At 70.3% G+C, this 230,686-nt stretch carries 178 protein-coding genes and 1 riboswitch (1 of these 179 running past the window's edge); of the genes, 102 read left to right on the top strand and 76 right to left on the bottom strand.

All coding sequences use genetic code 11. The annotated features are described in order from the left end of the window. Window positions 1-67: 67 nt before the first annotated feature. The 3 genes from BpN12_RS20960 to BpN12_RS20950 all read left to right on the top strand — a co-directional run bounded on the left by BpN12_RS20960 (window position 68) and on the right by BpN12_RS20950 (window position 2,249). Window positions 68-835 (top strand): DeoR/GlpR family DNA-binding transcription regulator, encoded by a 768-nt coding sequence (locus BpN12_RS20960; protein WP_246797371.1) that lies wholly within the window; start codon window positions 68-70, stop codon window positions 833-835. Between the two features lie 229 nt (window positions 836-1,064). Continuing rightward, window positions 1,065-1,748: an HAD family hydrolase gene (locus BpN12_RS20955; RefSeq protein ID WP_246797370.1), complete on the top strand. Its 684-nt coding sequence runs from the start codon at window positions 1,065-1,067 to the stop codon at window positions 1,746-1,748. A 132-nt stretch (window positions 1,749-1,880) separates the two neighbouring features. After that, complete coding sequence (locus BpN12_RS20950; protein ID WP_246797369.1) at window positions 1,881-2,249, top strand: NUDIX hydrolase; 369 nt, start codon at window positions 1,881-1,883, stop codon at window positions 2,247-2,249. Between the two features lie 168 nt (window positions 2,250-2,417). Here the strand turns inward: BpN12_RS20950 and BpN12_RS20945 are convergent, their stop codons facing one another. Continuing rightward, window positions 2,418-3,098 (bottom strand): flavin reductase family protein, encoded by a 681-nt coding sequence (locus tag BpN12_RS20945; protein ID WP_246797368.1) that lies wholly within the window; start codon window positions 3,096-3,098, stop codon window positions 2,418-2,420. A 260-nt stretch (window positions 3,099-3,358) separates the two neighbouring features. Between BpN12_RS20945 and BpN12_RS20940 the strand changes: the two genes are divergently transcribed. From BpN12_RS20940 to BpN12_RS20915, 6 genes are all read left to right on the top strand, one after another. Further along, window positions 3,359-4,297, top strand: coding sequence for a LysR family transcriptional regulator (locus tag BpN12_RS20940; protein ID WP_246797367.1), 939 nt, complete (start codon window positions 3,359-3,361; stop codon window positions 4,295-4,297). A gap of 97 nt (window positions 4,298-4,394) precedes the next feature. Next, window positions 4,395-5,543, top strand: coding sequence for an aromatic ring-hydroxylating oxygenase subunit alpha (locus BpN12_RS20935; RefSeq protein ID WP_246797366.1), 1,149 nt, complete (start codon window positions 4,395-4,397; stop codon window positions 5,541-5,543). Window positions 5,544-5,590: 47 nt separating this feature from the next. After that, window positions 5,591-6,820 (top strand): ABC transporter ATP-binding protein, encoded by a 1,230-nt coding sequence (locus tag BpN12_RS20930; protein WP_246797365.1) that lies wholly within the window; start codon window positions 5,591-5,593, stop codon window positions 6,818-6,820. Further along, window positions 6,817-7,866 carry an ABC transporter substrate-binding protein gene (locus tag BpN12_RS20925; protein ID WP_246797364.1) on the top strand — a complete coding sequence of 350 codons (1,050 nt, stop codon included), beginning with the start codon at window positions 6,817-6,819 and terminating at the stop codon, window positions 7,864-7,866. The genes BpN12_RS20930 and BpN12_RS20925 overlap by 4 nt, the downstream gene beginning before the upstream one ends. Before the next feature lie 79 nt (window positions 7,867-7,945). Beyond that, window positions 7,946-9,241, top strand: coding sequence for an ABC transporter permease (locus tag BpN12_RS20920; RefSeq protein WP_246797363.1), 1,296 nt, complete (start codon window positions 7,946-7,948; stop codon window positions 9,239-9,241). A gap of 23 nt (window positions 9,242-9,264) precedes the next feature. Next, window positions 9,265-10,092, top strand: coding sequence for an ABC transporter permease (locus tag BpN12_RS20915; protein ID WP_246797362.1), 828 nt, complete (start codon window positions 9,265-9,267; stop codon window positions 10,090-10,092). A gap of 16 nt (window positions 10,093-10,108) precedes the next feature. On the opposite strand, the gene BpN12_RS20910 is transcribed toward BpN12_RS20915, so the two are convergent. From BpN12_RS20910 to BpN12_RS20890, 5 genes are all read right to left on the bottom strand, one after another. Further along, window positions 10,109-11,368: a TCR/Tet family MFS transporter gene (locus BpN12_RS20910; RefSeq protein WP_246797361.1), complete on the bottom strand. Its 1,260-nt coding sequence runs from the start codon at window positions 11,366-11,368 to the stop codon at window positions 10,109-10,111. Next, complete coding sequence (locus BpN12_RS20905) at window positions 11,365-12,576, bottom strand: cupin-like domain-containing protein (protein ID WP_246797360.1); 1,212 nt, start codon at window positions 12,574-12,576, stop codon at window positions 11,365-11,367. Before BpN12_RS20905 ends, BpN12_RS20910 begins: the two co-directional genes overlap by 4 nt. Before the next feature lie 14 nt (window positions 12,577-12,590). Further along, the gene (locus tag BpN12_RS20900; RefSeq protein ID WP_246797359.1) at window positions 12,591-29,633 is read right to left on the bottom strand and encodes a non-ribosomal peptide synthetase; all 17,043 of its coding nucleotides are present in this window, start codon (window positions 29,631-29,633) and stop codon (window positions 12,591-12,593) included. Between the two features lie 159 nt (window positions 29,634-29,792). Further along, window positions 29,793-31,325 (bottom strand): aminodeoxychorismate synthase component I, encoded by a 1,533-nt coding sequence (pabB, locus tag BpN12_RS20895; protein WP_246797358.1) that lies wholly within the window; start codon window positions 31,323-31,325, stop codon window positions 29,793-29,795. Between the two features lie 60 nt (window positions 31,326-31,385). Beyond that, window positions 31,386-31,955 (bottom strand): VOC family protein, encoded by a 570-nt coding sequence (locus BpN12_RS20890; RefSeq protein ID WP_246797357.1) that lies wholly within the window; start codon window positions 31,953-31,955, stop codon window positions 31,386-31,388. A gap of 489 nt (window positions 31,956-32,444) precedes the next feature. On the opposite strand from BpN12_RS20890, the gene BpN12_RS20885 reads away from it, so the two are divergent. The 4 genes from BpN12_RS20885 to BpN12_RS20870 all read left to right on the top strand — a co-directional run bounded on the left by BpN12_RS20885 (window position 32,445) and on the right by BpN12_RS20870 (window position 35,956). After that, window positions 32,445-32,606: a hypothetical protein gene (locus tag BpN12_RS20885; RefSeq protein WP_246797356.1), complete on the top strand. Its 162-nt coding sequence runs from the start codon at window positions 32,445-32,447 to the stop codon at window positions 32,604-32,606. A gap of 56 nt (window positions 32,607-32,662) precedes the next feature. Beyond that, a complete protein-coding gene (zapE, locus tag BpN12_RS20880) occupies window positions 32,663-33,715 on the top strand; it encodes a cell division protein ZapE (protein ID WP_246797355.1) in 1,053 nt (350 codons plus the stop codon). Window positions 33,716-33,979: 264 nt separating this feature from the next. Beyond that, complete coding sequence (locus BpN12_RS20875) at window positions 33,980-34,414, top strand: DUF2471 family protein (RefSeq protein ID WP_246797354.1); 435 nt, start codon at window positions 33,980-33,982, stop codon at window positions 34,412-34,414. A 279-nt stretch (window positions 34,415-34,693) separates the two neighbouring features. Further along, entirely contained in the window at window positions 34,694-35,956 is a 1,263-nt protein-coding gene (locus BpN12_RS20870; protein WP_246797353.1) for an MFS transporter, read from the top strand. 121 nt (window positions 35,957-36,077) lie between these two features. Here the strand turns inward: BpN12_RS20870 and BpN12_RS20865 are convergent, their stop codons facing one another. The 3 genes from BpN12_RS20865 to BpN12_RS20855 all read right to left on the bottom strand — a co-directional run bounded on the left by BpN12_RS20865 (window position 36,078) and on the right by BpN12_RS20855 (window position 39,603). Beyond that, a complete protein-coding gene (locus tag BpN12_RS20865) occupies window positions 36,078-36,977 on the bottom strand; it encodes a VOC family protein (RefSeq protein ID WP_246797352.1) in 900 nt (299 codons plus the stop codon). A gap of 144 nt (window positions 36,978-37,121) precedes the next feature. Next, complete coding sequence (locus tag BpN12_RS20860; protein ID WP_246797351.1) at window positions 37,122-38,180, bottom strand: fimbrial protein; 1,059 nt, start codon at window positions 38,178-38,180, stop codon at window positions 37,122-37,124. A 460-nt stretch (window positions 38,181-38,640) separates the two neighbouring features. Further along, on the bottom strand, window positions 38,641-39,603 hold the full coding sequence (locus tag BpN12_RS20855; RefSeq protein ID WP_246797350.1) for a 2-hydroxyacid dehydrogenase: 963 nt from the start codon (window positions 39,601-39,603) through the stop codon (window positions 38,641-38,643). 310 nt (window positions 39,604-39,913) lie between these two features. Here BpN12_RS20855 and BpN12_RS20850 point away from each other — a divergent pair, with 310 nt between their 5' ends. From BpN12_RS20850 to BpN12_RS20835, 4 genes are all read left to right on the top strand, one after another. Then, window positions 39,914-40,687 carry an SDR family oxidoreductase gene (locus tag BpN12_RS20850; RefSeq protein WP_246797349.1) on the top strand — a complete coding sequence of 258 codons (774 nt, stop codon included), beginning with the start codon at window positions 39,914-39,916 and terminating at the stop codon, window positions 40,685-40,687. 58 nt (window positions 40,688-40,745) lie between these two features. Then, the gene (locus tag BpN12_RS20845) at window positions 40,746-42,083 is read left to right on the top strand and encodes an MFS transporter (protein WP_246797348.1); all 1,338 of its coding nucleotides are present in this window, start codon (window positions 40,746-40,748) and stop codon (window positions 42,081-42,083) included. Between the two features lie 52 nt (window positions 42,084-42,135). Continuing rightward, window positions 42,136-42,528: a VOC family protein gene (locus BpN12_RS20840; RefSeq protein ID WP_246797347.1), complete on the top strand. Its 393-nt coding sequence runs from the start codon at window positions 42,136-42,138 to the stop codon at window positions 42,526-42,528. Between the two features lie 70 nt (window positions 42,529-42,598). Further along, window positions 42,599-43,855: a citrate synthase gene (locus tag BpN12_RS20835; protein WP_246797346.1), complete on the top strand. Its 1,257-nt coding sequence runs from the start codon at window positions 42,599-42,601 to the stop codon at window positions 43,853-43,855. Between the two features lie 108 nt (window positions 43,856-43,963). Here BpN12_RS20835 and BpN12_RS20830 read toward each other — a convergent pair whose 3' ends face one another. The 11 genes from BpN12_RS20830 to BpN12_RS20780 all read right to left on the bottom strand — a co-directional run bounded on the left by BpN12_RS20830 (window position 43,964) and on the right by BpN12_RS20780 (window position 55,196). Continuing rightward, window positions 43,964-44,272, bottom strand: coding sequence for an antibiotic biosynthesis monooxygenase family protein (locus BpN12_RS20830; RefSeq protein WP_042624372.1), 309 nt, complete (start codon window positions 44,270-44,272; stop codon window positions 43,964-43,966). Window positions 44,273-44,316: 44 nt separating this feature from the next. Then, window positions 44,317-45,447: an NAD(P)/FAD-dependent oxidoreductase gene (locus BpN12_RS20825; RefSeq protein WP_246797345.1), complete on the bottom strand. Its 1,131-nt coding sequence runs from the start codon at window positions 45,445-45,447 to the stop codon at window positions 44,317-44,319. 129 nt (window positions 45,448-45,576) lie between these two features. Then, on the bottom strand, window positions 45,577-47,031 hold the full coding sequence (locus BpN12_RS20820; RefSeq protein ID WP_246797344.1) for a dihydroorotase: 1,455 nt from the start codon (window positions 47,029-47,031) through the stop codon (window positions 45,577-45,579). 16 nt (window positions 47,032-47,047) lie between these two features. Then, the gene (locus BpN12_RS20815; protein ID WP_246797343.1) at window positions 47,048-47,608 is read right to left on the bottom strand and encodes a gamma carbonic anhydrase family protein; all 561 of its coding nucleotides are present in this window, start codon (window positions 47,606-47,608) and stop codon (window positions 47,048-47,050) included. A 10-nt stretch (window positions 47,609-47,618) separates the two neighbouring features. Beyond that, complete coding sequence (gene ykgO, locus BpN12_RS20810; protein ID WP_246797342.1) at window positions 47,619-47,768, bottom strand: type B 50S ribosomal protein L36; 150 nt, start codon at window positions 47,766-47,768, stop codon at window positions 47,619-47,621. Between the two features lie 109 nt (window positions 47,769-47,877). After that, complete coding sequence (folE2, locus tag BpN12_RS20805) at window positions 47,878-48,795, bottom strand: GTP cyclohydrolase FolE2 (protein ID WP_246797341.1); 918 nt, start codon at window positions 48,793-48,795, stop codon at window positions 47,878-47,880. A gap of 56 nt (window positions 48,796-48,851) precedes the next feature. Continuing rightward, the gene (locus tag BpN12_RS20800; protein WP_246797340.1) at window positions 48,852-49,271 is read right to left on the bottom strand and encodes a Fur family transcriptional regulator; all 420 of its coding nucleotides are present in this window, start codon (window positions 49,269-49,271) and stop codon (window positions 48,852-48,854) included. 210 nt (window positions 49,272-49,481) lie between these two features. Beyond that, the gene (locus BpN12_RS20795; protein WP_246797339.1) at window positions 49,482-50,795 is read right to left on the bottom strand and encodes an Nramp family divalent metal transporter; all 1,314 of its coding nucleotides are present in this window, start codon (window positions 50,793-50,795) and stop codon (window positions 49,482-49,484) included. 131 nt (window positions 50,796-50,926) lie between these two features. After that, window positions 50,927-53,401 carry a cytochrome c gene (locus tag BpN12_RS20790; protein ID WP_246797338.1) on the bottom strand — a complete coding sequence of 825 codons (2,475 nt, stop codon included), beginning with the start codon at window positions 53,399-53,401 and terminating at the stop codon, window positions 50,927-50,929. After that, entirely contained in the window at window positions 53,391-53,894 is a 504-nt protein-coding gene (locus tag BpN12_RS20785) for a (2Fe-2S)-binding protein (protein WP_246797337.1), read from the bottom strand. Before BpN12_RS20785 ends, BpN12_RS20790 begins: the two co-directional genes overlap by 11 nt. 147 nt (window positions 53,895-54,041) lie before the next feature. Next, window positions 54,042-55,196 (bottom strand): FAD-dependent monooxygenase, encoded by a 1,155-nt coding sequence (locus BpN12_RS20780; RefSeq protein WP_246797336.1) that lies wholly within the window; start codon window positions 55,194-55,196, stop codon window positions 54,042-54,044. Between the two features lie 291 nt (window positions 55,197-55,487). On the opposite strand from BpN12_RS20780, the gene BpN12_RS20775 reads away from it, so the two are divergent. The 5 genes from BpN12_RS20775 to BpN12_RS20755 all read left to right on the top strand — a co-directional run bounded on the left by BpN12_RS20775 (window position 55,488) and on the right by BpN12_RS20755 (window position 61,621). After that, window positions 55,488-56,240, top strand: coding sequence for a maleate cis-trans isomerase family protein (locus tag BpN12_RS20775; protein WP_246797335.1), 753 nt, complete (start codon window positions 55,488-55,490; stop codon window positions 56,238-56,240). Window positions 56,241-56,254: 14 nt separating this feature from the next. Then, on the top strand, window positions 56,255-57,097 hold the full coding sequence (locus tag BpN12_RS20770) for an alpha/beta fold hydrolase (RefSeq protein ID WP_246797334.1): 843 nt from the start codon (window positions 56,255-56,257) through the stop codon (window positions 57,095-57,097). Window positions 57,098-57,125: 28 nt separating this feature from the next. Then, the gene (locus tag BpN12_RS20765; protein WP_246797333.1) at window positions 57,126-58,166 is read left to right on the top strand and encodes a 2,5-dihydroxypyridine 5,6-dioxygenase NicX family protein; all 1,041 of its coding nucleotides are present in this window, start codon (window positions 57,126-57,128) and stop codon (window positions 58,164-58,166) included. Between the two features lie 14 nt (window positions 58,167-58,180). Next, a complete protein-coding gene (locus tag BpN12_RS20760) occupies window positions 58,181-58,861 on the top strand; it encodes an isochorismatase family protein (protein WP_246797332.1) in 681 nt (226 codons plus the stop codon). Between the two features lie 387 nt (window positions 58,862-59,248). Beyond that, window positions 59,249-61,621, top strand: coding sequence for a xanthine dehydrogenase family protein molybdopterin-binding subunit (locus BpN12_RS20755; RefSeq protein ID WP_246797331.1), 2,373 nt, complete (start codon window positions 59,249-59,251; stop codon window positions 61,619-61,621). A 76-nt stretch (window positions 61,622-61,697) separates the two neighbouring features. On the opposite strand, the gene BpN12_RS20750 is transcribed toward BpN12_RS20755, so the two are convergent. Continuing rightward, window positions 61,698-62,141 (bottom strand): MarR family winged helix-turn-helix transcriptional regulator, encoded by a 444-nt coding sequence (locus BpN12_RS20750; RefSeq protein WP_246797330.1) that lies wholly within the window; start codon window positions 62,139-62,141, stop codon window positions 61,698-61,700. A gap of 501 nt (window positions 62,142-62,642) precedes the next feature. On the opposite strand from BpN12_RS20750, the gene BpN12_RS20745 reads away from it, so the two are divergent. After that, complete coding sequence (locus BpN12_RS20745; RefSeq protein ID WP_246797329.1) at window positions 62,643-63,950, top strand: MFS transporter; 1,308 nt, start codon at window positions 62,643-62,645, stop codon at window positions 63,948-63,950. A gap of 127 nt (window positions 63,951-64,077) precedes the next feature. Here BpN12_RS20745 and BpN12_RS20740 read toward each other — a convergent pair whose 3' ends face one another. The 4 genes from BpN12_RS20740 to BpN12_RS20725 form a co-directional block, all read right to left on the bottom strand. Continuing rightward, entirely contained in the window at window positions 64,078-65,241 is a 1,164-nt protein-coding gene (locus BpN12_RS20740) for a porin (RefSeq protein WP_246797328.1), read from the bottom strand. Beyond that, window positions 65,238-65,540 (bottom strand): hypothetical protein, encoded by a 303-nt coding sequence (locus BpN12_RS20735; RefSeq protein WP_246797327.1) that lies wholly within the window; start codon window positions 65,538-65,540, stop codon window positions 65,238-65,240. Before BpN12_RS20735 ends, BpN12_RS20740 begins: the two co-directional genes overlap by 4 nt. A gap of 494 nt (window positions 65,541-66,034) precedes the next feature. Continuing rightward, the gene (locus BpN12_RS20730) at window positions 66,035-66,355 is read right to left on the bottom strand and encodes a DUF4148 domain-containing protein (protein WP_246797326.1); all 321 of its coding nucleotides are present in this window, start codon (window positions 66,353-66,355) and stop codon (window positions 66,035-66,037) included. Between the two features lie 209 nt (window positions 66,356-66,564). Further along, window positions 66,565-67,446, bottom strand: coding sequence for a LysR family transcriptional regulator (locus BpN12_RS20725; RefSeq protein WP_246797948.1), 882 nt, complete (start codon window positions 67,444-67,446; stop codon window positions 66,565-66,567). A gap of 597 nt (window positions 67,447-68,043) precedes the next feature. On the opposite strand from BpN12_RS20725, the gene BpN12_RS20720 reads away from it, so the two are divergent. Further along, the gene (locus BpN12_RS20720; RefSeq protein WP_246797947.1) at window positions 68,044-70,668 is read left to right on the top strand and encodes a mechanosensitive ion channel family protein; all 2,625 of its coding nucleotides are present in this window, start codon (window positions 68,044-68,046) and stop codon (window positions 70,666-70,668) included. Between the two features lie 266 nt (window positions 70,669-70,934). Here BpN12_RS20720 and BpN12_RS20715 read toward each other — a convergent pair whose 3' ends face one another. Beyond that, entirely contained in the window at window positions 70,935-71,891 is a 957-nt protein-coding gene (locus BpN12_RS20715) for a LysR family transcriptional regulator (RefSeq protein ID WP_246797325.1), read from the bottom strand. 118 nt (window positions 71,892-72,009) lie between these two features. Between BpN12_RS20715 and BpN12_RS20710 the strand changes: the two genes are divergently transcribed. Further along, the gene (locus tag BpN12_RS20710) at window positions 72,010-73,521 is read left to right on the top strand and encodes a CoA-acylating methylmalonate-semialdehyde dehydrogenase (protein WP_246797324.1); all 1,512 of its coding nucleotides are present in this window, start codon (window positions 72,010-72,012) and stop codon (window positions 73,519-73,521) included. A gap of 136 nt (window positions 73,522-73,657) precedes the next feature. Here the strand turns inward: BpN12_RS20710 and BpN12_RS20705 are convergent, their stop codons facing one another. Further along, a complete protein-coding gene (locus BpN12_RS20705) occupies window positions 73,658-74,671 on the bottom strand; it encodes a zinc-dependent alcohol dehydrogenase family protein (protein WP_246797323.1) in 1,014 nt (337 codons plus the stop codon). Window positions 74,672-75,236: 565 nt separating this feature from the next. Between BpN12_RS20705 and yghU the strand changes: the two genes are divergently transcribed. Next, window positions 75,237-76,103: a glutathione-dependent disulfide-bond oxidoreductase gene (gene yghU, locus BpN12_RS20700; protein WP_246797322.1), complete on the top strand. Its 867-nt coding sequence runs from the start codon at window positions 75,237-75,239 to the stop codon at window positions 76,101-76,103. Window positions 76,104-76,178: 75 nt separating this feature from the next. On the opposite strand, the gene BpN12_RS20695 is transcribed toward yghU, so the two are convergent. The 6 genes from BpN12_RS20695 to BpN12_RS20670 all read right to left on the bottom strand — a co-directional run bounded on the left by BpN12_RS20695 (window position 76,179) and on the right by BpN12_RS20670 (window position 82,985). Beyond that, window positions 76,179-76,844, bottom strand: a complete 666-nt coding sequence (locus BpN12_RS20695; RefSeq protein WP_246797321.1) for an O-methyltransferase — start codon at window positions 76,842-76,844, stop codon at window positions 76,179-76,181. Between the two features lie 93 nt (window positions 76,845-76,937). Beyond that, entirely contained in the window at window positions 76,938-77,321 is a 384-nt protein-coding gene (locus BpN12_RS20690; protein WP_246797320.1) for a VOC family protein, read from the bottom strand. A gap of 280 nt (window positions 77,322-77,601) precedes the next feature. Next, the gene (locus BpN12_RS20685) at window positions 77,602-78,213 is read right to left on the bottom strand and encodes a TetR/AcrR family transcriptional regulator (RefSeq protein ID WP_246797319.1); all 612 of its coding nucleotides are present in this window, start codon (window positions 78,211-78,213) and stop codon (window positions 77,602-77,604) included. Window positions 78,214-78,313: 100 nt separating this feature from the next. Further along, the gene (gene ligD / locus BpN12_RS20680) at window positions 78,314-80,965 is read right to left on the bottom strand and encodes a DNA ligase D (RefSeq protein ID WP_246797318.1); all 2,652 of its coding nucleotides are present in this window, start codon (window positions 80,963-80,965) and stop codon (window positions 78,314-78,316) included. A 19-nt stretch (window positions 80,966-80,984) separates the two neighbouring features. Next, entirely contained in the window at window positions 80,985-82,124 is a 1,140-nt protein-coding gene (gene ku / locus BpN12_RS20675; RefSeq protein ID WP_246797317.1) for a non-homologous end joining protein Ku, read from the bottom strand. A gap of 252 nt (window positions 82,125-82,376) precedes the next feature. After that, a complete protein-coding gene (locus tag BpN12_RS20670; RefSeq protein ID WP_246797316.1) occupies window positions 82,377-82,985 on the bottom strand; it encodes a hypothetical protein in 609 nt (202 codons plus the stop codon). 380 nt (window positions 82,986-83,365) lie between these two features. On the opposite strand from BpN12_RS20670, the gene BpN12_RS20665 reads away from it, so the two are divergent. Together BpN12_RS20665 and BpN12_RS20660 are read left to right on the top strand one after the other, a co-directional pair. Next, the gene (locus tag BpN12_RS20665; protein WP_246797315.1) at window positions 83,366-83,773 is read left to right on the top strand and encodes a PRC-barrel domain-containing protein; all 408 of its coding nucleotides are present in this window, start codon (window positions 83,366-83,368) and stop codon (window positions 83,771-83,773) included. Between the two features lie 166 nt (window positions 83,774-83,939). Further along, window positions 83,940-84,533, top strand: coding sequence for a GNAT family N-acetyltransferase (locus BpN12_RS20660; protein WP_246797314.1), 594 nt, complete (start codon window positions 83,940-83,942; stop codon window positions 84,531-84,533). Window positions 84,534-84,869: 336 nt separating this feature from the next. Here the strand turns inward: BpN12_RS20660 and BpN12_RS20655 are convergent, their stop codons facing one another. Continuing rightward, a complete protein-coding gene (locus BpN12_RS20655) occupies window positions 84,870-85,259 on the bottom strand; it encodes a DUF3455 domain-containing protein (RefSeq protein WP_342346219.1) in 390 nt (129 codons plus the stop codon). Between BpN12_RS20655 and BpN12_RS20650 the strand changes: the two genes are divergently transcribed. The 8 genes from BpN12_RS20650 (at window position 85,258) to BpN12_RS20615 (ending at window position 93,459) form a co-directional block, all read left to right on the top strand. Further along, window positions 85,258-85,422: a hypothetical protein gene (locus BpN12_RS20650; protein WP_246798075.1), complete on the top strand. Its 165-nt coding sequence runs from the start codon at window positions 85,258-85,260 to the stop codon at window positions 85,420-85,422. The two genes, BpN12_RS20655 and BpN12_RS20650, sit on opposite strands and share 2 nt — an antisense overlap. Window positions 85,423-85,858: 436 nt before the next feature. Then, the gene (locus BpN12_RS20645) at window positions 85,859-86,986 is read left to right on the top strand and encodes a TIGR03118 family protein (protein WP_246797313.1); all 1,128 of its coding nucleotides are present in this window, start codon (window positions 85,859-85,861) and stop codon (window positions 86,984-86,986) included. A 431-nt stretch (window positions 86,987-87,417) separates the two neighbouring features. Then, a complete protein-coding gene (locus tag BpN12_RS20640) occupies window positions 87,418-87,963 on the top strand; it encodes an RNA polymerase sigma factor (protein WP_246797312.1) in 546 nt (181 codons plus the stop codon). Then, a complete protein-coding gene (locus tag BpN12_RS20635; protein ID WP_246797311.1) occupies window positions 87,960-88,913 on the top strand; it encodes an anti-sigma factor in 954 nt (317 codons plus the stop codon). Before BpN12_RS20640 ends, BpN12_RS20635 begins: the two co-directional genes overlap by 4 nt. A gap of 315 nt (window positions 88,914-89,228) precedes the next feature. Continuing rightward, window positions 89,229-90,206: an anti-sigma factor family protein gene (locus tag BpN12_RS20630; protein ID WP_246797310.1), complete on the top strand. Its 978-nt coding sequence runs from the start codon at window positions 89,229-89,231 to the stop codon at window positions 90,204-90,206. Window positions 90,207-90,542: 336 nt separating this feature from the next. Then, window positions 90,543-90,989: a CHRD domain-containing protein gene (locus BpN12_RS20625; protein WP_246797309.1), complete on the top strand. Its 447-nt coding sequence runs from the start codon at window positions 90,543-90,545 to the stop codon at window positions 90,987-90,989. 308 nt (window positions 90,990-91,297) lie between these two features. After that, window positions 91,298-91,903, top strand: coding sequence for a cytochrome b (locus BpN12_RS20620; protein WP_246797308.1), 606 nt, complete (start codon window positions 91,298-91,300; stop codon window positions 91,901-91,903). A gap of 35 nt (window positions 91,904-91,938) precedes the next feature. Beyond that, window positions 91,939-93,459, top strand: a complete 1,521-nt coding sequence (locus BpN12_RS20615) for a glycosyltransferase family 2 protein (protein ID WP_246797307.1) — start codon at window positions 91,939-91,941, stop codon at window positions 93,457-93,459. A gap of 84 nt (window positions 93,460-93,543) precedes the next feature. Here BpN12_RS20615 and BpN12_RS20610 read toward each other — a convergent pair whose 3' ends face one another. Together BpN12_RS20610 and cfa are read right to left on the bottom strand one after the other, a co-directional pair. Further along, complete coding sequence (locus tag BpN12_RS20610) at window positions 93,544-94,290, bottom strand: CDP-diacylglycerol diphosphatase (protein ID WP_246797306.1); 747 nt, start codon at window positions 94,288-94,290, stop codon at window positions 93,544-93,546. Between the two features lie 169 nt (window positions 94,291-94,459). Beyond that, entirely contained in the window at window positions 94,460-95,656 is a 1,197-nt protein-coding gene (cfa, locus tag BpN12_RS20605) for a cyclopropane fatty acyl phospholipid synthase (protein ID WP_246797305.1), read from the bottom strand. 499 nt (window positions 95,657-96,155) lie between these two features. Between cfa and BpN12_RS20600 the strand changes: the two genes are divergently transcribed. From BpN12_RS20600 to BpN12_RS20565, 8 genes are all read left to right on the top strand, one after another. Next, window positions 96,156-99,386, top strand: coding sequence for an efflux RND transporter permease subunit (locus BpN12_RS20600; protein WP_246797304.1), 3,231 nt, complete (start codon window positions 96,156-96,158; stop codon window positions 99,384-99,386). Beyond that, the gene (locus tag BpN12_RS20595; protein WP_246797303.1) at window positions 99,376-100,590 is read left to right on the top strand and encodes an efflux RND transporter periplasmic adaptor subunit; all 1,215 of its coding nucleotides are present in this window, start codon (window positions 99,376-99,378) and stop codon (window positions 100,588-100,590) included. The genes BpN12_RS20600 and BpN12_RS20595 overlap by 11 nt, the downstream gene beginning before the upstream one ends. Then, window positions 100,587-102,089, top strand: a complete 1,503-nt coding sequence (locus BpN12_RS20590) for an efflux transporter outer membrane subunit (RefSeq protein ID WP_246797302.1) — start codon at window positions 100,587-100,589, stop codon at window positions 102,087-102,089. Before BpN12_RS20595 ends, BpN12_RS20590 begins: the two co-directional genes overlap by 4 nt. 443 nt (window positions 102,090-102,532) lie before the next feature. Next, window positions 102,533-103,108, top strand: coding sequence for a hypothetical protein (locus BpN12_RS20585; RefSeq protein ID WP_246797301.1), 576 nt, complete (start codon window positions 102,533-102,535; stop codon window positions 103,106-103,108). A gap of 221 nt (window positions 103,109-103,329) precedes the next feature. Next, window positions 103,330-104,721: an MFS transporter gene (locus tag BpN12_RS20580; RefSeq protein ID WP_246797300.1), complete on the top strand. Its 1,392-nt coding sequence runs from the start codon at window positions 103,330-103,332 to the stop codon at window positions 104,719-104,721. Between the two features lie 40 nt (window positions 104,722-104,761). Next, complete coding sequence (locus BpN12_RS20575; RefSeq protein ID WP_246797299.1) at window positions 104,762-105,745, top strand: LysR family transcriptional regulator; 984 nt, start codon at window positions 104,762-104,764, stop codon at window positions 105,743-105,745. Further along, window positions 105,738-107,159 (top strand): aspartate ammonia-lyase, encoded by a 1,422-nt coding sequence (locus BpN12_RS20570; protein ID WP_246797298.1) that lies wholly within the window; start codon window positions 105,738-105,740, stop codon window positions 107,157-107,159. Before BpN12_RS20575 ends, BpN12_RS20570 begins: the two co-directional genes overlap by 8 nt. An 84-nt stretch (window positions 107,160-107,243) precedes the next feature. Continuing rightward, window positions 107,244-107,747, top strand: a complete 504-nt coding sequence (locus BpN12_RS20565) for a prolyl-tRNA synthetase associated domain-containing protein (protein ID WP_246797297.1) — start codon at window positions 107,244-107,246, stop codon at window positions 107,745-107,747. A 66-nt stretch (window positions 107,748-107,813) separates the two neighbouring features. Here the strand turns inward: BpN12_RS20565 and BpN12_RS20560 are convergent, their stop codons facing one another. Further along, window positions 107,814-109,313 carry an MFS transporter gene (locus BpN12_RS20560; RefSeq protein ID WP_246797296.1) on the bottom strand — a complete coding sequence of 500 codons (1,500 nt, stop codon included), beginning with the start codon at window positions 109,311-109,313 and terminating at the stop codon, window positions 107,814-107,816. Between the two features lie 268 nt (window positions 109,314-109,581). Here BpN12_RS20560 and BpN12_RS20555 point away from each other — a divergent pair, with 268 nt between their 5' ends. From BpN12_RS20555 to BpN12_RS20545, 3 genes are all read left to right on the top strand, one after another. Next, complete coding sequence (locus tag BpN12_RS20555) at window positions 109,582-110,484, top strand: DMT family transporter (RefSeq protein ID WP_246797295.1); 903 nt, start codon at window positions 109,582-109,584, stop codon at window positions 110,482-110,484. Between the two features lie 152 nt (window positions 110,485-110,636). Next, window positions 110,637-111,350 carry a TetR/AcrR family transcriptional regulator gene (locus BpN12_RS20550; protein ID WP_246797294.1) on the top strand — a complete coding sequence of 238 codons (714 nt, stop codon included), beginning with the start codon at window positions 110,637-110,639 and terminating at the stop codon, window positions 111,348-111,350. A 196-nt stretch (window positions 111,351-111,546) separates the two neighbouring features. Next, window positions 111,547-112,131 carry a DUF7002 family protein gene (locus BpN12_RS20545; protein ID WP_246797293.1) on the top strand — a complete coding sequence of 195 codons (585 nt, stop codon included), beginning with the start codon at window positions 111,547-111,549 and terminating at the stop codon, window positions 112,129-112,131. Between the two features lie 45 nt (window positions 112,132-112,176). Here the strand turns inward: BpN12_RS20545 and BpN12_RS20540 are convergent, their stop codons facing one another. Continuing rightward, entirely contained in the window at window positions 112,177-112,881 is a 705-nt protein-coding gene (locus BpN12_RS20540; RefSeq protein WP_246797292.1) for a hypothetical protein, read from the bottom strand. Between the two features lie 49 nt (window positions 112,882-112,930). Between BpN12_RS20540 and BpN12_RS20535 the strand changes: the two genes are divergently transcribed. Next, window positions 112,931-113,614 (top strand): hypothetical protein, encoded by a 684-nt coding sequence (locus tag BpN12_RS20535; protein ID WP_246797291.1) that lies wholly within the window; start codon window positions 112,931-112,933, stop codon window positions 113,612-113,614. Between the two features lie 452 nt (window positions 113,615-114,066). Here BpN12_RS20535 and BpN12_RS20530 read toward each other — a convergent pair whose 3' ends face one another. After that, window positions 114,067-115,596, bottom strand: coding sequence for a methyltransferase regulatory domain-containing protein (locus tag BpN12_RS20530; protein WP_246797290.1), 1,530 nt, complete (start codon window positions 115,594-115,596; stop codon window positions 114,067-114,069). Window positions 115,597-115,951: 355 nt separating this feature from the next. Here BpN12_RS20530 and BpN12_RS20525 point away from each other — a divergent pair, with 355 nt between their 5' ends. From BpN12_RS20525 to BpN12_RS20490, 8 genes are all read left to right on the top strand, one after another. Further along, window positions 115,952-116,233 (top strand): hypothetical protein, encoded by a 282-nt coding sequence (locus BpN12_RS20525; protein WP_246797289.1) that lies wholly within the window; start codon window positions 115,952-115,954, stop codon window positions 116,231-116,233. Between the two features lie 763 nt (window positions 116,234-116,996). After that, entirely contained in the window at window positions 116,997-118,112 is a 1,116-nt protein-coding gene (locus BpN12_RS20520; RefSeq protein WP_246797288.1) for a SpoIIE family protein phosphatase, read from the top strand. 12 nt (window positions 118,113-118,124) lie between these two features. Further along, window positions 118,125-118,688, top strand: coding sequence for a SiaB family protein kinase (locus BpN12_RS20515; RefSeq protein ID WP_246797287.1), 564 nt, complete (start codon window positions 118,125-118,127; stop codon window positions 118,686-118,688). Window positions 118,689-118,711: 23 nt separating this feature from the next. Beyond that, entirely contained in the window at window positions 118,712-119,098 is a 387-nt protein-coding gene (locus tag BpN12_RS20510; RefSeq protein ID WP_246797286.1) for a DUF1987 domain-containing protein, read from the top strand. Window positions 119,099-119,107: 9 nt separating this feature from the next. Beyond that, the gene (locus tag BpN12_RS20505) at window positions 119,108-119,833 is read left to right on the top strand and encodes a GGDEF domain-containing protein (protein ID WP_246797285.1); all 726 of its coding nucleotides are present in this window, start codon (window positions 119,108-119,110) and stop codon (window positions 119,831-119,833) included. 262 nt (window positions 119,834-120,095) lie between these two features. After that, entirely contained in the window at window positions 120,096-120,341 is a 246-nt protein-coding gene (locus tag BpN12_RS20500) for a FeoA family protein (RefSeq protein ID WP_246797284.1), read from the top strand. Next, the gene (gene feoB / locus BpN12_RS20495; protein ID WP_246797283.1) at window positions 120,338-122,203 is read left to right on the top strand and encodes a ferrous iron transporter B; all 1,866 of its coding nucleotides are present in this window, start codon (window positions 120,338-120,340) and stop codon (window positions 122,201-122,203) included. Before BpN12_RS20500 ends, feoB begins: the two co-directional genes overlap by 4 nt. Then, entirely contained in the window at window positions 122,200-122,568 is a 369-nt protein-coding gene (locus tag BpN12_RS20490) for a DUF6587 family protein (protein WP_246797282.1), read from the top strand. The genes feoB and BpN12_RS20490 overlap by 4 nt, the downstream gene beginning before the upstream one ends. 168 nt (window positions 122,569-122,736) lie before the next feature. Here the strand turns inward: BpN12_RS20490 and BpN12_RS20485 are convergent, their stop codons facing one another. Both BpN12_RS20485 and BpN12_RS20480 read right to left on the bottom strand, forming a co-directional pair. Continuing rightward, window positions 122,737-123,369: a hypothetical protein gene (locus BpN12_RS20485; protein WP_246797281.1), complete on the bottom strand. Its 633-nt coding sequence runs from the start codon at window positions 123,367-123,369 to the stop codon at window positions 122,737-122,739. Next, entirely contained in the window at window positions 123,366-123,917 is a 552-nt protein-coding gene (locus BpN12_RS20480) for a glycoside hydrolase family 108 protein (RefSeq protein WP_246797280.1), read from the bottom strand. The genes BpN12_RS20485 and BpN12_RS20480 overlap by 4 nt, the downstream gene beginning before the upstream one ends. A gap of 412 nt (window positions 123,918-124,329) precedes the next feature. Here BpN12_RS20480 and BpN12_RS20475 point away from each other — a divergent pair, with 412 nt between their 5' ends. Then, on the top strand, window positions 124,330-124,956 hold the full coding sequence (locus BpN12_RS20475) for a glutathione S-transferase family protein (protein ID WP_246797279.1): 627 nt from the start codon (window positions 124,330-124,332) through the stop codon (window positions 124,954-124,956). 256 nt (window positions 124,957-125,212) lie between these two features. Beyond that, complete coding sequence (locus BpN12_RS20470; RefSeq protein ID WP_246797278.1) at window positions 125,213-126,322, top strand: transketolase-like TK C-terminal-containing protein; 1,110 nt, start codon at window positions 125,213-125,215, stop codon at window positions 126,320-126,322. Window positions 126,323-126,443: 121 nt separating this feature from the next. Here BpN12_RS20470 and BpN12_RS20465 read toward each other — a convergent pair whose 3' ends face one another. After that, the gene (locus BpN12_RS20465; RefSeq protein WP_246797277.1) at window positions 126,444-127,169 is read right to left on the bottom strand and encodes a LuxR family transcriptional regulator; all 726 of its coding nucleotides are present in this window, start codon (window positions 127,167-127,169) and stop codon (window positions 126,444-126,446) included. A gap of 1,558 nt (window positions 127,170-128,727) precedes the next feature. On the opposite strand from BpN12_RS20465, the gene BpN12_RS20460 reads away from it, so the two are divergent. From BpN12_RS20460 to BpN12_RS20425, 8 genes are all read left to right on the top strand, one after another. Continuing rightward, on the top strand, window positions 128,728-129,765 hold the full coding sequence (locus BpN12_RS20460; RefSeq protein ID WP_246797276.1) for an aromatic ring-hydroxylating oxygenase subunit alpha: 1,038 nt from the start codon (window positions 128,728-128,730) through the stop codon (window positions 129,763-129,765). Window positions 129,766-129,794: 29 nt separating this feature from the next. Then, the gene (locus tag BpN12_RS20455; RefSeq protein WP_246797275.1) at window positions 129,795-130,274 is read left to right on the top strand and encodes a cupin domain-containing protein; all 480 of its coding nucleotides are present in this window, start codon (window positions 129,795-129,797) and stop codon (window positions 130,272-130,274) included. 442 nt (window positions 130,275-130,716) lie between these two features. Further along, complete coding sequence (locus tag BpN12_RS20450; protein WP_246797274.1) at window positions 130,717-131,910, top strand: pyridoxal phosphate-dependent aminotransferase; 1,194 nt, start codon at window positions 130,717-130,719, stop codon at window positions 131,908-131,910. Beyond that, a complete protein-coding gene (locus BpN12_RS20445; RefSeq protein WP_242468164.1) occupies window positions 131,903-132,418 on the top strand; it encodes a DUF6190 family protein in 516 nt (171 codons plus the stop codon). The genes BpN12_RS20450 and BpN12_RS20445 overlap by 8 nt, the downstream gene beginning before the upstream one ends. Next, window positions 132,408-133,214, top strand: coding sequence for a dihydrodipicolinate synthase family protein (locus BpN12_RS20440; RefSeq protein ID WP_042624316.1), 807 nt, complete (start codon window positions 132,408-132,410; stop codon window positions 133,212-133,214). Before BpN12_RS20445 ends, BpN12_RS20440 begins: the two co-directional genes overlap by 11 nt. Beyond that, window positions 133,211-134,044: an iron-containing redox enzyme family protein gene (locus BpN12_RS20435; RefSeq protein WP_246797273.1), complete on the top strand. Its 834-nt coding sequence runs from the start codon at window positions 133,211-133,213 to the stop codon at window positions 134,042-134,044. Before BpN12_RS20440 ends, BpN12_RS20435 begins: the two co-directional genes overlap by 4 nt. A gap of 142 nt (window positions 134,045-134,186) precedes the next feature. After that, the gene (locus BpN12_RS20430; RefSeq protein WP_246797272.1) at window positions 134,187-134,447 is read left to right on the top strand and encodes a Rieske (2Fe-2S) protein; all 261 of its coding nucleotides are present in this window, start codon (window positions 134,187-134,189) and stop codon (window positions 134,445-134,447) included. Window positions 134,448-134,532: 85 nt separating this feature from the next. Next, window positions 134,533-135,345, top strand: coding sequence for an inositol monophosphatase family protein (locus tag BpN12_RS20425; RefSeq protein ID WP_246797271.1), 813 nt, complete (start codon window positions 134,533-134,535; stop codon window positions 135,343-135,345). A gap of 50 nt (window positions 135,346-135,395) precedes the next feature. On the opposite strand, the gene BpN12_RS20420 is transcribed toward BpN12_RS20425, so the two are convergent. Then, entirely contained in the window at window positions 135,396-135,860 is a 465-nt protein-coding gene (locus BpN12_RS20420) for a MarR family winged helix-turn-helix transcriptional regulator (protein WP_246797270.1), read from the bottom strand. Window positions 135,861-136,045: 185 nt separating this feature from the next. On the opposite strand from BpN12_RS20420, the gene aceE reads away from it, so the two are divergent. The 4 genes from aceE to panS all read left to right on the top strand — a co-directional run bounded on the left by aceE (window position 136,046) and on the right by panS (window position 143,550). Beyond that, a complete protein-coding gene (gene aceE, locus BpN12_RS20415; RefSeq protein WP_246797269.1) occupies window positions 136,046-138,718 on the top strand; it encodes a pyruvate dehydrogenase (acetyl-transferring), homodimeric type in 2,673 nt (890 codons plus the stop codon). Between the two features lie 308 nt (window positions 138,719-139,026). Next, window positions 139,027-140,973, top strand: coding sequence for a 1-deoxy-D-xylulose-5-phosphate synthase (dxs, locus tag BpN12_RS20410; protein ID WP_246797268.1), 1,947 nt, complete (start codon window positions 139,027-139,029; stop codon window positions 140,971-140,973). Window positions 140,974-141,196: 223 nt separating this feature from the next. Continuing rightward, window positions 141,197-142,174 (top strand): hypothetical protein, encoded by a 978-nt coding sequence (locus BpN12_RS20405; RefSeq protein WP_246797267.1) that lies wholly within the window; start codon window positions 141,197-141,199, stop codon window positions 142,172-142,174. A gap of 449 nt (window positions 142,175-142,623) precedes the next feature. Next, window positions 142,624-143,550 (top strand): ketopantoate/pantoate/pantothenate transporter PanS, encoded by a 927-nt coding sequence (gene panS / locus BpN12_RS20400; RefSeq protein ID WP_246797266.1) that lies wholly within the window; start codon window positions 142,624-142,626, stop codon window positions 143,548-143,550. Window positions 143,551-143,671: 121 nt separating this feature from the next. Here panS and BpN12_RS20395 read toward each other — a convergent pair whose 3' ends face one another. Next, complete coding sequence (locus tag BpN12_RS20395; RefSeq protein WP_246797265.1) at window positions 143,672-144,598, bottom strand: DMT family transporter; 927 nt, start codon at window positions 144,596-144,598, stop codon at window positions 143,672-143,674. A 1,108-nt stretch (window positions 144,599-145,706) separates the two neighbouring features. Between BpN12_RS20395 and BpN12_RS20390 the strand changes: the two genes are divergently transcribed. The 7 genes from BpN12_RS20390 to BpN12_RS20360 all read left to right on the top strand — a co-directional run bounded on the left by BpN12_RS20390 (window position 145,707) and on the right by BpN12_RS20360 (window position 153,052). Beyond that, window positions 145,707-146,741 carry a substrate-binding domain-containing protein gene (locus BpN12_RS20390; protein WP_246797264.1) on the top strand — a complete coding sequence of 345 codons (1,035 nt, stop codon included), beginning with the start codon at window positions 145,707-145,709 and terminating at the stop codon, window positions 146,739-146,741. Between the two features lie 174 nt (window positions 146,742-146,915). Continuing rightward, window positions 146,916-147,971, top strand: a complete 1,056-nt coding sequence (locus tag BpN12_RS20385; protein WP_246797945.1) for an ABC transporter substrate-binding protein — start codon at window positions 146,916-146,918, stop codon at window positions 147,969-147,971. A gap of 11 nt (window positions 147,972-147,982) precedes the next feature. Then, window positions 147,983-148,804 carry an ABC transporter permease gene (locus BpN12_RS20380; protein ID WP_246797944.1) on the top strand — a complete coding sequence of 274 codons (822 nt, stop codon included), beginning with the start codon at window positions 147,983-147,985 and terminating at the stop codon, window positions 148,802-148,804. 10 nt (window positions 148,805-148,814) lie between these two features. After that, a complete protein-coding gene (locus BpN12_RS20375; RefSeq protein WP_425306354.1) occupies window positions 148,815-149,714 on the top strand; it encodes an ABC transporter permease in 900 nt (299 codons plus the stop codon). Window positions 149,715-149,762: 48 nt separating this feature from the next. Further along, complete coding sequence (locus BpN12_RS20370; protein WP_246797262.1) at window positions 149,763-150,791, top strand: ABC transporter ATP-binding protein; 1,029 nt, start codon at window positions 149,763-149,765, stop codon at window positions 150,789-150,791. Between the two features lie 52 nt (window positions 150,792-150,843). Next, window positions 150,844-151,668 (top strand): phosphodiesterase, encoded by an 825-nt coding sequence (locus tag BpN12_RS20365; RefSeq protein WP_246797261.1) that lies wholly within the window; start codon window positions 150,844-150,846, stop codon window positions 151,666-151,668. Between the two features lie 175 nt (window positions 151,669-151,843). Then, window positions 151,844-153,052, top strand: a complete 1,209-nt coding sequence (locus BpN12_RS20360) for an MFS transporter (RefSeq protein WP_246797260.1) — start codon at window positions 151,844-151,846, stop codon at window positions 153,050-153,052. A 126-nt stretch (window positions 153,053-153,178) separates the two neighbouring features. Here the strand turns inward: BpN12_RS20360 and BpN12_RS20355 are convergent, their stop codons facing one another. Both BpN12_RS20355 and BpN12_RS20350 read right to left on the bottom strand, forming a co-directional pair. Continuing rightward, window positions 153,179-154,126: an EamA family transporter gene (locus tag BpN12_RS20355; protein WP_246797259.1), complete on the bottom strand. Its 948-nt coding sequence runs from the start codon at window positions 154,124-154,126 to the stop codon at window positions 153,179-153,181. A 3-nt stretch (window positions 154,127-154,129) separates the two neighbouring features. Beyond that, window positions 154,130-154,375, bottom strand: coding sequence for a hypothetical protein (locus BpN12_RS20350; protein ID WP_246797258.1), 246 nt, complete (start codon window positions 154,373-154,375; stop codon window positions 154,130-154,132). Window positions 154,376-154,636: 261 nt separating this feature from the next. Further along, a riboswitch (TPP riboswitch) is annotated at window positions 154,637-154,753 on the top strand. 74 nt (window positions 154,754-154,827) lie between these two features. Between BpN12_RS20350 and thiC the strand changes: the two genes are divergently transcribed. The 5 genes from thiC (at window position 154,828) to BpN12_RS20325 (ending at window position 160,718) form a co-directional block, all read left to right on the top strand. Continuing rightward, window positions 154,828-156,759 (top strand): phosphomethylpyrimidine synthase ThiC, encoded by a 1,932-nt coding sequence (gene thiC, locus BpN12_RS20345; RefSeq protein ID WP_246797257.1) that lies wholly within the window; start codon window positions 154,828-154,830, stop codon window positions 156,757-156,759. A gap of 241 nt (window positions 156,760-157,000) precedes the next feature. Beyond that, window positions 157,001-157,213 carry a glycine zipper 2TM domain-containing protein gene (locus tag BpN12_RS20340; RefSeq protein ID WP_042624301.1) on the top strand — a complete coding sequence of 71 codons (213 nt, stop codon included), beginning with the start codon at window positions 157,001-157,003 and terminating at the stop codon, window positions 157,211-157,213. A 216-nt stretch (window positions 157,214-157,429) separates the two neighbouring features. Then, on the top strand, window positions 157,430-157,774 hold the full coding sequence (locus tag BpN12_RS20335) for a hypothetical protein (RefSeq protein ID WP_246797256.1): 345 nt from the start codon (window positions 157,430-157,432) through the stop codon (window positions 157,772-157,774). A gap of 265 nt (window positions 157,775-158,039) precedes the next feature. Beyond that, window positions 158,040-158,978: a DMT family transporter gene (locus BpN12_RS20330; protein ID WP_246797255.1), complete on the top strand. Its 939-nt coding sequence runs from the start codon at window positions 158,040-158,042 to the stop codon at window positions 158,976-158,978. Between the two features lie 435 nt (window positions 158,979-159,413). Then, window positions 159,414-160,718, top strand: coding sequence for an EAL domain-containing protein (locus BpN12_RS20325; RefSeq protein WP_246797254.1), 1,305 nt, complete (start codon window positions 159,414-159,416; stop codon window positions 160,716-160,718). Window positions 160,719-160,732: 14 nt separating this feature from the next. On the opposite strand, the gene BpN12_RS20320 is transcribed toward BpN12_RS20325, so the two are convergent. From BpN12_RS20320 to aspT, 3 genes are all read right to left on the bottom strand, one after another. Next, complete coding sequence (locus BpN12_RS20320) at window positions 160,733-161,197, bottom strand: hypothetical protein (protein ID WP_246797253.1); 465 nt, start codon at window positions 161,195-161,197, stop codon at window positions 160,733-160,735. 154 nt (window positions 161,198-161,351) lie between these two features. Next, a complete protein-coding gene (locus BpN12_RS20315) occupies window positions 161,352-163,007 on the bottom strand; it encodes a bifunctional aspartate transaminase/aspartate 4-decarboxylase (RefSeq protein ID WP_246797252.1) in 1,656 nt (551 codons plus the stop codon). Between the two features lie 122 nt (window positions 163,008-163,129). Further along, window positions 163,130-164,815 carry an aspartate-alanine antiporter gene (gene aspT, locus BpN12_RS20310; RefSeq protein ID WP_246797251.1) on the bottom strand — a complete coding sequence of 562 codons (1,686 nt, stop codon included), beginning with the start codon at window positions 164,813-164,815 and terminating at the stop codon, window positions 163,130-163,132. A gap of 772 nt (window positions 164,816-165,587) precedes the next feature. Between aspT and BpN12_RS20305 the strand changes: the two genes are divergently transcribed. Then, window positions 165,588-165,869: a hypothetical protein gene (locus BpN12_RS20305; protein ID WP_246797250.1), complete on the top strand. Its 282-nt coding sequence runs from the start codon at window positions 165,588-165,590 to the stop codon at window positions 165,867-165,869. A gap of 501 nt (window positions 165,870-166,370) precedes the next feature. On the opposite strand, the gene BpN12_RS20300 is transcribed toward BpN12_RS20305, so the two are convergent. From BpN12_RS20300 to recC, 3 genes are read right to left on the bottom strand one after another with little or no spacing between them, the layout of a single operon-like run. Beyond that, window positions 166,371-168,779: an AAA family ATPase gene (locus BpN12_RS20300; RefSeq protein ID WP_246797249.1), complete on the bottom strand. Its 2,409-nt coding sequence runs from the start codon at window positions 168,777-168,779 to the stop codon at window positions 166,371-166,373. Beyond that, window positions 168,776-172,525 (bottom strand): exodeoxyribonuclease V subunit beta, encoded by a 3,750-nt coding sequence (gene recB / locus BpN12_RS20295; RefSeq protein WP_246797248.1) that lies wholly within the window; start codon window positions 172,523-172,525, stop codon window positions 168,776-168,778. The genes BpN12_RS20300 and recB overlap by 4 nt, the downstream gene beginning before the upstream one ends. Further along, the gene (gene recC, locus BpN12_RS20290; protein WP_246797247.1) at window positions 172,522-175,959 is read right to left on the bottom strand and encodes an exodeoxyribonuclease V subunit gamma; all 3,438 of its coding nucleotides are present in this window, start codon (window positions 175,957-175,959) and stop codon (window positions 172,522-172,524) included. Before recC ends, recB begins: the two co-directional genes overlap by 4 nt. Before the next feature lie 189 nt (window positions 175,960-176,148). On the opposite strand from recC, the gene BpN12_RS20285 reads away from it, so the two are divergent. Continuing rightward, a complete protein-coding gene (locus BpN12_RS20285) occupies window positions 176,149-178,458 on the top strand; it encodes an FUSC family protein (protein WP_246797246.1) in 2,310 nt (769 codons plus the stop codon). A 171-nt stretch (window positions 178,459-178,629) separates the two neighbouring features. Here BpN12_RS20285 and BpN12_RS20280 read toward each other — a convergent pair whose 3' ends face one another. From BpN12_RS20280 to BpN12_RS20260, 5 genes are all read right to left on the bottom strand, one after another. After that, complete coding sequence (locus BpN12_RS20280) at window positions 178,630-178,824, bottom strand: hypothetical protein (RefSeq protein WP_246797245.1); 195 nt, start codon at window positions 178,822-178,824, stop codon at window positions 178,630-178,632. A 55-nt stretch (window positions 178,825-178,879) separates the two neighbouring features. Continuing rightward, a complete protein-coding gene (locus BpN12_RS20275) occupies window positions 178,880-179,350 on the bottom strand; it encodes an Lrp/AsnC family transcriptional regulator (RefSeq protein WP_246797244.1) in 471 nt (156 codons plus the stop codon). 207 nt (window positions 179,351-179,557) lie between these two features. After that, entirely contained in the window at window positions 179,558-180,202 is a 645-nt protein-coding gene (locus BpN12_RS20270; protein ID WP_246797243.1) for an NAD(P)-dependent oxidoreductase, read from the bottom strand. A gap of 117 nt (window positions 180,203-180,319) precedes the next feature. Continuing rightward, a complete protein-coding gene (locus tag BpN12_RS20265; RefSeq protein WP_246797242.1) occupies window positions 180,320-180,757 on the bottom strand; it encodes an Rrf2 family transcriptional regulator in 438 nt (145 codons plus the stop codon). A 90-nt stretch (window positions 180,758-180,847) separates the two neighbouring features. Then, a complete protein-coding gene (locus BpN12_RS20260) occupies window positions 180,848-181,276 on the bottom strand; it encodes a BCAL1086 family glycoprotein (protein WP_246797241.1) in 429 nt (142 codons plus the stop codon). 410 nt (window positions 181,277-181,686) lie between these two features. Between BpN12_RS20260 and BpN12_RS20255 the strand changes: the two genes are divergently transcribed. Further along, entirely contained in the window at window positions 181,687-182,880 is a 1,194-nt protein-coding gene (locus tag BpN12_RS20255) for an ammonium transporter (protein ID WP_246797240.1), read from the top strand. A gap of 114 nt (window positions 182,881-182,994) precedes the next feature. Here the strand turns inward: BpN12_RS20255 and BpN12_RS20250 are convergent, their stop codons facing one another. Then, window positions 182,995-183,729, bottom strand: a complete 735-nt coding sequence (locus tag BpN12_RS20250; protein WP_246797239.1) for a glutamine amidotransferase-related protein — start codon at window positions 183,727-183,729, stop codon at window positions 182,995-182,997. Here BpN12_RS20250 and BpN12_RS20245 point away from each other — a divergent pair. The 9 genes from BpN12_RS20245 (at window position 183,706) to BpN12_RS20205 (ending at window position 199,191) form a co-directional block, all read left to right on the top strand. Further along, on the top strand, window positions 183,706-183,876 hold the full coding sequence (locus BpN12_RS20245; RefSeq protein ID WP_246797238.1) for a hypothetical protein: 171 nt from the start codon (window positions 183,706-183,708) through the stop codon (window positions 183,874-183,876). The two genes, BpN12_RS20250 and BpN12_RS20245, sit on opposite strands and share 24 nt — an antisense overlap. 158 nt (window positions 183,877-184,034) lie before the next feature. Beyond that, window positions 184,035-185,333, top strand: coding sequence for a MocR-like B6 salvage transcription factor PtsJ (ptsJ, locus tag BpN12_RS20240; RefSeq protein ID WP_246797237.1), 1,299 nt, complete (start codon window positions 184,035-184,037; stop codon window positions 185,331-185,333). Between the two features lie 87 nt (window positions 185,334-185,420). Then, complete coding sequence (locus tag BpN12_RS20235; protein WP_246797236.1) at window positions 185,421-186,242, top strand: YggS family pyridoxal phosphate-dependent enzyme; 822 nt, start codon at window positions 185,421-185,423, stop codon at window positions 186,240-186,242. A gap of 300 nt (window positions 186,243-186,542) precedes the next feature. Next, the gene (locus BpN12_RS20230) at window positions 186,543-188,522 is read left to right on the top strand and encodes a PhoX family protein (RefSeq protein WP_246797235.1); all 1,980 of its coding nucleotides are present in this window, start codon (window positions 186,543-186,545) and stop codon (window positions 188,520-188,522) included. A 600-nt stretch (window positions 188,523-189,122) separates the two neighbouring features. Continuing rightward, entirely contained in the window at window positions 189,123-189,950 is an 828-nt protein-coding gene (locus BpN12_RS20225; protein ID WP_246797234.1) for an IclR family transcriptional regulator, read from the top strand. A gap of 413 nt (window positions 189,951-190,363) precedes the next feature. Further along, window positions 190,364-191,734 (top strand): MdtA/MuxA family multidrug efflux RND transporter periplasmic adaptor subunit, encoded by a 1,371-nt coding sequence (locus tag BpN12_RS20220; RefSeq protein WP_246797233.1) that lies wholly within the window; start codon window positions 190,364-190,366, stop codon window positions 191,732-191,734. 13 nt (window positions 191,735-191,747) lie between these two features. Further along, window positions 191,748-194,870: an MdtB/MuxB family multidrug efflux RND transporter permease subunit gene (locus BpN12_RS20215; protein WP_246797232.1), complete on the top strand. Its 3,123-nt coding sequence runs from the start codon at window positions 191,748-191,750 to the stop codon at window positions 194,868-194,870. A 3-nt stretch (window positions 194,871-194,873) separates the two neighbouring features. Then, window positions 194,874-198,212 (top strand): efflux RND transporter permease subunit, encoded by a 3,339-nt coding sequence (locus BpN12_RS20210; protein ID WP_246797231.1) that lies wholly within the window; start codon window positions 194,874-194,876, stop codon window positions 198,210-198,212. Between the two features lie 349 nt (window positions 198,213-198,561). Next, window positions 198,562-199,191 carry an SDR family oxidoreductase gene (locus tag BpN12_RS20205; protein WP_246797230.1) on the top strand — a complete coding sequence of 210 codons (630 nt, stop codon included), beginning with the start codon at window positions 198,562-198,564 and terminating at the stop codon, window positions 199,189-199,191. Between the two features lie 394 nt (window positions 199,192-199,585). On the opposite strand, the gene BpN12_RS20200 is transcribed toward BpN12_RS20205, so the two are convergent. Continuing rightward, window positions 199,586-200,134 carry a peroxiredoxin gene (locus tag BpN12_RS20200; protein ID WP_246797229.1) on the bottom strand — a complete coding sequence of 183 codons (549 nt, stop codon included), beginning with the start codon at window positions 200,132-200,134 and terminating at the stop codon, window positions 199,586-199,588. A 277-nt stretch (window positions 200,135-200,411) separates the two neighbouring features. Here BpN12_RS20200 and cdpA point away from each other — a divergent pair, with 277 nt between their 5' ends. Beyond that, on the top strand, window positions 200,412-202,154 hold the full coding sequence (gene cdpA / locus BpN12_RS20195; RefSeq protein WP_246797228.1) for a cyclic di-GMP phosphodiesterase CdpA: 1,743 nt from the start codon (window positions 200,412-200,414) through the stop codon (window positions 202,152-202,154). Between the two features lie 24 nt (window positions 202,155-202,178). Then, window positions 202,179-203,687, top strand: coding sequence for an HDOD domain-containing protein (locus BpN12_RS20190; protein ID WP_246797227.1), 1,509 nt, complete (start codon window positions 202,179-202,181; stop codon window positions 203,685-203,687). A 140-nt stretch (window positions 203,688-203,827) separates the two neighbouring features. Here the strand turns inward: BpN12_RS20190 and BpN12_RS20185 are convergent, their stop codons facing one another. The 11 genes from BpN12_RS20185 to BpN12_RS20135 form a co-directional block, all read right to left on the bottom strand. Then, complete coding sequence (locus BpN12_RS20185) at window positions 203,828-204,625, bottom strand: ABC transporter substrate-binding protein (protein WP_246797226.1); 798 nt, start codon at window positions 204,623-204,625, stop codon at window positions 203,828-203,830. A gap of 239 nt (window positions 204,626-204,864) precedes the next feature. Then, window positions 204,865-205,947 carry a succinylglutamate desuccinylase gene (gene astE, locus BpN12_RS20180; RefSeq protein ID WP_246797225.1) on the bottom strand — a complete coding sequence of 361 codons (1,083 nt, stop codon included), beginning with the start codon at window positions 205,945-205,947 and terminating at the stop codon, window positions 204,865-204,867. Continuing rightward, window positions 205,931-207,283, bottom strand: coding sequence for an N-succinylarginine dihydrolase (gene astB / locus BpN12_RS20175; protein WP_246797224.1), 1,353 nt, complete (start codon window positions 207,281-207,283; stop codon window positions 205,931-205,933). The genes astE and astB overlap by 17 nt, the downstream gene beginning before the upstream one ends. A 13-nt stretch (window positions 207,284-207,296) precedes the next feature. After that, window positions 207,297-208,760 (bottom strand): succinylglutamate-semialdehyde dehydrogenase, encoded by a 1,464-nt coding sequence (astD, locus tag BpN12_RS20170; RefSeq protein WP_246797223.1) that lies wholly within the window; start codon window positions 208,758-208,760, stop codon window positions 207,297-207,299. Window positions 208,761-208,764: 4 nt separating this feature from the next. After that, the gene (gene astA / locus BpN12_RS20165; RefSeq protein ID WP_246797222.1) at window positions 208,765-209,796 is read right to left on the bottom strand and encodes an arginine N-succinyltransferase; all 1,032 of its coding nucleotides are present in this window, start codon (window positions 209,794-209,796) and stop codon (window positions 208,765-208,767) included. After that, on the bottom strand, window positions 209,793-210,920 hold the full coding sequence (gene aruF / locus BpN12_RS20160; RefSeq protein WP_246797221.1) for an arginine/ornithine succinyltransferase subunit alpha: 1,128 nt from the start codon (window positions 210,918-210,920) through the stop codon (window positions 209,793-209,795). Before aruF ends, astA begins: the two co-directional genes overlap by 4 nt. Before the next feature lie 25 nt (window positions 210,921-210,945). Beyond that, the gene (locus BpN12_RS20155) at window positions 210,946-212,166 is read right to left on the bottom strand and encodes an aspartate aminotransferase family protein (RefSeq protein ID WP_246797220.1); all 1,221 of its coding nucleotides are present in this window, start codon (window positions 212,164-212,166) and stop codon (window positions 210,946-210,948) included. A 163-nt stretch (window positions 212,167-212,329) separates the two neighbouring features. Beyond that, window positions 212,330-213,373 (bottom strand): GlxA family transcriptional regulator, encoded by a 1,044-nt coding sequence (locus BpN12_RS20150; RefSeq protein ID WP_246797219.1) that lies wholly within the window; start codon window positions 213,371-213,373, stop codon window positions 212,330-212,332. A 13-nt stretch (window positions 213,374-213,386) separates the two neighbouring features. Beyond that, window positions 213,387-214,181, bottom strand: a complete 795-nt coding sequence (locus tag BpN12_RS20145) for an ABC transporter ATP-binding protein (protein WP_246797218.1) — start codon at window positions 214,179-214,181, stop codon at window positions 213,387-213,389. Window positions 214,182-214,207: 26 nt separating this feature from the next. Then, a complete protein-coding gene (locus tag BpN12_RS20140) occupies window positions 214,208-214,921 on the bottom strand; it encodes an ABC transporter permease (protein WP_246797217.1) in 714 nt (237 codons plus the stop codon). Beyond that, window positions 214,918-215,607 carry an ABC transporter permease gene (locus BpN12_RS20135; protein ID WP_042624263.1) on the bottom strand — a complete coding sequence of 230 codons (690 nt, stop codon included), beginning with the start codon at window positions 215,605-215,607 and terminating at the stop codon, window positions 214,918-214,920. The genes BpN12_RS20140 and BpN12_RS20135 overlap by 4 nt, the downstream gene beginning before the upstream one ends. A 557-nt stretch (window positions 215,608-216,164) precedes the next feature. Here BpN12_RS20135 and BpN12_RS20130 point away from each other — a divergent pair. Together BpN12_RS20130 and BpN12_RS20125 are read left to right on the top strand one after the other, a co-directional pair. Further along, on the top strand, window positions 216,165-216,815 hold the full coding sequence (locus BpN12_RS20130) for a hypothetical protein (RefSeq protein ID WP_246797216.1): 651 nt from the start codon (window positions 216,165-216,167) through the stop codon (window positions 216,813-216,815). Next, a complete protein-coding gene (locus BpN12_RS20125) occupies window positions 216,808-217,554 on the top strand; it encodes a Fic family protein (protein WP_246797215.1) in 747 nt (248 codons plus the stop codon). Before BpN12_RS20130 ends, BpN12_RS20125 begins: the two co-directional genes overlap by 8 nt. Before the next feature lie 27 nt (window positions 217,555-217,581). Here the strand turns inward: BpN12_RS20125 and bamE are convergent, their stop codons facing one another. From bamE to hpnI, 5 genes are all read right to left on the bottom strand, one after another. Continuing rightward, window positions 217,582-218,154 (bottom strand): outer membrane protein assembly factor BamE domain-containing protein, encoded by a 573-nt coding sequence (bamE, locus tag BpN12_RS20120; protein ID WP_246797214.1) that lies wholly within the window; start codon window positions 218,152-218,154, stop codon window positions 217,582-217,584. Between the two features lie 142 nt (window positions 218,155-218,296). Beyond that, window positions 218,297-219,340, bottom strand: coding sequence for a lysylphosphatidylglycerol synthase domain-containing protein (locus BpN12_RS20115; RefSeq protein ID WP_246797213.1), 1,044 nt, complete (start codon window positions 219,338-219,340; stop codon window positions 218,297-218,299). Beyond that, the gene (hpnK, locus tag BpN12_RS20110) at window positions 219,337-220,257 is read right to left on the bottom strand and encodes a hopanoid biosynthesis-associated protein HpnK (RefSeq protein WP_246797212.1); all 921 of its coding nucleotides are present in this window, start codon (window positions 220,255-220,257) and stop codon (window positions 219,337-219,339) included. Before hpnK ends, BpN12_RS20115 begins: the two co-directional genes overlap by 4 nt. Window positions 220,258-220,261: 4 nt before the next feature. Beyond that, window positions 220,262-221,704: a hopanoid biosynthesis associated radical SAM protein HpnJ gene (hpnJ, locus tag BpN12_RS20105; protein WP_342346218.1), complete on the bottom strand. Its 1,443-nt coding sequence runs from the start codon at window positions 221,702-221,704 to the stop codon at window positions 220,262-220,264. Next, a complete protein-coding gene (gene hpnI, locus BpN12_RS20100; RefSeq protein ID WP_246797210.1) occupies window positions 221,680-223,029 on the bottom strand; it encodes a bacteriohopanetetrol glucosamine biosynthesis glycosyltransferase HpnI in 1,350 nt (449 codons plus the stop codon). Before hpnI ends, hpnJ begins: the two co-directional genes overlap by 25 nt. A 693-nt stretch (window positions 223,030-223,722) precedes the next feature. On the opposite strand from hpnI, the gene BpN12_RS20095 reads away from it, so the two are divergent. Beyond that, window positions 223,723-224,715: an LLM class flavin-dependent oxidoreductase gene (locus tag BpN12_RS20095; RefSeq protein WP_246797209.1), complete on the top strand. Its 993-nt coding sequence runs from the start codon at window positions 223,723-223,725 to the stop codon at window positions 224,713-224,715. A 340-nt stretch (window positions 224,716-225,055) separates the two neighbouring features. On the opposite strand, the gene BpN12_RS20090 is transcribed toward BpN12_RS20095, so the two are convergent. Then, window positions 225,056-226,222: an alpha/beta fold hydrolase gene (locus BpN12_RS20090; protein WP_246797208.1), complete on the bottom strand. Its 1,167-nt coding sequence runs from the start codon at window positions 226,220-226,222 to the stop codon at window positions 225,056-225,058. Between the two features lie 168 nt (window positions 226,223-226,390). On the opposite strand from BpN12_RS20090, the gene pdxY reads away from it, so the two are divergent. The 3 genes from pdxY to BpN12_RS20075 all read left to right on the top strand — a co-directional run. Continuing rightward, complete coding sequence (gene pdxY / locus BpN12_RS20085) at window positions 226,391-227,254, top strand: pyridoxal kinase PdxY (RefSeq protein ID WP_198252591.1); 864 nt, start codon at window positions 226,391-226,393, stop codon at window positions 227,252-227,254. A 309-nt stretch (window positions 227,255-227,563) separates the two neighbouring features. After that, window positions 227,564-230,053, top strand: a complete 2,490-nt coding sequence (locus BpN12_RS20080; RefSeq protein WP_246797207.1) for a GcvT family protein — start codon at window positions 227,564-227,566, stop codon at window positions 230,051-230,053. A gap of 321 nt (window positions 230,054-230,374) precedes the next feature. Then, window positions 230,375-230,686, top strand: partial view of a phosphocholine-specific phospholipase C gene (locus BpN12_RS20075; protein ID WP_246797206.1) — the start only. The gene runs 1,785 nt beyond the window's last position; the window shows 312 of its 2,097 coding nt (coding positions 1-312); it begins with the start codon at window positions 230,375-230,377; its stop codon lies beyond the right edge, outside the window.

Raw genomic sequence — 230,686 nt, 5'->3', positions numbered from 1 at the left:
TCCGGGCGCGCGGGGTCGCGCCCGCGGCCGGCCTGCCGGCGCATTCGACAGCACAGGACGACATCTCATGTGGCAGGAAGACCGTCATCAGCGCATCCGCGCGCTGCTGGGCGCGCTGCGGCGCGTGTCGACGGAACGGATCATGGCGGAGCTCGGGGTGTCGCGCGAGACGGTACGGCGCGACCTGCTGGACCTGGAAGCGCTGGGCGAGCTGATCCGCGTGCGCGGCGGCGCGATGCATCCCGATGCCGCCGTGCCGGCCGAACGCGCGCCGGCACGCGAACGCATCGAGCGCGCCATCGCGAAGGCGGCGGCCGGCCAGGTCGGCAGCGGCCAGACGCTGTTCATCGACGCCGCCCCGGTCAGCAACGCGCTCGCCGACGAACTCGCGAAGCTCACGGGCCTGACCATCGTCACCAACTCGCTCGAGGTGGTCGCGCGGCTGCGCGCGCCGGGCGCCTGCGCGAGCCCGGCCAACGAGGTGGTGGTGCTGGGCGGCACGCTCGCCGCGCGCACGCTCGCGACGGCCGATGCCGAGACCGTGCGCGAGGTGCGCCGCCACCAGGCCGATCTCGCGCTGCTGGCGCCGGGCGGGCTCGACGCGCGCCACGGCGCGAGCCACGCGGACCGCGCCGAGGCCGAGGTGGCGCGCGCGATGTGCGAGGCGGCCGAGCGCGTCGTGATGCTGGCCGACGCCGACCGGCTCGGCCGGCGCAGCCGCATCGCCTATTGCGCGCCCGAGGCGGTCGACCTGCTCGTCACGCATCGCGGCGCGAGCGACGCCGACGGCTTCGCGGCGCTCGCCGAACGTCTGCCGAAAATCGTACTGGCCTGAGCACGGCGGTGCACGTCAGGCACCCCGTCAGGCGCCGATGGTTGCGCGCGCCACCACCGTGGCCGAGCCGCCGCGTGGTTGTAAAGTTTTGCTGATTTGTCATTTTGTGGAATTCTCGTTAGCATTTTTCGACTTTCCGGCCGGCCAGCCCCGTGCCGTGCCCCGGAATCCCCCCGGAATTCACCCCGTTCGTTCGCCCCGTTCGTTCCCAGATTGTCAGGAAGTCCCGATGAGCCGTCACCTCGCGCTGTTCGACCTCGACCACACCCTGCTGCCGCTCGACAGCGACCAGTCGTGGGCGCACTTTCTCGTGACGCTCGGCATCGACGGCGCGGTGGAGCACGTGGCATCGATCGACCGGCTCTACCGCGACTACGCGGCGGGCGCGCTCGACATGGACGGCTACCTGCGCGTGGCGCTCGCGCCGCTGGCGCGCCATTCGCGCGCGCAGCTCGACGCCTGGCATACGCAATACATGACGGCCGTGATCGAGCCGGCGATCGCGCCGGCCGCGCGCGAGCTGATCGCGCGGCACGCCGATGCGGGCGACCTCTGCTGCATCGTGACGGCCACCAACGCGTTCGTCACGGCGCCGATCGGCCGCGCGCTCGGCTTCGAGCACCTGCTCGCGATCGAGCTCGGCACCGAGGGCGGCGACCCGGCCGCGCGCTACACGGGCCACCCGATCGGCGTCGCGACGTTCCGCGAAGGCAAGATCACGCGCACCGAGCAATGGCTCGCCTCACTCGGCCACCGGCTCGAGGATTTCCCGCGCAGCTTCTTCTACAGCGATTCGATCAACGACCTGCCGCTGCTCGAGCGCGTCACCGATCCGGTCGCCACCAACCCTGACGCGCGCTTGCGCGCGCTGGCCGGCGAACGCGGCTGGCCCGTGATCGACCTGTTTGCCTGAGCGCGCGGGCGCCTCGCAGCGGCGCCCGTTCCCGGCCGACCCGATCGCCGCGCCGACGCGGCGGCACCACGCGGCAGGCATGCGGACCCGGCGTCCGCGAGCCGCCGCTCCGAACCGATTGCCGAAAATTCGATGAAAGAACGCGCCACCATCCTGTGCCGCCGCGCCAACAAGATCCTGCTCGTGACGCGCCCGCGATCGCGCTGGGCATTGCCGGGCGGCACGATCCACAGCGGCGAGTCGCCGCTCGACGCGGCCCGGCGCGAGCTGTATGAGGAAACCCGTCTCGACGATATCGCGCTGCGCTACGCGTTCCTGTTCGGCGGCCTGTCGAAACGCCATCACGTGTTCATCGCCGACGTGCCGCGCGGCCGCAAGGCGATCGCCAGCAACGAGATCACCGGCTGCCGCTGGTTCGGCCGCCGGCGCTTCGAGACGCTCACCGTCAGCGTGCCGACACGCAAGATCATCGAACTCGTGACGAAGATGGCGGCCGGCTAGCCGCCGGCTCCGGCCACGCGGCCTGCGCGCCGCCCGGGGGCAGGCGCCGCGATGGCGGCAGGCCGGCCGCTGCAACGCCACGGCAAGCTCCGCTCGCCACCGTGTCGGCGGCGGTCCAACCTCGCGCCCACGCCGTGAGCGCCCGCCCGGCGCCGCCGCGCCGGCCGTTCAATCGAACGCGCGCCCCATCCGCTCGGCGTCCTCGGGGGTCTGCGGACGCAGCAGCTCGAACATCGCCGACGGCTCGATCTGCGCGTAGTCGCCGCGTCCGCCCGCGCGCAGCACCGGCCGTGCCTCGGCGGTGCGATAGATGCCGTCGCGCAGCAGCTCGTGGCGGATATGCACGGCCACCACCTCGCCGAGCACGAGCCAGGTATCCACCTCGACGCCGTCGGCGCCCTGCAGCCGGACGATCTGCGTCTTGCGGCATTCGAAATGCACCGGGCTCGCGGCCACGCGCATCGCGCCCACGCGGCGCGACGGCAGCAGTTCGAGGCGCGCCACGGCCGCCTCGCTCTCGCCGCGCGGCAGCGGCGCGCAGCTGATGTTCATCTGCTCGACGAGCGCGCGCGTGGTCAGGTTCCAGACGAACTCGCCGGTCGCGTCGATGTTCGCGACGCTGTCCTTCCAGCCGATGCTCGCGAAGCCGACCAGCGGCGGATGGTAGTTGAAGCCGTTGAAGAAGCTGTAGGGCGCCAGATTCGGCCGCCCCGCGGCGTCGCGGCTCGAGATCCAGCCGATCGGGCGTGGCCCGACGATCGCGTTGAACGGATCGTGCGCGAGGCCGTGGCCGGTCGCGGGTTCGTAGTAGTGAAACGGGGAGTCCGGGGTGACCTGTGATGCGCTCAAGCGATGCTCCTGCCAGAAATCGGATGACGAAAGGCGAGGCGCACGCCCTGCGCGCCACCGCAGCCAGAACACTAGCGCATCCGGCCGGCGCGTGCAGCGCGTGATGCCGATCGCGCGCGCCGGCGGGCGGGCCGGCGCCGCGCATCCGGAACACCGGTTCCACCGCGAACGGCATTGTTTTCGGCTAGGCGAAACATTTCTGTCCACCCACAATCGGCGCGATTCCGTCACCCGTCGTCCCTTCCCACCGAGCGTGCTTCATGGAAAACGTCCCGTTGCGCTATTCGCTGCGGCAGCTTCGCTACTTCGTCGTCACCGCCGAGGCGCTGTCGTTTACGGCCGCGGCGCGCCAGCTGCACATCTCGCAGCCGTCGATCTCGACCTCGATCGCGGAACTGGAGGCGTCGTTCGGCCTTCAGCTGTTCATCCGCCATCACGCAAGCGGCCTGTCGCTGACCCCGGCCGGCCGCGACATGCTCGGCCAGGCGCGCAATCTGCTGAAGAATGCCGAGGAACTGCAGACCGCCGCGCGCGACATGGACGGCGGCATGTCGGGCACCATCGCGCTCGGCTGCCTCGTCTCGCTCGCGCCGCCGCTGCTGCCGGCGGTGATGAGCCGCTTCGTGGCGGAGCACGCCGGCATCGGCTTTCGCACCTTCGAGGCGCACCAGGACGACCTGCTCGACGGGCTCGGCGACGGCACGCTCGACATCGCGCTGACCTACAGCCTCGATCTGTCCGACGAGATCGCGTTCACCCCGCTCGTCTCGCTGCCGCCCTACGTGATCCTGCCGCACGGGCACCGGCTCGCGCGCGGCGACTCGGTGGCGCTCGAGGACCTGCTCGACGAACCCTACGTGCTGCTCGACCTGCCGCACAGCCGCGAGTACTTCGCCGCGCTGTTCGCGCCGCTCGGCCGGCGCCCGGTGCCGGCGTTCCGCTCCTCGCAGCCCGAGGTGGTGCGCGGCATGGTGGCCAACGGGCTCGGCTACAGCATCCTGAACTTCCCGCTGCGCTCGACCGCCACCGTGGACGGCACCAGCTTCGCGATCCGGCCGTTCCGCGACGCGGTCACCGCCACCATGCTCGGCATCGCGATGTCGCGCGCGATGAAGCCGCGCCAGCTGATCACCCGCTTCGCCGAATTCTGCGAGTCCTGCATCCCCGAACTGCATGGGCGCGCGCCCGTCGCTGCATAGGAAAAAACTGGCTGTTACATCCGAAAAGAATATTTTGGCTGGCAATTTGACTTGTTAGATTGGTGGCGTACCGAACCCGCATCGCCTAAGGACGCCCATGAACCGCACGCCAGCCGCCCCGCACTCCGCCGACGAGATCGTCCTCGCCCTGCGGGAAAACTGCGCGCGCGAGTTCGACGACGCGCGCGCGATGCCGCCCGCCGTCTACACCTCCGAAGCCTTCCTCGAACGCGAGCAGCAGACGATCTTCCGCGACGAATGGCTGTGCGCGGGCCGCGCCGGCGCGCTCGCCAACCCGGGCGACTACCTGACGGCCGACCTCGGCGGCCAGCCGGTGGCCGTGCTGCGCACCGAGGACGGCACGCTGCGCGCGTTCTCGAACGTCTGCCTGCACCGCATGTCGGTGCTGCTGGAAGGACGCGGCAACGTGCGCCGGATCGTCTGCCCCTATCACGCCTGGAACTATTCGCTGGACGGCCGGCTGCAAGGCGCCCCCCTGATGAATCGGCAGGCCGGTTTCTGTCAGGACACCTATGCATTGCCGGCGGTGCGCTGCGAGGTCTGGCAGGGCTGGATCTACCTGACGCTCAACGAGGCCGCGCCGCCGGTGGCCACGCAGCTGGCCGAACTGGGCGCGCTGATCGACCGCTACGGGATGGGCGACTACGTGGAAACCTTCCACGAGGAACACGTCTGGGACACCAACTGGAAGCTGCTCGCCGAGAACTTCATGGAGAGCTACCACCTGCCGATGCTGCACCGGGCCACGGTCGGCCCGCATTCGAAGCTCGACGAGATGGAATGCCCGCCCGGCCTGCCCGCCTTCAACTATCACTGGATCACCAAGGAAGCGACGCTGCCGATCGGCAACGCGCATCCCGACAACCGCCGCCTCGAGGGCCACTGGCGCCGCACCACCGCGCTGCTGGCGATCTATCCGAACCACCTCGTCACGCTCACGCCCGGCTATTTCTGGTATCTCGTGCTGCAGCCGCTCGGCGTCGATCGCGTCATGATCCGCTTCGGCGGCGGGCTCTCGCCCGAGTTCATCGACGATCCCGACGCGGCCGGCCACCTGGCCACGCTCAAGGCGCTGCTCGACGAGGTCAACGCCGAGGACCGGCGCGGCGTGGAGGCGGTGTTCCGCGGCGTGAGCGCGCCGCTCGCGGCGCCCGGCCACCTGAGCCATCTCGAACGGCCCAACTACGACTTCGCGCGTTACCTCGCCGCGCGCGTGGGCGCCTGAGCCCGCGCCGCCCGTTCCCGATTCACCGTTCCCGCAAGCGCACCACGATGGCCAGCCCACCCTTCATTTCGTTCGTCGGCGTCAGCAAGTCCTACGATGGCCGGCACGCCGTGGTCGACGGCCTCGACCTCGACATCGCGCGCGGCGAGTTCGTCTCGCTGCTCGGGCCGTCCGGCTCCGGCAAGACCACCACGCTGATGATGCTGGCCGGCTTCGAGACGCCGACCGACGGCAGCATCCTGCTCGACGGCCGGCGCCTGGACGACAAGCTGCCCCACCAGCGCGACATCGGCATGGTGTTCCAGAACTACGCCCTGTTCCCGCACATGACGATCGCGCAGAACGTGGCGTTCCCGCTGTCGGTGCGCAAGGTCTCGCGCGCCGACCAGAAACTGCGCGTCGCGCGCGCGCTCGAGATGGTCGAACTCTCGCACCTGGCCGCGCGGCGCCCGGCGCAGCTCTCGGGCGGCCAGCAGCAGCGCGTGGCGCTGGCGCGCGCGCTGGTGTTCGAGCCAAGCGTGGTGCTGATGGACGAGCCGCTCGGCGCGCTCGACAAGCGGCTGCGCGAGACCATGCAGTACGAGATCATGCGGCTGCACCGCGAGCTGGCGCTGACCATCGTCTACGTCACGCACGACCAGAACGAGGCGCTGACCATGTCGAACCGCGTCGCCGTGTTCTCGGACGGACGCATCCAGCAGGCCGCCACGCCCACCGAACTCTACGAGAACGCGCAGAACGCATTCGTGGCGAACTTCGTCGGCGAGAACAACGGCCTCGCGGGCCGCGTCGCCGCGATCGACGGCGAGCTGGCCACGCTGGCCGTCGGCAGCGCCGGCGCGACCGTGGTGGGCCGGCTCGGCCCCGGGCTGCAGGTCGGCGACGCCGCCACGCTCGCGCTGCGCCCCGAGCGCGCCGGCGTGGCCGCGCCGAACGCGGGCGGCGCGCCGGCCGACTTCAACACGCTCACGGCGAGCGTCCACGAACTGGTCTACTGCGGCGACCATCATCGCGTCCACCTGCGCCTGCCCGACGGGCAGCCGATGGTCGTCAAGGTCGCCAACACGCGGCTCGTCGAGCTGCCGCCGGTGGGCGCGACGGCCCACGTGATCTGGCGCCGCGACGACTGCAAGGTGCTGGCCGCCGCCGCGCCGCGCGCCACTGCTTCGACTGCCTCGGCTCAATCGGCCGCGGCCGCCTCGTCCACCGCGTCCGGATCCGGCTCATCCACCGCTTCCCCTTCCGTCCCGCCTCTCGCTTCCGGAGTCACCCGATGAAAACGTCCACCCCCCGCTTCGCCGCCGCGGCCATTGCTGCGCTGGCCCTGTGGCCCGCGCTCTCGCACGCGGCCGACACGCTGTCCGTCGTCACCTTCGGCGGCGCCTACGAGGCGGCCGCGCGCCAGGCCTGGTTCGTGCCGTTCGGCGCGCAGACCGGCACGAAGTTCGCGACCGAGTCCTACGACGGCGGCCTCGCCAAGCTGCAGGCAATGGAGCAGGCCAGGAACCCGACCTGGGATCTGGTCGACATGGAGACCAACGACGCGATCAACGCCTGCGACGAGGGCCTGCTCGAAAAGCTCGACCCCAAGGCAATCGGCAAGACCAGCGACTTCCTGCCCGGCGCGCTGCGCGACTGCTCGGTGGCGGCGATGGTCTGGTCGACCGTCTACGCCTACGACGCCACCAAGCTGAAGACGCCGCCCACCACCATCGCCGACTTCTTCGACCTGAAGACATTCCCCGGCAAGCGCGGCCTGCGCAAGTCGCCGAAGGTGACGCTCGAATGGGCGCTGATCGCCGACGGCGTCGCGCCCGCCGACGTCTACAAGACGCTCGCCACGCCGGCCGGGCTCGACCGCGCGTTCCGCAAGCTCGACACCATCAAGTCGAGCATCGTCTGGTGGGAGGCCGGCGCGCAGGCGCCGCAGCTGCTCGCCGACGGCGCGGTGACGATGGTGCAGGCCTACAACGGCCGCATCGACAGCGCCGTGCATCAGGACAAGAAGCCGTTCCGCATCGTCTGGGACGGCCAGGTCTACGACTACGAATGGTGGGCCGTGCCGAAGGGCGCGAAGCATGCCGACGCGGCCAAGCAGTTCATCGCGTTCACCGCGCAGCCGAAGGCCTATGCGGACCTGACGAAGTACATCGCCTACGCGCCGCCGCGCAAGGATTCGCTGCCGCTCGTCGCGAAGACGCGCCTGGCCGACCTGCCGACCGCGCCGGCCAACTTCAAGCGGCCGCTGCAGATCGATGCGGGCTTCTGGGCCGACAACGGCGACGAGATCGGCAAGCGCTTCCAGGTCTGGCTGACGAAGTAAGCCGCACGCCACGCCATCACGCGTGCCGGCGGCCCGGGCGGTCGATCCGCCCGGCACCGGCGCGCAGGAGTTCCGCCTCATGACACCCCATCCGCAACCGGCGCCGGCCGGCCCGTCGTCCAAGGCCCCGGCCACGCAGGCCGCCCCCAGGGCGCACCGGCTCGCGGCCCAGGCGGCCAGCTACCGGCGCGCGCGCCGCAAGGCCGCCACCCAGGCGCTCTTGCTCGCGCTGCCGCTGCTGGTGTTCCTGCTCGCCACCTTCATCGCGCCGATCGCGATCCTGCTCGCGCGCAGCGTGCGCAACCCGGAAGTGCCGGGCGCGATGCCCGCACTCGCGCGCGTGCTGCGCCAGTGGGACGGCCAGGGCGTGCCCGGCGAGGCCGGTTTCGCGGCGCTGGCCGCCGGCCTGCGCGCATCCGCCGAGGCCGGCAGCCTCGGCGAGGCGGCGCGGCGCATGAACTTCTACCAGCCCGAATTCCGCAGCCTGCTGCTGAAGACGGCGCGCACGGTGCGCGCCCACGACGGCGGCGGCCCGTGGCAGCCGCTGCTGGTGCAGGCCGACGCGCGCTGGGGCCAGCCCGGCACCTGGCGGCTGCTCAAGCGCGCCGCGTCGGCCTGGACGCCCGACTACCTGCTCAACGGCATCGACGCGCAGGTCACGCCGGACGGCCGGGTAGCCGCGGTGCCGCCCGACAGCGCGGTCTATCGCGCCGCGTTCGCGCGCACCGTGTCGATCAGCGCCACCGTCACGCTGCTGTGCCTCGTGCTCGCCTACCCGGTGGCCTGGCTGCTCGCGAACCTGCCGCCGAAGCAGGGCAACCGGCTGATGCTGTTCGTGATCATCCCGTTCTGGACTTCGCTACTGGTGCGCACCACCGCCTGGTACGTGCTGCTGCAGCCGGGCGGCGTGGTGAACCGCGTGCTGCTCGCGCTGCACCTCGTCGACGCGCCGCTGCCGCTGATCTTCAACCGCGCCGGCGTGCTGATCGGCATGACCCACGTGCTGCTGCCGTACATGATCCTCGCGATCTATTCGGTGATGAAGGGCGTGCCGCCGATCTACCTGCGCGCGGCGCAGTCGCTCGGCGCCCATCCGGCGGTGGCGTTCGTGCGCGTGTACATGCCGCAGACGCTGCCCGGCGTGGGCGCCGGGTGCTTCCTCGTGTTCGTGCTGGCGCTCGGCTACTACATCACGCCCGCGCTGCTCGGCGGCGCCGGCGACGAGATGATCAGCCAGCTGATCGCCGCGCAGACCAACGACCTGCTGAACTGGGGGCTGGCCGGCGCGCTGTCGGCCTACCTCGTGATCTTCACGGCCGTGTTCTATTTCATCTTCAACCGGCTGGTCGGCGTCGACCGGCTGCGCTTCGGCTGAGCGCACCACCCGGGAGCCCCACCGTGCAACTGACGAACAGCATTCCGTCGATCCGGCTCGCCAGGCTCGGCCTGCGCGTGCATGGCACGCTCGTGCTGGCCTTCCTGGTCGCACCGATCCTCGTCATCATCCCGCTCTCGTTCAACTCGGGATCGTACTTCTCGTATCCGATGGAGGGCTTCTCGCTGCGCTGGTACGCGCAGGCGTTCGGCAGCGCCGACTGGCAGCGCGCGTTCGCCAACAGCCTCGGGATCGGCGCGGTCTCCACGCTGATCGCCACCAGCCTCGGCACGCTCGCCGCGCTCGGCCTCGCGCGCGAGCACTTCCCGTACCGCTCGCTGATCATGCCGCTCCTGATCTCGCCGATGATCATCCCGATCGTGGTGGTGGCGGCCGGCTTCTACCTGATCTTCGCGCCGCTCGGGCTCGTCAACTCGTATCTCGGCGTGGTGCTCGCGCACGCGGCGCTCGGCACGCCGTTCGTGGTGATCACCGTGACGGCCTCGCTGCTGTCGTTCGACCAGAGCCTGCTGCGCGCCTCGGCCGGGCTCGGCGCGCGGCCGTGGACCACCTTCCGGCGCGTGACGCTGCCGCTCATCACACCGGCCGTGGCCACCGGCGGCGTGTTCGCGTTCGCCACCTCGTTCGACGAGGTGATCGTGATCCTGTTCATCGGCGGCCCCGACCAGCGCACCGTGCCGCGCCAGATGTGGAGCGGCATCCGCGACCAGATCGATCCATCGATCCTGGCCGTGGCCACCGTGCTGATCGTGTTCGCGATCGCGCTGTTCGGCTGCATCAACTGGCTGCACGGGCGCACGCGCGCCGCGAACGCGGCGGCCGCGGGCTGAGCGGCGGCGCGCCCCTTCAGTCCACTTCCTCCGTCCCCTCCCCGCCCGGCCGCGTGATCCGCAGCGCCAGCAGCAGCGCGACCGCCATCAGCCCCGACGCGATGAAGAACGCGAAGCCCGGCATCGGCCGCGCCAGGTCCGGGCCGATCGACCACGCGAAGCCGAGCCCGTAGACGAGCGGCCCGACCAGCGAGGCGAGCCCGGTCAGCCCCTGCAGCGCGCCCTGCAGCTGCCCCTGCTCCGATTCGCCGACGCGCCGCGTGATGAGCCCCTGCAGCGCCGGCATGAACAGGTTGAACATCACGTAGACGGGCACCGCCGCCAGATAGCCGGCGCCCGTCGAGGCGAGCCCGAAGCCGGCATAGCCGAGCGCGCCCATGCCGGCGCCGGCCAGCAGCGCGCCGCGTTCGCCGACGCGCGCCACGATCGGCCCCACCAGCACGATCTGCACGAACGAGCCGAGCCCGCCGCTCGCCATCATCACCAGCCCGATCGCGGCCGGACTCCAGCCGTAGCGGTAGCCGCCGTAGAGCACGAAGATCGCCGGCCCGACCATCCAGCCGAGCGGAAACAGGAACGCCAGCAGCGCGAGCCCGCGCAGGTCGGCGCGCGCCTTCAGGAACGCCAGCGCGCCGAGGGGGTTCAGCTTGCGGCGGTCGACGGCCGCCACGCGCGCGGCGGGCGCGAGCGACTCCGGCAGCACCACCAGGCCGTAGAGGAAGTTGCAGGCCGACAGCGCGCCCGCCACGTAGCAGGGCAGCCGCAGGTCGATGCCGGCCAGCAGGCCGCCCAGCGCCGGCCCGGCCAGGAAGCCCAGGCTCACCGCCGCGCCGATCCGGCCGAACGCGCGCGCGCGCCGCTCGGGCGGCGTGACGTCGGCCACGTAGGCGTTGGCCGTCGAGAGGCTGGCCGAGGTCAGCCCGTTCAGCAGTCGGCCGACGAACAGCCAGGCCAGATTCGGCGCGAGCGCCATGATGAACGAATCGGCCGCGAGCCCGGCCAGCGAGATCAGCAGCACCGGGCGCCGGCCGATGCGGTCCGACAGCGCGCCGAGCGCCGGCGCGCAGACGAACTGCATGGCGCCCCACACCACCGCGAACAGCGTGCTCCACTCGGTGGCGAGCGCCGTGTCGCCGCCCGCGAACGCCTTGATCAGGTTCGGCAGCACCGGCAGCACGATGCCGAACGAGATCGTGTTCATCAGCGCGGTGGCGAAGATGAAGCCGAACGCGGCGCGCGAGGCGCGCGGTTCGCCGGCCACGATCGGCGTGCTCATGAGGCGGCGGCCACGCCCGCGGTACCCGCCTCCCGCACGGCCACCGGCGCCACGGCCCGCAGCAGGTCGAGCAGCGCCGCGATGGCGTCGCGATCGAGCGCCGCGTCGCCGTGATGCTCGGCCAGCTGCGCGGCCAGCACCGCGCTGTACGTCACGGCCTCGCGCTGCGGCGCGGAGAGCCGCGCGTCGGCCAGCAGCGCCGCGCGCACCGGCGCGAGATCGGCGGCGAGATCGGCGAGCCGCGCGCCGGCCGGCCGCGCCGGCGCGTCGGGCGCCGCATGCTCGCGGCCCCACTGGTCGAGCGCGGCGATCGCGAGCAGGCCCGCGCCCCACAGCCGGCCGTGCTCGAGAAAGCGCAGGCCGGCTTGCGCGAAGTCCAGTCCGGCCGGATCGAGAAAGCCCATCCGGAACTCGGCGAGCCGGTCGCCCGCGTAGAAGCCCGGCAGCGCGCGCGTGGCGTTCGGCGCGTCGATGATCTGCCGCAGCGACGGATACCACCAGAAGTTCACCGACACCGACACGTCGCGCGCCCGCACGTGGTGCCACCAGAACACCGGCATGTAGAGCAGCTCGCCCGGCTGCATCGTGAAGCGCAGCGGCTCGGCTTGCGCGAACGCGGGATGCCGCGCGAGATCGGGCTGGCCCGGATCGACGTTCGACAGGTGCGCGGTGGCCGCGTCGTGGTGATACGGATACAGATGCGGCGTGTCGTCGGGCGAGAACAGCGTGAACTCCTTGGTGCCGTGCAGCTGCGCGAAGAAGTTGTTCGAATAGTCGAAGTGCAGCTGGGTTTCGGTGCCACGGCCGAACCAGAGGTTGATCATCGGCCGCCGCGCCGCGATCCATTCCGGCACCACCAGCTGGTCGAGCAGCTCGGGCATCACCTCGGGGATCGACTGCTGGAGCAGGTAGATGTGCTCGCCCTGGTCCGCCTCGAGCAGCCGCGCCACGGCCGCGCCGAACTCGACCTCGGTGTTGCGGAACACCGGCGCGCGGCTGCGCTCCTGGGCCGGCTCGAAGCGGTAGCGGCCGTCGCTCGACGCGCTCAGCGTCACGCGGCGCGACGGCGCCACGTTGCGCGCCAGCGCCTCGGGCGTCCAGCGCTCGGCGATCCGCCACGCGTCGAGCGCGTCGGTGACGATCGCGGGCCGGCCCCGCTCCAGATAGCCGTCGGCGAATTCGCTGCGGGTCACGCGTGGAATCATCATGTCTCTCCTGGGGTTCATTGCGGCGCGCCGTCGGGCAGCGCGACCCTGCGTTTCAAGATGTCGCCGATCTCGCGGCCAAGCGCGTCGGCATGGCGCTTCACGATCGTCTCGTGGTTGCCCGGCACGCTCACCACGGTGATCCCGGCGGCCGGCACCCGCGCCTCCCAGCCGAGCGCGGGCGACAGCGATGCGTGACCTTCGAGCGGCGTGATCGAGGCGTCGCGCGCGGCGAACACATGCAGCCTGACCGGCGCCGGGCGCGGCCGCCAGGTACTCATCGCGGCGCCGTGCGCGACCAGCCGTTCGAGGAACAGGCGGTTCTCGGCGGCCGTCTCGTAGGCGAGGTGCCAGAGCGGGCGGCCCGCCGCGCGGCGCGTCTCGATCGCCTGCACCAGCTCGTCGATCAGCGCGCCGATATCGGTGGCGCGCTCGAACGCGGCCACGTCCGCCTCGTAGTCGGTGAAGTTGTGGACCGCGAACGAATACAGCGTGACGAGCGCGATTCGATGCGGATCGGGCTCGGCGTCGTGGCGCGGCAGCGTGGTGTCGAACACGCCGAGGAACTCGATCTCGTCGCCGGCGGCGATCATCTGCGCGGCGATCTCGTAGGCGATCAGGCCGCCGAACGACCAGCCCGCCACGCGGTACGGCCCGTGCGGCTGGATCGAGCGCATCAGCGCCACGAAGCGCGCGGCGATCGCCTCGATGGTGCGCGGCTGCGGCCGGCCCAGCGCGAGCGGCGGCAGCCCGTAGACGGGAATCGACGCGTCGATGAACGAGGCCAGATGCTCGAAGTACCACGAGTAGCCCTGCAGCGTGTGGGCGAGGAACAGCGGACGCTCGGTGCCGCCGGTGTTGAACGCGACGTACTCGGTGCCGGCGTCGTTCGACAGCACGCCCGCGTACTCGCGCGTGCCGCCGCCGCCCGCCTCGATCAGCGCGGCGAGCCGCTGCACGCTGCGCGTCTCGAAGATGCTGCGCACGGTGACCTTCACGCCGGTGCGCTCGCTGGCGCGCACCGCCACCTGCGCGGCCATCAGCGAGTGGCCGCCGATCGCGAAGAAGTTGTCGTGGCGCCCCACCCGCTCGACGCCGAGCGCCTCGCGCCAGATCCGCGCCAGCAGCGTTTCGAGTTCGCCTTGCGGCGGCTCGTGGACGGCGCCGGCCAGCTGCGCCGCGCCGGGTTCGATGCGCGCCAGCGCGAGCCGGTCGAGCTTGCCGTTGGGCAGCGCCGGCAGCGCGTCGAGCGCGATGAAGCGGCTCGGCACCATCGCGGCCGGCAGCCGCTCCGACAGCCAGCCGTGCAGCGCGTTGTGATCGACCTGCGCGCCGCGCAGCGGCACGTAGCACGCCACCAGCTCGACCTCGTCGGCGCCGCCCTCGCCGGCCGTGCGCCGGCCGATCGCGGCCGCCGCGGCCACCGCCGGATGCGCGCCCAGCTCCTGCTCCACCGCCGGCAGCTCGACGCGCTGGCCGCGCACCTTGATCTGGAAATCCTCGCGGCCCAGATGCAGCAGCTGGCCGTCGGCAAGCCACTGGCCGATGTCGCCGGTGCGCAGCAGCCGCGCGCCCGACTCCGGATGCAGCACGAAGCGCTCGGCCGTCAGGTCCGGCCGCCGCCAGTAGCCGGGGCCGACGCCGGGGCCCTCCACGTAGATCGCGCCGACCGCGCCCACCGGCACCGGCGCCAGCGCCGCGTCGAGCAGATGCACGCGGCTGTTGGCGATCGCGCGGCCGGCCGGCACCACGGCGTGATGCACGGCGAGGCCGCTGTCCTCGCAGTAGCTGATGTCGTTCACCTCGCTGCAGCCGTAGTTGTTGTGCAGCTTCGCGTGCGGCAGCAGCGCCGCGAACCGCATCGCGAGGCGCCGGCTCAGCGGCTCGCCGGCCGTCGTGACATGGCGCAGCGCGCCGAGCCGCCCGGCATGGTCGAGCAGCACCGCCAGATGCGAGGGCACCAGGTTCAGGCGCGTCACGCCATCGCGCTCGAGCGCCTCGGCGAAGGCCGGCGCGTCCTTCACCAGCGCGTCGGGATAGATCACCTGCGGGGTGCCGACCAGCAGCCCCGAGAGCATCTCCTTGATCGACGGCACGAACGACATCGAGGTCTTCTGGCCCACCACTTCGCCGGCCGCGTAGGGCGTGCGGGTCCAGAGCGCCTGCAGGCAGTTCAGCACCTGCCGGTGCTCGACCATCACGCCCTTCGGCGTGCCGGTCGAGCCCGAGGTGTAGGCGAGGTAGGCGAGATCGTCGGGCGAGGTCGGGAAATCCGATACCCGAGCGAGCACATGAGCCGGCACGGCATCGAGTCCGCTCCCGGCCGCGAGGTCGGCCTCGACGTCGAGCCGCAGCACCACCGGCGCGATGCCGGCCAGCGTGTCGCCGAGCGCCGCCAGCGTCACGGCCGCGGCCGGTTGCGCGTCGTCGAGCGTGCGCCGCACGTAGGCGGCCGGATAGGCCGGATCGATCGGCACGTAGGTCGCGCCGAGCCGGAACGTGGCCAGCAGCGCGGCGAGGAAATCGGTCGAGCGCGGATGATAAAGCGCGACCCGCGCGCCCGGCCCGATGCCGCGCGCGCGCAGCGCGGCGGCGATGCGCGCCGCGCGGCGATCGAGTTCGGCATTGCTGGCCGTCGCGTCGCCGTAACGGCAGGCGGGCGCGTCGGGCCGCAGCGCGACCTGGCGCGCGAACAGCGCGTTCACGCCGGTCGCCTCGAACGCGGCCGGCGCGCCCTGCGCCTGCGCGACCAGCGCGCGCTCGACCGCGGTCGGCTCGCGCAGCGCGGCCAGCGACGCGCCGGGCGCCTGCGCCATCCGTTCGAGCAGTTGTTCGAGCACGCTCAGCATCAGGCCGATCTGGCGCGCGTCGAAGCGCAGGCTGTCGTAGTTCGCGACGATCTCGAGCCCGCCGCCGTCGCCGAAGATCTCCAGGTCGAGATCGGACTGCGCCTCGCGCGCGACGCTCTCCTGCAGCACCGTGATCGCGAGCCCGTCGCCCCAGTCGTGGGTCTGCACCGGCGGCACGTTCTGGTGGCGCAGCATCACCGGCACGGGCGACCGGCCGTCGAGCTGGCGCAGCGCCGGCACGCCCGCGATCATGTGCTCGAACGGCAGCGCCTGGTGTTCGAGCGCGTCGAGCACGCGCCGGCCGGTGCGGTCGAGCAGCGCCGGCAAATCCGGCTCGCCGGACAGGTCGAGCCGCAGCGGCAGGATGTTGATGAAGAAGCCGATCAGCGGCTCGACCAGCGGCTCGTCGCGGCCGGCCGTGGTGGTGCCGATGCAGAAGTCCTCGCGGCCGGTCTGGCGGTGATGCAGCACGCCGAGCGCCACCAGGAAGATCGTGAACAGGCTCACGCCGCGCTGCCGGCCCAGCTGCGCGAGGCGCGCGGCCAGCGCCGGCGGCAGCGCGCGGCGCAGCACGCCGGCCGGGCCGTGGCCGGCGTCGGCCGGCGTGCCGGGCACGCTCAGGTCGACCGGGTCCGCGCAGCCGGCCAGCACCGCGTGCCACCAGGCCGCGTGGGGCCGCAGGTCCTGCTCGCGCTGCCAGCGCGCGTAGTCGGCGTATTGCGCGGCGAGCGGTGCGAGGGCGGAATCGCTTGCGCCATCCTCCGCCTGTCCGTCATGCCCGTCGCGATGCGCGAGGTACGACGCGCGCAGGTCGCGCACCAGCACGCCGAGCGACCAGCCGTCCGACACGATGTGATGCATCACCAGCGACACCACATGGCGCTGCGGCGCGAGCCGCAGCAGCTGCACGCGCATCAGCGGGCCGCGCTGCAGGTCGAACTCCAGCGCGGCGTGGCGTTCGAGTTCGGCATGCAGGTCGGCCTCGGCGATCTCGCGCACCGGCAGCTCGACCGCGTGCGGCGCGTCGATGAATTGCGCCGGCACGTCGGTGCCGGGCGCGATCGCGAAGCGCGTGCGCAGCGTCTCGTGCCGCGCCGCCAGCGCGTCGAACGCGGCCTGCAGCGCCGGCAGCGAGAGCGGCCCGTCGAGCCGCAGCGCGCCGTTCATGTTGTAGGCACGGCCGCCGTCGCGCTGCTGGATCAGCCACAGCCGCTCCTGCACGTAGGACAGCGAGAACGGGCCGGCCGCGCCGTGCCGCGCGGGCACCGCCGCGAACGGCGTGGCCTGCGGGGTATCCGTGGAGGCGGCACCGGCGCCGAGGCGCGCCGCGAACGCGGCCAGCTGCGGCGCCTCGAACAGCGCCGTGAGCGTGGCCGCCTCGCCGAAGCGCTGGCGCAGCCGGCCGATCACGCGCACGGCCAGCAGCGAATGGCCGCCGAGCGCGAAGAAGCTGTCGTGGCGCCCCACCCGCTCGACGCCGAGCAGTTCCGCCCAGATCGCGGCCAGCGCCGTCTCCACCTCGCCCTGCGGCGCCGCGTGGTCGAGGCGGCCGAACGCGGCGGCGTCGGGCGCCGGCAGCGCGCGGCGATCGAGCTTGCCGTTGGCCGTCAGCGGCAGCCGCTCGAGCGCCACGTAGGCGGCCGGCACCATGTAGTCGGGCAGGCTCGCGCGCAGATGGGCACGCACCGCCTCCACGTCGCAGGCCGCGTCGGTGTGATAGACCACCAGCCGCCGCTCGCCCGGCACGTCCTCGCGCGGGATCACCACCGCGTCGCGCAGGCCGTAGGCGCCGAGCTTCGCCTCGATCTCGCCCGGCTCGACGCGGAAGCCGCGGATCTTCACCTGCGTGTCGTTGCGGCCGAGGTATTCGAGGTTGCCGTCGGGCAGATAGCGCGCGAGGTCGCCGGTGCGGTACAGGCGGGCGGCGGCGCCGGCCGGCGCGAACCGATCGGCGACGAAGCGCTCGGCCGTGAGCGCCTCCAGGTTCAGGTAGCCGAGCGCCACGCCCGCGCCGCCCACGTACAGCTCGCCCGGCACGCCCACCGGCACCGGCTGGCCGGCCGCATCGAGCAGGTAGACGCGCGTGTTGGCGATCGGCCGGCCGATCGGCAGGCGCGCCGGCGCCGGTTCGCCCGCGCGCAGCGTGTAGGTGGTCGCGAAAGTGGTCGATTCGGTCGGGCCGTAGCAATGCACGAGGTGTTGCGGCGCGCCGTGGCGCATGATCCGCTGCACCGCGCGCACGTCGGCCGCGTCGCCGCCCGTGAGCAGGTAGCGCAGCGTCGGGAACACCGGCGCGAGCGCGTCCGCATACGAGCTGAGCAGCCCCGCCACCAGGTGCAGGATGTTCACGCGCTCGGCCGCCAGCAGCGCCGCGAGCCGCGGCGGCGCGAGCAGCACCTCGTGCGGCACCACCACCAGGCAGGCGCCGTTGAGCAGCGCGCCCCAGGTCTCCATCGTGCTCGCGTCGAACGCCGGGTTCGAGGTGAAGGCCACGCGGTCGCCGGGGCCGAAATCGAGGTAGCCGTTGTTCAGCGCGAGGCGGTCGATGCCGCGATGCGCCACGATCACGCCCTTCGGCTGGCCGGTCGAGCCGGACGTGTACATGATGTAGGCGGGCCGGTCGCCGCCTTCGCTGTCTCGGTGATGGCCCGATGCGAACGCGTCGCCGGACTCCGCACCGGCCTCGGTTTCCTCGACCTCGATGCGCAGCGCCCGCGCGCCCTCCGGCGCGGCGAACCCATGCGGCGCAAGCAGGCAGCGCGCGCCGCTGTCGGCCAGCATGAACGCCTGCCGGTCGGCCGGCGCGTTGCGGTCGAGCGGCACGTACACGGCACCGCATTTGAGCACGGCCAGCTCCGCCACGATCAGCTCGATCGAGCGTTCGTACAGAATCGCCACGCGCTCGCCCGGCGCGACGCCGGCCGCCGCGAGCCGCCGCGCGAGGCGCTCAGCGCGCGCGTCGAGCGTCGCGTAGTCGAGCGTGCGCGGCCCGTCGACGAGCGCCGGCGCGTGCGGCGTGCGCGCCGCCTGCGCCGCGAACAGCGCGTGGACGCCGGTCTCGACCGGGCACGGTGCGTCGGTGGCGTTCCATTCGTCGAGCAGCTGGCGCCGTTCGGCATCCGGCAGCCACGCGAGCGCGGCCACCGGCGTGTCGGGCGCCTGTTCGAGCGCGTCCACCAGGCTGCCGAGGCAGCGATCCAGATAGCCGCAGACGCGCGCCGCGTCGAACGGCTCGGCAAGCTGGGCGGTCAGGCGGAAGCCCTCGCCGAGATCATCGACGCTGAGCACGCACGGGTAGTTGGTGCGCTCCTCGCCGTCGAGCACTTCCACGCCATGCCAGCCGAGCGCGCTGCCGCCATGCTCCAGCAGCGGGCCGGCGCTGTGGCGGAAGTTCAGCAGCGCGCTGAACAGCGGCGCCGGCGCGGCCACGCCGCTGCAGCGCTGCGCGGCCGCGAGCGAGGCATGCTCGTGGTCCATCAGCGCCGCGAGCTGGCGGTGCGTGCGCAGCGCGGCGTCGTGGACGCTCACGGCGCCCACGTCGAGCCGCACCGGCAGCGTGTTGATGAACACGCCGAGCGCCTGCTCGATGTCGGCGCCGCCCTGCCAGCGGCCGAGCAGCACGGTGCCGAACACCACGTCCTCGCGCCCGGCGAGCTTGCCGACCACGTGGCCCCAGGCCAGATGGAACAGGCTCGCCACGCTCGCGCCGAGCCGCCGCGCCTGCGCGCGCAATCGCGCCGCGAGGCCCGCGTCGAGCCCGAGCGCCGCGCTCGTCACGCCGGCGCCCTGCCTTTCGTCGCTGTCGGTGCCGGTCATGCCCGTCATGCCATAAGGCAGCGTCGGCTCGTCGACGTCGGCGAGCATCGCGCGGAAGAACGCCTCGCTGCCGCGCGAGCGCGCGCCGAGCCGTGCCTGCGCGACGTAATCGCGGAACGACGGCGGCGCCGGCAGCGTGGCCCAGCTGCCGTCGAGATGCGCCGCGATCTCGCGCAGCAGGATGCCGAGCCCGGTGTGGTCGAGCGCGATGTGATGGAACAGCAGGATCAGCACCCAGCGCGCGTTCGGCGCGTCGTGCGCGACGTGGACCGCGAGCGGCGGCGCCTGCCGCAGATCGAGGCGATGGTGGCGCGGGTCGAAGCGGTCGAGCAGCTGCGCGGCGACGTCGCCCTGCGCCGCGTCGAGCGCGACCTCGGCAACCGGCAGCCGCGCCTCGCGCCAGACCACCTGCACGGGCTCGCGCAGCCCCTCCCAGGCCACGCCGCTGCGCAGGATGTCGTGCCGCGCGACCACCGCCTGCAACGCGTCGATGAAACGATCGAGCGTGGCGCGGCTGTCGAACGCCAGCCGCGTGCGCAGCAGGTACGCGTCGCCGCGCGCCTGCGCCAGATGGTGATAGAGCATGCCCTCCTGCAACGGCGCGAGCGGATAGATGTCCTGCACGTTGGCGGCGCCGCCGTCGACCGTCGCGACGATGCCGTCGATCTCGTCCTGGCTCAGCGCGACCAGGCTCAGCATCGCCGGCTCGATCTGCCGCGCGCCGGCCGCGATCCGGTTGGCCGGCACCGCGGGCGCGGCCTCCGTGCGCTGCAGCGAGGCGGCCAGCTCGGCCAGCGTCGGCGCGCCGAACAGCGCCGCCATCTCCACCTCGAAGCCGGCCTGGCGCAGCCGCCCGACCAGCCGCACGGCCAGCAGCGAGTGACCGCCGAGTTCGAAGAAATTGTCGTGGCGGCTCACCTGCGCGACGTTCAGCAGCTCGGCCCAGACCTCGGCCAGCACGCGTTCGGCCTCGCCGCGCGGCGCCTCGTGGCCGCGCTGCCCGGACGCGGCGGCGTCGGGCGCCGGCAGCGCGCGGCGGTCGAGCTTGCCGTTCGCCGTGAGCGGCAGCCGCGCCAGCGCCACGAACGCGGCCGGCACCATGTGGCGCGGCAGGCGCCGCGAGGCATGCTCGCGCAGCGCCTGCGCGAGCGCCTCGCCGCCCGTGGGGTTCGCATCATTCGCACCGTCGCGGCTCGTGAAATACGCCACCAGCCTCGGCTCGCCCGGCGTGTCCTCACGCACGATCACGGCGGTTTCCAGCACGCCGTCGAGTTCCGCGAGGCAGGCCTCGATCTCGCCCGGCTCGACGCGGAAGCCGCGAATCTTCACCTGATCGTCGTTGCGGCCGAGGTACTCGATGTTGCCGTCGGGCAGGTGGCGCGCGAGGTCGCCGGTCTTGTACATGCGTGCGCCGGGCTCGCTGCTGAACGGGTCCGAGACAAACCTCTCGGCCGTCAGCGCCTCGCGGTTCAGATAGCCGCGCGCCACCTGCGCGCCGCCGACGTGCAGTTCGCCCGCCACGCCGACCGGCACCGGCGCGCCATGCGCGTCGAGCAGGTAGACGCGCACGTTCGCGATCGGCCGGCCGATGTGCGGCACGGCATCGTCGTGGCGCATCGCGCCCGAGGTGGCCACCACGGTGGTCTCGGTCGGGCCGTAGTTGTTGACCACGGTCTGGTGCGGCGGGACCTGTTCGCTGAGGCGCTTGAAGCGGTCGCCGCCGATCAGCACCGTGTGCGCGTGCGGATTGGCGTAGCCGAGCGAATAAGCAAGTTCGGCGAGCGGCGTGATCAGGAAGCTCACGTCGAGCGGCTGCGCGTGCCACCAGCGCAGCAACTGCTGCGGGTCGCCCGCCGTGGCCGCGGGCGGCAGCAGCAGCGTGGCGCCGCAGGCGAGCGCGGGCCACAGCTCCCAGGCGCTCGCGTCGAACGCCACGCCGGCCGTGGCCGTGGTGCGGCTGCCGGCGCGCAGCCCGAAACAGCTCACGTGCCAGTCGATCAGGTTGTCCAGCTGGCGATGCTCGACCATCACGCCCTTCGGCTGACCGGTCGAGCCCGAGGTGTAGATCACATAGGCGAGGTGGTGCGCATGCAGGCCGTCGAGGTCGAGATTGGCGGCGTCGGCAGCGTCGCTGTCGTTGTCGTTGTCGTTGTCGGTGGCGTCCACGATGATGCGTGGCAGCGCCGGTGCATCGGCCGCCGCGATCAGGTCGGCGGTGCCGGCCTGCGTGAGCACGGCCACCGGTGCGCTGTCGGCCAGCAGATAGGCGAGCCGCTCGGCCGGATAGGCCGGGTCCATCGGCACGTAAGCGCCGCCCGCCTTCAGCACGGCCAGCAGCGCGACCACCAGCTCCGCGCCGCGCTCCATGCAGACGGCCACGCGCGCGTCGGGCCGCACGCCGAGGGCGACCAGCCGGCGTGCGAGCCGGTTCGCGCGCGCGTTCAGCTCGCCGTAGCTCAGCGTCGTGCCGTCGTGGCTCAGCGCGATCGCGTGCGGCGTGGCCGCGGCCTGCGCCTCCACGCGCGTGTGGACGCAGCGATCGCGGCGCTTGGCGACGCCCGTCGCGTTCCAGGCCTCGATCACCTGATGGCGCTCCGCCTCCGACAGCAGGCTGCGCGCGTGGTAATCGGCATGGACGTCGGCGGCGATCGCGTCGAGCGCGGCCACGTAGTAGCCGAGCATCCGTTCGCCCTGCGCGGCCGACAGGCGCGCCGGGTCGATCTTCACGTCGATCGCGAGGCCACCGGCCGCATCGTTGAAGTTGACGCTGAGCGCGAAATTGGTGGCCTCGAAGCCGATCCCGCCCAGCAGCGCGAAGCCGGCGTGCTTGCCGAGCGATTCGTAGACGTGGAAGTTGACGTAGTTGAACGCGACCTCGTAGAGCGGCGCGCGATCGTTGTCGAGTTGCAGCTGGAAGTACGGGTAGTGGCGGTGGCGGATCACCTCGAGTTCGGTGCGGAACGTCTCGCGGATCAGCTCGGCCCAGCTCGATGACGTCAACGCCAGCCGCAGCGGCAGCGTGTTCAGGAACAGGCCCAGCACCTTCTCGCCATCGTCCTGCTCCTGGCGCACGTTCGACACGAGGCCGGTGGTCACGTCGGTCTTGCCCGACAGCATCGACAGCACGCGCAGGTGCGCCGCCAGCAGCACGCTGCGCACGGGTACGCCGAGTGCGTTCGCCACAGCTTGCAGCCGCGCGCGCACGTTCGCGTCGATCGCCACGCTGGCGTGCGGCCGGGCTTCAGTGCCGGTGGCCGTTTCGGACGGCTCCGCCTGCCTCGGCGGCAGTTCGCAGAACGCATGGCCGTCCAGATAGCGGCGCCAGAAATCGCGATGCGCGGCCGAGTTCAGCGCGCCGCGCTCGCTCTCCACGGCGCTGCGCGGCGTGCGGGCCAGCGGCGCCGGTTCGGCCGCCTCGGCAGTTTCAGCCGCTTCGCGGCCGAGCGACGCAAGATAGGCGCCGAACAGCTCGGTGTTCAGCGAAGCCACGCTCCAGCCATCGAGGATCGCATGATGGAAGCTCAGCGTGTACTGGATCTCGCGCTCGCCGCGTCGGTGAATGAATACGCGCAGCAGCGGCGCGATATCGAGCGCGAAGCGCGTCTTGCGTTCGGCCTCGACAAACGCGGCCAGCTGGCGATCCTGCTCGGCCTCGTCGTGCATCGACAGGTCGAAGCTCGCCAGCGGAATGTCGGCCGCCGCGTGGACCAGTTGCATCGGCTCGTCGAAGCGGTCGAAATCGAACGACGTGCGCAGCACCGGGTGCCGGCGCGCGAGCATGTCGAGCGCGGTGCGTAGCGCTGCTTCGTTCCAGGCCGGCACGGCGAAGCGGTAGCTGAATACGTCGTGATAGAGCGCCGCGTCGTGGGACGCCTGCTGGTTGTGATAGACCATGCCGCGCTGCAGGAACGTGAGCGGATAGGCATCCTCGACGTCGGCCGGCAGCTTCGCGCGGTCGGCTTCGCCGAGCGAGAGCGCCGAGCCGTCCTGCGTGGAGCTGACCTCGTCGAGCGACAGCGCTTGCGCGAGGTTCTCGATCGTTGGATGCGTGAACAGGTCGACCAGCGCGAACGCGAGCCCCTGCGCCTTCGCCTTCGACAACACCGACACCGCGCGGATCGAATCGCCGCCCGAGACGAAGAAGTTGTCGGTCACCCCGACTCGTTCCAGCCGCAGCACCTGTGCCCAGATCGCCGCGAGACGTTCCTCGATCGAGGTGCGCGGCGCCACGTACTGTTGCTCGTCGCGCGTCTGCATCGGGCGCGGCAGCGCCGCGCGATCGATCTTGCCGTTCGCCGTCAGCGGGAAACGGTCGAGCGTCACGAAGTGCGCCGGCAGCATGAAGTCGGGCAGCGTGCGCGACAGCGCCGTGCGCAGTGCGGCGGTATCTGCTTGCTCCGCTTGCGCGTCGAACACCAAGTAGGCCACCAGTTGCTTGTCGCCCGGTTCGTCCTCGCGGGCCAGCACCAGCACTTGCCGCACGCCGTCCAGTGCCGACAGCGCCGCTTCGATCTCGCCAAGCTCGATCCGGAAGCCGCGAATCTTCACCTGCGTATCGATGCGGCCCAGATATTCGAGCGTACCGTCGGACAGGAAACGTGCGAGATCGCCGGTGCGATAGAGCCGCGCGTTTTCGTCGTCAACGAACGGGTTGCGCACGAAGCGCTGCGCCGTCAGTTCCGGTCGGTTCAGGTAACCGCGTGCCAAGCCGGCACCGCCAACGCATAGCTCACCCGCCACGCCGATCGGCATCGGGTTCAAGTTCGCATCCACCACGTAGGCCGACAAGTCGGGAATCGGACGGCCGATGCTGGCCGGCGTGCCGTTGCTACCCGTCGCACTCAGCGGCCAGTACGTGACATGCACCGTCGTTTCGGTGATGCCGTACATGTTGACCAGTTGGCAATCGGCATTGCGCGTGTCTTCGTACCAGGGCCGCAGCATGCCGACTTCCAATGCCTCGCCGCCGAAAATCACGTTGCGTAATTGATGACTGCGATCGCTCTCGGCCTGCGCCGCGATCAGCTGACGAAACGCGCTCGGCGTCTGGTTCAGCACCGTCACGCCCGACTCGCAGATCAGCGCGTAGGTGTCCTGCGGCGAGCGGCTTACCAGCTTCGGCACGATCACGAGCCGGCCGCCATGCAGCAGCGCGCCCCAGATCTCCCACACCGAGAAGTCGAACGCGAACGAATGGAACAGCGCCCACGCGTCGTTCGCATCGAAGTGAAACCACGCCTCGGTGGCCGAGAACAGCCGCGTCACGTTGCGGTGTTCGATCATCACGCCCTTCGGCTGACCGGTCGAGCCCGAGGTGTAGATCACGTAAGCGAGGCTACACGAGGTCACGCCCGGCACGTCCGGGTTATCCGCGCGTGCATCCTTGGCATCAGCCGCCTCATCGATCACGATCACCGGCACCGACAACTCACCCAGCACGTCGCGCGTATCAGCCTGCACGAGCACGGCCAGCGGCGCGCTGTCGTTGAGCGTATAGGCCAGCCGCTCGACCGGATAAGCCGGGTCGAGCGGCACATAGCCCGCGCCCGCCTTCAGCACCGCCAGCAAGCCGACGATCATGCCGAGCCCACGCTCGACGCAGATCGCCACGCGATCGTCAGGCTTCACGCCCGCCGCGATCAAGCGGTGCGCGAGCCGGTTCGCGCGCGCGTTCAACTCGCCATACCCAAGCCGCTGCCCGTCGCACTCCACCGCCACCGCCTCGGGCGTGCGCGCCGCATGCGCCTCGAACAGCCGATGAATCGGCACGTCCTGCGCATAACCGGCGCCTGCATCGTTCCAGGCGGCCAGCACCTGATGCCGTTCCGCGCCGGACAGCAGCGCGGCCCGGCTGTGATCGGCCTGCGCGTCGGCCGCGATCGCGTCGAGCGCGGCCAGGTAGTAACCGAGAATCCGCTCGCCCTGCCCGGCCGACAGCCGCGCCGCGTCGATCTTCACGTCGACGGTCAGCCCGTCGGCCATATCGGCGAAATTCACCAGCAGCGCAAAATTGGTCGCCTCGAAGCCGTGCCAGCCGCGCAGCGCGAAGCCGGCATGCCGGCCGAGCGACTCGTAGACGTGGAAGTTGACGTAGTTGAACGCGACCTCGTAGAGCGGCGCGCGATCGTTGTCGAGTTGCAGCTGGAAGTACGGATAGTGGCGATGGCGGATCACGCCGAGTTCGGTGCGGAACGTCTCGCGGATCAGCTCGGCCCAGCTCGTGGGCGTCAACGCCAGCCGCAGCGGCAGCGTGTTCAGGAACAGGCCCAGCACCTTCTCGCCATCGTCCTGCTCCTGGCGCACGTTCGACACGAGGCCGGTGGTCACGTCGGTCTTGCCCGACAGCATCGACAGCACGCGCAGGTGCGCGCCCAGCAGCACGCTGCGCATCGGCACGCCGAGCGTATTGGCCACGCCCTGCAGGCGCGCGCGCAGCTCGGGCGCGACGGTCACGCTCAGCTCCGGCCGCGCCACGCCCGGCCCAGCGCCGGGCTCGGCCGGCGGCAGTTCGCAGAACCCATGGCCGTCCAGATAGCGGCGCCAGAAATCGCGATGCGCGGCCGAGTTCAGCGCGCCGCGCTCGCTCTCCACGGCGCTGCGCGGCGTGCGGGCCAGCGGCGGCAGGCTGATGCCAGGCTCGCCGCCGTCGCGCGCCTGATCGAGCATCGCCAGGTAGGTTTCGAACAGCTCGGTGTTCAGCGAAGCCACGCTCCAGCCGTCGAGGATCGCGTGGTGGAAGCTCAGCGTGTACTGGATCTCGCGCTCGCCGCGCCGGTGAATGAATACGCGCAGCAGCGGCGCGACGTCGAGCGCCACCACGGTCTTGCGCTCGGCCTCGATGAACGCGGCCAGCTGGCGATCCTGCTCGGCCTCGTCGTGCATCGACAGGTCGTCCACCGTCAACGCGATCTCGCTCGCGGCATGGACCAGCTGCAGCGGCTCGTCGTAGCGATCGAAATCGAACGAGGTGCGCAACACCGGATGCCGTCGCGCGAGCGCGTCGAGCGCGGCACGCAGCGCCACTTCGCGCCACTCGGGCAGATCGAAGCGATAGCTGAACACGTCGTGATAGAGCCCGGCGGCGTCAGGTGCCTGCTGGTTATGGAACACCATGCCGCGCTGCAGGAACGTGAGCGGATAGGCGTCTTCCACGTCGGCCGGCAGGCGTGCCGCGTCGGCGGCGCTCAAGGGCGGCAGCGCCGCTTGCCCGGCTACGCTGACCTCGTCGAGCGACAGCGCTTGCGCGAGGTTCTCGATCGTTGGATGCGTGAACAGGTCGACGAGCGCGAACGCGAGCCCTTGTGCCTTCGCCTTCGACAACACCGACACCGCGCGGATCGAATCGCCGCCCGAGACGAAGAAGTTGTCGGTCACGCCCACTCGTTCCAGCCGCAGCACCTGTGCCCAGATCGCCGCGAGACGTTCCTCGATCGAGGTGCGCGGCGCCACGTACTGTTGCTCGTCGCGCGTCTGCATCGGGCGTGGCAGCGCCGCGCGATCGATCTTGCCGTTCGCCGTGAGCGGGAAACGGTCGAGCGTCACGAAGTGCGCCGGCAGCATGAAGTCGGGCAGCGTGCGCGACAGCGCCGTGCGCAGTGCGGCGGTATCTGCTTGCTCCACTTGCGCGTCGAACACCAGGTAGGCCACCAGTTGCTTGTCGCCCGGTTCGTCCTCGCGTGCCAGCACCAGCACTTGCCGCACGCCGTCCAATGCCGACAGCGCCGCTTCGATCTCACCAAGCTCGATCCGGAAACCACGGATCTTCACCTGCGTATCGATGCGGCCCAGATATTCGAGCGTGCCGTCTGGCAGGAAGCGTGCGAGGTCACCGGTTCGATAGAGCCGTGCGTTCTCATCGTCAACGAACGGGTTGCGCACGAAGCGCTGCGCCGTCAGTTCCGGTCGGTTCAGGTAACCGCGTGCCAAGCCAGCACCGCCCACGCACAACTCACCCGCCACGCCGATCGGCATCGGGTTCAAGTTCGCATCCACCACGTAGGCCGACAGATCCGGGATCGGACGGCCGATGCTGGCCGGCGTGCCGTTGCTGCCCGTCGCACTCAGCGGCCAGTACGTGACATGCACCGTCGTTTCGGTGATGCCGTACATGTTGACCAACTGGCAATCGGCGTTGCGTGCGTCGTCATACCAAGGCCGCAGCATGCCGACTTCCAATGCCTCGCCGCCGAAGATCACGTTGCGCAGCTGATGCCTTCGATCGCTCTCGGCCTGCGCCGCGATCAGCTGACGGAACGCGCTCGGCGTCTGGTTCAGCACCGTCACGCTCGACTCGCAGATCAGCGCGTAGGTGTCCTGCGGCGAGCGGCTTACCAGCTTCGGCACGATCACGAGCCGGCCGCCATGCAGCAGCGCGCCCCAGATCTCCCACACCGAGAAGTCGAACGCGAACGAGTGGAACAACGCCCATGCGTCGCTCGCATCGAAGTGAAACCACGCCTCGGTGGCCGAGAACAGCCGCGTCACGTTGCGGTGTTCGATCATCACGCCCTTCGGCTGACCGGTCGAGCCCGAGGTGTAGATCACGTAAGCGAGGCTACGCGAGGTCACACCCGGCACGTCCGGGTTATCCGCTCGCGCGTCTGAGGCGTCGGCCGCCTCATCGATCGCGATCACCGGCACCGACAACTCACCCAGCACGTCGCGCGTATCAGCCTGCACGAGCACGGCCAGCGGCGCGCTGTCGTTGAGCGTATAGGCCAGCCGCTCGACCGGATAAGCCGGGTCGAGCGGCACATAGCCCGCGCCCGCCTTCAGTACCGCCAGCAAGCCGACGATCATGCCGAGCCCACGCTCGACGCAGATCGCCACGCGATCATCAGGCTTCACGCCCGCCGCGATCAAGCGATGCGCGAGCCGGTTCGCGCGCGCGTTCAGCTCGCCATACCCAAGCCGCTGCCCGTCGCACACCACCGCCACCGCCTCGGGCGTGCGCGCCGCATGTGCCTCGAACAGCCGATGAATCGGCACGTCCTGCGCATAACCGGCGCCACGCTCGTTCCAGCGCATCAGCCGGCCCAGTTCATCCGGCGTCGGCAACGCGAGCCGCGCTATCGGCACGGCCGCATCATCCAGCACCTGCTCCAGCAGATGCGTGAAGCGCGCGCCGATCGCCTCGACCTCGTCGGCATCGAAGTACGCGCGGTTGTACATGAAGTGAATCCACGCATGCTCGTCGAAACGGTTCTCGCGGATATGCAATGCAAGCGGCAGCTGCTCATGCCCGTTCGAACACATATGAACCTGCGCGCGCGCCGCGCCGAAACGCATGTCGTAGTCGTCGCGCTCATACGACACCGAGATGTCGAACACCTGCGCGCGCTGCGAGCGCCATAGCCCGAGCGCGCGATTCAGCTCGCTGACCGGAAAGCGCTGGTGGCGGTAGTCACGCTTCAGTTCCTGCCCCACCGCGCGGATCAGTTCATCGAAGCGCAGCGCGCCGTCGAGTTGCAGCCGCACCGCGCTCACGCCCGTAAACATCCCCGCCGTCAGTTTCATGCGCGCGTTCGAGCGGTTCAGGATCGGCAGCCCGATGACGAGTTCGTCGCGCTGCGTCGTGCGGGAAAAATAGACGTAGAGCAGGCCGAGCATCAGCTGGAACGGCGTCGCGTCGCATTCGCGCGCGAGCGCGACGATGCGCTCGTAGAACGCGCGCGGCAGGCACAGCGCATGGTGGCCGCTCGGCACCACGCCGCCCTCGGCACGCTCGTGCGAGCGCGGCACGAACAGCGGCTCGGGCACCGACCGGTACTTGTCGAGCCAGTAGTCGCGCTGCCGCTCGAACTGCGGCGAGGCACGAAACGCCTGGTCCTGCGCGACGAACTCGAGGTAGGACGGCGCCGCCAGGTCGGGCGCCTCGTTCGCTTCGAGCGCGCTGTACAGCGCCGCGAGCGAATCGACCAGCAGGCCGATCGCCCAGCCGTCGACGATCAGGTGATGGAAGTTGAGCGTGAAGAAATAGCGCGTGTCGCCGAGCTTCGCCAGCTCGAAGCGGAACAGCGGGCCGCCGTCGAGCGCGAACGGCTCGGCGAGCCGCGCGTGAATCCAGGCCAGCGCCGCCGCCTCCACCGCCGCGGCGTCGCCGGCGCCCGAGAAATCATGCAGCGGCACGCCCACCGGCCCGGCCGGCGCGATGGTCTGGCCCGGCACGCCGTCCTCGCCGATGCCCGGCACGAGCACGAGGCGCAGCGCATCGTGCTTCTCGACCAGCAGCGTCACGGCGCGCGCGAAACGCGCCGCGTCGAGCGGCCCGTCGATCAGCGTATAGCCGCCGATCTTGTAGATCGGCGCGTCGCCATGCATGGCCTGGTCGAGCCAGATTTCACGTTGCGCGGCCGTCAGCGGATGGACCTCGCGCGGCAGGACAGTTTCGTTCACGGCTCTTTCTCCCTCGTGCGACGGGCCACGGCGCTGCGTATCGGCGAACGGCCCGTTCGCGACTCTCGTTTGTTCTCTCGAGGGCACGCGCCTCGCGCGCCCTCGTCATGGCGTCGGCATGCCGACGTGCCGGCTCGCCCGCTCGGCGGGGCCGCCGGATCAGGCGTCGGCGATACTGGTTTCGGCGACCGGGCCGGCTGCCCGCGCCGCGCGCGCGGCCAGCAGCTCGACCGCCTCGATCACGCCGCGCGCCTTCACGATGGTTTCGTCGAATTCCTCGATCGGGTCCGACAGCGCCGTGATCGCGCCGCCCACGCCGAGCCGCGCGCGGCCGTCGTGGATCGTCACCGAGCGGATCACGATGTTGAAATCACAGGCGCCCGACAGCCCGAACCAGCCCAGCGCGCCCGAATAGATGCCGCGCGGGCCGGCTTCGAGCCGGTCGATGATCTCCATCGTGCGTTTCTTCGGCGCGCCCGTCATCGAGCCGCCCGGGAACGCCGCGCGCAGGCAGTCCACGGCCGACACGCCGCGCTTGAGCGTGCCGCGGATGGTCGACACCAGCTGGTGGACGTGCGAGTAGGTCTCGACGTCGAACAGCTTCGGCACGTGGACCGAGCCGAGTTCGCTGACCTGGCCGAGATCGTTGCGCAGCAGGTCGACGATCATCAGGTTCTCGGCGCGGTCCTTCTCGCTCGCGCGCAGCTCGGCGACCAGCGCCGCGTCCTCGTCGGGCGTGCGGCCGCGCGGGCGCGTGCCCTTGATCGGCTTGGCCTCGGCATGGCCGTCGCGATCGACGCTGAGGAAACGCTCGGGCGAGGCACTGACGAGCGAGAAGCCGTCCACCTCGAAATAGGCCGCGTGCGGCGCCGGCGTCAGCTCGCGCATCGCGCGGTACAGATCGAACGGCGCGCCCGCGAACGCGAACGTGATCAGGTTGGTCAGGCAGACCTCGTAGGTCTCGCCGTTGACGATCTCGGTCAGCGCCTCGCCGATCTTCGCGATGTAGCTTGGGCGGTCGTGGCGCATCGCGGCGTGCCGCGCGATCCAGGCTTCCACTTCCGCGAGCGACAGCCGCGCGCGCGGCTTCGCTCCGGCCTGCGCGACACTTGCGGCCTCGGCTCCGGTTTCGGCGAGCGATCGCAGTTCGGCCTCGACCGTGTCGAACCACGCCTCGGCCTCGGCATGCCGCCGCGCGTCGTCGGCTTCGCCCAGATGCAGCAGCCAGGTCTTGCGCTCGATATGGTCGATCACGATCAGGCGCGTGGCGAACACGAACGCGGCGTCGGGCGTGTCCGAGCGCCAGGCCGCCGCGCCGCCGGTCTCGCCCTTCAGCTCGTAGCCGAACACGCCCGCGTAGCCGAGATCGAAGCCGAACGGCAGCGCGGCGGGCGCCTCGATGCGGCGCGCCGCCAGGTTCGCCGCGAGCAGGTCGAACAGGCCCGTCACGCGCTGCGTGCGGCGCGCGCCGTCGCGCTCGATGGTGGCCTCGCGCGTGGCCAGCTCGTAGGTGATGGTCTCGCCCAGCGGCCCGTGCGCATCGCCCATGAACGTGAAGCGCGAGAAGCCCGGCACCACCACGCTGCTCTCGAGCAAAAACCTGCTCTTCGACGGCAGGAACACGCGGCTGAACACGCTCACCGCGTCCGGGCAGTTATCCAGCGCCCGGTGCTGGATCTGGAGTCGATCCATCGCTCTATCCTTTCGAAATCCGCCGGCCACGGGGCGCACGCCACGGCCCCGGCGCGTTCATCAATACTTGCCCGACTGCTCGAGTTGCTCGAACAGATCCTGCACGTTGTCCTCCAGGAAGCCGGCCTCGCCGTTGCGATGGATCAGCTCGAAGCTCATGCCGGTGTTCATGCAGCGCGAGGAAAACGCCTGCGTGAGACCGTTGCCGCGAATCACGCTGGTGTCGAACGACAGGCCGCGCGCCTGCAGCGTGCCGACGGCCGCCTCGACGTCGTCCACTTCGAGCGCGACGTGGGCCACGCCCACGCCGAAGTGCTCGATCAGCTGCGAGACCTGCGACTCGGGCTCGGTGCCCTGGCACAGCACGAAGCGGATGCCGTTGCGCTCCATCTCGGCCGAATGCATGCCGGTGCGCGCGCCCTTGATCTGCAGGCGGCGCTTGAGCGCGAAGCCGAGCACGTCGCGAAACAGGTGAACGGCGGCTTCGAGATCGCGTACCGCGAGCGCGATGTGGTCGAGGCGCCGGAACGCGGCGGCGTCATCGGCGGCATCGACGACATCGGCTTCGACGTTGCGCGGGGCCTCGGTATGGGCGGCCATGCGGGCCGCGTCGCGGGAGAGTCTGTCCATGGGTCTGTCCTGCCAAACAAGAGTACGCATGAGCGTGCGCATTCGGGCGCGCGAGCGCCGCGCGCGGGCGTGCCGGCGCCTCGGCGTGCAGGGCACGCGCGACACGCAGGCACGAACGGACCGGATCGGCGCGATCGCCCGATCCGCTTGCCAGCCAGGGAACTGGCGTCAAACGACGCCGAAAGAATGAACGGCCCGCCGTGATGCACGACTCACCGCGCTGCACGGACCACACGGGCCACACGGACCAACGGGTCCCGACGCGCGGCCGGCGGCCGGAATGCGCGCCGGTTGCGGCGCCTTGATGACAGACTCGCGACGCGAGCGAAAAAGATCCATCGCGGCCATCTTGCCCTCTCTCTCTGATTCTCGTTGCGCTGCATTCGACATGGTCAAATTCCCCCTGTCAACACGCGCCGGGCGCCACGCGAAACGCGCATCGCATTGCCGTACATCGCGTCGTAATGGCACTCGATTCACGCACGCGGCATGCCTGTGTCGCGCTGCACGGCGGTGATCTTCGAACTCGTTCCCCACGCGATTTTTCAGCGCTGCCGCGATGGCGTCATCGTCGATCGAACCGGCGCGGCGTTCGCGATCGCATCCTCCTTGCCGGCGGCGGCATCGACCCGCGCCGCACGCCGTTCGTGACGGATTGATGGCAGACTGATGCCACCTCGCACCCCCGCAACTCGTACCCGCCCCTGATGTCCGACCTGCCCCGCTGGCTGAGCGCCGAACTCGACCGCCGCGCGCTGACGCTCGACGCGAACCAGCATGCCTGCGCCGTCGAACTCGATCGCCTGCTCGGCGGCGCGCTGCCGCCCGCGATCATCGGTGCCTATTGCTACGGCCCGCCAGGGCGCGGCAAGAGCCTGCTCGCGGCGCTGTTCCATGAGGCGTGGCCCGGCCCGCGCGCGCGCACGCACTTCCATGCGTTCCTGCGCGACGCGAACCGGCTGCTGGTGGCCGCGCCGCCGTCCGGTGACAAGCTCGGCGAGACGCTCTCGCAGTGGCTCGGCGACGCCACGCTGCTCTGGTTCGACGAATTCCACGTCAACGACATCGCCGACGCGCTGATGCTCGCCGCGCTGCTGCGCGTGGCGATCGCGCGCGGCGTGAAGCTGATCTTCACCTCGAACATGGCGCCCGCCGCACTGTTGCCCGACCCGGAATTCCATCACCGCTTCGCGACCAGCATCGCGCTGCTGCAGACGCATTGCGTCGCGCTCGCGTTCGACGGGCCGATCGACTATCGACGCGCGCCGGCAAGGTTCGCGAACGTGGTGGCCGCGCCATGCGCTCCGATGCCGGATGCGCAGTCTCCCGCTGATCACGCGGCCTGGCTGCGCGCGCGGTTCGCGCGCCACGGCGACAGCGTGCGCGAGACCGACGCGCGCGTGGATCTCGCCGGGCGCCCGCTCGTCGCGCATGCCATCGGCACGCGCGTGCTGCTCTGCGGGTTCGACGCGCTGTGCGGGCAGGCGCGCTCGCATCTCGACTATCTCGATCTGGCCGCGCGCTTCGAGGTGGTGATCGTGATGGACGCGGCGCTCGACGCGAACACGCCGCGACACACGCTGCAGCGGCTCGTCTGGCTGGTCGACATCCTCTACGACCGCCATGCCCGGCTCGACTTCGCGCCGGACCGCGATCTCGAGGCGAGCGTGGGCGAGCGCGCCGACGTACATGGCATCGAACGCCTGTGGTCGCGCCTCGCCGAAATGCGCACAGCGGCGGACGGCAAGCGCGGCGCATGACGCGCGAGCCGCCCCGCCGGCCGCGACGATCGCGCTCGTGCCGTTCGCCGCCGATCGCGCGTGGTACGGCGCTTCGCCCGGCTCGTGCCGCGCCGGCCCGACTTCCACCGCGCCCCGCGCTCCTCCGGCGCAATCGCCCTCCCCGCCCGAGCTTCCAGCACCCGGCCAACTCCCCCCTCACCGGATTTCCCGCTCACGACCGATTGCATGCGGCAAAAAGACTGTATATATTTACAGTACCAGATCACCCCATGAGGTCTTCCGATGACGACGATGTCCGAACCGAGCCCGATCAGCCAAGCCGGCGCGCGCCCCGACGCCGACTGGATGGTCGACGATTACGAACTCGAGCAGATGACGGCCGACCGCGCGCGCCACCTGGCCCAGCAGGATCTGCAGCAGGTGCTGGTCGCGCTCGCGCGGCGCGCGTTCGGCCCGCGCCGCGGCAGCCCGTTCGGCGAGCTGCGCGGCCCGAGCTGGGGCATGCTGCTCGCGATCGAGGAACGCGCGTTCGGCGACCCGGGCCTGCGCGCGCGCCACGATCCCGCCGTGCTCGCCACGCTGCCTCGGCTGGCCGGGCGCCGCGGCATCGAGGACGAACTCGACGCCGAGGCGAACCTGCGGGCCGACGACGACGACCTGCCGCTCGTGATCGGCGTGGCCGCCGCGCTGCTCGGCGCGCACGACACCGAACTCTGAGCGGCCGGCGGCCCGCCTCGGGCACGGCGCGGCGGGCCATGTGGCTGCCCGCCGTCCACGGGTTGGTTGCCTGTCGATCGCGCGTTGGCTGCAAGCCACTGCCCCCTCGCCAGGCAGGCTGGTAGCGCCGATACCGGTATGTCCGCACGACTGTTTGCGGCCGCGGGCGCGGCGTAGCATCGTGGCGCCGCCGCCCGCCCGTCCGGCGCGCGGCGGCCCCGCTATCGCACCCGCACCCACCCGCATCGCGCCCGCATGCCGCCCGAGGAACCCGCCGCCATGAGCCGTCCCGCCCCTTCCGCGCCGCCGTCCGCCGACGACGGCCATGCCCACTGGCGCCGCAACCTCGCGGTCTGCGTGTTTGGCTCGTTCACCACGATCGTCGCGATGACGCTGCTGCTGCCGTTCCTGCCGCTCTACGTCGAGCAGCTCGGCGCCCGCGACCCCGCCGCGATCGTGCAGTGGTCCGGCATCGCCTATGGCGCGACGTTCTTCACGGCCGCGCTGACGGCGCCGCTGTGGGGGCGCCTGGCCGACCGCTACGGCCGCAAGCTGATGCTGATCCGCGCGAGCCTCGGCATGGCGATCGTGATGTCGCTGATGGGCCTCGCGCACAGCGTCTGGCAGTTGGTCGCGCTGCGGCTCGCGGTGGGGCTGCTCGGCGGCTACGCGTCGGGCTCCACGGTGCTGGTCGCCACCCAGACGCCGAAGGCGCGCTGCGGCTGGGCGCTCGGCGTGCTGTCGTCGGGCATCATGGCCGGCAACGTCGCCGGGCCGCTGATCGGCGGCTGGCTGCCCTCGCTGATCGGCATCCGCGCGACCTTCCAGGCGGCCGGCGCCGCGATCGGCATCACCTTTCTCGCCACCGTGTTCCTGATCAAGCGCGACCGCCCCGCCGCGGCCGGCCGCCGGCCCGGCGACAAGCCCGGCTGGGCCGCGCTGCCCGATGCGCGCCCGGTGGCCGCGATGCTCGTCACCGGCGCGCTGCTGATGCTCGCCAACATGTCGATCGAGCCGATCATCACCGTCTACGTCGCGCAGCTGGTCCCGGCGCACCAGGTCACCCTGGTGGCCGGGCTCGTGATGTCGGGCGCCGCGCTCGGCAGCATCCTGTCGGCCTCGCGGCTCGGCCGGCTCGCCGACCGCGTCGGCCACTGGAACGTGATCGTCGGCTGCCTCGCGGCCTCGGCGCTGCTGCTGATCCCGCAGGCGTTCGTCACCGCGGGCTGGCAGCTGGTGGCCCTGCGCTTCGCGATGGGCATTGCCCTCGGCGGGCTGCTGCCGTGCGTGGCGAGCGTGATCCGCCATGCCGCGCCGCCTGCCGTGGCGGGCACCCTGCTCGGCTACTCGACCTCGGCGCAATACTCGGGACAGGTGCTGGGGCCGCTCGCGGGCGGCTATGTCGGCGGGCACTACGGGATGCGGTCGACGTTCTTCGGCACCGCCGTGATCATGGCGCTCGGCGCGCTCGGCAATGCCTGGGTGCGGGCGCGCGTGGCGCGGGTGGGGATGGCGGATGCGCGGGCGGCGCGCGCTGATTGAGATGGGGGCGCGGCCCGGGTCGGGACCGTGCTTGATGTGTCGAGCGGGTGCCGATGCGTCGCGATCACCGCTTCAAAAGAAGCCGCGACATCGCAACGTAGAAAACCGGCGTAGCGAGAACTCAGTGCAACAGACCGTCGAGCCGCGGCGCATCCTGTCGCGTCGACACCTCGCGATACCGCAAGGCACCGCGGCCGTCGCCCGATTCGACCGCGTAGTCGAAACGTCCACCGCACGGCGCGTCGAAGCCGCGGCTGCGGCTCACGCCGTCGCGCTCGCGTTCGGCGCGGCGCGCTCCGCGCCAGCCCTGGGCCGCCATGAAACTGGCGCCGGTCGCCAGCTCGGCCGCGTCGCGCAGCTCGAACACGACGCTGTCCACGCCGGGCCGGTTCGCGCGCTCGCTCAACACGAGCCCGTGACGCGCGCCGCCCGCCTCGCAGCGCAGGAACGTGCCGGCGCCCTGTCGATAGGCGTTGATCTCGAAGCCGAGCCGGCGCCGATAGAACTCGATCGCGGCGTCGCGGCCCTCCTCGGGGATCTCGAGCGTCAGGCGCGCGAGCCGCAGCGGGCTCACGCGCGTGTAGGCATCGAACGCGCGATCCCAGTGCAGCAGCGCATCGCGCGTGCCGGCCGCCGGGTGCCGGACCCGCTCCACGGCTGCCGCCGGCCGCGCCAGCATGAAGCCGATCGCGTAGCCGGTTTCGTCGAAGCTGTGCAGCACGCCGTCGCTGTCGGCGCGCACGGCACGATCGCGCGACAGGTCGTCATGCAGCGCATCGAGCGCGGCCGGCGTGTCCACGCCCCAGATCGTCTCGCACAGTGTCGAACCATCCTCCAGGCCGCGCGGCAAATCCCGCGCGCGCGTATCGACCAGCCTCACCCGCTGATTCACCTGCGTCCGGAACGTGACGCGGTCGTCGCGCGTGTCGGTCCGCTCGAGGCCGAAATCCTCGACGAAACGGCTGCTGCCGGCGAGTTCGTCCACGCCATACGTCACTGATTCGATTCGGGTAATCGCCATCGGGCTCGTCTCCGTTCGGTGCTGCTCGTTCTGGCGGCGCGTGCTTCGCATCGGTGCGACAGTCTAGCATCGCCTCCGGCGGCACGCCGGCAGGCACGACGCCGGCGCAGAATCCGCCGGGACCGGGACGGCGGAGCACCGGCATCACTGGTAGGTCATCGTGAACATCAGGCTCGTGTCGGCGCTGCCCGGCTTCATGGTTTTCGCCGTCTGATAGTAGGCGGCCGACAGCGGAATCCGGTAGGAGCCCGGGGCGGCCGGGTTGTAGTCGGCGAGCGTGTAGGTGGTGTTGTATCGCAGCGGCTTGCCGCGACCATCCTTCAGCTGCAGGCCGATGCCGGCGGCCCGCGAGTCGCCCGACAGCGCGAGCACGCCGTTGACGGGATCGACCACGGCGGTGACCGGCATGAACTGATACTGGATCCGCTTGAGCCCGGCCGGGCAGTCGTTGACGGCGACGTCGAACGACACCGGGCGCGTCGCTGAACCGATTCCCTTGAATTCCGACAGCCAGTGGGTATGCATTTCGACGTATACATCGGGCGTCGTGCAGGAAGAGGCGTAGATCGCCGATGCGCTGATGGCGATCGACTTCGCAATCGACAGGTCGGCCACATAGGGGGCGGTCGTGCTTTGCTTGGTCATCGATGCCGCCCTGGCCGCCACGCCGACCATGATGGGGCCCGGCGTGATGGAGCTGGCATCGATCGGCCCGGTCTTCACATAGGCTGCTTTCACCTCCCCGCCGTTCCTGATGTCGTCGCCTCCGTTACAGGGTACCCCAATCCATGGAGCCGGATACCACTCCGACGGCGGTGCGCCGAGATCGGTCCACGTGTCGGTCCAGCCGCACTTATTTTCATAGGTCCGCACTTCGATCGCGATCCCGACTCCCTTCAGACTCGTGTTCCATACCGTCAGGTTCACCCCGTCCGGCCCCGGAATCGTCATGCCGGATTTCGTCAGCGATGCCGGCTTGAACCCGGTGCCCGATGCCCCCTCCGCGTCACCCCTCACGCATGAAAAGTAACTCGTGTCCGCGCCGGAGCTTGCCCACGGCGTGAGCACGGTGCCGGGCGGTGCGTCCCTCGGCACCCGGATGATGAATTGCATCTGGATCTGTATGATCTCGGCCTGCCCCGTGCAGGTGATCGAGGCCCGGGCGTGCGGCGCCGCGATCGACATCACGAGCAGCACGAACACGCGCCGGAGCCACCGGAACCCGCGGCCCTGCCGCGGCCTCGCACCCATTCGTATCATCAGGATTCTCCTTGCGTTGACCCATGCCATGCTGCGCACGCGCGGCAGCCACATCGAACGTGCGCCGGCCCGGTTGGTCCGCGCTTGTCACCGGAAAATCTGACAGATCCGGCCATGCCGGCCTTGATTGGCGTCACAGCTTCTGGTTCGCCGCCGGGGGACCCGCTCGATCCGCCGCCGCGTGTCCGGCCTTGCCGTCGAAGGCTCCCGCGCGTCGGGCGCCGCGGCGCGATCGAATTTTCCGTGACGGGCGCCAATCAAGAAATCGCAAGTTTTCAGGCTTTCGCCGGCACGCCGGCGCCAATGAAAAAACCCGGTCCGTCATCGACGCAACCGGGTTTTCGCTCCCACGCCGCGGGCCACGGCCAGGCCCCTGCGTGGCGGAGGCGCGCCGCGCGCCGGCTCAGGCCGGGTTCGGCGCCGCGCCGCCGGCCAGCACCGCCGCCACGTTGTCGAGCGCGGTAAAGCCCATCTGGTCGCGCGTCTCGATCGTCGCGCTGGCCATGTGCGGCGTCAGGAACACGTTGTCGAGCGCCGCGAAGCGCGCGTCGATGTTCGGCTCGTGGCGATAGACGTCGAGCCCGGCGCCGAACAGGTGGCCCGAGCCGAGCGCGTCGAGCAGCGCGTCCTCGTCCACCAGCCCGCCGCGCGCCGCGTTCACGAACACGGCGCCCTTCGGCAGCCGCGCGAATTCGCGCGCCGTCATCAGCGGCGCGCCGCCGCCCGGCACGTGCAGCGTCAGCACCTGGCAATGCGGCAGCATCGCGTCGAGGCTCTCGTGGAACGTCGCACCCGCCTCGACCGCGGGCTCGGCGCGCTGCCGGTCGGTGTAGGCGATGCGCATGCCGAAGCCGGCCGCACGCCGCGCCACGGCGCGCCCGATCCGGCCGAAACCGACGATGCCGAGCGTCTTGCCGTGGACGCGCGTGCCGAGCATCTCGGTCATGCCGAATGACTTGCCCCAGCCGGCGCGCACGATCCGCTCGTACTCGGCCGCGCGCCGGCAGGCCGCCAGCACCAGCAGCATCGCGAAGTCGGCCGTGCATTCGGTCAACGCGTCGGGCGCGTTGGTCACGGCGATGCCGCGCGCGCGGGCGGCGGCCACGTCCATGTGATCGACGCCGGCGCTCGCGTTGGCGATGATCCTCACGCTCGGCGGCAACGCGTCGATGTGTTCCTTCTGCAATCCTGACTTCTTGCCGACCAGCACGGCCGGCACCGCGTAGCGATGACAGAAGTCGACCACGGACGCGCTGTCCATGTCCGCTTCGGTCACGAAGGCATTGAACTCGGCGGTGGCGCGGGCGGCCACGGCGGCGGGAACCCGTCTTGCGACGAGCAGGCGCGGGAGGGAGATATCGGACATGGTCGGTTCCTCGGGTCTGGATTCGGCCACATCCTACGAAGCGGGTCCGCCGCGGGTCAATGTTGATTGAATCAATCAACATCTGGCACTGAAACTGGCACCGAACCCGGCGCTCGCCGGCGGCCCGCGCAATCGGCGCCCGGCCCCGGAAAAGGTCAGGAAAACCCTGAGGCCGGCCCCTTGCGGCAGGCTCCAGCATGTTGATTGACAGAATCAAGATTGCCGCGCATTCCGGGCCGGTGCAATTCTGTTCGCATCTCCATCAGCCCAGGAACGAGAGCGAGACATGCAACACGGCACGCAACCAGACATGCAAGCAGGTACGCAACCGCAGCCGCCGCGCTCCGCCGCGGTGACCGGCGCGGGCTCCGGCATCGGCCGCGCCAGCGCCGTGGCGCTGGCGCGCGCGGGCTTCGCGGTGGCCTTGCTCGGGCGCCGCGCCGAGGCGCTGCACGAAACCCGCGCGCTGATCACCGAAGCCGGTGGTCGCGCGCTCGCGGTGCCCGCCGACGTGGCCGACGAAAGTTCGGTCAACGACGCGTTCGCCCGCATCGAGCGCGAGTTCGGCCGCCTCGACGTGCTGTTCAACAACGCCGGCCGCAACGCCGGCGCGGTGCCGCTCGACGATTACACGCTCGCGTTCTGGAACGACGTGGTGGCCACCAACCTGACGGGCGTGTTCCTCTGCGCGCGCGCCGCGTGGCGGCTGATGCGGCGGCAGGCCCCGCAAGGCGGCCGGATCATCAACAACGGCTCGATCTCGGCGCACGCGCCGCGCCCCAACACGATCGCCTACACGGCCACCAAGCACGCGGTACTCGGCATCACGAAGTCGCTCGCGCTGGACGGCCGGCCCTTCAACATCGCCTGCAGCCAGATCGACATCGGCAACGCCGCCACCTCGCTCACGGAACGGATGAACCAGGGCGTGCTGCAGGCCGACGGCCGGCTCGCGCCCGAGCCGCGCCTCGACGTCGCCCACGTGGCCGACGCCGTGGTGCAGATGGCGCGGCTGCCGCTCGAGGCGAACATCCTCAACATGACCATCATGGCGAGTGCGATGCCGTTCGTCGGCCGCGGCTGACCCGCCCCCCGGGCCGGAGCCAAAACAACAAGATCCGGCCCACGATCAGGAGACAGACATGAAAATCGCCGAATCGCGGCAGGCCCCGCTGCACGACTACGCCGCCCAGGCCGGCGCCGCCCGCCGCACGCGGGTGCGCTACTTCATCCTTTCGATGCTGCTGGTGGCCACCATCCTCAACTACGTCGACCGCTCCGCGCTCGGCATCGTCGCGCCCGCGCTGTCGAAGGAACTCGGCCTCACGCGCGTGCAGATGGGCGAGCTGTTCGCCGCGTTCGGCGCGGCCTATTCGTTCGCACTGCTGCCGGCCGGCATCCTCGCCGACGTGCTCGGCTCGCGCGCGGCCTATGCGCTGTCGCTGCTCGGCTGGTCGCTCGCCACGCTCACGCAGGGGATGGCGCTGGGCTACCGGATGCTGCTCGGCTCGCGGCTCGCGATGGGCGCGCTCGAGGCGCCGGCGTTCCCGTCCAACGCGCGCGCCGTCACGCTATGGTTCCCGGTGCAGGAGCGCGGCTTCGCCACCAGCGTCTACGTGATGGGCCAGTACATCGGCACGCCGCTGTTCGCGGGCTTGCTGCTCTGGGTCTCGACCGCGTTCGGCTGGCGCGCGGTGTTCTTCGCCACCGGCGGCTTCGGCATCGTGTTCAGCGCGATCTGGTTCTGGCTCTATCGCGACCCGTCGCGGCACGCCTCGGCCAACGCGGCCGAGCTGCAGCACATCAACGAGGGCCGTCCGGTCGCCACCCAGACGACGAAGGCCGGCAAGCCGCGCGAGCGCTTCGACTGGCGCATGGCGCTGCGCCTGCTCGGCTATCGCCAGATCCTCGCGATCTGCCTCGGCAAGTTCTGCAACAACACGCTGCTGGTGTTCTTCACGACCTGGTTCATGACCTACCTCGTCGAGGAGCGCCACATGTCGATGATCAAGGTGGGCTTGTTCCAGGCGTTGCCGTTCGTGGGCGCCACGCTCGGCATTCTGCTGGCCGGCTTCCTGTCGGACTTCTGCATCCGCCGCGGCGTGTCGGTGTCGGCGGCGCGCAAGGCGCCGCTGATGATCGGCACGTTCCTCGGCGCCTCGATCATGCTGGTGAACTTCGTGCAGTCGAACGCGGTGGTGATCGCGGTGCTGACCGTGGCGTTCTTCGCGCAGGGCATCGGCTCGATGTCGTGGGCGGCCGTCTCGGAGATCGCGCCGAAGCAGTACGTCGGGCTCACCAGCAGCATCACGAGCCTCGCGGCCAACATCGCGGCCGTCACCACGCCGCTGATGATCGGCTACGTCACCCAGCACACCGGCAACTTCTTCTGGGCGCTGAACCTGATGGGCGCGATCTGCCTGGTCGGCACGCTGTCCTACTCGGTGCTGCTCGGCAAGCTCTCCCGCATTGAACTCTGAAATCGAACTCTGAAATCGAACCCTGAATCCACCGTCTTCCCCACCGCTCGCCATGATCGAATTCTCCTGGGATCACCTGCAACTGTGCTCGGCCGACGCCGAGGCCACCGCCGCCTGGTTCGCGCGCTGCCTGAACGCCGAGATCGTGCGGCGGCCGGGACGCGTCGACCTGCGCATCGGCACCATCAACCTGTTCATCACGCCGCTCGCCGAGCCCGGCGACACGCCGCCGGAGGGTGCCGGGCCGCGCCAGGGCATCGACCATATCGGCGTGCGCGTCGACGATCTCGATGCCGCCTTCGCGCACCTGCTCGCCTCGGGCGCGCAGGTCATCGCGCCGATCCAGCCGATCCGCGCCGGCGTGCGCGGCTGCTTCGTGCGCGCGCCGGGCGAGATCCTCGTCGAGGTGCTCGAACGGCGCCCGGCGGAGATGTCGTTCAACTGAAAGCGGTCTATAGTCGGGGCGTGCCGGCGCGCCGCCCGGCATGCCGTTTCATGCAGCGAGGTAGCCCGCCATGTCGAACTGGATCACCCTGGCCGAAGCCACCCGGCAACTGGGCGTGCGCGCGCAGACCGTCTACGCCTACGCGAGCCGCGGCAGCATCGCGGTCATGCCGGACCCGCACGACCCGCGCCGCAGCCTCTACCGCGCCGAGGACGTGATCGCGCTGTGCCGCAAGAAGCAGGTCGGCCGCAAGCGCGCGGCGCTCGCGGCCGGCACCATCTTCGGCGCGGAGCCGTGCATCTACAGCGGCCTCACCACGTTCTCGAAGGGGCGGCCCTGGTATCGCGGCCGCGACTGCATCGCGCTGGCCGAACACGCCACGCTGGAAGACGCCGCCGCGCTGCTGTGGAATTCGCCGACGCCGGTGGCCTTCGCGTTCGCCGACGCCGCGCCGCCCGACGGCGAACCGGGCCGCAGCCGCGCGTTCACGGCGCTGGCCGCGCTGGCCGCGCACGGCCATTCCACGCTCGGCCGCCTCGACAGCGCGCTGCATGCCGAGGCGGGCCGGCTGGTCGCGGTGGTCTCGCTCGCGTTCGGCGCGGACCGCCACGGCGCGCATCGCTGGACCCACGAGCGGCTCGCGGCCGGCTGGGGGCAGGACGCGGCCGGCGCCGACCTGATCCGTCGCGCGATGGTGCTGGTGGCCGATCACGAGATCACCAGCTCGGCGTTCGCCGCGCGCATCACCGCCTCCACCGGCGCGCCGCTCGCCGGCTGCCTGCTGACCGGCCTCACCACGCTGTCCGGCCCGCTGCACGGCGACGCCTCGCGGCGCGTGCGCGCCATGTTCGACGACGTCGCGCGGCTCGGCGCCGAGCACGTGGTCGGCCATCATCTCGGCTCGGCGATCCCGATCCCCGGCTTCGGCCACCACCTCTATCCCGACGGCGATCCGCGCGCGCAGGCGCTGCTGGAGCGGCTCGATCCGCCGCGCGAACTGGGCGCGTTCATCGACAAGGTCACCGCGCTGACGGGCCTCAGGCCCAACATCGACGTCGCGCTGGCGATCCTCTCGGCGCAGCTGGGGCTGCCGAACGACGCCGCGTTCGGGCTGTTCTCGATCGCGCGCAGCGTCGGCCTGCTCGCGCACGGCATCGAGCAGCTGCGGGTGGGCCGCGTGATCCGGCCGCGCGGGCGCTACACCGGCCCGGCGCTCGACGACGAGCACCTGCGGCCCGCGACGGCCGACGACGGCAAGACGGACGGGAAAGCCTATCCGGCGGGGGCGCTGGAGAAGAATCGCGTGTTCCGGCTGAAGACGGGCTGAGGCGGCATCGAACGACACCGCGCGCGGGATGGCTCCATGACGACCCGCTGACGGGTCATGCACGTGGCGCGCGGTGGCCCTGAACCCGGCCGCCGCGCGCAAGGTCGTTCAGGCGCGCGTGGCCGGCCCGACCTTGATCTCGGTGTGGCAGACCGACGGCGGCGCCGCGAAGAACGGGCTGACGAGCGCGCGCCAGGCCTGGTATTCCTCCGACTCGCGGAAATGCACCATGTGGTCGTCGACCGTTTCCCAGCGCACCAGCAGCAGGTATTCGGCCGGCCGCTCCACGGTGCGGTGCAGCTCCACGCCGATACAGCCGCGCGAGCGCAGGAACAGCGGCACCGCCTGCTCGACGCCGGCCTCGAATTCCGCTTCCTTGCCCGCCTGCACCTCGATCCTCGCCATCTCGTGAATCATCGTCATCCTTTCGTGGTTGATGTTGGGTTGAGCGTCACCGTGCGTCACCGTGCGTCGTCGTCGAGCGCCGCGATCACCTGCCCGGCGATCGCGAGCGAGGCCGTCAGCCCCGGCGACTCGATGCCGTACAGGTTGACGAGGCCGGCCACGCCGTGCGAGCGCGCCGACTGGATCACGAAATCGTCGACGCCGCCGGGCGGCTCCGCCAGCTTCGGCCGCACGCCGGCGTAGGCCGGCTGCAGCGCTTCGTCGGGCAGCCCCGGCCAGTAGGTGCGGATCGCATCGTAGAAGCGCACCGCGCGGGCCGGGTCGACGCGGAAATCGATCGAGTCGATCCATTCCACGTCGGGGCCGAAGCGCGCCTGGTTGGCGAGGTCGAGCGTCAGGTGGACGCCGAGCCCGCCCGGCTCCGGCACCGGATAGATGAGCCGCGAGAACGGCGCGCGGCCCGACAGGGAATAATAATTGCCCTTCGCGTAACGTGCGCGCGGCACCGATTCGGGCGGCAGGCCGCGCAGCACGCCGGCCACGGTCTGCGCGTAGAGCCCGGCCGCGTTCACCACGCGCCGCGCGCGCAGCGTCATCGGCTCGGCGCCGCCCACCTCGAGTTCGATCGCGGTGCCGCCGCCGTCGTCGTGCAGCACCTGCCCGCCGGTCACGGGCGAGCGGTACGCGATCACGGCGCCGGCGCGCTCGGCGTCGCCGAGCAGCGCGAGCATCAGCGCGTGGCTGTCGACGATCCCGGTGGACGGCGATTCGAGCGCCGCCACGCAACGCAGGGCCGGTTCGAGCGCGCGCGCCTCGTCGCCGCTCAGGCGCCGCAGGTCATGCACGCCGTTGGCGCGCGCGGCCGCCTCGATGTCGGCCAGCGTGCCGCGCTGCGCCTCCTCGGCGGCCACGATCAGCTTGCCGCTGCGCCGGTGCGGCACCTGGTTTTCCTCGCAGAACGCGTAGAGCCGCTCGCGCCCCTCGACGCAGAGCCGCGCCTTCAGCGAGCCGGCCGGGTAATAGATGCCGGCATGGATCACCTCGCTGTTGCGCGAGCTCGTGCCGGTGCCGATCATCGTTTCCGATTCGACGATCACCGTCTCCCAGCCGCGCCGCGCACTGGCGCGCGCGGCCGCCAGGCCGACCACTCCCGCGCCGATCACGACGCAATCGACCATCTCCGTCATCTTCTCAGGCTCCCTTTTTGTGATCGCCGGCGCGCTCGGCATCGCATGGCGCGAGCCGGCACGCGGCGCCGGAACCCGCAGCATACCGCAGCGCCAGGGAACCGCGGCAGGCCGCCGCGCCCCGCGCGTTCAGGCCGGGGGCGGCGCCTCGTGAAAGCGCAGCGGCCGGCCGCGCGGCGTGCCCACCAGTGCCTCGTCGCGCACCACCGGCCGGCCGCGCAGCACGGTGGCGACGGGCCAGCCGGTGCAGGGCATGCCGTCGTAAGGGCTCCAGCCGGCCACGCTGGCGATCCAGCCGTCGCCGATGCGCCGCCGCGCGGCCAGGTCGACCAGCGTCAGGTCGGCGTCGTAGCCGAGCGCGATGCGGCCCTTGCCGGCCAGCCCGAACAGCCGCGCCGGCCCGGCGCTCGTCAAGTCGACGAGGCGCGGCAGGCTCAGGCGGCCGTGATGGAGATGGTCGAGCATGACGGGCAGCAGCGTCTGCACGCCGGTCATGCCGCTCGGCGAGTCGGGGTACGGCCGCGCCTTCTCCGCGCGCGTGTGCGGGGCGTGATCGCTGCCGATCACGTCCACCACGCCGTCGCGCAGCGCCTGCCACAGCGCCTCGCGATGATGCGCGTCGCGCACCGGCGGGTTCATCTGCGCGAGGCTGCCGAGCCGCTCGTAGCACTCGGGCGCGACCAGCGTCAGGTGATGCGGCGTGACCTCGACGCTGACCTGGCGGCGATGCAGCGCGAGGAACGCCATTTCCTCGGCGGTCGACACATGCAGCAGATGCAGCCGGCGGCCCGCCTCGGCGGCGAGGCCGACGATGCGGCGCGTGGCGAGCAGCGCGCTTTGCGGGTCGCGCCAGCGCGGATGATCGCGCACGTCGCGGCTCGCCTCCACCCGCGCGCGCCGCTCGCCCAGCCGCGCCTCGTCCTCGGCGTGGACCGCCATGCGGCGTCGGCCGTGCCGCACGATGCGGCGCAGCACGGCGTCCTCGTCGGCCAGCAGGTCGCCGAACGAGCTGCCCATGAACACCTTCACGCCGGCGCAGCCGGGCAGCCGCTCGAGTTCGGCGAGCCGTTCGGCGTTGACGGCCGAGCCGCCGAGATAGAACGCGTGATCGCACCAGGCGGTGCCGCGCGCGCGGGCGAGCTTGGCATCGAGCGCGGCGGCGTCGAGCGTGAGCGGCTGCGTGTTCGGCATCTCGAACACCGCCGTCACGCCGCCGAGCACGGCGCCGCGCGTGCCGGCCTCGATGGTCTCCTTGTGGGTGAGGCCCGGCTCGCGGAAGTGGACCTGCGTGTCGACCACGCCTGGCAGCACGTGCAGGCCGCGCGCGTCGAGCGTGGTGTCGGCGCGCCAGCCGGCGGCGAGCGCGCCGAGCGCGACGATGCGGCCCGCCGCGCAGGCGAGATCGATGCGCTCGGCGCCGCCCGGCGTCATCACGGTGCCGCCCGTGACGAGCAGCTCGGCGTGGCGCAGCGCGAGGCGCCGGGCGAATTCGGCGGCGTCGTGTGCCTCGTCGTCGCCATGGTCGCCGGGTTCGATGAAGTGGCGGCCGGCGCCGCGCGCGCCCGGGTTCGCGGGATCGGTCATGGTGGCGTCCCCCGGCTCAGAATTCGTTCTGGATCTGCTTGTAGCCATGGACGAACGCGTTGTTGGTGCGCGCCACGTCTTCCGAGAATTCGCTCGCGTCGGCGCTGAGCTTCGGATAGGCGTCGAGGTCGGTATGCGGGCCGATGCGCTCGGTGGACGGCACGTGGAAGTTCGGCGGCAGCCGGCAGCCGTCCACCACCGCGTTGTAGCGCACCACGCAGCGGTCGCCCACCGTGCAGTTGAACAGCACGCTGTTGAAGCCGATGAACACGCCGTGGCCGATCTCGCACGGGCCATGCACGATCGCGCGGTGCGCGATCGAGGCGTGCTCGCCGATCGTCACGCGCGCGCCCGACTTCGAGTGGATCACCACGCCGTCCTGGATGTTCGAATGCGCGCCGATCACGATCGGCTCGAGCTGGCCGTTCGCGTCGGTTTCGTCGGCGCGGATCACGGCATAGGGGCCGATGAACACATTCTCCTCGACGATCACGAGGCCGCAGAGGATCGCGGTCGGATCGACGAACGCGCTCGGGTGGATTCGTGGCAGGTCGCCGCGCGGGTTCTTGCGGATCATCGTTGCGCGCTCAGCCCTTGTTGCGGTTGCGGGCGCCGCCCTGGCGCGCCTTGAAGCGCGGGTTGGTCTTGCAGATCACGTAGAGGCGGCCACGGCGGCGCACCACCTGGCAGTTGCGGTCGCGCGTCTTGGCATCCTTCAGCGACGAGAGGACTTGCATGGCGGAGTCTCCGGAGTGAGGGGAATCAGGGAACCGGGCCGGCGAGCCCGGTGGTGGTCAGGAAAACCGGTGTGGCGCGCGACTTCAGCAGCGCGACTTCATTGAGGCTTCATCGCGGCATGCCGGCATCGTCGGCCCAGGCCGACGCATCGTGCGGATGCAGGCTTTCCAGATGCCGGACGTGGACCCGCACGCGCGTGAATTCGGCGGCGAGCGCGTGCCGGATGCGGCGCGCGGCATCCTCGACGAACATCAGGTTGCGCCCGTTCAGCAGCGCGAACGCCTGCTCGTCGGCGCGCTTCACGGCCGTCTGCAGCGGCGTGCCGACAGCCGCCTCGACGCGCTCGATCAGGTCCAGCAGCTTCAGCGCCGGCGCCTCGGCGGCAAGCCCGACCTCGACGCGCGCCTCGCTGCGCTGGCTGTGCGGCGTGGCGAGCGTCGCGTGGGCGCGCAGCCAGGCGGCCACCGCCTCGACCGACAGCGGCGCCGCGCCGGGCTCGGCGAACGCCTCGCGAAAGCCCTGCTCGACCGCCTGCCGCGACAGCGCCGCCGAACACGGGCAGGTGGACGCGTAGCCGACGCTCACGCGCGCGTCGAGGCGGAACGCGCCGTCCACCAGGCTCGCGTCGAGCCGCACCGGATAGGCCTTCCAGCCCGCCAGCCCGGCCGTGACGAGCGCCGGACGCCGCGCCAGCAGGTCGAACGCGAGGCGCAGCCGCGCGTTGCCGGTGGCGCAGTCGCGGTGGCTGTCGATCATCGCCTGCAGCGTGTCGCGCAGGCGTGCCGGCGTGAGCGGCGCGTCGTCGCCGAGCGCGTCGACGAGCCGGTACAGGCGCGACATGTGGATGCCTTTCACGTGAGCGGCCGGCAGGTCGACCTGCATGTCGGCGCGCGCCGACAGCGTGCGCCGGTAGCCGGGCTCGGCCAGCGTCACGGGCAGGTCGACGTGCTGCATGCCGACCCAGTTCAGCGGCCCCGGCAGGTCCGAGCGTTCGGATAACGAAATATCGGGCAATCTGGATTCCATGCTCGGTGCGAGGTTCTCGGCAATCAGGTTGAAGGGAGCGCGAAGCGCGGCGGCGCTCAGGTCTCGCCCGGCGCCGCGCACGCGCCACAGCGGCCGTGGATCTCGATCGAGGTGCGGCTCGGCGAGAACGCGTGCGCCGCCGCGAGGCCGCCCAGGCGCCGCAGCAGCGGCGCGTCCACGTATTCGTCGATGCGCCCGCAGCCGTCGCAGATGGTGACCACGGCCGGCGCGTCGTGCGCGCCCGCCACGCCGGCTTCGACCGACTCGTCCGGGACTGGCCGCGGCGCATAGGCGTTCAGCGTTTCCAGCCGCCTCACGCAGCCGGCCTCGATCAGCGCGGCCAGCGCCCGATAGACCTGCGCCGGCGCGCCGAAGCCGTCGCCGCGCAGCCGCTCGAGCAGCGCGTAGGCGCCGAGCGGCGCGCCCGCCTCGCGCAGCGCGGTGAGGACGAGTTGCTGCTTCCGGGTCAATGGCATCGCGGATAGTCGGGTGGTGGCAGCCGTCGCGGTAGCGACCGGCCGGTCGATGGTTGGCGATGTTACGATATAACATATCATTTCACAAGCGCATGGCCGCCCTTCCATCGCGCCGCGGCGGCGCCGGCCAATGCGCCGGCGTCCGCCCGTTCCTGTCCTTTCCTGTCCTTCCTTTTCCCGCCCGCTCCGCGATCGCGGCGGCGCGTTCGCTCAGCCGAGCACGCCGGTGATCAGCAGCAGGTTGGTGCCGCCGATCACGGCGAACAGCAGCCACGCGAACAGCCGCGCGGGCCAGCCGATCGCGTTGCCCTGCATCAGCCGGGCGTCGCTGACCGAGCGGATCAGCGGCCACATCGCGAACGGCAGCTGCAGGCTCAGCAGCACCTGGCTCCACACCAGCAGCTTGCCCACCGCGCCGTCGCCGAGCACCAGCACGCCGATCAGCGCCGGCACCAGCGCCAACGCGCGCGTGATCAGCCGGCGCTGGTAGCACGGGATCTTCACCTGCAGGAAGCCGTCCATGATCACCTGCCCGGCGATCGTGCCGGTCAGCGTCGAGCTCTGCCCCGAGGCCAGCAGCGCGATGCCGAACAGCAGCGCGGCGCCGCCGCCCACCAGCGGCGTGATCAGCTGGTAGGCCTGCTCGATGTCGGTCACGCCGGTCTTCCCGGCCGCATGGAACGCGGCGCCGGCCAGGATCAGGATCGCCGCGTTCACGCACATCGCGATCAGCAGCGAGACCCAGGTGTCGATGCGCACCATCGCGAGCGTGTCGCGGATCGGCCCGCTCGCGCCGCCCACCACGCGGCGCGTCTGCACCACCGACGAATGCAGGTAGAGGTTGTGCGGCATGATGGTGGCCCCGACGATGCCGAGCGCCAGCACCAGCGCGTCCTTGCGGTCGTGGCCCGGATCGCCGGGGATCAGGCCCGCGGCCACCGCGTGCCAGTCGGGCGGCACCATCGCCACCTGCGCGACGAAGCAGAACGCCATGGTGCCGATCAGGCCCAGCACGATCGCCTCGATCTGGCGGAAGCCCTTGCCCTGCAGCCCGAGCACGATCACCGTGTCGAGCGCGGTCAGCACGATGCCCCAGGCCAGCGGCACGCCGAGCAGCAGCTTGAACGCGAGCGCGCAGCCGAGCACCTCGGCGATGTCGCAGGCGATGATCGAGATTTCGGCCGTCACCCACTGCAGCCACTTGCCGAACGGCCCGTAGCGCTCGTAGCTGGCCTGCGCGAGATCGCGGCCGGTCACGAGGCCGAGCCGCGCGGCCAGCATCTGCAGGAAGATCGCCGCGAGGCTCGAGAACGCCACCACCCACAGCAGCGCGTAGCCGAACTGCGAGCCGGCCTGGATGTCGGTGGCCCAGTTGCCGGGGTCCATGTAGCCGATCGCGACCAGCAGGCCCGGCCCGGCGAAGCGGCGCAGCTTCGCGAACCACGATGCGCGCGCATCGATCGTGATGCTGCCTTTCACTTCGGCGGGGCAGAACGGGGCGGTCGGTATGGTCGGAAGCGGCATCGGCGGCGGGAAGGCGCGAGGAACAATGGTGGACGGAATCCGCGCATTGTACTGAGGGATTGCGTCGCGGGCGTGCCGGCCTGCAAAGGGCGAAGGACGAGGGACGGCGGCGAGGAACGCCTCGCCGCCGTTCAATGCGGCGCCCGCTCGGCGCGCAGCCGCGCCGACGCCGCCTCCAGGTCGCGCCAGGCCGGCTGGTCCGGCGCGTAGCGCTGGCGGATGTAGGCGGCCAGCTCGGCCATCTGGCGATCGTCGAACGCGTCGCGGAACGCCGGCATGTAGCCGAGCGCGGCCGTGGCCGGCTGCGCGATGCCGTTCTGCAGCACCCGCAGCAGGTTGTCGGGGTTCGCGTGGCTGACGCTGGTGTTGAGCCCCATCAGCGGCCGCACGCCGAAGTGGCCGACGCCGCCCGAGGCCGCGTGGCACACGGCGCAGGCCGCGTCGAACGCACGGCGGCCGTTCTCGAGGCCGAGCGTGGCGACCGGATCGGCGCCCGCCGCACGCGTGGCGGCCGCGGCGGAGGCGTCCGCTTCGTCCACCTTCGGCGACAGCGAGGCGAGATAATGCGCGATCGCGCGCACGTCGCCCTCGGGCAGCGCGGCGAGCCCGGCCACCACCGGCGCCATCGGCCCGGCCGCCACGCCGTGCTCGGGCGAGAAGCCGGTGCGCAGGTAATCGAACAGCGCGTCCTCCGTCCACGGCACCGGCGCCGCGTGCGAGGCGGCCACCAGCGCCGGCGCGTCCCAGCCCTCGGCGCTGCCGCCCGTCAGGTAGGCGAAACCGCCCTGCTCGGCGCCGAGCGCGTTGCGCGGCGAGTGGCAGGCGCTGCAGTGGCCCGCGCCGTCCACCAGATACTTGCCGCGATTCCAGAGCACCGACTTCTGCGGATCGGGCTGGTACGGCGCGGCGTCGTGATAGAGCCAGTTCCAGCCGGCCACCAGGCGCCGCTGGTTCAGCGGGAACGGCAGGCGCGTGGGCGGCGGCGCCGCTTTCACGGCCGGCTGCGACATCAGATAGGCGTAGAGCGCGAGCAGGTCCGCCTCGCTGAGCGTCGCGAACGCCGTGTACGGGAACGCCGGATACAGGTGGCGGCCGTCACGCGAGATGCCCTCGCGCATCGCGCGCGCGAACGCCGGGTACGACCAGCTGCCGATGCCGGTCTCGGGGTCGGGCGTGAGGTTGGTCGAATAGATCGTGCCGAACGGCGTGTCGAGCGGGAAGCCGCCCGCGTTGGTGCGGCCGCCCGGCGCCGTGTGGCAGACCGCGCAGTCGCCGGCCAGCGCGACCAGCCGGCCGCGTTCGAGCGTCTCGGCGCTCCATACCGGCGCGCCGCCCAGGCTGCCGGCCGGGAGCGGCGCGATCGGCGCGGGGCCGGGCAGCAGCGCGCCGGCCAGCCCGATCAGGCCGCCCACCACGCCGCCGATGCCGCCGCCCGCCAGCCAGCGGCGCCAGCGCCGCGCGGCGGACGGCCGGCGTTCGGCCGGCATGGCGCGCGGGTCGTACCCGGCCAGCGCGTCGCGGATCGTGCCGGTGTCGAACGGCGGGGCGCGAAAGCGCACGCCGGTGGCGTCGTAGAGCGCGTTGGCGATCGCGGCGGCGGCCGGCGCCACGGCGCGTTCGAGGCGCGCGCGCTCGGCTTCGTCGAGGTCGGGGGGTTCGTCCGCGGTGTCCGTGGCGTCGAGTTCGCCGGGCCGCTCCGTGCGCCGCAACGCATGCGCGAACGCGCCGCGCGAACCGTCGGCCGGCGCCGTTTCGTCGTGCGCGTCGTGGGCCGCGTGATGCGCGCCGAGCACGCGCGAGACGGCCGCCGCGAGCCGCGCGGCCGGCACGCCCGACAGGCTCGCCGCCTCCGGCGAGCCGGGCCGGCCGGTGCCCTGCCCGGCCACCACGCGGCGCAGCGCGACGTCGCCCGTGGCCGGATCGACGTCGATATCGACCACCCAGGCGGTCCAGTCGGGCCGCGTGTCGAGCGCGGGGTCCGTGGATGCGTGCGCGCTGTTGATTTGATCGCCGCGCCCGTCGAACGCGAAGCCGCGCCCGCGCAGCCACGGCGCGGCCGGCAACGGCTGCGCGGCGGCCGGCACGCGCCACGCCGCGCGCTCGGTCACCATCCGGATCACTTCATGCGCACCGGCATCGCGCACCGGATCGAGCTGGCGCAGCCGCAGCTCGACCGGATCGATCCGCAGCTCGGCCGCGCATTCGTCGATCGCCGATTCGCGCGCGAACACATGGGCCTGGGCCGGCATGCGCCGCGCCGGATCCTCGATCTCGACGGCCAGCTCCGCATGCCGGTAGACGAACGGCAGCGCCGGCGCCGCGCCATCGGGCGACACCGGCAGCGTGCGCGCGCCGGTCGCCGCCGTCAGCCGCGCGCGATAGCGCCAGCTGGCGAGCGTCGCCCGCGCGGACAGCCCGGCCTCGACCTCGAGCCGGGCTTCGGCATCGCCTGCGTTGCCGGCCACCGGCCAGCCATAGGCCCAGGCACGGCGCGCTTCCGGCGCCGCCGCGCGATCCTCGGCGCCATCGTGGCCCGGGGTCGGCACGGCAGCGTCGGGCCGCGCCGCGTTCGCCGCCAGCGCGGCCGCCGTAGATTCATCGTTCATCGTCGTGTTGCAGGTAGCGCGCCGCGCGTTGCACCGCGCGCACGATCTCGAGATGGGTGCCGCAACGGCACAGGTTGAAGCGCAGCGCGTAGCGGATCGCCGCGTCGTCGGGCGACGGATCGCGATCGAGCAGCGCCTTGGCGCTCATGATCATGCCGTTCAGGCAGTAGCCGCACTGCGCGGCCTGCTCGTCGATGAACGCGCGCTGGATCGGGTGCAGCGCATCGAGCGTGCCGAGCCCTTCGAGCGTGGTCACCTCGTGGCCGTGGGCGGCGCCGGCCGGCACCACGCACGAGCGCGCCGGGCGGCCGTCCACCAGCACGGTGCAGGCGCCGCACTGGCCGAGCCCGCAGCCGTACTTCGGGCCGTTCAGCGCCAGATCGTTGCGCAGCACGAACAGCAGCGGCGTATCGGGCGCGGCGTCGGGGACGCGGCGCTCGTCACCGTTGACGCGAAGCGTGAGCGGCCCCGCGGGATGGCCGGAATGCGACATGACAGACCCGATTCTTCAATGCGCCGGCACGCGCGGGCGCGCGGGACGGCAGGCGAACGCGCGGCACGCGCCGCGCGCGTTTCGTTATACCCCGCCGAAATTCCGGCCGGGCCAAAGCCTGAGCCGAAGCCGGCCCCGCGCCGGGGCTCAGCCCGCCACGGCCGATTCCTTCGCCGGCGCGTCGAGCGGCACCTCGAACACGTCGTAGCCGAACACCCACGACGGATCCTCGTTGGTGCGCAGCCAGGTGTTGTTGTGCGAGACCAGCTGCACCTTCGAGGCACGCGCCGCGCGGTTCGCCTCGTACAGCGCGAACGCGCTGCCGTAGTCGCCGAGGCCCGCCTCGTCGAGGCAGCGCGTCAGCATCGCCGCGTCCTCGATCGCCATCGCCGCGCCCTGCGCCATGTGCGGCTTCATCGGATGGCAGGCGTCGCCGAGCAGCACCAGCCGGCCGCGGCTCCAGAGCGGCAGCGGATCGCGTTCGAGCAGCGGCCATTTGGTGATCGACGGCGACACGTCGATCAGGTGCTGGATGTCGGGATGGAAGCCGGCGAACGCCTCGCGCATCTCGTCGCGGCTGCTGTCGACCATCGACACGCCGGCCGGCCACTCGGCCTGCGGCACGCCCGTCACATAGTAGTACTCGTCGCGTTTTTCGGTCACGTAGTAGACCATCATGTGACGGTCGCCCGACCACCACTTCACGCACATGTCGTAGGGCTTGTTGTCGAGCAGCGAGGCCGGGAACACGGCGCGGTGCGCGACGTAGCCGGTATAGCGCGGCGGCTCGGCGCCGAGCAGGTGCTCGCGCAGCCGCGAGTTCACGCCGTCCGCGCCGATCGCGATGTCGGCCGTCTCCACGGTGCCGTCGTCGAACGTGAGCCGCACCTCGCTGCCGGTGTCCTCGATCGCCGTCAGCTTCCTGCCGAACACCAGCGTGCCCGGCGCGATCGCCTGGGTCATCAGCGCGTGGAAATCGCCGCGATGCACGGTCAGATAGCTCGCGCCGTAGGTCTTCAGCGCGTAGTCGCCGAGCGGGATCTGCGACATCACCTCGGCGCTGAGGCCGTCGCGGCTGTACCAGAAATCCGGATGCGAACCCATCGCGTTCAGCGCGTCCTCGCAGCCGATGCGGCGCATGATCTTCATCACGTTCGGGCCGAGGTGGATGCCCGCGCCGAGGCGCGAGAACGCCGGTGCCTGCTCGTAGAGCCGCACGTCGTAGCCGCGTCTTTGCAGCAGCGCGGCGGCGGCGGTGCCGCCGAGGCCGGCGCCCACGATCGCGATACGGGGTTGCTTCATCGGAATCTCCTGTTCTGAGCGCCGGCGGCAGCACGCCGACCGGGCGGATGGGTTACGGTTAAATCTAGCGTACACACTGCAAAATATTCGCACAAGAAAAAATTTCAGATGATGGACAAGGCACGACCCGTCTCCCGCAAACAACTGCTTACGCCTCAAATACAAGGGATTTCCCGAATCCCGCCGGTATTTTTGAGACGTTGTGAAATTAAAACGTACACGCTAGACTTTGCGCACATTCGACAATCGGCCGAGCGCCGCTTGCCGCTTCTTGCCGCCATGGAGCCCCAGATGACTCGAACCTTTCGCATCGGCCAGATCGTGCCGAGCTCGAACACCACGATGGAAACCGAGATCCCCGCGATGCTGCGGCTGCGCGAGGCGATCCGCCCCGAGCGCTTCACGTTCCATTCGAGCCGGATGCGCATGAAGAAGGTGGTGAAGGAGGAACTCGCGGCGATGGACGCCGAATCGGACCGCTGCGCCGTGGAGCTGTCGGACGCGCGCGTGGACGTGCTCGGCTACGCGTGCCTGGTCGCGATCATGGCGATGGGTCGCGGCTACCACCGTGTCTCGCAGCAGCGCCTGACGCGCCACACCGCCGAGAACGGCGCGCAGGCGCCGGTGCTGACCAGCGCGGGCGCGCTGGTGGACGCGCTGAAGGTGATCGGCGCGAAGAAGATCGTGGTGGTGGCGCCATATATGAAGCCGCTGACCGAGCTGGTGGTGGACTACATCAGCCACGAGGGCTACGAGGTGATCGCCTATCGCGCGCTCGAGATTCCCGACAACCTCGACGTGGGCCGCCACGATCCGGCGCGCCTGCCCGAGATCGTCAAGACGCTGCCCTACCAGGACGCCGACGCGATCGTGCTGTCGGCCTGCGTGCAGATGCCGTCGCTGCCGGCCGTGGCGAAGGTCGAGGCGATCACGGGCAAGCCCGTGATCACGGCCGCGATCGCCACCACCTACGCGATCCTGCGCGAACTCGATCTCGAACCGGTCGTGCCGGGCGCGGGCGCGCTGCTGTCGGGCGCCTACTGAACCGGGAGCCGACCATGACGACCTCCACCTTCCTGTACGGCGCGAACGCCGCCGCCAACGGCATCCGCCAGCACTACCTGCGCTACGGCGGCGCGAGCGGCGAGCGCGCCGCGCGCTGCGCCGTGATCCTGATTCCCGGCATCACGAGCCCGGCCGTCACCTGGGGCTTCGTCGGCGAGGTGTTCGGCGCCGGCTTCGACACCTACGTGATCGACGTGCGCGGGCGCGGCCTCAGCGCGGCCTCGGACACGCTCGACTACAGTCTCGACGCGCAGGCCGACGACGTCGCCGCGCTGGCCACGGCGCTCGAGCTCGACCGCTTCGCGCTGGTCGGCCACTCGATGGGCGCGCGCATCGCCGCGCGCGCGGCCACGAAGATCGGGCACGGGCTCGCCTCGGTGGTGCTGGTCGATCCGCCCGTCTCGGGGCCGGGCCGCCGCGAATATCCGGGCAAGCTGCCGTGGTACGTCGATTCGATGGCGCGCGCGCGCACCGGCATCGACGCCGAGGGCATGCGCGCGTTCTGCCCGAGCTGGACCGACGAGGAACTGAGGCTGCGCGCCGAATGGCTGCATACCTGCGATGAGCGCGCCGTGCTGGCGTCCTACGAGGGTTTCCACACCGACGATTTCCACGCCGACGCGGCGCGCCTCACCGTGCCCTCGCTGCTGATCACGGCCGAGCGCGGCGACGTGGTGCGCGACGAGGACGTGGCCGAGCTGCAGCGCGCCACGCCCGCGATGCAGCACGTGCGCGTGCCGAACGCCGGCCACATGATTCCGTGGGACAACGCGGCCGGCTTCTACGCCGCGTTCGGCGATTTCCTCGGCGCGCCGCTCGTGCCGCCGCGCGCCTGAGCGCCCCCCTTTTCGACCGGAGCCGACCATGCCGATCAACGACACCCAACTGATCGACGCGTTCAAGCGCGTGCTGACGCTGTCCCGCCTCGAGGCGGGACAGACCGTGACGATCCTGACCAGTGCCTCGACCCACCCGCAGACGCTGCAATGCGCGCTGATCGCCAGCCAGCAGATGGGCGCGATCGTGAACCGCCTCGACCTGCCGCCCGTGAACGGCGAGAAGGCGTTCAGCCGCGATTCGCTGGCCTATCTCGGCACCACGCCGCTGACCGGCAACCACGCCGCGATCGCGGCGCTGAAGGCGAGCGACCTGGTGCTCGACCTGATGACGCTGCTGTTCTCGCCCGAGCAGCACGAGATCCTGAAGTCGGGCACCAGGATCCTGCTCGCGGTCGAGCCGCCCGAGGTACTGGCGCGGATGGTGCCGACCGAGGCCGACCGCACGCGCGTGCTGGGCGCCGCCGCGAAGCTGCGGGCCGCGCGCGAGATGCGCGTCACGTCCGCCGCCGGCACCGCGCTGGTGTGCCCGCTCGGCGAATTCCCGCCGACCGCCGAATACGGCTACGTGGACGAGCCGGGCCGCTGGGACCACTGGCCGAGCGGCTTCGCGCTGACCTACCCGAACGACCGCACCGCGCACGGCACGATCGTGATCGACCGCGGCGACATCCTGCTGCCGCAGAAGCGCTACGTGTCCGAGCCGATCACGCTGACCGTGGAAGGCGGCTACGCGACGAGGATCGAGGGCGGCGTGGATGCCGCGCTGCTGCGCGACTACATGGAGACGTTCGGCGATCCGGAAGGCTATGCGATCTCGCACATCGGCTGGGGGCTGCAGCCGCGCGCGCGCTGGTCCACGCTCGGCCTCTACGACCGCGAAGCCACCATCGGCATGGACGCGCGTGCGTTCGAGGGCAATTTCCTGTTCTCGCTCGGGCCGAACAACGAAGGCGGCGGCAGCCGCACCACCACCTGCCACATCGACATCCCGCTGCGCCACTGCACCGTGCAGCTCGACGGCGAGCCCGTCGTGCGCGACGGCCGCGTGCTCGACCAACCCGCCTGACGAAAAGGCCACGCATGAGCCAACCCAATTCATCGCTTCACGCCGCCCCCGCCTCCGATCACGCCGAGGCCGGCGTCTATCGCCAGCAGGGCTTCGGCACGCCGCTCGCGCCGGCCGGCAACGTCGGCCTGCTGATCGTCGACCTGGTGGTCGGCTTCGCCGATCCGGCCACCTTCGGCGGCGGCAACATCGCGGCCGCGATCGCGCGCACGACTCAGGCGCTGGCAGTCGCGCGCGAACGCGGCTGGCCGGTCGCGCACAGCCGCATCGTCTACGCGGCCGACGGCAGCGACGACAACGTGTTTTCGCTGAAGGTGCCGGGCATGGCGACGCTGACCGAGGATCATCCGAATAGCCGGATCGTGCCGGAACTGACGCCGGCCGCGGGCGAACTGGTGGTGCGCAAGCAGGTGCCGTCGGCGTTCTTCGGCACCCAGCTCGCGCCGTGGCTCACGCAGCGCGCGGTGCGCACGCTGCTGGTGGCCGGCGCCGTGACGAGCGGCTGCGTGCGCGCGAGCGTGGTCGATGCGATGTCGCTCGGGTTCCGGCCATTCGTGCTCAGCGACTGCGTGGGCGACCGTGCGATCGGCCCGCACGACGCGAACCTGTTCGACATGGCGCAAAAGTATGCGGCCGTGATGCCGCTCGACGACGCGATCGCGGCGATCGACGCGGCAGGCGCCGGCGTGCGTTGAGTTTTTTGCGCCGGGCGTTTGCAGCGGATTCATGCGCTGCCGGCGACGGTGCTGCTGGAAACGCGCAGGAAAACGGGCCGGGCCGGCGGCGGGCGCGATTCGTTACCGTCGCTGGTTGCGGCGGATAGCAGTCGTGATGTTGCCGTTGCGGTTTGCCGTTGCGGTTTGCCGTTGCGGTTTGCCGTTGCAGTTTGCCGTTGCAGTTTGCCGTTGCAGTTTGCCGTTGCGGTTTGCCGTTGCGATGCACCGTGCGGCCGCGCCGTTTGACCGGCAGGTTTTGGCTGTCTAGATTGCTGGATGCCGGCGCCGCGCCATGCGTGCCGCGCGGCGCCTCGAAGCCGGTTCGTGCGATGAACCGCCCTCCCCCCTCACGTGGAACCCAGGCTCGTGAACCGCTCCGAACTGCTCGCCCGCGATGGCTGCCTGACGGTGATCCGGCGCCCCGCGCCGCCCGTCAAACCGGCCGCCGGCCAGCCCGGCAGCCTGTCGTCGTATACGCCCGAGGTGGCGGAAGTGTTCGTCGCGATCCTCGACGACGGGCGCGTGCTCGCGTTCAACGGCCACGTCGATCTCGGCACCGGCATCCGCACCTCGCTCGGCCAGATCGTCGCCGAGGAACTCGACCTGCGGCCCGCGCAGGTCACCATGGAACTGGGCCACACGGCGGCCACGCCGAACCAGGGGCCGACCATCGCCAGCGCGACGATCCAGATCTCGGCCACGCCGCTGCGCGCGGCCGCCGCGCAAGCGCGCCTGGCGCTGCTCGCGCTCGCGGCCGAACGGCTCGGCGTGCCGGCCGCGCGGCTCGCCACCGACGGCGGCAGCGTGTTCGTGAAAGGTGATGGCGATGGCGATGGCGATGGCGATGGCGATGGCGATGGCGATGGCGATGGCAACGATAGCGCCGCCGCGCTCGCCGCCTGCGCCGCCCCGCGCCGCCTCGCGTTCGCCGAACTGGTCGCCGGCCGGCGCGTCGCGCTCGAACTCGATCTGCAAACCCCCGTCAAGGATCCCTCGACCTATCGCGTGATCGGCCGCGCCTCGCCGCGCGTGGACCTGCCCGCCAAGGCCACCGGCACGCTGACCTTCGTCCACGACATGCGCGTGCCCGGCATGCTGCACGGCCGCGTGGTGCGCCCGCCCTACAGCGGCCTCGACAGCGGCCCGTTCGTGGGCCGCCTGCTGGCCGGCGTCGAGCGCGAGTCGATCGCGCACCTGCCCGGCATCGTGGACGTAGTGGTGCTCGGCGACTTCGTCGGCGTGGTGGCCGAGCGCGAGGAACAGGCGCTGCGCGCGGCGCGCGAGCTGCGCGTGAACTGGCATCCGCTGCCGCCGCTGCCCTCGCTCGACGATCCGCGCGCCGCGATCGAGGCCGCGCCGGCCACGCGCCGTCCGCTGCTGGAGGAAGGCGACGTGGCCGCCGCGCGCGAGACGCCGGGCGCGCTCACGCTGTCGCGCACCTACGTCTGGCCGTACCAGCTGCACGGCTCGATCGGCCCGTCCTGCGCGCTGGCCGACTATCGCGCGCCGGGCGCCGGGCGCATCACCGTCTGGTCCGGCACGCAGAACCCGGTCACGCTGCGCTACGACCTCGCCACGCTGGTGGGCCGCGACGAGGCCGATCTCGACGTGGTGCGGATGGAGGCGGCCGGCTGCTACGGCCGCAACGGCGCCGACGACGTCTGCGGCGACGCGCTGCTGCTCTCGCGCGCGGTCGGCCGCCCGGTGCGCGTGCAGCTCACGCGCGCCGACGAACATCTGTGGGAGCCGAAGGGCACGGCGCAGGTGGTCGACGTGACCGGCACCGTGAGCCAGGACGGCCGCCTGCTCGGCTACGATTTCGCCACGCGCTATCCGTCGAACGACGCGCCGCTGCTGGCCTCGCTGCTGACCGGCACGGTGCCGGCCGTGCCGCGCGTGTTCGAGATGGGCGACCGCACCGCCGTGTCGCCCTACGAGAGCCCGAACCGCCGCTTCGTCTGCGACGACCTCGCGCCGCTGGTGCGCTCGTCATGGTTTCGCGGCGTGTCCGCGCTGCCGAACGCGTTCGCGCACGACGCGTTCGCCGACGAATGCGCGGCGCTGGCCGGCGTCGATCCGCTCGAATTCCGCCTGCGCCACCTGTCGGACACGCGCGCGGCCGAACTGCTGCAGGCCGTCGCGACGCGCGCCGGCTGGGTGCCACGCACGGCGTGGCCCGAGCCCGTGCCGGCCGACTCGCCACGCCTCGCGCGCGGCCGCGGCATCGCCTATGCGCGCTACGTCCATAGCCGCTTTCCCGGCTTCGGCGCGGCGTGGTCGGCATGGGTGGTGGATCTGGTGGTCGATCGCCTGACGGGCGAGATTCGCGTGGAGCGCGTGACGGTGGGGCAGGACACCGGCACGATGATCAATCCCGACGGCGTGCGCCATCAGATCCACGGCAACGTGATCCAGGTGTTGAGCCGCTCGCTGAAGGAGCGTGTGCGCTTCGTCGATGGCCGCGTGGCGACGCGCGAGTGGGCCAGCTATCCGATCCTGACGTTTCCGGAACTGCCGGCCGTGGACGTGGTGCTGATGCCGCGCCAGGGCGAGCCGCCGCTCGGCGCCGGCGAATCGGCCTCGGTGCCGGGGCCGGCCGCGCTGGCCAATGCGATCTTCGACGCCACCGGCGTGCGCTTCTGCGCGCCGCCGTTCAATCCCGAGACGATCCGCGCGGGCCTGCGCGAGGCCGGCCAGCTGCTCGACGCGCAGCCGGTGGCGCCGGCGGGGCGGCGCTGATCCGGCGCGCAGCCGGCGGCGAAGGGGTCAACGGCCCATGCAAACGGCAGGGGGACGGCAAAGGCCACGGCGCCGCTCAGGCGTCGTCGCCTTCCATCATCTTGTTGAGCAGGAATTGCAGCGCGACGCGCTCGCCCACGTTCAGCGCGCCGTAGGTGCGCTCGGTCACCTGCCGCGCGAACGGCACGGTGCGATCGATCAGCGCGAGGCCGGCCGCGCTCGCGCGCACCACCAGCTTGCGGCCGTCGCTCGGATCGGGCAGCACGTCCACCAGCGAGCGCGCCTTGAGCCGCTCCACCACGCCGCGGATGGTGGCCTGGTCGATCGCGGTGGTCTTGACGATGTCGTTCAGCGAGCAGCCCTTCTTTTCCTTGACCGTGCAGAGCGTGACGAACTGCGCGGCGGTCAGGTCGGAATCGGGGATCGCCTCCTGGAAGATCGCGACGTGACGCTGGTAGGCGCGCCGCAGCAGGTGGCCGATCTGGTCGTGAAAGTCGTAGGAATCTTTGGAGGACGGCATGAACGGCGGCGGCCCGACGGCCCGGAATCGAAAGACACGCAGTGTACACCCTCGACTTTCGCGCTCCGCGGGCGCCCTGCGCGCCATCGCGACCAGATCAAGAAGCGGACCCGCGCCCTGCCTCGCACTTCGTCCCGCAAGCCTTGCGTGCGTGCGGGCCGCCACCGCGCGGGCACGGAAGATGCATAACGTGAAGCCGCAGCAATTCGTAATGTGTACGCTTCATTTTCATGCGAATCCGCACTATTCGAGTGCGGCGAGGCCAACCCGCGAGACACCGGCGCACCGTTCCCGATCCTCATGGAAACCCCTAGTGAAACAATGGATTCCACCCACACAACGGGTTTCGGCAGGACACTTTTCGAGCCTCGTGCGCGCAATAATTTTATAGTGTGTACGCTCATTAAATGGCGTGATATACAGACTACCGGGCGCCGCCGCGCACCTGAACGCGGCGGCCGGCTTCCACCCAACCCCATCCATCCGAACAGGGGCAGTCCCATGTCAACGACTCATCCGAACGCGGCCCTGCCGGCCGCACCGGCACAACAGCAGGCGCTGTACCGCAAGGTCACGATCCGTCTCGTCACGATCTTCTGCCTCTGCTACTTCGCCGCCTACCTGGACCGGATCAACATCGGCCTCGCGAAGCTGCAGATGCTCGACGCGCTGAAGTTCAGCGACTCGATCTACGGGCTCGGCGCGGGCCTGTTCTTCGCCGGCTACATCCTGTTCGAAGTGCCGAGCAATCTGGTGCTGCAGCGCGTGGGCGCCAAGCTCTGGATCGCGCGCATCATGATCACCTGGGGCATCCTCTCGGGCGCCACGCTGTTCGTGAAGACGCCGATGCAGTTCTACGTGGTGCGCTTCCTGCTCGGCGCGGCCGAGGCCGGCTTCCTGCCCGGCGTGCTGCTGTACCTGACGCAGTGGTATCCCGACGCGCGCCGCGCGCGCATCGTGGCGCTGTTCATGGTGGGGCTGCCGCTGTCGAGCATGGTGGGCAGCCCGATCTCGGGCTGGATCATGCGCGCGTTCGACGGCCTGCACGGGCTGGGCGGCTGGCAGTGGCTGTTCCTGCTCGAGGCGCTGCCGTCGATCGTGCTCGGCTTCGCGGTGCTGCGCTGGCTGCCGAATTCGATCGAGACCGCCGCCTGGCTCGACGCCGACGAGAAGCAGGCGCTGCGCGCGAACCTCGACGGCGATCCGGCCGACAACAAGAGCCACGCGCTCGCGCGCGCGTTCAGCGATCCGAAGGTCTGGGCGCTCGGCATGATCGACCTGTGCGTGCTGCTCGGGCTCTACGCGGTGAGCTTCTGGCTGCCCACCATCCTGCGCGACACGGGCGTGAAGGACGCCTACCAGATCGGCTGGCTGATGGTGATCCCGAACGCGGCCGCGGTGCTGGCCACGCTCTATTGCGGTGCGAGTTCGGACCGCACGCGCGAGCGCCGCTGGCACATTGTGGTGCCGTTCGCGATCGCGGCGGTCGCGCTGGTGGCCGCCGCCGGCGCGCCGCACGGCACGCTGATGACGCTGCTGCTGTTTTCGCTGATCAACGCGGGCGCCGCCGCCGCGATGCCGGTGGTCTGGTCGCTGCCGTCGATGTTCCTGAAGGGCGCCGCCGCCGCGGGCGGGATCGCGTTCGCCTGCTCGCTCGCCAACCTCGGCGGCTTCGGCAGCACCTATTTCATCGGCTGGCTGCGCGACACGTTCCATTCGCAGAGCGCCGGGCTCTACGGCTTCGCCGCCTGCATGCTGGTGGGTTGCGCGCTCGCGCTCGCCTATCCGAAGCAGCTCGTCAACCGCTGAAGCGGCGGGGCTTCGATCCCCTCGGTCTCCCCTGCCCGCGAAAACGACAACGCGGAACCGTCGCCGGTTCCGCGTTTTTTTTGCTGCATCGGCGCGGCTCACGCCGCGCCCGCTGCGTCCCGCCCGATCAGAAGCGGTGGCGCAGGCCGATGCGCGTGGCGAACTGAGAGTTCGCGCCCGCGTTGCCGAGGAACGACGACGACGAGCCGATCTCCGCCTGCACCGGCACCACGCGGCCGGCCACCGTGTTGCTGCCGGCCGCGTGCTGGTAGACCGCCAGCACATAGACGTCGGTGCGCTTGGACAGCGCATAGTCGAGCGCGCCGCTCAGCTGGTGCCAGCGGCCGTCGAAGGTGCCGCCCAGGTCCGAGAACGTATAGGCGAGGCTGGCCGCGAGCGGCGTGGCGAGCTGGTATTTGCCGCCGATTTCGTAGTTGTTCAGCGTCGAGGACGGCAGCAGCAGCGGCTGGAACTGCGTGTGCGTCCAGTTCGCCCAGGCCACCGCCGACCCGAGCGTGTAGCGCGCGCCCACGCCGACCGTCGAGAGGCTGCGCAGCCCCTGCGTGTTGACGTTCGCGATGCTGACGCTGAACGCCGGCGCGGCCGCGTTCGGGAAGCGGATGCTGGTGTAGGCCGCGCCGATGCTGACCGGCCCCTGCGCGAAGTTCGCGCCGAAGCTGTAGGTGCTCGACGAACCCTGCGTGGTGGTGGTGCCGACCGTGGTGGTGGGCGTGCCGGCGAAGTTCGTCGAGTTCGAGAAGCCGTACAGCGCGCCGAACGTGAGGCCCGCGAAGTTCGCGCTGGTGAACTTCACCGCGTTGTTGATGCGGCTGGAGGTGAGCTGGTCCAGATCGTTGATGTGGTACGCGTAGTTGCCGGCCACGGTCTGGCTGCCGGCCGAGTAGTTCGCGCCGATCACGTCGGTCGAGAACGAGTACTGGCGGCCGAACGTCAGCGCGCCGACGCCGGCCTTCGACAGGCCGACGTAGGCCTGCCGGCCGAACAGCGCGCCGCCCTGGCCGAGCGTGCCGTCGCCGCTGCTGAAGCCGCTCTCGAGCACGAAGACCGCCTTGAGGCCGCCGCCCAGGTCTTCCGAGCCGCGGATGCCCCAGCGGCTGCCCTGCGCGACGCCGTCGCCGTACTTGACGAGGTCGCTGTGGCCGGTGCTGGTGGCGGCCTTGTTCGTATAGGTCACCCCGGCGTCGATCACGCCGTACAGCGTGACGCTGCTCTGCGCGTAGGCCGACGCGCCGAACGCGCCGAGTGCCGCCAATGCAATGGTCTTCTTCATTCCTGTTCCTGACGATTCCTGATGATGAAACGACGCTGACGGCCGGCGGGCCGGCGCTCGCGACGCGATGAAACGAACCGGCCGGACCTGGCCGCCGCGCGCGGCGCCGCAACTGGCACGAAGCGAAAACGGCGCGCGTGACGGCGCCTCGCCGGGCCATGCGCGATCAGGTCGAACGATTCGCTGGATTCAGCCGAGGCCCCCGTCGGCGGCAGCCGGTCGATCGGACCGGTGGCCGCCCCTCGCCGCTGCGCGGAACGCGCCGGGAGAGTGCCGGGCTCCGTGGTGACCGGAGCCATGGCTGGCTTCGTAATATTTGGTGAAATATAGCCAGCTGGTTGTCATGCGTAAACGTTTTCATCGTCACTGTCGGCTGGAGGCGACAGTTTTAGTGCCGGATGGCTGGACGACGCTCGGTTCGAATCCGGGAAGTGGCCCGGCGGATTCGCGCAAAAGGCGCGCCGGTGCCGGGGTTTCAGGCGATGCGGATGCGCGGCCCGGGGGCGTGCGCGGCGCCTTGCAGCAAGCGGGGAATGAAGCCAGAAACCGAATGCATCAAACGCGCGCGCGAATTCCGGTATAGGCGGGCGGAATCGCGGCGGTGCATCGGGTGGGCGGCGAGGCGGGCGAGGTGTTCATCAGCCCGGCCATGTGATTTGCAGCGACCTCCAATCGACAAGGGCGACCCGAATGGGCCGCCCTTCTTTCACCTGCCGCTCGATCGCGAAACGATCACGCGATTCGCGTATCGGATCGATCCGGCAGCGAGACGAGCCTGACGTGGCGCGATCGATCACGGATGACGATACATCGCGTCCCAGTCCGACTTCGACACCACCGGGCGGCTGCCCGACTGCGTCGCGTTGCTCACGCCGCCGTAGCCGCTCGTGTCCACGCCGTTGACTGCCGCGACCTGGTGCTCGGCGGCCTGGATGTCGGCCGGATAACGCGTATCGGCGCCGGCGGACGGGCGCCAGCCGGTCTGTTCGAGTTGCACCAGTTCGGCGCGCACCTGTGCGCGGGTGACGGGACCGTTCGACTGCGCCTGGGCGAACGAGGCAACCGGAACGACGAGTGCGGCGGCAACGGCAACGGCCTGGATCAGGTTCTTCATGATCGATACCTCCTGGGTGTTGGTGTGTTCGGTGCGAGCTGTTTCGCAACCGATGGAATGCAGTGTAGGCGCATCAACACCTAGGGTTAACGCTTAAATCGTGACAACAGTATTTCTTGATGCAGAACAATGAGCGGCCAGTCCGATGCACTAGTGCGTGGCTGATCGGCAGCGGATTCCGGGCCTCGCGCCCGGCCCGACTCGCCGCGTCATGAATGCGGCACGGGCTCGCGCGCGGCCGCCGCCAGGCATTCGGCGAACGCCGCGGCGGCCGCGGGCCGCTCGCCGGCCGTGCGCTCGACGTAGCCGATCTCGCGCGTCGGCGGCTCGCCGCCGAGCGGCAGCGCCGCCACCGTGCGCGGCAGGCGCAGCGCGCTCGCGAGCGGCACCAGCGCCACCCCGACGCCGCGCCCAACCAGCTCGACGATCGCCTGCAGTTCGTCGAGTTCGACCACGTCGTGGACGGTCACGCGCACCTTGCGCAGCCAGCGATCGACGATGCGTCCGCCGAACGAGTTGCGGTCGTAGCGCACGAACGGCTCGCGCTTGAGCAGCGCGCGGGCGCCGTCGTGGCGCAGCGCGCGCGGCACCAGCAGCACGAACGGCTCGTGCGCGAGCGCATGCCATTTCAGTTCGGCCGGCAGCGCGAACGGCGGGCGGATCAGGATCGCGCCGTCCACCTCGCCCGAATCGACCTGCGCGAGCAGGTTCAGCGACACGCCCGGAATCACGCGCACGCGCCAGCCCGGCGCGCGCTCGCGAAACGGCACGATGGTGCGCACCAGCAGCGAGGTCTGCGCCGAGGCGATCGCGCCGATCCGCAGCAGGCCGCTGTCCTGCCCGGCCGCGCCCTGGTCGGCGAGCCGCGCGTAGGCGGCCAGCAGCACCTCGGCGCGCTCGACGGTGCGCCGGCCCGCCGCGTTCAGCGTGGCCGAGCGGCCGGTGCGATCGAACAGCGCGAAGCCGAGTTCGTCCTCGAGCCGCTGGATCTGCGCGCTGACGGCCGACTGCGTGAGGCCGACCTGCGCGCCGGCACGCGCGAACGTGCCGTGGCGCACGACGGACAGGAAGGTTTTCAGTTCGCGGATCATGGTCCGATTGATCGAAATCATTGCAGGAAGGCCGCCAATATAACGTGCTTCGCAACGAATTTCTTCATGCGTTTCGGGTCATGGAGACGGGATTCCACAGGCCGGGGCGAACCGGCCCGTGCCCGATGCCCCGGCCGACATCGTTGCGCCCGCAACCAATCCGGGCGCCGTCATGAAAGCGCCACGCGGCCGGCACGGCCATGCCGCCCCGATGCGCGACGCGGCACGTCTCTTGCGTCCTCGCGCCCGCCCCTCGCGCGACGGGCCGCGAGGCCGGCGCGGCGAGCCGGCTTTCGCCAGGGCTCCGGACCGCCCCGGCAAGCCCGCCCGGCGCGGCGGTCCGCCTGCCGCCGGCGACGGCAAGCGCTTGATTCGCAACGCACGCCCGCCCGGCCAGCGCGTTCGCGACGGCGCCGGCCCGGCTTCCATCCGGCCAAATACGGGACCGCGCCGGGAAGCGCGGCACGGCGCCCGATGCGCCGCCGCACGCGGCGCGCCATCCGGCGGAACTAATCGGTGCCGGGTCCGATCATGTTAACTTCCTCCTCGTTTTCCACGATCGGCCGGCGCGTCGTGCGCGCGGCCACCACGCCCAACATGCGACAGATCCTTTTCGGCTGGCTGCTCGCCATCGTCGTCACGTCGGCCCAGGCGGCCGCACCCGCCGCGGCCCCCGCCTCGGCCGCCTCCACCGCCGTGCCGCCGCTCACGCCGCAGCAGGCGCAACAGGCGCTCACCGTGCTCGAGAACCCGCGCCAGCGCGCGCAGTTCGAATCGACGCTGCGCGCGATCGCCGCCGCCGGCGCGCTGAGCACGCCCGCCGCACCGGCCAGTGCCGCCAGCGCCGCCAGTGCGGCCTCGGCCGCGAGCGCCGCGTCGGCCGCCTCGAGCCCCACCGCGTTCCTCAGCAACGGGCTCGCCTCGCAGTTGATGCGCCAGGGCTCGCACTGGGCAGCGCAGATCGGCAACGCACTGCGCGACTCGATGCGCTCGCTGCTCGACGTGGGCTCGGTGGGCGCGTGGTGGCGCGCCAAGCTCACGCACGCCAACGAGCGCGCCGACTTTGCCAGCTTCCTACAACTGATCATCGCCGCGCTGGCCCCCGCGCTGCTGATCGAATGGCTCGCGCGCCGGCTGCTGCGGCGTGCGCTCGCGGCACTGGCCGCGCGCCGCGCCGGCGGCGGGCTGGTCGGCGAGCTGTCGTCCGAATCGGCGGCCGAATCGCCGTCGGCCCCGTCGCCGACCCCCGCCGACGCCGCCACGCCCGCCGACGCCGCCACGCTCGCCGCGGCCGGCACCGGCGCGAGCCCCGCGCCGCATCCCGACGAGCCCGACCACGCGCAGCGCGCGGCCCACGCCACGCGCGGGCGCGGCCATGCGCTGCGCCACAGCACGCTGCTGCAGCGCATGCCGCGCGCGCTCGTGAGCCTCGCGCTGCGCGCGATTCCGCTGCTGGTGTTCGTCGGCGTGGCCACGCTGATGATGTCGATCCTGACCGACGACGACACGCCCGCCGCCAACGCGATCGGCTCGCTGGTGGACATCTACGTGATCTGCCGCGCCGTGGCGATCGTCTCGCGCCTGTTCTTCCAGCCCGACGCGCCGCAACTGCGGCTGCTGCACATCGGCGACACCTGGGCCGCGTTCACGCAGCACTGGATCCGCCGCATCGTGATCGTGATCGGCGCCTGCTCGGCGGTGGTCGAGACGGCCGGCAGCTTCGGCCTGAGCGACGCGGGCCACGTCGCGCTGATGAAGGCGGTGGCGCTGATCGGCCACGTGATGGTGTCGATCCTGATCCTGCAGTGCAGCCGGCCGGTGGCCGCCTGGATTCGCGCGCAATGTAGCGGACAGCCCTCGCTCGCGGTGCTCGGCAACGCGCTCGCCGACGCCTGGGCGCCGGTGGCGGTCTTCATCGTGATGGCGCTCTGGTTCGTCTGGGCGCTCGACGTCCACAACGGCTACCACGTGCTGATCGCGCTGGGCGGACGCTCGATCGCCGTGATGATCGGCATGCGGATCGTCTCGATCGTGGTGTTCGGCGCGCTCGCGCGCCTGTTCGAGCGGCACGGCAGCGACCACGGCACGGTGATGCACCGCCATGCCTATCGCTACTATCCGCTGCTGCGGCAGGTGGTGTCCGGCGTGGTCGGCATCGTCACGCTGCTGCTGTTGCTGCAGATCTGGGGCGTGCCGGTCGCGCGCGCGTTCGAGGCCGGCACCATCGGCCACCGCCTCGCCTCCGCGCTGGTGACGATCGCGATCGCCGCGCTGGTCGCGCTGCTGGTGTGGGAAAGCGCGAACATCGCGATCGAGCGGCGCCTCGACCGCTGGACCCACCAGGGCAACCTGATGCGCGCCGCGCGGCTGCGCACGCTGCTGCCGATGCTGCGCTCGCTGCTGTTCGTGCTGATCGCGCTGGTGGTGGTGCTGACCGGCCTGAGCGAGCTGGGCGTGAACGTCGGGCCGCTCCTGGCCGGCGCGAGCATCTTCGGCGTGGCGCTCGGCTTCGGCTCGCAGAAGCTCGTGCAGGATTTCATCACCGGCATCTTCCTGCTGATGGAGAACGCGATGCAGGTGGGCGACTGGGTCACGCTGGCGGGCGTGTCGGGCACCGTCGAATACCTGTCGATCCGCACCGTGCGGCTGCGCGCCGGCGACGGCTCGCTGCACACGGTGCCGTTCAGCTCGGTGTCCACCGTCAACAACACCAATCGCGGGCTCGGCAACGCGGCCGTGAAGGTCAGCATCCTCTACAGCGAGGACATCGACCGCGCGGTGGAGACGCTCAAGGAGATCGGCGCCGCGCTGCGCGAGGATCCGAAATACAAGGACGGCATCCTGTCGGACTTCGCCTACTGGGGCGTCGATTCGGTGGACGGCTCGGCGATCACCATGTCGGGCCAGGTGCAGTGCCGCGACAGCGGACGCTGGGGCGTGCAGCGCGAGTTCAACCGACGCATCGCCGTGCTGTTCGCCGAGCGCGGCATCCGCATCGCGAACCCGCAGCGCACCGTCTATGCGCGCGATCCGGGCGAGGCGGCCGAGGCGGGCGATGGCGGCGAGGCCGGGGGCGATCCGCGCGATCCCGATGGCGGCGACCGCGGCGGGCCGAAGGACGGGGCGCCGTCGAACGGGAAGGCAGACGCATCCTCGGCCGAGGCGCAGGCCGACAAGCCCTCCACGGCCGCGCCTCACGCGCCGCCGCCGACCAGGTCCTGACGGCGGCTTGCCGGGCCATGGCCGGTGCCGCGGCCCGGCCACGCGTAACGCCCGCGCCCGTGGCTCGCGGGCCGCATCGGACCGGACCGGATGAATCGTCAACGCCGCGCATACCGCCGGCGTCGCGGCCTGCGGGCCGCCTGGCAGCCGAATCCGGATGAATCATCAGCGCCGTGCGCACCGCCCGCGCGATGACGCCCATGATGGCCGTGGCGACTCGCGACGGTCGATGGTTCGCGGCGCCCCATCACCGCCCGGCCTCGCCGTCAGCGCCCTTCCCCACCCTCGTCGAAACCGCCCGCGAACGCCTCGCGCAGATAGGCGACGAACGCCCGCACCACGCGCGGCACGTGCGTCGCATAGGGCCGCACCGCCAGCAGCTGCTCGGCGAACACACCCACCGGGCGCCACTCGGGCAGCACCCGCACCAGCGTGCCGGCGCGCAGCGCGGCCACCGCCGTGAAGTCGGGCAGCAGCGCGATGCCGAGCCCGTCGAGCGCCGCGTCGCGCAGCACCTCGCTGTTGTTGGCGCCGAGCGGGCCGGTGATCGGCACCGTCACGCGCGCGGCGCGCTGGCGCCGCGTGCCGGCGCGCTCGAAGGTCCACGCCGCCGAATCGTGGCTGCGCGGGTAGTAGAGGCAATCGTGGCCGGCCAGCTGGTCCGGCTGCTCGGGCGCGCCGCGCGCGGCCAGGTAGGCCGGCGTCGCGACGATCACCGAGCGGGTGCGGCACAGCTTCCAGGCCACGTGCGTCTCGGGCGCGGCGGCGCTGTGGCGGATCGCCAGATCGAAGCCCTCGGTGGCGAGCGAGGCGAGCCGGTCGGACACGTCGAGCTGGATCCGCACCGCCGGATAACGGCGCCGGAATTCGGCGAGCCGCGGCACCAGCTGCTGGCGCGCGAGCGCCACCGGCGCCGTCACGCGCAGGCTGCCGCGCACGTCGCCTCCCGTGTCGCGCACGCCCGTGAAGCTCTGCGAGATGCGGTCGTAGAGCGGGCGCGTCTCGTCGGCCAGCCGCAGGCCCGCCTCGGTCAGCCGCACGCTGCGCGTGGTGCGCTGTACCAGCGGCACGCCGGCCGCGCGCTCGAGTTCGGCGATCTTCAGGCTGACGGCCGCCTTGCTCACGCCCAGCCGCCCCGCGGCGCCCGTGAAGCTGCCCTGGTCGGCCAGCACGGTGAGCCAGTGCAGATGGACCCAGAGGCTTTCGATATGGTCGATTGGCATCGCTCGATCGTTTAGAAATTTAAACAATGATTTCACCGCCAGTGTATATCCAGCGCGCCGGGCGGCTCCTACACTGCCGGACATCCACACTGGCATCGGCCACATCCCGGAGGAGCACATGGATTCCTACACCGATCGCGCGGACGTCGAACATTTCATCGGCGGCCAGCGCACCGCCGGCCGCGGCACGCGCTCGCAGCCCGTCTACAACCCCGCCACCGGCGACATCGCGCGCACGCTGCGCCTCGGCGACGCGAGCGACGTGGACGCGGCCGTGGAGAGCGCGAAGCGCGCCTTCACGGGCTGGAGCAACACGCCGCCGATCCGCCGCGCGCGCGTGATGCTGCGCTTCCTCGAACTGATGAACCAGCAGCGCGACGCGCTGGCCGCGATCATCACGGCCGAGCATGGCAAGGTGTTCAGCGACGCGCAGGGCGAGGTCTCGCGCGGCATCGACGTGATCGAGTTCGCGTGCGGCATCCCGCAGCTGCTCAAGGGCGACTACACCGAGCAGGTCTCCACCGGCATCGACAACTGGACCACGCGCCAGGCGCTCGGCGTGGTGGCCGGCATCACGCCGTTCAACTTCCCGTGCATGGTGCCGTGCTGGATGTTCCCGGTGGCGATCGCGGCCGGCAACTGCTTCATCCTGAAGCCGAGCGAGCGCGACCCGTCGGCCTCGCTGTTCATGGCCGAGCTGCTCGAGCAGGCCGGGCTGCCGGACGGCGTGTTCAACGTGGTGCAGGGCGACAAGGAAGTGGTGGACGCGCTGCTCGTGCATCGCGACGTGAAGGCAGTCAGCTTCGTCGGCTCGACGCCGATCGCGAACTACATCTACGAGACCGGCGCGAAGCACGGCAAGCGCGTGCAGGCGCTCGGCGGCGCCAAGAACCACATGGTGGTGATGCCCGACGCCGATCTCGACGCGGCCGTGGACGGCCTGATCGGCGCCGGCTACGGCTCGGCCGGCGAGCGCTGCATGGCGATTTCGGTGGCGGTGCTGGTGGGCGAGGTGGCGGACAAACTCGTACCCCGCCTCGCCGAGCGCGCGCGCCAGCTGAAGATCGGCAACGGCATGAACGCCGAGTCGGAAATGGGTCCGGTGGTCACGCGCCAGGCACTGGAGAAGATCGAAGGCTACATCGGCCTCGGCGTCGAGGAAGGCGCGACGCTGGTGGTGGACGGCCGCGGCCACCAGGTGGCGGGCCACGAGCATGGCTTCTTCACGGGCGGCACGCTGTTCGACCACGTCACGCCGGAGATGCGCATCTATCGCGAAGAGATCTTCGGGCCGGTGCTGGCCTGCGTGCGCGTGAAGGACCTGGGCGAGGCGATCGAGCTGATCAACGCGCACGAGTTCGGCAACGGCGTGGCCGTCTACACGCGCGACGGCCACGTGGCGCGCGAGTTCGGCCGCCGCATCGAGGTGGGGATGGTGGGCATCAACGTGCCGATCCCGGTGCCGATGGCGTGGCACGGCTTCGGCGGCTGGAAGCGCAGCCTGTTCGGCGACATGCATGCCTATGGCGAGGAAGGCGTGCGCTTCTACACGCGCCAGAAGTCGATCATGCAGCGCTGGAACGAGAGCATCGAGAAGGGCGCCGAGTTCGCGATGCCGACCGCGAAGTAAGCGGCGCGCGGCGCCGGGAGGCTCGCCCCCGGCCCGCCTGCATGAGCAAGGAAAGGCCGGCGTGCAGTTCAGCAGCGCCGGCCTTTTCACATCGTCAGATCGTCACGTTTTCACCTCGGGCGCGCGGCCCGCGTGCTTACCACTCCACCACGATCTTGCCGAAGTGGCCGCCCTGCTCCTGCCAGCGGAACGCCTCGGCCAGTTCATCGAAGCCGAAGCTGCGGTCGATCACGGGGCGGATGCCGGTGGCCTCGAGCGCGGCCACGTAGTCCTGCTGCTGGCGCCGGCTGCCGACGATCAGCCCCTGCAGCCGCGCCTGCTTGCCCATCAGCGCGGCGGTCGGCACATCGCCCTGCATGCCGGTCAGCACGCCGATCAGCGAGATGTGGCCGCCCACGCGCACCGCGTCGATCGACTGCGCGAGCGTGCCCGGCCCGCCCAGCTCGATCACGTGATCGACGCCGCGCCCGCCCGTCAGCTCGCGCGCCACGCGGCCCCAGTCGGGCGTCTGCCGGTAGTTGACGGTGTGATCGGCACCGAGCGCGCTGGCGCGGCTCAGCTTCTCGTCCGACGACGAAGTGACGATCACGGTCGCCCCCGCCGCCTTGGCGATCTGCAGCGCCGCGATCGAGACGCCGCCGGTGCCGAGCGTGAGCACCACGTCGCCGGCCTTCAGGCCCGCGTCGCCCACCAGCGCGCGCCAGGCGGTCAGCCCGGCGGTGGTGATGGTCGCGCTCTCGGCGTGGCGCCAGCCGCGCGGCGCATGCGTGAACGCGCCGGCCGCGCGCACCACCACCTCGGTCGCGAAGCCGTCGATGCCGTCGCCGGGCGTGCCGGCGAAATCGCCGACCGGCGTGGACGGCGCGCCGTCGGCCCAGTGCGGGAAGAACAGCGAGACCACGTGGTCGCCCGGCGCGAATCCGGTCACGCCCTCGCCCACCGCCTCGACCACGCCGGCGCCGTCGGACATCAGCACGCGGCCGTCGTCGGTGCCCATGCCGCCCTTGGCGACGATCAGGTCGTGGAAATTGAGCGAGGTGGCGTGCAGCGCGACGCGGATCTGGCCCGGCCCCGGCCGGCCCGGATCGGCCACTTCACGGATCTCGATGCGGTCGAGACCGCCGGGGGCGCGGAATACGGCGGCCTTCATGCGAACCTCCGGCGAAGGGCGGCGGCGGCAGGCGCGCGCGAAACGAAAACGACTGAATGCATGCTGGACTCCCTCGAAAGCGGGTGGGAAGGAAGCGCGGGCGCCGGTGGCCTCGTCACGGCAAGGCATGGCACGGCGGCGCGCGCTGGAGCCGGTGCCGGCGGCGAACGCCGAGGCGCCGCGCGGCAAGGGCTCCATGATCGCTCCGCGGCCGCGTCGCCGCCAAGCCGAAATCGCATGGAGGTTGATGGGGGCGTGCGTTGCGAAGCCGCGGCAGGTCCCGGCCGGGCGGGCGCGCCGAGGCGCTCGGCAATGGGCAAGCGACGAGCGGCACGCTCGCGCTCAGGTTTGCCTCGTCGCACCCGCCGCACCGGCCGCTCGCCGCTGCCCGGGCCGCAGCCGGCGGCCGCCGCCCGCTTTCCGCCCGCCCGCGTCCGGCTCCGGCAAGAACGCCGAAACGCGACTAGAGTAGCGGGTTCGACGCGGCGCTTCAGCGAGGCGCCGCGCCCGCCCTTTCGCCCCGCGGCCCGCACGCGGGCTCGATGCCTTTTTCGGAGAACATTGCATGAGCCAGGATTCCGTCTACGTCCCCCCGGCCGTCTGGACGCAGCGCGCGCCGTCCGGCGGCCATTTCGCGAACATCAACCGCCCGGTGGCCGGCCCGACCCACGACAAGGCGCTGCCGGTCGGCAAGCATCCGCTGCAGCTCTATTCGCTGGCCACGCCGAACGGCGTCAAGATCGGCGTGATGCTCGAGGAACTGCTCGCGCTCGGCCATGCCGGCGCCGAATACGACGCCTGGCTGATCCGCATCGGCGACGGCGACCAGTTCGGCAGCGGCTTCGTGGACATCAACCCGAATTCGAAGATCCCGGCGCTGGTCGATCACAGCGGCGCGGCGCCGGTGCGCGTGTTCGAATCGGGCTCGATCCTGCTCTACCTCGCCGACAAGTTCGGCGCGCTGGTGCCGGCCGATCCGGCCGCGCGCGCGGAAACGCTGAACTGGCTGTTCTGGCAGATGGGCTCGGCGCCCTACGTGGGCGGCGGCTTCGGGCACTTCTACGCCTACGCGCCCGAGAAGCTCGAATATCCGATCGACCGCTTCACGATGGAGACCAAGCGCCAGCTCGACGTGCTGAACCGCCTGCTCGCCACGCGGCGCTACATCGCCGGCGACGACTACACGATCGCCGACATCGCCATCTGGCCGTGGTACGGCGGCCTCGTGCAGGGCGAACTCTACGGCGCGGCCGAGTTCCTCGACGTCGGTGAATACACGCACGTGCAGCGCTGGGCCGGCGAGATCGCCGCGCGGCCGGCCGTCAAGCGCGGCCGCCACGTCAACCGCGTGCGCGGCGACGCCTCGGAGCAGCAGCACGAGCGCCACGACAGCGCCGACCTCGACCGCTTCGCGCCGGCCACGCGCGCGTAACGACGCTCGCGCCACGGCACGGCCCCGACCGGCGCGCGCCGACACAAGGCAACGCACGCCGGCCAGCCCGCCACGTCAACCCAGGCGCATCGACAGTTCGACGTCGCCGCCGAACGGCGTCGACAGATAGCCGTGCCCGGGCGCGCGCACGCGTGCCAGATACTCGGGGCTGTGCTCGGCGTTGTCGGCCACCACGAACGCGCCGGGCCGCAGCCGCGGCTCGATCAGCGCGAGGATCTCGGGATAGAGCGACTTCGCGCCGTCGAGCAGCAGCAGGTCGACACGGTCCGGCAGGTCGGCGGCGAGCGTTTGCAGCGCGTCGCCCTCGCGAATCTCGACCAGATCGATCAGGCCGCCCGCCGTCAGGTTGTGGCGGGCGCGCGCGATCTTCGACGGCTCGAACTCGCTCGTGATCAGCCGGCCGCCGCCGTTGTCGCGCAGCGCGGCGGCCAGATGCAGCGTCGAAATGCCGAACGAGGTGCCGAACTCGACGATGGTGCGCGCGCCGCCGCCGCGTGCGAGCTGGTACAGCAGCGTACCGGTGTCGCGCGACACCGGCAGCGGCAGATCCTTCATGCGGCCGTAGAAGTCGAGATAGTCGGTCTTGCTGCGCATCAGGCGGCTCAGCTCCCCGTCGGGCAACTCGGCGACGGCGCGGCTCAGGGCCGGCGCCGCGGCGTCGGCTTCGTCGAACAGGCGCGCGAGCAGCGGCGCGAGCGGGGCGGTGGTCAGGGTACTCATGGATCACTCCGTGGAAAGCCGGTTTCATTTCAATCGACAGGATGACTAAGCGATCGCGCATCGATCCGGGCCTCGGACCGGCGCGTCGTGGACTCAGTCGAACGTGGCGCGATATTCGGGCGCCGCGTCGGCGCGCGTGTTCAGCTCGAACATCACGCCGCCCGGCGCGCGGCAGAAGAAGCGCGAGCCGCGGCCGTTGTTGAAGATGCCGGTCTCGAGCGCCACGCCGTCGCCTTCGAAGCGTTCGTAGAGCGCGCGCACCGCGTCGATGTCGGGCATCTCGAAGCCGGCGTGGAACGAGCGCGGCCAGGCCGGCGCACCGTCGTCGACGTGCTCGATCACCACGTCGAAGCCGGGGCGCTTGAGGATGTAGGACTGGTCCCACCTGCCGGCGATCGTGAAGCCGAGATAGCGTTCGAAGAAGGCGGCGGTGGTGGCCGTGTCGGCCGAGGGAAAGCTCAGGTGGTTCAGTTTCATGATGGCGTCAGGCTCCGGATGAACCGGCGGTGCTCCGTGGTTGTCACCGCCAGAGCCATCAGAATACGGGCCGGGGCCGGCCGCCGGCTACTCGCATTGCCGGCGCGCCGGCGCGGCGCCGGGAACGCCTCGCGGCAGGCCCGAGCGGCCCGGTGCGGCGCGCCGGAGCGGCCCCGCCTTGCTCACATTCGCGCCGCGCCGGCGCTTCACATTCGTGGCCAGCACGCCTTGCTCACGTTCGTGGCTCGCATTCCGCCTCGGGCGGGCCGCCGCAAATGCCTCAGCCGGCGCCCAGATGCGTGAGATAGCCGAACACGGCCGCGCGCACGCGCCGTTCGAGATGGGCCACGTCGCGTTCGCCGCGCTCGCCGGCCGCGTCCACCAGCCCGCGAATCATCGCGCAGAGATCGGCCGCGGCGAGCGCCGGCTCGGGGCAGGCCGGAAACGCGCGGCGGATCACCGTCGCGACGATCTCCGGCATCGACGCGCATCGCACCGCGTCGCGCAGCGCCGGATTGGCTTCCTGCACGTCGAGCAGCCGCGCCAGCATCGGGCGCTCCAGCTGCTGGCGCGCGGCCGCGCCGATCAGGCGCTCGAGCGCGGCGGTGCCGTCGGGTTCGTCGAGCGCCGCCTCCAGGTCCTGCTGGAAGCGCAGCATCTCGCGCTGCATCAGCGCGACCGTCAAGGCGTCCTTGCCGGGGAAGTACTGGTAGAGCGAGCCGATGCTGACGCCCGCGCGCTCGGCCACGGCGTTGGTGTTGAACCCTTCGATGCCGACCATCTCCAGCACCTGCGCGGCGGCCTCGACGATCGCGGCCACCGTTTCGGCCGCGCGCGTCTGGCTCGGGGTCTTGCGAGGTTGCAGGCGCGGGGCCGAGGTGCGTGTGGACATGGCGGGCGGGCGCCGCGAGGGCGCATGAGCGGTCGGATCGCCGCCATTGTACAAAGCCGGCGCGTGCGGATCGAGCCCGGCCGGCGGCCGGGGCAAGGCATCAGAGCTTGCCGAGGCGCCGGCGCATCGCCGCCGTGATGCGCGTGCGCGCGGCGTCGTAGCCGTCCCACGGGTCGGCCCGCTGCGCGTCGAGCCGCGCGGGCAGGCTGGCGATCGTCCACTGCGCGCCGCCGGTGGTGGCGGCCACCTCCTCCCAGGCGAGCGGCACCGATACGCCCATCCCGGGCCGCGCGCGCGCCGAGTAGGCGGCCACCGTGCTCGCGCCGCGGCCGTTGCGCAGGTAGTCGACGAAGATCAGGCCCCTGCGGTTCTCCGGCCCCATCTTCGCGGTGAAGCGGTCCGGCAGCTGCCCGGCCAGATGCCGCGCCACCGCCTGCGAGAACGCCTTCGCGTCGTCCCATTCGGTATGCCGCGTGATCGGCACCACCACGTGCAGCCCCTTGCCGCCGCTGGTCTTGCAGAACGCGGGCAAGCCGAGCGCGTCGAGCAGCGCGCGCACCAGGCCGGCCGCCTCGATCATCCGCGCCCACGGCAGCGCCGGATCGGGATCGAGGTCGAACACCAGCCGCTCGGGCCGCTCGATCCGGTCCACCGTCGCGTTCCAGGTGTGGAATTCGAGCGCGTCGAACTGCGCGGCGCCCACCAGCGCGGCGGTGTCGTCGAGCGTCATCAGCGCGTCGTGGCCGGGATCGAGCCCCGGGTGGCGCGTGACGAAGCCCATGCCGCGCTCGCCCGCGTGCTTCTGGAAGAACGATTCGCCGCCGACGCCCTTCATGTAGCGCACCAGCGACACGGGCCGGCCGCTCAATTGCGGCAGCAGCCAGCGCGCGACCGACTCGTAGTAGCGCACCACGTCGATCTTGCGAAAGCCGCCGTCCGGATCGACCACGCGCTCGGGATGCGTGATGCGTATGCCCGCCACGGTCGAGTCGCTGGTGTTCGTTGCATTGGTGGCTTTCGTCGGTTCATTCGCCCCGGCGCGACGGCCATGCTTGGCGTTGCCGGCCGTGACGGGTTCGGTCGTGGCCATCCTGGTTCCCGTGGTTTGCCCTGCCGTCGGCACGGCGGTTTCCCTGACGATGCGCACGGCCGGCTTGTCGTCGCGCAGTGCGACGAACGCCGCCTGCCGCACCCGCCCGTCGGCGGTCCAGCCCGCGAACTCGCATTCGGCGACGAGCGTCGGCTCGACCCAGCGCACCGCGTCGCCGCGCGACGGCGGCGGCACGTCGAACGGCGCGCGCTCGCGTTCGAGCGCGGCAAGCCGCTTCGCGAGCGCGGCGAGCTGCCTGGCGTCGAAGCCGGTGCCGACGCGGCCGACGTACTGCAAGGCCCGCGGCTCGCGCGTGCCCTGGCGGCCGTGCCGCTTCGCGCCGTCCGGCGCCGCGTGGACGCCGAGCAGCAGCGCGCCGAAGTGGCTGCGGCTGCCGCGTGGCGCGCTGTAGCCGCCGATCACGAACTCCTGGCGCTGCCGGCATTTGAGCTTGATCCATTGGCTGCTGCGGCCGGCGCGGTAGGTGCCGTCGGCGCGCTTGCCGATCAGGCCTTCGAGTCCCGCTTGCGCGGCGGCCTCGAGCAGCGCCGCCGGCGGGCCGTCGAGCGTCGGCGAGAACCGCAGGCAGCCGGAATCGGTCTCGGCCAGCAGCGCGGCGAGCCGCTCGCGGCGCGCGTCGAGCGGCACGGCCTGCAGCGCGCGGCCGTCCAGATGCAGCAGGTCGAACACGAAGCAGACGATCGCCGCGTCGTCGCCGTCGGACAGCGCCTGCTGCAGCGCCGAGAAATCGGGAACGCCGCGCGCGTCGAGCACGACGGCCTCGGCGTCGAGCCACGCGTCGTCGACCGGCAGCGCCGCGAACGCCGCGCATTGCGCGCCGAACTTCGCGCTCCAGTCGAGTCCCTCGCGCGTCAGCACGCGCACCGTGCGGCGCTTGCCGCGCCCGGCGATGCGGACCAACACGCGGTAGCCGTCGAACTTCATCTCGTAGCGCCAGCCCTCGTCCTCGGGCGGCACGGCGACGAGCGTCGCGAGCTGCGGCGCGAGCGTGTCCGGCAACGCGGCGCGGCGCGCGCCGGGCAGATCGCTTCGCGCCGTCGATTTCGTTGCGGCCGATTTCGTTGCGGCTCGCTTCGCCGCCGCCTTGCCGGGTTGGATGCGTCGTCGCGTGACGGGTTCGTCCGCCGCTGCGGCGTCGGCCGCGTCGTCGCGCGCCTTCACGAGCAGCCACGACGACTTGCCCCTCGCGCCCGGCATCGCGGTACGGATCAGCGACCAGCGCCCCCGCAGCTTCGTGCCGTCGAGTTCGAACGTGAGCTTGCCGTCGCGATAGCCGCGCCGTGCGCCCGCCACGCCGCCATCGGGCCGCCAGACGCCGTGATCGTCGATCCGCACGCTGCCAGCGCCGTAGTGGCCGGGTGGAATCTCGCCCTCGAAACCCGCATAGTCGAGCGGATGATCCTCGACGTGCACGGCGAGCCGCTTGTCGGCCGGATCGAGGCTCGGGCCTTTCGGCACGGCCCACGATTTCAGCACGCCGTCGAGTTCGAGACGGAAGTCGTAATGCAGGCGCCGCGCGTGATGCTCCTGCACCACGAAATGCAGCGGCCCGGCCGCGCCACGCCGCCGCTTCGCGCCGGCCGGCTCGGGCGTCGCGTCGAAGCGGCGCTTGCGCTGGTATTCGGAGAGTTTGTCCGCCATCGTCGTCGCTGCCCGCGCGTCAGGCGGCGCGCTTGCGCGACGCCGGTACCGCGCTCGTCGCGCGGCCGGTGGACTTGCGGCTCGCGCCGGGCTTCGCATCCTGCTTCGTGGCCTGCTTTGTGGCCTGCTTCGTGGCCTGCTTCGTGGCCTGCTTCGTGGCCTTCTTGGCAGCCGTTTTTGCGGCTGGCTTCCCGGCGGATTTCGCGGCAGGCTTCGAACGGCTCGACGTGCCGCCGGCCTTCGCCGTGCTCGCCGGTTTCGCCGCCGTGCGCGCCGCGGGCTTTCCGGCCGCCGTCTTCTTGCCGGCCGCCTTGCCGTTCTTCACGCGGCCCGTTTCCTCATCCCCGGCATCCCTGCCGGCACCACGCCGCCCGCCGCCGCCGAGGCTGCGCCTCAGCAGTTCGGTCAGGTCGAGCACGTTGGACGACGTCTTCGCCGGCGCGTCGGCGTGCGGCGTCTCGATCGTCTTCGTCTTGCCGGCCTTCACCTTGCGCTCGACCAGCGCGAGGATGTCGTCACGAAACGTGTCGTGATATGCGTCCGGCGCCCAGTCGCCCGACATGTCCTCGATCAGCTTGCGCGCCATCCGCCGCTCCTGCGCGCTCGCGCCGGCGCCGCGCTTGCCGGCCGGCAGTTCGTCGAGCCCGCGCAGTTCGTCCTGCCAGCGCAGCGTATCGAGCGCCAGCACTTCGCCCACCGGGATCAACGCGGCCAGGTGCTGGCGCTCGCGCATCACCACCAGCGCGATGCCCACCCGGCCCGTCTCGGCCAGCGCATCGCGCAGCAGCGCGTAGACCTTCTCGCCGTTGCGTTCGGGCAGCAGGTAGTAAGGCGTGTCGAGATAAAGAAACGACACGGCCGAGGTATCGACGAAGGTCAGGATGTCCACCGACTGCGTGGACTCGGGATTGGCGGCCTGGATCTCGTCGTCGCCGAGCACGACGTAGCGCTCCTTCTCGTACTCGTAGCCGCGCACGATGTCCTCGCGCGCCACCTCGCGGCCGGTACGCTTGTTCACGCGCCGATAGCCGATCGGGTCGAGCGAGCGCCGGTCGAGCATCCGGAACGACGGCTTGACGGTACGCGTGGCCGGCACGAGCCGCACCGGCACATGGACCAGCCCGAAGCTGATCGCGCCTCTCCAGATCATCGCCGGCATCGCTGCCCTCCTCTCGTGACGGGTTCACACGCCGCGACGCGCAGGTTCGCGCCGCCGCCGTGCCACCGGCAATGCAACATGCATGCCACCTGCGCCGAGAGCGGGCAGGCGCCGCGTTCGAACCGTGTCCGGAACGTCACCGGACGGCGGCGCGACGCAAGCTGGACACATCGAGCCGGCTCATCCGTCCCAATCCGCGCCCGCTCCGCGGCCACGCAGGCGGCCCGATTCACGCCGCCGGCAGCACCCGCCTCACATCATCTTGCGGCGCGCGCGCTCAGCCTTCGCCGCGTCGGCCGCCGACGCCACGTCGCGGACCTCCTCGGGCGGAGGCAGCACGGCCTCGAAGCCCATCGACTGGAGCCACATCTCGCGCGCCCAGCCGCGAGTGTGATAAAGGTGATGATCCTCGTCCGCCTCCACCTCATCGTGTGCCTCCTTGAGCACCTGGGCGGCGTCGCCGGACAGCTGGTCCGCCGCGTAGCCGATCAGCTCCCAGTTCAGGTGATCCTTCGTTTCGGCCAGCACCACGCACTCGGCGGCCACGATCTGCGCGACCGCCGGCGCCGCGTTCTGCTTCGCCTGCTCGATCACGTTGACGAGCGACTTGCCGGTGTCCATCACCGCGCGGCGGCCCGCCGTCTGCGCCTGCTCGTCGAGCCCGAGGCTGCGGAACACCGAACGCAGCACGTCCTGGTGATGCAGCGTCTGCCGATAGTAGTGACCCCATTCGTCGTGCAGGCCCGGATCGATCGCGCAGGACAGCGCCGCCTGATAGATCTGCGCGCCCCCCAGCTCGGTTTCCAGCGCCTGATACAGCAACTCGTGTACGCCCTGCTCCTTCGCCTTGCTGCGTGCCATGGCTTCCTCCATGAAAATGGGCCGCGACGAACCGGCCCGACTGTCGTTGGAGCTTCGCGCAACGGCCGTGCCGCGCGCCGGGCCGCCCGCCGCCACCGAGCCGGGCGACGATCGCGCAAAAGCTGCATGGCGTTGTAAAAAGGAGGCCCCCGCGCTCAGCCGGCCGGCGCGCCAGCGCCTCATGCGATGGCACGACGCTTGCGTGGCCACACGAGCGGAGGCATCGCGCCGGGATCAACGGGCCTGAACCGGCGATCCGGCGGCCACGCCGGCAGTCACGGCGCGGCATCCGCCCGACCCGGCGGCTCGATCGATCCCGCAGCAACGCCCCACGCCCGGCTTCGCGCATCCCGCGCCGCCATCTCGACGGAGGTATCCCGATGAAAACGCCCGATACGAAACCCGCCGGCTCGCAAAGCGGCCCGCTTGCCGGCTATCGCGAGACCGATCCGAGCGGCGCGCTGCCGATCGCCGCGCACACGCTCGAAGGCGCCAGCGTGCGGGCCGACGACGGCGTGGACGTGGGCCACGTCAGCGACCTGCTGCTCGACCTCGGCGGCGGGCGCATCACGCATGTGCTCGTGACGAGCGCGAAAGGCCACGGTGATCGCCTGATCGCGATTCCCTGGCAGGCGCTGGCGGCCGATACCGAGGGCAAGGGCCTGCGCGTGGCCGCATCGTCCGAGCGCGTGTTCGCGGCGCCCGACTTCGACCGCCACCAGCTGCCGTCCGCGCGCCCGGCCGACTGGGCCAGTTCGATCGAACGCCACTTCGGTTCGCGGGCCTGAGCCGCGAAGCCCGAAGCCCGACGCGCGACGCCGCCGCGCTGCCCGCCTGCCGCGCCACGCGTGATGCCGGAGGTCCGGCGCCGGATTCGCGACACCAGCCATTCCGATTCGCGCGGCGCAGGCGCACTGGTGTAATGTCGTCGCTTTGCGCCGCGCCGAGTCCGCCATGCCCGCCTTCGAACCCGTCACGATCCTCACCCGCCGGCTGCGTCTGCGCGCGATGCGCGAGGACGACTGGCAGGCCGGCTTCGCGCTCTGGTCCGACGCCGACGCGATGCGCTACTGCTCGTTCCCGCCGATGACGGAGCCGGTGGACGCGCGGGCGCGCACCGCGCGGCTCGCGCAGGCAGCCGCGGCGGGGGAGGCATTCGTCTGCGTGGTGGAATCGCTCGCGAGCGGCGAGCCGCTCGGCGACTGCAGCCTGTTCGATCACGACGCGCAGTGCCGCCGCGCGCAGCTCGGCTTTTCGCTGCAGCGCCGCCATTGGGGCAACGGCTACATGACCGAGGCCGTGTCGGCGCTGCTCGACCATGCGTTCGACACGGTGGGCCTGCGCCGCGTCGAGGCCGACGTCGATCCGCGCAACGAGGCATCGGCGCGCCTGCTGGACCGGCTCGGCTTCGTGCGCGAGGGCTTGTTGCGCGAGCGCTGGATGGTGGGTGGCGACGTGTCGGACAGCGCGATCTACGGGCTGCTGCGGACCGACCGCCGTCCCGCCGCGACCATCACGCCCTCGCTCAGCGACGCCGGCGGGCGCTGAGGCACTGGAAGCCCGAACGCCGTTTCAGTCGTCACGACACCCGACACCTCGCGCGTCGCATGGCGGCAAACGTGCCGGCCGGGGCCGGCACATCAAGGCATGCCATGGATGCCGCGCCCCCGATCCCCCGACTGTCACGCCACCGGCCGCGTGAGGCGAACGGAAATGCCGCCGGCCACGCGATGCCGCCCGGTGGATCGCGGCGCGCCCGCACACGTCCACCCGCCTCGACACCGCCTTCAGCCAACGCCATTCCGATGCCGCACGCAGCCGGCCGCGTGAGCATGCTCCGCGCACGCCGCGCGGAAAAAACCGCCAAGCCGCCTCGCGGCGACCTCAACGATAGAACACGTATTGCGCGAGATACGGCACGCTGCCCGATTGATGCTCGCTCGCGCATGGCGCGGCCGGCGCCGCGCCGCCGACGGTATGGATGCGCTGCACGTAGCGCACCTCGGCCAGCAGCCCCGCCGCGCCGGTGCTGTGCGTGAGCAGCAGCAGTTGCGGAATGCTGCCCGGCGTCTCGCTCGGCTGCTGCGCGCGCACCTGCCCGACGATGCGGCTGCCGTCGCCGGCCTGCCACGACGGCCCGGCGCCATGGCGCAGCACCTCGCGGCCGCTGTCGTCGTAGAGCACGGCGCGCGGCTGCTTGAACACCCATTGCAGGCGATGCTGCGCATCGAACTCGCAGGCGTAGATCTGCACGCCCGACGCGTTCAGCGTCATGACGCGCACGCCCTCGGGCGCCTCGATCGCGGCCCCGGGCGCCGCCACGGAAGCCGCACCGGGCGCCATTGCGCAGGCACCCAGCGCAAGCGCCGCGACGCCGCAGAACGATGCGCACGCAACGGTTCGCGCGATCGGCATCAACGGCAGATCGCCGTCGTGATCGACTGACCGCACCGCTGGCGCTTCCACGCCGGCGCGGCGCGACCAAGAAAAGCCCGATAAAGCGAACGCCAGGCCGCCAAGCCGGCGACGCGAAAGGTTCGAATTCAGCATGACGAAAGCCCCCGAGTAAGGATCGCGCGAACGCACGCCCCGCCGTCCTGCCGGCGGCGGTATCCGTGCGACCGCTCCCCCCAGAACACCCGAACCCGCCCACCTATTCCATCGCTCCGCACGCCGCTTCCACGCCCCGAATTCGTGCGAAATCCCGATGGAATAAAAGGCCCGGCCTCGTGTTCTGCACTCGACGAACGCGCGCTGCGCCGCCGCTGTCGGGGGGGACACGGCGGCCACCCCGGCGCGCGCCGTCGCGGCATCCGCTCCGGCCAACCCACGGCCGGCCGGACTCGAATCCCAACATCGATCAGGAATCCAACATGAAGACGAAACGCATTGCAGCCCTGGCCGCGCTGGCCGCCGTCACGGCCTTCACGCTCGCCGCATGCGGCGGCGGAGACGACGACAATCCCGGCAGCCCCACCGTGACGGCCCCGCCGCCGCCCGCGCTGAAGACGCAGTTCAAGGCCACCACGCTGGTGTCCGACGGCAGCGCCACCGCCGCGAACCTCGACCCGAACCTGAAGAACGGCTGGGGCATCGCGTTCAATCCGACCGGCGTGATGTGGGTGTCGGACAACGACACGCAGCGCTCGACGCTCTATGACGGCAACGGCCTGGTGCAGTCGCTGGTGGTGACGATCCCGCCGAACGCGGCCGGCCAGAACGCCGGCCCCACCGGCATCGTGTTCAACAAGACCACCGACTTCCAGATCAGCGCGAACGGCGGCGCGGCCAGCAACGCCGTGTTCCTGTGGGCCACCGACGCCGGCACGATCGCCGCGTGGTCGCCGAAGGTGCTGCCGACGCAGGCCGTCAACGCGCACGACGACGGCACCGGCGGCGCCGTCTACAAGGGCCTTGCGATCGGCGTGAACAACGGCGCGAACCTTCTCTACGCGACCGACTTCCACAACAAGAAGATCGACGTGTTCGACAAGTCGTTCAACAAGGTCCAGCCCGGCGGCAGCTTCACCGATCCGAACCTGCCGGCCGGCTTCTCGCCGTTCGGCATCGCTGCGATCGGCAACACGCTCTACGTGTCCTACGCGCTGCTCGGCAGCAACGGCAAGACCCAGGTGAACGGCGCCGGCAACGGCGTGGTGGACGCGTTCGACATGGCTGGCAACTTCGTCAGGCGCATCGCCGCGGGCGGCACGCTCAACTCGCCATGGGGCATGGTGCTGGCGCCGGCGAACTTCGGCTCGGCCAGCAACGACCTGCTGGTGGGCAACTTCGGCGACGGCACCGTGGACGTGTTCGACCCGAACACCAACCAGCTGGTCGGCGCGCTGCCGAACCCGGACGGCTCGACCTTCAAGCAGGCCGGCATCTGGGGCATGTCGTTCGGCAACAACGCGGCGAACCAGCCCGCCAACACGCTGTTCTACGCGGCCGGCCCGACCCCCGCCACCGGCGTGTACGGCCGCATCGACGTCACGCCCTGAGTCGTGCCGCCGGTTACGTTGCCTGCCGTGTTCGCGATCGCGTCCCGCGTCGGATGCCCGAGCCGGGCCGCGGGCGCGGCAGGCATGCGTCTCCGGTCGCGATCCGCCAGGACGAAGCCAAGCACGAACGGCGCGACCGCGTCCCGGGCGTCCTGCGTACATCCAAGGCACGCTCCGGGCGCCGCCCGACCAGCTTCGAACCGCGCGAGCGCCGCGCGCCGGCGCCGCCGGTGGCGGCCGCCTGCCTCGCGCGCGGCCATCCGCAGTCCTGCCCGCCGGCGGTCCGCCGCCGCGCGGCCCCGCATGCGCCGGCACGCCGAGCGGAATCGCGCCCCAGGCGCTAGACTTCCGCGATCGCGTCCCCGCCACGCGTGCGTGGTCGCACGACGATCGGCGATGCAGCAACCGGACCCCAGGGGAGACTTACGTCGATGACCGGTGCAGACTTGCCACGCCTGCTTCCCGAGATGCTGCCGCGGCTGTGGGCCTTCGCACTGCGGCTCGCCGGCGATCAGCACGATGCCGAGGATCTGGTGCAGCGCGCCTGCGTGCGCGCGCTCGAACGCGCGCACCAGCTGCAGCCCGATACCGCGCCGCTCAGCTGGATGTTCTCGATCGTCCACACCACCTGGCTCAACGAATTGCGCGCGCGCAGCGTGCGGCGGCGTTCGAGCCTCGACTGGGACGACGACTTCATCGAGAACGTCGCCGATCCGTCGGGCCGCACGCCCGAGTCGGCGCTGATGCACGAGCAGGTGATCGCCGCCGTCGAGCGGCTGCCCGAGGCACAGCGCGTGGTGATGCTGCTGGTGGCCGTGGAGGGCCTCAGCTATCAGGAAGCGGCCGACGTGCTCGAGATCCCGATCGGCACCGTCATGAGCCGGCTCTCGCGCGCCCGCCAGGCGATCGGCGCGCGCTTCGCGCCGCGTCCCGCCGCCCCGCGCGCCACGACCACGCCCGGAGATTCGCTCGCATGAGAGTCGACGAGACCTTGCTGATCGCCTACGCCGACGGCACGCTGCCGCCCGCGCAGTTCGCCGGCGTCGCCTCGCTGGTGGCGGGTTCGGCCGAGGCCGCGCGGATCGTGCGGCTGCTGCGCGCCTCGCAGTTCGACTATCGCGCCGCGTTCGCGGCGCAGCCGCTGCCGCCGCTGCCGGCCGCGCTCGCCCGCGACGTCGGGCGCCTGATCGGCGACTGGCGCGAGCCGCGCGCGGCCGCGCCGGCGGCGCGCGACGATGCCGGCCGTGTCGACGGGACCGACGCAGCCGACGAGGCCGGCGGAAACGACCGGAGCGGCGGCGATGCCGCCGGCATGCACGCCGCCTCGCATGCCGCGCCGCCGCGCGACCCACCCGGCCGGCCACGCGCGCGAACCTTCCCGCGCCAGCCGTCGCCGGCATCGCTGCCATGGCTGCTGGCGGCCTGCGTCGCGGGCGCGGTCTGCGCGGGGCTGCTGCTGCGCGCGGGGCCGGACGCCGGGCTCGCGCCGTGGGTCGAGGCCGCGCTCGGCTACCAGCGGCTCTACACGCGCGACACGTTCGACGGCACGCGGCTCGACGCGGCCGACGCCGCCGGGCTGGTCGCGACGATCCGCGAGCGGGACGGCCTCGATCTGCGCCTGCCCGACCTGGCCGCCACCGGCCTGCGGCTGCGCGCCGTGCAGCGCCTGAACTTCCACGGCAGGCCGCTCGCGCAGCTCGTCTATCTGCCGCGACGCGGCGCGCCGGTGGCGCTCTGCGTGATCGGCGAGGCCCGGCGCGATGCCGGCGTGACGGCGCTCAGCATCGGCGCGATGCATGTGGTAACGTGGCGCCGCGCCGGACTCGGCTACGCGCTGATCGGCGCGCGCGGCGATCTCGATCTGGCCGCGCTGGGCCGCCGGCTCGCGGCCGGGGTGAGGGACGCGAAGGACGGCACGACGCGATGAAGCCGGTCGTAAGGAATGCGCAACGAAAGCGTCAGCCGGTAACGGCACGTGACAGGTGAACCCGGCGCGCGGCCGAAGCCCATGAACGACGCGCGCGGAAGCAGCGGCAACCTGGACGAAGGCACGGAACGACCGCGCAGGACAACGGCGCGGAGCAACCACGCGAGACGGCAACGCGGCGAGGGCCGCGCGCCGTCACGACAAGCCAGTGCGGCGAGCGTGTACCGCATGGCCAATGCGGTGCCGATCGGACCGTCGGCACCCGGGAATGGATCGACTCCATCCGCCCCCATTCGATTAGAACGACACCGATTGATGAAACCGGACGATATCCAGCTACTGGCTTACGTGAACGGCGAACTGCCGGCCCGCGAGCGCGACACGATCGAGCAGGCGATGCGCCGCCTGCCCGACGTGGCGGGACAGGTCGCGCTGCTGCGCGCGTCCGACCTGCCCTATCGCGAAGCGTTCGCCGCCCAGCAGCTGCCGCCGCTGCCGGCCGGCCTCGTGCGCGGCATCGAGCGGCTCGCGCAGCGCCACGCGGCCCGCGTGCCGCGCGTGACGGTGGCGGCCGGCGCCAACGATCCCGTCGTTGATGCGGGCATCGACCCGGCCGTCGCCCCGAGCGGCACGACACGGCGGCGCGTGGCGCCGGCCTGGCTCGCGGCGGCGTTCGTGGCCGGCGCGTTCATCTGGGGCGGCATCGCGCGCCTCGCGCCCGGCGGCTTCAACGGCTTCGCCGGCTTCGGCGGCGCGGCCGGCCTGCTCGCCGACACGCCGGCGCCGCGCGGCTGGATCGCGGCGGCGGCCGGCTATCAGCAGCTCTATTCGCACGACACGCTGGCCTCGGTCAGCGTCGATCCGCACCTGACGGCATCCACGCTCGGCGAGATCCGCCGCCTCGACGGCCTCGCGCTGACGATCCCCGACCTGCGCGCGGCCGGCCTCGCGTTCAAGCGCGTGCAGCGGCTGCGCTTCCAGGACCGGCCGCTCGCGCAGATCGTCTACCTGCCCGAGCGCGGCGCGCCGGTGGCGCTCTGCGTGATGCGCGAGAACCAGCCCGACGAGGCCGCCGCCGAGCGCACGGTCGAGCACATGGACGTCGTGACGTGGCGCAGCGCCGGGCTGCGCTACGCGCTGATCGGCCGGCGCGGCGACGCCGATCTCGCGCTGCTCGCGCGGCGCATCGCGGACGCGGACGGCGAGCCGCTGTTCTCGTCGCTCGGCACCGCGCCGGCCGTCAGTGAGAGCGCAAACGCCAGTGCGAACGGCACGGCGCCGACGGCCGGCTGAGTGCGTGGCCATCCGCTGCGCGTCATTGATTTCATGCGGCCCGCCTTGCGCCGATATTGCGTCGATATTGCGCCGATGTCGTGCCGGCATCACGGCACGCCCCGCGTCGCCTCACAAGCCACTGCACCGGCCGTGCCCCACGATCCGCAGGCACCTGCCGCCCGCCTTACGATCCTTGCGCCCGCCTCGCCCGAACGCCTTGCCCCACGGGCCTCGCGCACGGAAAATCCGGCGCCGTGATGGAATAAACCGCGTGCCGCGAGCGTTATGCAAGTGAGCGGACGACGATCGCCGGCCGCCGCCCTCCTTCAACGCAACCGACCCACCGACCACGCCATGAAACTGATTCCGCATCGCGCCCTGCTGCTCGCCACGCTGGCCCTCGGCCTCGGCTCGTCGCTCGCCGCCCGTGCCGACACGCTCGCCGTCCACGCCGACCTGACGGCCGCCGCCGAAGTCCCGCCCAAGCAGAGCGACGGCCACGGCCAGCTGACGGGTTCGTATGACACGGGCTCGAAGCAGCTGAGCTGGCACGTCGTCTACGCGGGGCTGACCGGCCCGGCGACGATGGCGCACTTCCACGGCCCGGCGCCCGTCGGCAAGAACGCCGGCGTCGTGATCCCGATCGACATGAAGGACCTGCCGAGCCCGATCGACGGTCACGCCACGCTGAGCGCGGCGCAGGAAGCCGACCTGCTGGCCGGCCGTTGGTACTTCAACGTCCACACGGCGAAGAACCCGGGCGGCGAGATCCGCGGCCAGGTCGCCGCCGACCACCAGTAAGACGGCCATGGCGACCTGTCCGAATCGTCGGCCCGGCCCGGTCGCCACGGCACGCACGGCGCGGCGCTTTCTGCGCGGTGCGGGCCAACCGGCGCATCATGTATGCCGCTGGCCGCATCCGCCGCGCCTGCCGCTCGCGGCGCGCGGCGCCCCGGGGCGCCCGCCGGGGTGCATCCAGCGCTGTCCCCGTTTCCGGGCGCCGGGCTGACGCATCCGGCGCCATACCGATTGAACGCATTGCCCCGTTGCCCCGAACCCCGACCGACCATCGACCGACGACGCACCATCACGACCCGAAGAAGATCGACATGAATTCACGCGCCCAGTCCCCCGCCACCCCGACCGACGCCACGGCCCGCCCCGTCGTGCGCTACACGCGAACCGCCATGGTGCTGCACTGGCTGATCGCGCTCGGCATCCTCTGCAACGTGGCGATCGTGCTGTCCGCCGATTCGATGCCGGACGGCTGGGTGCGCCCGGCGATCGACATCCACAAGTCGATCGGCATCACCGTGCTGGGCCTCGCGATCCTGCGCCTGCTGTGGCGCGCGACGCACCGCCCGCCGGCGCTGCCGGGCTGGTTCCGCCGCTGGGAGCTGCGCGCCGCGCACGTCGCCCACATCCTGCTCTACGTGCTGATGTTCGCGATGCCGATCACGGGCTGGCTGCACGACTCGGCCTGGAAGGACGCGGCCACGCATCCGATGTCGCTCTACTACCTGGTGCCCTGGTTCCGCCTCGGCTTCATCACGAGCCTGCCGCCGGACCTGAAGGAACACCTGCACACGCTGTTCGGCGAATTCCACACCTGGGGCGCCTACGCGCTCTACGCGGTGCTGGCGATGCACATCCTCGGCGCGCTCAAGCACGAGCTGTTCGACCGCGAATCGGTCCTGCGCCGCATGCTGCCGTGAGCGCGACCTCGTCCACCCCGAACCGGGAGCCTCGCATGGGCCATCCGCGCCACCTGCCGCGCCGCCTCGCCGCGAGCGGCGCCAATGCCGTCACGGCCGCCGCGCGCGAGGCGCTCGACCTGGCCCGCACGCGCCTGTCGCCGCGCCTCACGCCGCGCGCGACGCCGCTCGCGAGCCGGCTGATCCACGGCGGCGCGCTGCTGCTGTGGATCGCGCTGTTCACGCGCGCGCTGGCGCCGGGCCTCGTGTCGTGGTCGGTGGGCATCGCCTACGTGATCTACGACACGCTGCTGCTCACGTTCGTGGCGATCAAGATCCTGCCGCTCGCCGGGCCGCTCGCGCGCGTCCACGCGCCGGCCGCCCCGGCGCCCGGCGCGCGCCGGCCGTCGCTCGGCGTGGTGGTGGCCGCCTACAACGAGGCGAGCGTGATCAAGGTCACGCTCGACGGCCTGTTCGGGCAGACCGAGCCGCTGCAGCAGATCGTGTTCGCCGACGACGGCTCGACCGACGCCACCATCGAGGTGCTGACCACCCAGTACGGCCTCGTGCAGGCGCCCGACGGCGAGCTGAGCGCGCCCAGCACGCGCTACCCGAACCTGCGCTGGCTGCGCGTGCCGCACGGCGGCAAGGCGGCCGCGCTGAACGCCGCGCTGATCCACCTCGACACCGACGCGGTGCTGACCGTGGACGCCGACACGCGGCTCGCGCCCGACGCCTGCGCCGCGATGCGCCGCGCGTTCGCGGCCGAGCCGGCGCTGGTGGCCGCCACCGGGATCCTCACGCCGATCTGCGCGCGCGACCTGTCGGGCCGCTTCTTCCAGTGGTTCCAGACCTACGAGTACATCCGCAACTTCATCTCGCGCTTCGCCTGGATGCGCGCCGACAGCCTGCTGCTGATCTCGGGCGCGTTCGCCTGCTTCCGGCGCGACGCGCTGCTGAAGGTGGGCGGCTTCGACGGCGCCTGCCTGGTGGAAGACTACGAGCTGATCCACCGGCTGCGCCGCTACGCGGTGGAGAACGGCGAGACCTGGAACGTGCGCGTGATCGGCGACGCCCACGCGCGCACCGACGCGCCCGGCACGCTGCGCAGCTTCCTGCGCCAGCGCCGCCGCTGGTTCGCGGGCTTCCTGCAGACCCAGTACTGGAACCGCGACATGACCGGCAACCGCCGCTACGGCCAGCTCGGCCTGCTGATGCTGCCCGTCAAGGCGCTCGACACGCTGCAGCCGATCTACGGCCTCACCGCGATCGTGCTGCTGCTGCTGTTCCTCTGCGAGCACCGCTTCCACGTCGCGCTGTCGATCTCGGGCGTGATCGCGGCGAAGATCGTGATCGACTTCGCGTTCCATCTCTGGTCGATCCACCTGTACCGGCGCTGGACCGGCAGCCGCGAGCACTCGAGCCTCGCGATCGCGTTCGTGGCCTCGGTGCTCGAGCCGTTCAGCTTCCAGGTGCTGCGCCACGCGGGCGCCACGCTCGGCTGGTTCCACTTCCTGCGCGGCAACCAGCGCTGGGGCGCGCAGGAGCGCACCGGGCTGGTCGGTGACGGGCAGTAAGGTGATGACGACGGCGGCGCGCCGTCGTCGTCGTTGTCGTTGTCGTCGACGTCAGGAAACGCGGGCCGCCACGGCCCGCGCCGTTCACTGCGCGATGCGGCAGGCGTGGTCCTGGATCTCCTCGGCCGGCACGCCGCGCCAGAAGCCGCCCGTCGCCTCGAGCACGAGGAACGTGTCGGGCGCGAGATTGACGAGCGCGATGCCCGTATAGGCGAGCTGCCGCTGCCCGGCCGCCACGTGCTCGCCGACCAGCGCGAACAGGTTGGTCGCCGCCAGCTGCGCCGCGCTCAGCTTCCTCGCCTCGTAGCGCCGCCCCGCCAGCGGCTCGGGCAGCGTGAACCAGCCGTCGCCGAGCCACGCCGCGTCGAGCCGGCCCAGCGCCGCGCGCACGGCCGGCGCGAGGCACGAGATGTGGATGTGCAACTGGTTCTGCGAGCGCGCGTTCTCGGCGTTGACGGTCAGCGCCACGTCGGTGTCCGGCAGCGGCCGGCCGAGCCGCTCGCGCACCAGCGCGCGCGCCTGCCACGCGAACTGGAAATAGTCCGGCACGTCCGGCGCCTGCAGGCGCGCGTCCTCGATGCCGGTGACGCGTGCGGTCGGCAGCAGCAGATACTGGTAGCGGTCGCCGTCGACCTTGTAGAGCGCGTAGCCGCGTTCGGGATCGACGCGCGCGCAGGGGCCGGGATCGTGGTCGGCGAGATAGCGCGGCAGGCACTGCTGGCTCAGCCGGTTCCAGAGGAAGTCGGGATCGGCCGCGCGCGCGCGAGGGCTCGGCAGCAACAGCAGGCAGGCCAGGATGGCGCCGCCGGGAATGGCGAAGGATCGGAGCATCGGAGCAGGCCCGGCAGGGAACGGAACGGCGCGCCCGGCGGCCCGGGCGGCGCAGCCGTGATTGTCCACGCGCCGCCGTGGCGCCACAAGCCGGCCGCGCGAACCGCGTGTCGTTCATGCGATCGCGCGGCGTCCATGCCGGCCCGCCCGCACCCTCGGCGCCCGCTCCTCAGCGCCCGAGGCCGCCGCCCAGCCGCACCGAGCGATAGGTTTCCGAGCGCTCGGGATGGGTCAGCACGAGCTGCCAGAGCTGCCCCTGCCGCGAACGGAAGAAGCCCGCGCAGCAGAGCAGATAGTATTTCCACATGCGATAGAACCGCTGGCCGTAGCGCGCCTGCAGCGCCGGCCACGCGGCCTCGAAGCGGTCCCACCAGGCCATCAGCGTGCGGTCGTAGTCGGGGCCGAAGTTGTGCCAGTCCTCGATGATGAAGCGCCCGTCCACGGCCTCGACGATCTGCCGCGCCGACGGCAGCTTGCCGTTCGGGAACACGTAGCGGTCGATCCACGGATCGGTGCCGGCCGCCTCGGCGGCGATCCCGATCGAGTGCAGCACGAACACGCCCTCTGGCGCGAGCAGGCGCCGCGCGGTCTCGAAGTAGGTCGCGTAGTTCTTCGGCCCGACGTGCTCGAACATGCCCACCGAGACGATCTTGTCGAAACGGCCCTGCAGCTCGCGGTAGTCGCGCAGCAGCAGCGTGACGGGCAGCCCGCGGCAGCGTTCCTGCGCGAGCGCGAGCTGCTCCCGCGAGACGGTCACGCCGGTCACCTTCACGCCGTAGCGCTCGGCCGCGAACTTCGCGAGCCCGCCCCAGCCGCAGCCGATGTCGAGCAGCGTCTCGCCGGGCCGCAGCCGCAGCTTGCGGCACAGCATGTCGAGCTTGTCGATCTGCGCCTGTTCGAGATCGGTGGCGTGTTCCCAGTAGCCGCACGAATAGATCATGCGCGTATCGAGCATCGCCTCGAACACGTCGTTGCCGGCGTCGTAGTGCTGCTCGCCCACCTGGAACGCGCGGTCCTCCGATTGCAGGTTGAACAGGCGGTGGCGCAGATGCCCGGCGGCGAGCCGCAGCTTCGCCAGCCCCATCGCGGCACCGTCGAGGTCGGCGCGCAGCAGCTTCGCGAACAGCACGTCGAGCCGGTCGCAATCCCACTGCCCGTCCAGGTAGGCCTCGCCGAGCCCGAGCGACCAGCTCGCGAACACGCGCCGGTAGACCTGCGCGTCGTGGACCTGGATGTCCCAGGCGCGCGGGCCGTCGATCGTCACGTCGGCCTGCCGCAGCAGCTCGCTCAGGACCGCGGGCGCGGCGCCGGCACGGGCCGGCCGGGTGCCGTCGGGCCGGCCGGGGAAACGGGATTCGGGTGTCATGCCGGCTGTTGCTCCAGGTCGCGTGGTGGTTCGCCGCCAGTGGTTCGCGGTCTCGTGTGGACTCGCACTATCGCCGTTCGCGCCCCGACTGTGAAATTTAATAAACGAATGGGGCCGATAGCATCGGCTTGGGGGCGGACGGGCCGGTCGTGCTCCACCGCCGCCACGGCGGTTGATATCGTGCTGCCGTGCAGCACCGAACGTCCGGTGGAATCGCGCCGATCGTGCCGAAAAATCGCATCGTCGCGACAGCCCCCGTGTACGATTCGCGCGGCCTGGCGCCGGCCCCGTGCCGGCCTGTCCCGCACCGCCGGCGCGGCTTGGCCCCGCCCGGCAACGAGCGCTCCGGCGCCTCTGGCTGACGCGAATCTGGCAGCTTTGCCAGCAAGCGGAGAACGGAGTGGCGATGCGCAAAATGAACCGGTAGTATCCCGGCGTTGTGCCGGGCCGCGGCGCCCGAAATCGCGGACTTTCCCTCCATCGTTTCTCCAGGAAGACCATGCTCGGCCTAGTACGCACTGCCTTGCGAAGACCGTACACGTTCGTCGTACTCGCAATCCTGATTCTCATCATCGGGCCGCTGGCGGCGCTGCGCACGCCCACCGACATCTTCCCGAACATCCGGATTCCCGTGATCGCGGTGATCTGGCAATACACGGGCCTGTCGCCGGACCAGATGGTGGGCCGCATCTCGTCGCCGTTCGAGCGCGTGCTGACCACCACCGTCAACGACATCGAGCATACCGAGGCGCAGTCGATCTCCGGCTTCGGCATCGTCAAGATCTTCTTCCAGCCCGGCGTGGACATCAACACGGCCAACGCGCAGGTCACGGCCGTCGCGCAGACGCTGCTGCGCCAGCTGCCGCCCGGCACCACGCCGCCGCTGATCCTGAACTACAGCGCCTCGACGGTGCCGATCATCCAGCTCGCGCTGTCGGGCAAGGGCCTGTCCGAACAGAACCTGGCCGACCTCGGCACCAACATCATCCGGCCGTCGCTGGTGTCGGTGCCGGGCGCGGCGATCCCCTACCCGTTCGGCGGCAAGTCGCGCCAGGTGCAGCTCGACGTCGATCCGGCCGCGCTGCAGGCGCGCGGGCTGTCGGCGCAGGACGTGGCCAACGCGCTGGCCGGCCAGAACCTGCTCACGCCGGTCGGCACGCAGAAGATCGGCAACTACGAATACACGCTGAACCTCAACGACGCGCCCGACGACATCCGCGATCTCGCCAACCTGCCGGTCAAGGCGGTGAACGGCACGACGATCTACATGCACGACATCGCGAACGTTCACGACGGCAGCGCCCCGCAGACCAACATCGTCCACGTCAACGGCAGCCGCTCGGTGCTGCTGACGGTGCTGAAGAACGGCGCGGCCTCGACGCTCGCGATCATCGCCGGCATCAAGGACCGGGTGGCCGCCGGCAAGGCCGGCTGGCCCGACGCGCTGCGCATCGACCCGATCGGCGACCAGTCGCTGTTCGTGACGGCCGCGATCAGCGGCGTGGCGCGCGAGGGCGTGATCGCCGCCGTGCTGACCAGCCTGATGATCCTGCTGTTCCTCGGCAGCTGGCGTTCCACGCTGATCATCGCCACCTCGATCCCGCTCGCGGTGCTCGGTTCGATCATCACGCTCTCGGCGCTCGGCGAGACGCTCAACATCATGACGCTGGGCGGCCTCGCGCTCGCGGTCGGGATCCTGGTGGACGACGCCACCGTGACGATCGAGAACATCAACTGGCACCTGGAACAGGGCAAGCAGGTGGAGGAGGCGATCCTCGACGGCGCCGCGCAGATCGTCACGCCGGCCTTCGTCTCGCTGCTCTGCATCTGCATCGTGTTCGTGCCGATGTTCTTCCTGAACGGCATCGCGCGCTTCCTGTTCGTGCCGATGGCCGAGGCGGTGATGTTCGCGATGATCTCGTCGTTCATCCTGTCGCGCACGCTGGTGCCGACCATGGCGAAGTACCTGCTCAAGCCGCACGCCCACGTGAACGGCGAGGGCCACGACGGCCATGGCGAGCCCGCCGCGAAGCCGGCCAGCCGCAACCCGCTGGTGCGCTTCCAGCGCGCCTTCGAGGCGCGCTTCGAAGCCGTGCGCGCACGCTACCGCGGCCTGCTGGAACTCGCGCTCGACCATCGCAAGCCGTTCGTCTCGGTGTTCTTCGGCTGCGTGCTGCTGTCGTTCGCGCTGGTGCCGCTGCTGGGCCAGAACTTCTTCCCGTCGGTGGACGCCGGCCAGATCGTGATGCACGTGCGCGCGCCGATCGGCACGCGCGTGGAGCGCACCGCCGAGATCCTCGCCGACGTGCAGCGCGCGGTGCGCCGCATCGTGCCGGCCGCCGAACTCGGCGCGATGGTCGACAACATGGGCCTGTCGGTCAGCGGCATCAACACCGCCTACAACAACACCGGCACCATCGGCTCGCAGGACGGCGACATCCAGATCACGCTCAACGAGGGCCACGCGCCGACCGCCGACTACGTGCGCAGGATGCGCGAGGTGCTGCCGCGCGAGTTCCCGGGCGTGACGTTCTCGTTCCCGCCCGCCGACATCATCAGCCAGATCCTGAACTTCGGCGCGCCCGCGCCGATCGACCTGCAGGTGCGCGGCAACAACCTGGCCGCGAACTTCGCCTACGCCGACACGCTGCTGCGCGAGATCCGCCGCGTGCCGGGCGTGGCGGACGCGCGGCTGCAGCAGTCGGCGCAGAACCCGGCGTTCTCGGTGGACGTCGACCGCACCCGCGCGCAGCTGCTCGGCATCACCGAGCGCGACGTCACCAACAGCCTGGTGGTGAACCTGGCCGGCTCCAGCCAGGTCGCGCCGACCTACTGGCTGAATCCGGCCAACGGCGTGTCCTACCCGATCGTGATGCAGACCCCGCAGTACAACCTCGATTCGCTCGCGGCGCTGCAGAACCTGCCGGTGTCGGCCACCGGCGTGAACGCGACCGGCAGCGGCGGCCAGATCCTCGGCGGGCTCGCCACCATCCGCCGCCAGAACATCCACTCGGTGATCAGCCAGTACAACATCCAGCCGATGGTGGAGATCTTCGCGACCACCCAGGACCGCGATCTCGGCGCGGTCTCGCGCGACATCAACCGGATCGTCGCCGCGCACGCCTCGACGCTGCCGCGCGGCGCCTCGGTGTCGCTGCTCGGCCAGGTGCAGACCATGAACAACGCGTTCGGCGGCATGCTGTTCGGCCTGCTCGGCGCGGTGGTGCTGATCTACCTGCTGATCGTGGTGAACTTCCAGTCGTGGTCCGATCCGTTCGTGATCGTCACCGCGCTGCCGGCCGCGCTGGCCGGCATCGTCTGGATGCTGTTCGCGACCCACACCACCATGTCGGTGCCCGCGCTGACCGGCGCGATCATGTGCATGGGGGTGGCCACCGCGAACTCGATCCTGGTGGTCAGCTTCTGCCGCGAGTCGCTCGCGCAGCACGGCGACGTGATGCGCGCCGCGCTCGAAGGCGGCTTCACGCGGTTCCGCCCGGTGCTGATGACGGCGCTGTCGATGATCATCGGCATGGCGCCGATGGCGCTCGGCCTCGGCGAGGGCGGCGAGCAGAACGCCCCGCTCGGACGCGCCGTGATCGGCGGCCTGATCTTCGCGACCACCGCCACGCTGTTCCTGGTGCCCGCCGTGTTCTGCATGATTCATTCGCGCCCGCGCCGGGCGCCCTCCTCCGACCTCACTCAGCAAGGATCTGGTCATGTCGTCTGAAGTCACCCGTGCGCACTCCGCCTCCCGACGCCGGCTGCGGCTCGCCGGCCTGACGGGCATCGTGATCGCCGTGGCGATCGTGGCGGCCGGCATCGCCGTGCGCGCCCACGACACCTCGAGCGTTCGCGCCTGGACCGATTCGAACTCGATCCCGACCGTGTCCGTGATCACCGCCACGCGCGCCGGTGCCGGCCCCGCACTGAACCTGCCGGGCCGGCTCGAAGCCTGGTCGAGCGCGCCGATCCTCGCGCGCGTGAGCGGCTACCTGAAGTCGTGGCAGTACGACATCGGCGCGCGCGTGAAGGCCGGCCAGGAACTCGGCGTGATCGAGACGCCCGAGATCGACCAGCAGCTGCTGCAGGCGCGCGCCGACCTCGAAAGCGCACGCACCAACGCCAAGCTCGCCGAGATCACCGCGCAGCGCTGGCAGTCGCTGCAGAACTCCGACGCCGTGTCGAAGCAGGACGTCGACCAGCGCACCAGCGACTACGCGGCCCGCCGCGCCGCGGTGGATGCGGCGCAGGCCAACGTCAACCGGCTGGTCGCGCAGAAAGGCTTCGCGCGGCTGGTGGCGCCGTTCGACGGCGTGGTGACGGCGCGCCGGACCGACGTGGGCGCGCTCGTCAACGCGGGCGGCTCGAGCGGCGAGGAGCTGTTCACGGTGTCCGACGTGACGAAGCTGCGCGTCTACGTGCAGGTGCCGCAGAACTACGCGCCGAGCGTGCGCCCCGGCACCACCGCCTCGCTCACCGTGCCGGAATACCCGGGCCGCAAGTTCGAGGCGAAGGTGGTGGCGGCCTCGGGCGCCGTCAACCCGCAGTCGGGCACGACGCTGGTGCAGCTGGTGGTCGACAACGCGTCGGGCGCGCTGCTGCCCGGCGGCTTCGCGAACCTCGGCTTCGCGCTGCCGGCCTCGGCCGACACGCTGCGCGTGCCGGCCAGCGCGATCGTGTTCGACGCGAAGGGCACGCGCGTGCTGACGGTGAGCGCCGACGGCCACGTCCACTATCGTCCCGTGACGATCACGCGCGATCTCGGCGCGCAGGTCGAGATCGCGGGCGGCCCGAACGCCGGCGAGCGCGTGGTGGAAACGCCGCCCGACGGCCTCGCCGACGGCGACCCGGTGCGCGTGGCCGCCGCCGGCAAGGCCGCGCCGGCGGCCGCACCCGGTGCCGGGTCCGGCGCGCAGAAGGCCGCCTCATGAGCGCGCCGACCCTCCGCCGCGCGCTGTTCGCGAGCGCGCTCGCGCTGGCGCTGGCCGGCTGCTCGCTCGCGCCCGACTACCACGTGCCGCCGGTGCAGGCCGCCGCGGCCTATCACAGCGTCGGCCCGTGGGCGCCCGCCACGCCGTCAGACCGGATCGCGCGCGACGCCTGGTGGCAGGCCTACCGGGAGCCCGCGCTCGACGCGCTGGAGACGCGCCTCGTCGCCAACAACGCGGACCTGGCCGCCGCGCTCGCGCACTACGCGCAGGCCCGCGCGTTCGTCGCGCAGCAGAGCGCGGCCGAGTTGCCGCGCGTGTCGGCCAACGCCCAGCCGCTGCGCAACCGCCAGTCCGATACGCGGCCGCTGCGCGGCGCCGGCAGCCCGAACGACTACAACTCGGTCACGCTCGGCGGCGAGATCGATTACGAACTCGACCTGTGGGGCCGCGTGCGCGACACCGTGGCCGCGGCCAGGGACGAGGCGCAGGCGACCCAGGCCGATCTCGCCTCGGTGCAGTTGAGCCTGGAGGCGCAGCTCGCGCAGACCTACGTGCAGCTGCGCGGCCTGGACCGCCAGACCAGGCTGCTGCAGGACACCGTGGCCGCCTACCAGCGCGCGCTGCAGCTCACGCAGCGGCTGCACGACGCCGGCGCGGTGTCGGGGCTCGACGTCACGCGCGCCACCTCGCTGCTGGCCGACGCGAAATCGCAGCTCTCGCAGAACGTCGCGCAGCGCGCGCTCGACGAGCACGCGATCGCGGTGCTGGTGGGCGCGTCCGCGTCGGACTTCCAGGTCGCGCCGTCGGTGGCCGACATCACGCTGCCGCCGGTGCCGGTGGGCGTGCCGTCCGCGCTGCTGCAGCGGCGCCCCGACATCGCGGCGGCCGAGCGGCGCGTGGCCGAATCGAACGCGAAGATCGGCGTGGCGCGCGCGGCCTACTTCCCGCAGATCACGCTGAGCGCGCAGGGCGGCCTGCAGAGTTCGAACTACACGAACTTCTTCAGCGCGCCGAACTTCTTCTGGTCGGTCGGGCCGGCGCTCGCGCAGTACCTCTTCGACGGCGGGCTGCGCCGCGCCCAGTTGAACGCCGTGAAGGCCGCCACCGACGAGGCCGCCGCGCGCTATCGCGGCGTCGCGCTCGCGGCGTTCCAGCAGGTCGAGGACAACCTCACGCTGCTGCGCGACCTCGGCACCGCGCTCGACCAGGAACGCGAATCGGCCGACGCCGCGCAGCGCGCCGAGAACCTCGCGCTGACGCGCTACCAGCGCGGCATCTCGAGCTACCTCGACGTGGTGCAGGCGCAGACCACGGCGCTCGCCACGCAGCGCAGCGCGCTCGACATCCAGACCCGCCAGCTGGTCGCGAACGTGCAGCTGGTGCGCGCGCTCGGCGGCGGCTGGTCGAACGACGACCTCGATGGCGTGACGAAGGCGGCGAAGGCGGAGGCGGCTTCACGGCCGGCCTCCCCGCCGGGCGAGCCGACGCCCGCCGGCTGAGCCGGATCCCGGCAATCCCGAGCCGGCACGAACGGCCCGCGGCGCGACAGCGCCGTGGGCCGTTTGCCATGCGCAGCGCGATGCGCACCGGCATGACGCAGCGCCGCCCTCGCCGGCGGCGCGCATCGCCTCTCGCCTCTCGGTCCCACTCCATCCCGGCATGCCTCAGCCACGATCGCGGCGGCCGAGGCCGGGATGACCACCCGGTTCGCGCGCCGGCCTGCGCGGCGCGATCGATTCAATCCCATGCATTGAAGTCGAGAACAAAAAGAAGTTCGCCATCGAGACGAAAACTTCGCATCCGGGGAATACCCCGATTTTCATCAGCGACGACACTGACCGCGAAGTCCCGCGCGGCCCGCCGGTGGCCGCCGGGCTTCGGCAACCGGCAACGCATCGGGCCGCTCGCCGGCCCGGTGGCATTTCATGAATCGAGGTATTCCATGTCGAGCAATATTCGCAACAACGCCCCCGTCGGCCAGTCCTACGCGTCGTACCCGCAGCAATCCGACCCGCAGGGCGCGTATCCGGCCGGGACCACCCACGGCGCGTCCGCCCAGCCGCAAGGCGCCGCAACCCTGCAGAACCTCGCACGGCGCCAGCCGCGCGCGGACGGCTCGCGCATCCGCACCGCGCCGGCCGTCATGCAACCCAACGTGTCGGCACTGTTCCGGCAGCCGCGCAGCGTCGGCGAGGCGCATCAGTTGATCGGGCAGCTCGGCGAGGCCGCGCATCACGGCCATATTTCCGAGCAGCAATACCGGACCCAGGCGGATTCGCTGATGCACACCGTCAACAGCTGGCGCATGGCGCAGCCGCAGAACCCGCAGCTCCAGCAGTCGTCGTTCGGCTTCATCATGGCGCGCGCGGAAATGGACGTGAGCTTCGGCGAGCCGGCCCACCTCGTCGCCCATCGCTACGGCCTGACCGATCCGGGTTCGCTTCAGCGCCTGCAGGTGGCCGCACATGCGGCCGCCCAACAAACCGAGGATCCGAGCCCGTTCGCGTTCAATATCTGATGTCACGCGCCGCGCGATGCCACCCCGGTGCCGTCGCGCGGCCGGCTTCGTGGTCCGGGGAAAACACCACGCGGCGCCGGTTTCAGCCGATCCGCACCCCATCATCAGAATTCCTGATAGTGTCTTCCGGCATGCTGTTTTCCTGATGCCGGCTCCCTACACTGGCTGCCACGGACGCACCTCAGCGCCCGACCGACAACCGGCGAGACAGGAGACGACAAGTGGGCAACCAGACCATGATGGAGGACGTGCCGCTGCGCGCATTTCATCTGCGCGTGGCATTGAGCGGCACGGGCGGGCAGTTCAGCGACGGCTTCGTGCTCGGCATCATCGGCATCGCCGTGAGCATGGCCGCGGGCACGCTGCACCTGAACGCGGTATGGATGGGCGCGCTCGGCGCGGCCTCGCTCGCGGGCCTGTTCCTCGGCAGCCTGCTGGCCGGCCCGATCGCGGACCGCCACGGCCGGCGCGCCATCTTCGCGTTCGACATGCTGCTGTTCGCGGCAATCTCGGCGGCCCAGTACTTCGTGACCTCGCCCGCCCAGCTGCTGGCGCTGCGCGTGCTGCTCGGGCTGATCCTCGGCGCCGACTACGTGGTCAGCAAGTCGCTCGTCACCGAGTTCTCGCCGCGCCGCCATCGCGGCCGCCTGCTGAGCGTGCTCGCGGCGGCCTGGGCGGCCGGCTACGTCGGCGCCTACCTGGCCGGCTTCGCGCTGCGCGGGATCGGCCCCGACGCGTGGCGCATCATGCTGGCCGCGAGCGGCCTGCCCGCGCTGCTGATCCTGCCGTTCCGGCTCGGCGTGCCCGAATCGCCGATGTGGCTGATGAAGCGCGGCCGCGAACGCGAGGCGCTGGCCATCATCCGCGAACGGCTCGGCGCCGCGGTCACGCTGCCCGCGCCGGCGGCGCCCGGCCAGCCGCCGGCATCGCGCCGCGGCGCGTGGGCGGCGCTGTTCTCGCCACGCTGGCGCCGCGCCACGCTGGTCGGCTGCGTGTTCTACACCTGCCAGGTGATCCCGTACTTCGCGCTCGGCACGTTCGCGCCGAAGGTGCTGCAGGCGCTGCACGTGAAGGACGGCTTCGTCGGCGGCCTCGTCTACAACGTGCTGCTGTTCGCCGGCGCGATCCTCGGGCTCGTGATCGTCGACCGCGTCTCGCGCCGCGCGTTCCTGATCGGCAGCTTCCATCTGGCCGCGCTCGGCCTCGCCGTGCTCGCCTTCGCCGGCTTCGGCCCGCTCGGCACGATGCTCGCGTTCGGCGTGTTCGCCTGCATCCTCTCGGCCGCGGCCAACCTCGAGTTCGTCTATCCGCCCGAGCTGTTCCCCACCCACCTGCGTGCCTCGGGCGTCGGCCTCGCGGTCGCCTCCAGCCGCCTCGGTTCGGCCGTCAGCACCTTCCTGCTGCCGGTGGCCGTGCAGCAGGCGGGGATCCACGCGGCGCTCGGCGCCTGCATCGGCGTGCTGGTATTCGGCGGCGTATTCTGTCAGCTGCTCGCACCCGAGACGGGCGGCGCCGCGCTGGCCGATCCGCAGCCCGGTCCGGCGTCCGGCCCGCTGTCGGATTCACCGTCGGATTCACCGTCCGGCGCCGGCCGCTATTCCGACGCGCAGTGAGGCGCGCCGCGGCGCCCGCCCCCACCGAGGAGATCGAACCATGCCGTCCGGCAAACCCATCGACATGTACGCCGTGCAGGTGTTCGTGGCCGTCGCCGAGGAAGGCAGCATGTCGGCCGCGGCGGCGCGGCTCGGCATCTCGCAGTCGGGTGTCTCGCAGATGATCCGGCAGCTCGAGGACGCGCTCGGCGTGGTGCTCGTCAACCGCACCACGCGCCCGCTCGCGCTGACGCCGTTCGGCATCGCGCTGCGCAATCGCGGCGCCGTGCTGAGCGAGGAGATCGCGAACCTGAAGGCGCAGGTGGTGGAGGCCGGCCAGGGCATCAAGCCCGACCTGCGGATCGGCCTCGTCGATTCGTTCGCGGCCACCTGCGGCCCGGTGTTCACCAAGCGGCTGCTCGGCAAGGTCTCGCAGCTGTCGATCCGCACCGGCCTGAGCCCGCAGCAGGGCGAGGCGCTGCTGCGCCGCGACCTCGACCTGATCGTCACCAGCGACGCGCTGATCGACGCCAACGACGTGGTGCGCTACCGGCTGTTCAGCGAGCGCTACCTCGTGATCACGCCGCGCGAGCCGCGCCGGCCGGTGCGCAGCGTGGCCGACATCCGCGCGCTGGCCGACGCGCTGCCGATCGTGCGCTTCAACCGCGGCTCGCAGGTCGGCATGCAGATCGAGCGCTATCTGCGGCGCATCGAGGCGCGCGCGCCGACGCGGCTCGAACTCGACAACGCCGACGCGCTCACCTCGATGGTGGCCGAAGGCATCGGCTGGGCCGTGACCTCGCCGATGTGCCTGCTGCAGGGCGCCGCGCATGCCGCGCGCGTGACGGCCCACGTGGTGGACGGGCTCGGCCTCGAACGCTCGCTCTACCTCGTCGCGCGCCGCGACGAATACGGCGCCTTCTTCGACGACGCCTGCGAGACCGCGCGCGACGTGATCGACACCGCCTTCCTCCCGCGAGTGCGCGCACTCGGCCTGGGCATCGAATCCCTCATCGAGACCGGAAACAGGAATCCGCATGAATAAGCCAGCCACTCCCGCCACGCGCACCGAGCGCGACTACGTCGGCAGCGTCGAGATCCCGCACGACAAGCTCTACGGCGTGAACTCGGTGCGCGGCGTCGACAACCTCAGCGTCTCGCCGCTCGACATCGCCCATTACCGCGAATTCCGCGTGGCGTTCGCACAGTGCAAGTGGGCCGCCGCGCTCGCCAACCGCGACACCGGCACGCTCGGCGCCGAGGCCTGCGAGGCGATCGTGCGCGCCTGCCGCGAGATCGCCGACGGCCTGCACGGCGATTCGCTGATCGTCGACCTGATGGAAGGCTCGGGCGGCACCTCGACCAACATGAACTTCAACGAGGTGATCGCCAACCGCGCGCAGCAGCTGCTCGGCCATGCGCCCGGCAGCTACGACGTGATCCATCCGAACGATCACGTGAACCGCTCGCAATCGACCAACGACGTCTACCCGGCCGCGCTGAAGATCGCCACCCACGCGATGCTCGGGCCGCTCGTCGCCGGGCTCGACGCGCTGGGCGCCGCGCTGCGCGGCAAGGCCGCCGAGTTCGCCGACGTGCTGCACCTGGGCCGCACCTGCCTGCAGGACGCGCAGCCGATGCGGCTCGGCCAGCTGTTCGGCGGCTACGCGTCGCTGGTCGCGCGACTGGCCGCGGAACTGACGGCGGTGCGCGACAAGCTGCGCACGCTGCCGCTCGGCGGCACCGCGATCGGCACCGGCTTCGGCGCGCCGGCCGGCTATCGCGCGGCCGTGTACCGGCACCTGTCGGAGATCGCCGGCGTGGCCTACGCCGCGCCGGCCGATTCGTTCGACGCGATGCAGAACCTCGACGTGTTCGCGCGCGTGTCGGGCGAGCTGCGCACCTGTGCGGCCGCGCTCGCGAAGCTGGCCTCGGACCTGACCATGCTGTCGTCGGGGCCGGTGGGCGGCCTCGGCGAACTGCGCCTGCCCGAGGCGCAGGCCGGCTCGTCGATCATGCCCGGCAAGGTCAACCCGGTGCTGCCGATGGCGATGATCCAGCTCAGCTTCGCCGTGATCGGCAACGACGTGGCGGTGGCCCAGGCAGTACAGTACGGCGAGCTCGAAATCAATCACTTCGAGCCGGTGGTGGCCTCGCGCGTGTTCGACAGCATCATGCTGCTGACCAACGGCGTGGACCGCTTCACGCGCAAGTGCGTGGCCGGCCTCGGTGCCGACGCGGCGCGCAACGAGCGGCACCTGATGGCGTCGATGGCGGTGGCCACGGCGCTGGTTCCCGAACTCGGCTATGCACGCGTCAGCCAGCTCGCGCGGCAGTCGGTGGCCGAAGGCCGGCCGCTCGCGACGATCCTCGACGAGTCGGGCTTGATGACGCGCGCCGACACCGTCGCGGCGATCGAGCGGGCCTCGCATCCGGTGTTCGACACGACAGGGCGCTGATACACGGTGCCCCGGCGGGCCGCCGCGTTGGCCACGACGCGATCAACGCGGTGGCCCGCCGAACCCAACCCAACGAAACGGAACATGATCGACAAGGACGAACTGCTCGCGCTGCTGCGCCGCCATGCCATCGACTTCGAAGCCGAGCAGCACGCGCCGGTCTACAACATGGCGGAATCGGACACGCTCGCGCTGACGCTGGCGGGCGCGCGCTGCAAGAACCTGCTGCTGCGCGACAAGCCCGGCAACACCTGGCTGGTGGTGACCACCTCGCACAAGTCGCTCGACCTCGCCGCCGCCGCGGACGTATTCGGCAGCAGGCGCCTGTCGTTCGCCTCGCCCGAGCGGCTCGATGCGCTGCTCGGCGTGAAGCCGGGCTCGCTGAGTCCGCTCGCGCTCGTCAACGACGGCGAGCGGCAGGTGCGGCTCGTGATCGACGCGGAGCTCGCCCATGAGCCGGTGTTCCTGTTCCATCCGCTCGACAGCGCCGCGACGCTCGCGCTGGCACGGCCGCAGCTCGACGCGTTCCTGCGGCTCACCGGCCACGAGCCGGCCTGGCTCACGCTCGCGGCGCGCGCGCCGGCCTGAGCGCGACGCGCCACCCTTGCCTCGCCGTGCGCGCCGCGCCATGAGGCAACCGCTCGCGCGCCCGCCTCAGGTCGGGCTTGCCTCGCGATAATCCTCGGCGTCGACGTCGTAGCCCGACGGCTCCCAACGCAGCAACAGCAGCGCCGTGAGCGAGGCGAGCGGCGCCAGCGCGATCAGCCAGAACACGCGCGTGCCGAGCGCGGCGGCCAGCACCGGGAACAGGAACAGCGACACCGTCGACAGGCCGCGCGAAACGGTCTGCGTGAAGCCCACGCCGACGCCGCGCAGCGAGGTCGGGTAGCTCAACGACGCATAGGTCATCGAGTGCGAGCCGGGGCCGAAGCCCTGCCCGAACAGGTAGGCGCCGAGCAGCAGCACCGCCGCCGCCACCAGCGCCGTGCCGCTCGGCCGGCCGATCAGCGCGAGCCCCAGCAGCGCCGCGAACTGCAGCGCGACGCCGGCCGTGGTCATCTTCCAGGCGCCGATGGTGGCCGCCGTGCGCACGCCGATCAGCCCGCCCACGAACGCGAACAGCAGGTTCAGCGCCAGCGCGGCGACGATCGTCGTGAGCGGCCCCTGCTTCAGGAAGCTCGCGAGGATCACCGGCAGCCCGTAGACGATCGCGTTGTAGCCGAACGACGACGCCCCGCCGATCACCAGCGCGAGGATCGTGCGCCGGCGGTAGCGCGCGCCGAACAGCGCCGCGTAGCTGCGCCACGAGGCGCGCGCGGGGCGCGCCGCGTCGGCATCCGCGGCCAGGTCGGCGCCCTCGGCCACCACCGCGTCGATGCCGTGCGAGCGCTTGAGGATGCGCGCCGCGCCGGCCAGGTCGCCCTGGTTCGCGGCCCACACCGGCGATTCGCTGATGTAGCGGCTGCGCACCGCGATGATCACGAGCGCCGGCACCGCGCCGAACGCGAGCACGATGCGCCACAGCCAGCCCAGCTGCGCGTCGGGCAGCAGCGCGTAGAGCGCGAGGATCAGCAGGTAGCAGGCGCTGGTGGCCGCGTACCAGGCCGGGCACCAGGCGGCGATGCTGGCCGCCTTGTTGCCGCGCCCCGAGACGCGCGAGAACTCGGCGAGGAACGCCATCGCCACCGGCAGGTCGAGCCCGACGCCGAGCCCCATCACGAAGCGCGCGATTGCCAGCACCCAGGCGTTCGGCGCGAGGCCGGCCGCGATCGCCGCCACCACGAAGAACACCATGTCGGCCATGAACACGCGATAGCGGCCGATCCGGTCGGTCAGGTAGCCGCCGACGAACGCGCCCACCAGCGCGCCGAACGTGATCGCCGACGATACCAGCCCGACCTGCACCGGGCTCAGCGCGAACTCGCGCGCGATGTCCTTGACGCCGTAGGCGAGCGAGGTCAGATCGTAGGCGTCGAGGAACACGCCGCCCAGCGCGATCGCGACCACCGCGCGTGCGTGGCCGCCCGCGGCGGCGCCGTCGTTGGCGAGCCGCGCGACGTCGCGCGCCGAGCGGATCACGAACGGCGCGGATGCGGGGCCGGCCGGGGCCGAGGAGGAAGAGGACGACGAGGAATCGAGGATGACGGTCGACATGAGGCGGGCCGCGGGTGCCGCGTAACGATGAGCAGGAATCGACTATATCGACGGCCCCCGCCGCGACAAATGCCGATTTCGTCGATCCATATCGCCATGGCTGCATAGCGGCGGCGGGCGCTGCCGGCAGCGCTCCGCTTGCGCGTTGGCGCGGCGGGATTGTCCGCGAAGCGCGGATTCTGAATCGCCGCGCGCCGCGCTTACCGCTCGCGCGGCCGGTCCCTAGAATGTCGCCATCGCAACGGCAGACCTTCCAGGGCAGCGCCTCATGACTCTCTCGACCTCGCTACCGGCCTCCGGCACCGCCTCGACGCGCGCGGCGGGCGCCGTCGCGTTCACCATCGTCTCGTGGGCCGCCGCGTTCCCGTTCATCCGCATCGGCCTGCACGCGCTCGCGCCGATGCAGCTCGCCGCCGCGCGCTTTGCGGTCGCCGCCGTGCTGGTGGCCGCGTGGCTCGTCCACCGCCGCCCGCGCCGGCCGTCGCGGGCCCATGCCGCGCTGTTCCTGCTGTCGGGCCTGCTCGGCATCGCCGCCTACAACGCGCTGCTGAACACGGCCGAACTGACCGTCGCGCCCGGCGCCGCCGCGTTCATCATGAGCACCTCGCCGATCCTCACCGCGATCCTCGCGCGGCTCTGCCTCGGCGAGCGGCTCAACCGCTGGGGCTGGCTCGGCTCGCTGTTCAGCTTCGCCGGCATCGGCCTGATCGCGAGCGGCCAGCCGGGAGGCATCGCGCCGGGCGGCGGCACCACGCTGATCCTGCTGGCGGCCGCGAGCTCCGCCGGCTACTTCGTGCTGCAGCGCCGCCTGCTGCCCGCCTACGGCCCGCTCGCCTGCACCGCCTACACGCTGCTGGCCGGCGCGCTGCTGCTCTCGCCGTGGCTGCCGGGCGCGCTGCGGGCGCTGGCCGCCCCGGCCGTGCCGTCCGGCGCCGTGCCGGCCGTGCTCGCGCTCGGCATCTTTCCCGCCGCGCTCGGCTACGCGACCTGGACCGTCGCGCTCGCGCATTTCGGCCCGGCGCGCGCCACCCACTTTCTGTATCTGGTGCCGGCGCTCGCCACCGCGCTGTCGGCCGTGCTGACCGGCGAGCACCCGGGCCTGGCCACCGCTGGCGGCGGCGCCATGACGATCGCCGGCGTCGCGTTCGTGGCCTGGCGCGGCCGGTCCTAGCCGCGCGGCGGGCCGCCCGCCTCCCTTCCACCGTGGACCTTACCGCCCCCCTTTTAGATAAATCACGTCAGCTAAAAACTGCTACCATGCGAGGATCTGTATGGATGCCGGGTGTGCTGCATGCCGCGCCCGATTCCGGAAGGGGAACCTCAATGAAGAAATCGAAAGTGGAAACGGCGGCCACGCGCCGGCGGATCGTCGAGATCGCCTCGCACGCGATCCGGGCCAAGGGCATCGACGGCACCGGCGTGGCCGAGGTCATGGCCGCGGCCGGCCTCACGCACGGCGCGTTCTATCGCCATTTCGAATCGAAGGAAGCGCTGGTGACCGAGGCGGCGGCGCTGAGCATGGACGGGTTCGTGGCGGCGGCGCAGGCCGCCGCCGAGGCCGGGCAGTTGCAGAAGCACATGGAGCGCTACCTGCTGCCCGAGTATCGCGACGGCGTGCTGGGCGGATGCCCGGTGATCCAGCTCGGCAGCGACCTGGCGCGCGCCGACACGCAGACGCGGCACGGCGTGGCACAGGGGCTGGAGCGGCTGATCGAACTCGGCACGCTGGAGAACGGCGACAGCCCCACCGCGCGCGAGGATGCGATCTTCGCGATCTTCGCGCTGCAGGGCGCGGTGGCGCTGTCGCGGCTCGTCGAGGACCGCAAGCTCGCCAAGGAGATTCTGGCGATCGCCCGGCGACGCGTGCTGCCGGAGCCGGCGGGCGGCAAGGACCGGAAAGCCGCGCGACCGGCGGCGGTACGGAAGACGGCCGCGAAAACCGCAGGCAAGCGCAACGAGGCGGTGACCGTCGAGCCGGCAGCCGAGCCGGCCACGAAGCCGGCCAGCCGGGTACGCCGGGCCGGGCCGGCCGCCTGAACCGGCGGCGCGTTTGCCGGTGAAACAGACGCGCCGTCGGGATCGCGATGAACGGAAGCTCGCTCATGCAGCGCCAAGTCGCGGCATCGCGCGAACCGTTCATCCGCGCCGGCTCGCGGCCGGCCGGCATCTTCCTGCGCGGCGACGACGCATCGTGCCGCGCCGGACCTTGCAGATATCCGCAGCGCTCCCTCCAATGCCACGAATCGAACATCTCTATCATCTCGCCGAAGCGTCCAACGTCGAGTCGATCCTGCGCCATGGCCTGCTCAGCACCGAGCGGCTGCTCGACCTGGTCGGCATGGCCGAAGCCGAACGCGCCGGTTTCCTGCGCCGCCATCGGCCGGACAACCAGCAACTGGCCGCGGGCGTGCTGGTGCGCGACCAGCGCCCGATGCCGCCCGCCGCGCTGGCCGGCGCACTCGACGACGGGCTCACGCCCGGCGACTGGTACGCGCGGCTGAACGGTTTCGTGTTCCTGTGGCCCGATCGCGAGCGCATGGAGCGGCAACGCCATGCCTGCGGGGGACGCCCGCAGGTGGTGCTCGGCTTCGATGCCGCGGCGCTGTTCGAAAGCTTCGGGCACGACGCGTTCGTCTCGCCGATCAACAGCGGCAACGCGCGTCGCAAGCCGGCCCGGCGCGGGCTTCACACGCTCGTCCCCTATGCCGGCTGGCTGCGCGACGGCTGGCCCGATCGTGCCCGCTCGCACCGGCCCGCGGAGGTGCTGTTCCGCGGCCCGATCCCGGCGGCGGCGCCCTATCTCGTCACGATGGATTGACGGGCCGCGGCTTTCGTCGGCATGGCGGCCGCGAAAGCCGGCCGTCTAGACCATTGACCAGGTGTGGTACGTGGGTCCGCGCCCCTGGGCGGACACACTGGTGCGCTCGGAGGCAGCCGCCCCGCCTCCCCCGTCTGCCTGCTGCGCGGCCTGATGGCGGTCCTTGAGGATCGCGGACGCCTTGGTCAGCACGGCCCCCGCCCCCCACGCCACCGAGGACGCCATGCCGTAGCCGGCCGAGCCGAGCGTGTCGCCGTCCGCCGATGCGCGGGCGGACCAATATGACAGATAGGCCGCTCCGGCGTTCGCCAGGCCGGCGCCGGCCTGCACCGCGGCGCTCCATCCGCTGTGCTGGTTGTTGCGATACCCGTTTGCGGCATCCAGCATGACGGCCCCGGCGCTGGCGCCCCACAGCACCGCCGAGCCGTAGGCGGTGTCGGCCTGCGCATCGCCCGACAGGCCGTCGGCCACCGCGTTGGACAGGCCGGCCGCCATGCCGGCGACATTGGCGACGCGCGCCAAACGGCTATATGGCACGTTGCCGGCCTCCGACATCCCCGCGCCGGCAGCCCAGCCGACGCCGCTGCCGCCCGCGACCAACGACGATGCGGTGGAGGACCGCCCCATGCCATGCACCATCGCGTAGGACGCCAGCGAGGTCGCCGCGGACAGGCCGTCGACAAGCGGCGCCCATCGACCAACGGCTTCGCGCCGGCTTGCCTCGCCGGCCGGCGCCGCGTTCGACAGCAAGGGTTCGTGAAGCGGCGAAATCGGCACCGCGACCGACGCACGGTCTCCGTTGTCGTCGCCACCGCCGTCGCCGTTGATCGACAGGCCGCCTGAGCCGGCGACGGCCGGAGACCGCGACGGGCTCGCCGCACGTGGCGATGGCGGAGGCGGCGCGAATCCCCCCGCCCTGCTGCTACCGGGCAGCGCCAGCGACAATGGCGGACTCGCGCCCCGCGGCGGCCCCGCCGGCATCGGCGCGAGCCCCGCGTCAACGCCGGCCTCGGACAGCGGTACCGACGACGACGAACCCGCGGCTCGCGGCGACTGCTGCGGCATCGACGCAAGCCCTCCCGTACCGCTGGCCCCGGGCAGCGATACGGCGATCGGCGTGCTCACGGCTCGCGGCGAATGGGCCGGCATCGGCGCGAGCCCCGACCTGCCGCCAGCTTCAGACTGCGGCGCGAGTGGGGGCGCGCTCGCGAGCCGCGGCGACGCCAGCGGCATCGTCGGGAGACCGGACCCGTTGCCGGCTTCGGGCAGCCGCACCGGCGACAGCGGGCTCGCGCCGCGCGGCGACGGCGGAGGCGGCGCGAATCCCGCCTCGCTCAGCCAATCGGACGGCGCCACCCGCCATGGCTGCAAAACCGGCGGCACCGGACTGCGGGAGGCAGCCGGCACTCCCGGTCTGCCGTCGCCGACAGCACCCGGCCCGGAGAGCGACGATGACGATCTGGTGGCCAGACCGTTCTCATGAGGCAGGCCGGAACCGTCGCTCCGTGGTGGCTTCATCGGGATGTTCCTTGCGTGGGGTTGGCACGCCATCGAACACAATTTTCATGCCACCGCCCACCACCGACTTCGCCTCGCGATATCCCGCGCCCTGCGCGCCTGGTCCGATCGGCTGCCGGGTGGAAATCCACCCACTCCGACTTCGTGCCGGGTGAATTCCCACCCAGCTCAACGCCGCCTGCCGACGCGCCGCCGCCAGCACGATTCCGACAGGATGTGCCGGACCGATTCGATTCGAGCGCCTGCCCGGCGTCGCCGTGAGCCTGCGCTTCGGGCAGAGACGCGCCAGCCGATACGGAACTGCCACCGCCCAAGGTGAGCAACACGCCCGCCATGGCGCCCGGTCGATCCATAAGTCATTGCGCCGCCTCGGCGATGGCGGATCGACGCAATCAGGCGGCGCGAACGCCCCCCGTTTCACCCGATCCCCAGCGCCAGCAACACCGGCAAATGCACCCGCGCGAATCGCTCCGCCTGCGCGACGCGCTCGGCCAGCACCGCCTCCGCGACCGGCTCCCCCGCCGCCATCACACCCGCCGCGAACTCGCCCCATTCACGCGGCCCGGCCATCCCGCGCCGCCGCGCCAGCAGGAACAGCTGCGCCACGCGCGGCACGCGGATCCCCGAACCCGACACCGGGCTCGCCAGGAACTGCACCGCGTCGCGGTCGGGCGCCTGCTCGCAGATCGCCGCGTTCAGGCGGTCCGCGGCTGGCCGCGCCGCGTCGATCCGCGCCTCGTCCTGCGCGTTGAGCAGCGCGCCGGTGCCGACCAGCAGCATCACCGCCCCGGCCAGTTGCGCCAGCGTGATGCCGCGCTCACGAACGCGCGATTCGAGCTGGCCGAGCGTGGCGGGCCGATGGTCCGCCAGCGCGTCGAGAATCGGCCCGTACAGCGCCTCGGGCAGCGCCGCCTCGCCGAGCGCGCCGCGCACCTTCAGCACCACGGCCGCGCGCGGCAACGCCAGCACCACCCGCTGCATGCGCAACGCGGCGTCGCGTTCGGCGGCATCGAGCCGGCGCGGCGCCTTGATCCAGTAATCGCGGCGCAGCGAACGGTTCATGCAGACGTCGCGCACGGTCTCGCGCTGCACCGGATCGGCGATGCGCGCCAGCAGCGCGCGCTGCGCCGCGTCGAGGTTGAGCGCGTCGAGATGGTCGCGATAGTCGGCCGAGCCGGCATAAACGAGGTCCGCTCCGGCCAGCGACGCCGCCACCTGCCGGAACGACAGGGCCTGCCAGTCGCGATTGAAATATTCGTGCGCGAGATATTGCGTGTCCTCGCGGGCCAGCGCCTCGACGCGTTCGGCCAGCGCCGGGTTGGCCACCGCGTAGCCGGGCCGCGCCGCGAAGACCTCGCGCGCGAACTCGACCGCCGCCTTCACGCCCTGTCGCGTGCGCGCCTCGCTGCTCCCGCCGTCCGCGCCCGACGCCGCCGCGCCGGCCTGGAAGTGCCCCATCATCAGCTCGCGCACGGGCAGCATCGCGGCCCAGCCGGGCTGCGTGTTGTAGCTCAGGTAAAGCACGCCGCCGGGCTTGAGCTTGCGGTGCAGGAATCCGGCGATCAGCGCGCGGTTCTCGTCGGACACCCAGCTCCAGATGCCGTGCATGCCGATGAAATCGAAATCGGGCAGATCCTCGCGCCGGCAGAACTCGGCGAACCGCTCGCCGGACAGCACGGCAGGCAAGCCGGCCTCGCGCGCGAGCGCCTGCGCGAAACCGGCGTGGACCGCGTTGAAATCGGTGCCATGCCAGCTCGCGCCGGAGCCGGCCGCGTGGATGTTCACGCTCACGCCGTAACCGAAGCCAAGCTCGCAGGCGGCCTGCACGGCCGGCGCCGCATAGCCCGCCCGCAGCAGCGGCAGCGCGAGCCGCAGCGGATCGAGTTCGTCGCAATAGCCGAACGTGTAGGCGATCTCGTCCACCTCGCCGGTTTGCCGCTCGCTCATCTGTCGTGGTTCCCGTGTCTGTTGCCAAAGAGGCCGGCCTCGGCGGCCGGCGAAGTCCGACACAGTACCGCCCCGACGCGAAAAGCAGAATGACGGCTGCAGCGCGACGCTCCCGCCAGACCTTTCCCGCCGCTTTCGGATTTCATCTGATGAAACGCGAGCGCGGCCGCGGCCGGCGGGCGCCCGCTCCGCGTACCTGCCCGAGAAGCCACGCCCGGCGTGCGCCGCTTGCTTGCCGGCCGCACTTTGACCGGCGCCGAGGTTGAAATCGTCGCCCATGACTTTTACACTGCCACGGCGTGAACTCATGAGAGCACCGATGAGAACGGATCTCGATGCGTGTCCTGACATTCTGATGACAGGTACCCCGGACGCGGTCGACACTTACCTCGTGCGCCGTCTCTGGGAGGGCGGCCCTGCGGCGCCCGCCCCCCATATGGTCGTGAACTGGCTGCGCGTGCTGAAGACGCGCGGCGAGCCGTTCGCGTCCCATGTCGCCGCCTGCCACTACTGGCTCTACGAACACCGTCGCGGCTACGATCACGCCACCGTGTTCCGCCCGTTGCGCGGCGAGACCGGCTGGCTGTCGCGGCCCGGCGCCGGCGCGTCGCGCAACCCGCGCGGCAGCGACAGCTGACGCGCCGGCCGGCCCCCGCCCCGCTCGACACGCCGGCATGACGCTTTCATGTCGCGTCACGCGCGCGCCTCGTTTCAGCTCATACGATGGCCACGCCCGCCTCCGGGCGCTTCGCGGATCCGCTCCGATCCTCGTGCGACCGGCGCGGCATGCTCGCCACCTCCGGGGCAATCATGCCGTGCTCGCCGGTCGACGAAGGAATTGCAATGCTTCGGATACCCAATCAATTCGCGGTGCATCTCGAGCCGCGTCGCCGCGCCTCGTCGGCCCATCAAACCGGCGGATCGCATCGCGCGGCGGCACGCGCCGCCTATCCCGCCCGGCGATCGCGGGCACCGCGCTGCGCTGCCCGCGCAGATCGCTCCGCGCCGCTCGCGCCGTCGCATTCTCATGAGGAAAGCGCGAACGCCTCGAGCGGCAGGCCCGCGCGCTCACTGATTCCGGACAGGCAAGGCCGCGCGAGCCGGCCCGAACGGCACGCCGCGCGCAGCCCCGACGCCTCGACGCGGGCAAGCGTTAAAACGTTTGCCTGTGGTCCCGCGTCGGACTGTGATCGAAACGGAGCCGGCGCAACCGCGCTTGTCACATAAGTTACATGTAGACCCGTTAGCGTCCGGTGTTTCTTCACATACCGGCTCGCGTCGCCATGCATCCAGCTTTCTCGCGATTTCGCCGCCCGTCGACATCCAGCGATCCGCGCACTGCCGGTGACCTCGGTCACGATGTCCCGGCCGTGGATGCCGGGGATCCCAACTCCCTCGTCATGGAAATCTTCTCGACGCATCGCGAGATGGGGAGCCTGGCCGTGCTCGAGGACGGACGCCCGATCGGCCTGATCAATCGCAACATCTTCATGTCGCAGATGAGCAAGCCGTTCCACCGCGAGCTCTACGACAAGAAGAGCTGCATCGCGTTCATGGACAAGGAACCGCTGGTGGTGGACGCCGACGTCGGCATCGAGGCGCTGGCGTTCCGCACCGTCGAGACCGGCGAGAAGGCCCTGGTGGACGGCTTCATCGTGACGCGCGACGGCCGCTTCTCGGGCCTCGGCAGCGGCCTGCAGCTGGTGAACGCGGTGGCGGAGATGCAGGCGGAGAAGAACCGCCAGATCATGCAGAGCATCGAGTACGCGAGCGTGATCCAGCGCGCCATGCTGCGCGCCTCGAGCGAGACGCTCTCGACCCGGCTGCACGACGCGGCGATGATCTGGGAACCGCGCGACGTGGTGGGCGGCGACTTCTACCATTTCTCGGCGCTGCCGCACGGCTGGTTCGGCGCGGTGGCCGACTGCACCGGCCATGGCGTGCCGGGCGCGTTCATGACGATGCTGGCCTCGGCGTCGCTGTCCAAGGAGCTCGAACAGCTCGGGCCGCGCGATCCGGCCGCGCTGCTCGCGGCGGTCAACCGCAACGTCAAGAGCCTGCTCGGCCAGGCCAACGGCTCGGCCGAACGCGCGCAGTCGAACGACGGCCTCGACGCCGCGGTGATCTGGTTCGATGCCGCGCAGAGCGTGTTGCACTTCGCCGGCGCGCGGATCGCGCTGAACCTGCTGCCGCCCGACAGCCCGGAATTCCAGACGATCGCGCCGGACAAGATGGGCGTGGGCTACGTGGACAGCCGCGAGGACTACACCTGGAACCTGCACTCGCTGCCGGTGGCGGCGGGCAGCCTGCTGTTCATCTGCACCGACGGCCTGACCGACCAGATCGGCGGGCCGCGCAACATCTCGTTCGGCCGGCGGCGCGCGCTCGACGTGATCCGCCAGCACCGCACGGAATCCCCCTCGGCGATCTGCGAACATATCCGGCAGACGCTGGGACAATGGCAAGGCGGACAGCCGCGCCGCGACGACGTCACGTTTTTTTGTGCCCGTATCTAATCGATTCCACGAATGTTTCAACTACTCGATCAAGACAGCGCGTTTTTCGATCTGGCGCAGCGACGCAACGTGCTCTTCTATCACAAAGGTTTTTTCTCCCATAACATCGTGGCTGCCATGAGCGAGGTGGTGAAGCTGCAGCTGGAAGTGGCCGGCGTGACCGGCCCGACCCGCCGCAAGCTGTTCTCCTCGTTCGTCGAACTGTCCCAGAACATCGTCCATTACTCGTCGAACGCGCTGCAGGCGGGCGAAGGCGGCCGCGGCGACGTGCGCGAGGGCGCGGTCTGCATCTCGCAGAACGGCGAGCATTACGTGATGTGGTGCGTGAACCCGATGGCGACCAGCCAGGTGGAAAACCTGCGCGCCAAGCTCGAGCCGCTGCGCAACATGTCCGTCGAGGAGATCAAGCAAGCGTATAAGATATCGCTGCGCGCCGAGACCCCGGAAGACAGCAAGGGCGCCGGCCTCGGCTTTCTGACGATGGCGCGCGATGCGAGCGCGCCGCTCGAGTTCGCCTTTCACCCGCGTGCCGACGAATCCGGAATCACGCTGTTCTGCCTCATGGCCATCATCTGAGCAGGAAGACACACATACCAGCCATGGATAATCTTTTTATTGCAGCCACGACGACATCGCCCGAGATCGACTTCCGTTTCGATCAGCACCGGCTGTCGATCAAGGGCGAGTCGTACCCCGAGAACGCCGCCGCGTTCTACGCGCCGATCATCGACACGATGCGCAGGTACCTCGCCGAGAGCGCCGGCGCCGCGATCACGATCGACGTCGCGCTGACCTACTTCAACAGCTCCAGCACCAAGATGCTGTTCAGCATCTTCGACGCGCTCGACCAGGCGGCCCAGTCAGGCAGCCGCGTGTCGATGAACTGGTATCGCGACGAGGAAGACGAGACGATCGCCGAGTTCGGCGAGGAACTGAAGGCCGATTTCGACGCGATCGAGTTCAACGACCGTCCCGTCGCGCACTAAGGAAGGCCAGTGACTTCGACGTCCTCCCCCAACGTGCATCCGGGTGCCGCGCCGGATCTCTTCGAGACCGAGAGCGCGGCGCTGGAACGGGCGCGCGCCACCCATTGCGCCACGGATGCCGACGCCGCGGCGTACCGCCAGTCGCTGGGGGAGCTCATCGAGCACTTCGAGCGCCTGATGCGCGAAACGCGGCGGCTGATCGGCCGCAGCGACCGGGCCGAGCGCGACATGCAGGCGCTCGCCAACCAGATGGCGCACCGCGCCTCGCATGACGCGCTGACGGGCGTGCTGAACCGCAGCGCCGTGATCGAACGCACCGCCAAGACCCTGCGCACCAACAACGCGGCGATGGTGGTGCTCGACATCGACGAGTTCAAGCGCATCAACGACGATTTCGGCCACCCGACCGGCGACGCGGTGATCCTCGGCGTGGTCGACTGCCTGCGCGGCATCGTCGGCGAGCGCGGCTTCATCGGGCGCGTCGGCGGCGAGGAATTCACGGTGATCCTGCCCGCCTGCGACGCCGACGAGGCCGCCCTGCTCGCCGAGCGGATGCGGCGCGCGATGAGCGACTCGCTGGTGGTGCCGCCCGTCGACCGCCCGATCACCGCCAGCTTCGGCGTCAGCATCAACGCGGCCGGCACCAGCTTCGACACCGCCTACGGCATGGCCGACGAGGCGCTCTACCGCGCCAAGCGCGGCGGCCGCAACCGCGTGGAATTCACCGACCAGTAAGCGGCGGCGCCAACGGCATCGGCTGCATCGGCTGCATCGGCTGCATCGGCTGCTTGCCCGCGCGCCGTCGCGGCCGCGACCCGGGCGCCACCGGCCGGCGGCGCGCCGTTCGCGGGCGCGCGCTCCCTCTGTTTCCCTCCGATCGGTCTCAAATAGGCTGCGACGGATTGGCGCACATAGGCGCCACTTGATTCACTCGCTGCAGCGCGGCACGTCGCCCCTCTATAATGAGAACGATTGCTATTCATACATTTCCCCTGCAATGCTCCTTTCCCATTTGGCCAAGAACGTGCCGGCGATCGTCGTCGATGTCGCGAATGTCTCCCAGCCCGATCCGATCGCCCAACGCCTGCGTGATCTGGGCTTCGTTGCCGGCGAAATGGTCCGGGTCGTCGCGCACGGCCCCTGGCGGGCCGATCCGGTGCTGATCCAGATCGGCTCCACGCGGTTCGCGCTGCGCCGCACCGAAGCGGCGCGCGTCACGGTCACGGAGGCCCAATCACAATGAACACGCTCCCCCTGCGCGTCGCCCTGGTCGGCAGCCCCAATTGCGGCAAGACCGCACTCTTCAACCAGCTCACCGGCGCGCGCCAGAAGGTCGCGAACTACGCGGGCGTGACCGTCGAGCGCAAGGCCGGGCAGTTCCTCACGCGCTCGGGCCGCACCATCCACCTGCTCGACCTGCCCGGCGCCTACAGCCTCGAATCGGCGAGCCTCGACGAGCGCGTCACGCGCGACCTGCTGCTCGGGCGCCAGGCCGGCGAGGCCGTGCCCGACCTGATCGTCTGCGTGATCGACGCCACCAACCTCCGCCTGCACCTGCGCTTCCTGCTGGAAATCCAGCGGCTCGGGCCGCCGGTGCTGGTCGCGCTGAACATGATGGACGAGGCCGCGCGACGCGGCATCACGATCGACATCGCCACGCTCGAACGCGAACTCGGCCTGCCGATCGTCGAGACGGTGGCGATCAAGCGGCGCGGCGCCGATGCGCTGATCGCCGCGATCGACGCTCACGAAACCCGTGACGGCGCACGCGCCGGCGCGCCCGCCGCGATCGCGGCCACCGCCGGCGGGCCGCCGGCCGACATCCACGCCCAGGTGCGCGCGCTACTGGCCGCGGCCGTGACGATGCCGCGCGCCACCGACGAGCGCGACGACCGGCTCGACCGCTGGACGCTGCATCCGGTGTTTGGCCTGCTGATCCTCGCGATCGTGATGTTCATCACGTTCCAGGCCGTCTACTCGATCGGCAAGCCGCTCACCGACGCGATCGGCGACGGCTTCGGCTGGCTCGGCACGATCGTCGGCGCGTGGCTGCCCGACGGGCCGCTGCGCAGCCTGCTCACCGACGGGATACTGACCGGTCTCGGCACGGTGCTCGGCTTCCTGCCGGAAATTCTCGTGCTGTTCCTGTTCATCCTGGTGCTCGAAGAATCGGGCTACCTGCCGCGCGCGGCGTTCCTGCTCGACCGGATGATGCTGTCGGTGGGCCTGACGGGCCGCTCGTTCATCCCGCTGCTGTCGAGCTTCGCCTGCGCGATTCCCGGCATCCTCGGCACGCGCAGCATCACCGACCCGCGCGACCGGCTCGCCACGATCCTGGTCGCCCCGCTGATGACCTGCTCGGCGCGGCTGCCGGTGTACGCGCTGCTGATCGGCGCGTTCATCCCGGCGCATCGCGTGGCCTACCTGTTCAACCTGCAGGGCCTGGTGCTGTTCCTGCTCTACGCGGGCGGCATCGGCGGCGCGATGCTGGTGGGCTTCATCATGAAGAAGATCCGCGGCGACCGCGAGGAACACGCGCTGCTGATGGAGCTGCCGTCCTACCGCGTGCCGCGCGCACGCGACATCGGCATCGGCCTCTGGGAACGCGGCTCGATCTTCCTCAAGCGGCTGACCGGCGTGATCCTCGCGCTGACGGTGCTGATGTGGTTCATCTCGACGTTCCCGTCGCCGCCCGACGGCGCGACCGGCCCGGCCATCGACTACACGTTCGCCGGCTACATCGGCCGCAGCCTCGAGACCCTCTTCTCGCCGCTCGGCTTCAACTGGCAGATCAGCCTGTCGCTGATCCCGGCCTTCGCGGCCCGCGAGACCGCCGTGGCCGCGCTCGCCACCGTCTACGCGGTGAGCGGCGGCGAGGGCGACATCGCCGGCCTCGGCCACGCGCTGACCGCGAACTTCTCGCTGGCCAGCGCGCTGTCGCTGCTGGTCTGGTTCGCGTTCGCGCCGCAATGCATGTCGACGCTGGCGGTGATCCGGCGCGAGACGCGTTCGTGGAAGAACGTCGCGATCTCGTTCTGCTACATGTTCGTGATGGCCTACGCGGCGTCGCTCGTCACCTACCAGATCGCGAGGGCATTCCTGTGAACAGCGGACTCGGATGGCAGTACGCCGTGATCGGCGTGGTGGTGGTCGCGAGCTGCATCGTGATGGTGCGCAAGCTCGCGCCGGCCTGGGCCTCGCGCCGCCAGACGGCACTAGCCGCGCGCCTCGGTGCGCAGCGCAACCCGGCGCTGCGCTGGCTCGGGCAGCGCCTCGCGCCGGCCGCCGCCGCGGGCGGCTGCGACTCGGGCTGCTCGACCTGCGGCGGCTGCGGCAGCCCGGACGGGCCGCCGCCGGAAGAAAGCCCGCTCACGTTCAAGCCGCGTGCCGCACGCGATCACGCGGACGCGGCCGGCGTGTCCCGCACCGACTCGCATCCCGACTCGCACACCGACACGCACTGCCGCTGACTCGCGCCGCGGGCGGCAGGCCAACCGGGCCCGCCATCCGTCGCGCGCCGTGCGTCGCCCAAGCCGTCGCCACCGGACGACGGCGCCTGCCGCCCGCTCCGCGCCCCCTGCCGCTTCCATTACCGCTTCTCCCACGGCGTGTCCCCACGCGCCTCCGCCCCGCCTGCCCTACTTGCCCGTCGTGCCCGGCGCATGGCTGCCGGGCGCCATCACCGCCCCCGGCGACACCGCGAAGTCCGCCACCTTCGCGTTCGTCATCGTCGCGTCGCTGGTCGTGCCGAACCAGAACGACAGCGTCTGCTTCAGCTCGTTGAACCAGTAGCCGATCACCGTGCCCACCGTCAGGCTCGTGGTGGCGTCCTTCAGGAGCAAGGCGTTGCCGTGGAACACGAACACGAGGATCGCGATCGCGCCGAACAGCAGCCCGAACGTGATGGTCGGGCGCACCCAGTCGCGCGGCTGCGTGGCCGCCAGCTTGCGCGCGCTGTCGCGATCGGCAGCCTCGGCGGCATACAGCGCCGTGCGCGCCGACAGCTCGGCCTGCTCGCGCTGCGCGGCGATCTGCGCGAGATCGCGCTCGTGATCCATCTCGGCCTGCTTCAGCTTGCCGGCAGCCTCGGGATCGTTCGCGAGCGCGCCCATCACGCTGTCGGGCGACGGATCGGTGCCGAGCGCCTTGGCGATCACCGACGCGGCGAGCCCGACCCCGGAGCCGACCAGCGTACCCACGCCGGGCACTGCATTGCCGAGGATCGGCGCGACCTTCGAGACTTCCGCTGCCACATCGCCCCAGGTGCTCATGCCGTCCCTCCCAATGCCCGATTGAGTTGCCAGCCGTATTCGAAGACCTTCTGGCTGGCGTTCTGCTCCGCCAGCTCGATGTAGCGCACCGACTGCTGCGCGGCGATCATGCCCTTCAGCACCGGCTGGCCCGCGCCGCCGCGCTGCGCGTAGAACGCGCGCAGCAGCGCCAGCGTGGACGGCCCGACCTGGCCGTCCACCGTCACCGCCACCTGGTTCGACACGTTCAGCACGTTCAGCGCGCGCTGCATGAACTTCACGCCGATGGCCGGCCCCATGTTGACGCCGATGTCGAGCAGCTTGGCGGCCAGCGCCGGATCGAGCGCGGCGACCTGGTCGAAGTGCGGCGCCGTCCAGTAGTTCTGCCGATAGATCTGCACGGCCAGATCGCGAGGCAGGTCCTGCATCGCGCCCTGGTAGCCGAACGCGCGCGCCGTCCCCGCGGTGATGCCGAAGTTCGTCTCGCCGCCGCGATCGTCGGGATGGTCGACGTAGCCGCCCTCGCGCGCGATCACGCCGTTGATGTAGTCGTCGGGAATCGGGCTCATCGGATCCCTCCGAAGCCGGCTTCCTTCCTAAGCATGCCAAAGTCATTCATGGTGGTCTCGCGGTAGCGGATCGTTGATGTTTCCCGCCAGCGCGGCGGCACTCGCGGCGCCGCCGCGCACACCACCTCGATGACGACGGGAATGACGCCAGCTTAGCGAGGCCGCGTGCGGCCGGCGCGGACAATCCGATGCAGATCGGCGCGCGAAAAACCCGCGAGCGCCGGCGGCGATGCCGCGAAACCGATGGTTTGACGCGCAACGCGCGCGGCCCGGCGCCGGTCCCGGCCCGGCCGCGCGGTGCCCGATGGCACGCCATGCACCGATCGCGTGCTTGCGCGCCGGTGACGTTCTCGGTACGATTGCATTTGCAATCGTACCGAGAACTCAGATCAACCTGCGGGCACGTGCCAACATGACCTCCAACAGCCTCACGTTCTATACGGCGGATACGCCGAACGGGCAGAAGATCAGCATCTTCCTTCGCGAAGCCAGGCTGAGTTACGAACAGGTGAACCTGAATCTGTCGAAAGGCCAGCAGCGCGAGCCGGCCTTCCTCAAGCTCAATCCCAACGGGAAAATCCCCGTGATCGTCGATCACGAGGCCGGCATCACGCTGGCCGAATCCGGCGCGATCCTGACCTATCTCGCCTCGAAGCACGGCCTGCTGTGGCCGAAGGACTATCGCGAGCAGGCCGTCATCAACCAGTGGCTGCAGTTCCAGATGGGCGCGATCGGTCCGATGCTCGGCCAGCTGTGGTGGTTCACGCATGGCTCGAAGACCGGCAACACCGAGGCCATCCACCGCTATCACAACGAGACGCACCGGCTGTACGGCGTGGTGGACCGGCAGCTCGGCGCCTGGCCCTACTTTGCCGGCGATCAGTACACGATCGCCGACATCGCCGCGTTCCCGTGGCTGCGCACCTACGACGAACTCGGCATCGACCCCACGCCCTATTCCAACGTGCAGCGGTGGCTCGATGCGATCGAAAAGCGCGGCGCCGTGCGCGACGGGCTGGCCGCCGTCAAGGCCGGATGACGGCGGCGCTCGCGCCGCCCCCCCGGCGGCGGCACGGCGAACCCCGTGCCGCCGCCGCACCATGCATCGCGCCCGGCCCGACCGGCGCGCCATAGTCATATAGCCCGCGAAGCCACGCGGGCACGCCCATCGACGCGGCCGCGCCAGGCCCGACCACGTTGGCGCGACGAGACCAGCCTTGCCCGACACGCGGCGCCGATCCGATCGCATCGGCGCCGCGCACGACTCACGCAGCCACGCCATCCGAGGCTTCAGAATGGACACGATGCTTCTCAAACGCACCCGACACACGGAGCACGCCGCGCAAGCCTGCATCCGCTGCATCGAGGACACCCGCGGCGACGAAGGCGGCCACGACTCGCCGCTGCTCACCGCGTCGGAACTGATCCGCAACCTGCATCAGGACGCCGTGGTCGACGGGCAGTTCTGGTTCGTCGACGACCGCGCGGACCAGCAGCAGCGCAACGCGGCGATCGGCGCGTGGCCGCTGTGGATCAGCGAACGCGCGCGCAACGACGAGCGCCCGCTGTTCTATCTCACGCAGTCCCCCACCTCGCGCCATCTCTCGATGCTGACCGCGCAGACGGCCGAGCGCGGCATCATCCTGAACGACATCGAATCGTCGCCGTCGCGCTGGGCCAAGGGCGCGCATCCGTGGCTGCCGCTCTGGCTCGCCTCGAACCGCCAGTGCATGCCGTTCGATCCGGCCTGCGGCGAGGAGGTCAAGGCGATTGTGGCCGGCGCGCTGCACGACCTCTACATGAAGGGCGAGCCGGGCTTCTGCTACCTGACGCTGCACGGCGAGCCGATCGAGACGTTCCGCTGCGACCGGACCCAGGCCTACCTCGGCATGTATCGCCTGTCGGAGCCGCGCGCGTCGCAGCCCCACGTCCGGCTGCTCGGCGCCGGGCTGGTGCTGCGCGAGGTACGCGCCGCGGCGCAGCTGCTCAAGGACGACTGGGGCATCGAGAGCGAGGTGTGGAGCTGCCCGAGCTACACCCGGCTCGCGCGCGACGCGGCCGACGCGCAGCGCTGGAACGCCAGCCTCGGCAGCTGCGCGCGCCGGACCTCGCACCTGCATGCCTGCCTGAACCGCAGCCGGCAGCCGGTGGTCGCCGTGACGGCCTATGCCGAGTTCGTCACCGCCCAGCTGGGCGCCTACCTCGACGCGCCGTTCGCCGTGCTCGGCGCCGACACGTTCGCGCCGAACCGGTGCCCGGACCGGCGCTGGATCGCCTACCGCGCGCTCAACGCGCTGACCCAGCAAGGCCAGTTCGCCGGGGCGGACCTGGCCCGGGCGCTCGATCTCTACGGGCTCGGCGAACTCGTCCCGCCGCGCCCGCACGCCGGCGGCGCGTCCGCGTGAACGCGGCGCCCTGCCCGCTCACCGCGCCCACCGTGCCGGGCCGCACGAGCCGCATCGGCTCCTGCCGGCCCGTGCGCGATGCCTACCGCGCCCAAGCCGCGCCGCGCGAGCGTCGACCCCGTCAGCCCTCGCTCAACGCGGCCAGCCCGAGCCGCGACGCGACGATCACGGCCTGCTTGGCGGTCGACACGTCGAGCTTCTGCACGACGTTCGCCATGTGGTACTTGACGGTCCGCTCGCGAATCCCGCAGATGTCGGCGATCTCGTTGTACGACTTGCCCATGGCGGCCCATTTGAGCACGGTGCGCTCGCGCAGCGTCAGCGACTCGACCCGATGCCGCGAGTCGGGCGGCTTCGCGTTGATCCTGCTGTGAAACAGCACCAGCGCGAGCTGGATCGCGCCTTTCACGTGCTCGATCTCGGCCCGGAACTCGGGCCGCCCGCCGCGATTGAAGAAGCTGAGCATGCCCATGTACTGGTACGGATCGTGGACCGTGAACACGTAGCCGTCGTGAAGCTCGAACTCGCGGCGCAGCACCTCGAATTCCGACTGATCGGGCAGCCGCTGCTGCCTGAACGCCTCGGCCCACGAAAACGGCGCGACGCTCTGGATCGCATGCAGCACCACCGGATCGACGCGATGAAACGCGCGGCGCCGGTATTCCTGCTGCAGGGCGATCGGATAGCTCGAAAGAAAGCAGCCGATCTCCAGCGAATTCTTGTCGATCATCGCGTAGGCGAACGGGCAATCGATCTCGGCGGGCAGATGCTCGATCAGTACGGCCAGGCTCGGATCGTCGCCCAGCCGGATCAACGGCGACGCCTTGTTGGTTTCACCGCCCATCATGCGTTACCCCTGCGCAGGCAGGCCGGCCGCCAGCGATGCGCCGCGCGCCCTCGCGCGTTCGCGCCCGGGGCCGGCGCGTACCGGCGCGCGCCGCGTGGCGCATGAGAAACATGCGGCGCGGCCGGGCACGGCCGGCCACGCAATGCGGATCACGAACGATCCACGGGATTTCAGCTCGACAATCTGCCTCGCGCTCGCGACGACGGAGAATGGCTGCATGGACTGCGGTCTCCTGTCTTGTTGGTTTTTGCGGTGCCGGAGGCGGTGCTCCGGCATGAATGCCACTTGACTGACTCGCCGGATCGGCCGGTTGCCGGCCTTGCAGGTCCAGCCCACCGTAATGCATTTGTAATTGACGATTATGTCACATGATGCGGATTCTCGGCGGTTTTCCGGAGCTTGTCGATGTCGGGAATCGGTTTCCAAAAGTTACCCGTCTCGTTCAAATCGGCACGGGCTAATTCCATAACAGCAAGATGCCGGCCGGTCAAATAGACGGTATGTGCACTTAAATCATTTTGTTATTCATATCCGGCTGTTGCAAATCCCGGCGATTCCGGCCGCGGGATGCGCCGCGGCTTCCGACAGCCTGCCGCCGGCAGCCGGCCGATGCCACGGACACACCGCGAAGTCGGCCACCCGTCCGGCTTTCGGGAGCACCGTCCGCTGCCCCGACGGATTGTCCGACACTTCACGCGTCACGCCATGCCGCCCGCACGCCCGTTCGCAAAAAATCGACCCGCTGATCCGGATCGAGAAGCGACGAAACCCGCATCAATCGAATCAATAATGCGTCGCATCAGTGCGCGCCGAATTACGCAATACTACGTATATCCAGGAAACGGCAATGCGTTGCAAACGCCATATCAATAGCCAACTCGGTAAAATGCCTGAATTCCGCAATTCGTTTCATATTGTTATATAGCGCCTGATTGGTGCGACACAACATTCCCGGCAAACCCTTTATTTATCTGGCTCTCGCAAATTTCATCGAAATTCCCGATCGCCACTGAAAATAAAAACCTGCACCTACGTACAGTTTTTTAAATACCCAACTCAGAGCAGTCTACGGAAACTTTCCAAAAGCCGGATTTGAAAACACGGCCACGGAAAATTACGGCAGTTACATCATTTCCCGAATCCGGAAACAAAAGAGGATATCGATATCGAAATTCACGTAATAAATGTCGAAACCGGAATAACAAAATACCGGGTTCGTGAACGGGGTCCAAGGCGCCGTGCCGGCTGATCCGGCCGATCCGGCCGCCATGCGACCCGTGACCGGTGCGCGGCGCCTGCGTCGTGTCTGCCCGCGGATGCCGCACCGTCAACTGGAGTGAGACAGCCGCATGAGCCATCCCAGGAACAGCCCACCTCGCCGGCGGCCGGCGAGCGCGCGGGCGGTGTCGCTCGATCGCCCCGGCGGGCACGGTCCGCCCGCCGGCGCCCGGGCAAAACGTGGCGTACCGGCGGCCGATGGCGGCCCCATCGGCAACCGCTGGCAACCGTTCAACGTCTCCCGCGTTCAAGGCCGGAGAGCGTTCCTACCTGGATCGATATGCTGACGACACAACACAACTCGCTGCGCCGTTTCTGGTACCCGGTGGCCCGTGCGGTGGACGTGACGGACTCCCCGCTGGCCGTGACCATCCTCGGCGAGCCGCTCGCGCTCTGGCGCACCGGCGAGAACGAATTCGGCGTGGTCAGGGACAAGTGCCCGCATCGCTCGGCCCGGCTGTCGGGCGGCTGGGTCGACCAGGGCAAGCTGGTGTGCCCGTATCACGGCTGGACCTACAACGGCGTCGGCGCCTGCGTGCGGATTCCGCAAATGCCGATGAAGAAGCCGTCGGAGCGCATCGTCGTCGACCATTACCGCTGCCGGACGAAATACGGCTACGTGTGGGTCGCGCTCGACGAGCCGATCCACGACATCCCCGATTTTCCCGAGGCCGCCAATCCCGGCTTCTACCAGATCCACGAGTTCATGGAGGTGTGGAACTGCAGCGGGCTGCGCATCCTCGAGAACGGGCTCGACAACTCGCACTTCGCGTTCGTCCATCGCAAGACCTTCGGGCTGTCCGAGATGCCGGAGCCGGCGCCGGCCCGCTACGAGGACACCGAGACGGGTTTCAACATGTACAGCGACGTGCTCGTGAACAACCCGGGCCTGCAGAAGGACAACCTCGGGATCGGCAGCGAGCAGACCACGCGCTACATGGAGCACAACTGGTTCGCGCCGTTCGGCCGCCGGATGCGGATCCAGTACCCGAACCAGCTGGTCCACACCATCATCACCTGGGCCACGCCGATCAACGACCGCCAGTCGCTGTTCGTGCAGTTCGCGTTCCGCAACGACGCCGACCGCGACCCGGACCTGGACGACATCGTGGCGTGGGACCGTGCCGTCACGAACGAGGATCGCGGCATCCTGGAGACGACCGACTGGGACACGCCGCTGACGCTGACCGAGGAGTTCCACATGGCATCGGACATGCCGGGGATCAAGATGAGACGAAAGATCAACGACATCTTCGAGCAATTCGACACTAAAGCCCCGGCCCAGTGGCTCGAGGTTCTAGATGTAACCGAGCGTTAACTCACCCCGCAATCTGGAGACATCCAACCATGAGCGCTTTCGGCAAGATCGTCGTTTCGCCCAAACAGGAAAACAAGGTCATCCGCGTCCTGGACACGGTCGACATCACCATCCGCATGAGCCGCAAGGCCACCGGCGGCCGGTTCGCCATCTTCGAGGAGTGCGTGCCGCCCGGTTACGGCGTCCCGTTCCATCTGCACAAGAACGAGGACGAGATGTTCTACATCGTCGAGGGCAAGTACCAGATCTGGTGCGACAAGCAAACCCTGATCGCCGAACCCGGCGACACGGTGCTGCTGCCCCGCAACGTACCGCATTCGTTCTACAACGCCGGCGACACCGTCAGCAAGACGATCAACACCTATCTGCCGGGCGGCTTCGACGAATTCGTCGAAGTGCTCTCGACGATGGGCAACGACATCGACCTGACCAACCTCGGTGAGCTCAGCGTGAAGTACGGCATCTCGTACACGTCCCACGCGCCGTGGGAAGACAACAAGGCGGCCTGAAGCCGGCGCCGCGAACGAATCACGGGAGCCGTTGTTCGACCACCGGCTCCACGAGAACCGAAGTGCCACGTCAAGAGCACTGTTGTACCGATGGCCAGCATTGCGAGGATGGCATGTTTGAAAGACGAAGTCGCTCCAATACGCTCAAACCTATCGGCGTCAGCCGTCGGCCTTGCGGCCCGGCGTCATATTCGCCCTCCGCCGCGCCAGCGCGCCCGGCGGCCCCGGCAGCAAGCCCGGCACGCGTCGCCGCGTGCCGGGTGCCCGAATCGCGACACTGGCCCATTGTCGAGCAAGCCTCATGTAACCACGCCGTGACGAGACACGCGGCCCCGAGCGAACGCCGATTGCCACGGCATCGCCGGCCAGCCGCCGTGCTCGCCCTTTGACAAGACAGCGTGCCCGCCCGGACCACGCTGGATACCTGAGAGACTGAGAGATCATGGACGTCCTTACCGAACACATCGCCGACACCGACAACCAGGCCAAGGAAGACATCACGCAGCACGAGATTTCGGCGCTGAAGACGCGCTTCAACCTGGCCGACGCGCACACCCACCAAGGCCAGAGCCCGTCGCAAAAGGGCATCGTCGAGAGCCTGCCGTACCTCTGGTACAAGGCCGCGTCGGAAACGCAGCACCAGGCCGAGCAGGCCTTCATCGAAGCGTTCTATCAACTGCACGGCCAGCACCGCGCGCTGCAACGCAAGGACGAGATCTATCTGGTCTATGCCGCGTCGATCGCGATGCACATCACGGCCACCTTCCTGCGCAAGCGCAACCTGCGCGTGGGCCTGATCGAGCCGTGCTTCGACAACCTGCACGACCTGCTCAAGCATATGGAAGTGCCGATGTCGGCGCTCGACGAATCGCTGTTCGAGCAACCCGACCGGATCTACGCCAACCTGCAGAAGCACGCCTCGCAGATCGACGCGATCTTCCTCGTCGATCCGAACAACCCGACCGGCGCGAGCCTGTTCGCCGACGGCGCCGAGCCGTTCAGGGAAGTGGTCCGCTACTGCAAGGATCACGGCAAGATCCTGATCCTCGACTTCTGCTTCTCGGCGTTCATCCTGACCTCCGGGCGCGAGCGCATCGACGCCTACGCGATCATGGAAGACGCCGGCGTGAGCTACATCGCGATGGAGGACACCGGCAAGACGTGGCCGCTGCAGGACGCCAAGTGCGCGACCGTCACCGCCAGCCGCAACCTCAACGCCGACCTCTACAGCATCGTCACGAGCGTGCTGCTGAACGTCTCGCCGTTCATCCTCAACGTCGTCACGCAATACATCAAGGACAGCGTCAACGACGGCTTCCGCTCGGTGCGCGAAGTGCTGGCGATCAACCGCGCCAGCGCGATCCAGCACCTGAACGGCAAGATCCTGTCCTACTGCGAGCCGAAGGTGGAAACCAGCGTGGGCTGGTTCCGCATCGTCGACGAACGCGTCTCGGCCGACGCGCTGCATGCGCACCTGCTGAAGTCCAACGTCTACGTGCTGCCGGGCAAGTATTTCTACTGGAAGCATCCGGAACGCGGCCAGCGCTTCGTGCGCATCGCGCTCGCGCGCGACCCGGAGATCTTCCGCCAGGCGATGGCCGCGATGAAGTCGGCACTGGAGAGCTACCATGCGTAACACGATGCCGTTCATCGACGCCTCGCTGTTCCTCGGCATGCATCATGGCGACCGGGTGATCCGCACGCGTTCGCTGGACTTCTTCCACGGCCACTTCACGATCGGGGCCAGGATGAACTTCGAGCAGATCGGCATCTGCGACTCGGTCATCTGGCGGCAGCCGCGCGAGACCCAGGACGACTACTACCCGTTCATGGACGTGCTGCACACCGACATGACGTTCGTGCGGCAGGGCTACGAGACGCGCCACCTGCTGACCGCGTACTCGGACGAACGGCTCGCGCACCTGCGTGCCGAGCAGAAGCTGCTGGTGGCGCAGGTGCTGGCCGCCGAGGCCAAGCTCTACACGCACGATCCGGCGCTGCGCAGCCTGCCGTGCCTGGCCGAGCATCTCGGTTCGTTCGACGAGTCGTCGGCCGCGGGCAGCTTCCCGACCGAGCTCGAAAACCTCTATCACCGCTCGAAGGCGTTCCTGCTGACGGGCGAGGAGTGGTTCCATGTCAACTGATTCCGCGCTCTACGTGCCGCTCGTCACGCCGCTCACCGAGCAGGGCGAAGTCTGCCCGACCGGCGTCGCGCGGCTGATCGCGAACACCACGCGCCACGCCACCGGCTTCATCGCCTGCCTCACCTCGGGCGAGGGCTGGCTGCTCGACGAAACCCGCTGGGAAGCGATGCTGCGCGCGACGCTGGCCGTGGCCGGCGGCCAGCGCGTGATCGCCGGCATCGAGCGGGCGACCACCGCCGAGGTGGTGCGCTACGCCACCAAGGCGCAGGCGCTCGGCGCGCAGGCCGTGATGTTCCCGACGCCGTTCGGCACGGCGGTGTCGCAGGCCGAGATGGTCGCGCACTTCACCGCCGTCCACGACGCGACCGACCTGAAGCTGTACATCTACAACGAAACCTCGCTGTCGCAGAACACGGCGACGCTCGAGACCCTGCTCGAGATCGCCCGGTTGCCGCGCGTGGTCGGGATCAAGGACTCCCCGCCCGAGCTGCGCAGCCAGGCCGACATCGACCGCCTGCGCAACGCGGGGCTGGCCTACTACCTGGGCTGGGAGCACTGGCTCTGCACCGGCCTGGAATCGGACGGCCAGACCGTCTCGCTCGCCAATCTCGAACCGGCCGTATGCCGGCTGGCGACGCGCTCGTCGGACCCGGCGCTGCGCGAGTTCATCGGCGAGCTGACGGTGAGGTTCGGGCTGGACCAGGAAGACTGGTACCGGCACATCAAAGAGGAACTGACCGAGCGCGGCATTCTCGCGTCGAATCAAATCGTGGCTGTGGAGGTGAATCTGTCATGAGTGAACTGCAAAGGGCGTTGTACATCGCCAATCGCGCGCAAACCAAGCGCCTCATCCCCGTCGAGGAGCGGCTGCTCGCCTTCGAACGGGACTGGACCAGTTCGACGATCAGCCGGGTCTCGCCTGCCGACCTGCCGGCCGATCTCGAGGAACTGCAGAAGCGCCTCGCGGTGCTGATCAAGCAGGACGAGGAGGACGACGCCGAGAGCGTGCGCTACGTGGCCGAGCAGATGTCGCTCGACGAATTCCGGATCCTGGTACAGGAATTCGCCACCGACGGCCTGACCGAGGCCCAGGTGTTCTATTTCCTGATGCCGCGGCTCTCGCTGGAGGCGCAGATGCCGGTGCTGCGGATGATGGTCGACGAGTTCGGCTCGGGCAACCTGCAGCGCTCGCACACCGCGCTCTACATCAAGCTGCTCGACGAGCTGGGGCTGCCGACCGACCTGAACTACTACATCGACAACGTCTCGCCGGCCGCGCTCGCGTTCGTCAACATGTTCTACTGGCTGTCGGTGCGGGCCGACGATCCGTCCTACTTCGCCGGCGTCATCACCTACTTCGAGAGCATCATCCCCTCGTTCTTCCTCTGCTACACGAGCGCCTGCGAGCGGCTCGGCGTCAGCGCGCACCACTACTACAGCGAGCACGTCCACATCGACGTGTTCCATGCCATCGAAGGCCACCGCCTGCTGCGCGCGATGGACAAGTCCGGGCAGCTCGACTGCGCGAAGGCATGGCAGGGCGTGTGCTTCGGCCGGGAAATCACGACCCAGGCGTTCGAGGCGTCCGTCAGCAAGGCCCGGCACTACGCCAGCGAGTACTCGTGAGCGGCGCGTCCGCCGCGCCCTTTTCGGCGCGGCGGACGTCGCCGTGAGCGGGCCTTCGTCACCATCCACTCCGGAGAAGCGGCAGCCGGCGCGGCGCGCGCGAACCCTCGCGCGTGCGCCGCGCCGCGCGCCACCAACGCACATGAACAAGCTCGACGACTACGAAGAAAACGAAACCTTCACGATCCACCTCGACGACGTCGACGTGACGATCCCGAAGCACTGCCCGCATCGCCACGGCTGGCTCACGCACGGCGTGATCAACCGACAGAAGAAGACCATCGCCTGCCCGCTGCACTTCTCGCAGTTCAGCCTCGAGACGGGCGAACGGCTGACCGGGCCGTCCTGCGGAGACCTGGTCATCGTGGTGCATGAACGCAAGGGCGCGACGCTCGGCAAGTAGGCCGGCCGATCGCGCGCCGGGCATCGCCCGACGCGGTGCCTGCGCCGTGCGTCGCCGTGTTCCCATCAGGACATGGAATTTTGTTATGACAAACATAAATCCGAAATTCCCGCACGGCGAGGCGCAGCAATACATCGAGGCGATGCTGCGACCGGTCCACGATGCCGGCAAGCTCGCCAAGCGCCGGTTCTTCACCGACGTGCGCGTGTCGGAGCAGGCCGACTTCGACTGCATCGTGGACGAGGTCAACCTCGCCTGCGAGAAGCTGATCATCAAGGGCATCCGCTGCATCGACGGCTCCCATCCGATCCATTCGGCGAAGTCGGCGGTATCGGGGGGCACCGCCGACTGGAGCTGGATCGTGGACCCGCTCGATGGTACGCACAACTACCTATCGGCGATCCCGCTGTTCGGCGTCACGCTCACGCTCTGCCATCTCGACGAGCCGGTCGCCGCGATCCTCTACGACGCCTATCAGGACGAGATGGTCCACGGCATCCGCAACGGGCCGATCTTCCACAATCAGGTGCCGCTGCGCGAGCTGTCCACCGGCCAGTCCCTCAAGCACTCGACGATCGGCTGGATGCAGGGCCACGCGATGCGCGACGACCCGCTCGCGCGGCAGATCCGGGAAATCGTCGAGCGGCATTCGAAGCGGCTGCTCGCCACCTGGTCGCCCGTGATCGACACGATCAAGATCGCCACCGGCAGGTTCGGCGGCACCGTGTCGTTCGACGGCGCCAGCACCGACGTGTCGGCCGCGCAGGTGATCATCCCCGCGCTCGGCGGCAAGGTGGTGCGCTTCTCGCGCGACGGTGCCGATCGCGGCTTCATCATCGGCGCCTCGCAGCACGTGGCCGAACTGTCGGGCCACATCCAGCAGGCGATCAGCCGATAGCGCGGCAGCGGGACTTGAAGCAATGCAATGAGCCCGAGCGGCTCACGGCGTCAGGCCGCGGTGCCCTTCGAGGAATAGGCTTCGCGCGCGGCATGCGCGGCGCGGTCGAGCGCGCTCGCGAACAGCCGGCGCTGCTCGGCGTCGAATTGCGACACGAACAGCTCGGCGACGGTGGCCTCGTAGATCTTCCACATCTTCTTGCGCAGCGTGCGCCCTTCCTTCGTGATCGCCACGAAGGCCGCGCGGCCGTCGTCGGCCGAGCGCGTGCGGGTGACGAGCCCCTCGGCTTCGAGGCGATCGACGAGGCGGGTCAGGTTGTAGCGTTCGACGGCCAGCGAGTCGGCCAGTTCGTGCATGCGGCGCGTGCCTTCGGGGCTGCTTTCGATGCCCCAGAGAATGTCGTACCAGGCATAGGCGGGCAGTTTCGCCTCGGCCAGGCGGCGCTCGATCTCACGAATCAGTCGTCGATGGGTCCTGACAAACGAGAACCAGAGATCAGGCTCATGGGTGGGCACGGCGGGGCTCCTGGAGGATCGATTGTAGTTGCAATTCTACTCTATGCCGATACAATCGCTCTCGTTGCAATTGCAACTCATATCTGGACGAGACGACCCCTCTCGCGTTGCGCGCAGTCCTTGCGGCTTGCCGTTGCTATCTGGTCGGGCTGCCCCCCGGCCAACTATTTCTATGGAGCTATGTCATGAACCAACCGTCCACGCTACCGGACGTTGACCCACAGGAAACCCGCGAGTGGCTGGAGGCAATGCAGGCTGTAGTGGAAGTCGAGGGGCGCCCGCGTGCGCATTACCTGATCGATCAGCTGCTGGACTACGACGTGGGCACGCACGGCGATCTGTACGCGCGCGTCACGACCCCTTACGTCAACACGATTCCGGTAAAAAGCCAGCCGCACTATCCGGGCGACCTCGCCATCGAGCGGCGCCTGGGCGCCTACATCCGCTGGAACGCGATGGCGATGGTGCTGCGCGCGGGCCGGCACTCGAACGTGGGCGGACACATCGCGACCTACGCGTCGGCCGCGGTGCTCTATGAAACGGGCTTCAATCACTTTTTCCGCGGTCGCACCGAATCGTTCGACGGCGACCTCGTCTACATCCAGGGCCACTCGGCGCCCGGCATCTATGGCCGCGCGTTCCTCGAAGGCCGCATCAGCGAGGAACAGCTGGAGAACTTCCGCCGCGAGGCGGGCCGCGACGGCATCTCGTCCTACCCTCACCCGCGGCTGATGCCGAACTTCTGGCAGTTCCCGACCGTGTCGATGGGCCTGGGGCCGCTGACGGCCGCCTATCAGGCGCGCTTCATGCGCTACCTCGAATATCGCGGCCTGAAGCAGCATCAGGGCCGCAAGGTGTGGGCCTTCCTCGGCGACGGCGAGATGGACCAGCCGGAATCGCTGGCCGCGATTTCGCTGGGCGGGCGCGAAAGTCTCGACAACCTGATCTTCGTCGTCAACTGCAACCTGCAGCGGCTCGACGGCCCGGTGCGCGGCAACAGCAAGGTGATGCAGGAACTGGAAGGCAATTTCCGCGCCGCGGGCTGGAACGTCATCAAGGTGGTGTGGGGCAGCGGCTGGGACCGCCTGCTCGAACAGGACCGCACCGGCCTGCTGCGCCGGCGCATGATGGAATGCGTCGACGGCGATTACCAGACCTTCAAGTCGCAGAACGGCGCCTATGTGCGCGAGCATTTCTTCGGCAAGTATCCCGAGCTGCTGGAGATGGTGGCCGACCTGTCCGACGACGAGATTTGGGCGCTCTCGCGCGGCGGCCACGATCCGGAGAAGGTCTACGCCGCCTATGAGCGCGCGGTGAACCACAAGGGCCAGCCGACCGTGATCCTGGCCAAGACGGTCAAGGGCTTCGGAATGGGCGAGGCCGGCGAAGGCCAGAACATCAACCATCAGCTGAAGAAGATGAGCGCGGACGCCGTGCGCGTGTTCCGCGACCGCTTCGCGCTGCCGCTCAACGACGAGCAACTGGCCGAGATGGCCTACCTGAAGCCGGAGCCGGGCAGCGAGGAGGCGCGCTACTTCGAGCAGCGCCGCGCGAACCTGGGCGGCCACGTGCCGGCCCGTTTCCACGACGTGCCGCGCATCGAGGTGCCGCCGCTGTCGGCATTCGCGAGCCAGCTGAAGGACAGCGGCGATCGCGGCGCCTCCACCACCATGGCGTTCGTGCGGATCCTCTCCACGCTGCTGAAGGATCCGAACCTGAGCAAGATCGTGGTGCCGATCGTGCCCGACGAATCGCGCACGTTCGGCATGGAAGGCATGTTCCGCCAGATCGGCATCCACTCGTACATGGGCCAGCTCTACACGCCGCAGGATGCCGGCCAGCTCAGCTACTACAAGGAGGCCAAGGACGGCCAGATCCTGCAGGAAGGGATCAACGAGTCGGGCGCGATCTCGTCGTGGATCGCGGCCGGCACGTCCTACAGCACGCATGGCCTGACCACCATCCCGTTCTACATCTTCTATTCGATGTTCGGGCTGCAGCGCGTGGGCGACCTGGCCTGGGCGGCCGGCGACGCCCGCACGCGCGGCTTCCTGCTGGGCGCCACCTCGGGCCGCACCACGCTGATGGGCGAAGGGCTGCAGCACGACGACGGCCACAGCCACGTGCTGTCGTCGGTGATCCCCTGCTGCGTGTCGTATGACCCGACCTTCTCCTACGAGCTGGCGGTGATCATCCAGGACGGCCTGCGCCGCATGTACCAGGAGCAGGAAGACGTCTTCTACTACATCACGCTGCTCAACGAGAACTATCCGCACCCGGGCCTGCCGGAAGGCGCCGAGGCCGGCATCCTGAAGGGCCTCTACCAGTTCAGCGAGGGCGCCGCCACCGAGGCCGACGCACCGCGCGTGCAGCTGATGGGCAGCGGTTCGATCCTGCGCGAAGTGATCGCGGCCGCGGAACTGCTCAAGCAGGACTTCTCGATCGACAGCGACGTCTGGAGCGCCACGAGCCTGACCGAGCTGCGCCGCGAAGGGCTGCAGGCCGAACGCTGGAACCTGCTGCATCCGGACGACGAGCAGCGCACCCCCTACGTGCAGCAGTGCCTGCACGGCCACGCGGGGCCGCTGGTGGTGGCGACCGACTACATGAAGATCGTCGGCGACCAGATCCGCCCGTATGTCACGGACCGCCGGCTCGTCTCGCTCGGCACCGACGGCTTCGGCCGCTCGGACACGCGCGAGTCGCTGCGCACGTTCTTCGAGGTCGACCGCCACTTCATCGTGCTGGCCGCGCTGAAGGCGCTCGCCGACGACGGCAAGATCGCCCGCGCACGCGTCGGCGAAGCGATCAAGCGTTACGGCATCGACACCGAGAAGCTCGACCCGACCACGGTCTGACCGGCTGATCGGATGCTTCACCGCGGCCGCGCCCGGGGGGCGGGCCGGCCGCATGCGGGACACACGGGGCGTGCCAATGAGAGCGAGCACATCACGCGCTCACGGCGCCGCCGCATGGGGCCGATGCGGCGCCGCCACCTCGCCGCTCGTGACCCCGGCGCGTCGGCCGGTGCTCACCCGGTACTGCCCGATTACCGCCCGCGTGAGGCCACGGCCGGATCCCGCCGCGCGCGGTAGGCAGCAAGCCGCACGACAGCTGCCGCCTCGACGACGCACCGTGCCGCGGGTTCTCCCACCATGGAACGACCATGTACGACTTGCTGAACACCATCGACGATCCGGCGGACCTGCGCCGCCTCGATCGTCGCCAGCTGGGTCCGCTCGCCGACGAACTGCGCGCCTTCGTGCTCGACAGCGTCTCGAAGACGGGCGGCCACCTCTCGCCGAACCTCGGCACCGTCGAGCTGACGATCGCGCTGCACTACGTGTTCGACACGCCGCGCGACCGCATCGTCTGGGACGTCGGCCACCAGACCTACCCGCACAAGATCCTGACCGGCCGCCGCGAGCAGATGCCCACGCTGCGCCAGATCGGCGGCATCTCGGGCTTCCCGGTGCGCACCGAGTCGGTGTACGACACGTTCGGCACCGCGCATTCGAGCACCTCGATCTCGGCAGCGTTCGGCATGGCGGTCGCCGCGAAGCTGCAGGACAGCGAGCGCCGCGCGATCGCCGTGATCGGCGACGGCGCGATGACGGCCGGCATGGCCTTCGAGGCGCTGAACAACGCCGGCGTGGCCGACGACGTGCCGCTGATCGTGATCCTCAACGACAACGACATGTCGATCTCGCCGCCGGTCGGCGCGCTGAACCGCCATCTCGCGCGCCTGATGTCGGGCCGCTTCTACGCGGCCGCGCGCGCCGGCGTGGAGCGCGTGCTGAGCGTGGCGCCGCCGATGCTCGACCTGGCCCGCAAGCTCGAGGAGCACGCGAAAGGCATGATCATGCCGGCCACCATGTTCGAGGAGTTCGGCTTCAACTACATCGGCCCGATCGACGGCCACGACCTCGACGCGCTGATCCCCACGCTGCGCAACATCAAGGGCCTGCCGGGCCCGCAGTTCCTGCACGTGGTGACGAAGAAGGGCCTCGGCTACAAGCTCGCCGAGGCCGACCCGGTGCTCTACCACGGCCCCGGCAAGTTCAATCCGGCCGAGGGCATCAAGCCGTCGGCGACGCCGGCCAGGAAGACCTATGCGCAGGTGTTCGGCGAATGGCTCTGCGACGCCGCCGAACTCGACGCGCGCGTGGTCGGCATCACGCCCGCGATGCGCGAGGGCTCGGGCATGGTCGAGTTCGAAAAGCGCTTTCCCGATCGCTACTACGACGTCGGCATTGCCGAGCAGCACGCCGTGACGTTCGCGGCCGGGCTCGCCACCGAGGGCCTGAAGCCCGTGGTGGCGATCTACTCGACGTTCCTGCAGCGCGCCTACGATCAGCTGATCCACGACGTCGCGCTGCAGAACCTGCCGGTGGTGTTCGCGATCGACCGGGCCGGCATCGTCGGCGCCGACGGCGCGACGCACGCGGGCGCCTACGATCATGCGTTCCTGCGCTGCGTGCCGAACATGACGGTGATGGCCGCCTCGGACGAGAACGAATGCCGCCAGATGCTCTACACGGCGCTGCAGCAGCCGAACCCGACGGCCGTGCGCTACCCGCGCGGTGCCGGCACCGGCGTGGCCACCGTCAGGCAGATGGAGGCGCTGCCGATCGGCAAGGGCGAGGTGCGGCGCCGCTCCACGCAGCAGGAAGGCCAGCGCATCGCGATCCTCGCGTTCGGCACGATGGTCGCGCCGGCGCTCGCGGCGGCCGAGGAACTCGACGCCACCGTGGCCAACATGCGCTTCGTGAAGCCGCTCGACGCCGAGCTGGTGCGCCAGCTCGCCGAGACGCACGACGCGATCGTCACGGTCGAGGAAGCGGCCGTGATGGGCGGCGCCGGCTCGGCCTGCCTGGAAGCGCTGATGGCCGCCGGCATCTTGCGGCCCGTGCTGCAGCTGGGCCTGCCCGACCGCTTCATCGATCACGGCGACCCGGCGAAGCTGCTCGCCGCCTGCGGCCTCGACGGCGCCGGCATCGCGCAATCGATCCGCGCGCGCTTCATCGAGCCGCCCGCCGACGCCGGCACCGGCCCGTCGAAGAAGCGCGGCGACACGCTCGCGTTCGCGGCGAAAACGGCGCGCTCGGCGTGATGAGGCCGGCGGCGTGCCGCGTGCCGGCCGCGCTCCTCACTCGCCCGGGTGCATCGGCGCCGCGCGGTGGCGACGGATGACGTGCACGCGTTCGCCTCGCCCTCGCGCTCGCCGCTGATATCGACGCGCGGCGGCAAGGCGAGCCGCTTCGCCCTGGTCCGATGCTCCGACAATCGCTTCGACAATCCGCGTCGACAATCGCTTCGCAGCCCGTTCACCAAACATGTCCAACCCCAACTTCGCCAAGGCCAGCCTGCCCGCCGCCTGCCTGGCCGTCGTCTATCTCTGCCTCGTCTCGAGCGTCGGCAAGCTGATCCACAACGAGTTCGCGTTCTTCCCCGAACTGGCCGCGCTCGGCTACGGCATCTTCATGCGGCCGAACGGGCCATGGGCCAAGGCACCGCTGATGGTGCTGGCCACCCCCACCGTCACCGCGCTGTGGGGCATGGCCGTGGCGACCCACCTGCCGTATGGCGCACCCGCCTCGATCCTGTGCATCGCGGGCGCGATCCTGATCGTGAAGGCGATGAAGTCGCCGGTGTTTCCCGCCGTGCCGGCCGCGTTCCTGCCGCTCGTGTTCGGCGTGACGAGCCTGCACTACGTCATGTTCATCGCCTGCGATACCGGCGCGCTCGCGCTGCTGTCGATGGCCTACCGGCCCGCCTGGCAGCCCGGCGCCGGCATCGCGCCGGCCGCGGTGCCCGGCGCGATGCCGGCGGCGGCCACCACCGCCTCCGGCAAGGCCACGCGCTGGGTCGCGTACTGGTGCGTGCTGGCCATCGCCTATCTGCTCGCGGCTCGCGCCGGGATCCGGCTGATCCTGTTCCCGCCGCTGCTGGTGCTCGCCTACGAGATGCTGATCCGGCCCGAGCACTGTCCGTGGGCGCGACGCGCCACGCTGGTGCCCGTGCTGTGCGTGGCCTGCGCGGCGCTCGGCTGGGCCAGCGTGGCGCTGTTCGGCACCGGGCCGCTGTCGGTGCTATTCGCGTTCGGGCTGGCCATCGTCCTGATCCGCGCCGCGGACGCGTTCGTGCTGCCGGCGCTGGCGATCTCGGTGATCCCGCAGATCATGCCGCACGTGGACTGGAAATATCCGCTCGCGATCGGCACGGGTATCTGCGTGGTGGTGGCGGCGCGCGCGGTGCTCAACGTGATCGAGCAGGGGCAGACGCGCGCCACCGGGGGGCGGGCGATCGAGTGAGGGACTCGATGCGGCTCGCCCGCGTGATGCGGGCGAGCGCTCCGGAGGCGGGAACCCATCAACGACATCGATATCGATCCATCCGGCTCGTCCGATTCGAGCCGTGCCTTCCCAGGCTCGAACCTCGCCACGCCGCGGGCGCCCGCGGCCCCCTCGCCGATGCAACCGTCTCGGTCAGGCGTTAGCCGGCCTTGCCGCTGATCCGCGCTCACCGGCCATCGCCCGGCCCCGCCACCCCCGCAAGGTAGAATCCCCGCTTTCGCGCCGTCTCCCAGGCATGCGCCATCCCATGAGGACCGGCGCCGGACGCTCCGGCAGTCAACCCGCTGCCCGCTTGCGCCGCCTGTCACGCGATGCGCGCCCGGCGCCCTCGCGCCGGCTCCCGCAGGGCCGCCCTTCGCGGCACGGCCCGCCACGACACCAACAAGATCGACCAAGGATTTGTCATCATGTTTGCCCGGGTTACCCGACTCTTTCCGCTGTGGGCCGTACTGATCTCGCTCGCCGCGTATTTCTCGCCAGCCACCTTCTCGCCCGTCGCGCCGCACGTCACCGCGCTGCTCACGCTGATCATGCTGTCGATGGGCGTCACGCTGTCGATCGGCGATTTCCGCCGTGTCTTCACGCGGCCCGCGCCGGTGCTCGCGGGCATCGTGCTGCACTACCTCGTGATGCCGCTCGCCGCCTGGGCGCTCGCGAAGCTGCTGCGGATGCCGCCCGACCTGACCGCCGGCATGGTGCTGGTCGGCAGCGTCGCGAGCGGCACCGCCTCGAACGTGATGATCTATCTGGCGCGCGGCGACGTCGCGCTGTCGGTGACCATCAGCGCGCTGTCGACGCTGGTCGGCGTGTTCGCCACGCCGCTGCTCACGCGCCTGTACGTCGACGCGTCGATCGCCGTCGACGTCCACGGCATGCTGATGAGCATCCTGCAGATCGTCGCGCTGCCGATCGTGGTCGGGCTGATCGTCAACCACCTGTTCCGCCGCGCGGTCAATGCGGTCGAGCCGTATCTGCCGCTCGTGTCGATGGTCGCGATCCTGCTGATCATTGCCGCCGTGGTGGCCGGCACGCGCAACAGCATCGCGTCGGTGGGGCTCGTCGTGATGGTCGGCGTCGTGCTGCACAATGCGATCGGGCTGCTCGGCGGCTACTGGGGCGGGCGCCTGCTCGGCTTCGACGAAGCCGTGTGCCGCACGCTCGCGATCGAGGTCGGCATGCAGAACTCCGGGCTCGCCGCCACGCTCGGCAAGCTCTATTTCACGCCGATCGCGGCGCTGCCGGGCGCGCTGTTCTCGGTCTGGCACAACCTGTCGGGTTCGCTGCTGGCGGGGTATTGGGCCGGGCGGCCGGCGAAGGGCGCGACGCGCGAGTGAGGGTGCGGCCATCACGATCGGTACCATGGCGCCGGTGCCTGCGCTCCCGCGATTTTTCCAGTCGTTGATTGCGACATCACCGCCGCTGCAACGAAAAACGACGCAGCGGTAGCAGCCTCTGCTAGTTCAGGCGTCGAGTCAGCACGGTGCCACCCACCATAATCAGGAATGTGCCGATGATCGCCTCGATCGATGGAATCTGATTGAGTACGACCAGCCCCAGAACCAATGCAACAGGCACGTTCAGGTAGCGAAACGGTATCGTGATCGACAACGGGATGCGCTCCAGCGCCTTGATCAGAAATGCCTGGGAGACCACGAGAAAAATCCCGACCGAGAGAAGCACCCCGCATTCGGCCTCGCCCACCGGCCGCCAGCGCAGCAAGCCAGGAATGGCGAGCAGGACGACGCCCACCAGATTGATGAACAACAGCGAGGTCTTTCCGGAAGCGCGCGCCACCGCGTGACGAAAGATGAGGATCTCGGCAGCCCAGCAAGCGGATGCGGCCCAGGCCGTCGCGTACCCCGTTATCGAACGGCTGCCGAGTTCGACATGGCTCGAACATACCGCACCCGCCACGCAAAGCACGGTCCCTGCCACGACCGGCCACTGCAATGGCTCGGCGCCACGCGCCAAAAGCCAGATCAACACCAGCAGGCCGTTACATGCGAGGATTGCCTGAACATTTCCAATCGGCAGCAGCCGCGAAGCAACGACAGTCAGCGTCAGCGTGCCGAAGCCAACCACGGCCCGCGCCACATGCCACGCTTGCGCACGCTTGCTGGAACCGTTCCAGATCGCGGGTCGAACCTGCCGCCGGCGGGCGAAATGAAAGGCCGACAGCCAAATCGATCCGCCCACGTAGCGAAGCCAGGAAATCTGGACGGGATCGGCGTGAGAAGACACCAACCGTGGCAGATAGAGCCCTATGGTCAGGAACAGGGTCGACGCGATCACGAACGACACCCCATTCACCGTCGTGCGCCGCTGATTGGCAGGACTACCCGCCCCGGCCACGCTCAGCACCCATTGCTTGACCTTATTCACGGATGTGCCCGGTAGCCTCTCGAATGTCGATTCACCGCGAGCTGACAAATCAGGTCGCAGAGTTGGGCAAACTCGATCCCCATCGCTTGCGCCGACTGCGGCGGCTGGCTGGTTGCCGTCATGCTTGAGAGGCATGGTTATCGAAACACTCGTTTCCCGAGGAAAACAATTGATTCCGCCGCGGTGCCTTGGTTCATTACGAACAAGCCAGGCGGATCAGTTCATCGACGCAGGTTGATTGACGAGTCGCGCGATTGCTATCGCACGAGTCTCACGAAGACCTGCGCATTGTCTGGTGCAGCATCGATGCCAGTCAGCCGCGCACGGATTGGCCGTCACCGACAATCACGTCCGAGCATGTCTGCCCATCGACGGAGGACAAAATCTAAAGGAGGAAACGCGTGGTCGAAGCGCTGGCACCGCTGGCACGGATCATCGCCAGGCGCCAGACACCTGGAACAAAACCGTCAAGCCTCGTGCCATCCCGATTTGCAGGGCACGATCCGATCGTATCGAACGACTATATGGTGCCGGGGACCGGACTCGAACCGGCAAGCCAATGAAGGCGGCGGATTTTCGTCACACTGCTTCTTTCGAAGCCGGCGGCGCGCTGCGCTGCCGTTCGTGCGCTGGACTATGCCTTCACCGTCGCCGGCGAGCGGTGCGTCCGCTCGCGCAACCTTAGGCGCCCCCCGTCTAGTCTCTACACCTTCCCGCCTGCGCTCGCGCGGCATCCGGGCTTGGCTCGGCGTTGCCTCGGCGCGTCGCGCGCCAGGGGTTTCACCGAATTTGAAGGGTTCTGCACCGGCCGTTTCCGACCGGGCACTCAATCATTTAAGTCCGCTATGTTTACCAATTTCATCACCCCGGCAAAAGGGCGGACCGCATTCTACCACCGGTGCGCCGCGTCTTCAGTCGGGTGGGGACAAATGTCTGCGCATTGCCAGCGAAGGATTCGCATTCGGGTTCGCCAGTGCGTGCGTCAACGGAATTTTCGATTTCTTTACGCGCAATCGTTTTCCGTCGGCGGCGGTCAATTTGACGTCATCGATCCGTCATATGCGCTGTCGATAATTTTGGCCACGAAAACGATTACAACTCCGAGTTCATGACGTCGACCATCAAAGATGTGGCCGCCCTGTCCGGCTTTTCGATCGCCACCGTGTCGCGGGCGATCAATGCGCCGGACTCGGTGAACCCGGCCACGCTCGCGACGATCCATGAAGCGATCGAAACGCTGCAGTTCCGCCCGAGTCCGCTGGGCCGCCAGCTGCGCAACGAGCGCACGCAGCTGATCGGCGTGATGCTGCCCACGCTCGCGAATCCGGTGTTCGCCGAATGCCTGCAGGGCATCGACGAGCTAGCCTCGCGCGCCGGCTTCAAGCTGATCGTGATGACCACCGAATACAATGCGGCGCGCGAACGGCACGCGATCGACACGTTGCGCGCGCAACGCGTCGAAGGGCTGATCCTGACGGTGGCCGACGCGCATGCGCATCCGCTGCTCGACAAGCTCGACGAGGACGGCCTGCTCTACATGCTGATCCACAACGACACGCCGCATCGCCCGTCGGTGGCGGTCGACAACCGACTCGCCGCCTACGACGGCGTGCGCCACCTGATCGCGCGCGGCCACCGCCGCGTGCTGATGCTGGCGGGCTCGCTGGCCGCCTCGGATCGCGCCCGGCTGCGCCATATCGGCTACGCGCAGGCGCTCTCCGACCACGGGCTGGTGCCGCTGCCGGCGCTCGAGGTCGACTTCAACGCCCCGGTGCTGCCGAACGCGGTGCTCGCGCACCTGACCTCGCGCACCACGCGGCCGACGGCGATCTTCTGCAGCAACGACCTGCTCGCGATGGTGGTGATGCGCGGGCTGCGCGACGCGAACTTCAGCGTGCCCGACGACATTTCGGTGCTCGGCTTCGACGGCCTCGCCGTGGGCGAGCTGCTGGCGCCGGCGCTGGCGAGCGTCGCCACGCCGAACCGCGAGATCGGCCGCTTCGCCTGGCGGCGCCTGGCCGAACGCCTCGCCGGCGAGACCCACGACACGCCCGCGCTGACGCTGCCGCACGTGGTGCGCGACGGCGCCTCGATCGCCACGATCGGCGACGGCGTCGTGACGAGCCTCGTGCGAGGCCGCTGAGCGTCCCGCCATGCCGCCGCCCACCGCGCCCTCGTCTCTCGCCATCGCCAACCCGGCGCCGCGCCGGCCCGCCTCGGCGCGCATGCCGGCCGCGCCGTCGCCGGCCGGCTTCGCCACCTCGCGCGCCGCGCACCATCGTCCGCCCCATTCGCTCCCGTCAGGAGGCCCGCAGTGATTCCTCGTCCCTCGTCGCGGCACGCGCGCCTCGCCGCGCTGCGCCGCGCGGCCGCTTCGGCGGCCCTGGCTGCGATCGCAGCCCTCGCCGCGTTCGCGCCGGCCGCCGCGCAAGCCGAGGAAACGGCGATCTGCTACAACTGCCCCCCCGAATGGGCCGACTGGGCCGCGCAGACCGCCGCGATCAGGCAGGCGACGGGCATCCGCGTGCCGGCCGACAACAAGAACTCGGGCCAGGCGATCGCGCAGCTGATCGCCGAGCAGAAGAGCCCGGTGGCCGACGTCGTCTACCTCGGCGTGTCGTCGGCGATCCAGGCCCGGCAGCGCGGCCTGATCGAGCCGTACAAGCCGGCCCACTGGGACCAGATCCCGGCGAACCTGAAGGACCCGCAGGGCTACTGGTTCGCGATCCATTCGGGCACGCTCGGCTTCTTCGTCAACCAGGACGCGCTCGACGGCCGGCCGGTGCCGCGCTCGTGGGCCGACCTGCTCAAGCCCGAATACAAGGGCATGGTGGGCTACCTCGATCCGTCCAGCGCGTTCGTCGGCTACGCGGGCGCGGTGGCCGTGAACCAGGCGCTCGGCGGCTCGCTCGACGATTTCCGCCCCGCGCTCGACTGGTTCCGCAAGCTCCGCGCGAACCGGCCGATCGTGCCGAAGCAGACCGCCTACGCGCGCGTGCTGTCGGGCGAGATCCCGATCCTGATCGACTACGACTTCGACGCCTATCGCGCCGAGTACAAGGACCACGCGAACGTGGCGTTCGTGATCCCCGCCGAGGGTACGATTTCGGTGCCCTACGTGATGAGCCTGGTGAAGAACGCGCCGCACGCGGCCAACGGCCGGAAGGTGCTCGACTTCGTGCTGTCCGACGCGGGCCAGAAGCTGTGGGCCGCCGCGTGGCTGCGGCCGGTGCGCCCGCAGACGCTCGCGCCCGAGGTCGCCTCGAAGTTCCTGCCCGCGAGCGACTACGCGCGCGCCCGGCCGGTGGACTTCAGCAAGATGGCGGCCGTCCAGCAGGCGTTCGGCCAGCAGTACCTGCAGGCGCTGCCGTGACGGCCGGCGCGATGCGCGAGCTGACGTTCCCCACCGGCTGGCGGGTCGCGCTGGTCGCGCCGGCGCTGGCGGTGTTCGCCGCGTTCTGGCTGCTGCCGATGGCGGCGCTGGTGCGCGAGTCGGCCGGCAACGCGCCGCTCGACACCTACGCCGCGCTGCTCTCGAACCCGCGCTACCTGAAGACGCTGGCCGCCACGGTCGCGCTGTCGGCGGCGGTCACGCTCGTCGCGCTGGTGCTGTCGACCGTGGCCGGGCTGCTGCTCGCGCGCCGCGCGTTCGCCGGCAAGCGCCTGCTGGTGGCGCTGCTGACCTTCCCGCTGGCGTTCCCGGGCGTGGTGGTGGGCTTCATGGTGATCATGCTGGCGGGCCGCCAGGGGCTGATCGGGCTGCTGTCGGCGAAGCTGACGGGCGACCGGTGGGTGTTCGCCTACTCGATCGCGGGCCTGTTCGCCGGGTATCTGTACTTCTCGATTCCGCGCGTGATCGTGACCGTGATCGCCGCCGCCTCGAAGCTCGACGCCTCGCTCGAGGAGGCCGCGCGCTCGCTCGGCGCCTCGCCGTGGCGCGTATTCGCCGACATCGTGCTGCCGGCGCTCGCGCCGGGCCTGATCGCCTCGGGCGCGATCTGCTTCGCGACCTCGATGGGCGCGTTCGGCACCGCGTTCACGCTGGCCACCGAACTCGACGTGCTGCCGATGACGATCTACACCGAATTCACGCTGAACGCAGACGTGGCCACCGCGGCGGGCCTGTCGATCGTGCTCGGCCTCGTCACCTGGGCCGTGCTCGCGATCGCGCGCAGCCTGACCGGGCAGGCCGCCGCGGCCGCATGAGACTACCGCGATGACGCCGCCCACCTCCGATACCGTTGTGCCCGCAACTTCCACGTCGCCATCGCCGGTTCCGCAACCCGACCGCGCGCGCCGCGAGTTCAGGCTCGGTTCGGCCCTGCAATGGCTCGTCACGCTCGGCCTCTGCGCGTTCCTGATCGTGCCGGTGCTGATGTCGGTGCTGACCGGCCTGACCGTCAACGCGTTTCGCGGCCTGTCGAGCGGGCTCACGCTGCACTGGCTGGTCGAAGTCTGGACCCAGTACCGCGGCTCGGTGTGGCTCTCGCTCGCGGTCGCGCTCGCCACGCTCGCCGTCACGCTGGTCGCCGGCGTGCCGGCCGGCTACGCGCTCGCGCGCAGCCGTCATCGCGCCGCGCGCCTGATCGAGGAAGCGCTGGTGCTGCCGGTCGCGCTGCCGGGGCTCGCCTCGGCGCTCGGGCTGCTGATCGTCTACGGCGGCTTCTCCGCGTTCCGCACCAGCCTCTGGTTCATCGTGGTCGGCCACGTCGTGTTCACGCTGCCGTTCATGGTCCGCGCGGTGGCCGCCGTGGCCGCGCGCGCCGACCTGCGCACGCTCGAGGAAGGCGCGGCCAGCCTCGGCGCCTCGTTCGCCACGCGCTTCACCACCATCGTGCTGCCGAACCTGCGGCCCGGCATCGTGGCCGGCGCGCTCGCGGTGCTCACGCTGTCGATCGGCGAGTTCAACCTGACCTGGATGCTGCACACGCCCGACACCAAGACGCTGCCGGTGGGCCTCGCCGACACCTATGCCTCGATGCGCATCGAGCTCGGCAGCGCCTACACGATCCTGTTCCTGCTGATGACGCTGCCGCTGCTGCTGGCGATGCAGTGGCTCGGCATCGACGCGGCCGGCTCGCGGATCGACGCCGCGCCGCGCCGGCCGTCCGCCTGAGATCCACGCGCCAACGCACGCCCCAACCCGCCCCCACCCGCCACGCCGATGAAACTCGCCTCCCTGCCCGTCACGCTCACGCGCTGCGCGAAGACGTTTCGCGCCACGCGCGTGCTCGAACCGCTCGATCTCGCGATCGCGGCCGGCGAAACGCTCGTGCTGCTGGGCCCGTCCGGCTGCGGCAAGACCACCACGCTGCGCCTGATCGCCGGGCTCGATACGCCCGACGCCGGCGGCACCATCGCGTTCGGCGACGAGGACGTGACGGCGCTGCCGATCGAGCGCCGCCAGGTGGGCATGGTGTTCCAGAACTACGCGTTATTCCCGAACCTGACGGTGCGCGGCAACGTCGGCTACGGCCTGCGCATCCGCCGGACCGAGGCGGCCGCGCTGCGCGCGCGCGTGGACGAACTGCTGGCGATGATGCAGCTGACGGCGCTGGCCGAGCGCCCCGTCACCGAGCTGTCGGGCGGCCAGAAGCAGCGCGTCGCGCTGGCCCGCGCGCTGGCGGTGCAGCCGCGCGTGCTGCTGCTCGACGAGCCGCTGACCGCGCTCGACGCGAAGCTGCGCGAGACGCTGCGCCGCGAGATGAACGCGCTGCTGCGCGAACTCGGCGTGACCACCGTCTACGTCACGCACGACCAGGCCGAGGCGATGGCGCTCGGCGACCGCATCGTGGTGATGGGCGCGGGCCGCATCGAGCAGATCGGCACGCCGCGCGAGATCTACTACCAGCCCGCGAACCGCGCCGTCGCGCAGTTCATCGGCACGCTGAACCGGCTCGCCGGCAGCTGGCGCGACGGCATGCTCGTCACCACCGGCGGCGCGGTGCCGTCGGCCCGTCAGGTATCCGAACTGTTCTTTCGCCCCGAGGACGCGCAGCTCGTCGACCCGGCCGCCGCCCAGCTGCGCGGCGCCGTGGCCGGCTGCGCGTTCCTCGGCGAACGCACGCGCCTGAGCATCGACCACGCGGCGCCCGACGCGCTCGTGATCGACGTACCCGGCCGCATCGCGCTCGCGCGCGGCACGGCCGTGGGCCTCGCGATCGCGCCCGACGGGCTGATCGCGCTGCCCTGAGCCATCCCAGCCACCCAACCACCCCCGCCACTCCGCAACACGAGGCCCCGCCATGCTGCTCGCCCAGATCAGCGATCTCCATATCAAGCGCCCCGGCGCGCTCGCCTACCGGCGCGTCGACACCGCGGCGAGTCTCGCCCGCACCGTCGCCAGACTGAACGCGCTCGTGCCGCGCCCCGACGCGGTGCTGATCACCGGCGACCTGACCGATTTCGGCCACGACGACGAATACCAGCACCTGAAGCGGCTGCTCGCGCCGCTCGAGATTCCGTACTACCTGCTGATCGGCAACCACGACGAGCGCGGCGCGCTGCGGCGCGTGTTCGCCGAGCGCGCCGAGCTGCAGACGGGCGAGTTCGTGCAGTACGCGCTCGATCTCGGCCCGCTGCGCGTGATCGCGCTCGATTCGCAGATCACCGGGCAGAGCCGCGGCATGCTCTGCGACGCGCGGCTCGACTGGCTCGCGGCCGAGCTGCAGGCCGCCGCCGGGCGCCCGGTGGTGGTCGCGCTGCATCATCCGCCGTTCGCCAGCGGGATCGCGCACATGGACGCGCAGCGGCTCGATCCGGCCGCCGCGCGCCGGCTCGACACAATCCTGCGCGCCCATCCGAACGTCGAGCGCGTGCTGTGCGGGCACGTCCACCGGCCGATGGTGGCGCGCTTCGGCGGCACGCTCGCCTCGACGGTGGCCGCGCCCGCGCATCAGGTGGCGTTCGACCTGCGCCCGAACGGGCCATCCGCGTTCACGCTGGAGCCGCCCTCGTTCGCCGTGCATCGCTACGATCCGGCAGGCGGGCTGGTCTCGCATCACGTCTACGTCGATGCCGCCGACGGACCGCATCCGTTTTATGACGACACGGGCGCGCTGATCGACTGAACGCGGCGCCGCGCGGCCGGTGACGCGAGCGGGCGCGGCGCGGCTCGACCACGCAGGCACCTCGCTCGCCGGCCGGCCCGGCACCGGCGAATTTCACGGGCCTCCGGTATGATCGGCAGCCTTGCCGGCCCGGGCGCCGGCCGCGCCGCCACCCTCGTTTCGATCCGATCGCCTCATGTCCACGCCGAACCCCGCCGCTCCGAACCCGCCGCCCGCCGCGCATCCGCACTACTCGCGCGGCCTGCTGCTCCTGCTCGCGACCATCGCGGGCGTGTCGGTCGCCAACATCTATTACAACCAGCCGCTGCTGGGGGCGCTGCGCGAGTCGTTCCCGCGCGAGGCCGGCTGGATCGGCGTGGTACCCACGGCCACCCAGCTCGGCTACGCGGCCGGCATGCTGCTGCTCGCGCCGCTCGGCGACCGCTTCGACCGGCGCCGCCTGATCCTGCTGCAGATCGCCGGCCTCTGCGCCGCGCTGCTGATCGCGGCCGCCGCGCCGGCGCTGCCGGTGCTGGCCGCCGCGAGCCTCGCGATCGGCGTGCTCTCCACCATCGCGCAGCAGGCCGTGCCGTTCGCGGCCGAGATCGCGCCGGCCGCCGAGCGCGGGCAGGCGGTGGGCACCGTGATGAGCGGGCTGCTGCTGGGGATTCTGCTGGCGCGCACGGCGGCCGGCTTCATCGCCGAATACTTCGGCTGGCGCGCCGTGTTCTGCGCGTCGGTGGCCTCGCTCGTCGCGATCGCGGCGGCCGTGCTGCTGCGGCTGCCGCGCAGCACGCCCACCTCGACGCTGAGCTACCCGCAGCTGATCGGCTCGCTCTGGCATCTGGCGGTGGAACTGCGCGGGCTGCGCCACGCGTCGGCCACGGGCGCGGCGCTGTTCGCCGCGTTCAGCGCGTTCTGGCCCGCGCTCACGCTGCTGCTGGCCGGCGCGCCGTTCCACTTCGGGCCGCAGGTGGCGGGGCTGTTCGGCATCGTCGGCGCGGCGGGCGCGCTCGCGGCGCCCTATGCGGGCAAGTCGGCCGACCGGCGCGGGCCGCGCGCCGTGATCTCGCTGTCGATCGGGCTGGTGGCGCTGTCGTTCGTGATCTTCGCGGTGTCGGCCACGCACCTGATCGGGCTGGCGCTCGGCGTGATCGTGCTCGACGTGGGCGTGCAGGCCGCGCAGATCTCGAACCAGTCGCGCATCTACGCGCTGAAGCCCGAGGCACGCAGCCGCGTCAACACGGTCTACATGGTCTGTTATTTCATCGGCGGGGCGATCGGCTCGTCAGCCGGCGTGGCGGCCTGGCATGCGGCGGGCTGGAGCGGCGTCAGCGCGGTCGGGCTGCTGTTCGCGGCGCTCGCGGGATGGATCCACCATCGCAGCGGGCGGCATCGCGACTGAGCGCGCGGTGCCCCGGCGGCACCCGGCCGCGCGCCGCGCCGCAGCGACCGCTGATTCCGACAACGCCGTCACTCCATCCCGGCCGCCGCGCGCCCCGATCGATGCGCGGGCAACCGGTGGCGCGCGTCAGCGCGTGGCCTTGCGGGCCGGGTCGCAGAGGAACGAGAGGCCGACGCTGCCGAGGATCGCGAGCGTCGCGACCACGGTGGCGGTCGTGACCGGCTCGCCGAGCAGCAGCGCCCCGAGCGCGACGGCGACGATCGGGTTCACGTACATGCAGCTGCTCGCGAGCACCGGGCTGGTGTTGCGGATCAGGTAGCCGTAGGCGACGTAGGCGATCATCGTGCCGAAGATCATCAGGTAGAAGAACGCCACCATCGGCAGGAACGCCAGATGGATGCTGCGCTCGCCAAGGCACAGCGCCGCCACGGTCGAGGCCATGCCGCCCAGGCCGATCTGCAGCGCGGTGGACAGGAACAGGTCCGAGGGCAGCTTCAGGCGGCTCGACAGATGCACGCCACCGGCCCAGAACAGCCCGCCACACAGCACCGAGATGCTGCCGAGCGTCGAGCCGGGCGTGGACGGCCCGCCCGAGTTGAGGATCACGATGCCGACCATGCCGAGCCCGACCGCGGTCCACTCGCCCTTCGATACCTGGCGCCCCGCGATCGCGGCGATCACGGTGGCGAACAGCGGCACGGTGGCGACCATCACGGCCGCCGAGCCGCTGCTGACGGTGCGCATGCCGAGCGCGATCAACCCCGAGGAGGCCGCCACCAGCATGGTGCCGACGATCGCCGCGTTGCGGATCTCGCCGACCGAGGGCAGCGCCGGCTTGCGGCGCATCGCGAACACGAACAGGCCGATGCCGGCGAAGCCGTTGCGCATGCCCGACAGCAGCAGCGGCGGGAACGTCTCCAGCGCGACGTGCAGCGCGAGATAGGTCGAACCCCAGACGAAATAAATGAACGCGAGCGCGAGCGCGATGCGCCCGCCGCGGCTTTGCGGCAGGCGAATCCGGTCCCGCAGGCGCAGGCGGCTCGCAGCCGCGAGCAGGCGGTCGAACGGTGTCATCGCTCAGGCCGCCCGCTTGGAGCCGTGCGCATCACGGCCGCCACGAGGCCCGGCGGCCGGCGCAACGCGATGCGATTCGGGCGTGTGCGAAACAAACGAGGAGACGAGCGCGCGCGGCCGGCATGAAGCCGGAGCGGCAGGGAAAAACGGGCGGGACGGCATGTCGTCGAGAACGGAACCGGAGAAGTCGAACTGACCCAGCGAACGCGGGAGCGCCGCGAGCCGCGACGCATCGAAGGCATTATGCATGAACGCTCCCGCCGAAAATCGCCGTCAATCAGGAAAAGCGCGGCGCTGATGCATCGGCGCGACACCGCGGTGCCACGCTCGCGCCTTGCTACGGCTGCTCGCGCCTCGGCGCCTGCCGCGACGCGACGGCCGCTTGCCGGAATCCGACGCGCACCCGGCACGGGTTTGACACGCAGCCGGCACGCCTGCCGCGATCCGGCACCGGAAACCCGTGCGTCGGCAGCGGTTGAAACCACGGCCGTCCGGGTGTATCGTTCGCCCTAGCTAACGCGGGGGTCCTGCGTGGCGCCATTCGAAACACGGCGCTTCGCGGGTGAGAAATACCCTTTGAACCTGATCTGGATAATGCCAGCGCAGGGAAGCGTACAGGCCTCGACCATTTGCCTCATCCTCCGGCCGGCCTGCCGCCCATCTCGTCTCCTGCTTAGCGCCCCACATCAGGAGATGACTGCATGAATGCCAATCCGAAGTTCCTGTCCGCCGATGCCCGCGTCGACGCCGCCGCGATCGCCCCGCTGCCGAATTCCCGCAAGGTCTACGTCACCGGCTCGCAGCCCGACATCCGCGTGCCGATGCGCGAGATCACGCAGTCGGACACGCCGACCGGCTTCGGCGGCGAGAAGAACCCGCCGATCTACGTCTACGACACGTCCGGCCCGTACACGGATCCGGAAGCCGAAATCGACATCCGCTCGGGCCTGCCGGCGCTGCGCCAGCGCTGGATCGAGGCGCGCGGCGACACCGAGACGCTGGCCGGCCTGACGAGCGACTACGGCCGCGAGCGCGCCGCCGACGCGGCCACCGCCGAGCTGCGCTTCCCCGGCCTGCACCGCCAGCCGCGCCGCGCGCAGGGCGGCCGCAACGTCACGCAGATGCACTACGCGCGCCAGGGCATCGTCACGCCGGAGATGGAATACATCGCGATCCGCGAGAACCAGCGCCGCGCCGAGTACCTCGAAAGCCTGCGCGACAGCGGCCCGAACGGCGCCAAGCTGGCCGCCATGATGGGCCGCCAGCACCGCGGCCAGGCATTCGGCGCCGCCGCGTTCGGCGCGCAGGCGCTCAGCGAGATCACGCCCGAGTTCGTGCGCGAGGAAGTGGCGCGCGGCCGCGCGATCATCCCGGCCAACATCAACCACCCCGAGTCGGAGCCGATGATCATCGGCCGCAACTTCCTCGTGAAGATCAACGCGAACATCGGCAATTCGGCCGTGACCTCGTCGATCGGCGAGGAAGTCGACAAGATGACCTGGGCGATCCGCTGGGGCGGCGACACGGTGATGGACCTCTCCACCGGCAAGCACATCCACGAGACGCGCGAGTGGATCATCCGCAACAGCCCGGTGCCGATCGGCACGGTGCCGATCTACCAGGCGCTGGAAAAGGTCAACGGCAAGGCCGAGGACCTGACCTGGGAAATCTTCCGCGACACGCTGATCGAGCAGGCCGAGCAAGGCGTCGACTACTTCACGATCCACGCCGGCGTGCGCCTGCAGTACGTGCCGCTGACGGCCAACCGGATGACGGGCATCGTCTCGCGCGGCGGCTCGATCATGGCGAAGTGGTGCCTCGCGCATCACAAGGAAAGCTTCCTCTACGAGCACTTCGAGGACATCTGCGACATCATGAAGGCCTATGACGTGAGCTTCTCGCTCGGCGACGGCCTGCGTCCCGGCTCGATCTACGACGCCAACGACGAAGCGCAGCTCGGCGAACTGAAGACGCTCGGCGAACTCACCCAGATCGCCTGGAAGCACGACGTGCAGGTGATGATCGAAGGCCCCGGCCACGTGCCGATGCAACTGATCAAGGAGAACATGGACCTGCAGCTCGAATGGTGCGACGAGGCGCCGTTCTACACGCTCGGGCCGCTCACCACCGACATCGCGCCCGGCTACGACCACATCACCTCGGGCATCGGCGCGGCGATGATCGGCTGGTTCGGCACCGCGATGCTCTGCTACGTCACGCCGAAGGAGCACCTCGGGCTGCCGAACAAGGACGACGTCAAGGAAGGCATCATCACCTACAAGCTCGCGGCGCACGCGGCCGACCTGGCCAAGGGCCACCCGGGCGCGCAGGTGCGCGACAACGCGCTGTCGAAGGCGCGCTTCGAGTTCCGCTGGGAAGACCAGTTCAACATCGGCCTCGATCCGGACAAGGCGCGCGAATTCCACGACGAGACGCTGCCGAAGGACTCGGCCAAGGTCGCGCACTTCTGCTCGATGTGCGGCCCGCACTTCTGCTCGATGAAGATCACGCAGGACGTGCGCGACTTCGCGGCGAAGCAGGGTGTGTCGGAAACCGAGGCGTTGAAGAAGGGCATGGAGGTCAAGGCCGTCGAGTTCGTCAAGACCGGCGCCGAGATCTACCACCGCCAGTGAGCGTGCGCGCGGCGGCCGGCGCCGCCACGGCGTCGCGCGAGCCGGCGGCGGCATGCCGGCGGCCTCGCGCGGGTCGGCGTGCCGCGTTGCGCCGCAAGGCGCATTCCCGCGCGGATACATTTGATTACGCGGGAAAAGACGCTTAACAAGTCCTTACAGCAGCGCGTGGCGGCCTCGGCTAGATTGATAGTGTCGCGCGGCCTCTGCGCCGCGCCTTTTCCACTCTTGCGAGGAGCCAGTCATGAACTCGATCCGGCGTGTTGGGATAGGTGCTTTGTTGATCGCCACCATCGCGAGCCTTTCGGCCTGTGATTCGATGACCACGCGCCAGCGCGATACGGCGATCGGGGCCGGTGTCGGCGGCGTGGCCGGCGCGGCGATCGGCGGCAGCGCGCTGTCGACGCTCGGCGGCGCCGCGGCGGGCGGCCTGATCGGCAACCAGGTGGGCAAGTAAGCCGCGGGGCGTTCGCAATGCTTCACTCGGGATGGCGGGCGGTGTCCCGCCATTACCGTTTGCTGCTCGCTGGTGAAGCGCCTCCGGCTCGACAAGGCGCGGCGCGCGGCCGGTTGAAATGCGCCGTTACCGTTTCACACAGCGTTTCATCTTCGACGCGCCTAAGCTGCCGGTATTGCCACCGACACACAGGATGCCTCCGCATCGAGGCCCGCCATGAAAACCCGCACCTTCGCCGCCGCCGCGCTCGCCACCGTTGCGCTGGCCGGCTGCTATTACCCTTACGGCTACTACCCCGCCGGCGGCTATGCGGCCACGCCGGTACCGACCGACCCGGTCGTCGCGGCCGCGCCGCCGGCCGCGGCCTATCCGGCGCCGGCCTACGTCGCGCCGGCCTATCCGGCGTATTACCCCGGCTACTACCCCGCCCCCGCCTACTATCCGGCCTACGGCGGCTGGGGGGGACCGTCCGTGTCGCTGGGCTTCCGCTTCGGCGGCGGCTGGGGCGGCCGGGGATGGGGCGGCCGCGGTTGGGGCGGCGGCTGGCACGGGCATCGCTGATCGACCGGGCTTGCCGGCTTGCGAGCCGCCGCGCCCCGCTTGCGTTGCCGGCTCCTGATTCCTCCCGTCTCGATCCGTTGCGGTGGCGCTCGCGCCGCCCTCCCCGCCTGAGATCCGGCCACGGCGCATCCGGGCGCCGTCGCCTTTCGTCCGACTTTTCCGTTTCCTGTCGTTTCATTCAATCGTGTAACACCGGTGCCCGGCACGCGCTACCATGCCGGGGCATATCCGCCCGGGGCATACCCGCTCCACACCGAGTTACACCATGTCCACCCGCCATCTCTCGCTGCTGATCCTGCTCGCCTCGCTCTGGGGCGCCTCGTTCCTGTTCATTCGCGTCGGTGTCGCCGAGTTCGGCGTCGCGCCGCTGATGGCGCTGCGCGTCGGCTTCGGCGCGCTGTTCCTGACCGGCCTCGCGCTCTGGCGGGTCGGCGCCGGCCCGCTCGCGGCCGCGCTGCGCAGCCATGCGTGGCCGCTGCTGGTGTGCGGTCTGCTCAATTCGGCCGCGCCGTTCTGCCTGTTCGCGTTCGCCGAGCTGACGCTGCAGGCCGGCATCACCTCGGTGATCAACGCCACCGCGCCGCTCTGGAGCGCGCTGGTGGCCTACGTCTGGCTGCGCGAGCGGCTCTCGCTCACGCGCACGCTGGGGCTCGTGACCGGCTTCGCGGGCGTGCTGCTGCTGGTGGCGCGCCAGGTGTTCGCGCCGGACGGCGGCACGGGCGGCGCCACCGGCAGCGCGGGCGCCACGGCACTGGCCGCCGCCGCCGCGCTGGCCGCCACGCTGCTGTACGGGATCGCCGCGAACTACACGAAGCGCAAGCTGTCCGGCATCGATCCGCTGCTCAACGCGGCCGGCACCATGATCGGCTCGACCGTGCTGCTGCTGCTGCCGGCGCTCGCGACCTGGCCGGCCGCGCCGGTCTCGGCACATGCCTGGGGCTCGGTGCTCGCGCTCGGCATCCTCTGCACCGGCGTGGCCTACTTCATCTTCTTCCACCTGATCGCGCACGTCGGACCGTCGCGCGCGATCACCGTCACGTTCGTGATTCCGATCTTCGGGATCTTCTGGGGCGCCGTGTTCCTCGACGAAGCGGTCGCGCCGATCATGCTCGCCGGCTGCGCGGTGGTGCTGCTCGGCACCGCGCTCGCCACCGGCGTGATCCGGCGCATCCCGGGCCTGGGGCCGGCGCGCGACGCGGCCTGACCCGGCGGGCCGCGCGACCGCGTGGCGGCACCGGCAAGGCGTGCCGCGCGGCCCGCCCGATATCCGCCGCCTGCCTGCCCCGCCGCCGCCTGCCTCGCCGCGCCGTCGTTCCGGTCACCTGAACGATTCGCGGCGGGACGCGGCCGCCATGACCGCCATGACGACCGCCTCATGCCGGCCCCGGACCGGCATCGGTCGGCCGCGATCGCCGTCGCAACGCAATCCATGATCGATTCGCCATTCGCGTCCACACGCATTTTCTGCCGTCAAACAATCGGTGTAGAGTACGTGTGGACATGCGACGCGGCCTGCCCGACGCCCTCTATCGGCGGCGGTCGGGCCGCGCGCCCGACGACGTTTCATACGCGACCGCGCGGTCCGCACCGACGATGCCACCGGCCTGTCGGCGCGCCGCCCTCACTGGACCGACGCGCAATGCGACCGTCTGCCGAACTGACACTCGACAATCTCGTCAGCCTGCTCGTCTCCGACGGCGCCGGCGGCTGGGCCGCAAACTACCGCGGCATGCGCCTCACGAGCGTATTCCAGCCCGTACTCTCGATCACGCACCGGCGCATCGTCGGCTACGAGGCGCTGGTGCGGGCGCATGCCTCGCACAGCGCCTCGCTCGAACCGGAAGCGCTGTTCGCGCTCGCGCACACGCGCGGCGACGCCCCGCTCGTCGACCGCATGACGCGCTGCCTGCACGCGGCGAACTTCGCCGCGCAGGACCCCGGCCACGGCTGGCTGTTCCTCAACGTGATGCCGCAGATGCTCGATTCGGGCAGCGCGCAGCGCGAATCGATCGACGAGCTCTGCGAGCACTTCGCGCTGCCGCCCACGCGCGTGGTGCTGGAAGTGATCGAGCAGCCGGTACGCGACGAGGCCGCGCTCGCGCGCACCATCGACCGCATCCAGCATCGCGACTTCCTGATCGCGATCGACGATTTCGGCACCGGCTTCTCGAACTTCGATCGCGTCTGGCAGGCGCATCCCGACATCGTCAAGCTCGACCGCTCGCTCGTCGAGCGCGCCCAGCAGCCCGGCGACGCGCGGCGCAACATCCGCCACCTGGTGACGATGCTGCATCAGGCCGGCGCGATGGTGCTGGCCGAGGGCATCGAGACCGAACACGCGCTGCGGATCCTGATGGATGCCGACGTCGATTTCGTGCAGGGCTTCCTGTTCGGCCAGCCCGAGGCGTCGCTCACGCGCGCGAGCGAAGGCGGCCCGCGCTACATCGACCGCGCCTGGCAGCACCATGCGCGGCGCCGCGCCGGGCATTCGCACACGACGGGCGCCGGCTTCGACGAACTGGAGCGGCTGGTGCTGCAGACCGCGCACGCCTACGTCGCGACCGGCGACCTGGCCGGCATGGCCGCGCCGCTGTTCGAATTCGCCGCGATCCGCCGCGTGTTCGTGACCGATGCGGACGGCGTGCAGCCCGAGCCATCGATCATGCGGCCCGGCGTCGTGACGGCGACCCAGGCCGCGCGCCTCGCGCCGCTGTTTCCCGACACGCACTGCAACTGGTCGCGGCTGCCGGTCTGGGAGCGCGCGATCCAGACGCCGGGCCGCGTGGTGCTGACGGGCCCGCATCATTCGCTGACCGAAGGACGCGACGCCTGGACCGCCGCCATCGCGCTGCCGGCCGGCGACGGACCGAAGGTGGTCTGCGTCGAGTTCGTGCCCGACGGGCCCGGCGAGGTGGACGGCTTCGGCGACGCGCCGGCGGCCTGAGCGCGCCGCCGCGCTCACTGCGCGCCGAGGATCGCGGCGGCGAGCGTCGCGCCGAAGATCACAATCGCGGCCACCACCACCGCGGCGCTGACGCCCACGCCGAACAGCACGGTCCGGCCCACCGACACCGATTTCACCTCCATGCTGCGCATCTCGCGCACGTCGATCCCGGCGCCGCCGCCACCGATCGTGTGCGTGCCGATCGTCTCGACCTTCATGCTGCCCGAGGTGCCGTCGCAGCCGTGATAGCGGATCTCGTCGCCGACCTTCACGTCGTGTCCGAGATCGATCGCCAGCCGCGAGCACGCCGAGCGCACCATCTGGTTCGCCTCGCCGGCGCTGTCGCCGCCACTACCGCCGGCGCTGTCACCGGCCGGCTCGTGGACGACCGGCTGGAACGAGGTACATCCCGACACGCTCGTCGTCACCACCAGCGCGATCGCGCAAAGCTTCGCCGCCTTCGTTGCGCCTGCCTGCATTCCGCCTCCCCTTGATTCGATCGCCACGTCGCCGCCCGCGGCGCCCCAAAGACGCGAAAGGGCGGCCGGAGTCCGCGCATGCATTGCGGACCCCGGCCGCCCGGGGCGTCGCCGCTGCCGCCCGAAACGGGCGGCGGGCGGCTCTACCTGGCGCTTACTTCGCGCTTGCCCGGTCGCGGATCTTCTTGCCGGTTTCCTTCTCGTACTGGCTGACGTAGTCCTCGATCAGCTTGCGCAGCGCGCGGCCGATCTTGCGATAGTCGGACTCGTTGAGATTGGCGAGCGACACGCGGCCCGACGGATGCGGCGTGCCGAAGCCGCGGCCCGGCAGCAGCACCACCCGCGCCTCGCGGGCGAGGCGGAACAGCAGGTCCGACGGCTCGGCGCTCTTGAGCAGCCAGTCCACGAACTCGCGGCCGTACTCGCGCTCGCCGAGGAATTCCAGGTCGAGGATCGTGTAGTAGTCGACCTGGTTCGGATCGCTGTCGTCGAACGCGATGCCGACTTCCTCGTACAACGCGCGCTTGCGGCTGCGGATCAGGCGCTTCAGCGCGTTCTTGTACGCGTCCGGCGTATCCATCAGCGAGAACAGCGAGAACAGCACCATCTGCACCTGCTGCGGCGTGGCGAGGCCGGCCGTGTGGTTCAGCGCGACGGTCCGGCTGTCGGCCACCAGGCGGTCGATGAACTTCAGCGAATCCGGATCGGTCGTGATCGATTCGTAGCGTTCGTGCAGGCCGTGCTTCTGTTCCTTCGTCAGCCTGGCGATCTGGCGGTCCAGCACGTTGTCGCGATGCGTTGCGATGGTGCCGAGGCGCCAGCCGGTGGCGCCGAAGTACTTCGAATACGAGTAGACGAGGATCGTGTTGTGCGGCGCGAGCGCGAACAGCGAGACGAAATCGTCGGCGAACGTGCCGTACACGTCGTCGGTCAGCAGCACCAGGTCCGGGCGGTCCTTGACGATTTCCGCGATGTACTCGAGGCTCTCGTCGCTCAGCCGCACCGACGGCGGATTGCTCGGGTTGACGAGGAAGAACGCCTTGATCTTCGGGTCGCGCAGCTTGTCGAGTTCGTCCTTCGAGTACTGCCAGTTGTTCTCGACCGTCGCATTCAGATGCACGACGTCGAGCTGGTAGTCGTTGAGCTTCGGAATCTCGATGTACGGCGTGAAGATCGGCATGCCGAGCGCGATGGTGTCGCCCGGCTTGATCAGGTGGTTCTCGCGCATCGTGTTGAAGATGTACGTCATCGCCGCCGTGCCGCCTTCGGTGGCGAACACGTCGAATTCGCCGACGAACGGATGCTTGCCGATCATCTCGCGGCGCAGGTACTGGCCGACGATCACTTCCGACAGCTTCAGCATGCGGTCGGGCACCGGGTAGTTCGCGCCCAGGATGCCTTCGCACATTTCATAGAGGAAGTCGGTGTCGGACAGGCCGAGCTGGTCGCGCACGTAGGACACCGCGCCGCGCAGGAAGTCGATGCCGGGGCAGCCGCGGTTCTCGCGCAGGAACAGGTCGAAGCGCTCGACGATGCCCTCGCGCTTGGGCATGCCGCCGAGCCCTTCGGGCATGTAGGCGAACGAGCGCTCCGCCTCGCGCATCGCGAACAGGCCGAGCTGCCAGAAGCCGTGGCGCGGGATGGTGGCGAGGAAGTTGGGGTTGCCGCGGCCGGCGTTCAGCATCGAGACGTTGGCGGGGCGTTCGACCACGCCCTCGCCGGCAACCTTGATCAGCTCGTCCTTCAGTTCGAAGGGGCTGAGGGCGGCGAGTTTTGCCCGCTCGTTCAGGTTTTTGTCGTTCTTGGTCATGTTTCCATTCTCCGATAAGAACAGTTAAGAGTGCCGCGGCGGGGTAGACGCCACGACGTGTCGAATCCGGTATTGAGCGAGCCGGCCCGCGAGGGCATCGGCTCGCGCCTGGGGGGGATGGGTCAGACGAGGCCGACCACGAGCGGCCCGAGCAGCGTCAGCAGCACGTTGGCGATCGCATAGGTGATCGCGAACGGCACCGTGGGAATCGCGCTTTCGGCCTTGTCGAGCACGCCGCCGAACGCGGGGTTCGCGCTGCGCGAGCCGGCCAGCGCACCGGCCAGGATCGCCGCGTTCTTGTAGCGCAGCACGTAGCGGCCGAACAGCATGGTCAGGATCAGCGGGACCACCGTGACCACGATGCCGAGCAGGAAGATCGTCATGCCGCTCTGCTTGACCGTGACGACGGCCTGCAGGCCCGAGTTCAGCCCGACCACCGTGACGAAGCCGGCCAGCCCGATGTCCTTCAGCAGCTGCGAGGCCGCGGTCGGCATCACGCCGTACATCGGGTGCTTGCCGCGCATCCAGCCGAACAGCAGGCCGGCCACGAGACAGCCGCCGCCCGAGCCGAGCGTCAGCGGAATGCCGCCGACGCGCGCCACCAGCAGGCCCAGCAGCAGGCCCAGCACGATGCCGGTACCCATGTAGATGAAGTCGGTCTTGTTCGTGTACGGAAGTTCGTAACCTGCCGCGTCGACAGCGCGCTTCGTGTCCTTCGGGGTGCCATAGAACGTGATGACGTCGCCGTGCTGCAGCTCGGTGTCGGCGAACACCGGCAGCGGCTGGCCGGCGCGCGTCGCGCTCTCGACGTACACCCCATGGCGCAGGTCGCGATCGACGTTGGCGCGCACCTCGGCCAGTGTGGTGTGGTTCATGCCCTTGCGCGCGAACACGCCCTGGCGCTTCTGCATCGGGATGTTGATGTCCTCGCCGTCCTGCAGCTCGGCGCCGATCGTGGCGGCCGCGCCGACCATGCCTTCGCGGCGCCCCACCAGCAGCACGACGTCGCCGTTGCTCAGCACGAAGTCCGGCGTCGGCTCGACCGCCTTGCCGTGACGGCGGATGGTCTCGACCGTGACCAGATCGCCATGCTCCACCTCGACCTGCTGGATCGTGCGGCCGGCCGCACCTTCGATGCGGAACACCCGGCCCACCAGTTCAGGCAGTGCGGCCGTCTGGCCCGCGGCGGGCGCGAGGCGGTTGCCCGACAGCTCGCGCTCGGCGTCCTGCGAGGCTTCCTTGAGCCCGCGGCCCATGAACTTCGGCAGGATGTTCACGCAGACCAGGATCGAACCGAGCGAACCGAACACGTAGGTGACGGCATAGCCGATCGCCACGTCCGCCTGCAGCGACTTGATCTGGTCGAGCGGCAGGTCGAGGCGCGAGATCGCGTCGCCGGCCGTGCCGATGATGGCCGACTGGGTCAGCGCCCCGCCGGCGAGCCCGGCGGCCAGCCCCTTGTTCAGGTGGAACAGCTTCGCGCAGATCAGCACCGTGAACAGCGCGCTCACCGCGAGAAACACCGCCATCGCGATCTCACGCAGGGTCTTGCGGCTCAGCGAATTGAAGAACCCGGGGCCGGACTCGTAGCCGACCGCGTAGATGAACACGGCGAACATGACCGACTTGACGCCGTTGTCGATCGTAATGCCCACCTGGCTGATCACGACGGCGGCCAGCAACGAGCCGCCCACGCCGCCCAGCTGGAATTTCCCGAACTTGATTTGGCCGATGAAATAGCCGATGGCCAGAGATAGGAAGAACGCTATCTCCGGCGACCTCGTGAATATGTTGTGTAACCAGGTCATGGTTGCCTCTCCGCTCTTAAAGAAAGTTGTTGTTCGGAACGGGTGTTTCCGTACTTGTGCGCGAACCGTGCGCGCGCCCCTCCTCCCTGTCACCTCCCGACACTCATCGCTGCCGGCAGGCCGGAGCCGACGATGCAGCCCGTCGAGCCACGGCCGCCGCGGCTCGCGAACGAGACGCGGCCTGCCCGCGATCGCTTCGCACGGGCCATGCCAATGATTCGGTATGCGAAATAACAGCAGGACGATCCGCCCCGGGAGAGCGGATGCCGGCGGCCATCATGAACACATGCCGAAGCGGTTCGCGGAGGATGGCGCCGGACGACACGCATGAAAACGTGGCGTTCGGCCGGCCGCTCCGCGATCGATTCCGTTGTCACCGTCTCTGGCGGCCGGGGCGGCCGGTGGACGGTTTGCAATCTCGATCAACAGCGCCTGCGTGATGCCAGACGAGTGATGCCCCTGAGCGGATACCGGCGCGATGGGCCGGGCGGCGGCAGGCGGAAACCATCCCGCGCGCCACCGGATCGGCCCGAACCGGGCTTCATGGCAAATCAATCGAATCATTCATATGCCATGAAAACTGCAATGCGGCTTTCGATCCAAGCCACTGCTTTCATCCAAAACACCGTGGGACATCCAGCAATCCAGGCATTTTTTCCAACTGAGGCATGACTCTTCTTCAAAACACCCATCGATCGTATGCCAAGTTACTTACAAAATCCATACATTTGACGAAATTTGTCAATGGGACCGCTCGTCGCTGACGAATTTCTTGCTGAAAATCAAATTCACATCGGACCCTAAAAATCAATTAACGAATGAATTACCTCACGTAGTTGAAATAAAAGACGGAACGGTCACGGCCGTTTCCAGCGCCGTCCGCGGCGCAGCAGACGCCGTGAAGCCCGGGGCGTCGAGCGGCCGGACCGCCCTGCCCCGGCACCGCGCGCCGGGCCTCGATCCGGCCGCGGTGGAGCCGCGAAATTCCACGCCCACAAGGGAATTTGTCAGAAGAATTGATGGTTTGGGAAGCTGGCTTGAGGTGGATCGTTGATGCCTGTCACCTGCCTCGCAGGCTAGCGCCGAGGCGGTGGAAGTCGGGGGCCGGGCGGATCGGCAGGCTACCGCCGTGTGCTGCCTCATTCTCGACATTACATCGAAAACTGCATTAATCAACCGATGAAACAGAAGGCCCGACACCATTTCATCTCAAAAGTGAAACGTCATGACGCATGCCATTTCCATTAAAATTAATCGTTTTTTATTAAAGTCAAAATGCCAACATCAATTCCGTCATCGATTACACAAAGCCACGAAATCATATCTGACTTCACAAATCCACATTCACACCACCTTGAAAAATATTAATCCACCCATACCATTCAATAATCGTTGAATTTCAAATGCCTGACCATTGAACGCACGGCAGCGGACGCGATTTCGGCATCCCGCCCGGCGTCGCGCGCGCGACTGCCGCCGGACGCGTCTCACGACGGCCCGGCGGGCTTCGAACCGGGAATGGGTGGGAAAGCGGAAGACCGGCCGGCGCCGGCGGCTAGTGTCGCGCTTCGGCCTCGGCGGCCGCCTGCGCGGCGTCGGCGATGCGCGCGGCCAGGCCCGAATCGCGTTGCGTGCGCGTCGCGATCGCCTGCGCGAGCACGGTGCGCGGGCCGATCACCTGCACGCGCGAGCGAGCCCGCGTGATCGCCGTATAGACCAGTTCGCGCGACAGCACGCGGCCGAACGCGGCCGGCAGCACCAGCGCGGCCTCGTCGAATTCCGAGCCCTGCGATTTGTGGACCGTCAGCACGAACGCCGTGTCGTGCGGCGGCAGCGCGGCCGGCGAAACGGCGCGCGCGAGCCCGTCGGCGCCGCGGAACCAGACCCGCAGCGCGCCCTGTGCACCCTGTGCGTCAGGCAGCGCGATGCCGATGTCGCCGTTGAAGAGGCCGAGCGCGTAGTCGTTGCGCGTCACCATCACCGGCCGGCCGGCGAACCAGTGCGCGCCCACGGCGAGCGGCACGCCCACCGCGCGCCGCACCTGCGCGGCCACGCGCAGATTGATCTCGTCGGCGCCGCGCGCGCCGGTGCGCGTCGCGCAGAGCACGCGGAAGCGGTTCAGCACGTCGAACAGCGGCAGCGGGTCCGGCGCGCCGCTCGCGAGCGCGTCGCGCAGCGCCTCGCCGTAGGCGGCGAAGCCGCCGGCGAGGCGCTCGACGGTGACGGCGGCCAGCGCGTCGCCGCTGTCGTCGACGAAGCGCGCGGCGGCGTCCGCCTGCGTCGAGAGCGCGTCGAGCGCGGCCTGCGTGTCGCCGCGCCGGATCGCCAGCGACAGCCGGCCGATCGGCGAATCGAGGCCGAAACGGTAGTTGCGTTCGAGCCAGACCACGCAATCGGCGAGCGGCTCGCCGAAGGCAACCGCATCGGCATGGTGTGCCGGTTCGAGTCCGGCCTCAGGCGCCGCCTGCATGTCGATGCGCCCCGCGTCGAACCGCGCCACCTCCACCTCGTCCATCCGCCACGCGTCGAGCCACGCCAGTTCTTCGGGTTCGATCCACGCGTCGAGCGGTGCGCCGGCGAAGCCGTCCTCGTCGGCCCGGCTCGCCGGTTCGGCGGTGATGTCATGCGCGGTGCCGGATACGGGCGCGTCGTCGCTCGCGGCGGCGTCGTCGAAATCGAACAGCGAGCGCTGCGCCGGCACGCCGGAAACACCGGACGCCGCCGATCGCGCACCGCGCCGCCCCTTCACGGCAGCCGAAGCCGATTCACGTCGCGCCGCCTCGGGCACACCCGGCCGGCGATCGACGTCGACGCTCCCCTCTCTCACAGCTTCGGGCAAGGCCGCCGCCAGCCGCGCCAGCCCGCGCGCCTCGTCCGGCAGCGCCGCGACGAACGCCGCCGGCGCCACGCCGAGCGCCTCGGCGATGCGCTCGCAGCCGGCCGCGCTGAACGTCGGCCGCGCGCTCAGTTCGGCGAACACGGCGCCCGCCTCCACGGCGGCGAGCTGGTCCTTGTCGCCGAGCAGCACGAGCCGCGCGCCGGGCGCGAGCGCGTCGAGCAGATGGGCCGCCAGCGCGACGTCGATCATCGACGCCTCGTCGACCACCACGAGGTCGTAGGGCAGCGGGTTGTCGCGATGATGGCGGAACCGGCCGCCGGGCAGCCAGCCGAGCAACCGGTGCAGCGTGTACGAGGTGCGCGGCAGCTGCGCGGCGAGTTCGGCCGGCAGCCCGGAGGCGCGCGCGTGCAGCGCCTCCTGCATGCGCTGCGCGGCCTTGCCGGTCGGCGCCGCGAGCGCGATGCGCAGCGCCGGCTGCATCTCGATCAGGCAGGCGATCACGCCGACCACGGTGGTCGTCTTGCCGGTGCCCGGGCCGCCGCTGACGATCGTCACGCGGCCGCCGAGCGCGACCACGGCCGCCACGCGCTGCCAGTCGATCTCGCCGTCGCGCGGCGGCGCGAAGTAGCGCCCGAGGCTCTCGCGCAGGCGCGCCGGCGCCAGCGCGCCGCCGGAGCCAACTCCAGCGCCTGCCCCGGGCCGCGCCGCGCGTGCGTGCGCCACCAGCGCGTCGGCGAGCCGCGTCTCGTAGTCGAAATAGCGGGCGAGGTAGAGCCGCCCCTGCGCGTCCACCACGAGCGGACGATCGGCGCCGAGCGGCGCGCGGCCGAACCCGGTCACGCCGCTCGCGGCCAGCTCGGCGCGCACCTGGTCGAGCGTCACCGCGTAGCGCGCGGCCAGCGCGCCGAGCGAGATGCAGACGTGTCCGGCCGCCGTGGCGCGGCTCGCCGCGAACGCGGCGCGCGCGGCCCAGCGCGCCGCGTCGGCGGGCGCGCCGAGCCGGCGCGACAGCATCCCGATGCGGCGCGCGAAGCCCTCGGCCAGCGCGAGCCCGAAATCGGCCGGCTCGGGCAGGCGCTCGGCGAGGCCGCCGATGAAGCCGAACGGTTCGGTCAGATCCTTCATCCGCGCTCCTTGCGCATCAGGGCGTCGAGCGCGTCGACGAGTTCGCGCGGGGCGCGCTTCGCGTGGACGCCGGCGGGCGCGCCGCCGCTGCGCCAGTCGGGCCGCACGCCGCGCACGAACAGGTAGAGGTACCCCGCCATGTGCGTGTCGTAGTCGTAGCCGGGCAGCCGCACGCGCAGGTAGCGATGCAGCGCCACCGTGTAGAGCAGCGCCTGCAGATGGTAGGCATGATCGGCCATCGCCGCGTCGAGCGCGGCCGGCCCGTAGGCATCGGGCGTCGCGCCGAGATGGTTCGATTTCCAGTCGACGATCCAGAAGCGGCCGTCGTGCTCGACGATCATGTCGATGAAGCCCTTGAGGAAGCCGGCGAGCGTGCCCGATTCGAGCGCGACGTCGGGATAGCCGTGCGCGCTCAGCAGCTCGCGCAGCGCGAGGAAATCGAGGGCCGCGGCCGGGAACAGGAACGCCATCTCGTTCAGGCGCCGGCGCGGATCGAGCGCGTCGAGCCGCAGGCCCGGCACCAGTTCGGTCGCCACCACGTCGGCCACCAGCCGCGTCATCATCGCCGGCAGCCGCTCGCCGAGCACCGGCTCGGCTTCCACGGGCCGCTCGTGCAGCGCGCGCCGGGCCGCCTCGGGCCAGCTGTCGGCGCGGTCGAACGCGCTCAGTTCGAACAGCAGGTGCAGGCACTCGCCGGCCGCCGCGCCGCGCGGGAACGCGACGATGTCGTCGCCGTCGGGCTCGGCGGGCGCGCCGGTGCCGGCCGCGCCGTCGTCGAGGCGCGGCACCGGATCGACGGCGGCGGCGAGCGCGTCGTGATCGGGCCGCAGCGCCTCGTCGGGCAGCACCGCGACGCCCTCCTGCTCGCGCGCGAGCGAGGCGGTCAGCGAGCTGAAGCTCGCGATCCGCCATGCGTCGCGCAGGAACCGCGTGGCATGCCGCGCACCGCCGAGCGCATCGGCGTCGTGGCCGGCCGCGAGCGGCTCGCGGGCCGGCACCGCCGGCAGCGGCTCGATCGAGATCGGGCCGTCGGCGAGCCGGCGCCAGCTCGCGGCGAGTTCGTCGGCCTCCGGCGGCGTGTCGAGCCACGCGTCGAAATCGTGGCCGCCGCCGGCCACGAGCCAGTTCAGCACGCTGCGCCGCGCTTCCCTGGTCGACCTCGCCGCCTGGTAGACGCCCGCCACCAGATAGCAGCGATAGACGGCGCGCGTCAGCGCCACGTAGACGAGCCGCGCGCGCTCGGCGGCCTGCTCGCGGCGCGCCTGCGCGGCGGCCATTGCGGCGGCGGCCTCGTCGCAGCCGTAGTGCAGTACCGCCGCGCCGGTCTCGTCGTGATACTCGCGCGCGTCGGGCAGCGCCTCCTCGCGCGGTTCGTGGAGCCGGCCGTCGTTGAGGAACGGGCAGAACACCACCGCGTATTCGAGCCCCTTCGACTTGTGGACGGTGACGATCTGCACCAGGTTGCGGTCCGATTCGAGCCGCAGCTGCGCGTCCTCGCCGCCGCCGGCGCGACGCTGCGCGGCGAGCCAGCGCAGCGTCGGCGCGATGCCGGGCTGCGCCGACGCGCGCGCCTGGGTCAGCTCCGCGAGATGGTTCACGTCGGTCACGCGCCGCTCGCCGCCGGCGCCGTCGAGCAGCCGCTCGGCGATCCGCAGCTCGCGCGCGAGCGTGCGCCACATCACCGCGAAGCCGCGCTCGCGCCACAGCAGCCGGTAGCGCGAGAAGCGCTCGACCCAGCTCATCGCGTCGGCCGCGGCCACCGTGCCGGCGGGCGCGTCGCCCTGTTCGAGCCGCCACAGCGCGGCGGCGTCGAGCCCGAACCAGTCGGTGGCGAGCGCCGCGCGCAGCCGGCGCAGGTCGCCCGGCGCGTCGACCGCGGCCAGCACGCGTTCGAGCTGCTCGGCGTCCGGCGTCGCGAACACCGACGCCTGCGCGAGCTCGACGCTGCCGATCCCCCAGGCGGCCAGCACGCGCTTGACGATGCTGCCCTGCCGGTGCGTCTGCACCAGCACGGCGACGTCGGACGGCGCGAGCGGCGTCTCGCCGAGCCGCACCGCGCCTGAGCGCGCGCCGCGCATCAGCCGCGCGATCTCGGCCGCGCACGACTGCGCGGCCTGCCATTGCGCGTCGCGCTTGGTCGGCATCGCGTCGCCCTCGGGCAGCGTCCAGATCCGGAAGTCGCCCGCGCCCGCGCGCGGATCGGTGCCGTCGACGAACGGCGCGCGCTCGCGCGTGCCGGCGCGCACCGGCGGATAGTCGAGATCGTCGAGCACGAACGCATGCGGGTTCGCCGTGAACACGCGGTTGCAGGCATCGACGATGGCCGGCGTCGAGCGCTGGTTCACCGCCAGCGTGTAGCACGAGCGCGCGCTCGCGCGCGCGGCCAGATAGGTATGCAGGTCGGCCGCGCGGAAGCTGTAGATCGCCTGCTTCGGGTCGCCCACCAGGAACAGCGGGCCGTCCGGCGCGAAGATCGTGTCGAAGATCTCGAACTGCAGCGGATCGGTGTCCTGGAACTCGTCGATCAGCGCGGCCGGATAGCGGCGCCGCAGCGTGTCGGCCAGCCACGGATGCGCGGCCAGCGCGTGATGGAGGTTCGCGAGCAGATCATCGAACGACACCACGCGCCGCGTGCGCTTCTTCTCGACCAGCCGCGCCGGCGCCTCGGCCAGCCAGGCCGCGATCAGCGAGAGCCAGCGCCCGCGCTGCGCGTCCTCGGCGGCGGCCAGCGCCGCTTCGAGCGCCTCGGCCGCCTCGAAGAACGGATGCTCGGGCGTCGTGCCGCCCTTCTTCGTCGCTTTCTCGAGCACGCCGCGCGTGAGCTTGAGCGCCGCCTTCGGCAGCGGCGCGGGGGTGGCCGTGCCTTCTGCCGCGTCGGCCTCACCGAAATAGGTGGCCCACGCGGCCAGCGCGTCGGCCACCGCCTCGGGCTTGTGCGAGCGCTGGTTCAACGAGGGCTGCGCGTCGTCCAGCAGCGCGGCGATGCGCGCGCGCCCGCCATGCCAGAGCGCGGCGGCCTCGCCATGGCAGGCACGCGCGATGGCGTCGGCATCGGGTCCGCCGGTGTCGTGCAGCGGCGTCAGGCCGTCGAAGCGCAGCTCGGCGAGCGGCTTCTTCAGGCGCCGCGCGAGCTGCGCGTCGAGCGCGTCCGGCCCCGCGCGATGCTCGACGAGCCACGCCGCGAACGCCGGATACGCCGCCGCCACCGGCTCGACGCGCGTGTACCAGAAGTCGGCCGCGAGTTCGAAGCGCAGCGACGCGTCGTCGGCCTCCATCTCGAACGCGAACGGCATCGCCGCGGCGAACGGCGCCTCCTGCAGCGCGCGCTGGCAGAACGCGTGGATGGTGTGGATCGCCGCCTGGTCGAACTTGCGCAGCGCGCGGCGGATCCGCTTCGCGGCCACCTCCACGTCGATGCCGCCCTGCGGTCCGAGCGTGGTCTCGAACAGCTTCGCGACGAACGGATCCTCGCCGTCGTCACCGGTTTCGAGCACGTGCGCGAGCTGCGCGAGGCGCCCGCGGATACGCTCGTGCAGCTCGGCCGTGGCCGCCTTGGTGAACGTGACGACGAGGATCTGGTCGGCCTCGAGATCGTGTTCGAGCAGCAGCCGCACATAGAGCGCGCAGATGTTCCAGGTCTTGCCGGTGCCGGCCGACGCCTCGATCTGGTTCACGCCGTCGAGCGCGCAGGCGAACACGTCGAGTTCGACGGGCGCCTGGGCGGCGGAAAGGGCAACGTTCGTCATGCCGCGCTCCGCAGATGCTCGACGAGCGGATCGAACACCAGATGCGCGAGCGCCGGGAACGGCGCGTCGAGCGACAGGTTCGCGCCGCGCCAGGCGATCGCGAGCGCCGCGTCGTCGGCCTCGCTCGCGACGCGCTCGTTGATCCAGACGCCGGCCGCCTTGGCCTCGCCGCCCGACACCAGCGCCCAGGCGCTCTTCGGGAAGAACGAGAGCGGCATGCGGCGCCCGGCGCGGAACAGCGCGGCGAGCGGCGCGAGATGCGCGAGCGGATCGGCCACCGGCGCGAACTCGAAGCCGTCGCCGCTGCCGAGCCAGAGCGTGCGGCGCGGCCCGCCCGGCTCGATCGCGCAATAGACGAGATGGGCGAGCCAGGCCGACAGATGATCGCGCGCGCCGGGCCGCGCATGGCGATAGATGACCTGCCCGGCCGGCGTGAGCCGGTTCAGCGTGCCGTGCAGCGCGAGCGGCGCGCGCACGGCGTCGGCGGCCAGCGCGGTGTCGAATTCGCCGAACCAGGTTTCGCCGCCGGGCCAGGCCGGCCGCACCTCGAGCGCGAACGGGCGCCGCTCGGCGCCGCCGTCCAGCGCGCGCCGCACGTTCGCGGCGAGCCGTTCGAGCGCGCCGAGCGCCTGCTCGCGCCAGACCGCGCCGGTCGCGCCGCCCGGCATCTCGGGGCTCGCGTCGGCCACGCGCCGCGCGAGGTCGGCCACGCTCGCGCCGTCGGTCTCGACGAACATCGGCAGCACGCGCGCGGCCAGCGCGTCGCTGCCCGCGTAGTCGAGCGCGAACGGCTCGGTGTCGATCAGTTCGGCCTGCGCGTCGGTCAGCACCACGCCGAGCCGCTCGCGCAGCAGCGCGCGCGCCGGATGCCGCCAGAAGCGCTCGAAATCGCCGAACGCGACCGGCGCGTCGGGCTCGGGCGGCAGCGGCGCGGCGAAGAACGGCGGCGCCTCGCGCGTCGTGCCGCGCGCGAGCTGGCCGGCCAGCACGGCGCGCCCGGCATCGTAGGAATAGAGCGCGCCGCCCGTCGTGAAGTACTCGGCCGAGAACGGCTGCAGCGGATGCTCGACGATGAAGCCGCGTCGCCCGGCCTCGATCGCGGCCGGCGACGCGTCGGGGCCGGCCGTGACCGCCGCCACGTAGTCGAGCAGTTCGTCGACCAGCGCGGCGGGCGGCAACGGCGCGTTGTCGCGAATGCTGCGGCCCGTGTAGGTGATCACGAGCCGGTCGCGCGCGGCGAGCAGCAGGTCGAGGAACAGGTTGCGCTCGTCGTCGCGGCGCTGGCGGTCGCCGAGCTTCGCGTACACCGCCATCAGGTCGAACTCGTCGGCGCGCGCGAGGCTCGGCAGCACGCCGTCGTCCATGCCGACCAGGCACACCACGCGATACGGCAGCCCGCGCAGGCTGGTCAGCGACGAGAACGTCACGCCGCCCCACGGCACCCCGCCGCGCGCCGGATCGTCGAGCTCGGCCGCGAAGCCGGCGCGCACCACGGCGGCCGGCATCGGCAGCGCATGCGCGCCTTCACGCACCGCGGCGAGCAGCGCGTCGAGCGCGTCGCGCACGCCCGACAGCGCATCCGCGTAGGCCGGGCCCGAATCGAAGAAGCGCGCCAGCGCATCGGCGAAGATCTCGCTCCAGGCGTCCGGAGTGGCGTCGGCGGCGATGCGCCCGGCGAACCAGTCGAGATCGTCGGTGAAGCGCGCGAGGCGCCCGAGCAGTTCCGCCTCGCCGCCCTCGGGGCCGTCCACCGGCAGGTAGGCGCCCACCGGCGCCGCGCCGTCGGGCATCGCGTAGCCGAGGAACAGCCGCGCCAGCGCGTCGGCGAACGTGTGGCGCGGCGCGGGCACGGCGGGCGCCTGTTGCGCATCGGGATCGCTCGCGGCGGCGGCCAGCCCGCGCCGCGCGCCGGCTGCCGCGAGCCAGGTCTGCACCGTTTCGAGCGCGGCCGCGTCGATGCCGTAGCGCGCGGCCACGGCATCGACGCGCAGCCATTCCACCAGCTCCGGCGCGCCGACCTCGCGCTCGGGCAGCGCGAGCCAGTCGAGCAGCACGCGCGCGATCGGGTTGGCCTGCGACGGCGGCAGGCCGGTGATCCGGTACGGCACGCGCGCGGCGTCCTGCGCGGCCGAGGTGCCGAACACCGCGTCGATCAGCGGGCCGGCCGCGGCCAGATCGGCCACCGCCACCAGCACGTCCGAGGGCGCGAGCGTCGGATCCTCGGCAAACCCGGCCAGCAGCCGGTCGTGCAGCACTTCCAGCTGGCGCGCGAGGCTGTGGCAGACGTGGACCTCGATGCCGTGCTCGTCGGGCGGCGGCCCGAGTTCGGCCTCGGGCTGCAGGTCGAGGATCGCGTTCTGGATCCGCGCGAGCCAGCTGCGGTCTGGGTGCGGCTCGTAGCGCGCGGCGTCGGTGGCCGCGGCGGTCTCGGTCAGCTCGTGCAGCATGTGCAGTTGCGCCTGGGTCTGGCGGCCCCACTCGGCCAGCAGCGGATGGCCGACCTGCTGGTAGTCGAGCTGCCCGGCCGCGTCGAGCGATTCGACGCGCGCGGCGGTGACGATGTCGAACCAGAACTCGCGGCACGGATTGAGCGCGTAGATCCGCACGTCGATCCAGCGCGACAGCTCGCGCAGCAGCGCGACGTGCAGCGGCGGCATAGTCGGCAGCGCGAACACGCTGACCGCGCCGGGCCAGGCGGCGAGCGTGTCCGGCCCGGGCGCGAGCGACGGCGCGTCGCGCAGGAAGCGGTGCGCGGGCGGTTCGCCGTCCTCCGCGAGCTCGGCCACCAGCGCGCGCCACAGCGCGGCCTGCCATTGCTCGTCGTCGCGCGCGGCCTCGGCGCCGCGCGCGGGCGGGCCTTCGAGCGCGACGATCGAACCGCCGTCGCGCCAGGCGGCCAGCCACTCGGGCCGGTAGGTCAGGTAATGGTCGAATACCGAGGCGAGCCGGTGCGCGAGCTCGTGGCGCATCGGCGCGTCGGCCGCGGCGAGGTAGCCGGCCAGGCGCGGCGAGGCGAGCCACGGCACGGCGCTGGCGGCCGGGCCGGCGCCGAGGCCGGCGTCGGGATCGGCATCGAAGCCCGCACCCGGGTCCGCATCGAAGCCGGCCGAGCCGGCGCCGGCGCCGACACCGCGCGACAGCAGCCGGTAGCAACGCCAGACCAGCCGGTCCGGCGCGAACGGCGAGCGCGGCGGCACGCGCAGCACCTGTTCGATCTGCGCCCACAGCCACTGCGCGAGATAGCTGAACTCGACGTTCGCGCAGATGCCGTGCCGCGCGGCGATGTCGAGTTCGAGCCGCCGGCGCAGCGCGGCGCTCGGCACGATCACCTGCTGCGCGGCCCAGGGGCCGGCCGCGCCCGGATGCGAGGCGAGGTGGTCGATCAGCGCGTCGGCGAGCGTTTCGTGGCGATTCGAGAAAAAGAGGTGGAGCATGCGGCGGCCGGCATGGCGAGGCACGAACGGGATTCGCGCGGAGCGGGACGCGGACGGCATCCGCGCGGAAAGCGCCAAGCATAGCAAACCCGAAGCCACGCGAATATCGGGCGAAACGGGCGCGCTGTCGGCCCCGTGAAATACGTTAGACTCGTCGGTCTCCCGCGCCGCTTTGCCAACCGACAATCGATGCGCTATTCGATCGAAATCCGCAAGTTCCTCTACAGCCAGTATTTCTTCGGCGGCCTGCGCATCGCGGTCGGCGTGTCGCTGCCGGCGGTGCTGTGCCTGATCGTGCTGCACGAGCACGACCTCGGCTTCACGATCGCCACCGGCGCGCTCGGCGCCTGCGTGGTCGACATGCCCGGCCCGCTCAAGTACAAGCACAACGAGATGCTCGCCTGCAGCGTGATCGGCTTTTTGTCGGCGCTCGCCACCGGGCTCGCCACGCCGAACATCTTCGCGCTGTGGCTGACCATCGTGCCGCTCACCTTCGTGCTGTCGCTGATCGTGGTGTACGGCAACCGCTGGCCGCAGATCAGCTTCGCCACGCTGTTCATGATGGTGATGACGCTGGAGGACAGCTTCACGCCGATGGAGGCGCTCGTCAACGCGGCGTGGATCCTCGCGGGCGGGCTCTGGTACACCTACTGGGCGACTCTCGTGTCGCGCTGGCAGGCGCGCCGCATCGAGCAGCAGGCGCTGGCCGACAGCTTCTTCGCGCTGGCCGGCTACCTGCTCGCGCGCGCCGAGTTCTACGACCTCGACGCCGATCTCGACGACTGCTACCGCAACCTCGTGCTCAAGCAGGTGGCCGCCGTCGAATCGCAGGAAACCGCGCGCGACATCGTGCTGCGCAACCTGCCGAAGCTGCGCCACGGCAAGCTCGACGCCGCGCGCACCATGATGTTCAACCTGTTCATCAACAGCGTGGACCTGCACGAGATGTTTGTCGGCGCGCACACCGACTACCCGCTCGTGCGCAGCACGTTCGGCGGCTCGGACCTGCTGATCTTCTATCGCGACCTGATCCGCAAGGCGGCCGGCGACCTCGAAACGGTCGGCCTGGCCGTGCTGGAGAATCGCGCGCCGCAGTCGCGCACCAGCGTGAAGGCCGAGTTGCGCGCGATCGAGTACGAGATCGAGCTGATGCGCAAGAAGAACTTCCCGGCCACCAACCCGGAAGCCTACGCGGCGGTGCTGGCCACGTTCCGGCGGATCTGGAGCGCCACGCGCCTGATCGACAAGATGCGCCGCTCGCTGACCGAGACGCCCGACAGCACGCGCACCGAGATCAGGATCGACAAGACGCTCGCGCGCTTCCTGCAGCGCCGCCGGCTCTCGCCGATGCTGATCTTCTCGAACCTGAGCCTGCGCTCGCCGAGCTTTCGCCACGCGCTGCGCGTGACGGTGGCGGTGGCGGTGGCGTTCTGGCTCGGCCGGCTGCTGCCGCTCACCAACGCGTACTGGATCGTGATGACCACCATCATCATCCTGAAGCCCGGCTATTCGCTGACCAAGCAGCGCAACGCGCAGCGGATCGTCGGCACGCTGCTCGGCTGCGCGATCAGCATCGCGCTGATCTACACGGTGAAGTCGCCGCCGCTCTTGATCGCCATCATGTTCGGCTCGATGGTGATGAGCTACAGCCTGCTGCTGTTCAACTACGCGGCCAGCGTCGTGTTCACCTCGTCCTACGTGCTGCTGATGTTCCACCTGCTCGCGCCGGGCAGCATGCGCATCATCGGCGAGCGCGCGATCGACACCGTGGTGGGCTGCATGATCGCGATCGCGGCGAGCCGGCTGTTCCCGTACTGGGAATACCGCGCGATGGGCAAGCTGGTGGCCGAGGTGCTGGCCACCACGCGCAACTACTTCGAGGCCGCGTGGCGCGTGGGGCGCGGGCAGACGCAGAGCGCGCCGCCGGTGGTGGCCGTCGACGGCGCGGCCGTGGTGCCGGCCGTGGCGGCCGCGGCCGAGGCGGCGGTCAAGGACGCGAAGGGCTCGCCGCTCGAAGGCGATTATCCATACCGGCTCGCGCGCAAGAACGTCCACATCGCGTTCGCCAATCTCGGCCAGGCGTTCCAGCGCATGATGATCGAGCCGAAGGCGCACCAGCGCTTCGTGCCCGAACTGAACGACCTGCTGGTGCAGGCGCACGTGCTGGGCGCGCAGATCACGGCCGCCGCGCCGCTGCTGCGCAACACCAGCGAGGAAGCCGGGCCGGGCAGCTACGCGGCGCTGCAGAAGGGGCTCGCGCAGGTGCGCGAGAACCTCGAACAGGCCGAGGCCGGCACGCCGCCGCCCGCCAACCAGGCCGAGCTGACGAAGCAGCTCACGCGCGAACTCGACTCGATGGTGGTCGCGGCGGAAAAATCGGAAACGGCCGGCGCGGAGGTGGTGCGCGACCTGAAGGAACTCGCGCATCAGTGCAAGCAGATGCTCGCGTCGTCGCTGCTGATCCGCAAGGATGCGAGCCTGATCCGGCTGCCGCAGTGAGCCGGAGAGATCGCGAGGCGGCGGCCGGGCGGGCCGTCGACGGGCGAACGGGCTGGCTGAGGAGCGAAGTCACGAGCAAAGTGACGAGCGGAGCGACGAACGTGACGTGACGTGACGCGACGCGACGTGAAAAGCCGCCGCGCGAAAGTGATGGCGGCAGGCGCGGCGGGCTCAGCCGCCGGACGCCGGAGCGGCCCCCGACGAGGCCGCCGGCGCCGCGGCCGATGCCCCGCCGCCCTGCTGCGCGTCGTAGGCGCGCTTTTCGGAAATGGCGTTGTAGAGCACCGTGCCGATCACCAGCAGCACGATCACCACGATCATCACGGACACGCCCCGTACCGGGTCCTTCCTGCGCTGCTCGCTCATGGGACGACGCCCTCCGCGATGAAAGCGCTCATTCTACGCGCGCCCACGCGCCGCGCTAGGCGATGGCCGCTTCGCTGCGCACCGGCAGCGCGGTCGAATACTTGATCTGCTCCATCGCGAACGACGAACTGACGTCGGACAGCGGCACCGTGCGGATCAGCAGCTTGTAGACGCGGTCGTAATCGGCGATGTCGGCCACCACCACGCGCAGCAGGTAATCGGTCTCGCCGCTCATCCGGTACACCTCGACCACTTCCGGGATCTCGCGCACCGCCTGCGTGAACGTGTTCGCCCATTCCGCGGTGTGCTGGTTGGTCCGCACCGCGACGAACACGGTGGTGCCCACGCCGAGCTTGCGCGCGTCGCACAGCGCCACCTGCGCGCGGATCGCGCCGGTGTCCTTGAGGCGCTGGATGCGCTTCCAGCAAGGCGTCTGCGACAGGTTCACCTTCTGGGCGAGTTCCGAGATCGGCAGGGTCGCGTCGGTCTGCAGCAATTCCAGCAACTTGCGGTCGATGTGGTCCATTTTCCCCGTTCCTGTTGGTATAGAAAATTTTTCTACGCCGGATATTATCGGGGGAACAATATGAAAACTCATCCTCGCCGTCGACCGGGATAAATACGGACGCGCAAGAGAAAGCGCGTTCGCGGCTTCCCGATCTCGTGCCCGGGCGATGCCGGACACGAAGCGATATCAGGCGCCACCGGGCAACCCGGCAGCGCCGCCGGCCACTCAATAGGCAACCGTCGCGACCTCGCGCACGAACCGCCCCTGCTCGATCGCATCGACGAACGCGACCGCGTAGTCCTCGGCCGAGATCCGGCTGTTGCCCCCGGCGTCGCTGATCAGCGCGCCCGCGCCGGTGCGGAACGTGCCGGTGCGCTCGCCCGGCGCGATCATCGCGGCCGGGGCGAAGAACGTCCAGTCGAGATCGCTGGCCGGGCGCAGTTCGCTGTCGAGCGCGGCGCGGTGTGCGAGCGCGACCGGCTTGTACTCGGCCGGGAAACCGTCGGCATCGACGAGCTGCTTGCCCGGCGCCACTTCCAGCGACCCGGCGCCGCCCACCACCACCAGCCGCTTCAGGCCCGCCGCGCGCGTCCCCTCCACCAGCGCGCGCGTGGCGCGGCCCACTTCGCTCTCGTTGCCATGGGCCGGGCCGTAGGCGCTCGCCACCACGTCCTGCCCCGCCAGCGCCGCCGCCACGCTGGCCGCGTCGAACAGGTCGGCCGTCTTCGCCGTCAGGTTGCCCGTACTCGCGCCCGGCCGGCGCGACAGCGCCGTCACGCGGTGGCCGCGCCGCGCCGCTTCCGCCGCGATCCGCGAGCCGATCATGCCCGATGCGCCAAACAGCGCGATATTCAAGGTGCGTTGCGTCATGTCGAAACTCCTTCCGGTTATATGTAACCATATTGATTACATTTAAGTGCGCAAAAAAGGCGGAGACCATGCTCCGCCCGGTGCGTTGCCGCCCGGCGCCGCCCTGCCGCTAGCCTGCTAAGCCGCGCCGGCGCCTTCCTCGCGCAGCACGTCGGCCGTCACGTCGGCCAGCGTGCGCGCCGCGAGCGAGGCTTCCATCGCGCGCTGCGCATCGTCGATATAGACGGTCAGCACGCTCTGGATGTGCCGCCCGACCATGCAGTCCGGATTCGGCGTCTCGCGGTGCAGCGCGAACAGCTGCGCGTCGTCCACCGCCCGGTACACCTCGAGCAGCGTGATCGAGCCCGGCTCGCGCGCCAGCAGCGCGCCGCCGCCGGCGCCGAGCTGCGAGCCGGTGAGCCCCGCCGCCGCCAGCATCGACAGCAGCCGCCGGATCAGCGCCGGATTCGTGTTGACGCTGCCCGCGATGATCTCGGACGACAGCGGCACGCCCTCCTGTTGCGACAGCAGGGCGAGCACGTGGACGGCAAAAGCGAACCGGCTGCTCGTGTTCATGCTCGGTGAACCGGCCGCGCGACGGGTCGGGTGTCTCGGCGAGAAAGTGTGCTCATGATAGTTACATTTATTCGGAACGGCAAGCACCGTTCAGCGGTTCGCCGCTTGATCGGCGTCGGACGACGACGCGGCGTTATCGCGGCTCCATTGCTGCAGCTTGCGCCCGGCCGTCTCGAGACCCGAGCCGGCCGCCGAGGCGGCCAGGCCGAACGCCGCCGTGGCGGCATTCTTCAGGTGCGCCTGCGCATCGCTGGCCGAGACGGGCGGCACGGCCGAGGCCGCCGAGGCAACGCCGGCCTTGGCGGCGGCGATTTGGCTGCCGACGAAGCTGGCCGCCTGGTCGAGCTTGCTGGCCGCCTGCGCGGCGGCCTGGGCCACGGCGCTCGCCGCGTGATCGGGCGCCGAGGCGTTCGAATCGGGCTTGTCGCAACCGGCCAGGGCCAGCGCGGCGAACATGGCGGCGGCGGCAAACTGGTACGACGGCGCGCGGCGCGGCGCGAAACGGAAGGGAGACGTCATGGCGGTATGCGCGCTCGGGCGCGCTCTCGATGCAGGAATCGCGATGATACGATGCGCGCGGCCCGGCGCCGTAGTCACGTGGCGCGAGATCGAACGCCGCGCCGGGATGCGGCCCGCGCACCGCGTGCCGACGCGCGCCTCCCACGAAATTTGCGTGAAGTCTCGCGCGCTGCCGGGGCGCTGCTCGTCGCGCACCATCTCACGGCACGTCCGCACCAAATTCACTCACCTCACAGCACCAGCAGCGTGCAAACACCGACGCGTTTCCGTGCCGCGAAATTCCGGTGCAGCCGACCGGCTCCCACATCGCCTTGTCGCGGTGCGGATCGCACCGGCATCAGGCATTAATTCACCGCATTGGCCCGATTCTTGCTGAAGATGCCCACTTTTCGCGCAAACACGGGCAACGGATGGACAACCTGAAATCGGCGGCCGACACCTTATTTCTCCTTCTCGGTGCGGCCATGGTGCTGGCGATGCATGCGGGCTTCGCGTTCCTCGAACTCGGCACCGTGCGCAAGAAGAACCAGGTCAACGCGCTCGTGAAGATCCTCGTCGACTTCTCGGTGTCGACCATCGCATACTTCTTCGTCGGCTACACGGTGGCCTACGGCATCGAGTTCTTCGACGACATCGGCACGCTCTCGCAGCACAACGGCTACGCGCTGGTGCGCTTCTTCTTCCTGCTGACGTTCGCCGCCGCGATTCCCGCAATCGTCTCGGGCGGCATCGCCGAGCGCGCGAAGTTCAACCCGCAGCTGATCGCGACCTCGGTGATCGTCGGGCTCGTCTATCCCTTCTTCGAAGGCATCGCCTGGAACGACCGCTTCGGCATCGAGGACTGGCTCGCGCACGCGTTCGGCGCGCCGTTCCACGATTTCGCCGGCTCGGTGGTGGTGCATGCGTTCGGCGGCTGGATCGCGCTGCCGGCCGTGATCCTGCTCGGCGCGCGCCACGGGCGCTATTCGAAGGACGGCCGGATCGCCGCGCATCCGCCCTCGAACATCCCGTTCCTCGCGCTCGGCGCCTGGGTGCTCGCGGTGGGCTGGTTCGGCTTCAACGTGATGAGCGCGCAGACGCTCGACAAGATCAGCGGGCTGGTGGCCGTCAACTCGCTGATGGCGATGGTGGGCGGCACGCTGGCCGCCTGGTTCGCGGGCCGCAACGACCCCGGCTTCACCTACAACGGGCCGCTCGCGGGGCTGGTGGCCGTCTGCGCCGGCTCCGACATCATGCATCCGCTCGGCGCGCTGGCCACCGGCGCCGTGGCGGGCGCGCTGTTCGTGGTGATGTTCACCTGCGTGCAGAACCGCTGGCGCATCGACGACGTGCTCGGCGTGTGGCCGCTGCACGGGCTGTGCGGCGCGCTGGGCGGGATCGCGGCCGGCGTGTTCGGCCAGCCGGCGCTGGGCGGGCTCGGCGGCGTGTCGTTGGTCTCGCAGCTGATCGGCACGCTCGGCGGGATCGCGGTCGCGCTGGTGGGCGGCACGCTCGTCTACGGCGTGCTGAAGCTCACGCTCGGGCTGCGGCTCGATCAGGAAGCCGAGTTCGACGGGGCCGATCTGTCGATCCATCGCATCACGGCGACGCCGGAGCGGGATTGAGGGGAGCCGGCTGGCGGCAATCGCGCCGGCCGGAAGCGCCGCTGCCCCGGCGCGTGATCATCGTGTGGGATTGACGCGGGCGCTCGATACGGCCCGAACCCGCCCCGCTTTGTCCTAAGCACGGCGCGCCGCATAGGCGGCCATCAACCGATCCAGAAACCCGAACAGCACCTCGTTCATCGCCCGCATTGCCTCGGGCCAATTGGCGCGCAGCGCAGCGGGCTGCTGCACGAAGCGATGCGCCGCGAGCGCGGCCAGCTCGCGCGCCGAGGCCGCGATCAGCAGCTCGATCACCTCGGGCGTGAACTCCATGTGGCACTGGAACCCGTAGACGAGTTCGCCGTATTCCACGATCTGGCGCGGGCAGCCCTCGCTCGCCGCCAGCACCGTCGCCGCGGCGGTCAGGCCCGGCATGTCGCCATGCCAGTGGCCGACCTCGAGCGTGTCGGGGAAGTCCGCGAACTTGCCGTTCGCGCGCCCCGCCGGCGTCAGCGTGATCGGGAACTGCCCGATCTCCTTCTGCGGGCTCGTCTCGACCTTCGCGCCCAGCGCCTCGCCGATCAGCTGCGCACCGAGACAGACGCCCACCACGGCCTTGCCGTCGGCGATACATTGTGCGATCAGGCGTTGCTCGGCGGCCGAGTCGAAGTGCGCGCATTCCTGCCGCGTGGTGGCCGGCGACTGCGGGCCGCCCAGCACCACCAGCAGGTCGATGCCCTGGCTCGACGCCGGCAGCGCGTCGCCGGCGTGGACGCGCGAATAGCCGGCCTGGTGGCCGCGGGTCGTCACCCAGGTCTCGTAGGCGCCGGGCGCCTCGAAGGCTTCGTGAATCACGAAATGAACGTGCATGGCGGCTTCCTGGAAGGCGCCGGCGCGGGCCGGCATGCGGTGAAGGCGGTCGAAGCGGCGGTGCCGCCGGACAGTTCCCGGCAGCATGGCCGCTTTGTCATAGGACAAAACGATTCTAAAGACGACGATTCGTCGATGTCAAGCTGATCTCCGGCGATCCCGGCCCGCGCGCCGCGCCCTGTCCGGACGGCCAGGCCCACCGTGTTTCGGCGGATGGAGTGGCGAAATCGGGCAAAATCGCGACTGCCGCCGGGTGCATCCTGCATGGCCCGGCGGCTTCCGATCCTCCCAATGTCCCAGGACATATGAAACTCTCAGGCAAGACCGCGGCTGAAATCTTCGACGGCATCCGCACCCTGGTGCAGTCCGGGCAACTGCCGCCGGGCGCCTCGCTGCCGCCCGTGCGCGATCTGGCCGTCGAGCTCGACGTCAACCGCAACACGGTGGCCGCGGCCTACCGGCGGCTCGTTACGGCCGGCATCGCGCAGGCGCAGGGGCGCCTCGGCACCACCATCCGCGATCCCGGGACGCCCGGCGAGCAGGAAGGCGCGCGCGCCGACACGCAACTGATGGACTTCGCCAGCGGCAATCCGGGCGCCCGCTGGCTGCCGGACCTGACGGCCGCGTTCCACGTGCGGCCCTACAAGCCGCGGCTCTACGGCGCCGCCACGGTCAATCCGGGCCTGGAGAGCTACCTCCGCAAATGGATGGCGCCCGACGTACCCGCGCCGTTCGAGGTCGATCTCGCGCACGGCGCCGTCGATGCCGTCGAGCGCCTGCTGGCCGCCTACCTGGTGCCGGGCGACAAGGTCGCGGTCGAGAATCCCTGCTTCCTCAGCAGCATCAACACGCTGCGCACGGCCGGCTGCCAGCCGCTCGGCGTGCCGGTGGACGCGGAAGGCATGCTGGCTCCGGCGCTGGAGGCGGCGCTCGCGAAGGGCGCGCAGGCCGTGATCCTGACGCCGCGCATCCACAACCCCACCGGCTGCAACCTGAGCGCGAAACGCGCCCGCGCGCTCGCGCGCGTGCTGGTGAAATATCCGCAGACGCTGGTGGTGATCGACGATCACTTCGCCTCGCTGGCCACCGCCGGCTATCACTCGGTGCTGCCGCGCGGCGCGGCGCGCTGGGCGCTGGTGCGCTCGTTCAGCAAGGCGCTCGGCCCCGACGTGCGGGTGGCCGCGATCGCGAGCGACGCGCAGACCGCGAAGCGCCTGCGCCTGCGCCTCGCATCGGGCACGAGCTGGGTCAGCCATCTGCTGCAGGACGTGGTGGAGATGACGGTCACGCGCCCCGGCTTCGCGGAATTGATGGAGCAGGCCCGGGCCGACTACGCGCGCCGCCGGCAGGCGCTGGCCGATGCCTTGACGGCCGAGGGCATCGGCGTCCACGCCCACGCCGACGGGCTCAATCTATGGGTGCCGCTCGAGCGCGACGACGCCGCCGTGGTCGCCGAGCTGGCCGCGCTCGGCTGGCTGGTGCGGCACGGCGAGGCGTTCTCGGTGCAGGAGCGCGTCCACGGGCTGCGCATCACCATTTCCGACATCGAGCCGGAGCAGTGCGCGACGTTCGCGCAGGATCTGCGGCGCTGCCTCGGCGGCTAAGCCGGCCCGAGACATCCCGCCCGCCTTCGTCGGTCGGCCCGCATGCTAGACTTTTGTCCTATGACAAAACCAGCAAAGGTGCCCGCCATGACCGAACGCGATTCGTCCGTCCCGACACCCACCCGGCACGACCAACACAACCGCTGGCCGCGCGCCGAATCGGTCGACGATTTCCGCGCCAACTTCGACGCGGTACGCGCGCGCATCGCGGCGGCCTGCCAGCGGGCCGGCCGCGCGCCGGACAGCGTGCGGCTGCTGCCCGTGAGCAAGACCATGGACGAGGCCCACCTGCGCCTCGCCTATGCCGCCGGCTGTCGCGAGCTGGGCGAGAACAAGCCGCAGGAGGCATACGGGAAGTGGGAGGCGATGCGCGACCTGCCCGATCTGCAATGGTCGGTCATCGGGCATCTGCAGACCAACAAGGCCAGGCTCGTCGCGCGCTTCGCCGCCGAGTTCCAGGCGCTCGACAGCCTGCGCGTGGCCGCGGCGCTCGATCGGCGCCTGCAGGCCGAGGGCCGCGCGCTCGACGTGTTCGTGCAGGTCAACACCTCGGACGAGGCGAGCAAGTACGGCCTCGCGCCCGACGCGCTCGCGCCGTTCCTCGCCGAGTTGCCCGCCTACGCGTCGCTGCGCGTGCGCGGGCTGATGACGCTGGCGTTGTTCTCCGCCAACGCGACGCGCGTGCGCGCCTGCTTCGCACGCCTGCGGACGCTGCGCGACCGGTTGCGCGAGACGGCGCCCGCCGGCGTGCGGCTGGACGAATTGTCAATGGGCATGTCCGGCGACTACGAGATCGCCATCGAGGAAGGTGCCACCGTGGTGCGGGTGGGCCAGGCGATCTTCGGCGCCCGCTCGACGCCCGACAGCCATTACTGGCCCACCTCGCCGCAGCCGGACGACGCGGACTGAGCGGCCGGCGCGGATCCAACGCCGATTCGGCGCCGCCCTTGCGCCGGCGGCCCAGACGGAAGCGGCTCCGCTTCCGCCACCCGTCGCCGCGCAACGGCCTGCGCGCCATGCTTCGTCCGGACACGGCACCCGCACCGCCTCCCCTGCGAGCAAGACACCCACCCGAACATTCGAAAATCCATTCATATGCCATTCAAATTACCTTCACATCTGCGTCCTAGACTGCGCCAGGCTCGCCAAAGCTTTCTCGAAGCTTTCGGAAAATTCCCTTCCCGCCCACGATACGAACCTGGACACCCCATGACCGCGCCGACCCAACTTTCCCGCCGCCACGCGCTGAGACTCCTCGTCGGCGCACCGATGCTGCCGCTCGGCGGCCTCGCCCTGCCCGCGCTGCTGACCGGCTGCGGCAACGATGACGGAAGCGGCCCGCAGGCCGGCGGCAACCCCGGCACCGGCCCCACGCCCGCGGCCAGCTTCGCGGCCGCGGCGTTCGTCTCGATGCCGGCGCCGACGCTCGCCAACCCGGCCGCGATGGCCACCACCACGGTCGGCTCGACGCTGTCGGTCTCGTTCACCGACGGCAGCACGCACGACTACCGGCTCGCCTACCGGCCGTTCTTCACGACCGGCGACCCGGTGCCGGACGGCAACGGCGGCACGCTGCTCGCGGGCGGCTACTACGACATCGCCAACCAGCCGATCGTCGATCGCTCGAAGGCCGGCAGCGAGCGCCAGTTCTTCTCCGATTGCCCGGACGGCAGTTCGCTGCTCGCGCTCGCCAACGCGAACGTGGCCGGCGTGAAGGGCAAGCCGGTGTTCGCGGTGGTGCAGTTCGAATACGCCACGCGCAACCAGAACGGCGATTCGACCTACGGCCGGCTGCCCTCGCCGATCGCGGTGCTCACGCTCGATCAGGATCCGGCCACCGGCGCGCTCACGCTCGTCAAGTATCACAACGTCGACACCTCGGCGGCGCACGGCCTCTGGATCACCTGCGGCGCGAGCCTGTCGCCCTGGAACACGCACCTGTCGAGCGAGGAATACGAGCCGGACGCGACCCAGGCCGCCACCGACGCGCAGTTCCTCGCGTTCAGCCAGAACACGTTCGGCAGCACGACCACGGCGAACCCCTACCACTACGGCCACCTGCCCGAGGTGACGGTCAATCCCGACGGCACCGGCACGATCCGCAAGCACTACTGCCTCGGCCGGATCTCGCACGAACTGATCCAGGTGATGCCGGACCAGCGCACCGTGATGATGGGCGACGACGCGACCAACGGCGGCCTGTTCATGTTCGTCGCCGACCAGCCGGCGGACCTGTCGGCCGGCACGCTGTACGTGGCGAAGTGGAACCAGACCTCGTCGGCCGGCGCCGGCGCCGCGACGCTGACGTGGCTGCGCATCGGCCACGCCACCAGCGCCGAGATCGAGGCGCTCGCCAACACGCTGACGGCGTCGGACATCATGGACCTCGCCACCACCGATCCGGCCGACGCGTCCTACACGCCGATCCACTACGGCGGCAAGTTCAACTGGATTCGCATCAAGCCCGGCATGGAGCAGGCCGCGGCGTTCCTCGAGACGCACCGCTACGCGGCGCTGATCGGCGCCAGCATGGGCTTCACGAAGCTCGAGGGCACGACGGTGGATACGCGCGACAAGGTGGTCTACACGGCGATGTCGCGAATCGAAACCTCGATGGTGAAGGGCAACGCGGTATCGCGCGACGTGGCGGTGGATCGCAAGATTTCGTCCGGCGCCGTCTATGCGCTGAACCTGAAGGGCGGCCAGCGCGACACCGCGGGCGCGGCGATCGACAGTGACTGGGTGCCGGTGGACATGAGCGCGCCGGCCGCGCTGGTGGGCGAGGATCTCGCCACGGCCGACGCGCTCGGCAACACGGCCAACGCGGACCGGATCGCGAACCCGGACAACCTGAAGTTCTCGCAGACGCTGCGCACGCTGTTCATCGGCGAGGATTCCGGCATGCACGTGAACAACTTCCTGTGGGCCTACCAGGTCGATACGAAAACGCTGTCGCGCGTGCTGTCCTGCCCGTCCGGCGCCGAATCGACCGGCCTGCACGCGGTGGATGAAATCAACGGCTGGACTTACATCATGAGCAACTTTCAGCACGTCGGCGATTGGGAATCGCCGCTTCACGACAAGGTGAAAGCGACGCTCGATCCGCTGGTGCGCACCAATTACAAGGATCGTTTCGGCGCGAGCGTCGGTTACCTGACCGCTGAAACCACCGCGATTCGCCTGGCTTGAATGCGCAGGATCATGGGTGAGACTGGTCTGTCTATTTTTTGAAACATCGTTTCACCGGCTCATGCCGGGATTCACGACGGCGCGCCGCGGGCTTTCCCGGCGCGCTTTTTTTTCGTGCCGTTAGCTGCGTCTTGTGTCCGCGGCGCGGCACCCGCGCCCGATTCACGCTCCCCGCCTCGAAAAACACCGGGTTGACCGACCATTTTTCGGTCAATTTCTCACATATTGGGAAATCGAGCGCTTCCCGGTAAAACAAAAAAAAAGCGCCACGGGGGACCGTGGCGCTAAAAAAGTTCTAGCCATTCCGAGGGCCGTGCTAGAACCTGAGAGACTGCATCGAAACCCCGTTACCTAAAATTCGGCGAAACGTTGTTTCGAAATTCAGGTACATTTTTTCCGTTTCCCGATGACAAGTCAAGCGAAAAATACGGTCAGATTGTGAATTTTCCGACATGTGCAGCGGATTAAACCCTAAAAAACAGGGCCTCGGCGAGACTTTGTCATTACATGCAAAGTTGGCTTTAAAACATGCACAACTCGCCATTTGTCGTACTATTTAAGAAAATTTGAAATTTTGTTTCGCAAAAAAGAGAGAGTTCCGTGTCGATATTGAATAACGCAGCTGCCGCTTCACGAGATCGGGAATCGTCCACGGACGAGATTTCGGCACTCGCCAGAGGGCTCGCGGTACTGCGCCGGATCGCGGCGGCGGACGCTCCGGTCAGCAACCGAGAGCTGACAGAATTGACAGGCATCCCGAAACCGACCGTTTCGCGCATCACCGCGACGCTGGTCGGCGCCGGTTTCCTGTTCCGGCTGCCCGACAGCGAGCGCTTCGTGCTGACCGCCTCGGTGCTCGAACTGAGCAACGGCTTCCTGCGCAATTTCGACATCCGCGCCCGCTCGCGGCCGTTCCTGAGCGAGCTGGCCGAGCGCACCTCGCTGTCGGTCCACCTCGCCGTGCGCGACCGGCTCGACATGGTCGCGATCGATGTGATCCGGCCGCGCTCGGCGGTGCTCGTCACGCGGCTCGAGATCGGCTCGCGGATGGACATCGCACGCACCGCCGTCGGCCGCGCCTATCTGGCCGCGCTCGACGAAGACGAACGCCGCGAACTGCTCGGCGCGCTGCAGGCGGCCCACGGCGACGACTGGCCGCTCGTGGTGGCACGGCTCAACGCCGCCCTGGAGGATACGCTGCGCAACGGCTATTCGCTCGCGATCGGCGAATGGCGCGATGGGCTCAACGCGATCGCGGCCGGCTTCGTCGGTCCGTCGGGCCAGCGCTACGCCGTCAATTGCGGCGGCGCCGCGCAGCAGTATCCGGCCGAATGGCTGCTCGAGACCGCCGTGCCCGCCATGCAGGAGTGCATCGCCAGCATCACGCGCGAGATCGGCGGCGAGATCCCGCCGCGCCATGCGCGCTGATCACGACGACCACCGCGCCCGGCCGGGTACGCCGGCGTGGCGCCCCGGCATGGCGCGGCGGCCGCCGCTCCGACGCACGAGACAGCAGGCACGAGGCACGCCGCATGCCCGCCCCGCGCCGCCGACGCGCCACGTGCCGACGGGCGCCGATGGTCAGGGCCACCCCCGCTTTCGCGTCAGCGAAACGTCATCGCCGCGTCACCACGGCGTCACGCCGGGAAAACAAGTCGTTACCGCAGTAAACGGTTGAAAGAAAGTGCTCTGGACGATTGCCCGGCCGGCAACGTAGCATCATGCAACTTCGCGCCCTGCCGGCGCGCTCCGCTCTTTCGCCGCCCGAGGCGGCCCGCTACGATAGCGGGCTCGCGCGGCGCCTCCCTCGCCCGCTCACGTCAGCGTCAGCCAGATCGAACATGAATAATCAGGAACCGCAAACGCCTCGCTCCCCCGCCCCCGCGCCCCAGGAACCGCCGCCGCCGCGCCATCGCCGCCGGCCGGTCGTGATCGGCGTGGTCGCCGTCGTCGTGATCGGCGCGGCGCTGCTCTGGTGGCATCCGTGGAAGCAGTCCGCCGCGCCGGCCGGCGATCAGGCCGCGGGCCAGGCGGGCGGCCGCCGCCATGGCGGCCCGGCCGCGTTCGCGAACCAGCCGCAGCCGGTGCAGGTCGCCACCGCCACGCGCGGCGAGATGCCGATCGTGCTGTCCGCGCTCGGCACCGTCACGCCGCTCGCCAACGTGACGGTCAAGACCCAGTTGTCCGGCTACCTGCAGTCGGTGAACTTCACCGAAGGCCAGATGGTGAAGAAGGGCGACGTGCTGGCCCAGATCGATCCGCGTCCGTATCAGGTCGCGCTCGAAACCGCCGAAGGCACGCTCGCGCGCGACCAGGCGCTGCTCGCCACCGCGCGCCTGGACCTGAAGCGCTACCAGACGCTGGTCTCGCAGGACTCGATCGCCCAGCAGACGGCCGACACCCAGGCCTCGCTCGTCAAGCAGTACGAAGGCACCGTCAAGACCGACCAGGCCTCGATCGATTCGGCCAAGCTGAACCTGACCTACGCACGCGTGACGGCGCCCGTCTCGGGCCGCGTCGGCCTGCGCCAGGTCGATCCCGGCAACTACGTGACGGCCGGCGACACCAACGGCCTCGTGGTGATCACGCAGCTGCAGCCGATGAGCGTGATCTTCACCACCTCGGAAGACAACCTGCCGCCGATCCTCAAGCAGGTGAACGCGGGCCGGACGCTGTCGGTCACGGCCTACAACCGCAACAACACGGTGCCGCTCGAAACCGGCTCGCTCGAAACCTTCGACAACCAGATCGACACCACCACCGGCACCGTGAAGCTGCGCGCGACCTTCGCCAACCAGGGCAACGCGCTGTTCCCGAACCAGTTCGTCAATACGCGGCTGCTGGTCGACACGCTGCACGACGCGGTGATCGTGCCGACCGCCGCGGTGCAGACCGGCTCGATCGGCCAGTTCGTCTACATCGTCAAGCCCGACAACACGGTCACGGTACGCAAGGTCAAGCCCGGCCCGGTCGACGGCGAGCGCACCAGCATCGCGCAGGGCGTGCAGGTGGGCGAGCGCGTCGTCACCGACGGCTTGGACCGGCTGCGCGAAGGCGCGAAGATCACGATCCCGGCCGAGCATCCGGCCGGTGCGTCGGGCGCCTCCGGTGCCGCGGCGGCGTCGGGCGCGTCCGGCGCCTCGTGGGCGCACGCCGGCTCCGGTGCCCACGGCCATCGCCATCACGGCGCGTCCCAATCCGCCGCGCAATGACGACGCCTGATCGATGAATCCGTCACGTCTCTTCATCCTCCGCCCGGTCGGTACCGCGCTGCTGATGGCGGCGATCATGCTGGCCGGCCTGCTCGCGCTGCGCTTCCTGCCGCTCGCCGCGCTGCCCGAGGTCGACTACCCGACCATCCAGGTGCAGACCTTCTACCCCGGCGCGAGCCCCGAGGTGATGACCTCCTCGGTCACCGCGCCGCTCGAGCGCCAGTTCGGGCAGATGCCGTCGCTGAACCAGATGTCGTCGCAAAGTTCGGCGGGCGCCTCGGTGATCACGCTGCAGTTCAGCCTCGACCTGCCGCTCGACATCGCCGAACAGGAAGTGCAGGCGGCCATCAACGCGGCCGGCAACCTGCTGCCGTCGGATCTGCCCGCGCCGCCGATCTACGCGAAGGTGAATCCGGCCGACGCGCCGATCCTCACGCTCGCGATCACCTCGAAGACGCTGCCGCTCTCGCAGGTGCAGGACCTGACCGACACGCGCCTCGCGATGAAGATCTCGCAGGTCTCCGGCGTGGGCCTCGTGAGCCTGTCGGGCGGCAACCGGCCGGCGGTGCGGATCCAGGCCAACCCGCTCGCGCTCGCGCAGTACGGGCTGAACCTCGACGACCTGCGCACCACCATCTCGAACCTCAACGTCAACACGCCGAAGGGCAACTTCGACGGCCCGACGCGCGCCTACACGATCAACGCGAACGACCAGCTGACCAGCGCCGACCAGTACAACAGCGCGGTGGTGGCCTACAAGAACGGCCGGCCGGTGATGCTGACCGACGTCGCGAAGGTGGTGGCGGGCACCGAGAACACCAAGCTCGGCGCCTGGGTGGACGCGGAGCCGGCGATCATCGTGAACGTGCAGCGCCAGCCCGGCGCGAACGTGATCCAGACCGTCGACAGCATCAAGGCGATCCTGCCGAAGCTGCAGGAAACGCTGCCCGCCGCGCTCGACGTGCAGATCGTCACCGATCGCACCACCATGATCCGCGCCGCGGTGCGCGACGTGCAGTTCGAGCTGATGCTCTCGGTGGTGCTGGTGGTGCTGGTGATGTACCTGTTCCTCGCCAACGTCTACGCCACCATCATCCCGAGCCTGTCGGTGCCGCTCTCGCTGATCGGCACGCTGGCCGTGATGTACCTGGCCGGCTTCTCGCTGAACAACCTCTCGCTGATGGCGCTGACCATCGCCACCGGCTTCGTGGTGGACGACGCGATCGTGATGATCGAGAACGTCGCGCGCTACGTGGAGGAAGGCGAGAGTCCGCTCGAGGCGGCGCTGAAGGGCTCGCGGCAGATCGGCTTCACCATCATCTCGCTGACGGTCTCGCTGATCGCGGTGCTGATCCCGCTGCTGTTCATGGGCGACGTGGTGGGACGCCTGTTCCACGAGTTCGCGATCACGCTGGCCGTGACCATCGTGATCTCGGCCGTGGTGTCGCTGACGCTGGTGCCGATGATGTGCGCGAAGCTGCTGCGCCACACGCCGCCGAAGGGCCAGCACCGCTTCGAGACGCGCGTCCACGCGGCGATCGACTACGTGATCGCGCGCTACGCCACCGCGCTGCGCTGGGTGCTCGACCGGCAGGCCGCCACGCTGGTGGTGGCGCTGCTCACGCTGGCACTGACCGCGCTGCTCTACGTGTTCGTGCCGAAGGGCTTCTTCCCGGTGCAGGACACCGGCGTGATCCAGGCCATCACGCAGGCGCCGCAGGCGGTCTCCTACGGTTCGATGGCCGAGCGCCAGCAGGCGCTGGCCGCGCGCATCCTGAAGAATCCGAACGTCGACAGCCTGACCTCGTTCATCGGCGTGGACGGCTCGAACATCACGCTCAACAGCGGCCGCATGCTGATCAACCTGAAGCCGCGCGACGACCGCAGCGAGTCGGCCACCGCGATCATCCGCGACCTGCAGCAGGAGGTGGCGGACCTGCCCGGCATCTCGCTCTACATGCAGCCGGTGCAGGATCTGACGATCGACTCGACGGTCAGCCCGACGCAGTACCAGTTCATGCTGACGAGCCCGAACCCCGACGACTTCGCCACCTGGGTGCCGAAGCTGGTGCGCCAGCTGCAGCACGAGCCGGCGCTGGCCGACGTGGCCACCGACCTGCAGGCCAACGGCAAGTCGGTGTACGTCGAGATCGACCGCGCCACCGCGGCGCGCTTCGGCATCACGCCGGCCACCGTCGACAACGCGCTCTACGACGCGTTCGGCCAGCGCATCGTCTCGACCATCTTCACGCAGTCGAACCAGTACCGCGTGATCCTCGAGGCCGAGCCGCGGATGCAGCACTACGCCGAGTCGCTGAACGGCATCTACCTGCCGGCCGCGGGCGGCGGGCAGGTGCCGCTGTCGTCGATCGCCAAGTTCCACGAGCGCCCCGCCCCGCTGCTGGTCACCCACCTCGGCCAGTTCCCGGCCACCACGGTGTCGTTCAACCTCGCGCCGGGCGCCTCGCTCGGCGAGGGCGTGAAGGCGATCGTCTCGGCCGAGAAGGCGCTCGCGCTGCCGGCCTCGTTCCAGACGCGCTTCCAGGGCGCCGCGCTGGCGTTCCAGTCCTCGCTGTCGAACCAGCTGTTCCTGATCCTCGCGGCGGTGGTGACGATGTACATCGTGCTGGGCGTGCTCTACGAGAGCTACATCCATCCGATCACGATCCTCTCGACGCTGCCGTCGGCCGGGGTCGGCGCGCTGCTCGCGCTGATCGTCACCGGGCACGACCTCGACATCATCGGCATCATCGGCATCGTGCTGCTGATCGGCATCGTCAAGAAGAACGCGATCATGATGATCGACTTCGCGCTCGAGGCCGAACGCGTGGAAGGCAAGCAGCCGCGCGAGGCGATCTACCAGGCCTGCCTGCTGCGCTTCCGGCCGATCCTGATGACCACGCTCGCGGCGCTGCTCGGCGCGGTGCCGCTGATCGTCGGCTCGGGCGCCGGCTCCGAGCTGCGCCAGCCGCTCGGGATCGCGATCGCGGGCGGGCTGATCGTCTCGCAGGTGCTGACGCTGTTCACCACGCCGGTGATCTACCTCGGCTTCGACTCGCTCGCGCGCCGCGTGCGCCGCGCGTTCGAGCGGCGCCGGTCGGCCCCCGGCGGTGACGCGAACGGCACGGGCGCGTAAGCCATGAACCTGTCGCGCCTGTTCATCCACCGCCCGATCGCGACCACCCTGCTCGCGCTCGGCATCGCGCTGTCGGGGCTGTTCGCGTTCGTGAAGCTGCCGGTCTCGCCGCTGCCGCAGGTCGATTTCCCGACCATCTCGGTGTCGGCCTCGCTGCCGGGCGCGAGCCCCGACACCGTCGCCACCAGCGTGACGAGCCCGCTCGAACGGCATCTCGGCTCGATCGCCGACGTCACCGAGATGACCTCGACGAGCTCGGTCGGCAGCGCGCGGATCATCCTGCAGTTCGGACTCGACCGCGACATCGACGGCGCCGCGCGCGACGTGCAGGCCGCCATCAACGCGGCGCGCGCGGACCTGCCGGCCAGCCTCAAGAGCAATCCCACCTACAAGAAGGTCAACCCGGCGGATTCGCCGATCATGGTGCTGTCGGTGACCTCCGACACCGCCTCGCCCGCGCGGCTCTACGATGCGGCCTCCACGGTGCTGCAGCAGGCGCTCTCGCAGATCGACGGGATCGGCGAGGTGGACGTGTCGGGCTCCGCGAACCCGGCGGTGCGCATCGAGCTCGAACCGCACGCGCTGTTCCACTACGGCATCGGCCTGGAAGACGTGCGCGCCGCGCTGGCCTCGGCCAACGCCAACAGCCCGAAGGGCGCCATCGAGTTCGGCCCGAACCACTACCAGCTCTACACCAACGACCAGGCCTCGGCCGCCGCGCAGTACCGCGATATGGTGATCGCCTACCGCAACGGCGCGGCGGTGAGCCTGTCGGACGTGGGCAGCGTGGTCGATTCGGTCGAGGATCTGCGCAACATCGGCCTCGCCAACGGCAAGCACGCGGTGCTGGTGATCCTCTACCGCTCGCCCGGCGCCAACATCATCGACGCGGTGGACAGCGTGAAGGCCGCGCTGCCTCAGCTGAAGGCCGGCATGCCCGCCGACATCGACGTGACGCCCGTGCTGGACCGCTCGAAGACGATCCGCGCCTCGCTGACCGACACCGAGCACACGCTGCTGATCGCGGTGGGGCTGGTGGTGATGGTGGTGTTCCTGTTCCTGCGCAACTGGCGCGCCACGCTGATCCCGAGCGTGGCCGTGCCGATCTCGATCATCGGCACGTTCGGCGCGATGTATCTGCTCGGCTTCTCGATCGACAACCTCTCGCTGATGGCGCTGATCGTGGCCACCGGCTTCGTGGTGGACGACGCGATCGTGGTGCTGGAAAACATTTCGCGCCACATCGAGAGCGGCAAGTCGCGCATGCAGGCCGCGCTCGACGGCGCGCGCGAGGTCGGCTTCACGGTGCTGTCGATCAGCCTCTCGCTGGTGGCGGTGTTCCTGCCGATCCTGTTGATGAGCGGCATCATCGGCCGGCTGTTCCGCGAGTTCGCGCTGACGCTGTCGCTCGCGATCGGCGTGTCGCTGATCGTCTCGCTCACGCTCACGCCGATGATGTGCGCGCGCCTGTTGCCCGAGGCCGACGCGCATCGCGAGGAAGGCCGCTTCGCGCGCTGGCTCGAACGCGGCTTCAACCGGCTGCAGCACGGCTACGACGTGTCGGTGCTGTGGGCGCTGCGCCATCCGCGCCTGATCCTGCTGTCGCTGGCGGCCACCGTCGCGCTGAACGTGCTGCTCTACGTGAAGGTACCCAAGGGCTTCTTCCCGCAGCAGGACACCGGCATGATGATCGGCGGGATCCAGGCCGACCAGTCCACCTCGTTCCAGGCCATGCAGGTCAAGTTCACCGAGATGATGCAGATCGTCCGGTCCGATCCGAACGTGGCGAGCGTGGCCGGCTTCAGCGGCGGGCGCGCCACCAATGCCGGCTTCATGTTCGTCTCGCTCAAGGACAAGCCCGGCCGCAAGAAGTCGGCCGACCAGGTGATCGCCGAGCTGCGCCCGAAGCTGGCTCGCGTGGCCGGCGCGCGCACCTTCCTGCAGGCCGCGCAGGACCTGCGGGTGGGCGGCCGGCAGTCGAACGCGCAGTACCAGTTCACGCTGTTCGCCGATTCGACGACCGAGCTCTACCAGTGGGGACCGAAGCTGACCGAGGCGCTGCAGCGCAACCCGAAGCTCGCCGACGTGAACTCCGACCAGCAGCAGGGCGGCCTGGAGGCGATGGTCACGATCGACCGCGCCACCGCGGCGCGCTTCGGCATCAAGCCCGCGCAGATCGACAACACGCTCTACGACGCGTTCGGCCAGCGCCAGGTGTCGACCATCTACAACCCGCTGAACCAGTACCACGTGATCATGGAGGTCGCGCCGAAGTACTGGCAGGATCCGGAGATGCTCAAGCAGGTGTACGTCAGCACCTCGGGCGGCACCGCCAACGGCTCGCAGACCACCAACGCCTCGGCCGGCACCTTCGTCGCGGCGAGCACCGGCGCGAGCACGAGTTCGGGCAGCGCCGCCGGCACCGGCACGGCCGGCACCAGCGCGACCAGCGCGGCCGCGATCGCCAGCGACTCGGCGCGCAACGCGGCGCTGAACTCGATCGCCTCGAGCGGCAAGTCGAGCGCGTCGTCGGGCGCGGCCGTCTCGACCTCGCAGTCCACCATGATCCCGCTCTCGGCGATCGCCTCGTTCGGGCCGAGCACCACGCCGCTGTCGGTCAGCCACCAGGGCCTGTTCGTGGCGACCACCATCTCGTTCAACCTGCCGCCCGGCGTGGCGCTGTCGGACGCGACCCAGGCGATCTACCAGACCATGGCCGAGCTCGGCATGCCGCCCACCATCACCGGCAGCTTCCAGGGCACCGCGCAGGCCTTCGAACAGGCGCTGCACGACCAGCTGTTCCTGATCGCGGCGGCCATCGCGGCGATCTACATCGTGCTCGGCATGCTCTACGAGAGCTACATCCATCCGGTGACGATCCTCTCGACGCTGCCGTCGGCCGGCGTCGGCGCGCTGCTCGGGCTGCTGCTGTTCAAGACCGAGTTCGGCATCATCGGGCTGATCGGCGTGATCCTGCTGATCGGCATCGTCAAGAAGAACGCGATCATGATGGTGGACTTCGCGATCGACGCGTCGCGGCACGGCAAATCGTCGTTCGACGCGATCCACGAGGCCTGCCGGCTGCGCTTCCGGCCGATCATGATGACCACCATGGCCGCGCTGCTCGGCGCGCTGCCGCTCGCGTTCGGCCATGGCGACGGCGCCGAGCTGCGCGCGCCGCTCGGCATCGCGATCGTCGGCGGGCTGATCGTCTCGCAGATGCTCACGCTCTACACCACGCCGGTCGTCTATCTCTACATGGACCGGATCCGCGTGGCGGCCGAACGGCGCCGCGCGCGCCGCAATCCGCCGCCGCCTCGGCCGGCAGGCGCGAGCGAGTGACGCGGCACGGCGCCGGGCGGGCGAGGCAGGCCGCCCGGCGCCGGGATACCTTCGGGCTCGCCGCTTCGCCGTTCGCCCGAGTCGCCCTCGCCGCCTCCCCTTCGCTTTCTCCTCTTCGCCTCTTCCCCTTTTTCGCGCGCTCACCGGTGCGGCCCCGCCGGCCGCTCGCATTTCCGTCGGCTTTCTGTAAGATGACGAACGGCCTGCCGCGTCCCACCCGCCGCCCCCGGCTGATCGGCCGACCGCCGTCGCCGCGCCTGCGGAGCGCCGCGGATTCGGCATACACTGACGAGTCCTGCGTCGCCCGGCGCGGCCGGACCCGACGCGGCGTTATCGAAGGAGCGGTTTCATGTCGATGAAGATTCTGCTGATCGGCGCCACCGGCCGAACCGGCCGCGCGCTCGCGGACCTGCTGCTCGAGCAGCGGGATTTCGAACTGACGGCGCTGGTGCGCCGGCCCGGCTTCGCGCCGCCGCGCACGAAGGTGGTGGTGGCCGACCTGAACGACGATTTCTCGGCCGCGTTCGACGGCATCACGCACGCGATCTACGCGGCCGGCTCGGCCGAGGCGGACGGCGCGCCGGAGGAAATCGCGATCGACCGCGACGCGGTCGGGCGTGCGGCCGATTACGCGAAGGCGCGCAACGTGCAGAAGCTGGTGGTGATCAGTTCGCTGACGGCCTACGCGCCCGAGCGCGGCCCGGACTGGCTCGTCCACTATTCGCGGATGAAGCGCGAGGGCGACGAACGCGTGATCGCGTCCGGCATCGATTACGTGATCCTGCGGCCCGGCACGCTGTCGGACGCGCCCGGAGTCGGCAAGATCGCGCTGACCGACCGCTGGCAGGACGGCGCCACGCCGGTGGCGCGGCAGGACGTGGCGTGGGCCGCCGTCGAGGCGATCAAGCTCGGCATCTCGCGCAAGACGATCGGTTTCATCGGCGGCGGCAGTCCGATCGAACAGGCGCTGCGAGCCTGAACCGGGCGACGGCGCCGGCGCGCCACGATCCGGCCGAGCGGCCGGCAGCCGGCACCTCGCATGACCCGGGCCGGCGAAGCCGCTTCAAGCGATCGATGGCGATCGATGGCGGCCAGCAGCGACCAATGAAGCCCCGGACGGCACCGGACGAGACGGACGCCGCCACCGTCCAAGGCACCGCCGCAACGGCCCGCACCGGGCCAGCCATGGCATCGGGCAGCACCGCCGCAGCGTCCTGCTTCGCCGCCATACCGCCCACACCGCCCCGCCCTCCCGTCGCCTCCCGCCTCGCTTCCCGAGCCCCTTGGCGGGCCGCAAACGGGGCGCCCGCGGCCGGTGCCACGGCCTACGTCCCGAACCCGCGCCGAGCCCCGGAAGCGGCCTCTCGACGGCCTTACTGCGTCTTGTGGGCAGCCGCCCACGCCTTGACGGCGTTCAGCGTGTTCTCGACGTGCTTGTCCGGCGCCATGCTCGTGTACTCGTAGAGCACCTTGCCTTCCGGCGAGATCACGTACGAAATGCGGTTCGCGCGCTCCACGGCCGGCAGCTTCGCATCGTATTCGCGGATGATCTTCGCATTCGGGTCGGCGGCGACCGGGAATTTGCTGCGGCACTCGCTGACCGAGAACTTCGTCAGCGTGCCGATGTTGTCGGCCGACACGCCGATCACGGTCGCGCCGTATTGCTTGTACTCGTCCACGGCATCGGCGAACGCGTGCGCCTCGATCGTGCAGCCGGTGGTGAACGCGGCCGGATAGAAGTACAGCACCACCGGCCCCTTCTTCAGCTCGCTGGCCAGCGAATACGAGTAGGTCTTGCCGCCCAGCGACGCCTGGGTCGTGAACTCGGGCGCCGTATCGCCGGCTTTCAGCACCGCCTGCGCGACGAGCGCATGCATCGCAAGCATCGCGACGGCGAGGGTCGACACTATTTTCCGCTTCATTTCGTTCCTCGTTTTCAATAAAGTCCCAGATGATCCCGAATCCGCCCCGTTCGCCTGCCGAACAATCTGGCGAGCGAACGAGGCGGCTTGCATACCAATCCCGCACCACTCGCTAAAGAATCGTGGCCGATAGCCGTTATTGCAACCGAACCAACGGTTCCAGCCTCACCAGCCAGCGAGAAACATGGAAGCCTACAGGAACACGTCGCCCCGCAAGAGCGCATGGCATCACGCCCTCCGCGCGCTGCGCCGACTCGCGTGGTCCGGCGGCGCATTGATGCCTGCCCGCGCCAGCGCCCCACGCGATGACGACACCGTCCGACATTGGCTCGAACAGACCGTCGGCGCTGTCGATTTTCTCGCCCACGTCGACCGCGACCTGCGGTTTTTGTACGTCTCCGAGGCCAGCCTGCGCTTCATCGGCTATCACCGCGATTATCTGCGGACGCTGACGCTGCGCGACCTGATCCCCGAGCAGGATACCGCGACGCTCGAGGCATTGCTCGCACGCGCGAACCAGACCGGCCATGTCGAAAAGGCGACGGTCTGCATCGTCAAGTCGCTGACCTATCCGCTCGACGTCGAGCTGCGCGCGGTGCGCAGCCGGCACGCCGGCGTGGACGGCTTCGCGATCGCCGCGTTCGACGTTTCGGCATGGCGCGCGCTCGAGGCGCGCCTGACCTACGAGATGCATCACGACCCGATGACGGGGCTCGACAACCTGTCGGCGCTGATCCCGGGGCTGATGGAGGCGCAGCGCGAGGCCGACGAGGACGGCAGCTGCGCGGCGCTGTTGCTGCTCGACCTCGACGACTACCAGCGCATCAACCGCGGGCTCGGCTACGACGCCGGCGACGTGCTGCTGCGCGACACCGCCCAGCGGCTGCGCTCGGTGATCGCCGGCCACGAACGCCTCGCGCGCGTGGCCAGCGACAAGTTCGCGATCGTGTTCGGCGCGCCCGACCCCGACCAGGCGCGCGAGCAGGCGCAGGCACTGGCGCGCCGGCTGCAGGCGGCGATCCAGCCGCCCTACCGCTACGACGGCCAGTCGGTCCACCTGTCGGCCAGCATCGGCATCGCGCTGTACCCCGACGAGCGCCCCGGCAGCCAGCGCGCGCAGAACCACAGCCCGCTGCTGCGCCGCGCCGACCACGCGCTGTCGCAGGCCAAGGCGCTCGGCGGCAACACGCTGGCGTTCCACCAGACCGCAGCCGACCCGACCGACGCCGAGCGCCTCAAGCTCGAGGCCGATCTCTACGACGGCGTGCGCAACGGCGAATTCTCGCTGCACTTCCAGCCGATCACCGAGAGCCGCACCGGCGCGGTGGCCGGCGTCGAGGCGCTGATCCGCTGGCACCATCCGGTCCACGGCATGGTGCCGCCCGCCACCTTCATCCCGCTCGCCGAATCGATCGGGCTGATCCACTATCTGGGCAACTGGGTGCTGAAGGCCGCCTGCATGCAGATCGTGCAGTGGGACGACCAGGGCATCGCGCTCGAATACGTGGCCGTCAATGTCTCGCCGCAGCAGTTCCGCGATCCGCGTTTCGTGCAGGGCGTGCGCGAGGCGATCGCGCTGACCGGCATCAGCCCGCAGCGGATCGTGCTCGAGATCACCGAGAGCCTGCTGATGCACGACCCGGTCGGAGCCAAGGCGCTGCTCGAGGAAGTGGCCGCGCTGGGGATTCGTTTCGCCGTCGACGACTTCGGCACCGGTTACTCGAGCCTTGCGTATTTGCAACGGTTTCCGCTCGCCCGGCTCAAGATCGATCGCAGTTTCGTCGAAAATCTGTTGACGTCGCGCAACGATCGCGCGATCGTGTCGGCCGTCGTCGGACTTGCACAGACGCTCGACCTCGAACTCGTCGCCGAAGGCGTCGAAACCGAGGCCCAGCGTGCGCTGTTGACTGAAATGGGTTGCGATCATATCCAGGGTTGGCTGGTTTGCCGCGCACTGCCGTCCGACGAACTCGCCCAGCGTTTCGAGGCTCGCCAGCTTCACGTGCGCGAACCGGCCTGACGGCCGCGACCGAGCCATAACCGTATGACGACATTCACCGAACACCTGCCGAAAGCAGCGCTGCTCGACAAGCTGTGGGCACGCATGAACGAGCGTGGCGATTTTCCGATGCTGTCGGATTCGCTGCGCGCGACGATGGCCGCAATCGACGGCGACAATCTCGATTTCACGGCGCTGGTCGGCGTCGTGCTGTCCGACTTCGCGCTGACCCAGAAGGTGATCCGGCTCGCGAACTCGGCGATGTACATCGCGTTCGGCGGCAACATCACCACCGTGACCCGCGCCCTGATGGTGCTGGGCATGGATGCGGTCGGCCACCTGGTGGTCGGCCTCAAGCTCGTCGACCATTTCCACCAGAGCGCCTCGCAGCGCATCGACGCGAAGCTCGAACTGAACCGTGCGCTGCTCTCGGGCTGCGTGGCGCGCCGCCTGACCGAGGATTCCGACCTGCGCGCCGGCGAGGAAGCCACCGTCTGCACGCTGATGCGCCAGGTCGGCAAGCTGCTGGTGGTGTTCTACCTCGACGGCGAATGGGATGCGATCCGCCAGCGCGCGGCCGAGCTCGGCGTCGACGAGGCCGCGGCCTGCGCCGACGTGCTCGGCGTGGGCTTCGACGAGATCGGCCGCGAAGCCGCCACGCGCTGGCGGCTGCCCGACACGATCCGCGCCAGCATCGCCCCGTTCGATCCGCACGAGGAGCCTGAGGGCCATGGCGACCTCGACGCGCATATCGACCGCGCCGATCACGAGCGGCGCCAGTGGCTGCGCGCCGTCAGCGACTGCTCGACCGAGGTGGCGGCCGTGATGACCGCGCCCGGCCTCACCACGGTGCAGCGCGACGCGCGCCTGGCCGCGCTCGCGCAGCGCTTCACGCCGACGCTCGACATCGACGCGGACGCGCTGCTGGAGATCGCGCGCGAACTCGCGCTCGACGAGACCAGCGACACCGTGCTGCGCGAGATCGTCGCCCTGCGCGCCAACGCGGCCGCGCTCGAACGCGCCGCGGCCGAACCGCAGGCGACGCTCGACACGGGCCTGGCCGATCTGCGCGCCCTGCCGTCCGAGAACCATCAGGAGCCGGTGCTCGCGCTCGCCTCCGAAAGCGTGCTGGCCAGCCTCGCACTGAGCCGCACGGTGATGTTCGTGCGCGGCGAGGACGGCACGTTCGCCGCGAAGCTCGGCTTCGGCTACGGCGTCGAGGCCGCGCTCGGCCGGATGCGCTTTCACGAGACCTTCGAGCCCGACGTGTTCCATCTGGCGATCTCGAACTCGGTCGGCATCTTCATCGAGGACGCGCACGAGCCGAAGATGCTGCGGCGCCTGCCGGGCTGGTACCGCGACACGTTCCACAACGTCCACGGCTTCGTGCTGCTGCCGGTGCGCGCCGGCGAGCGTTGCGTCGCGCTGCTCTACGGCGACTGGTCCGGCGCGCAGCCGACCCGGCGCATCTCGCATCGCGACATGGCCACGCTGAACCACATCGGCGTCGAACTGGGCCGCTTCTTCACGAAGTCCGACACCGGCATGGCCTGAGCGCCGATACGTTCATATCGAAACGACCGGCGCGAAGGCCGGCCGAAAGCCCGTGAAAAAGGCCGGCGCTGCGGAACTGCCCCCCTCGATCGGGAGCGCCGGCCTTTCTGTTTTGGCGGCGTCGGACGCGCCGCATCCGCTTACTTCAGCACCACCGGGACGCTGAAATACTTCTTCGCGAGCGCATCGATCGTGCCGTCCGCCTTCAGTTCCTTCAGCGCCTGGTTGAGCGCGGCGCGCAGCGCCGTGTCGTTCTTGCGCAGGCCGTAGCCGACGCCCGTGCCGAGGATCTCGGCATCCACCACCTGCGGGCCGGCGAACGCGAAGCCGGCGGCCTGCGGCTTCGACAGGAAGCCCTTGGCACCCGCTTCCGAATCCTGGAACGTCGCGTCGAGCCGGCCCGACTGCAAGTCGGCGTAGGCCAGATCCTGGGTCTGGTACGGCACCACCTCGACGCCGGCCGGCGCCCAGCGCGCCTTCGCGTAGGCTTCCTGGATCGTGCCCTGCAGCACGCCCACGCGCTTGCCCTTCAGCGAGGCCGGCGTCGGCAGCAGGCCGCTGCCCTTCTTCGCGATCAGCTGGTTCGGGATCGAGTAGATCGGATCGGTGAACGCGATCGCGTGCAGCCGCTGCGGCGTGATCGTCATGTCGGAGTTGATCGCGTCGAACTTGCGCGCCTGCAGCGCCGGGATCAGGCCGTCGAAGTCGTTCTCGACCCACACGCACGGCACTTTCAGCTTCGCGCAGACGGCATTGCCGACATCGACGTCGAAACCGGCGAGCTTGCCGTCGGGCGTCTTGTATTCGAACGGCGCATACGACGCCTCGACGCCGAAACGGATCTGCTTGAGGTCGGCCGCGTGCGCGCCCGACAGGGTGGACACCGCGGCGGCCGTCGCCACCGCGCATGCGGCCATCTTTCGCCAGTTCAACTTCATTGGGATGCTCTCCTCGCTATTGCTTCAGTCAGGGTGCTACGACAACCGGACCGGCCGCGCCTCGTGGGCGCGCCGTCCGGACCAACGCGTGGGCGGCGGATGCCGCCGCGAGGGCGCGATTGTACCGCCATGCGAGGCCGACCCCGCGCCCGGTGCCGCGCGCGATATCGGCGCGATGTCGGGCGGGCCGGACGGTTCGGCTCGTGCTCCGCCATGTGACGTCGACGCCGGGCGTGAAGTCAGCCGGGCGCGGCCGGCGTGGCCGCGGTCGTCTCGACCACCAACAGCCCGGCGCGCAGGCCCGGCTTGACCGACGGGTTCGGAAACACGATGCGCTCCTCGTCATGCGACACCAGGTAGCGGTAGTCGCCGTCGCGCGCGAGCAGCGTGCCGCGCGCGAACGGCGTGAAGTTCGGCACGTCGCGCGCGACGAACAGCTCGAACGCCTCGCTCTGCTTCGTGATCTGGCCGATCACGGTGAACACGCGCGGCAGCGCAACGGCGGCAGCCGTGTCCGCACCGGACCCGGCACCGGCGATCAGCCGCCGCAGCGCGGCGTCGGCGCCGGCGAAACGCGTCAGGTCGTTCTGCCCGAACGGCCGCACCTTGCCCAGTTCGAGCGTGCAGGCCAGCGCCCCGCAGGCGCTCGCCGTGAACTGCGAGTAGGTGTTGCCGCGCTCGGTGTGCAGCAGCACGGCGGGAATCCGCGCCGCGCCGAACCAGTCGAGCAGCGCGCGCGACGGCGCCTCGCCCGTGTGCGGCAGCAGCGCGAACTGCTCGAACGCCGAGGCGCGAATCGCGGTATGCAGGTCGAGGTGCCAGCGCGCGGCGCGCCGCCCCGGCGCCGGCGCGAAGAACTCGACGGCGGCCGCCTCGAGCCGGGCCGCGCGCGGTGCGTCGCGGCTGCCGGCGAGCGCGGCATGGCGGCCGTTGAACAGGCGGTTCAGGTCGTCGTCGAGATAGCGCGTGCCGGCGCGCATCGCGGCCGGATGGCCGAACCCGATCAACAGCCGGCAGGCGAGCGGCAGCGCGCCATGCGCGAGGTCGCGCACGATCGCCGACAGCAGCTCGATCGGCGCCGTCTCGTCGCCGTGTACGCCGGCCGAGATCAGCAGCGCGTGCGGGGCCGCCGCGTTCGCCTCGTTCACGTCGAGCGGCCGCGCCGGCGTGAATTCGAGCAGCCCCTCGCCGCGCCACGCGTAATGCACCACGCCGCCCGCGCAGACGCCTTCGGCTACATCCGGCGTGTCGCCCGCGAGCACACTCGCGAGGAAATCATCAAGCCAGGCGGGCACGCCGCCGCGATCAGCGCTGGAAGTCATAGAGCGAGCCCAGCCGCAGGATCTGCGTCAGTTCGTCGAGCGCGGTGCGCGATTCATCGAGCAGCGCCGGATCGGCCAGGTCGGACGGCGCGAGCCGGTCGCGATAGTGCCGCTCGATCCAGGCGTCGAGCGAGCCGAACAGCGCGTCGTCGATCCAGACCCTGGGCCGCACCGCGGCGCGCTCGGCGTCGTTCAGCACCACGCGCAGCCGCAGGCAGGCCGGGCCGCCGCCGTTCTTCATGCTCTCGCGCAGGTCGAACACCCGCACCTCGTCGATCGGCCCGTGGCCGGCCGCGAGCGCGTCGAGGTAGCGCGCCACGCGCTCGTTCTCGCGGCACTCCTGGGGCACCACCAGCACCTGCCTGCCGTCGGCGCGCGTCAGCAGCTGGCTGTTGAACAGGTAGGAGCCGACCGCGTCGGCCACGCTGACCGCCGCGTCGGGCACCTCCAGCACCTTCAGCTGCGCGCCGCGCGCGTCGAGCGCGTCGCGCAGCGCGTCGTACACGGCCTGCCGCTCCGCGAACGCGAGCTCGTGGCAGAACAGCGTGTCGCGATTGCCGACCGCGATCACGTCGTTGTGGAACACGCCCGCGTCGATCACCTCGGGGTTCTGCAGCGCGTAGACGGTCGCCGCCTCGGCCAGCCCGTGCCGTTGCGCGACGGCGCGGCTCGCCTCGAAGGTCTGGCGCGCCGGGAAGCGCTTCGGTTCCGGCCCGCGCCGGTATTCGCTGCGGCCGTAGACGAAGAACGCCACGCCGGCCGCGCCGTACTCGCTGCAAAAGCGCGTGTGGTTGGCCGCACCCTCGTCGCCGAGCGCCGGCGTGCCGGGCAGCGCGTCGTGAACCACGAAGCGCGCCTCGTCGGCGAAGATCGCCGACAGCGTGCGGCGCGTCGCCTCGTGCTCGATCGCGCGGTGCAGCTTGCTGCACAGGTTGGCCGGCGTGAAGTGGACCCGGCCGTCGCCGGTGTCGGCCGACGGGCTCACGGTGGCCGCGTTGGCGGTCCACATCGCCGAAGCCGAGCTCGCGGCGGCCAGCAGCTCGGGCGCCTGCCGCGCGGCCTTGGCGATCACGTCGGCGTCCTTGCCCGAGAAGCCCAGCTCGCGCAGCAGGCGCAGCGACGGCCGCTCCTGCGGCGGCAGCACGCCCTGCGCGAAGCCGAGGTCGGCCAGCTGCTTCATCTTGCGCAGCCCCTGCCTGGCGGCCGCCTTCGGGTTCGCGGCCGACTTCTCGTTGTTCAGCGACGCGACGTTGCCGAACGACAGCCCCGCGTAGTTGTGGGTCGGGCCGACCAGCCCGTCGAAATTCGCCTCGATGGCGTGTCCAGTTGCGTTCATGGTCGTATTCCGCTCAGAAATGAAGGCCGGGCGAGAGGCTCGCCGGCATCTGCAGTCGTTCGCTCTCGACCGAGGCCATCGGGTACGCGCAGTAGTCCGCCGCGTAATAGGCGCTCGGCCGGTAGTTGCCCGAGCGGCCGGTGCCGCCGAACGGCGCGGCCGACGAGGCGCCGTTGGTGGGCCGGTTCCAGTTCACGATGCCGGCGCGCACGCCGCGGCTGAACTGCTCCCAGGCCCGCGCGTCGTCGGACAGCAGGCCCGCCGACAGGCCGTAGGCGGTGTCGTTGGCGCGCTCGATCGCCTCGTCGAGCGTGCGGTAGCGGATCACCTGCGCGAGCGGGCCGAAATGCTCGACGTCGGGCAGCTCGCGCACCGCGCTCACGTCGAGGATCGCCGCGTTGACGAAACCGAGCCGCGCGTCGCGCTGCGTCATCGCGATCAGCGGCGTCGCGCCGGCCGCGAGCAGCGCGTCCTGCGCCGCCACCAGCCGCGCCGCCGCGCGCGCCGAGATCACCGCGCCCATGAACGGCTGCGGATCGGCGTCGAAGCGATCGGCCGTGATGGCTGCCGTCACTTCGATGAAGCGCGCCAGGAACCGCTCGCCCTGCGCGCCCTCGGGCACGAAGATGCGGCGCGCGCAGGTGCAGCGCTGCCCGGCCGACAGGAACGCCGACTGGATCGTGTGATGGACGGCCGCGTCGAGGTCGGCCAGCTCGCCGATCACGAGCGGATTGTTGCCGCCCATCTCGAGCGCGAGCACGATCTCGGGCCGCCCGCCGAACTGGCGGTGCAGCAGCGTGCCGGTGTCGGAGCTGCCGGTGAAGAACAGCCCGTCGATCTGGCGATGGTTGGCCAGCGCGACGCCGGTGTCCTTCTCGCCCTGCACCAGGTTCAGCACGCCGGGCGGCAGCCCCGCGTCGCGCCACGCCTCGACGGTGGCCTGCGCCACGCCGGGCGCCAGCTCCGACGGCTTGAACACCACCGCGTTGCCGGCGATCAGCGCCGGCACGATGTGCCCGTTCGGCAGATGGCCCGGGAAGTTGTACGGGCCGAACACGGCCACCACGCCATGCGGGCGGTGCCGCAGCACGGCCGTGCCGTCGGCCAGCGGCGCGCGCTTCTCGCCGGTGCGTTCGTGGTACGACTGGATCGAGATGTCGACCTTGGCGGCCATCGTCGCGACCTCGGTGCGCGCTTCCCAGAGCGGCTTGCCGGTCTCGCGGCCGATCGCGGCGGCGAGCGCCTCCTTGCGTTCGCCGAGGATCGCGGCGAAGCGCTGGACGATCGCGATGCGCGCGTCGAGCCCGAGCGCGGACCAGGCCGCGAACGCGCGGCGCGCGCTCGACACGGCGCGCTCGACGTCGGCGGCCGAGGCGCTCGCGCCGCGCCAGACCACCTCGTCGGTGCCGGGGTTGCGCGAGACGAATTCGGGACCGCTGCCGGCGAGCCAGTCGCCGTCGATGAAGAGTTCGGACATGGCGTTATCTCGGTTGTGACTTGAGCGCGTAGACGCGCGCCGGCTCGCCCGCGCGCAGGCCGAGCGCGGCGGCGTCGGCGGCCGACAGCACGAAGCGGCCGTCGGCGACTTCGCCCGGCGCCGCGCCGACGCGGAAATCGGCCAGCGAGGTGTTCGACACCAGCGCGCGCGGGCCGCCCTCGACCGCCTCGGGCGTGCCGATCTCGACCGGCACCAGCACGCTGTCGCGCACCGTGCGCAGATCGCCGACATGGCATTCGAGCACCGGGCCGGCATCGAAGATGTCGACGTGGTTCTGGTAGCGCAGCCCCTCGGCCTCGAGCATGCGGCGCGCGGGCAGCGTGTCGCGATGCGTGAGCCCGACGCAGTCCTGCGCGTCCTGCGGCAGCAGGTCGACGTAGACGGGAAAGCGCGGCATCAGCTCGGCCAGGAACGACTTGCGGCCGTGCGAACTGAGATAATCGGCCGCGTTGAAGTCGATCTGGTAGAAGTGCGAGCCGACCGCGCGCCAGAACGGCGAGGTGCCCTGCTCGTCGAAATGGCCGCGCAGCTCGGCGCAGATGCGCTCCGGAAAGCGCTCGCGGAACTGCGCGATGAACATGAAGCGCGAGCGCGACAGCAGCCCGCCCACGCCGGCCGTGCGGTAGCGCGGGCTCAGGAACAGCGAGCAGACCTCGGCGTAGCCGGTCAGGTCGTGCGAGATGTTGAGCAGCGACATGCGGGTCCAGACGCCGAGATCCTGGCTCGCATGCACCACCGTGCTGACGCGGTAGTTGTAGAACGGCTGGGCGAGCCCGACCTCGGTCTCGATCCCGCACACGCCGGCGATGTCGCCGCTGGCGGTGTCCTCCATCACGAAGAAGTAGCCGGCCTCGGCCGGCGCCGCGCTGCCGTCGAGCGTGCGGCGCGTGCGCTCGATGCGCGCGGCCAGCGCGTCGCGGTCGGGCTTGAAGGTGGTCAGGCCGGGGCCGGTTTCCTGCGCGAGCGCGACGAGTGCGTCGACGTCGCCGGTGCGCACGACTCGAACGACGATCATCGCGATTCTCCAGACAGGGCGTGGGCGGAAGCCTCGGCGTCGGCGCGCCGGTGCAGCGGCACGCAGTAGACCGTGTCGCCGTCGATCACGCCGAGCGTCGCGCGCGCGGCGGCGTCGAGCGGCGCGACGTCGCCGCGGCTCACGCTGGCCGCGTCGGGCAGGTCGGCCAGCACGCAGCGAAACGCGTCGCCGGCGCCGGCCGACACCAGGTGCGTGGCGCCGGCGCGCGCGGCTTGGCCGCCGTGCGCGCGGTCGATGCCGTTCGCATCCTGCGCGGCATCGGCCGCGCGCACCGTGCGCGCGCTGCCGTGCGTGACGCAGGCGGTGCGGTCGATCTGCGCCGTCAGCACCGGGCCGGCGTCGAAGATGTCGACGTAGCGGTCCGGTTCGAAGCCTTCCTCGAGATGGATGTCGTAGGCGAGCAGGCCGTTCTCGTTCGGCTCGCCGAGCACGCGCTGCGCGGCCTCGGGCAGCAGCGGCACGTACACCGGGTAGACCGGCATCACCTCGGCGATGAAGGTGCGGCTGCGCCCGCCCGACTCGACCTCGATGTCGGCGAAGTCGCGCCGGAAGAACTTGCGGCCCACCGCCTCCCAGAACGGCGAGGCGCCCTGCGCGTCGGTCACGCCGAGCAGCAGCGAGAACACCTCGGGCGTGAAGCGGCGGCGGTTCGCGGCGATGTACATCATGCGCGCGCGCGACACCAGGTGCGCGGCCGCGTCGCCGCGCAGCGCCGGATCGACGTAGAAGCCCGCCAGCCGGCTCTTGCCGGTCAACTCGTGCGACATGGTCAGCGCGTGGATCTTGCGGTTCACGTGCAGCTCGCGCGAGGCGTGGATCAGCGCGTCGTTGCGAAACGCGTAGAACGGTTCCGAATAGCCGGCCGCGGCGACGATGCTCGCGGTGCCGAGCAGGCGGCCCGTTTCGCTGTCCTCGAGCACGAACAGGTAGAACTCCTCGCCGGGAAAATCGGCGTCGGCGCGAAACGAATCCTCCGACAGCGCGACGCGCGCCTCGAGCGCGCGGCGGTCGTGCGGCAGCGAATGCAGCACGGGCCGCGCGGTCCGGGCCATCAGCGCCAGCGCGTCGAGGTCGGCAAGCCTGCCGGGGCGTACAAATAGCATCGTCGTTCCCTGGAACGCAGTGGCGTCAGCGCGCGGCGCCGAGCGCCTGTTCGACCGCGCGCGAGAAACGCGCGAGGCCCTCGTCGAGCACGTCGAGCGGGATCACCAGCGACGGCGCGAAGCGCAGCACGTCGGGGCCGGCGATCAGCATGATCACGCCATGTTCGGCCGCCGCGTTGATGAAGTCCTTGGCGCGGCCGGCATGCGCTCCGGTCAGCTCGGCGCCGATCAGCAGGCCCTTGCCGCGGATCTCGCGGAACAGGCCGAAGCGCCCGTCGAGCGCCGCGAGCGTGGCGCGGATCCGCTCGCCGCGCGCCGTCACGCCCGCCAGCAGCGCGGGATCGCTGACCAGCTCGACCACCTTGTCGGCGATCGCGGTGCCGAGCGGATTGCCGCCGTAGGTGGTGCCGTGGACGCCGACCTTGAAGTGCGCCGCGTATTCCTCGGTGGTCAGCATCGCGCCGATCGGGAAGCCGTTGCCGAGCGCCTTCGCGGTGGTCAGCACGTCGGGCGTCACGCCCGTGTCCATGTACGCGTAGAAATGGCCGGTGCGGCCCACGCCGGTCTGCACCTCGTCGAAGATCAGCAGCGCGCCGTGCGCGTCGCAGGCCTCGCGCAGCGCCTTCAGGAACGCCGGATCGGCCGGCAGCACGCCGCCCTCGCCCTGGATCGGCTCGACGATCACCGCGCAGGTGCGCGGGCCGATCGCGGCCTGCGCAGCCGCGATGTCGTTGTAGGGCAGATGGTGGATGCCGTCCGGCTTCGGCCCGAAGCCGTCCGAATACTTCGGCTGGCCGCCCACGCTGACCGTGAAGAAGGTGCGGCCGTGGAACGACTGCGCGAACGAGACGATCTCGTACTTGTCGGCGCCGAAGCGCTCGAACGCGACGCGGCGCGCGAGCTTCAGCGCCGCCTCGTTGGCCTCGGCGCCCGAGTTCGCGAAGAACGCGCGGTCGGCGAAGGTCAGCGCTTCGAGGCGCTTCGCGAGCCGCAGCACCGGCTCGTTGGTGTAGCCGTTGCCGATGTGCCAGAGCTTGCGGCCCTGCTCGTCGAGTACCTTGAGCAGCTCGGGATGGCCATGGCCGAGCGCCGTCACCGCGATGCCGCCGGCGAAATCGACGTAGTCCTTGCCGTCGGTGTCCCACACGCGCGAGCCTTCGCCGCGGTCGGGCACGAACGGGGCCGGCGAGAACACCGGCACCATCACGTCATCGAAAGTCTGTCGGGTCACGTCCGGGCGAGTCATGGCGCCTCCTTCATTCAGAAATCACAGGGTTCAGTGTAGGCAAGCGGCCGGCAATCGTCTTGCGCATTTGCGACGGATTCTGTCGGCAAGGCCGGCCGCCTCGCCCGGCACTGGCACCGGCGTCCGCGCGCGGCATGGCGGGCCGCGCACGAAGCGTTCCGCTTCAGCCGTCGTCACGCTCCACCAGCGCGCCCGCGCGCGGCTCGCTCGCGCCGCCGTGCTGCTTTTCGAGCCAGGCGCGGCGGTCCTCGCGCGGCGTCACGCCGAAGCGCTCGCGGTACGCGTTCGAGAAATGCGCGGCCGACGAGAAGCCGCTCGCGAGGCTGACCTGCACCACCGACTTGCTGGTGCGCTGCAATTGCGTGCGCGCCTTCAACAGCCGCAGGTTCAGGTAATACTTCGACGGCATCGCGCCGAGATACTGGCGGAACAGCCGTTCGAGCTGGCGCCGCGAGATGCCGGACAGCGCGGCGATCTCGTCGGTGGTGAGCGGATCCTCGACGTTCGCCTCCATCAGCTGCAGCGCATCGTTCAGGCGCGGATGGCGCTCGCCCGGCGCCGTCACGAACGGAATCCGCTGGCGCACCTCGCCGCTGCGCGGCGTGCCGCAGCCAAGCGCGTCGGCGATCCGTTCGGGCAGCGCGGGGCCGTGGTCGCGGCCGATCATCGCCAGCATGAAATCAAGGCTGGCCTGGCCGCCCGCGCAGGTCGCGCGATCGCGGTCGATCTCGAAGATCTGCTGCGTGACGATGGTGCGCTCGAACTGCTCGGCGAACTGCTGGTAGGTCTCCCAGTTCACGGCCACCCGGTAGCCCGCCAGCTGCCCCGCCATCGCGAGCCACCAGACGCCGTGATGGATGCCGGTGACGAGCGGCGTGCGCTGGCCCACGCGCGCGAGGCTCGCGAGGAACAGCCGATAGTCGGCGAATTGCTGGAACCGTTCGCTGACGACGATCAACCAGTCGCAGGCGACGGCGTCGTTGAACGCCGCGTCGGCGGCCCACGACGCGCCGCCCGCGAGCGGCACCGGCCGGCCGTCCCACGAGCAGACCTGCCAGCGGTACAGCGCGCGGCCGTCGATCTCGTTGGCGAGCGCGAGCGCATCGACGATCGGGCCGACGCCCGACATCGACACCGGCGGCAGCGCGACGATCGCGACCTGCGTGGCGCGCGCGGCGCCGCCCGTCCGGCCGGGGGTGGCGGCCATGCGCGGCGCGCCCTTACTTGAGGCTGCCGGACAGGAACTGCCTGAGGCGCTCGCTGTTCGGCCGCGACAGCACCTCGGCGGGATGCCCCTCTTCCTCGGTGCGGCCCTGGTGCAGGAACATGACGTGGTTCGAGACGTTGCGCGCGAAGCCCATCTCGTGCGTGACCACGATCATGGTGCGGCCTTCCTCGGCCAGCTTCTGCATCACCTTCAGCACCTCGCCCACCAGCTCCGGGTCGAGCGCCGAGGTCGGCTCGTCGAACAGCATCACGTCCGGATGCATCGCCAGCGCGCGCGCGATCGCCACGCGCTGCTGCTGGCCGCCCGACAGATGCGACGGATATTGCTTCTCGACGCGCGGCGGCAGGCCGACCTTCTCCAGGTACTCGCGCGCGCGCTCCTCGGCCTCGCGCTTCGACAGCCCGAGCACGTGGACCGGTGCCTCGATCACGTTCTCGAGCACGTTCATGTGCGCCCACAGGTTGAAGTGCTGGAACACCATCGCGAGCTTGGTGCGGATCCGCTGCAGCTGCTTGTGGTCGGCCACGTCGAGCGCGCCGAGCTTGTCGGCGCGGGTGCGGACTTCCTCGCCGTCCACCACGATCCGGCCCGCATTGGGCTTCTCGAGGAAATTGATGCAGCGCAGGAAGGTGCTCTTGCCCGAGCCGCTCGCGCCGATGATGCTGATCACGTCGCCCGCGTGCGCGTCGAGCGACACGCCCTTGAGCACTTCGTTGTCGCCGTAGCGCTTGTGAATGTCGTGCGCCGCGAGCTTGCTGGCGGCGTTCGGCTGCGTGGTCTCTGCCAACTGGCCTCTCCGGAAATGAAGACGATTCAATGACGGCCGGCCGCGAGATACGCGAGCCAGTGGCGCTCGGCCCGGCGAAACGCCGCGACGAGTGCGAACGATACCGCAAGATAGATCAGCGCGGCCACGCCGAACGACTGGAACGCCATGTAGGTGGCCGAGTTCGCGTCGCGCGCGACCTTCAGGATGTCGGGCACGGTGGCCGTGAACGCCACCGTGGTGGCGTGCAGCATCAGGATCACCTCGTTGCTGTAGAGCGGCAGCGCGCGGCGCAGCGCCGAGGGCAGGATCACGCGCCGGTACAGGGTCCAGCCGCCCATGCCGTAGGCGCGCGCCGCCTCCACCTCGCCGTGCGCCGTGGCGCGGATCGCGCCGGCGAAGATCTCGGTGGTGTAGGCGCAGGTGTTCAGCGCGAAGGCCAGCACCGCGCAGTGGAAGCCGCTGCGGAAGAACGCGTCGAGCAGCGAGTGCGAGCGCACGAATTCGAGGCTGTAGATGCCGGTGTAGATCAGCAGCAGCTGCACGTAGAGCGGCGTGCCGCGGAACACATAGGTGTAGAGCCGCACCGGCGTGGACAGCCAGCGCTTGCGCGAGACGCGCGCCACCGCGAGCGGCACCGCGCAGACGAAGCCGGTGCCGATCGACGCCACCAGCAGCCACAGCGTGACCGCGAGGCCGGACAGATGCTGGCCGTCCCAGTAGAGGAACGCGCGGCCGAATTCCTGGAGGATCTCGATCATAGTTCCGCGTGCCTCACGCCGAGCGAGTAGCGCCGCTCCAGCTGCCGCAGCACCAGGTTGGACAGCGTCGTGATCGCCAGATAGATCAGCGCCGCGACGAGGATGAAGAAGAACATGTTGAAGGTGCTCTTGCCCGCGTCCTGCGCGGCCTTGACGACGTCGGCGAGGCCGATGATCGAGACCAGCGCCGTCGCCTTCACGAGCACCTGCCAGTTGTTGCCGATGCCCGGCAGCGCGAAGCGCATCATCTGCGGGAACAGGATCCGCGTGAACACGCGCAGCCCGCTCATGCCGTAGGCCGCGCCCGCCTCCAGCTGGCCGCGCGGCACCGACAGAAACGCGCCGCGAAACGTCTCGGTGAAGTAGGCGCCGTAGATGAAGCCGAGCGTCAGCACACCGGCCACGAACGGGTCGATGTCGATCTGGTCCCAGCCGAGCAGGTCGGTGATCTGGTTCAGCCAGATCTGGATGCTGTAGAACAGCAGCAGCATCAGCACCAGGTCGGGCACCGAGCGGATCAACGTGGTGTAGGCCGTGGCGAGCGCGCGCAGCACGCGGTTCGTCGACAGCTTCGCGACCGCGCCGGCCAGACCGAGCACGACCGCCGCGGCGAGCGAGAGCACCGACAGCTCGATGGTCTGCACGGTGCCCGCCCAGATGACGGGACCGAATCCGTATAGGAACACGCGTGTCTCCGGGTTGCGATGTTGGGATCGGAAGCGCGGCGGCTTCGTCTCGGGAAGCGGCCGTGGCATGCGGCGGATGGTGGCTCGCGAAAAAAACCGGCTCAAAGGGGGCGGGGTTGGGATGTTGCGGCGCAACAATGATGGAGGACGGGATGGCGGGGCGAGGCTTGCCCGGCATGGCGGGGCTCGCGGGTGGCGGGGGTGGATGGCGGACGAGGGTGGCGCGGCGGCGGCCTGCGCGTTTTTGCAGGTTTCGGGTCGCTTTTTCGATAGCGGCGAGGCTTGCCCTGGACGGGACGTCCATGAATCGGCGCGGTGACTCATCCCCCCGCCCGGCCTGCTCTCATGAAAGCCCGGTGGCGCTTGATGCAGGCAGCGGACTCGTCCCCGCAGTGCACCGTGACAGCCTCGGCATGGGCTCCGCGAACCATGAAGATCTTTACGAGAGATGCCGGAAAAACGGCAAGCAATATTCACCTAAGCTGTTGATTGCAGGCAATTTTACTCGCTTGTAAAATAGCATCTTGTTCACCTTATCGACACCCTCGAGGCCCGCCATGAATCTGGACGCCAAGCTCGCGATTTCGCTCGGGAAACGCTCGGGAAACGTGGTGCTGCGCAGCGAATTGAAAGGCCTCGGCAGCCCGTCTCATCTCAGCGACGCGCTCGACAGGCAGATCGACAGGAAAGCGCTGGTCCGGCTCGGGGTCGGCGTGTTTGCGAAGGCGCAGCCCGATGAATCGGGCCGAGCCCGCCTTGCCGCCAGCCATCGCCAGATCCTGAAGGAGTTGTTCGCGAAACTGGGCGCCGAATCGGTCGCCATTACCACCACGCACGAGGCAGGTCGCGAGATTTTCGTCGTGGATACCGGGGCGAAACGCATCGCGCGCAAGATTGGCGGGAAGGGATGGGTCGTGCGCTACGCCGGGCAACCGGCGCAGCGGCTCTCGATCCCCGACGATGTGACGAAGCTGCCGCGCCAGGCCGTCGACCAATACGTGCAGCACCTGGCTCGTCATTTCGGCATCGTCCATCAACGCTCGACACTGGACGACTACGCGGAAGCCGTGACCCGCGCGGCGGGCGACGACGTCACCCCCGATCTGACCGACAAGCTGCTGATCGGCCTGAAGAAAAACAATCACATCAACGCCCGGCAATTCGCACAGCTGACGGTGAATCATCTGCGGGAAAAGAAGCATGTTTGACCCGTTCGGAGATTTCGCGGATCGGGGCTATCTGCGCAATATCACCGGCGCCACGGACCTCGACGAGGTGAAGGTTCTCGAACACAACTTCTTCGAGGCTCATCTCGAGGAAGCGCTCGCGTTCCTGTCCTCCATCGAGGGCGACATCAGCTACGCGCATTTCTGCCGAGTCGATCGCATCCTGTTCGGCGAGTTCTATCCATGGGCGGGCTCCGATCGGCACGCCCTCGGTGTCGGGCGCCTGATCACCAAGGGCCCCGAACACGATTTCGTCCAGTTCGAAGTTTCCGAGCTGTGTTGGAAGGCCATCGAATGGGGGCTCGGCATGGGCAATCATGCTGAAACCATGCGAAGCAAACCTGGCACCGTCATGGGGGCGTTTGCCTGGGCACATCCCTTTCTCGACGGCAACGGCCGAACAATGCTTCTGGTTCATGCCGAACTCGCGCACCGCGCCGGGTTTTCGATCGATTGGGCAAAGTCGCGCAAGGCGGATTATCTCGCGGCGCCGACGCGTGAAATTCGCCAGCCCGATCACCGCCCTCGGGGTCATCTCGACAGTTATCTTGCCTCGCTCGTCGTCCCGTCGTCGTCCATCTCGACGCTCGCCGATTCGCTATCGGCAATTCCGGGGCTCGACGGCCGCTTTTCCGTCAACGCTCCGGAAACCGCGTATGCCGCCCATGACCCCGATGCCGAGCGGCGCTATCGCGAAGCCAAGCACGCACGCGGCGAATGACCATGAATATAGCGAGGGCGACACTTCCTACCGCCCCGCCTCCGCATCCGACCGCGAGGTCGTCGCAACCAGCCCGTCGGCCCCGAAGTGGATGTTGAAGAACGCGTCCTGGTTCACGCCGTCCTCGCGCCAGCGCCAGCTCCAGACCGTCTCCGGCTTGAGCGGATAGCGCGCCACCTCGGTCGGCTTGCCCAGCAGCTGGCGCACCTCGTCCTGCGTCATGCCGGGCTGGATCATCGCGAAGGTCTCGGCCGTGAGCACCTGGGTCGCGCCGAGGTACAGGCCGTTGCGGTCGATGTCGACCATGTAGGTCTCGTCGCCCATCGGGCCGCGCGGATATTCGAGGCGCCGGGAGCCGTCGATCGCCTGCCGCTCGGTCTCGGGCGCGCCGAGCCGCGAGCGCACCTCGGCCTCGGTCGAGACGCCCGGCTTCAGCCCCTTGAGCAGCAGCGGCGCGGGCTGGATCGCGCGGAAGAATTCCTTCAGTCGGTGCACGACGTCCTCGGACTGGCGGCTGTCGCAGCCGCCGAGCAGACAGGTCGCGGCGACCGCCGTGGCCACGAGCCACGGCCGCGCCGGCCGGATAACGAACTCCATCATCGATCGGGTGGCGCGCCGTCGGGCGCGCAAAGCGGAGATCGCACAAGCATACGCGTGGAACCCCGCGCGCAACAAATCGCCCGGCGCGGACCGCAGCGGCCAAGCGGAACGGCAGGCAGTGCGGGCACCGCGCGCACTCCCCTCACCGCGACGAACGCGCCTCGGCGGCACGACGGCCGCCCTCCCCGCGGCGCGCCTCGCGACGCGCCACGAGCTTCAGCCGCCGCCGCGAGCGCGCGAGTTCCACCACCTGCCACGACGCGAGTGCAAGCCCGCCCGACAGCAGTTCGCGCGCGCGCCGCACCAGCGCGAGCGACAGCGCCGTCTCGCGATCGACGCCGAACAGCTGCGCGAGCAGCACGATGGTCGCCTCCTGCACGCCCACCCCGCCCGGCACCATGAACGCGATATGCCGGATCGCCTGGATCATCGCCTCGATCGCGATCGCGCCGCTCACCGAAACGGGATGCCCCAGCATCGCGAGCGCCAGATAGATCTCCAGCGCCCCGCTCAGGTAGCCGGCGAACTGCCAGCCGAACACACGCAGCAGCAGCCCGGTGCGCGACATCAGCGCGATGATCTCGGCGTCGAGCCGCTCGCCGTCGATGCCCCGCAGCAGCTTGCTGGTATCGCCGAGCAGCTTCGCGGCGAAGCGCTCGATGGTCTGGAAGATCCCCCCACGCCGCAGCATGACGAAGCCGATCACGGGCATCGGCAGCGACAGCACCAGCGACAGCGCGATCGTCTTCACGCTGTCGCCCGAGCCGGTCGCGGCCACCAGCAGCACGAGCCCGAGCGCCGAAAACGCGTACTGCACCGACAGCGTCACCAGCAGCTCGACGATCACGGTCGCCGTGACGAAGCTCGCGTCGGGCACGCGCCAGCGCGCCACGCGGATGCCGATCAGTTCGCCGCCCACGCCCACCACCGGCAGCAGCCGGTTCACGGCCTCGCGCACGGTGGCGAGCCACCAGAGGAACGGCAGCGAGGCGCGCCGCGCGAGCAGCAGGCGCCAGCCCTGCGCGTCGAGCAGCAGCGGAAACGCGTGGTACGGCACGAGCCACAACAGCACGAAGCCGGCGCGGCCGATGGTGCGGATCACGTCACCCCAGCCCTGATGCAGGGCCAGCACGAGCAGGATCGCGATGCCGACCGGCCAGCCGAGTCGATGGAGCCATTTCATCATCGCGGGCTTGCGCCTCCCGCGCGGCTGACGGTGGACGCCGGGGCGCCGCGCCGGGAGGCCGGATTCGGCCGGCCGTTGCCGAACACCGCGGCGAACCCGCCGCGCGCGACGCCGGCCGCGTCGAGCACGTCGAGCGCGGCGGCCACGCGCGGCGAGAGCAGCGCGGCAAGTTCGCCGGCGGGCTGGTAGTCGCGCATCGATGGCGTGATCGGCGCGTCGCCGGCCTCGGCCGGATGGCAGTAGATTTCGCCGACGCCATGCGCCGGCAGCGCGGCGATCGCGTCGAGCAAGACTCGTTCGTTCATGTGTCCCGTATGTTCAATGCCGACTACGTAGTCGTTGTGGGCGAGGCCCGCGCGATCGAGCCGCGCACGCACCAGCGCGATCCACGGCCGCAGCCAGACCGGCGCCGCGCGCTCGAACGGCAGCCGCACGGCACGCAGCCCGTAGTCGCGGCCGATCTCGACGATCATCGCGAGCACGGTCGGATGCAGATGGAAATGCTTGTGCGCGTTGACGTGATCGAGCGGCAGCCCGCTCGCGGCGAACGCCTCGAACTGCGCGCGGATCTCGCGGCGCAGTTGCGCGCGCACCCAGGGCAGGAAAAAGAAGCGGCAGCCGTCCTTCGCCATCGCGTCGCCGAAGCGGCCGTCGGGGCCGACCAGCGCGCCGATCTCGCGCGCGGGCAGCAGCGCCGCGCCATCGGCGAGCACCAGGTGCAGGCCCACGGCCAGCGTCGGCAGCCGCCGCGCGCGCGCGATCGCGTCCCGCGCGGCGGGGGCCGCCACCATCAGGCTCGCGGCCGCGAGCACGCCGTCGCGATGCGCGCGCTCGACGGCCGCGTTCACGCGCGGATGCAGGCCGAAATCGTCGGCGGTGAAGATCAGTGCGCGCGCGGGCGCCGGTGAATTCGCCACGCGCTCACGCCTCGTGCGCGCGCAGGAAGCGGAAGAACTCGACGCCTTCGCGCAGGCGACGCTTCATCATGTCCCAGCTCGACAGCATCTCGCGCACGATTTCCCAGATCTTCGCGGGCCGGAAATAGAACGCGCGGTAGAAGTGTTCCAGCTCGTGATAGATGTCTTCCTTCGACAGGTGCGGATAACCGATCGCCGCCAGCTGCACGCCTTCCTTGCTGACCAGGTTGATGGTCTTGTTCTCCTCCATCCACCCGTTCTCCACCGCCTGCTCGTAGAGCCTGGTGCCCGGATACGGCGCGGCCAGCGACACCTGGATCGTGTGCGGATTGATCTCCTTCGCGTATTCGATGGTCTTCTGGATGGTGTCCTTCGTCTCGCCCGGCAGCCCGAGGATGAAGGTGCCGTGGATCTTGATGCCGAGCTTCTTGCAATCCTCGTTGAAGCGGCGCGCGATGTCGGTGCGCAGGCCCTTCTTGATGTTCAGCAGGATCTGGTCGTCGCCCGACTCGTAGCCCACCAGCAGCAGGCGCAGGCCGTTCTCCTTCATGATCTTCAGCGTCGAATACGGCACGTTCGCCTTGGCGTTGCACGACCACGTCACGCCGAGCCTGCCGAGCCCGCGCGCGATTTCCTCGACGCGCGGCTTGAAGTCGGTGAAGGTGTCGTCGTCGAACATGATCTCCTTGACTTCCGGCATGTTGTCGCGAATCCACTTCACCTCGGCCAGCACGTTCTCGACCGAGCGCACGCGATAGCGATGGCCGCCCACGGTCTGCGGCCAGAGGCAGAACGTGCATTTGGAGCGGCAGCCGCGACCGGTGTAGATCGAGACGTAGGGGTAGTCGAGATAGCCGATGAAGTAGTTGTCGATCTTGAGGTCGCGCTGGTAGACGGGGGCGACGAACGGCAGCGCGTCCATGTCCTCGATCATCGGGCGCGGGCCGTTGTGCTCGATCGCGCCGTCGGCGGCGCGGTAGCTGAGGCCGAGGATCCCGGCGAACGGCTTGCCTTCGGCGACGTCGCGGCAGGTGTAGTCGAACTCCTCGCGGCAGACGAAGTCGATGGCCCCGGAGGCGGTCAGCGAGTTGTGCGGATCGACGGCGACCTTGGCGCCGACCATGCCGATCAGGATCGAGGGCTTGCGCTGCTTGAGGTCCTGGGCGAACAGGGCGTCGGTGGGGAACGACGGCGTGCTGGTGTGGATGATGACGAGGTCGTAGCCGGCGGCGATGTCGAGCGTGGCCGCGACGGACAGGCCGTCGGCGGGAGCGTCGAGCACGCGGCTGTCGGGGACCAGCGCGGCGGGCTGGGCGAGCCAGGTGGGATACCAGAACGAGCGGATCTCGCGCCTGGCCTGGTAGCGCGAACCGGCGCCGCCGTCGAAGCCGTCGTAGGACGGGGCTTGCAGGAACAGTGTTTTCAAAAAGGTTCCGTTATCTTGCATGATTCGTCTTCGTGCAGTCGATGTTCGTCGTCATCGCGCGGCGCCTGCCGGCCCCGCGCGCTCGATGCGCTTGCCGCCGCGCCCGCCATCGGCCCGGTCGCGGCGGGTGCCGGCGCCACGGCGCCGGGCTTCGATTCCGTCGGGCCGGTCGCGCCGGCCGGCGTTGGCTTCGCCTTCGCCGGTGCCGGGGTCGCGCTCGCCACCTTGATGCGCGCGCCGCGCCAGATCACATGCGAGCCGAACGCGGCCGCGATCCAGGCCGCAAACAGCAGCGTATCGCGAATCGGCACGAGCGGCAGGTCACGCCAGAACGCGCGCCAGCCCGACGCGGCGCGCGCATGCAGCACGAGCCGCGCCAGCACGCCGGCCACCGCCGCGAACGCGCCGATCGTGCCGGGCGCGGTGCCGGCGAGCCGCACCGCCAGATACGCGGCCACCGCCAGCCACGGCGCCGTGAACGTGATCAGCAGGCTCGTGAAGCCGCCCATTTTCAGCGAACGGATGGTGCGAAGCCAGCGCGTCTCGCGCGCCCAGAGTTCGGCGAAGCGGGTTTCGATCACGTCGGTCGTCACGTCGACCTCGGACAGCACGGTACGGCGGCCCATGCGGCGCGGCAGCGCGGCGAGCCAGTAGTCGTCGGCGAGTTCGTCCTTCAGCGCGGCCAGCCCGCCGATCCGCTCCAGCGTTTCGCGCGTGAGCGCGAGCGTCGCGCCGAAGCCGAAGTCGCTCGACCCGCCCAGATGCGCGATCCGTACCGACGGCGCGAACCACGCGTCCACGAACTGCGCGCCGATGCGGGTCCAGAAACCGCCCACGCCGCGCGCATGGTACAGGCAGGTGACGACGCCGATCGACGGATCGGCGAGCGGCGCCGTCACGCGTTCCAGATAATCGGACTCGACCGCGATGTCGCTGTCGGCGATCACGAGGCGGCCGTAGCGGATGCGCCGGCCGAGGTTGATGAGGTTGCTGACCTTCCGGTTCCTGCCATGGATGCGCGGATCGATCACGAGTTCGAGGTCGCAATCGGGGAAATCGGCCTGCAAGCGCCGTACCACGGCGATCGCCGGATCGGCCGGCGACGCCACGCCGCAGATGACCTGGTAACACGGATGCCGCTGCCGGCAGAAGCTCGCGAGGTTTTCATAGAGCCGCGGCTCGGCGCCGTACAGCGGCTTGAGCACGCTGACGCCGGCGCGGCCGTCGCGCCAGCGCGAGTCCGGCGCGCGCGGCGCCGGCGCGAGCGCCGCGAACCACGCGTAGGCGCAGGCCGCGCAGGTCAGCGCCAGCAGCGTGCAATCGAGGATCGGAAGCAGGGCGCTCATGCGGCGCCCCACCTGGCCCACGGGCCGGCATGCTGCGCACTGCACGATGCGGATGAAACGACGACGGACACGGTTCCGGCTCCTGGTCCCGCGGGGGCGGGGCAGTGATGGTTCGATCGGGAGCGCCGCCGCATTCGGCTCGCCGCCGGTCGAGGGCGGCGTCTCCCGGCAATCCCGCGGCGCGTTTTAATTTAGGGTTTGAGTGTAGCGCGAAGCGCGAGGCACCTGCCCGGGCAAACCATTTAAGCGTAAAATCCACACAAATAGCGACAAATAGTCCATATTTAATCGCAATAATCGGACGGATAACGTAAGCAATTCGCGTGGTCATTACCAGCGTCGTCGTCAATCTCATGCGGGATTCAAGCTTGCGGAGCGTCAACTCAGCTCGTTTCCGAGAAGAATTTCCGTTCGCGACTAGCCATTGCGACATGCTGGGGACCCGATATGACCGCCACAAGCTGCGCTTTTCTGCCGCAACTCCTCCTTGGTCGGTCCGTCGGCCCCGTCGGCGCCGCGCCCGGCCACCGCTTACCCTGCGGACGGCAGGGTTATCGTGGCGCCGCCAGCGGGTTCGGCCGCGCTTTGGCACAATCGGCGGCACCTGTCGCGCCGCTTTCGCGCGCGTCGGTTCGCGCCGCGCCCGTACCCGGCGCGCGCGAGCCCGCTCCCCTACTTTTCCGATTCCCGCCCATGATCCCGTTTTCCGTTCTCGATCTCGCGCCGATCCCCGAAGGCGCCGACGCCGGCCAGGCATTCAGCAACTCGCTCGATCTCGCACAGCACGCCGAGCGCTGGGGCTACCAGCGCTACTGGCTCGCCGAGCACCACAACATGCCCGGCATCGCGAGCGCGGCCACCGCGGTGGTGATCGGCCACATCGCCGGCGGCACGAAGACGATCCGCGTGGGCTCGGGCGGCATCATGCTGCCCAATCACGCACCGCTCGTGATCGCCGAGCAGTTCGGCACGCTCGCCTCGCTGTATCCGGGCCGCATCGAACTCGGGCTCGGACGCGCGCCCGGCACCGACCAGACCACCGCGCGCGCGCTGCGACGCGACCTGGTGGGCAGCGCCGACGCGTTCCCCGACGACGTGGTCGAGCTGCAGCGCTACTTCGCCGAGCCGGTGGACGGCCAGCGCGTGCGCGCGGTGCCCGGCGCGGGCCTGAACGTGCCGCTGTGGCTGCTCGGCTCGAGTCTCTTCAGCGCGCAGCTGGCGGCCATGCTGGGCCTGCCGTTCGCGTTCGCGTCGCACTTCGCGCCCGACTACCTGATGCGCGCGCTGGAGGTCTACCGCGCGCAGTTCCGGCCGTCGGCCGCGCTCGCGAAGCCATATGCGATGGTGGGCGTCAACGTGTTCGCGGCCGACACCGACGAGGAGGCGCGGCGCCTCTTCACGTCGCTGCAGCAGCAGTTCCTGAACCTGCGGCGCGGCACGCCGGGCAAGCTGCCGCCGCCCGTCGAGATGCTCGAGGGCAGCGACTTCGAGCTCGCGAACGTCGCGCATGCGCTGTCGTTCGCGGCGGTCGGCTCGCGCGACACGGTGCGCGAGCGGCTCCAGCGGCTGATCGCGCAGACCGGCGCCGACGAGATGATCGTGGCCGCGCAGATCTACGATCACGCCGCGCGCGTGCGCTCCTACGAGATCACCGCGCAGGTGCGCGACGAACTCGCGGCTCAATGACGAGGGGAATGGGGCGCGCGGCCGACGGATGGTGCTGAAGGGTGCGCAAACGCGGGCCGGGGCGGGAACGGCCGGCTGACCGGCGATCCGACCGATGCGGCGTCGGTGCGAGACGCCGTGCGCGATATGCGGGAGGCGGCCGGATGCGGGTCGTCCGGCGCGTGATCAGGCCGGAGGAATCATCCGGTCCGCTACGTCTTCGAGCTGGTCGAAGCGGCGTCGGCGCGAGTCATCGCACGCCCGATGGAAAAGTTGTCCGGCATATGAGCCCCCCCGGCGCGCATGCAGGCTCGACCAGCCACCCGACCCGGCACGTAGCCGGACCGACGCGTCGTCAGTCCTACAAAGCCGGCACGTGCGCCGCCGCCATCGCGTGCGGCGCCGCGAGCCAGGCCAGCAGCGCCCTGTGAAACGCCTCCGGGTCCTGCATCTGCGGCGCGTGGCCGAGCCCGGGAAATTCGATCAGCGTGGCGCCCGGGATCGCGGCCTGCGCGCGCCGGCCCAGTTCCGCGTAGTGCCCAAGCTTCGCATGCACCTCGGGCGGCGCGACGTCCTTGCCGATCGCCGTGGTGTCCTTGTCGCCGATCAGCAGCAGCGTCGGCACGCGGATCTGGCCGAATTCGTAGAGCACCGGCTGGTTCAGGATCATGTCGTCGAGCAGCGCCGCGTTCCAGGCGACGGCGTCGCGCCCCGCCCCGCGATAGATGCCGGCCTGCATCTGCACCCAGCGCTCGTAGGCCGGCAACCATTCGCCGGCGTAATAGGTGGTCTGCTCGTAGCGGCGAATCGCGTCGGCGTTCGTCTTCAATTCGTGCGCGTACCAGTAGTCGACCGTCAGCGGCGGCACGCCCAGCGCCTTCCAGTCCTCGAGCCCGAGCGGATCGACCAGCACCAGCTGCTGCGTCGCCTTCGGGAACATCAGCGCGTAGCGCGCCGCCAGCATGCCGCCCGTCGAGTGGCCGACGATCGTCGCCTCCTTCACGCCGATCGATTCGAGCAGCGCGTGCGTGTCGTGCGCGAGCTGCTGGAACGTGTACTGATAGCGCTCCGGCTTGCTCGACTTGCACAGGCCGATCTGGTCCGGCGCGATCACGCGGTAGCCGGCCTTCGACAGCACCTCGATCGTCCCTTCCCAGCTGCCCGCGCAGTAGTACCGGCCCTGCAGCAGCACCACGGTGCGGCCGTTCGGATGCTCGGGCTTCACGTCGAGATAGGCCATCTGCATCGGCTCGCGCTGCGAGCTGAACCGGTAGTGATGAACCGGATACGGATAGTCGAAGCCTTCGAGCTCGGGGCCGTAGGCAGGACCGTCGTTGCCGGCGGCGGCGGCCGGGGCACTCGGCGCGCCGGGCGCGGCGGCCATCGCCGGCGCGGCCGTGCCGGCGGGCACGACGCCGCCGGCACGGCACGCGGTAGCAGCCGCGACGCCGGTGACCAGGACGACGGCGAACGCGGTCATCAGCCGCGCGAACGAAAGCGGGCGCGGGATCGTGCGAATCGGAAACATCGGAATACCGGAAGGATCAAGGGGACGGCGCGGCGCGCCGCTCGCAATTTTACGATCAGTAAGGCAAGCCGGCCCCGACCCGCTCGACGTGGTTTGATTACCGCGTATTTCCGTGTCGTGACGAGTTCCTGTATCGTGCAGACACCGAATCGCGATCCTCCGCCGATCATGAAGAACGTCCTCAGCATTCAGTCGCACGTGATCTACGGACATGCGGGCAACAGCGCGGCCGTGTTCCCGATGCAGCGCCTCGGCGTGAACGTCTGGCCGCTCAACACGGTCCAGCTCTCGAACCACATGCAGTACGGCAACTGGGCCGGCAGCGCGATCGACGCGGCGAAGATGGAGCAGCTGGTGGACGGCATCGCCGCGATCGGCGCGCTCAAGCGCTGCGACGCGATCCTCTCGGGCTTTCTCGGCTCGCCCGCGCAGGCGCACGCGGCGGCCGACATCGTGCGCACCGTCAAGTCGATGAACCCCAACGCCTGGTACTTCTGCGATCCCGCGATGGGCCAGACGGGCGGCGTGCGCCCCGAGCCCGGCGTCGAGGAATTCATCGTGTCCGAACTGCCGGCGCTCGCCGACGGCATGGCGCCCAATCACAGCGAGCTGCAGAAGCTGACCGGACGCCGCGTCGAAACCGTGCGCGAGGCCGTGGACGCCTGCCGCGAGATCATCCGGCGCGGCCCGAAGATCATCCTCGTCAAGCATCTGCACGACCGCAACAGCCCGGCCGACCGCTTCAACATGCTGGCCGTCACCGAGCACGAGGCCTGGATCGGCCAGCGGCCGCTCTACGCGTTCCCGCGCCATCCGGTCGGCGTCGGCGACCTGACGAGCGCCGTGTTCGTGGCACGGCGGCTGCGCGGCGACTCGGTGCGCGCCGCGTTCGAGCACACGCTCGCGGCAGTCCACGCCGTGGTCAAGGCGACCTACGATGCGCGCCGCTACGAGCTCGAACTCGTGGCCGCGCAGGACGAGATCGCGCGGCCGAGCGAATGGTTCGGTGCCTGGGTGACCGATATCGAGTGAACGGTGAGCGGTGCGTGGCCGTGGTGCCGCGCGCCAGGATGGATCCCGCAGGCAGGTCGCGTCGGCCCGCTCGTTTCCGGCTCTCGCCTTCCCCCCTCGACTTCCACCCGCGCCTTCCGCCCCCACCTTTCGCGCGGCCTACCGTCCTCGCGTACCGCCCCTTTGGGCCCACCGGCCCCACGCTCCCGGCCCCCGCACCTTCCTGCGTCCCGCCGCCCTCGGCACGAACACCGCCAATCCCGCCGCCGTCGCAAATGTGTCATTTTCAGGCAATACGATGCGTTTTGTTGCAATTGATCCGGATTCGCGATGACCGCCCCGCCCTCCGCCCCGCCCGTTCCGTCCCATGCCCGCGTCGTGATCGTGGGCGGCGGGATCATCGGCTGCTCGACCGCCTACCATCTCGCGAAAGCCGGCATCACCGACGTCGTGCTGCTCGAACAGGGCCAGCTCTCGTGCGGCACCACCTGGCACGCGGCCGGCCTGGTCGGTCAGTTGCGCACGCAACGAAGCCTGACGCAGCTGATCCGCTATTCCACCGAGCTGTACGCGTCGCTCGAAGCCGAGACCGGCCTCGCCACCGGCTGGAAGCGCTGCGGCTCGCTGTCGGTCGCGCGCACGGCCGAGCGCCTGACGCAGCTGAAGCGCACCGCCGCCGTGGCGCGCGCCTATGGTGTCGATTGCGAGCTGATCGACGCGCGCGCGGCCGGCGAGCTGTGGCCCGCGATGCGCACCGACGATCTGACCGGCGCGGTCTGGCTGCCCGGCGACGGCAAGGCCAACCCCACCGATCTCACCCAGTCGCTCGCGCGCGGCGCGCGCCAGCGCGGCGTGCGAATCGTCGAGAACACGCGCGTCACGGCCGTGCTGAGCGAGCGCACCGGCACGCGCCGCCGCGCGGCCGGCGTGGTCTGGCGCAACAAGGCCGGCGACACCGGCACGCTCGGCGCCGACATCGTCGTGAACTGCGCGGGCCAGTGGGCCAAGGGCCTCGGCCGGCTCGCCGACGTCACGGTGCCACTGCACGCGGCCGAGCACTACTACATCGTGACCGGCCGGATTCCGGGCACGCATCCGGACCTGCCGGTGATGCGCGACCCCGACGGCTATATCTACTTCAAGGAGGAAGTGGGCGGCCTCGTGATGGGCGGCTTCGAGCCCGACGCGAAGCCGTGGGGCATGGACGGCATTCCCGACGAATTCGAATTCCAGCTGCTGCCCGACGACTGGGACCAGTTCGAGATCCTGATGCGCAACGCGCTGCACCGCGTGCCGGCGCTCGAGACGGCCGAGGTCCGGCAGTTCTACAACGGCCCCGAGTCGTTCACGCCCGACAATCACTTCATCCTCGGCGAGGCGCCCGAGCTGGCGAACTTCTTCGTCGGCGCGGGCTTCAACTCGATGGGCATCGCCTCGGCGGGCGGCGCCGGACGCGCGCTGGCCGAGTGGATCGAGGCGGGCGAGCCGACCCAGGACCTGTGGGCCGTCGACATCCGCCGCTTCGCGCGCTTCCACGGCAACGACACGTGGCTCCACGACCGGGTCAAGGAAACGCTCGGCCTGCACTACGCGATGCCCTGGCCGAACCGCGAACTCGACAGCGCGCGCGGCGTGCGGCGCTCGCCGGTCCACGCGCAACTGCAGGCGGCCGGCGCCTGCTTCGGCAGCAAGATGGGCTGGGAGATCGCCAACGTGTTCGCGCCGCCCGGCCAGGCGCCGCGCCTCGACTACAGCTTCGGCCGGCAGAACTGGCACGACTGGAGCGCCGCCGAGCACCGCGCCTGCCGCGAGACGGTGGCCCTGTTCGACCGCAGCGCGCTCGCCAAGCTGCTCGTCAAGGGATGCGACGCCGAAAGCGCGCTGCAATCGCGGCTCGCCAACGACGTCGCGGTGGCGCCCGGCAGCATCGTGCGCAGCGGCATCCTCGACGCGCGCGGCGGCTACGAGTCCGAGGTCGTGCTCGCGCGGCTCGCCGACGACCGCTACCTGCTGCTCACCGGCGTCACGCAGGCCACGCGCGACCTCGACCTGCTCGAACGCCATCTCGACGCCGGCGAACGGCGCTGCGTGGCGCTCGACGTGACGGGCCAGTACGCGCTGTTCTCGCTGATCGGCCCCAACGCGCGCACGCTGCTGCAGCGCGTGTCGCGCGCGGACTTCAGCGATGCGCGGTTCGTGCCCGGCACGAGCCGCGAGATCGACCTCGGCCACGCCGTCGTGCGCGCGCTGCGCCACGCGATCGCCGGCGCGCCGGGCTGGGACCTGCTGGTGCCGGTCGAGTCGGCGGTGCCGGTCCACGCGGCGCTCACGCACGCCGGCGCCGCGCTCGGGCTCGTCCACGCCGGTGACTACGCGCTCGAATCGCTGCGCATCGAGAACGGCCAGGCCGCCTGGGGCCGCGAGCTGTCGCCGGGCCTCGATCCGTTCGAAGCCGGCCTCGCCGGGCTCTGCAAGCTCGCGATGCCGGTGCCGTTCACGGGCTCGGCGGCGCTCGCCGCGCGCGCCGGGCAGCCGTGCGAACGTCGCCTCGTCGCGCTGCGCGTGATGGGCCGGCCCGACGTCACGCTGTGGGGCGGCGAGGCGATCCTGCGCGACGGCGTGGCGGTCGGCACGCTCAGTTCGGCCGCGTTCGGCCACACGCTCGGCCTGCCGGTCGCGCTCGGCGTGGTGAGCTGCGCGCCAGGCGCGCCCGATCCCCTGCAGGGCCGCTACGAGATCGAACTGGCGGGCGAACGGCTCGCGGCAACGGTGCGCCTGCCGGCGTCGGCCGATCCGCTCGGACTCGTACGGCCCGAATGAGCGCGCCGGTGGGTCCGCTGTCGAATCCGCCCGGACGGTAGCCGTCGGGTTCGCCTCGCCGCCCGCGCCATCGCGCCATCCCGTTCCGCCTCCGTTTCTTACCTGTTTTCGTGATGGCGGCCGGGCTGCTTTTCCGATTTGCTTTCATGTTGTTTTCGTTCATTTTTTTCGCTTCGCAAACGTTGTCGTGGTCACGTGAATGACACCGTTTCCTCGCTATTCTCGGCGACGACTCACGCCGCGCCCCGCGCGACGCCGACCGCATTTCCCCTCCGGCCGTACTGGCACGGCCGCCCATCCCCGCCGCACAGGAAGAAACCAATGACGACGAAGCATCGCCGCGACTTTCTGCGTCTCGCCGCCGGCACCGCCGGCGCCGCCGCGCTCAGCGTGTTCCCGCCCGTGATCCGGAACGCGCTCGCGATTCCCGCGAACCGCCGCACCGGCACCATCCGCGATATCGAACACATCGTGATCCTGATGCAGGAGAACCGTTCGTTCGACCATTACTTCGGCACGCTGCGCGGCGTGCGCGGCTTCGGCGATCCGCGTCCGCTCACGCTCGCGAGCGGCAAGTCGGTGTTCCATCAGCCGGCCGGCCTCGGCGAAGTGCTGCCGTTCCATCCCACCGCG

Source organism: Burkholderia perseverans, from assembly GCF_022870505.1.
In the GTDB taxonomy this organism is placed as follows: Bacteria; Pseudomonadota; Gammaproteobacteria; order Burkholderiales; family Burkholderiaceae; genus Burkholderia; species Burkholderia plantarii.
Note: the sequence above shows the minus strand (reverse complement) of the source record. Positions and strands in the feature narration are given on the sequence as shown.

Coding starts and splice junctions, on each gene's coding strand:
- BpN12_RS20130 (WP_246797216.1), top strand. CDS start 216,165: ATGAATCTGGACGCCAAGCTCGCGATTTCGCTCGGGAAACGCTCGGGA.
- BpN12_RS20500 (WP_246797284.1), top strand. CDS start 120,096: ATGCTCCTTTCCCATTTGGCCAAGAACGTGCCGGCGATCGTCGTCGAT.
- BpN12_RS20545 (WP_246797293.1), top strand. CDS start 111,547: ATGCCACGAATCGAACATCTCTATCATCTCGCCGAAGCGTCCAACGTC.
- BpN12_RS20775 (WP_246797335.1), top strand. CDS start 55,488: ATGACTCGAACCTTTCGCATCGGCCAGATCGTGCCGAGCTCGAACACC.
- cfa (WP_246797305.1), bottom strand. CDS start 95,656: ATGACACCCGAATCCCGTTTCCCCGGCCGGCCCGACGGCACCCGGCCG.
- bamE (WP_246797214.1), bottom strand. CDS start 218,154: ATGATGGAGTTCGTTATCCGGCCGGCGCGGCCGTGGCTCGTGGCCACG.
- BpN12_RS20285 (WP_246797246.1), top strand. CDS start 176,149: ATGCGCTATTCGATCGAAATCCGCAAGTTCCTCTACAGCCAGTATTTC.
- BpN12_RS20190 (WP_246797227.1), top strand. CDS start 202,179: ATGACGACATTCACCGAACACCTGCCGAAAGCAGCGCTGCTCGACAAG.
- BpN12_RS20125 (WP_246797215.1), top strand. CDS start 216,808: ATGTTTGACCCGTTCGGAGATTTCGCGGATCGGGGCTATCTGCGCAAT.
- BpN12_RS20250 (WP_246797239.1), bottom strand. CDS start 183,729: ATGCACGTTCATTTCGTGATTCACGAAGCCTTCGAGGCGCCCGGCGCC.
- BpN12_RS20570 (WP_246797298.1), top strand. CDS start 105,738: ATGAATAAGCCAGCCACTCCCGCCACGCGCACCGAGCGCGACTACGTC.
- astD (WP_246797223.1), bottom strand. CDS start 208,760: ATGTCCGAACTCTTCATCGACGGCGACTGGCTCGCCGGCAGCGGTCCC.
- BpN12_RS20455 (WP_246797275.1), top strand. CDS start 129,795: ATGAGCGCTTTCGGCAAGATCGTCGTTTCGCCCAAACAGGAAAACAAG.
- BpN12_RS20800 (WP_246797340.1), bottom strand. CDS start 49,271: ATGCCATTGACCCGGAAGCAGCAACTCGTCCTCACCGCGCTGCGCGAG.
- BpN12_RS20725 (WP_246797948.1), bottom strand. CDS start 67,446: ATGATCCGCGAACTGAAAACCTTCCTGTCCGTCGTGCGCCACGGCACG.
- BpN12_RS20440 (WP_042624316.1), top strand. CDS start 132,408: ATGTCAACTGATTCCGCGCTCTACGTGCCGCTCGTCACGCCGCTCACC.
- BpN12_RS20430 (WP_246797272.1), top strand. CDS start 134,187: ATGAACAAGCTCGACGACTACGAAGAAAACGAAACCTTCACGATCCAC.
- BpN12_RS20525 (WP_246797289.1), top strand. CDS start 115,952: ATGACAGGTACCCCGGACGCGGTCGACACTTACCTCGTGCGCCGTCTC.
- BpN12_RS20210 (WP_246797231.1), top strand. CDS start 194,874: ATGAACCTGTCGCGCCTGTTCATCCACCGCCCGATCGCGACCACCCTG.
- BpN12_RS20255 (WP_246797240.1), top strand. CDS start 181,687: ATGGACAACCTGAAATCGGCGGCCGACACCTTATTTCTCCTTCTCGGT.
- BpN12_RS20705 (WP_246797323.1), bottom strand. CDS start 74,671: ATGAAGGCCGCCGTATTCCGCGCCCCCGGCGGTCTCGACCGCATCGAG.
- BpN12_RS20635 (WP_246797311.1), top strand. CDS start 87,960: ATGAGAGTCGACGAGACCTTGCTGATCGCCTACGCCGACGGCACGCTG.
- BpN12_RS20515 (WP_246797287.1), top strand. CDS start 118,125: ATGTTTCAACTACTCGATCAAGACAGCGCGTTTTTCGATCTGGCGCAG.
- BpN12_RS20350 (WP_246797258.1), bottom strand. CDS start 154,375: ATGCATAATGCCTTCGATGCGTCGCGGCTCGCGGCGCTCCCGCGTTCG.
- BpN12_RS20820 (WP_246797344.1), bottom strand. CDS start 47,031: ATGACCGATCCCGCGAACCCGGGCGCGCGCGGCGCCGGCCGCCACTTC.
- BpN12_RS20935 (WP_246797366.1), top strand. CDS start 4,395: ATGAACCGCACGCCAGCCGCCCCGCACTCCGCCGACGAGATCGTCCTC.
- BpN12_RS20815 (WP_246797343.1), bottom strand. CDS start 47,608: ATGATCCGCAAGAACCCGCGCGGCGACCTGCCACGAATCCACCCGAGC.
- BpN12_RS20080 (WP_246797207.1), top strand. CDS start 227,564: ATGACCGCCCCGCCCTCCGCCCCGCCCGTTCCGTCCCATGCCCGCGTC.
- astE (WP_246797225.1), bottom strand. CDS start 205,947: ATGACTTCCAGCGCTGATCGCGGCGGCGTGCCCGCCTGGCTTGATGAT.
- BpN12_RS20150 (WP_246797219.1), bottom strand. CDS start 213,373: ATGGCCGCCACCCCCGGCCGGACGGGCGGCGCCGCGCGCGCCACGCAG.
- BpN12_RS20425 (WP_246797271.1), top strand. CDS start 134,533: ATGACAAACATAAATCCGAAATTCCCGCACGGCGAGGCGCAGCAATAC.
- BpN12_RS20585 (WP_246797301.1), top strand. CDS start 102,533: ATGTCGAGCAATATTCGCAACAACGCCCCCGTCGGCCAGTCCTACGCG.
- dxs (WP_246797268.1), top strand. CDS start 139,027: ATGTACGACTTGCTGAACACCATCGACGATCCGGCGGACCTGCGCCGC.
- BpN12_RS20870 (WP_246797353.1), top strand. CDS start 34,694: ATGAGCCGTCCCGCCCCTTCCGCGCCGCCGTCCGCCGACGACGGCCAT.
- BpN12_RS20910 (WP_246797361.1), bottom strand. CDS start 11,368: ATGAGCACGCCGATCGTGGCCGGCGAACCGCGCGCCTCGCGCGCCGCG.
- BpN12_RS20405 (WP_246797267.1), top strand. CDS start 141,197: ATGTCCAACCCCAACTTCGCCAAGGCCAGCCTGCCCGCCGCCTGCCTG.
- BpN12_RS20325 (WP_246797254.1), top strand. CDS start 159,414: ATGCGACCGTCTGCCGAACTGACACTCGACAATCTCGTCAGCCTGCTC.
- BpN12_RS20695 (WP_246797321.1), bottom strand. CDS start 76,844: ATGAGTACCCTGACCACCGCCCCGCTCGCGCCGCTGCTCGCGCGCCTG.
- BpN12_RS20840 (WP_246797347.1), top strand. CDS start 42,136: ATGATCGAATTCTCCTGGGATCACCTGCAACTGTGCTCGGCCGACGCC.
- BpN12_RS20670 (WP_246797316.1), bottom strand. CDS start 82,985: ATGGCACGCAGCAAGGCGAAGGAGCAGGGCGTACACGAGTTGCTGTAT.
- BpN12_RS20200 (WP_246797229.1), bottom strand. CDS start 200,134: ATGAAGCGGAAAATAGTGTCGACCCTCGCCGTCGCGATGCTTGCGATG.
- feoB (WP_246797283.1), top strand. CDS start 120,338: ATGAACACGCTCCCCCTGCGCGTCGCCCTGGTCGGCAGCCCCAATTGC.
- thiC (WP_246797257.1), top strand. CDS start 154,828: ATGAATGCCAATCCGAAGTTCCTGTCCGCCGATGCCCGCGTCGACGCC.
- BpN12_RS20270 (WP_246797243.1), bottom strand. CDS start 180,202: ATGACGCAACGCACCTTGAATATCGCGCTGTTTGGCGCATCGGGCATG.
- aruF (WP_246797221.1), bottom strand. CDS start 210,920: ATGCTATTTGTACGCCCCGGCAGGCTTGCCGACCTCGACGCGCTGGCG.
- BpN12_RS20885 (WP_246797356.1), top strand. CDS start 32,445: ATGCCTGTGTCGCGCTGCACGGCGGTGATCTTCGAACTCGTTCCCCAC.
- pdxY (WP_198252591.1), top strand. CDS start 226,391: ATGAAGAACGTCCTCAGCATTCAGTCGCACGTGATCTACGGACATGCG.
- BpN12_RS20260 (WP_246797241.1), bottom strand. CDS start 181,276: ATGACGTCTCCCTTCCGTTTCGCGCCGCGCCGCGCGCCGTCGTACCAG.
- ykgO (WP_246797342.1), bottom strand. CDS start 47,768: ATGCAAGTCCTCTCGTCGCTGAAGGATGCCAAGACGCGCGACCGCAAC.
- BpN12_RS20470 (WP_246797278.1), top strand. CDS start 125,213: ATGGACACGATGCTTCTCAAACGCACCCGACACACGGAGCACGCCGCG.
- BpN12_RS20770 (WP_246797334.1), top strand. CDS start 56,255: ATGACGACCTCCACCTTCCTGTACGGCGCGAACGCCGCCGCCAACGGC.
- recB (WP_246797248.1), bottom strand. CDS start 172,525: ATGACGAACGTTGCCCTTTCCGCCGCCCAGGCGCCCGTCGAACTCGAC.
- BpN12_RS20715 (WP_246797325.1), bottom strand. CDS start 71,891: ATGCCAATCGACCATATCGAAAGCCTCTGGGTCCATCTGCACTGGCTC.
- BpN12_RS20780 (WP_246797336.1), bottom strand. CDS start 55,196: ATGAAGCAACCCCGTATCGCGATCGTGGGCGCCGGCCTCGGCGGCACC.
- BpN12_RS20795 (WP_246797339.1), bottom strand. CDS start 50,795: ATGCCGCTTCCGACCATACCGACCGCCCCGTTCTGCCCCGCCGAAGTG.
- BpN12_RS20730 (WP_246797326.1), bottom strand. CDS start 66,355: ATGAAGAACCTGATCCAGGCCGTTGCCGTTGCCGCCGCACTCGTCGTT.
- BpN12_RS20230 (WP_246797235.1), top strand. CDS start 186,543: ATGACCGCGCCGACCCAACTTTCCCGCCGCCACGCGCTGAGACTCCTC.
- hpnJ (WP_342346218.1), bottom strand. CDS start 221,704: ATGCAAGATAACGGAACCTTTTTGAAAACACTGTTCCTGCAAGCCCCG.
- aspT (WP_246797251.1), bottom strand. CDS start 164,815: ATGACCTGGTTACACAACATATTCACGAGGTCGCCGGAGATAGCGTTC.
- BpN12_RS20090 (WP_246797208.1), bottom strand. CDS start 226,222: ATGTTTCCGATTCGCACGATCCCGCGCCCGCTTTCGTTCGCGCGGCTG.
- BpN12_RS20785 (WP_246797337.1), bottom strand. CDS start 53,894: ATGTCGCATTCCGGCCATCCCGCGGGGCCGCTCACGCTTCGCGTCAAC.
- BpN12_RS20630 (WP_246797310.1), top strand. CDS start 89,229: ATGAAACCGGACGATATCCAGCTACTGGCTTACGTGAACGGCGAACTG.
- astA (WP_246797222.1), bottom strand. CDS start 209,796: ATGATCGTCGTTCGAGTCGTGCGCACCGGCGACGTCGACGCACTCGTC.
- BpN12_RS20760 (WP_246797332.1), top strand. CDS start 58,181: ATGAGCCAACCCAATTCATCGCTTCACGCCGCCCCCGCCTCCGATCAC.
- BpN12_RS20390 (WP_246797264.1), top strand. CDS start 145,707: ATGACGTCGACCATCAAAGATGTGGCCGCCCTGTCCGGCTTTTCGATC.
- zapE (WP_246797355.1), top strand. CDS start 32,663: ATGTCCGACCTGCCCCGCTGGCTGAGCGCCGAACTCGACCGCCGCGCG.
- BpN12_RS20925 (WP_246797364.1), top strand. CDS start 6,817: ATGAAAACGTCCACCCCCCGCTTCGCCGCCGCGGCCATTGCTGCGCTG.
- BpN12_RS20865 (WP_246797352.1), bottom strand. CDS start 36,977: ATGGCGATTACCCGAATCGAATCAGTGACGTATGGCGTGGACGAACTC.
- BpN12_RS20905 (WP_246797360.1), bottom strand. CDS start 12,576: ATGATGATTCCACGCGTGACCCGCAGCGAATTCGCCGACGGCTATCTG.
- pabB (WP_246797358.1), bottom strand. CDS start 31,325: ATGGATCGACTCCAGATCCAGCACCGGGCGCTGGATAACTGCCCGGAC.
- BpN12_RS20645 (WP_246797313.1), top strand. CDS start 85,859: ATGAAGACGAAACGCATTGCAGCCCTGGCCGCGCTGGCCGCCGTCACG.
- BpN12_RS20650 (WP_246798075.1), top strand. CDS start 85,258: ATGACGCGCACGCCCTCGGGCGCCTCGATCGCGGCCCCGGGCGCCGCC.
- hpnI (WP_246797210.1), bottom strand. CDS start 223,029: ATGAGCGCCCTGCTTCCGATCCTCGATTGCACGCTGCTGGCGCTGACC.
- BpN12_RS20280 (WP_246797245.1), bottom strand. CDS start 178,824: ATGAGCGAGCAGCGCAGGAAGGACCCGGTACGGGGCGTGTCCGTGATG.
- BpN12_RS20215 (WP_246797232.1), top strand. CDS start 191,748: ATGAATCCGTCACGTCTCTTCATCCTCCGCCCGGTCGGTACCGCGCTG.
- BpN12_RS20625 (WP_246797309.1), top strand. CDS start 90,543: ATGAAACTGATTCCGCATCGCGCCCTGCTGCTCGCCACGCTGGCCCTC.
- BpN12_RS20930 (WP_246797365.1), top strand. CDS start 5,591: ATGGCCAGCCCACCCTTCATTTCGTTCGTCGGCGTCAGCAAGTCCTAC.
- BpN12_RS20140 (WP_246797217.1), bottom strand. CDS start 214,921: ATGATCGAGATCCTCCAGGAATTCGGCCGCGCGTTCCTCTACTGGGAC.
- BpN12_RS20555 (WP_246797295.1), top strand. CDS start 109,582: ATGACTCTCTCGACCTCGCTACCGGCCTCCGGCACCGCCTCGACGCGC.
- BpN12_RS20445 (WP_242468164.1), top strand. CDS start 131,903: ATGCGTAACACGATGCCGTTCATCGACGCCTCGCTGTTCCTCGGCATG.
- yghU (WP_246797322.1), top strand. CDS start 75,237: ATGAGCCAGGATTCCGTCTACGTCCCCCCGGCCGTCTGGACGCAGCGC.
- BpN12_RS20940 (WP_246797367.1), top strand. CDS start 3,359: ATGGAAAACGTCCCGTTGCGCTATTCGCTGCGGCAGCTTCGCTACTTC.
- BpN12_RS20205 (WP_246797230.1), top strand. CDS start 198,562: ATGTCGATGAAGATTCTGCTGATCGGCGCCACCGGCCGAACCGGCCGC.
- BpN12_RS20710 (WP_246797324.1), top strand. CDS start 72,010: ATGGATTCCTACACCGATCGCGCGGACGTCGAACATTTCATCGGCGGC.
- BpN12_RS20300 (WP_246797249.1), bottom strand. CDS start 168,779: ATGAAGGATCTGACCGAACCGTTCGGCTTCATCGGCGGCCTCGCCGAG.
- BpN12_RS20480 (WP_246797280.1), bottom strand. CDS start 123,917: ATGAGCCCGATTCCCGACGACTACATCAACGGCGTGATCGCGCGCGAG.
- BpN12_RS20640 (WP_246797312.1), top strand. CDS start 87,418: ATGACCGGTGCAGACTTGCCACGCCTGCTTCCCGAGATGCTGCCGCGG.
- BpN12_RS20510 (WP_246797286.1), top strand. CDS start 118,712: ATGGATAATCTTTTTATTGCAGCCACGACGACATCGCCCGAGATCGAC.
- BpN12_RS20330 (WP_246797255.1), top strand. CDS start 158,040: ATGTCCACCCGCCATCTCTCGCTGCTGATCCTGCTCGCCTCGCTCTGG.
- BpN12_RS20530 (WP_246797290.1), bottom strand. CDS start 115,596: ATGAGCGAGCGGCAAACCGGCGAGGTGGACGAGATCGCCTACACGTTC.
- BpN12_RS20185 (WP_246797226.1), bottom strand. CDS start 204,625: ATGAAGTTGAACTGGCGAAAGATGGCCGCATGCGCGGTGGCGACGGCC.
- BpN12_RS20320 (WP_246797253.1), bottom strand. CDS start 161,197: ATGCAGGCAGGCGCAACGAAGGCGGCGAAGCTTTGCGCGATCGCGCTG.
- BpN12_RS20115 (WP_246797213.1), bottom strand. CDS start 219,340: ATGATGAAATGGCTCCATCGACTCGGCTGGCCGGTCGGCATCGCGATC.
- BpN12_RS20435 (WP_246797273.1), top strand. CDS start 133,211: ATGAGTGAACTGCAAAGGGCGTTGTACATCGCCAATCGCGCGCAAACC.
- BpN12_RS20665 (WP_246797315.1), top strand. CDS start 83,366: ATGAAAACGCCCGATACGAAACCCGCCGGCTCGCAAAGCGGCCCGCTT.
- BpN12_RS20335 (WP_246797256.1), top strand. CDS start 157,430: ATGAAAACCCGCACCTTCGCCGCCGCCGCGCTCGCCACCGTTGCGCTG.
- BpN12_RS20610 (WP_246797306.1), bottom strand. CDS start 94,290: ATGCTCCGATCCTTCGCCATTCCCGGCGGCGCCATCCTGGCCTGCCTG.
- BpN12_RS20845 (WP_246797348.1), top strand. CDS start 40,746: ATGAAAATCGCCGAATCGCGGCAGGCCCCGCTGCACGACTACGCCGCC.
- BpN12_RS20685 (WP_246797319.1), bottom strand. CDS start 78,213: ATGTCCACACGCACCTCGGCCCCGCGCCTGCAACCTCGCAAGACCCCG.
- BpN12_RS20365 (WP_246797261.1), top strand. CDS start 150,844: ATGCTGCTCGCCCAGATCAGCGATCTCCATATCAAGCGCCCCGGCGCG.
- BpN12_RS20955 (WP_246797370.1), top strand. CDS start 1,065: ATGAGCCGTCACCTCGCGCTGTTCGACCTCGACCACACCCTGCTGCCG.
- BpN12_RS20615 (WP_246797307.1), top strand. CDS start 91,939: ATGGGCCATCCGCGCCACCTGCCGCGCCGCCTCGCCGCGAGCGGCGCC.
- BpN12_RS20790 (WP_246797338.1), bottom strand. CDS start 53,401: ATGAACGATGAATCTACGGCGGCCGCGCTGGCGGCGAACGCGGCGCGG.
- BpN12_RS20460 (WP_246797276.1), top strand. CDS start 128,728: ATGCTGACGACACAACACAACTCGCTGCGCCGTTTCTGGTACCCGGTG.
- cdpA (WP_246797228.1), top strand. CDS start 200,412: ATGCCTGCCCGCGCCAGCGCCCCACGCGATGACGACACCGTCCGACAT.
- BpN12_RS20620 (WP_246797308.1), top strand. CDS start 91,298: ATGAATTCACGCGCCCAGTCCCCCGCCACCCCGACCGACGCCACGGCC.
- BpN12_RS20340 (WP_042624301.1), top strand. CDS start 157,001: ATGAACTCGATCCGGCGTGTTGGGATAGGTGCTTTGTTGATCGCCACC.
- BpN12_RS20920 (WP_246797363.1), top strand. CDS start 7,946: ATGACACCCCATCCGCAACCGGCGCCGGCCGGCCCGTCGTCCAAGGCC.
- BpN12_RS20690 (WP_246797320.1), bottom strand. CDS start 77,321: ATGAAACTGAACCACCTGAGCTTTCCCTCGGCCGACACGGCCACCACC.
- BpN12_RS20275 (WP_246797244.1), bottom strand. CDS start 179,350: ATGGACCACATCGACCGCAAGTTGCTGGAATTGCTGCAGACCGACGCG.
- BpN12_RS20950 (WP_246797369.1), top strand. CDS start 1,881: ATGAAAGAACGCGCCACCATCCTGTGCCGCCGCGCCAACAAGATCCTG.
- BpN12_RS20660 (WP_246797314.1), top strand. CDS start 83,940: ATGCCCGCCTTCGAACCCGTCACGATCCTCACCCGCCGGCTGCGTCTG.
- BpN12_RS20765 (WP_246797333.1), top strand. CDS start 57,126: ATGCCGATCAACGACACCCAACTGATCGACGCGTTCAAGCGCGTGCTG.
- BpN12_RS20465 (WP_246797277.1), bottom strand. CDS start 127,169: ATGATGGGCGGTGAAACCAACAAGGCGTCGCCGTTGATCCGGCTGGGC.
- BpN12_RS20095 (WP_246797209.1), top strand. CDS start 223,723: ATGATCCCGTTTTCCGTTCTCGATCTCGCGCCGATCCCCGAAGGCGCC.
- BpN12_RS20590 (WP_246797302.1), top strand. CDS start 100,587: ATGAGCGCGCCGACCCTCCGCCGCGCGCTGTTCGCGAGCGCGCTCGCG.
- BpN12_RS20825 (WP_246797345.1), bottom strand. CDS start 45,447: ATGACGGAGATGGTCGATTGCGTCGTGATCGGCGCGGGAGTGGTCGGC.
- BpN12_RS20155 (WP_246797220.1), bottom strand. CDS start 212,166: ATGACTCGCCCGGACGTGACCCGACAGACTTTCGATGACGTGATGGTG.
- BpN12_RS20450 (WP_246797274.1), top strand. CDS start 130,717: ATGGACGTCCTTACCGAACACATCGCCGACACCGACAACCAGGCCAAG.
- BpN12_RS20855 (WP_246797350.1), bottom strand. CDS start 39,603: ATGTCCGATATCTCCCTCCCGCGCCTGCTCGTCGCAAGACGGGTTCCC.
- BpN12_RS20960 (WP_246797371.1), top strand. CDS start 68: ATGTGGCAGGAAGACCGTCATCAGCGCATCCGCGCGCTGCTGGGCGCG.
- aceE (WP_246797269.1), top strand. CDS start 136,046: ATGAACCAACCGTCCACGCTACCGGACGTTGACCCACAGGAAACCCGC.
- BpN12_RS20835 (WP_246797346.1), top strand. CDS start 42,599: ATGTCGAACTGGATCACCCTGGCCGAAGCCACCCGGCAACTGGGCGTG.
- folE2 (WP_246797341.1), bottom strand. CDS start 48,795: ATGGAATCCAGATTGCCCGATATTTCGTTATCCGAACGCTCGGACCTG.
- BpN12_RS20235 (WP_246797236.1), top strand. CDS start 185,421: ATGACCGAACGCGATTCGTCCGTCCCGACACCCACCCGGCACGACCAA.
- panS (WP_246797266.1), top strand. CDS start 142,624: ATGTTTGCCCGGGTTACCCGACTCTTTCCGCTGTGGGCCGTACTGATC.
- BpN12_RS20370 (WP_246797262.1), top strand. CDS start 149,763: ATGAAACTCGCCTCCCTGCCCGTCACGCTCACGCGCTGCGCGAAGACG.
- BpN12_RS20380 (WP_246797944.1), top strand. CDS start 147,983: ATGCGCGAGCTGACGTTCCCCACCGGCTGGCGGGTCGCGCTGGTCGCG.
- BpN12_RS20600 (WP_246797304.1), top strand. CDS start 96,156: ATGCTCGGCCTAGTACGCACTGCCTTGCGAAGACCGTACACGTTCGTC.
- BpN12_RS20575 (WP_246797299.1), top strand. CDS start 104,762: ATGCCGTCCGGCAAACCCATCGACATGTACGCCGTGCAGGTGTTCGTG.
- ptsJ (WP_246797237.1), top strand. CDS start 184,035: ATGAAACTCTCAGGCAAGACCGCGGCTGAAATCTTCGACGGCATCCGC.
- BpN12_RS20360 (WP_246797260.1), top strand. CDS start 151,844: ATGTCCACGCCGAACCCCGCCGCTCCGAACCCGCCGCCCGCCGCGCAT.
- BpN12_RS20550 (WP_246797294.1), top strand. CDS start 110,637: ATGAAGAAATCGAAAGTGGAAACGGCGGCCACGCGCCGGCGGATCGTC.
- BpN12_RS20595 (WP_246797303.1), top strand. CDS start 99,376: ATGTCGTCTGAAGTCACCCGTGCGCACTCCGCCTCCCGACGCCGGCTG.
- ku (WP_246797317.1), bottom strand. CDS start 82,124: ATGCCGGCGATGATCTGGAGAGGCGCGATCAGCTTCGGGCTGGTCCAT.
- BpN12_RS20735 (WP_246797327.1), bottom strand. CDS start 65,540: ATGGCTCCGGTCACCACGGAGCCCGGCACTCTCCCGGCGCGTTCCGCG.
- BpN12_RS20520 (WP_246797288.1), top strand. CDS start 116,997: ATGGAAATCTTCTCGACGCATCGCGAGATGGGGAGCCTGGCCGTGCTC.
- ligD (WP_246797318.1), bottom strand. CDS start 80,965: ATGGCGGACAAACTCTCCGAATACCAGCGCAAGCGCCGCTTCGACGCG.
- BpN12_RS20740 (WP_246797328.1), bottom strand. CDS start 65,241: ATGAAGAAGACCATTGCATTGGCGGCACTCGGCGCGTTCGGCGCGTCG.
- BpN12_RS20720 (WP_246797947.1), top strand. CDS start 68,044: ATGCGACAGATCCTTTTCGGCTGGCTGCTCGCCATCGTCGTCACGTCG.
- astB (WP_246797224.1), bottom strand. CDS start 207,283: ATGAACGCAACTGGACACGCCATCGAGGCGAATTTCGACGGGCTGGTC.
- BpN12_RS20565 (WP_246797297.1), top strand. CDS start 107,244: ATGATCGACAAGGACGAACTGCTCGCGCTGCTGCGCCGCCATGCCATC.
- BpN12_RS20750 (WP_246797330.1), bottom strand. CDS start 62,141: ATGCCGTCCTCCAAAGATTCCTACGACTTTCACGACCAGATCGGCCAC.
- BpN12_RS20355 (WP_246797259.1), bottom strand. CDS start 154,126: ATGACACCGTTCGACCGCCTGCTCGCGGCTGCGAGCCGCCTGCGCCTG.
- BpN12_RS20875 (WP_246797354.1), top strand. CDS start 33,980: ATGACGACGATGTCCGAACCGAGCCCGATCAGCCAAGCCGGCGCGCGC.
- BpN12_RS20560 (WP_246797296.1), bottom strand. CDS start 109,313: ATGTCGACCGTCATCCTCGATTCCTCGTCGTCCTCTTCCTCCTCGGCC.
- BpN12_RS20375 (WP_425306354.1), top strand. CDS start 148,815: ATGACGCCGCCCACCTCCGATACCGTTGTGCCCGCAACTTCCACGTCG.
- BpN12_RS20315 (WP_246797252.1), bottom strand. CDS start 163,007: ATGACCAAGAACGACAAAAACCTGAACGAGCGGGCAAAACTCGCCGCC.
- BpN12_RS20890 (WP_246797357.1), bottom strand. CDS start 31,955: ATGGACAGACTCTCCCGCGACGCGGCCCGCATGGCCGCCCATACCGAG.
- recC (WP_246797247.1), bottom strand. CDS start 175,959: ATGCTCCACCTCTTTTTCTCGAATCGCCACGAAACGCTCGCCGACGCG.
- BpN12_RS20220 (WP_246797233.1), top strand. CDS start 190,364: ATGAATAATCAGGAACCGCAAACGCCTCGCTCCCCCGCCCCCGCGCCC.
- BpN12_RS20655 (WP_342346219.1), bottom strand. CDS start 85,259: ATGACGCTGAACGCGTCGGGCGTGCAGATCTACGCCTGCGAGTTCGAT.
- BpN12_RS20745 (WP_246797329.1), top strand. CDS start 62,643: ATGTCAACGACTCATCCGAACGCGGCCCTGCCGGCCGCACCGGCACAA.
- BpN12_RS20265 (WP_246797242.1), bottom strand. CDS start 180,757: ATGAACACGAGCAGCCGGTTCGCTTTTGCCGTCCACGTGCTCGCCCTG.
- BpN12_RS20850 (WP_246797349.1), top strand. CDS start 39,914: ATGCAAGCAGGTACGCAACCGCAGCCGCCGCGCTCCGCCGCGGTGACC.
- BpN12_RS20485 (WP_246797281.1), bottom strand. CDS start 123,369: ATGAGCACCTGGGGCGATGTGGCAGCGGAAGTCTCGAAGGTCGCGCCG.
- BpN12_RS20475 (WP_246797279.1), top strand. CDS start 124,330: ATGACCTCCAACAGCCTCACGTTCTATACGGCGGATACGCCGAACGGG.
- BpN12_RS20830 (WP_042624372.1), bottom strand. CDS start 44,272: ATGATTCACGAGATGGCGAGGATCGAGGTGCAGGCGGGCAAGGAAGCG.